Genomic DNA, 229,229 nt, shown 5'->3' with positions numbered 1-229,229 from the left:
ACCCACCCCTTGAAGGAATTCAAGAAAGTCTCGATCCAGCAAGCCGCCGAGCTGCCCTTGCTGATGCTTGGGGAAGAATTCCAGATCCGCCAAATCTGGGAATCGCAACTGGCGGCACTTGGCCGTCGGCCCCAGGTACAGGCAGAGATGAACAACATGGGCGGGATTCTCGACAGTCTGGCGCATACGTCGCTGGCGACCATCTTGCCCGGACGGGCCAAGGAGGCTGCAGAAGACGAGCAGGAACTGCTGTGGAAGCCGTTGAGCGAACCCAGGGTGCCGCTGAAGGTAGGACTGGTGTTTCGCGATGCGCAACGTCAGCAGACCTCGGTCGAGCTGCTTCGTACATTGCTTGAGGAAGAATCCGACCCCCGACCGTTGGGAGTCTCACCGCTGGAGGTGCTCGGCGCTTAAAACACGCACACAAAGAAAACCCCGCCGAAGCGGGGATTTTCCAGACTGTTTCCCTGACATCCTTATCGCCCCGCCACCCTGGCAGGAATCCTACGAATCCGTGTCCTGTCCTTTGCGCTTCCTGCGCTGCGTCCATGTGAGAAAGATTACCTGTGGATCCAATCGTAGGATAGAGGCGAAATGTCACCACGGCGTGTAGGAAAAGGCTTACAAGTTACAAAACTTGTCAGAATTGATCCTCATCCAGCAGGTACAGCGACTCGCTGCCAGCCCTGACCGAAGTTACTAGGGAATGGATGCGCGGCAGCAGGCGGGCGAAGTAGAAGCGGGCCGTGCCGAGCTTGGCGGCGTAGAAGTCCTCCTCACCCTGGCGAGCCAACGCGGTCCTGGCCATGAGAGCCCACATGTACGCATAGGCGGTATAGCCAAAGGCATGCAGGTATTCGACCGAGGCGGCGCCTATCTCGTTCGGGTTGCTTCTGGCGCGATCGAGCACCCAGGCGGTCAGGTCGTCGAGCTGGTCGAGCGCGGCGCCCAGTGGTCTGGCGAACTCCCCGAGCTGGCCGTCGGCGCTGGCGATGAAAGCGCGAATCTCATCGGCGAACACCCGGTACATCGCGCCGCCGCTGCCGACCACCTTGCGGCCCATGAGGTCCAGCGCCTGGATGCCGTTCGTGCCTTCGTAGATCTGGGTGATACGCACATCACGCACCAGCTGCTCCTGGCCCCATTCACGAATATAGCCATGGCCTCCGAACACCTGCTGGCCATGCACCGTGGTTTCCAGGCCCAGGTCAGTCAGAAAAGCCTTGGCCACTGGCGTCAGCAGGGCAACCAGGTCTTCCCCACGCTTGCGCGCGGCCGGATCCTCGCTGTACTTCGCGGTATCGAGTTGCAGCGCGACGTAGCTCGAGAACGCCCGTCCGCCCTCGTTGAGGGCCTTCATGGTCAGCAGCATGCGCCGCACGTCTGGGTGGACGATGATCGGATCGGCCGGTTTGTCCGTGGCCTGCGCGCCGGTCGGGGCCCGGCTCTGCAGACGGTCGCGGGCGTATGCGATGGCGTTCTGGTAGGAGCGCTCGGCTGACGCCAGGCCCTGGATACCCACGCCAAGGCGCTCGTAATTCATCATGGTGAACATGGCTGCCAGGCCCTTGTTGGCCTCGCCGACCAGGTAGCCGACCGCGCCATCGAAGTTCATCACACAGGTGGCTGAAGCCTGGATACCCATCTTGTGCTCGATCGAACCGCAATTGGCCGGGTTGCGCTCGCCCAGGCTGCCATCGGCATTGACCAGGAACTTGGGCACGAGCAACAGCGAAATACCCTTGGGCCCCGCAGGTGCATCCGGCAGCTTGGCCAGCACCAGGTGGATGATGTTTTCGGTCAGGTCGTGCTCACCGCCAGTGATGAAGATCTTGGTGCCGGTGACCTTGTAGCTGCCGTCGGCCTGGGGCTCCGCGCGGGTGCGGATGATGCCCAGGTCGGTACCGGCGTGTGGCTCGGTGAGGCACATGGAACCGGCCCAGGTGCCGGCGTACATGTTCGGCAGATACTTGCGCTTGAGTTCTTCACTGGCGTGGGCGTTGATCGACAGGCAGGCTCCGGCAGTGAGCATGGGGTACAGGCCGAAGGACAGGCTTGAAGCGTTGACCATTTCCTCGACCTGGGCGGAGATTACCTTGGGCATGCCCATCCCTCCGTAGGACGGATCCCCGCCAACCCCTACCCAGCCACCTCCGGCATAGGTCTTGTAGGCCTCGATGAACCCGGCCGGCGTGCGCACCGCACCGTTGTCCCACTGGCAGCCTTCTTCATCCGCGGCGCGGTTCAGCGGTGCGATGCACTTGCCTGTGACCTTGCCCGCTTCCTCGAGCACGGCCATGGCCGTGTCCTCGTCGACCTGCTCTGCCAAGGCAGGCATCCGAGCCCAGAGGCGAGACACTTCGAAGACTTCATTGAGAACGAAGCGCATATCGCGCAGCGGCGCTTTGTATTCAGCCATGGCTACCTCTCGCTAGTAGGGCGGGGACGGCCCCGGGGGACCGTGGCACTGTGATTTCGGACGATACCGATTGCGCAGATGCATAGCGTAGTTGGCAATCAGCTTGTGTACTGTCTTGAGATGCAGAAGACATTTATGGCCTCGCGGAGTGTGCTTGGGGCCTTGTGGGATTCGCGCGAGGCGTGCGCTTGGGGCCTTGTGGCGCCCGCGCGAGGTGTGCGCTTGGGGCCTTGTGGCGCCTTTGAGATCGAGCGCCGCCCGCGCGGCGCATCGCGACACAAGGCCCTAAGCGCACGCCTCGCGCGGGCACTGCAAGGCCCCAAGCGCACGCTTCGCGCGGCCCCCACAAGACCCCAAGCGCACGCTACACCTCACCTCAATAAGACAACCCGAAATGCTCCTCATCCATGTCCATCAAGTTCCCCGCACCCGACAACATCGTCGCCACATGGGTGCGGGTACGCGGCAGGATGCGCTGGAAGTAGAAGCGCGCGGTCTGCAGCTTGGCGGTGTAGAACGCCTCTTCACTGGTGCCGGCAGCCAGCTTTTCGGCAGCCAGGCGGGCGATGTCGGCCCAGAAGTAGGCAAGGCAGGCGTATCCCGAATACATCAGGTAGTCCACCGAAGCGGCACCGACTTCTTCGCGGTCTTTCATCGCGGCCATGCCGACCTTGAGAGTCAGCTCGCCCCATTCCTTGTTCAACTGCGCCAGCGGTTCGACGAACTCCTTGACCGCCTCGTTGCCTTCCTGGGCCTGGCAGAACTTGTGCACGATCCTGGTGAAACCCTTGAGCGCCTCACCCTGGGTCATCAGTACCTTGCGCCCGAGCAGGTCGAGGGCCTGGATGCCGGTGGTGCCCTCGTAGAGCATGGAAATGCGGCTGTCGCGTACGTTCTGCTCCATGCCCCACTCGGCAATGAATCCATGACCGCCGTAGATCTGCACGCCATGGTTGGCGGCCTCGAAGCCGACTTCGGTCATGAACGCCTTGGCGATCGGGGTCATGAAGGCCAGCAGCGCGTCAGCCTTCTTGCGCTCTTCTTCGTCCTGGCTGTACTTGAGAATGTCCACTTGCTTGGCGGTGAAGTAGACCATGGCGCGGTTGCCTTCGGCGAAGGCCTTCATGGTCAGCAGCATGCGGCGGACGTCCGGGTGGACGATGATCGGGTCAGCGGCCTTTTCCGGAGCCTTGGGGCCGGTGAGCGAGCGCATCTGCAGACGGTCGCGGGCATATTTCAGGCCACCCTGGAACGCTACCTCGGCGTGGGCCAGGCCTTGCAGCGCGGTCCCCAGGCGGGCGGTGTTCATGAAGGTGAACATGCAGTTCAGGCCCTTGTTGGCCGGGCCGATCAGGTAACCGGTGGCAGCATCGAAGTTCATCACGCACGTGGCGTTGCCGTGGATGCCCATCTTGTGCTCGAGCGAACCGCAGCTCACGCCATTGCGCTCACCCACGCCGCCTTCGGCGTTGGGCAGGAACTTGGGCACGATGAACAGCGAGATGCCCTTGGTGCCAGCCGGTGCATCGGGCAGGCGAGCAAGGACGATATGAACGATGTTGTCGGCCATGTCGTGTTCACCGGCCGAGATGAAGATCTTCGTACCGCTGACCTTGTATGACCCATCGGCCTGAGGCTCGGCCTTGGTGCGCAGCATGCCCAGGTCGGTACCGCAGTGGGGCTCGGTCAGGCACATGGTGCCGGTCCACTCGCCAGTCACCAGCTTGCTCAGGTAAGTATGCTGTTGCTCTTCGGTGCCATGGGCAGACAGGGTATTCATCGCGCCATGGGAGAGGCCCGGGTACATGCCCCACGACCAGTTCGACTCACCTACCATCTCGCTGATCGCCAGCCCCAGGGACTCTGGCAGGCCCTGGCCGCCATGGTCGACATCGTGGGCCAGGCTCGGCCAGCCGCCTTCGACGAACTGCGCGTAGGCTTCCTTGAAGCCGGTCGGCGTCTTCACGCCCGACTCACTCCAGGTGCAGCCTTCCAGGTCGCCGACGCGGTTCAGCGGGGCCAGCACCTGTTCACAGAATTTCGCACCTTCCTCGAGGATCGCATCGACCATGTCGGGCGTAGCGTCCTGGCAACCCGGCAAGCTTTGATAATGCGCTTCGTAGCCGAGCAGTTCGTCGCGGACGAAGCGGATATCACGCAAGGGGGCTTTGTAATCAGGCATAGCGATGAACCTCAGCTGATAAGTCCGGTTAGGGAGACCGCATTACACCGACCAGCTCTTGGCGGCCTTCGGTCAAACAGTTGTTTGAAACTTACGTTTTAGCGTAGCCGAAGTCAAGGAAGCGGGGAGGGTTTTCACGCCACAGAAAATGGCGTTTGTGCCACACGGATTTGCCCGCATGCGATTGCCATACGCCATGTCGCGCAGAGGCGAACTGCCCTGATTAAAGCAGTGATGGGCCAGGATGACCCGTTGAAAAGACTAATAGCTTTATGCCAGCTGATAGACCGGGCTAGTCCAGCAGGTCCAGTTGCAAGTGCGTCGCGACCACATCAGCCGTGGCTGGCCGGAGCTTGGGCACCCGCCCGAGGCAGGGCGCAGGAAGGCGCTCGGCCAGACTGGCGAGGTTTTCTTCCAGGCGAGAAGTACGCGGCTCGATGATGTTGGCCACCCAGCCCGCCAGTGGCAGGCCATCGTGAGCAATCGCCTCCGCGCTGAGCAAGGCATGGCTGATACAGCCTAACCTGACCCCTACGACAAGAATCACCGGCAGCTGAAGGGCGATGGCGAGGTCCGACAGGCTAGCCTGACCCGACAGTGGCACCCGCCAGCCGCCCGCGCCTTCGATCAAGGTGAAATCGGCGCCCTGGGCCAGCACCTCCCGCATCGGGTCGAGCAGCGCCTGAACACTCAAGGTCACTCCCGCCTCCCGCGCGGCCAGGTGCGGCGCGATGGCAGGCTCGAAGGCAAAGGGATTGACCTGCTCGTAAGGCAACTTCACCGAGCTTTCGGCGATCAACGCCTGGGCATCGGCGTTGCGCAGCCCCTTGCCGGTCAGCGTGCAACCGGAGGCGACCGGCTTTGCGCCGAGCGTGCTCAACCCGCTTAGACGCGCGGCATGCAACAGGCCAGCGGCGATGGTGGTCTTGCCAACATCGGTGTCTGTTCCTGCGATGAAGTATCCCCGGCTCATTTCACTCTCCTCCCGCCAATGGCTTGCGCAAGACACCATAGACCACCTGATAGGTGGCTGGCAGTCCCTGAGGCTGGCGAAAGCCTTCATAGGCCTTCAGCAAGGCCTGCATGCGGGCGCGCCCTGTAAGGCCGGTGGGACGGCCAGGATTGAGGTTGTGGGCGCCGAGCGCCTTGAGCTCATGGGTCAGGTCGCGCACGTCGCTGTAATGCAGGACCTCGGCCCGACGCGTCAGATCGAGCACCTGCAGACCGCTGTCGGCGCACAGGCGCTGGTAATCCTCGAATCGCCGGAAGCGGTTGACGTGCACCAGTCCGTCTACCGCCTGCCAGCTGTCACGCAGCTCCTGCAGGGTGCCGACGCACAGGCTGCTGAACGCCAGCAGGCCACCGGGGCGCAGCACCCGGTGCGCTTCCTCGAGCACCGCGCCAAACTGACTGCACCACTGCACCGCAAGGCTGGTGAACACCACGTCGATGCTGGCATTGCGCAGCGGCAGACGTTCGGCATCGCCGGCCACGTGGTGCTGCGCGCCGCCTGCGCTGCGGGCGTGGCGCAGCATCCCTTCGGCAATGTCCACCGCAACGCCCGACGCTTGCGGGTAACGCTCGCTCAGTTGCCGACTGAAATAGCCGGTGCCGCTGCCCAGATCGAGCCATCTGCCGGGCTGCAGACCGGCAGGCAACTGTCCTAGCAACGCCTCGCCGACCGCGCGCTGCAAAGCCGCGACGCTGTCATAGCTGGCAGCAGCCCGGGAAAACGAGGCGGCCACCTGGCGCTTGTCAGGCAAAGCGCCGGGCGGCGTGGGCCGGGAAAGATCAGTCATCGCCACTCTCATGCAAGAAACTCTTGATGCCCGTCGCCAGCTCCTGGGGATATTCCAGCAGGAAGGCGTGGGCGCTGTCTTCGACCAGGCCGACTTCGACGTCTGGCAAAAGGTCGCTCAACGCCTGCGCAGCCTCGGCCGGCACCAGGGCGTCGTTGCCCGCGAACAGGTGCAACTGCGGCCCTGCATAGCGCTCCAGAGCACCGCGGGTGTCAAGCTGCTCCAGTACGCGCAGGCCGTTGGCCAGGTAGAGCGGGTCGGTGTCGGGTACCCCTACGCCGAGCAGGCGCATCAGGCTGCGCGGCGTCTGCGCGCCCTCGCTGCACAGGCTGCGAAAACGCTTGAGGGTGACCTGAGGATGGCTGCGGCAGCCGTCCAGGAATGTCGCGAAGGTGTCGGGCGCCATGCCGTGGGGCCAGTCTGGCCGGGCCACGAAGCTTGGGTTGCTGGCAAGTGTAAGCAGCCCGCAGCAATGATCGCCGCGACGCTCGGCCAGAAGGCTTGCCAGCATGCCGCCGAGGGACCAGCCGCCCAGCCAGGTATCGGTAGGCAGCTTGCGGTGCAGGTAGTCGACCCACGCACCGAGATCCGCCTCGGCCAGCTCAGGCAAAGACACCAGTTCGATCTGCAGGTGTGGGTCCTGGGCGCGAAGGCTGGCGGCCAGCGGTTCCAGGGAAGCGGTCCCCAGGCCCCAGCCGGGCAGCAGGACAAGACGGTTACGCATCGGCAGTCTCCAACAGTGGGTGACACTCGGCCAATGCATTCAACAATAGCTGCACCTGCGCCTCGCTGTGCGCGGCGCTCAGGGTTACCCGCAGCCGCGCACTGCCGGCGGGCACGGTGGGCGGGCGGATCGCGGTGACCAGCAGGCCACGCTCGCGAAGCAACCGGGACAGGTGCATCGCCCGCGCGCTGTCGCCGATGACGATGGGCTGGATCGGGGTCACGCTTTCCATCAGTTCAAGCCCCAGCGCCAGCGCACCCTCGCGGAACTGACGGATCAGCGCAGCCAGGTGCTCACGGCGCCAGTGCTCGCGGCGCAGCAGTTCCAGGCTCTTCAACGTCGCACACGCCAGCGCCGGTGGCTGGCTCGTAGTGTAGATATAGGGACGCGCGAATTGCACCAGCGACTCGATCAGCTCCTCGCTGCCCGCCACGAAGGCCCCAGCGGTGCCACAGGCCTTGCCCAAGGTGCCGATCAGTACTGGCACCTGCTCGATGCCCAGGCCGAAATGTTCGACGATGCCGCCGCCATTGCGCCCCAAGGTACCCAGGCCATGGGCGTCGTCGACCATCAGCCAGGCATCGCGCGCCTGGGCTGCAGCGGCCAGGGCCGGCAGGTTGGCAAGGTCGCCGTCCATGCTGAACACGCCGTCGGTGACCACCAGGGTATTGCCCACCGCCTTGTCCAGGCGGTTTCGCAGGCTGACGGCGTCGTTGTGCAGGTAACGGCTGAAACGCGCGCCGCTGAGCAACCCGCCGTCGAGCAGCGAGGCGTGGTTGAGGCGGTCTTGCAGCACAGTATCGCCCTGCCCCACCAGCGCCGTCAGCGCCCCAAGGTTGGCCATGTAGCCGGTGGAGAACAGCAATGCCCGCGGCCGCCCGGTCAGCTCGGCGAGGGCCTCCTCGAGTTGGTGATGAGGCGTGCTGTGGCCGATCACCAGGTGCGAGGCGCCGCCGCCGACACCCCAGCGCTCGGCACCCGCGCGCCAGGCCGCGATCACCTCGGGGTGATTGGCCAGGCCCAGGTAATCATTGCTGCAGAACGCCAGCAGCGGCTGGCCGTCGACCACCACCTCAGGCCCTTGCGGGCTCTGCAGCAGTGGCCGTTGCCGGTACAGGTCCGCGGCGCGCCGTTCGGCCAGGCGCGCCCCCAGGTCGAAGGCCATGCTCAGGCCGACGCGGCGTCGTAGAACAGCTCGCTGCTGCGTTGCTCGACCACGGCCTGTTCGATGGCGGCCTGATGAACTTCGTCAGCGTGCCCTTCGCCGGCCTCAGGCTGGATGCCAAGGCGCTTGAACAGCTGCATGTCCTTGTCGGCCTGCGGGTTGGCGGTGGTCAGCAGCTTCTCGCCGTAGAAGATCGAGTTGGCGCCCGCCATGAAGGCCAGGGCCTGCATCTGCTCGTTCATGGCTTCGCGGCCGGCCGATAGGCGCACATGCGACTTGGGCATCAGGATGCGGGCAACGGCCAGCATGCGGATGAAATCGAACGGGTCGACGTCTTCGGCGTTTTCCAGAGGGGTGCCGGCCACCTTGACCAGCATGTTGATCGGCACCGACTCCGGGTGTTCCGGCAGGTTGGCCAGCTGGATCAGCAAGCCGGCACGGTCGTCGAGCGACTCGCCCATGCCCAGGATCCCGCCCGAGCAGATCTTCATCCCGGCATCACGCACATAGGCCAGGGTCTCCAAGCGCTCGCCATAGGTGCGGGTGGTGATGATGCTGCCGTAGAACTCCGGCGAGGTGTCCAGGTTGTGGTTGTAATAGTCCAGGCCGGCGTCGGCCAGGGCCTCGGTCTGCTCGCGGTCCAGCTTGCCCAGGGTCATGCAGGTTTCCAGGCCCAGGGCCTTGACGCCCTGGACCATCTGCAGGACGTAGGGCATGTCCTTGGCTGACGGATGCTTCCAGGCGGCGCCCATGCAGAAGCGCGTGGAACCGATGGCCTTGGCGCGAGCCGCTTCCTCGAGGACCTTCTGCACTTCCATCAGTTTCTGTTTTTCAAGCCCGGTGTTGTAGTGGCCGGACTGTGGACAGTATTTGCAGTCCTCGGGGCAGGCGCCGGTCTTGATCGACAACAAGGTCGACACTTGCACGCGGTTGGGATCGAAATGCGCGCGGTGCACGGATTGCGCCTGGAACAGCAGGTCGTTGAAGGGCTGCTGGAACAGCGCCTTGACCTCGTGCAGGGACCAGTCGTGACGTGTTGTTGCAGTTGTGCTGGCGCTCATCGGCGTTTCCTTGTCTAGGCTCTGTCGGGCGCAGGGACGGACAAGCCCGCCAGCGCATCACGGATAGACCGCATAGTCGAGGAAGCCTCATGCACTGTCAACCATGGTTAAGATCACTGGTTTACAAGTGTACAAATAGTGATCAGGCTTGTTTATTGTGCGATGCCCTGACGGATCAGCCATATCCGCTCTGTACCTGCTGCGAGACAGAGTTGCCCTGGCTCGATGATCAGTGCCTGATCTGCGCTCTGCCGCTGCCGATGCGTGACTTGACCTGCGGCCAGTGCCGCCGCAAGCGGCCTGCCTTCAAGCGGGTCGAGACGCTCTGGCACTACGGATTCCCCATTGATGCGCTGATCACTCGCTTCAAGCACAACAGTCAGTGGCCGCTGGGCCGCCTGCTGGCCGAGCTGCAGGGCAAGGACTTGCAGCACCGTTTCGAGCAGGGGCTGCCGCGCCCCGATCGGCTATTGCCGGTGCCCATGGCACGCGGCCGACTGCGCCAGCGGGGTTTCAATCAGGCCGCGATGCTGGCCCGCTGGCTGAGCGCCCGATTGCACATCCCTTGTGATGAGGCGTTGCTCCAGCGCCCGCGTGACACCCCGGCACAGCAGGTGCTCGGTGCCAAGGCCCGGCAGCGCAACCTGCGCGAGGCGTTCGCACTGGGTCGCGACGAAGCGCTTGATGGCCTGCACCTGGCTCTTGTGGACGACGTCATGACCACCGGCGCCACGGCGCAAGCCTTGGCCGGCCTGCTGCGCCAGGCAGGTGCGCGCCGGGTCGATGTGTACTGCCTGGCGCGCACTGCAAAGCCCGACAAGACTTGACTTGCCCACAGGCGGGCGGCAACGTCGGTCCGGTATCCGATCGAGCCCTTACAGATCATGTCCTTGCCGCTATTGCTCACCCAGCACATCGCCCGCCGCCCGCAACGCATCGCCTTGTTGCAGCACATCGCCGAACAAGGCTCGATCACCCGCGCGGCGAAGGCTGCGGGCATCAGCTACAAGGGGGCGTGGGATGCCATCGACGAGCTCAACAACCTGGCCGCCACCCCGCTGGTGGAGCGCAGTACCGGCGGCAGGGGCGGCGGCGGTGCGCGGTTGTCCGCCGAGGGGCAGCGTGTATTGCGTCTTTACCAGCGGCTGCAGGCGTTGCAGGCGCAGGTCCTGGAGGCGGCCATCGATGACAGCGACCTGGACCTGCTTGGCCGGCTGATGCTGCGCACCAGTGCGCGCAATCAATTGCAGGGTGAGGTGGCCGCGGTCGTGCATGAAGGGCGTCATGACCGGATCCGGCTGGCCCTGCCACAAGGGCTGGAGATCGAGGCGCTGATTACCCGCGACAGCACCGAGCGGCTGGAGCTGGTGCCGGGTGCGCGGGTAGTGGCGTTGCTCAAGGCGGGCTGGGTGCAGGTGCTCGGAGCGCGAGAAGATGCGCAGGCTGGCTGCAATTGTCTGAATGCCAGGGTCGAGGAAGTGCTGGCGGATGGCGATGGGCCAAGCGAGGTGCGGCTGGGATTGGAGAATGGGCAGACGCTGTGTGCGTTTGCCGACAGGGTCGAGGTGGGCAGTGAGGTGCGGGCCCAGTTTCATCCGTCTTATGTATTGATCGGGACACCTGTGTAGGCGCGGCGGTTCGGCGCCCCGACTCGCCCGCGATGGGCCGGTACAGGCAACCGGGACCCCAGGATTGGGATACCATGTCCCAATCCCCTCCGCCCCAGGAACCACCATGTCCCATCCCTTCGATACCCTCACCCCCGACCTGGTCCTGGACGCCGTGGAAAGCCTCGGCCTGCTCAGCGACGCGCGGGTGCTGGCGCTCAACAGCTATGAAAACCGGGTCTACCAGATCGGCATCGAAGGGGAGCAGCCGCTGATCGCCAAGTTCTACCGTCCGGGCCGCTGGACCGATGCCGCCATCCTTGAAGAACACAGCTTCACCGCCGAACTGGCCGAATGCGAAGTGCCTGTCGTCGCGCCTATCGCGCACGAGGGCCGGACGCTGTTCGAGCACCAGGGCTTTCGCTTCACCCTCTTCCCTCGCCGTGGGGGCCGCGCTCCAGAACCGGGCAACCTCGACCAGCTGTATCGCCTGGGCCAGTTACTGGGCCGCCTGCACGCCGTCGGTTCCACCCGTCCTTTCGAGCACCGTGAAGCGCTGACCATCAGCAACTTCGGCCACGCCTCGCTGGACACCCTGCTGGCCGGCAACTTCGTGCCCAACAGCCTGCTGCCCGCCTTCGAGTCGGTTGCCCGCGATGTGCTCAAGCGGGTCGAGGACGCCTATGCCCGTACTCCGCACCAGACCATCCGCCTGCACGGCGATTGCCACCCCGGTAACATGATGTGCCGCGACGAGGCCTATCACCTCGTCGACCTCGACGACTGCCGCATGGGTCCAGCAGTGCAGGACTTGTGGATGATGCTTGCCGGCAGCCGCGAAGAGCGCCTGGGCCAACTGGCCGAGCTGATGGATGGCTATAACGAATTCCACGACTTCGACCCGCGCCAGTTGGCGTTGATCGAGCCCTTGCGCGCCTTGCGCCAGCTGCACTACAGCGCATGGCTGGCACGTCGCTGGGACGACCCGGCGTTTCCCCGCAGCTTCCCCTGGTTTGGCCAGGAACGATACTGGGGTGACCAGATCCTGGCCCTGCGCGAGCAGATGGCTGCGCTGGATGAGGCGCCGCTCAAATTGTTCTAGAAGCTCGAGACACTCTGTCTACAATAGGCGCCGCCATACTTAGCGACCTAAGCAAGGAATCTGCATGCACGCCGCAAACCCGCGCCGCGGGTACATCCTGGGCCTGAGCGCCTACATCATCTGGGGTCTGTTCCCCCTCTACTTCAAAGTCTTGCAAAGCGTTCCGGCGGTCGAGATCATCGTTCACCGGGTACTCTGGTCCGCGCTGTTCGGCTCGATCGTGCTGTTTTTCTGGAAGCACCCGGGCTGGTGGGGCGAGCTGCGCGCCAACCCGCGCCGCCTGGCCGTGCTGGCCCTGAGCGGCTCGCTGATCGCTGGCAACTGGCTGACCTATGTCTGGGCGGTAAATAACGGCCGCATGCTCGAGGCAAGCCTTGGCTACTACATCAATCCGCTGATCAATGTATTGCTGGGCATGCTGCTGCTCGGCGAGCGTCTGCGCCGCCTGCAATGGCTGGCGGTAGGCCTGGCCGCGGTGGGGGTGGCCCAGCAGGTATGGCAGGTCGGAAGCCTGCCCTGGGTGTCCCTGGCATTGGCCCTGAGCTTTGGCTTCTACGGGCTGATCCGCAAGCAGGCACCGGTCGCTGCGCTGCCTGGGCTGGTGGTGGAGACCTGGATGCTGGTGCCGCTGGCAGCTGGCTGGCTGCTTTTGCATCCTGAGGTCGGCAGCGCCCAGGCGGACTTCTACACCAGTAGCCAGGCCTTGTGGCTGATGGCAGCTGGCCCGGTGACGCTGGTGCCGTTGGTGTGCTTCAACGCCGCCGCCCGGCACTTGCCCTACACTACCCTGGGCTTCTTGCAATACCTGGCCCCGACCCTGGTGCTGCTGCAGGCAACGCTGTTGTTTGGTGAACATCTGTCTTCCAGCACGCTGGTGGCCTTCATGTTCATCTGGGCAGGCCTGGCCATCTACAGTGTCGACGCCTGGCTGAGCCTGCGCCGCCGCAACTGATCAAAAAACACACAAAACCCTGCAGGCCACGGCAAACGTGGCCTGCAGCACGATCTCCCAAGGTTATCCACACCCTCGTCCCCGTGTATCCGGGATAAGTCCTACTCTTCTGGACGCAGCTTCAACTCCACCATCAGGTCGTCGGCCAAGGCTTCGAGCCGTTGCTGCAGGTCGTCCAGCGATAACGTCAGCGGCAGGGCCAGCAAGGCGTCCGCGTGGAACAGCGGCTCGCTGCTCATCGGCGCCGGACGCACCTCGGTGGTAAAGCGCTCCAGGTTGACGCCCTGCTCGGCCAGCAGCCGGGTAATGTCACGCACGATGCCTGGACGGTCGTTACCCACGAGTTCCATGGCGATCGGCTTCCAGGTGCATGACGGCTCGATGCCACTCTCGGCGATGAGCACCCGGATGTCATGGCGAAGCAGGCCTTGCAGGCTGGCGACCAGCCCGTCGTAGGACTCGGCCGGCACCGCCACCCGCAGGATCCCGGCAAACTGTCCGGCCATCCGCGACATGCGGCTCTCCAGCCAATTGCCATTGTGGTCGGCGATGCACTCGGCAATACGCTCGACCTGGCCAGCCTTGTCAGGGGCAATCACAGTGAGTACAAGATGATCCACGGGCCAGTCCTCTTCGCTCAGGCTTTGACGAGACAGTTTTCCACGACGCCGGGAAAGTATAGGCAAGGCGCGGCATCCTGCCGCAGGAGCATCACTCAAAGAATCGTGTACTGTTTTGAGATTTATCTGGAACAATCCACAAGATATTTGCGAACATACTCCTCCCAGCGTGACTTCGAGCGACCTACGGGTCGCAGTACGACGCTTTTGGTCTGATATTCACAAGCGTGAGGCATCATGTAGTATGCCTTCGCGTGGACTACAAAACCGTCGTTTCGATTTCTGTACGATGAAGCGAAATAGCTGAGCAGAGTGAGGCAAGCAATGACTGAACACGTTCAAGTCGGTGGCCTTCAGGTCGCCAAGGTTCTGTACGACTTCGTCAACGACGAAGCCATTCCCGGGACCGGCATCGTCGCCGAGCAGTTCTGGGCAGGTGCGGAAAAAATCATCCACGACCTCGCTCCCAAGAACAAAGCTCTGTTGGCCAAGCGCGACGCCCTGCAAGCGCAGATCGATGCCTGGCACCAGGCGCGCAAAGGCCAGGCCTTTGACGCTGCCGGCTACAAGAGCTTCCTTCAGGAAATCGGCTACCTGCTGCCGCCAGCCGACGACTTCCAGGCAACGACGCAAAACGTCGATGAAGAAATCGCCCGCATGGCCGGCCCGCAGCTGGTAGTGCCAGTGATGAATGCCCGCTTTGCCCTCAACGCCTCCAACGCCCGCTGGGGCTCGCTCTATGATGCGCTGTACGGCACCGATGCCATCAGCGATGAAGGCGGCGCCGAAAAAGGCAAAGGCTACAACACGCTGCGTGGCAACAAGGTCATCGCCTTCGCCCGCGCCTTCCTCGACGAAGCCGCACCCCTGGAAAACGGCTCGCACGTCGACGCCAGCGCCTATCGCATCGAAGGCGGCAAGTTGCTGGTCGCCCTCAAGGGTGACAACACGAGCGGCCTGCGCGATGAAGCACAGCTGATCGGTTTCCATGGCGACGCAGCGGCGCCAACCGCCATCCTGCTCAAGCACAACGGCCTGCACTTTGAAATCCAGGTCGATGCCAGCACCCCGGTTGGCAGCACCGATGCCGCAGGGGTCAAGGACATCCTCATGGAATCGGCCCTGACCACCATCATGGACTGCGAAGACTCGGTCGCCGCGGTCGATGCCGACGACAAGGTCGTGGTGTACCGCAACTGGCTGGGGCTGATGAAGGGTGACCTGTCCGAAAGCGTCAGCAAGGGTGGCAAGACTTTCGTCCGCACCATGAACCGGGACCGCGAGTACACTGCCCCCAACGGCGGCCAGGTCACCTTGCACGGCCGTTCGTTGCTGTTCGTGCGTAACGTCGGCCACCTGATGACCATCGACGCCATTCTGGACAAGGACGGCAACGAAGTGCCGGAGGGCATTCTCGACGGCCTGATGACCAACCTGGCCGCTGTGCACAACCTCAACGGCAACACCACCCGCAAGAACACCCGCACCGGCTCTGTCTACATCGTCAAGCCGAAGATGCATGGCCCCGAAGAAGCAGCCTTCACCAACGAGCTGTTCGGCCGCGTCGAAGACGTGCTCAAGCTACCGCGCAACACCCTGAAGGTCGGCATCATGGACGAGGAACGCCGCACCACGGTCAACCTCAAGGCCTGCATCAAGGCCGCTGCCGAACGCGTTGTGTTCATCAACACCGGTTTCCTCGACCGTACCGGCGACGAAATCCACACCTCCATGGAAGCCGGCGCCGTCGTGCGCAAGGGCGTCATGAAGAACGAGAAGTGGATCGCTGCCTACGAGAACAACAACGTCGACGTGGGCCTCGCCACCGGCCTGCAGGGCCGCGCGCAGATCGGCAAGGGCATGTGGGCCATGCCGGACCTGATGGCGGCGATGCTCGAACAGAAGATCGCCCATCCACTGGCGGGCGCCAACACCGCGTGGGTCCCGTCGCCAACCGCCGCGACCTTGCATGCCCTGCACTATCACAAGGTCGATGTGCAAGCGCGACAGGCCGAGCTGGCCCGACGCGCACCCGCGTCGGTCGACGATATCCTGACCATCCCGCTGGCCGCCGATACCAACTGGTCCGACGAAGAAATCCGCAACGAGCTGGATAACAACGCCCAGGGCATTCTCGGCTACGTGGTGCGCTGGATCGACCAGGGCGTGGGTTGCTCCAAGGTGCCGGACATCAACGACGTCGGCCTCATGGAAGACCGCGCGACGCTGCGTATTTCCAGCCAGCTGCTGGCCAACTGGCTGCGCCATGGCGTGGTCAGCGAAGATCAGGTGATGGAGAGCTTGAAGCGCATGGCCGCGGTGGTCGACCGGCAGAACGCCAACGACCCGCTGTACCGCCCGCTGGCGCCGGACTTTGACAGCAATATCGCCTTCCAGGCGGCGGTCGAACTGGTGATCGAAGGTGCCAGGCAGCCGAACGGCTACACCGAGCCAGTTCTGCACCGTCGGCGCCGCGAGTTCAAGGCGCGCCACAAGGGCTGATGCATCCTGCGGCTGCTCCCCCTTGTGGGGGCAGCCCTGCCTTCAACCCTCCAGCCCCAGCTCCTTCCTCACCAGCCCCAGCAGTTTCCCCAGATCCACCGGCTTGAGCAGAAAATCCACCACCCCCAGGTGCATCACGTTCACCGCCTCTTTCACATCGGTTTCTCCCGACACGACGATAATCGACAGTGCAGCCCGCTCGGACTCACGGATGCGCCGGATCAGCTCGATGCCATCGTCGGGTACCATGCGCAGGTCGGTGATCATCACGCCGATGCGCGGCTCACGCCGGAGACAGTCCAGAGCCGCCAGGGCGCCATCGGCACCAATGCAGTCGAGCCCCTTGCTTTTCAGGTAGAGACACAGCGCCTCGCGGTTGACCGCGTTGTCGTCCACTATCAGCACCTGCTGCGCCGATGCAGGGGGTGCGTTCACCATGGCCAACGCCTTGCGTTCAGCGTCAGTCAGTATGTCGTCGTGCTCAGCCATGGCCATCCCAGAGAAAAAACCCTTTGAATCAAGTTCAGACCTCAAACCGATACCTTGCAAACTGCCTTTCGTCGGCTATTTGACACCGAACCCGTCCAACCGCCACCACGGCGACATCTAGACTTACGTCCAATGGGCACCGCGACGCGGTCCGCCGACCATGGGGGCTCTAGAACAACAATGTCCGCGTACATGCGCCGACACAACCGCGGTCAGTTTCATGAGCACAATGGACGCCTACAGCCGGGCTGGTAAAACAGCCGTTCTTCAGAACATCCAGGGCACGATGCAGTTCCTGCAACGCTTTCCGCCGTTCAATCAGATGCAGCATAGCCACCTGGCATTCCTGGTCGAACAGTGCCAGCTGCGTTTCTATGCCGCTGGCGAGAGCATCATCAGGCCCGCCGACGGCCCCGTCGAGCATTTCTACATCGTCAAGCAAGGCCGCGTGGTGGGCGAGCGCCAGCATGTGTCGCGCGCTGGCGTGGAGACTACGTTTGAAATCACCACAGGCGAGTGTTTCCCCCTTGCCGCGCTACTTGGCGAACGGGCAACGCGCACCGAGCATGTGGCGGGTGAAGACAGCTTCTGTCTCCAACTGAACAAGACGGCGTTCATCCGCCTGTTCTCGCTGTGCGAGGTTTTCCGCGACTTTGCCCTGCGCGGGGTGAGCAGCCTGCTCGATCAGGTCAACCAGCAGGTGCGGCGGCGCGCGGTCGAAACCTTGGGCAGTCAGTATTCGCTCAACACCCGCCTGGGCGAGCTGGCGATGCGCCACCCGGTAGTGTGCGACCCCGCCATGCCGGTGCGAGAGGCGGTGCGGCTGATGCACGAGCAACAGGTCGGCAGCATCGTGATCGTCGATGCACAGCGCTTTCCGGTCGGCATCTTCACCCTGCGCGACCTGCGCCAGTTGGTTGCCGGTGTCAGCGCCGAGTTCACCGCCCCGATCAGCCAGCACATGACCGCCGCACCCTTTTATCTCAGCCCCGATGCTTCGGCGTTCGATGCGGCCATGGCCATGACCGAGCGGCATATCGCGCACGTCTGCCTGGTGGACAACCAGCGGCTGTGTGGCGTGGTGTCGGAGCGTGACCTGTTCTCGCTGCAACGGGTCGACCTGGTGCACCTGGCGCGCACCATCCGCCATGCCCCGCGCCTGGAAGTTCTGGTGTCGCTGCGTGGCGAGATCGGCCAGCTGGTCGAGCGCATGCTGGCCCATGGTGCGTCAGCCACACAGATCACGCAAATCATTACCCTGCTCAACGATCACACCGTCTGCCGGGTGATCGAGCTGGCGCTGCAGGAAAAAGGCGACCCAGGTATTCCTTTCAGCTGGCTGTGTTTCGGCAGCGAGGGCCGCCGCGAGCAGACATTACACACCGACCAGGACAACGGCCTGCTTTTCGAGGCCCGTGACGATGCCCACGCCGGTGTGATCCGGGCACAGCTGCTGCCCCTGGCGCAGTTCATCAACCAAAGCCTGGCCCAGTGTGGCTTTACCCTGTGCCAGGGTAACGTGATGGCCGGCAACCCCGAGCTGTGCCTGTCCCGCGCAGAGTGGGCACGGCGCTTTGGCGCGTTTATCCGCGAAGCGACGCCCGAGAATCTGCTGGCGTCGAGCATCTATTTCGACCTGCGGGTGGTGTGGGGCGACGAGCAGGCCTGCGAACAACTGCGCCGCGGCATTCTCGATCAGGTCGCCGACAATCGTCTGTTCCAGCGCATGATGGCCGATAATGCTTTGCGCCAGCGTCCGCCGGTAGGCCGGCTGCGTGAGTTCGTGCTGACCCGTCAGGGTGGTGACAAGGCAGCCACCCTAGACCTCAAGGTCCAGGGCCTGACGCCCTTCGTCGATGGAGCGCGGCTGCTCGCGCTGGCCAATGGCATCAGCGCCAACAATACCCTTGAACGTCTGCGCCAGCTGGTCGCCAAAGGCGTTATCGAGCCACTCGACGGCGGTGCCTATGAGGAGGCCTATCATTTCATCCAGCAGACGCGCATGCAGCAACACCAGCGCCAGACCCGACAGAACCAGCCGTACTCCAACCGCCTGGACCCGGACAGCCTCAACCAGCTGGACCGGCGCATCCTGCGCGAGTCGCTGCGCCAGGCCCTGCGCCTGCAAGCGAGCCTGGCCCTGCGGTACCAGCTATGAACCTGTTCGCCTGGCTGCGCCCTACCGCGCCTGAACTCGACGATGCCCTGCGCCAGCGCCTGGCCCGGCTGCCGCAACCCGCACCGCTCGGCGTGCACTCACTGCGCGAGCAGCGCTGGGTAGTGCTGGACCTGGAAACCAGCGGCCTCAACCTCAATCGTGACCAGGTGCTGTCGATCGGCGCCGTGGCTATAGAGGACGGCGCGATCGACTTTGCTCAGCAGTTCGAGCGCACCCTGCATCGTCCCACCCAGAAGACCAATCCCAGCGTGCTGATCCATGGCCTGGGCCCCAGTGCCCTGGCGGCAGGGTGCGAACCGACCGAGGCCTTGGCCGACCTGCTGGAATTCATCGGCGACAGCCCCGTGCTGGCATTCCATTCGGCCTTTGACGAGCACATGCTGGGTCGTGCCTTGAAGGATAGCCTGGGCTATCGCCTGCAAAATTCGTTTCTCGATGTTGCGCAATTGGCACCGCTGCTCAACCCCGATGTAGTACTGCGTGAAGCGGGGCTGGATGACTGGATCGCCTGCTTCGGCCTGCAGGTACCCGCCCGCCACCATGCCGGCGCCGATGCCCAGGTCACGGCCGAGCTGGCGCTGATCCTGTTCAGCCAGGCCCGCCGCCAGCAGCTCGATAGCCCATTGCAGCTTGGCCAGCGTCTGCAACAGTGGCGCCGGCGCAAGGTACAGAACCACGGCCTGTGATGGCATTCCGATAAGCGTCGATTGCAACCGACGGCTTGCCTCTGCAACAATCGCGAATAATTATCGTTAGTTAACGCATTGTTTCGGGGGACGTCGTGTCGTCTGTGCAGAGTCCACACGCCGAGCTGGTCGGTGCGCTGTACCGCGACCACCGCGCCTGGCTGCTTGCCTGGCTGCGGCGCAATACTGCCTGCCGACAGCGCGCCGAAGACCTGAGCCAGGATACCTTCGTACGCCTGCTCGGCCGCGACCAGCTCAGCGCACCGCGCGAGCCTCGTGCCTTTCTGGTTGCCGTCGCCCGCGGCCTGCTGTTCGACCACTTCCGCCGGGCCGCACTGGAACAGGCCTACCTGGCCGAGCTGGCGCTGATGTCGACGGCCGACCAGCCCTCTCCCGAGATCCAGCACCTTATCCTCGAAGACCTCAAGGCCATCGACCTCCTGCTCGGCAAACTATCGAGCAAGGCCCGTGCCGCGTTCCTGCATTACCGCCTCGACGGCATGGGTCAGGCCGAGATCGCCGAGCGCCTGGGCGTATCGGTGTCGCGCGTACGCCAGTACCTGGCCCAGGGCATGCGCCAGTGCTACATCGCCCTCTACGGGGAACCAACGTGAGCTCCGCGCCGGTATCGGCCCAGGTGCTGGACGCCGCGATCGCCTGGAAGCTGTGCCTGGACGACGGCAGCGGCTCGGCCGAGGAGCGCGGCCGGTTCATACGCTGGCATGCCGCCAGCGAAGAGCACGCGCGGGCCTGGCTGCAGCTGGGCATGCTCGACCAGCGCGTCAGTGCCGCCGCCGGCCCCGCGCGCCAGGCGCTGCTGCAATCACGCACCCTCCTGCGCCGGCGTGCCGGCAAGCTTGGCAGCGGCCTGGCCGGCGTCCTGCTGATCGTCAGCTTGCTCACCTGGGCCGACGCGCCGTCGCTCTCACCGCAGTACTGGCTGGCCGACCAGCGCACCGCCACTGGCGAGCTGCGCACGCTGCGCCTGGAGGACGGTACCTTGATCAGCCTCAACACCCATTCGGCGGTCGACCTGCGGTTCGACGCCAGGCAGCGGCTGATTGTCCTGCATCAAGGCGAGATCTCGATCGAGACAGGCCATGCCGACACGCGCCCGTTCGTGGTGCGCACCGACGATGGCCACCTGCGGCCCTTGGGCACGCGTTTTCTGGTCAAGCGCGAAGCCCACGGCACCCGCCTGGAAGTGCTGCAGTCGGCCGTGGCCGCGCAACCGCTCAACAGTGGCGACGAACAGGTGCTGCGCGAAGGCCAGCAAGCGCTGATGAGCGCCGACAGCCTTGGTCAGGCCACCCCGGTGCCAGCCGGAGCCGATGCCTGGACCCGCGGCATGCTGGTGGTCGACAACGTCCGTCTGGCTGACCTGGTGGCGACCCTTGCGCAGTACCGCAGCGGTCATCTGGGGGTCGCCGATGAGGTCGCCGATCTGCGCGTGACCGGCAGTTTTCCCCTGACCGACACCGACCTGGCGCTGGCATCGCTGCTGCCGGTGCTCCCGGTGAAGGTCGAGCAGCACACACCGTGGTGGGTAACGGTGCTGCCGCGCTAGCAGCACGCAAGCTACAAGCCACCGAGCTTTTTCTTGCAGCTTGCAGCTTGAAACTTGCAGCTGCCCCCTGACACTTTTTCGATCTCGTTCGGCAAGGAAGCAGTTCGCACTTATCCGTCTAGGAGCCGCTGCATGTCCCGTGCTGTTGTCACTTACCTGCGTCCCAGCCTGATGGCCCTGGCCATTGCCCTGGCCAGCCCTGCGCTTTGCGCCGCCGATCTGTCGGCCATGCGCGGCTACGACCTGCCTAGCGCCCCTCTGGCCAGCACCCTGAACCAGATCGCCAGCCAGGCCGGTATCGCCCTCGCGCTGGACCCCGCTCTCGTCAGCGGACGTACCTCCGCGCCGGTCACCGGCCAGCACGACGCCCTCGGCGCCCTGCAGGCCGCCCTGAGCGGTACTGGCCTGCAGCTGCAGCAGAGCAGCGCCGGCAGTTACAGCCTGGCCGCTACGCCGGAGGGCAGCCTGGCCCTTCCGGAAACCAGCATCGATGCCAGCAGCAGCTATGAAAGCGCCTGGGGCGCAGCGAGCGGGTATGTGGCGAGCCGTACGGCGGCTGGGACCAAGACCGATACCGCCATCTCCGAGCTGCCTCGCTCCGTGACGGTTGTCACTCGCCAGCAGATGGAAGACCGCTCTGTTCTCAACCTCAATGACGCCTTGCGTTATACCGCAGGGGTACAAAGCAGCGGCTATGGCTCCGACTCGCGAAGCGACTGGCTGCTGGTTCGTGGCTTCGTGCCCACCCAGTTCCTCGATGGCCTGCCGCTGCCCAAGGGCAACTATGCCACCCCGAAAATCGAGCCCTGGAACCTGGAACGCGTCGCCGTATTGCGGGGCCCAGCCTCATCCGTCTATGGCCAGACCCCGCCCGGCGGGATGCTGGACATGACCTCACGCCGCCCGCAGTACGAAGCTAGCCACGAAGTTGAAGTGCAGGCCGGCAGCAACGAACACAAGCAGATCAGTTTCGACAGCACCGGCAATATCGACGATCAAGGCCAGTTCCTCTATCGCCTGAGCGGTACCGTGCGTGACAGCAACTCGCCGGTCGACCATATTCCCGACAAGCGCTACAACGTCGCGCCCAGCCTGACGTGGAACATCAACGACGACACCAGGCTGACCTTCATCTCGCAGTACACCCGGGACGATACCGGCATCACCGGTCAGTTCCTGCCGCTCCAGGGCACCAAGCTCAGCAGCGCTGCCGGCAAGATCTCACACCACAAGAACCTGGGCGATCCGGACTGGGAGTCCTACGACCGCACCTACTACGCACTGGGGTATGCCTTCGAGACGCGCCTGAACGACACCTGGCAGTTCCGCCAGAACCTGCGGTACACCCGCAACGAGCTGGACTTCAAGGGTATTACCGCCGGTGGCTCGATCTGGCCTGCGGGGCCAGACGAGGCCGTGGGCGAGGATGGCACCGTCCAGCGCACCGCAGGCATCGTGGAAGAGGACATCAGCCAGTTCGCCGTGGACAACAACTTCCAGGCCGATTTCCAGACCGGCGCCATTGCCCACACCCTGTTGCTGGGCCTCGACCACCAGCGGTCGACCAGCGATGCCCGCTGGCAGTGGGGTTCGGCCGGGGTGCCGCCCAGCAACATCCATGACCCGGTCTACGGTCAGGACTTCTCCAAGGTCGACTTCCTCGACATGTACGACTACACGCAGAAGACCCAGCAGACCGGCCTCTACATCCAGGACCAGATGGCCCTGGACAACTGGCGCCTGAGCCTGGGCGGACGCGAGGACTGGGTTCATACCGGGACCACGTTCCATAACATGGGTGACGCGACCAATACCCAGCGCGACAGGAAATTCAGTGGTAACGCCGCGCTGAGCTATGTCTTCGACAATGGCCTCACGCCCTACATTTCCTACGCGGAATCTTTCCAGGCTGCATCCGGCTCGACGGTCAACAGTACCGATGCGTTCAAGCCGACCGAAGGCAAGCAGTACGAGCTGGGCCTCAAGTACCAGCCGCCTGGCAGCGCGACCTTGCTGACTGCAGCGGTGTTCGACCTGACCCAGGAAAACATGTCGGTCACCGAGGGTAACGTCACCCGACAGGTGGGTGAAGTACGGGTCCGCGGCCTGGAGCTTGAAGCCAGCTCCGACGTCAACGAAAGCCTGAAACTGATCGGGTCGTACACCTACAACGACAGCGAGATCATCAAGGGCACGAGTGCCGAGGAAGGCAAGCGCATGAGCCAGGTCCCGCGTAACCAGGCCACGGCCTGGGCTGACTACACTTGGCGCACCGGCCCGCTGGACGGCTTCGGGGTAGGCGTTGGTGTGCGTTACGTGGGCGACACCTACGGCAACACGACCAATACGGATTGGGGACATGTGGGCTCCTACACCGTCTATGACGCATCGGTGCACTATGAGCTCGGCCGCCTGAACAACACACTCAAAGGCGTGACGGTTGCCATGGACGCCAAGAACGTCTTCAACAAGGACTACCTGTCCACCTGCGACGGTTACTATTGCTACTACGGCGACGAACGCAACGTGGTGGCAAGCGTCAACTACAAGTTCTGATGCAGCTCCGGGGCAACCATGAAAAGCCTAACCATCCGCCGCTGGTCGGTGGTCCACACCTGGACCAGCCTGATCTGCACGCTCTTCCTGGTGCTGCTGGCCTTGACCGGCCTGCCGCTGATCTTCCACCACGAACTGGAGCACCTGCTCGGCGATGCGCCTGAACTGCGCGAGATGCCTGCGGACACGCCGCACCTGGACCTCGAGCAACTGGTCCGCAAGGCCGAGGCACACCGCCCCGGCGAGGTGATGCAGTACTTCGGCTACGACGAAGACGACCGCAACGGCGTGGTCGCCATAATGGCGGCTACCGCGGGCACCGAGCCCAATTCCTCGCACACCTTCATGCTTGATGCCCGCACCGGCGAAGCCGTGGCCATGCCGTCGGCCAACGGCGGCATCATGCTGTTCCTGCTACGCCTGCATGTGGACATGTTCGCCGGCCTGCCCGGCAAGTTGCTGCTGGCGTTCATGGGGTTGCTGTTCGTCATCGCGATCATATCGGGCACCGTGCTTTACGCGCCGTTCATGCGCCGCCTCGAGTTCGCTACCGTACGTCACGAAAAATCCCGCCGCCTGCGCTGGCTCGACCTGCACAATCTGATCGGCATCGTTACCCTGACGTGGGCCCTGGTAGTCGGCGTCACCGGGGTGATCAGCGCCTGCGCTGACCTGGTCATCGCCGCCTGGCGCAACGAAAGCCTTGCAGCAATGGTTGCGCCCTACCGCGACGCGCCACCCTTGACCGAACGCGCGCCAGCCAGCCGCCTGCTGCAAATCGCCAACGAGACGGTCCCAGGCATGCAGGCCGACTTCATTGCCTTCCCCGGAACACGCTTTTCCAGCGAGCACCACTATGCGGTGTTCATGAAAGGCAGCACCCACCTTACCTCGCACCTGCTCACACCCGTGCTCATCGACGCTCGGACGCTCGCCGTCACCGCTGTTGGCGAGCGCCCCTGGTACATGGACGCCATGGGCCTGTCCCAGCCGCTGCACTTCGGTGACTACGGCGGCCGGCCAATGCAGATCCTCTGGGCAGTGCTCGATGTGCTGACCATCATCGTGCTGGGGAGCGGGGTCTACCTGTGGTGGGGCAAGCAGCGGCGTCCCCAGGCGAGGGAGGCGCGGGCATGAGCCACAAGTCGCAGGCGACCGGGCGCATCTTCGCCTGGCCGCTGGTCATCGGCCTGCTGGGCGCCATGGGCCTTTTCGCCGCACTGCTGGGCGATGGCGGATGGGATGCGCTGTCGTGGATTGGCCTGGGGGTGCCTGCAGTGCTGGGACTGCGCGGGCTTTGGCCAGGACGCAGGCGCTGAACCAGCAGGCTACCGCACGTGCTGGCCAGAGGCGGCGCAGCATGCCCGGCCTCTACTCGGTAATACGCGGCAGAAGCTGATCCAGGCGTTGATACAGGGCGCTGCTGGCAGGCCAGTTGCGCAGCAGCCGCGCCCGGTCACGGGCAAAGGCCGGAGCGAAGCTGAGGCTGGTGGCGTGCTGGGTCATGGCGTCCAGGTCGATCAGCGACCACTGGCCGTCCTGCCAGAACAGATTATGGCCCTTCATGTCGCCATGGCTGATGCGCTCTCGGATCAGCTGTTGCAGCAGTTGTTGCAGGGCTTGCAACTGCGCTTCTGGAACCTCGCCGCTATCTACATAAGGCGCAAAGCTTGCGACCAGGTCTGGCCCGTCGGCGTACTCCGTCACGAGATAGGCGCGGCTGCGCAGGCCCATCACCCGCTGCTCCAGCACTGCCAGCGGCTTGGGGGTGGCGATGCCGAGAAACTCCAGGCGATGCCCTTCGATCCACGAGTGCCAGGCCCGGCTGGGGCGCCAGAAACGCTTGAACCAGTGGGCGGTGTTCTTGATGTTGTAGCGCTTGAGCACGAGCGGGTGCCCGCCTACCTCGACCCGCGCCACACTGGCCGCGCCGCCGGTCTTGTACAGGTGACCCTGGTCGATCAGCGCATCGGCCTGTTCCAGGACCGGCAGCAGCGCATCCAACTGCTTGCGGCGGACCGCGCGCAGGCCCGACAACGTGCGCTCGACGCTGAACAGCGTGCACTCGCGCCCAGCCTTGTCGAGGTAGTCCTTCAAGCGCCAGCTGCGCACCTTGTCGACCTGTTTCTGCAAGGCCTCCAGCGGCAGGGCGTGCTCGCCGTTGGCCAGCAGATAGTGCACCAGCAGCTCTTCGATGAACGGTTCAAGGCGCTTGGGCAACTGGGCGAAGAACACGCCGAGATTTTCCAGCACTCGCTGGCGGGACAGAGGCTGTCCCGCTTGCTCGGCCTTGATCCCGGCGCCATCGATCAGGTAAAGCCGGCCGTCATGACGCAGCAGGTTGTCCAGGTGCAGGTCGTCCTGCCACAGCCCCTTGGCGTGCATCTGCGCCACGGCCGTCAGCGCTTCGCAAAGCACGACGTGCTGCTCGTCTGCCAGCGGCGGCAGGCCCTCGACCTCGGCCCAGGCGTCGCCCAGGCTCTGGGCGTCTTCGAGAAACTCGAACAGCAGCCAGCCGCCCTCTCCCTGTTCAAGGCCCTCAGCCAGCAGCTGCGGGGTGGTCAGGCCTTGGGCAGCCATCAGGCGCACGCCGTCGCGCTCGCGCTGGAAGTGACGCGGCGCGTTGCCGCCGACCAGCAGCTTGGCCAGCACGGTACGCCCACGCCAGATACCGGCGCCGACATAGCGCTGGCCCGGCAGCACGCGCAACAGGGTGAGCAGTTGCAGTTCGGCAGGGCCGGCCGCATCGGCCAGGGACACCGACAGCGGCAGCGCCGGGGCGCGCCCGGCGTTCTTGAGTTCAGACAAACGCATCAGCGGGCCTCTTTTTCACGTCGGCGGCGCACCAGGCGCTGCAACCAGGTATCGACCAGCGCACTGTCCGCTGGCTGCTCGAGGTAGGCGGCGAGCAAGGTGCGCACATCCCCCTCGCTCCAGGCACCCGCCCGGCGCAGCAGCGGCTCCAGGTCCTTGAGCCGGTCACGCTGGCCAAACAGCAATGGCCGGGTTTTTTCCAGGTCGATCAGTTGCGCTTGCCAGCCAGTGCTGCGCACACGCAGGAAGATATGCTTGGGGTAGAAGCAGCCGTGTACCTGTCCTGCCTTGTGCAGCGTACGCGCAAGCTGTCCGCAGGCCTGCAGGATACCCACTCGCGGGGCGGCATCCAGCTGCGGCCATTGGCCGAGCAGGCCATCCAGATCGCTCCACTCGTCCAGCGCGCGGGTCATGAGGATCGCCCGCCGCTCGCCGGCCACCCTGCGCTCACCATAGAACACTGCCTGCAACGCCGGGATATGCAACTGCTGGTAGCGGCTGATGTTGCGAAACTCGCGGGCAAACGTCGGCTCGCCGAATGGGCTGTGCAGGGTGCGGGTCAGGTAGTCGCTCTGGCGCTTGAGGTAGTAGCCCTTGCCTTCGAGCTCCAGGCGATAGACGCTGCTCCAGCCGCCACGCCCGGTGTTGGGCTCGTCCACGGCGTCGAGCTGCAGCGCCCACAGGGCGTCGAACTCGGTCAGGCCATGACGTTGCAGCAGCGCCACGTCGGCGCTGGCCAGGTAATCGCTCATTCGCGTCCCTCGAAAAAATCCACCACGAGCCGGATGCGTTTCTTGTCCGCCGCGTTCAAGCGTTGGTGCCCGCGGTATTGCAGATAGAAACGCAGGCGCTGTGTCGCCGACAGGTGATATTTGGCGACCTTGTCCAGGCAGGCCAGGTCCTTGATGACCCGGTGGCGCAGCATGAAGCCGCGCCAGAAATCGCCGGTCGGGCAGTCGATGAAAAATAGCGTGCCCCGGTCATCGACCAGCAGGTTGCGCCATTTCAGGTCGTTGTGGGTGAAATGATGATCGTGCATCACCCGCGTGTGACGGGCCAACTGGCGGCTCAGGTGATCGACCCAGCCCCGGTCGGCCAGGCGCGCATCGTTGCGCTCGGCGAGCACCGACAGGTCCTCGGTACGTGGCAGCTCGCGGGTGATCATGGCGCCGCGGCCAAACGCCAGGCCGTTGCGCTCAAGCCCATGGGCGACCACTTCGGCGGTGGGAATGCCCCACTTCGCGAATTGCTTGAGGTTCTGCCATTCGGCCTTGATCCGCGGCCGGCCCAGGTAGCGGCGCAGACCCTTGCCGGCTCCGGTATAGCGCTTGACGTAGTAGTTGACGCCGTCGCGCTGCACGCGGATCACCTCGCTGAGCGGGTCGCGGGTCAGGCGTTCGCCCTGGAGGGCAAACACGGCATCGATGCTGCCGAAGTCCGCCGCCAGTGCCTCATACCCTGGCGCCAGTGTCCAACCCGCCATCAGAGCGCATCCCCATACCGCTGCTTGCGCGCGTAGAGCTTTTGCGCCTTGCCTTCGAGCCAACTGATCAAGGCGGCTTCCTCGGCAAGCACCTGGCGCAGCGGCTGCTGGAAATAGCCACGCAGGAAGCGCAGCTTGTCGCGCTGGGTCAGGCCGATGTCGAGCGCCGAAAAGTACAGCGCCGCCAGGTCCTTGTCGCGCCAGCGCCGCGAGATGCTCGGGCGGGTCTGGGCGCGGTGCAGGTCGATCAGCGACAGCTTGAAATCGTCGGCCGTTACCGGCCGGTCGGTATGCAGCAAGAAGTGGCAGATATAGCAGTCGCGGTGGTTGACCCCGGCACGGTGCATGGTGCCGGTCATCTTCGCCACTTCAGCGATCAGCGCACGCTTGAGGCGTGGCGCAGGCGGCTGACGGCGCCAGTCCAGGCTGAAGTCCTCGAGGCTGACGGTAGGCGCCAGCTCTTCGGTGACGATGAACGAATGCTGCGCCGCCGGATTGCTCCCGCGCTCTCCATAGGCCACGGCGGTCATGGTCGGCACACCCGCCTGGTGCAGGCGCTCGATGGCCCGCCATTCCTGGCCGGCACCGAGTACGGGCAGCTTGGCGGTGAACAGGTTCTTGAAGATCTCGCCCCAGCCGATGCCGCGGTGGATCTTGACGAAGTAACCCCTGCCTTCGACCTCGGTACGCAGGGTGCGGCGGCCTTCCAGCTCGCGGTATACCTCGCCCTGCAGAGCCTCGACGGCCTCGAAGGCATCGCGCTGGGTCCACAGGCGCTTGAAGGGTTCGGCCAGTATCAGTTTCATGCGCGCTCCGGAGCCAGGATAACGTCGGCGGCATGCTGGGGCATGCTGTACAGGTCGGCGGTGTCCGCGAACGCCAGGCCGTTGCGGCCCCAATCGGCGCGGGCCTGGCCATCTTCGAGCATGCGTTGCAGATAGCGGTTGAGCTGCTCCTGCTCGAACGGGTCGTCGAGCACCAGGCCGCTGTCGGCCTCGGCGATGTAGTGGGCGTAGCCACAGACCGCCGAGACCAGCACCGGCAGGCCGGCGACCAGGGCTTCGAGCAGCACGGTGCCGGTGTTTTCGTTGTAGGCCGGGTGAATCAGCAGGTCGGCGCCGAGCAGGAAGCGCGGGATGTCGCTGCGCCCCTTGAGGAACTCCACCTGATCGCCCAGGCCCAGGGCCGCGCTCTGCAGCTGGAACACCTTGGGGTCGTCCTGGCCGATGACCATCAGCCGGGTACGCTTGCGCAGCGCCGCAGGCAGGGCTGCCAGGGCCTTGAGGCTACGGTCGACGCCTTTGGTCTTGAACCCCGAGCCGATCTGCACCAGCAGCAAATCGTCATCCCCCAGACCGAATTCCTTGCGGAACTCCGCACGAATCTGCCCGGCATTGGCCGGCGCACGTCGGTCCTGGGAGATACCCGGCGGCAGCAGGTGGAAGCGCTCGACCGGCGTGTCGTAATGCTTGATGAACAGCGGCTGCTGCACCTCGGAGATCATCAGGATCTCGGTGCGGGCATCCTTGGCGAACACCGCGCGCTCGTATTCGGCGAAGTGCCGGTAGCGGCCCCAGCGGCGGTAGAGGCTGTGGCGCAGGTTCTGTGCCTTGTCCTCGAAGCAGCCGTCGGCGGCGTAGTAGACGTCCAGGCCCGGCATCTTGTTGAAGCCGATCAGCCGGTCGACCGGGCGCTTGGCCAGGTCCGCCTCCATCCAGGCGGTGAGCTTCTCGTTGCGCCGATGGTTGAACAGCGCCTTGACCGGAGCCACCAGTACTTCGAAGCCAGGCGGAATATCGCCTTCCCAGATCAGCGTGTAGACGCGGATCTGGTGGCCACGCTTCTGGCACTCCAGGGCAATGCGCATGAAATCGCGTTGCAGGCCGCCGAAGGGAAAATATTTGTACAGCACGAAAGCCAGTTGCATCAACGAACATCCTCAGCCAGCAGCAACGCGCTCAAGCGGCTCGCCACATGCTCGGGATTCAGGCGAGTGAAGCACAGCGGCCACTCGCGTTTGAGATCGTACCGGCGCAGGTCCTCGGCGCTCGGCTTGTAAGTGCATTTCTTCTGCATGCAGGGCGCGCACGGGAAGGTGCTGGCCTGGTGTACCTGGGACTTGCCATAGGCACCCGTGAGGCCCGGGTTGGTCGGGCCGAACAGCGACAGCGTCGGTACATCCAGCGCCGCGGCCAGGTGGCCAAGGCCAGTGTCCACGGCGACGCAGGCCTTGGCGGCAGCCAGCACGCGGGCAACGCCTGCCAGGTTCAGCCTGGGCAGTACCTGACAATTGTCCAGGCCCTTGGCGATGCGTTCGGCGCGCGCCTGCTCTGCAGGGTTGCCCCACGGCAGGCGCACTTGCAGACCCTTGTGCCCCATGCGCTCGGCCAGCTCGCGCCAGTAGGCCTCGGGCCAGTGCTTGGTGGCCCAGGTGGTGCCATGCAGAAACACCACGTAGGGCGCGGCGGGTGGCAGTTGCAGGCGGTTCAGGTCGAGGCCGTAGTCGCCCAGTCCTTCGGGCAGGTCATAGGCCAGGGCCAGGGCGAACAGCTTGCGTACCCGCTCGACGGCGTGCTGGCCGAGGGCTACCGACAGGGGCCGGTCGTAGAAACGGCTCGACCAGCCCTCGCGGGCCGAGTAGCGGTCGAGCCCGGCCACTGGCGCCTTGACGTAGCGAGTCAGCCAGGCTGACTTGACCAGGCCCTGGGCGTCGATCACCAGGTCATACTGACGCTCGCGCAGCCGCTGCTTGAACTGACGCCACTCGCCGCTCTTGAAGGTCTGCCAGAGGTTCTTGCGCCAGCGGCGGATGGCCACCGGAATCACCTGGTCGACGGCGGGGTGCCAGCTGGGAATCTCCGCGAAGCCTTCCTCCACCACCCAGTCGAAGCGGATGCCAGGGATGGCGTGGGCGGCATCGGTGAGCGCCGGGAGGGTGTGAATCACATCGCCCAGGGACGAGGTCTTGATGATCAGTACCCGCACTTAGTCGACCTCGGTCAGGACATCGATCAGTCCCGGCCCCTCGAGGCGCTGCAACGCCGTGATCACGGCATCGGGCTCAAGCAGGCGCAGACAATTGTAGTGGCCGAAGCGACAGGTGCGGTCGAAGCACGGGCTGCATTCCAGGCCCAGGCGCACGACCTCGACCTGATCGGCGAGCGGCGGGGTGAAACCTGGCGAGGTCGAGCCATAGACCGCCACCAGTGGGCGGTCGAGAGCGGCGGCCACGTGCATCAGGCCCGAATCGTTGGACACAACGGCAGCGGCGCAGGACATCAGGTCGATGGCCTCGGCGAGCGAGGTCTCGCCGCTGAGGTTGACGGACTCTTCGCGCAGGCCTGGTATCAGTCGGTCGCGGATCGACTCGCCGACCGGGTGGTCCTTTTTCGAGCCGAACAGCCAGACCTGCCAGCCTTCGCGGATCTTTGCCTCGGCGACCTGTGCGTAGTGCTCGGAGGGCCAGCGCTTGGCTTCGCCGAACTCGGCGCCTGGGCACAGCGCGAGCACCGGGCGGTCCAGCGCCAGGCCGAACTTGGCCAAGGCCGCGTCACGGCTCTCGCCTTCGATGCGCAGCCGCGGACGTGGATAAGGCGTGGGCAGGTCAGCGCCGTCCGGGAAAGCCAGCGCCATGAAGCGCTCGATCATCAGCGGGTACCGTGCCTTGTCCAGCTTGCGCACGTCATTGAGCAGGCCCCAGCGCATCTCGCCGCGCCAACCGGTCCGCCGGGCAATACCGGCGAAAAACGGCACGAGCGCCGATTTCAGCGAGTTGGGCAGCAGGATCGCCTGGTCGTACTGGCCCGTCAGCGACTTGCCGATGCGCCGACGCGTGCCCAGCTCCAGCGCGCCATGGCCGAGCGGAAAGCTCAAGGCCTTGCGAACTTCGGGCATGCGCTCGAGGATCGGCCGGCTCCAGTCGGGCGCCAGCACATCGATCACGCATTCGGGGTGACGGTGTTTCAGGCACTGGAACAGGGTTTGCGCCATCACCATGTCGCCTACCCAGCTAGGCCCAATGATCAGAATTCTCATGCTTTATCCAGAAACGGTCGGGGAGGCGCAGGCGACAGGACAACCTGGCCTCCCCTCTTTATATTCAGGCTATGTGGCCGGCAGTGTATCACGGGGCCTTGCGGGGGGCAGTTGGGGGTATCGCCCAGCGTAGGAGCGGCCTCGTGTCGCGAAAGGGCCGCGAAGCGGCCCCTGGGGCTCAGCGGTGCTGCGCAGATCCGGGGCCTCGTGTCGGGAAGGAGGTCAGCTCAGACCCAGCTCCGCCCAGATCCGCCGCACTTCGCGGCGTTCGTCGGCGAACTGCGCCGCATCGATCACCCCTGCCTGCTTCTGCAACGCCTGGCGGTGCGAGGCCGAGCGGAACGCCTTGTAGACCTCGCGCAGCAGCACGGCGTCGTGCGCGGGCATCAACCCGGCCTGCTCGAGCTCTTCAAGAATGCGAATGTTGTCAGTCCAGCGCAGCAGCGCCGGATGGTCATGAGACCAGGCCAGCGCCGCGTATTGCACCATGAATTCGATATCGACGATGCCGCCGGCATCCTGCTTGATATCGAAGGGCACGCCCGCGTCGAACGCATTGGCCGCCGTGCCCGCTGCGGTAATCCGGGTGCCCAGGCTGCCGCGCATCTTGGCGCGCATCTCGCTGACTTCGGCCCGCAGCTTGTCCAGGTCGCGGGGCCTGCCCAGCACCCGGGCGCGCACGCCCTCGAAGGCAGACGCCACCTGCGGGCAACCCACCAGCACCCGCGCCCGAACCAGGGCCTGGTGCTCCCAGGTCCAGGCTTCATTCTGCTGGTAGCGCTCGAACGCGCCCAGGGAGCTCACCAGCAACCCGGCTGCACCGGAGGGCCGCAAGCGCATGTCCACGTCGTACAGCTGGCCGGAGTTGGTCTGGGTAGTCACCAGGTGGATGATGCGCTGGCCCAGGCGAGTGTAGAACTGCGCGCTGTCGATGGGCTTGGCGCCGTCGGTCTCGGCCTGTGGGTCGCCGTCGTGGATGAACACCAGGTCCAGGTCCGAGCCATGGCCCAGCTCGATGCCGCCGACCTTGCCGTAGCCGACAATCACGAAGCCCGGGTCGCACAGGCTGCCATCGCTGCGCCTTGGCTGGCCATGGCGCGCCACGGTCTGGCGCCAGGCCAGGGCCAGCACCTGGTCCAGGATCGCCTCGGCAAGCCAGGTGAGGTAGTCACTGACTTTCATCAACGGCAGGTTGCCGGTGATCTCCGAAGCCGCCACGCGCAGGCTGTGAGCCAGCTTGAAGTGGCGCAGGGCTTCCATCTGCTGCTCAAGGTCGTCCTCGGGAATGCGCGTCAGGCGCTCGCGCAGCTCGCTGGCAAGCTCCGGCGCCAGCGGCGGGCTGAACAGCCGGCCTTCATTGAGCAGTTCATCAAGCAGCAACGGGAAGCGGGTGATCTGTTCGGCAATCCAGGGGCTGGCCGCGCACAGGGTCAGCAAGCGCCGCAGGGCCCCGGGGTTTTCCGTCAAAAGCACCAGGTACGCCGAACGCCGCGCCACCGCCTCGACCAGCGGCAGCACGCGCTCAAGCACCAGGTCCGGATCATCATGCTCGACCGCCTGCGCCAGCAGCCGCGGGATAAAGGCATCCAGCCGCTCGCGGCCGATGCGCTGCATCGAGCGCAACGCCGGGCTTACGCGCAGCCCCGCCAGGTGCCGCAGCGCCTTGGCGGCATCGGCGAACCCCGCCTCCTGCAACTGGCGGGCGGCAGCATCCTCGTCCTGGGCCTGTTCCCACAGCGGCGACCATTCGCCGCCGACGACCAGCTCGCTGTCTTCGCCCTCCTCTTCATCCGGATCAGCGATGACCTGGCGGAAATGCCAGTCGATGCGCCCGCGCCAGTGCATGAGCTGGGCGTGGAAGCTCGCCCAGTCGACGAAGCCCAGCATGTAGGCGATGCGCGCGCGGTCGGTATCGCCATCGGGCAGCATCTGCGTCTGGCGGTCGGCGATGGCCTGGATGGCGTGCTCGGTATAGCGCAGGAATTCATAGCCTTCGCGCAGCTCGGCAATGACCGCCCCAGGCAGGTAGCCCTGGCCTTCAAGGGTCGACAGCACCTTGAGCAGCGGCCGCTGCTGCAGGCTCAGGTCGCGGCCGCCATGGATCAGCTGGAAGGCCTGCGCGATGAACTCCACCTCGCGAATGCCACCGGCGCCGAGCTTGATATTGTCGGCCATGCCCTTGCGCCGCACCTCCTGCTGGATCAGCTGCTTCATGGTGCGCAGCGCCTCGATGGCCGAGAAGTCCAGGTAACGCCGGTAGACGAAGGGCCTGAGCATGTCCTGCAACTGCGCTCCAGCCGCCTGGTCGCCGGCCACCACGCGGGCCTTGATCATGGCATAGCGTTCCCAGTCGCGGCCCTGGTCCTGGTAGTAGTGCTCGAGGGCGTTGAAGCTCAGCACCAGCGCACCCGCCGAGCCATAAGGACGCAAGCGCATGTCGACACGAAACACGAAGCCGTCGACGGTCACCGGGTCCAGCGCCTTGATGAGCCGCTGGCCAAGCCGGGTGAAAAACTCCTGGTTGTCGAGCGAGCGCTTGATCCCTTCGGTCTCGCCGCCCTCCGGAAAGGCGAAGATCAGGTCGATATCCGATGACAGGTTCAGCTCCACCGCGCCCAGCTTGCCCATGCCCAGCACCACCAGGTGCTGCGGCAGACCGCTGCGGTGGCCGATCGGCGTGCCGAACTGCTGGCAATGGCGCGGGTACAGCCACTGATAGGCCTGGTCGATGGCGGCATCGGCAAGGTCCGACAGGTCGCGGCAGGTTTCACGCAAGTCGGCCTGGCGGGTCAGGTCGCGCCAGATGATGCGTACCTGCTGGCGGTTGCGCTCGCGGCGCAGGTTGCGCGCCAGTTCGTCCTCGCTCTGCGCCGCCTGGACCGCCGCAGCCACCTGAGCGCACAGCTCTCCAGGGGCGAAACCACGGTCCAGCTCGCCGCTGGCCACCAACTGGAACAGCACGTCCGGCTCGCGCACCGCCTGGCCAAGGACGAAGTCGCTGGCGGCGGCGACCTGGTTGAACTGCGCGCGGTGCAGCGCGCTCCAGTTGTCCAGGATCAGCCCGGAGTCTGCGGTCAGCGCTTCACGCAGAGACTGCTCGTTACGGGCGACGAGAGGTTGGAGGGCGGGAGGCAGATCGGAGGGCAAAGGCAGGCGCATGGGCTATCCTTGATCGGCGAACAAGAGGGGGGTTGATGCGGTCAAGGGGGAACCAGACCACGGTTGGACTGTCGTACAAAAGTTATTAATAGCTGTAAATCTCGAGTTATCGGCAGCAAACATCAAGAATCACCCAAGTAGAAGCCATTCCCCACCACCCGTATCGTTTTTCCTCACAACCCAGGTAGCGGCCATAAGCCGCTTTCCTGTAGTTTTACTACTACCCCAAAACTGCAAAAGCATGAAATGCGAGAGCATTTGTAGTAAAACTACACGGCGCCGGATCACACTCCGGTAATCCAAGAATTCATGACGTCTGCCCAAAAGGCCAGTCGCAAACTCAGGCAACCGATTCTGGAAGCCTTTCCGCCCTGGAGCAAGCCATGCAAGACCTCGATCCCGTCGAAACCCAGGAATGGCTGGACGCCCTGGAGTCGGTTCTCGACAAAGAAGGCGAAGACCGCGCTCACTACCTGATGACCCGTATGGGCGAGCTGGCCACCCGCAGTGGCTCCCAGCTGCCGTATGCGATCACCACGCCGTACCGCAACACCATCCCTGTCACCCACGAAGCACGCATGCCTGGCGACCTGTTCATGGAACGCCGCATTCGCTCGATGGTGCGTTGGAACGCCCTGGCCATGGTCATGCGCACCAACCTGAAAGACTCGGACCTGGGCGGACACATTTCGAGCTTCGCCTCCAGTGCCACCCTGTATGACATCGGCTTCAACTACTTCTTCCAGGCACCGACCGAAGAACACGGCGGCGACCTGATCTTCTTCCAGGGGCATGCATCCCCTGGCGTCTACGCCCGCGCCTTCATGGAAGGCCGCATCAGCGAAGACCAGATGAACAACTTCCGCCAGGAAGTGGACGGCAAGGGCCTGTCCTCGTACCCGCACCCATGGCTGATGCCTGACTTCTGGCAGTTCCCGACCGTTTCGATGGGTCTGGGACCGATCCAGGCGATCTACCAGGCGCGCTTCATGAAGTACCTCGAAGCCCGCGGCTACATCCCGGCCGGCAAGCAGAAGGTCTGGTGCTTCATGGGCGACGGCGAGTGCGACGAGCCTGAATCCCTGGGCGCGATCTCCCTGGCTGGCCGCGAGAAGCTGGACAACCTGATCTTTGTCATCAACTGCAACCTGCAGCGCCTCGACGGCCCGGTTCGCGGCAACGGCAAGATCATCCAGGAACTCGAAGGCGTGTTCCGTGGCGGTGGCTGGAACGTCAACAAGGTGGTCTGGGGCCGTTTCTGGGACCCACTGCTGGCCAAGGACGTCGACGGCATCCTGCAGCGCCGCATGGACGAAGTCATCGACGGCGAGTACCAGAACTACAAGGCCAAGGACGGCGCGTTCGTCCGTGAGCACTTCTTCAACACCCCGGAACTCAAGGCCATGGTCGCCGACCTGTCCGACGACGAGATCTGGAAGCTCAACCGTGGCGGCCACGACCCGTACAAGGTCTATGCGGCCTACCACCAGGCGGTCAACCACAAAGAGCAGCCGACCGTCATCCTGGCCAAGACCATCAAGGGCTACGGCACCGGTGCTGGCGAAGCCAAGAACACCGCGCACAACACCAAGAAGGTCGATGTCGACAGCCTGCGTCACTTCCGTGACCGCTTCGACATCCCGGTCAAGGACGCCGATCTCGAGAACCTGCCGTTCTTCAAGCCAGAAGAAGGCAGCGCCGAGGCCCGTTACCTGGCCGAGCGCCGCGCCGCGCTGGGTGGCTTCGTGCCGCAACGCCGCGCCAAGAGCTTCAGCATCCCGACCCCGCCACTGGAAACCCTGAAGGCGATCCTGGACGGCTCGGGCGACCGTGAAATCTCCACCACCATGGCCTTCGTGCGCATCCTGGCGCAACTGGTCAAGGACAAGGAAATCGGCCAGCGCATCGTGCCGATCATCCCGGACGAAGCCCGTACCTTCGGTATGGAAGGCATGTTCCGCCAGTTGGGCATCTACTCGTCCGTCGGCCAGCTCTACGAGCCAGTCGACAAGGACCAGGTGATGTTCTACCGCGAGGACAAGAAGGGCCAGATCCTCGAGGAAGGCATCAACGAAGCCGGCGCCATGTCGTCGTTCATCGCTGCCGGTACCTCGTACAGCAACCACAACCAGCCGATGCTGCCGTTCTACATCTTCTACTCGATGTTCGGCTTCCAGCGTATCGGCGACCTGGCCTGGGCCGCTGGCGACAGCCGTACCCGTGGCTTCCTGATCGGCGGCACCGCTGGCCGTACCACCCTGAACGGTGAAGGCCTGCAGCACGAAGACGGTCACAGCCACCTGCTGGCTGCCACCATCCCGAACTGCCGCACCTATGATCCGACCTACGGCTACGAGCTGGCGGTGATCATCCAGGACGGCATGAAGAAGATGACCGAAGAGCAACAGGACGTCTTCTACTACATCACCGTGATGAACGAATCCTACCAGCAGCCTGCCATTCCGGCCGGTGCCGAGGAAGGCATCATCAAGGGCATGTACCTGCTCGAGGAAGACACCCGCGAAGCCGCGCACCACGTGCAGCTCATGGGTTCGGGCACTATCCTGCGCGAAGTCCGTGAAGCGGCGAAGATCCTGCGTGACGAGTTCAACGTCGGCGCCGACGTCTGGAGCGTCACCAGCTTCAACGAACTGCGCCGCGACGGCCTGGCCGTTGAGCGCAGCAACCGCCTCAAGCCTGGCCAGAAGCCAGAGAAGACGTACGTCGAACAGTGCCTGGCTGGCCGTAAAGGCCCGGTCATCGCCTCTACCGACTACATGAAGATCTTTGCCGAGCAGATCCGTCAGTGGGTGCCGAGCAAGGAGTTCAAGGTCCTGGGTACCGATGGTTTCGGCCGCAGCGACAGCCGCAAGAAGCTGCGTCACTTCTTCGAAGTCGACCGTCACTTCGTGGTGCTGGCTGCCCTGGAAGCCTTGGCTGACCGTGGCGAGATCGAACCCAAGGTCGTGGCCGATGCCATCACCAAGTTCGGCATCGACCCGGACAAGCGCAACCCACTGGACTGCTGAGGAGTATTTTTAAGTGAGCGAACTCATTCGCGTACCTGACATCGGCAGCGGTGAAGGTGAAGTCATCGAGCTGTTCGTCAAGGTCGGCGACCGTATCGAAGCCGACCAGAGCCTGCTGACCCTGGAGTCCGACAAGGCCTCCATGGAGATCCCCGCGCCGAAGGCTGGTGTGATCAAGTCGTTGAAGGTCAAGCTGGGCGACACCCTCAAAGAGGGCGACGAACTGCTGGAACTGGAAGTCGAGGGCGCAGCCGCTGCGCCTGAGGCTCCGGCCGCAGCGCCAGCTGCTCCGGCCGCCGAAGAGAAGCCTGCCGCCGCACCTGCGCCGGCCGAGGCTGCTCCGGCGCCTGCCGCTGCCGCCAGCGTGCAGGACATCCACGTGCCGGACATCGGCTCGTCGGGCAAGGCCAAGATCATCGAAGTGCTGGTCAAGGCCGGTGACACGGTCGAAGCCGACCAGTCGCTGATCACCCTGGAGTCCGACAAGGCTTCCATGGAAATCCCGTCCCCCGCCGCTGGCGTGGTCGAGGAAGTGATCTGCAAGCTGGACGACGAAGTCGGCACCGGCGACCTGATCCTCAAGCTCAAGGTCCAGGGCGCAGCCCCGGCCGCGGCTGCAGCACCTGTCGCTGCGCCTGCACCGGCCAAGGCCGAGGCGGCTCCGGCCGCCGCGCCAACTGCTGCCCCTGCGCCAGCCGCCGCACCTGCCGCCACCGCGCCTGCGGCTGGCAGCAACGCCAAGGTTCACGCCGGGCCAGCCGTGCGTCAGCTGGCCCGTGAGTTCGGCGTCGAGCTCGGCGCCGTCTCGGCCACCGGCCCGCACGGCCGCATCCTGAAAGAAGACGTGCAGGTCTACGTCAAGGCGATGATGCAGAAGGCCAAGGAAGCTCCTGCCGCCGCCGGTGCTACCGGTGGTGCTGGTATTCCGCCGATCCCGGTCGTCGACTTCAGCCGCTTCGGTGAAGTCGAGGAAGTGGCCATGACCCGCCTGATGCAGGTCGGCGCCGCCAACCTGCACCGCAGCTGGCTCAACGTGCCTCATGTCACCCAGTTCGACTCGGCCGACATCACCGAGCTCGAAGCCTTCCGCGTCGCGCAGAAGGCCGTGGCTGAAAAGGCCGGCGTCAAGCTGACTGTCCTGCCGCTGCTGCTCAAGGCATGTGCGCACCTGCTCAAGGAGCTGCCGGACTTCAACAGTTCGCTGGCCCCAAGCGGCAAGGCGATCATCCGCAAGAAGTACGTGAACATCGGCTTTGCCGTGGACACCCCGGATGGCCTGCTGGTACCCGTGATCAAGAACGTCGACCAGAAAAGCCTGCTGCAGTTGGCTGGCGAAGCTGCGGCCTTGGCCGAAAAGGCGCGCACCAAGAAGTTGTCCGCCGACGACATGCAGGGCGCCTGCTTCACCATCTCCAGCCTCGGTCACATTGGCGGCACCGGCTTCACGCCGATCGTCAACGCGCCTGAAGTGGCGATCCTGGGTGTGTCCAAGGCCACTATCCAGCCCGTCTGGGACGGCAGGGCCTTCCAGCCCAAGCTGATGCTGCCGCTGTCGCTGTCGTACGATCACCGCGTGATCAACGGCGCCGCCGCCGCGCGCTTCACCAAGCGCCTGGGCGACCTGCTGACCGACATCCGCACCATGCTGCTGTAATCGCTGCACCCTGCCTTCCCCCGGGAAGGCAGGCATCTTTTTCGAGCTGCCACGCTCGTACCTCGACCCCGCAGATGAGCGGGTTTTTTTTTGCGCTTGGGACCTTGCGGCGCCGCGCAAATCGAGCGCCGCGCCCACTGCGCTCGATCTGAAGTGCGCTGCAAAACCCAAGCGCATACACCCCTACAGTAATCCCACTCTTTGCCGATACAGCGATATCACTGCCGCACACGGATGCTTGTCAGGCCCAGGGCAGTTGATGCAACCTTGCCCGAACGCGCTGCTGGCCTTTACATGGCCAGTGCCAACCGCCCTCTTCAAGCGAGCCTTCGATGAAAAGCCATCCCGATGCTGCCAGCCGACTGGTAGCCGAGGTCGTGACGCAATTGCCCGTGCCTTCGCGGCTCGGCATGCTGCGCTTCGAACGGCTGAACGAAGCCAGTTGGGCAATGCTTTACCTCGATCCCAACTGCGACCGTCACTTCGGCCTGCCGGCTTCCGAGCTCTGCGCCCTGCTCGGCTCGCCTTACGCCAGCCTGATGGAACCCGAGGCCCGCTATAAACTGCACGACGAGATCCAGGAGCAGCTGGCTCAGCGCCCATACTACCTGGTGCGCTACACCTTGCATGTGGCCCACGGTGCGCTGCGCCTGCTCGAAATCGGCGAACCCTACAAGCAACACAACCGGCAACTGCTGCGCGGCTATCTGACCGCGCTCGACGACGTGCACGAACAGCGCCCGGACCTCGCTTCCAGCGAGCTGGAAAACCGCAACAACCGTCTGCAGATCGCTCTGCAGCTCAACCAGCGCGCCCAGCAGGAACAGCTCGAGCACCTGGAGCGTGTCCGCGCCCAGCAGGATCTGATCCTGCGCCTGGCTCGCCAGCGCTACAGCGCCAGCAACTCGCTGCTCGAGGCCGCCGAGCTGATCACCCGCAGCGCCTGCGAGATCTACCGCATCGACTGCGCGAGCCTCTGGTACCTGCACGACCAGCGCCTGGAGCCGATCTCGGCCTACTACCGCAGCACGCAGGAGTACCGCCTGCCGCAGCCGATCGACGCCGGCCTGTTTCCTGACTACCTTGACGCCCTGCACACCAGCCGGGCCATCGACGCTCACGACGCCAGCGAAGACCCGCGCACACGCGACATGGCAGACTGCCTGTTCAGCACCGAAAACAACGCCATGCTCGACGCCAGCATCCGCGTCGACGGCCAGGTAGTCGGCGTGCTGTGCCTTGAGCACACCGGTTCGTCACGCGCCTGGCAGTCTGACGAGATCGCCTTTGCCGGCGAGCTGGCCGACCAGTTCGCGCAAGTCATCAACAATCACAACCGGCGCACTGCCACCAGCGCCCTGCACCTGTTCCAGCGGGCGGTCGAGCAAAGCGCCAACGCCTTTTTGCTGGTCAACCGCGACGGCGTGGTGGAGTACGTCAACCCGAGCTTCACCGCGATTACCCAGTACAGCACCGACGAGGTCCAGGGTCGTCACCTGGCCGAGCTCCCAGCACTCGAAAATCTCAGCGAGCTGCTGTTCGACTCGCCATCGAGCCTGGCCATGGGCAACAGCTGGCAGGGTGAGTTTCGCAGCCGGCGCAAAAACCTGGAGCCCTACTGGGGGCAGCTGTCGATTTCAAAGGTGTATGGGGACAACCGCGAACTGACCCACTACATCGGCATCTACGAAGACGTCACCCAGAGCAAGCTGGCACAGCAGCGCATCGAGCGCCTGGCCTACACCGACAACCTGACCAGCCTGGGCAATCGCCCGGCGTTCATCCGCAACCTCGACGAGCGCTTCGCCACCGGCGACGAGAGCCCGATCAGCCTGTTGCTGGTGGACATCGACAACTTCAAGCGGATCAACGACAGCCTCGGCCATCATACTGGCGACAAGCTGCTGATCAGCCTGGCCCGGCGCCTGCGCAACAGCCTCAGCACCGGCGGCAGCCTGGCACGCTTTGCCAGTAACGAATTCGCCGTGCTGCTGGAACATACCTCGCTTGAAGACGGCCAGCAGATTGCCCAGCAACTGCTGCACACCCTCGACAAGCCGATGTTCGTCGACAATCAGCTGATCAATGTCACCGCCTCGGTGGGCCTGGCCTGTGCACCGGTGCATGGCCGCGACCCGCAGACCCTGATGAAAAACGCAGGCCTTGCCCTGCACAAGGCCAAGGCTAACGGCAAGCACCAGGTGCAGGTGTTCACCGAAGTGCTCAATGCCGAAGCCAGCTACAAGCTGTTCGTCGAGAACAACCTGCGCCGCGCGCTCAGCCAGAACGAACTGGAAGTGTTCTACCAGCCCAAGCTGTGTTTGCGCAGCGGGCGGCTGCTGGGCATGGAGGCGCTGCTGCGCTGGAACCACCCCGAGCGCGGGATGATCCGTCCCGACCAGTTCATCAGCGTGGCCGAGGAAACCGGCCTGATCATCCCGATTGGCAAATGGGTGGTGCGCCAGTCGTGCCGCATGAGCCTTGAGCTGCGCGCAGCGGGCCTGGGCGACCTGCAGGTGGCGATCAACCTGTCGCCCAAGCAGTTTTCCGATCCGGAGCTGGTCGCCTCGATCGCCAGCATCATCAAGGAAGAAGGACTGCCCCCTCATCTGCTGGAGCTCGAACTCACCGAGGGCCTGCTGCTCGAGGCCACCGAAGACACTCACCGCCAGCTCGAAGAGCTCAAGCAACTGGGCCTGACCCTGGCAATGGACGACTTCGGCACCGGTTATTCGTCGCTGAGCTACCTGAAGAAGTTTCCGATCGACATCATCAAGATCGATCGCAGCTTCATCAACGAGATTCCCGACAACCAGGACGACATGGAAATCACCTCCGCAGTGGTGGCCATGGCCCACAACCTCAAGCTCAAGGTGGTCGCCGAGGGCATCGAGACCGCTGCGCAGCTGGAATTCCTGCGCCGCCACCGCTGCGACGTCGGCCAGGGCTACCTGTTCGACCGGCCGATTCCCGGCCGCGAGCTGATCGAGCGGCTGCGGCGCTATCCGCGCGGCCCGATGGCCTGACAGCGACGAGACACTCGGGCACACTACCGGTCTATCCCTTATCCACCTGACAACAGAGGAACGGCCATGGTCCTGCGTTCGGAAATCCTGGTGAACAAGAATGTACTGCCTAGCGCGGAACAGGCCCTGCCTGGCCGCGAGTCGCCAATGACCCTGCCCGAGACGCACTTTGTCTTCGAAGGCACCCCGCTGCTCGGCCCCTTCTTCGAGGGCAGCATCGATTTTGCCATTTTTGGCCTGGGCTGCTTCTGGGGCGCCGAGCGTCGCTTCTGGCAGCGCGAAGGCGTGGTCAGTACCGTGGTCGGCTATGCCGGCGGCTTTACCCCCAACCCCACCTACGAAGAAGTCTGTTCAGGCCTGACAGGCCACACCGAAGTGGTGCTGGTGGTCTTCGACAAGGACAAGGTCAGCTATCAGGAGCTGCTGGCGATGTTCTGGGAGCTTCACAACCCAACGCAGGGCATGCGCCAGGGCAACGACATCGGCACCCAGTACCGCTCGGCTATCTACTGCACCTCGCCTGAACAACTGCAGGCCGCTCAAGCCAGCAAAGCCGCTTATCAGGCCGAGCTGACCAAGGCCGGGTTCGGCGATATCAGCACCGAGATCGACCAGGCCCCGACTGTCTACTTCGCCGAGGCCTACCATCAGCAGTACCTGGCCAAGAACCCTGAAGGCTATTGCGGGATCGGCGGCACTGGCGTTTGCATGCCACCAAGCCTGCAAGGTAACTGAGCCGCGTGCTCAACAATCCGGCTTGCCAGCGGTGAAGCGGCGGGCCGGGTTCACTGCGGCCTTGAACTCACGCAGCGCCTTGGCGCCGATCAGCAGCGGGTAGTTGAAACTGCTGCGGTCGGTGAGGTTGACCTCCACGGTGCGCTTCTCGTCGCCCAGGCAGAGCTCCAGGTCGACGACCGGCCGCTTGGCCACCTCTGCGCCTTCACCGTCCTCGTCTTCATCGGCCCGGCTCTTGATCTTGCTGATACGCGATACCTTGTGCTCGTAGACCTTGCCGTCGCCGTCCTTGGTCGCCAGGCGAAAACGCACCCACTCATCACCATCACGGGTAAAGCGCTCGATGTCCTTGGCCGACAGCGAAGCCGTCAGCGCGCCGGTGTCCATCTTGGCCTTGAGGGTCTCGCCGATTTCCGGCAGCTTGATGTATTCGTAACGCCCGTAAAGGGTCGGGTCGGCTGCCATTACCGGCATGGCCAGCAACGACAATAATGCGAGAAGAGGTTTCACAGGATGGCTTCCTTGAACTGAGACAGTGGTTAGACTGCCCGAAAGGGATAGGTTCGCAGCCAGGGCCGGTCCAACACAACATGAAACATTTGTGCGGCCTACACCAGACAGGGAAGTTTGGCGTAGGACCTAGCCCTGCTTATCATTGCCGCATGTTTATATCCGACAACAAGAGTTCATCTATGCGTCGCCTGCTGACCGGCATCTTCGTGGCCCTCCTGCTGCTGCTCAACACTTTGGTGATGATAGGCCCGCTGCTGGTCTTCGCCCTTCTCAAACTCGTGCTGCCAGGCCGCTACGGGGACTATGCGTCTGCCGGAGTGATGTGGATGGCCGAGAGCTGGGCCGAAGTCGACAAACTGATCTTCGCCCTGTGCATCCCCACCCAATGGGATGTCCGTGGCGCCGACAACCTGCGCAAGGACACCTCGTACCTGGCGGTGAGCAACCACCAGACCTGGGTCGACATCCCCGCGCTCATCGAAAGTCTCAACCGCCGCACTCCCTTCTTCAAGTTCTTCCTCAAGAAAGAGCTGATCTGGGTGCCGCTGCTGGGGCTTGCCTGGTGGGGCCTGGACTACCCCTTCATGAAGCGCTACAGCAAGGCCTTCCTGGAAAAGAACCCGCATCTCAAGGGTCAGGACCTGGAAATCACCAAGGCCGCCTGCGAGCTGTTCAGGCGCCAGCCGGTGACCGTGGTCAACTATCTCGAAGGCACCCGCTTCACCGAAGCCAAGCATCGTGAGCAGCAGTCACCGTTTCGTCACTTGCTCAAGCCCAAGGCCGGCGGCGTGGCGTTTGTGCTGGCGGCTCTGGGTGAGCAGCTCGACGCGCTGCTCGATGTGACCATCGTCTACCCGGGCAACCAGGCACCCGGCTTCTGGGACCTGCTCAACGGCAGCATCCCGCGGGTGATCATCGATATCCAGGTGCGCGAGCTGGACCCGGCGTTGTGGGCCGGGGAGTATGAGGCCGACCCGGTTTTCCGGCAGACCGTGCAGGCTTGGGTGAACCAGCTGTGGCAGGAGAAGGATGAGCGGATCGAGAGGTTGCGGGGAGAGTTGCGGTGAGGTTCAGGGCCTCTTCGCTGGCCAGTCGGAGCGTCGAACCGCAGCTCCCACAGGTACAGCGCAGGCCTGAGAGCACTGCTCCCTTTGTGGGGCTGACTTGCCAGGTCAACAAAAACAGTTGCCCACAGGTACGGCGCTGATCTCTGAGATGGCGCCGTACCTGTGGGAGCTGCGGTTCGGCGCTCCGACTTGCCAGCGAAAAGGCCCTGAGCGACACAGCAGGTTCATGCCTGTGCTGCCTTGTCCCGGCCCCAGAATGCAACGAATGGACTTACACCGAAGGTGGTGTCGCTACCGTAGCCGGCGTCCCCCAAAGGCTGCCCAGGCTCTGCAGCAACGATCCACCAATCCCCTGCTGCCCCAGATACTGGAGAATCAGCGGCGCGAACTGTCCGATCATCCCCGTATCCATGCCCAGCGCGCTGAAAGCGCTGTTCAGGTCATTGCGATCCTCGACATTGCCCAGCGCATTGCTCAGCGCCGACTTGCTCTCGCTGTTCTTGCCCAGCAGCTCGCCCAGCCCACTAAGCCCACCCAGCGCGTTGGCGCCGGAGATCAGATCCAGGCCCGGGACGGCCTTGGTCAGCTGTGAGTAATCGGCATCGCTCAGGTTGTTGCGGGCAAGGCCCAGCATCGCGCCCGCGCCGCCGACGGCCTGCTCAGGCGTGACCTTGAGCTCACTGCCGAGGGTATTGAGCAGATTGGCCGAAGCCTCGGGTGCCTGCACGGCCGCGCCCTGCTGGTTCTGGTTCTGCATGGCCGACACGGCATTGGCCGCATCGTTGAGGTTGAATGCGAACACCGGGCTCGCGGCCAGGGTCATCAAGGTTGCCAGGGTGAATGCTTTCATCGGAAGGACCTCGTCGGCCGTTGTGGCCAGGGGAAAACGAGGTGTTGGACTGGGGCTCGCGAGGATTGTTCCAGGCCGACCGTCTTTCAGGGGTGCTTGCACGACGACCAGGAAGTAACGAGACCTTTGACATCCTCCCCCACCTCACCTTGATAGGCGCCAGCTTTCGCTGGAAAGGAGGGGGATTCCCTACTGCGTCAGTCGGCGTGAGCCGGCTGCTCGCTTCGATGGGTTCCTGCTGCTGGCGGCACTGAAACACCCCTCACTTCACAGGCGATCCGGCCAATTGTCCTGGCCTTTGGGCTATTCAATCCACGTCCTCGGATATTCTTCGAAGCCACCAGATCCGCATTCTCGGTGTGGCCGCAGGCCATGCATAGAAACACGCTTTGGCGCTTTCTGTTTTCAGCGCAAGTGTGGCCACAGACCGGGCACTCACGACTGGTATTCGCCGGTGGCACAGCTACCAACCAACCACCTTGCCATGCGGACTTGTAGTCCAACTGGCGGCGTAATTCGCCCCAGCCCTGATCCAGGATCGACTTCAGGCCTGATTTGGCTTGGACGTTCCGACCTGGTGCTGCCAGGGTACCGCTGGCCGAACGACTCATGTTTTTGACCTGCAGATCCTCGACGACAATCATCGTGTGGTTTTTGCTGATGACGTGTGAGGTCTTGTGCAGGAAGTCGTTTCGGGCGTTGGCAATCCGGCTGGGGATGCGCTGGACGGGGGCTTTGGCGCGCTTCCAGTTGCTGCTGAATTTGACCTTGCGGCTCATCTGACGCTGAGCCTTGGCCAGCCGAACCTCATGTCGCTTGAAGCTCGACAGCGGCTGGATCACGGTCTCTTTCTGGCCGTCCCAAAGCGTGGCGAAGCGGACAATGCCCATGTCGATGCCCACCGCTGTGGCGGCTGGATGGCAAGGCTCTGCCACTTTTCGCGCCGTCTGGATGGACACGTACCAGCGGCCATCTTTCAGGCTGACTGTGACGTTTCTGACCAGACCAAGAACCTTGCGGCTGCTTCGGTATTTCAGCCAACCGAGCTTCGGCAGAAGGATTCTTTCGCCAGCCTGGTCAAGCTTGATCCCACCTCCACAGGTACTGCATGCATCCTCGCAATGTACAGGTGCTAGCTCATCTCAATGAAACGAGGATTCAGGTGCTTTCCTGAGCGCGCCGACCACTGCATCCGCTTGCCCAAGCGCTATCTCGATGTTGTGCATCCCGACTACCAGCAATTGTTTCACCTCATCTTCGGCCGCAGCCTGATTCGCATGAAAGCAATCGATGTAGGAAAAGGTCAGGTAATGGCAGAGATTCATCAGCACTTCTTCGATCGACAGAGCGCGTAGGATATTTCTCTCCTCTCAAATTTCCCAGTAATTAAATGTTTCGAGGCGCTGCGGGAGGGATGAATCGGAGCCTTTCTGGCTCGGCATGAGTCAATACAGTGAATGTCACCTGATATTTCTATCAGTTGCGAGGACTTTACTCAGCCGAAGACACTGAATAACCGAGCCCGATGCTCCGGCGCAGGGCCTGTACCAGAGTGAGGATAAGCGTTTTGACAATCAACCTTCGTAAGGCTACATATTTTTATCAACGTGGCACGCTAAGCACAATCAGTACGGAAACATATAGTCGGACTTTATTTCGCCATGAACATCTTCCCTTAGCCGAAAACCACAAAGAAACAAAAACCAGTGAACAAAAGCTGCTCGCAACCGACATCCAGAGTTCAATTATAAACTCTCAGAGCCCAAGCTATTCCCTACCGCACAATTATAGCGCTTTCGGACATACCACAAGCCTACATGACGGTGGATCAAGCTTAGGATTCAATGGTGAGCTACATGAAAAATCAGGTTTTTATATCTTGGGTAACGGCTATCGTGCTTTCAGCCCTGTATCAATGCGATTTTTATCGCCCGATAGTTTGAGCCCATTTCATGATGGCGGGTTAAACGCCTACGCATATTGCAGCAACGACCCGATAAACCATATCGATCCATCCGGGCAAGTCAGAGTACCTCAGTTACTTAAATCGCTGCTCGGCTTGAAAAACCCGAAGCGGCCAACCGTCAGCCGGGAGGGTACGTCACCAAAATCGCCTATAACAGACCGAAAGGCACACGCAACAACTGTAAAAGATAAAATTGCGGTGAGAAAAAAAGCTACAAGAACGAGCGAAATTATTACCGCCTCCCATGCTAGCTCTGTAACTAAGAGCGACCTGAAGCGGTCTCCCTCCGCACCTTCACTTCGTGACCTGGATCCGTATTACGACGCTTCCGCACCCAGTCTAGGCGGAAACTATACACCGGATGAAGTTAGATATTTCAACAAGCTCAACGAGATGAATATTCGGAATGTCAAACTACTGAGTGGCATTAAAGAACGGGAATCCAGAATAATCCTAATGGGCTTCATAGACTCTTACAGCAGCGAAACCAACAGAATGCTAGGTGAGACCAGATACAGGCCCGACCCCGCCAACATCAGTAGTATTTTGCGAAAGTCATAGATAACAAGCACCTCGACCCACATTAAAAACAGTGATGCCCCGCAGGGGCTTCACTCGGTCATTCACGCGGATTAAAAACCCATCGTCTCGCATCGATTTGCAAGTCCAGGAACCCAATAGCGATGACCAATCACCAGACCGCCTCACTGTTTTTCTATCAAGGCGAGAAACTGCTAACCGTGAAGGAACGCGCGAAAAACCGCACTGTACTGCGGGGCGCGAACCTCCATCTCGCCGAACTGCACAGTGCCCTCGAACCAGCGCCTGCCCTGCTGCTTGCCACCGACGACAGAGGTTCTCCACTCCATGTGAAGCACAAGCAACAGGACGCTTCCTACTGTTACACGGCATACGGTTACGATCCGAATCCCCGCCCGTCTGCACCAATCCTGCTTGGGTTCAACGGAGAGCGGCGAGAAACTCTTATCGGCTCCTACTTCCTCGGTAACGGCTACCGCACCTATGTCCCTTCCATGAGGCGATTCGGCTCACCTGACAGCTGGAGTCCTTTCGGCGAGGGTGGTCTGAATGCATACAGCTACTGCACCGGAGATCCCATCAACATCGCCGATCCAAGCGGCCACATTCCGATAAGACGCTACAAATCCACCCCAAATCTTGTCGCTGCCAAATCCAGTGCGCGAACACTTGTCCGCAGCTTTTCAGAACCAGAGCTGCATATACCGTCCCCAGGTCGAAATCTTGAGGACATCGTGAATTTGCCGTTTATGGACGCCCTTATCACGCGATTGGACAACAAGGACGTGTACGCTCTTTCAACTGTCTCCAAGACTTTGCATGGGGCGATCAGCAAGCGCTCTCTTCCCAAGGCGAGCCAGCTAGCGGGTTCCACTGAGTTTCTGGATGCATGGGAAGGGACACCTCACGGCATTCTGCCCGTTCATATCCTGCAAAAAGCCAAGGAAGCCTATCCAGCGTTCAAGGGTACGGGGAGAGACCTGATGGAGATATTTCGAATGTCCAGGAATGCGGATGACTATTCACACTCCAGCCCCCAGATTTTTATCGGGCACAGAGGGGCGCTTGGTATCCGCCGAGGTGACCAACGAGACTACGTCAGTCCCCGGTGAGCTGCCTGAGCTGAGCCAAGCGGCTTACGATACCCCCCGAGGGGGGCATCGTTGCGTAGGTCACGCCGCACTAAACGTCTTGTGCGGATCAATCACAAACTTCTTCGGCACGCCCGCATCGAACTCGCCATACCCCTGCGGCGCCTGGTCCAGGCTGATCACCTGTACGCCCACCACTTCGGCGATATTGATGCGGTCCCACATGATGGCCTGCATCAGTTGGCGGTTGTACTTCATGGTCGGCGTCTGGCCGGTATGGAAGCTGTGCGACTTCGCCCAGCCAAGACCAAAGCGAATGCTCAGTGCGCCGAGTTTCGCGGCGGCATCGACAGCGCCTGGGTCTTCGGTCACGTACAGGCCGGGGATGCCGATCTTGCCGGCCACGCGGGTCACCTGCATCAAGGAGTTGAGCACGGTGGCCGGGGCTTCGTGCTTGACGCCCTCGTGACCATGGCCGCGCGCCTCGAACCCAACGGCGTCGATGGCGCAGTCCACTTCCGGTTCGCCAAGGATGTCGACGATCTGCTCGTGCAACGGGGTGTCCTTGGACAGGTCGACCACTTCGAAGCCCTGGGACTTGGCGTGAGCCAGGCGGGCCGCGTTGAGGTCGCCGACGATGACCACGGCAGCGCCCAGCAGACGGGCAGATGCAGCGGCAGCCAGGCCGACCGGGCCGGCGCCTGCGACATACACCGTGCTGCCTGGCCCGACGCCTGCGGTGACAGCGCCATGGTAGCCGGTCGGCAGGATGTCGGAGAGGCAGGTCAGGTCACGGATCTTCTCCATGGCCTTGTCGCGGTCGGGCAGTTTCAGCAGGTTGAAATCGGCATAGGGCACGAGCACGTATTCGGCCTGCCCGCCGGTCCAGTCACCCATGTCGACGTAGCCATAGGCGCCACCGGGACGGCCTGGGTTCACGGTCAGGCAGACACCGGTGTGCTGCTCCTGGCAGGAGCGGCAACGACCGCAGGCGACGTTGAACGGCACCGAGACCAGGTCGCCGATCTGCAGGCGCTCCACATCGCGCCCCTTCTCGATGATTTCACCGGTGATCTCGTGGCCCAGCACCAGGCCGACCTGTGCAGTGGTGCGGCCGCGGACCATGTGCTGGTCGGAGCCGCAGATGTTGGTGGACACCACCTTGAGGATTACCCCGTGCTCGATCTTCTTGCCGCGGGGATCTTGCATTTTGGGGTAGTCGATTTTCTGTACTTCGACTTTTCCGGAGCCGAGATACACCACTCCACGATTGCCAGACATGCTCTTACCTCGCTTGATTTGTAGTTATGCAGCGGTGGTGGAAGCGCCGCCCGTCCTGGGCTGCATTGGATACTGGAATGGGAGAATTGTCGGCTTGTTGCCGGGGGTGGGCGTGGCTGGATGCGACAGTGACTTGTCTATTAGCGTTTGGCGGGGGAGTTGGCGCGATTGGGCTGCAATGCAGCCCACCGGTCTCAGAGCACCACGGTCCGATTGGCGTTCAAGAACACCCGCCGCTCGATGTGATACCCAACGGCCCGGGCCAGTGTCAGCCCTTCGATATCGCGCCCCTTGGCAATCAGGTCCTCGGGGTAATGACTGTGATCCACCACCTCGACGCCCTGCGCGATGATCGGCCCTTCGTCCAGGTCGTTGTTGATGTAGTGCGCGGTAGCGCCAACCATCTTCACGCCCTTGTTGTACGCCTGGTGATAGGGCTTGGCACCCTTGAAGCCCGGCAGCAGGGAGTGATGGATATTGATGGCCCAGCCATCGAGCCTGCGGCAAAGCTCTGGCGACAACACCTGCATGTAGCGCGCGAGGATCACCAGTTCGGCGCCGGTTTCCTCGATTACCTGCAACACCTTGCGCTCTTGCGCCGGTTTGTCCTTGGGATCGAGGGCAAAGTGGTAATAGGGAATACGATGCCAGTGCGCCAGGGGTTCGAGGTCGGGGTGGTTGGACACCACGGCGACCACGTCCATGGCCAGCTGGCCGATGCGTTGGCGGTACAGCAGGTCGTTGAGGCAGTGATCGGCCTTGGACACCATGATCACCACCTTGGGGCGGTGATTGGGTGCGGTCAGCTCGAAGGCCATGCCAAAGGCGTCGCTGCGCTCGGCGAGGCCGGCGCGGAAGCCGACCTCGTCGAAGTCGTCCGGCTGGCGAAACTCCACGCGAATGAAGAAGCGTCCAGAGAGCCGGTCGTCAAACGAGTGATGCTCCGTGACGTAGCAACGCTGCTCGTAGAGAAACCGCGTGACCACGTCGACGGTGCCGAGCAGGCTCGGGCAATCGGCGGTCAGGATCCAGGTGTCCGGTGCTCGGCTCATGCGGTGCGCTCCTAGGCTTCGATGCTCAGGCCGTATTCGGCCGAAGCGTCCTGCAGCCACATCCACCAGTAATCGGAGAAACTGCGGCGGATCACCAGCTCCCAGGTGTCTTCGGCGGTGCGGCGAATCACCAGTTGCGACTTGGCGAACACGGTGCCCACGGCCTTGCCGACCGGGAAGTTGTTGGGGTGCACGTCGTAGCTGGTGGATTTCATCAGTACTTCGCGCACGTTGGGGCCGCGCAGTTCAAGCAGGCTTTGCCCGCCGCTGACGTTGACCACCTGGATATGCTGGCCCTCGAGGGCCGCTCGCAGCTTTTGCTCGACCTCGAACTCCTGGCCGCCCGGGACGATCAGCAGCCACTCATCGGGCCCTACCCACTGCAGCGAGGTGCCGCCATTGGCGACCACGGTCAGGGCGACAGGCAGCTCAAGGCCCAGGGCCTTGTGCACGCCGCTGGCGAAGGCGGCGTCATGGCCGTTGCCGCGAATGGTGAGGTGACCGAGGAATTTTTTCTCGCGCAGGATCACGCCTGCGTTCTTGCGGCCCTTGCCGATCAGGCTCGACAGGTCGCCATGGTGCAGCGGCGACTCGGCCTTGACGGAGCCGCTGGGGTTTTGCTGGTAGACGTTGGTAGCGCTCATTTGTTACCTGCCTTGAATTCTTGTGCCAGGAGCGGCGCAGATCCTGTGGGGGCGGCGGCTCGCCGCTCCCACAAGGTTCCATGCCCGCCGTTCAGGGGCCTTATACGTTCTGCTGCTCACCCTTCGGATCGAAGAACACCGCCGAACAGATCTCTGCCTCGATCACGCTTCCATCGGCCTGCGGCGAGTACACCCGCTCGCCCATGCGCTTGAGGCCGCCCTTGACCACGCCCATCGCGAACGAATAGCCCACGGAGTTGGCGGCGTAGCTGGAGGTGACGTGACCGACCATGTCCATCGGGATCGGCTGCTTGGGATCGAACACCAGCTGAGCGCCTTCCGGCAGCCATTTGGCAGGATCCACAGGCTTGAGGCCGACCAGCTGCTTGCGGTTTTCGCGCACGCAGTCTTCGCGGTTCATGCCACGCAGGCCGATCCACGAGAACGGCTTGTTGCGGCCCACGCACCAGCTCATGTTCAGGTCGTCCGGGGTCATCGAGCCGTCGGTATCCTGGCCGACGATGATGAAGCCCTTCTCGGCACGCAGTACGTGCATGGTCTCGGTGCCATACGGGGTCAGGTTGTACTTCTTGCCCGCCTCGACGATCTTCTCCAGCACACCCATGGCGTAGTTGGCCTGGATGTTCACTTCATACGAAAGCTCGCCGGTGAACGAGATCCGGAACACCCGGGCCGGCACGCCAGCCACCAGGCCTTCCTTCCAGGTCATGAACGGGAAGGCTTCCTTGTCCAGGTCGATGTCGGTGACTTCGCTCAGCAGCTTGCGGCTGTTGGGACCGGACAGGGTCAGGGTTGCCCAGTGGTCGGTGACCGAGGTGAAGTACACCTTGAGCTCCGGCCATTCGGTTTGCAGGTAGAGCTCCAGCCACTGCAGCACGCGGGCAGCGCCGCCGGTGGTGGTGGTCATGATGAAATGGTTTTCGGCGATACAGGCAGTCACGCCGTCGTCGAAGACCATGCCGTCTTCCTTGCACATCAGGCCGTAGCGGGCCTTGCCCACGTCGAGCTTGGTCCAGGCGTTGGTGTACACGCGGTTGAGGAACTCGCGGGCGTCCGGCCCCTGGATGTCGATCTTGCCCAGGGTCGAGGCGTCGAGCAGGCCGACGCTGTCACGCACGGCCTTGCACTCGCGGGCCACGGCGGTGTGGATATCTTCACCGGCTTTAGGGAAGTACCAAGGTCGCTTCCACTGGCCGACGTCCTCGAACTCGGCGCCGTTCTTCACGTGCCAGGCATGCAGCGCGGTGAAGCGCACAGGCTCGAACAGGTGGCCACAATGGCGCCCGGCAATCGCACCGAAGGTGATCGGCGTGTAGTTGGGGCGGAACATGGTGGTGCCCATCTCGGGGATGGTGATGCCCATCGAACGGGCGGCGATGGCCAGGCCGTTGATGTTGCCCAGCTTGCCCTGGTCGGTGCCAAAGCCCAGCGCGGTGTAGCGCTTGACGTGCTCGACCGACTCGAAGCCCTCGCGGGTAGCCAGCTCGATGCCGGCGGCGGTGACGTCGTTCTGCTGGTCGACGAACTGCTTGGGCGCACGGTTGGTGCTCTTGTCGTGCGGCACCTGGAACAGCGCGACGGTGGCCTCTTCCTTGCGTGCGATCACTTTCGGCAGGCTGCCGGTGGTGGCCTTGAAGCCGGCTTCGGTGGCTGCGCGCACGCCGCCCTCGAAGCCATCGGCCAAGCTGTCACCCAGGGCGTAGACGCCGTTGATACCGCCGACGCAGACGCGCTTCTGCGGTGCATCGCCCGGCACGAAGCCGAGAATGTCTTCACGCCAGACAGGACGCCCGCCCAGGTGAGATGCCAGGTGGACGACCGGACTGTAGCCGCCGGAGGTCGCGACCAGGTCGCAGTCCAGCCATTCGCCAGGACTGGTGACCTTGTGTGCCTTCACATCGATCGCCGCCACGCGGGCTGCGGTGACGTGCTTGGTGCCACGGGCTTCGATCACGGCGCTGGAGGTGAGGATACGGATACCCTTGGCACGTGCTTCCTCGACCAGCGAGCCACGCGGGTTGTGGCGCGCGTCAGCGATGGCGACCACTTGCAGGCCGGCGTCATGCCAGTCCAGGGCGGTGCGGTAGGCGTGGTCGTTGTTGGTCGCCAGCACCAGCTTGCGGCCCGGGGCCACGCCGTAACGGCGCACGTAGGTGGAGATAGCGCCGGCCACCATGTTGCCCGGCACGTCGTTGTTGCCGTAGACCAGCGGACGCTCGTGGGCGCCGGTGGCCAGCACCACGCGCTTGGCGCGGACGCGGTGGATGCGCTGGCGTACCTGGCCGATCGGGGCGCGGTCACCGAGGTGATCGGTCAGGCGCTCGTGGATCGTCAGGAAGTTGTGGTCGTGATAGCCGTTGACCGTGGCGCGTGGCAGCAGGGTCACTTCGGGCAGGCTTTCGAGCTCGGAGAGCACGGCCAGGACCCAGTCGGCGGCAGGCTTGCCGTCGAGGGTCTCGCGGCTGTCGAGCAGGCTGCCGCCGAACTCTTCCTGCTCATCGGCGAGGATCACGCGGGCGCCGCTGCGACCAGCCGCCAGGGCGGCGGCCAGGCCTGCCGGGCCTGCGCCCACCACCAGCACGTCGCAGTGCTGGTTCATGTAGTCGTAGGTGTCCGGGTCGTTCTGCAAGGGCGAACGGCCAAGGCCTGCGGCCTTGCGGATGTACTTCTCGTAGGTCATCCAGAACGACTTGGGATACATGAAGGTCTTGTAGTAGAACCCGGGCGGCATCATGCTGCCGCCGACCTTGCCGATGATGCCCATCATGTCGTTGTTGACGTTCGGCCAGCCGTTGGTGCTGGTGGCAACCAGGCCCGAATACAGGGCTTGCTGGGTGGCACGCACGTTGGGGATCTGGGTCGCTTCGCTGGAGCCGATCTGCAGGATCGCGTTCGGCTCTTCGGCACCGGCGGCGATGATGCCGCGCGGACGCGAGTACTTGAAGCTGCGCCCGACGATGTCGACGCCGTTGGCCAGCAGCGCCGCGGCCAGGCTGTCACCGGCATAGCCCTGGTAGGTCTTGCCGTTGAAGGTGAACGACAGAACCTTGCTGCGATCGATCCGGCCGCCGCTGGACAGGCGATAGGTCTGGCTCATGCTTTTTCTCCCTGACCTTTGACGGTCGACTGCGCAGGGCTCTGCTTGCCGGCGGTCACTTGTGGTTTCTCGCCGATCTTGTAGGTTTCCATGATCTCGTAGGTCACCGTGTCACGGGTCGCGTTGAAATACTGGCGGCACCCGGCAACGTGGTCCCACAGCTCGTGGTGCAGGCCGCGCGGGTTGTCACGGAAGAACATGTACTCGCCCCACTCGGCATCGGTGCAGGCATTGGCGTCCAGCGGGCGGGCGATGTGAGCCTGGCCCGAGCAGTGAAACTCTTCTTCGGAGCGCAGCTCGCCGCAGTGTGGACAGAAGATATGCAACATGAGGAATTCTCCTGTTAGTGGGCGACGGCGGCAGCGCCGTGTTCGTCAATAAGCGCGCCGTGGTGGAACCGCTCGATGGAAAACGGAGCGGCCAGTGGGTGCATTTCGCCCTTGGCCAGGCTCGCCGCGAAGACGTGGCCCGATCCCGGGGTGGCCTTGAAGCCGCCGGTGCCCCAGCCGCAGTTGAAGAACATGTTCTTGACCGGTGTCTTGGAGATGATCGGGCATGCGTCCGGCGAGGTGTCGACGATGCCGCCCCATTGGCGGTTCATGCGCACCCGCGAGAGGATCGGGAACATCTCGACGATCGCCTGCAGGGTGTGCTCGATGATCGGGTAGCCGCCGCGCTGGCCGTAGCCGACGAAGCCGTCGATGCCTGCGCCGATGACCAGGTCGCCCTTGTCGGACTGGCTGATGTAGCCGTGCACGGCGTTGGACATGATCACGCTGTCGATGATCGGCTTGATCGGCTCCGATACCAGGGCCTGCAGCGGGTGCGACTCGAGCGGCAGGCGGAAGCCCGCCAGGCGCGCCATGTGCCCCGAGTTACCAGCAGTGACCACGCCGACGCGCTTGGCGCCGATGAAGCCCTTGTTGGTTTCTACACCGATGACCGTGCCGTTTTCCTTGCGGAAACCGATGACTTCGGTCTGCTGGATCAGGTCGACGCCCAGGGCGTCGGCGGCACGGGCATAGCCCCAGGCCACGGCATCGTGACGGGCCACGCCGCCGCGACGCTGCACGGTGGCGCCCAGGATCGGATAACGGGTGTTCTTGGAGCAGTCCAGGTACGGGACTTCCTCGGCCACTTGCGCGGTGTTGAGCAGCTCGCCGTCGATACCATTGAGGCGGTTCGCGTTCACGCGCCGCTCCGAGTCACGGATGTCTTGCAGGGTGTGGCACAGGTTGTAGACGCCGCGCTGGGAGAACATCACGTTGTAGTTGATGTCCTGGCTCAGCCCCTCCCACAGTTTCATGGCGTGCTCGTACAACTGCGCCGACTCGTCCCACAGGTAGTTGGAACGCACGATGGTGGTGTTTCGGGCGGTGTTGCCGCCGCCCAGCCAGCCTTTCTCGACCACGGCCACGTTAGTGATGCCATGCACCTTGGCCAGGTAGTAGGCCGTGGCCAGGCCATGGCCGCCACCGCCGACGATGACCACGTCGTAGACCTTCTTCGGCGTAGGCGTGCGCCACATACGCTGCCAGTTTTCGTGATGGCTGAGGGAGTGCTTGAAGAGGCCGAAGCCAGAATAGCGTTTCATGACGGGTTGCTCCACTCAGCGGTAAACCGGGAAATCTGCGCACAGCGCCGAGACATTTTTTGCCACGTCAGCCTCGACATCGGCATCGCCGAGGTTGTCGAGGATGTCGCAGATCCAGCCGGCCAGCGCGGTGCACTGGGCAACCTTGAAGCCGCGGGTGGTAACAGCGGGGGTGCCGATACGCAGGCCCGAGGTGACGAACGGCGACTGCGGGTCGTTCGGCACGGCGTTCTTGTTGACGGTGATATGAGCGCGGCCAAGGGCGGCGTCGGCGTCCTTGCCGGTGAGGCCCTGACGGATCAGGCTGACCAGGAACAGGTGGTTGTCGGTACCACCGGAGACCACATCGAAGCCGCGGTCGATGAACACCTGGGCCATGGCCTGGGCGTTGTCGATGACCTGCTGCTGGTAGACCTTGAAGCCAGGCTCGAGGGCTTCCTTGAAGCACACGGCCTTGGCAGCGATGACATGCATCAGCGGGCCACCCTGGGCACCGGGGAACACGGCAGCGTTGAGCTTTTTCTCGATCGCCTCGTTGGACTTGGCCAGGATCAGGCCGCCACGTGGACCGCGCAGGGTCTTGTGGGTGGTGGTGGTGACCACGTCGGCGTAGGGCAGCGGGTTCGGGTACAGACCCGCCGCGACCAGACCGGCCACGTGGGCCATGTCGACGAACAGCAGTGCACCGACCTTGTCGGCGATCTCGCGGAAACGGGGGAAGTCCAGCGTCTTGGAGTAGGCCGAGAAGCCAGCGACGATCATCTTCGGCTTGTGCTCGACAGCCAGACGCTCGACTTCGTCGTAGTCGATCAGGCCGGTGTCAGTGTTGATACCGTACTGCACGGCGTTGTACAGCTTGCCCGAGGACGACACCTTGGCGCCGTGGGTGAGGTGGCCGCCGTGGGCCAGGCTCATGCCGAGGATGGTGTCGCCGGCTTGCAGCAGCGCCAGGTACACGGCGCTGTTGGCCGAAGAGCCCGAGTGCGGCTGGACGTTGGCGAAATCGGCGCCGAACAGCTGCTTGGCGCGGTCGATGGCCAGTTGCTCGACCTTGTCGACGTGTTCGCAGCCACCGTAGTAGCGCTTGCCTGGATAGCCTTCGGCATACTTGTTGGTGAGGCCGCTGCCCTGGGCCTGCATGACGCGCTTGCTGGCGTAGTTTTCCGAGGCGATCAGCTCGATGTGGTCTTCCTGACGCTGATCCTCGGCATTCATCGCCGCCAGCAGTGCATCGTCGTAACCCTGGATCTGGTCTTGCTTGCTGAACATTGTCTATCTCCCGGCAGCGATCATTTCTTGTCTGTAGGGTTCAATGACCCTTTGCAGCGATGGTATGACTGGCACGGGGTATCCAGATGCCTGCGCACGCCTTGCAATGGCGCGTTTACGACATTGGTGTGAAACGTTGCGCCCGGATGGTTCGCGTGAACGCCGCAGACACCGCGGGAGCAGTGTCTCAGGTTGTATAGGCAACCCCTCGAACGATGGTTTAGAGTGCTTTCCTGCGTCGTTCACAGGACAGTGTCATGACAGATAAAAGCCAGCAATTCGCCAGCGACAACTATTCCGGTATCTGCCCCGAAGCCTGGGCGGCCATGGAGAAGGCCAACCACGGCCACGACCGCGCCTACGGCGACGACCAATGGACGGCGCGGGCCTCGGAATACTTCCGCGAGCTGTTCGAAACCGACTGCGAGGTGTTTTTTGCCTTCAATGGCACGGCGGCCAACTCCCTGGCCCTCGCTTCCCTCTGCCAGAGCTATCACAGCGTGATCTGCTCGGAAACCGCCCACGTCGAGACCGACGAATGCGGTGCGCCGGAGTTCTTCTCCAACGGTTCCAAGCTGCTCACCGCGCGCAGCGTCGACGGCAAGTTGACCCCAGAATCCATCCGTGAGGTCGCCCTCAAGCGCCAGGACATCCACTTCCCCAAGCCGCGCGTGGTCACGCTCACCCAGGCCACAGAGGTCGGCAGCGCCTATCGGCCGGACGAACTCAAGGCCATCAGCGCCACGTGCAAGGAGCTGGGCCTGAACCTGCACATGGACGGTGCCCGCTTCAGCAACGCCTGCGCGTTCCTGGGCTGCACGCCGGCCGAGCTGACATGGAAGTCCGGCGTCGATGTGCTGTGCTTTGGCGGGACCAAGAACGGCATGGCGGTGGGCGAGGCGATCCTGTTCTTCAATCGCGCCCTGGCCGAAGACTTCGACTATCGCTGCAAGCAGGCCGGGCAGCTGGCCTCGAAGATGCGCTTTCTGTCGGCACCGTGGGTGGGGCTGCTTGAAGACGGCGCCTGGCTGCGCCACGCGGCGCATGCCAATCACTGCGCGCAATTGCTGGCGGGGCTGGTCGAGGATGTACCGGGCGTTGAACTGATGTTCCCGGTGGAGGCCAACGGGGTGTTCCTGCAGATGCCAGAGGCGGCGATCGAAGCACTGCGAGGCAAGGGCTGGAGGTTCTATACCTTCATCGGCAGCGGTGGGGCGCGGTTCATGTGTTCGTGGGATACCGAGGAAGAGCGCGTGCGGGCGCTGGCGGGGGATATCCGCGCGGTGCTGTCAGCCTGAGACCGCGGTGTGGGCTTTTTTGTAGGAGCGGCCTTGTGCCGGGACGCCGGACCGCGCGAAATGAGGGCAAAGCCCTCACCGAAGCGCATCAGTACCAGGTTTTGCAATGCTGGCAGGGAACACCGCATTCAGCCGGCCCTTGTAGCGCCTATGCGATCTTAGGGCCGCTTCGCGACACAAGGCCGCTCCTACGCAGACCTTAGGCGCCGAACAGTCAGGCGTCGCCGATCTTGCGGGCAATCACATCGACCGTGGCGCTGACCTGCTCTTGATACCGGTCAAGCGTCTCCTGATGCTCGCGCTGCAGATCGATCTGCTTCGAACACAGGTTGAGCGCCGCCAGCACCAGCAGCTTGTCGCCGATCAAGGTCGGGTACAGGCGCTTGGTGTCAGCCAGCGAGGCGTTGAGCATCTGCACGGCCTTGGACAGTGTCTGCTCCTGGCCTTCGGGCGCCTTGATCGAATAGTCGCTGCCCAGGATCGACACGACATTGATCGGCTGCGCTTGCAGTTTCATGCGCTGACGGCGCCAGCGCTGGCGCGCTCGACCAGGGCCTGGATGCGCGCGGCGGTAGCGCCGTTCTTCTCTTCCAGCTCCATCAGGTTCAGCTGCAGGCTGTCGTTCTCTTCCTTGGACTGGGCCAGCTCCTGGGCCAGGCGCTCGTTCTGCTCGCCCAGCTGAGTGTTCTTCTGTACCAGGTCGGTAACCAGTTGCTCGAGTTGATTCAGGGATGATTCCAGCATGAGACGTTCTCGGTTGGTGCAAAGGCGGACACGATAAAGAAAACCTTGCGCCCTCGCCAGGGATATCGGGAGTAGAGGCCTTGGCCTGGTGCAGATTGACCGGCGGATAACGATCTTGTTCCTGCTTCGCCCCACCATTGGTCAGGAATCCCAACCGGCGGCTCATATTTGCAACGCCGGATACTCAAGACTCGCCGGTCACGACCGATAGGCATGGCATGTCCCATTCTGTCGCATGGATCGCGCGCCCCCTTGTCCTTGCCTGGTTACCTCAAATGTCCCTTCGCAACATGAATATCGCCCCCCGTGCGCTCCTGGGGTTTGCCTTGATCGGCGCGCTGATGCTCGGCCTGGGCGTGTTCGCCCTCAACCAGATGAGCAAGATCCGCCAGGCGGGCGTTGCCATCGAGACCATCAGTGTCCCGAGCATCAAGAACCTGGGCGAGCTGACTGCCCTGAACCTGCGCATGCGCACCCTCTCCTACCGCCTGCTGCTCAACCGCGAGCCAGAGACCCAGCGGGACACTCTGCGCCTGCTTGAACAGCGCAACGCAGAGATCGACAAGACTCTCGCGGCCTACCAGCTCCTGGTCGAAGGGGCGGACGAGCGCGCAGGCTATGAGCTGTACCGCCAGTTGCTCGGCCAGTACCGGCAGATCGAATCGCGCATGCTCGTGCTGAGCCAGGCCGACCAGCTCGACGCATTGCGCACCCTGCTCAACACAGACCTGCTGGCCAACTCCGAGCAGATCAACAAGGTGATGGACGACCTGGTGCGGATCAACACCGAGCAGACCCGCCGTACCAACGCTACCGCAGCTGGCCAGTACTCCGGCGCCGTGACACTGGTCATCGCCCTGCTGGTGGCCGCCAGCCTGCTGACTTTCCTCTGCGCCTGGCTGCTGACCCGCAGCATCGTCAACCCGATCAATGAAGCACTGGACGCTGCCGAGCGCATCGCCGATGGCGACCTGACCAAGGCCGTGCATGCCGAAGGAACCGACGAGGCCGCGCGCCTGCTGCGTGCCATGGCAAAGATGCAGGACAAGCTGCGTGACACCCTGCAGCTGATTGCAGGTTCCGCCACCCAGCTGGCCTCGGCAGCCGAGGAGCTCAACTGCGTTACCGAGGAAAGCGCCCGCGGCCTGCAGCAGCAGAACAACGAAATCGTGCAGGCGGCCACGGCCGTCACCGAAATGACCAGCGCTGTCGAAGAAGTGGCGCGCAATGCCGTGAGCACCTCGCAAGCGTCGAGCGAAGCCACCCGTTCGGCTGGCGATGGCCGCGACCTGGTGCTCGAGACCGTTGGCGCCATCGAACGCATGAGCGGCGACGTACAGGCCACGGCGCAGTTGATCGGCAACCTGGCGACCGAATCGCGGGATATCGGCAAGGTCCTGGACGTGATCCGCGGCCTGGCCGACCAGACCAACCTGTTGGCGCTCAACGCCGCCATCGAGGCGGCACGGGCCGGTGAAGCGGGCCGCGGCTTTGCCGTGGTGGCCGACGAGGTTCGCGCCCTGGCCCACCGCACCCAGCAGTCGACCAGCGAAATCGAACGAATGATCGGCAGTATCCAGGGCGGTACCGGGCAGGCGGTCGACTCGATGCGCAACAGCACCGAGCGCGCGGAGTCGACCCTGAACATCGCCCGCGGCGCCGGCCTTGCGCTGGACAGCATTGCCAGCGCGGTGGCGCAGATCAACGAGCGCAACCTGGTGATCGCCAGCGCCGCCGAAGAGCAGGCTCAGGTGGCGCGGGAAGTGGACCGCAACCTCGTGAATATCAACGACCTGTCGGTACAGTCGGCAACCGGTGCGCACCAGACCAGCGCGGCGAGTGCCGAGCTGTCGCGGTTGGCGGTGGATCTGAATGGGCTGGTGGCGCGCTTCCGCGTCTGACCCGAAGATCCGCGGTGCCCCATTCGCTGGCAAGCCGGCTCCCACAGGTACTGCGCTGATGGTGAGATCTGCGCTGTACCTGTGGGGAGCTGGCTTGCCAGCGAATGGGGCACTTGCGAATCTGGATCAGTAATCGATCCGCACATCACCCTTCGGCACGCTGCAGCACGACAGGATGTACCCCTCGGCCTCATCTTCCTCGGTGATGCCGCCGTTGTGATCCATCTCCACCTCTCCGCCCAGCTTGAGCACCTTGCAGGTGCCGCAGATACCCATGCCGCAGGCCTTGGGGATCATCAGGCCGACCTTGGCCGCCGCGGCATGCACGGTCTCGCCCGGAGCCACGCGGATGCTCTTGTCGCTGCCGATGAACTCCACCAGGTTGAGCTCGGCGGCGTCGACTTCCGGCGCATCGGCCGCCTGCTCGGCGTGCTCGACGGCATCGGCCTTGGCTTCGGGCGGCGTGGCGCCAAATGACTCCTCGTGGTACCGGCTCATGTCGAAACCCGCGCCTTCGAGCAGCCGCTTGACCGCGGTCATGTACGGCGTCGGGCCGCAGCAGAACACCTCACGTTCCATGAAGTCCGGCGCGATCAGCTCCAGCAGCTTGTGGTTCAGGTAACCGCGGTACCCCGCCCACGGCTCGCCCAGGCCATGCTTCTCGCAGATGATATGCAGGCTGAAATTGGGGATCCGCGAGGCCATCTGCTCCAGCTCGCGATGGTAGATGATGTCCTTGGGCGAGCGTGCGCTGTGCACGAAGGTCATGTCGACATTGGCGTTGGTGTCGTAGAACCAGCGCGCCATGGACATCACCGGCGTGATGCCGACACCACCGCTGAGGTAGAGCATCTTTGCCGCGGGAAAATCGATGGCATTGAACAGCCCCACCGGCCCGTGCACCGCCAGCTCCTGGCCTTCGTGCAGCGTGTCGTGCAGCCAGTTCGAAACGCGCCCGCCCGGCACGCGCTTGATGGTTACCGAAAAGCTGTAGGGCACCGACGGCGCGCTCGAAATGGTGTACGAGCGCATCACTTGCTGGCCTTCGATCTCAAGCTCAAGGGTCACGAACTGGCCGGGCTTGAAGAAGAACAGAATCGGCTGGTCGGCCATGAAACAGAAGGTGCGGACGTCCCAGGTCTCCTGGATGACCTTGACGCACCGCACGATGTGGCGGCCGTTGGCCCAGGTCTGGGTCGTGACCGGATTGAGGAAGGGGTTGGACATGCTCGTCTCCACGGCCGACTGCGGCTTGATGGGAGAGATAATGCTCAAGGTGCGGGCGGCGTACATTCCCATCCGCGACATCGGCGTGCTTATCGCGACCAGCCTTGAGCTACAGGGGCTGGCGCGTCGGGAACGGATTCGGCCATGTCGTCCATGGATAAGGTTCGCGGCCCCGGCGAACGCACACTCCACGCCATAACAACACGCTGATTTTCAGCCCTGCGTCGCACAAGAACGATTAGCCACTTTCGCCGGCCTTTACTGGCCATGAGGACCACACGATGGACGTCACCGCAACCCTGAGCCTGGGCGATCCACTGGAAGCAGCACGCGGCGCCACCGCCGAAATGCTGCAGACGCGCGAGCGCACTTTCTCGCTGCCGCAACCTTTCTACAACGACGAGCGTCTGTTCCAGATCGACATGCAGGAGATCTTCCAGAAGGAATGGCTGATCGCCGGCATGACCTGCGAAATCCCGGCCAAGGGCAACTTCCTGACTCTGCAGGTCGGCACCAACCCGATCATCGTGATTCGTGGCGCCGAAGGCCAGGTACATGCCTTCCACAACGTCTGCCGTCACCGTGGCTCGCGCTTGTGCACCAGCGAAAAGGGCAAGGTGGCCAAGCTGGTCTGCCACTACCATCAATGGACCTACGAGCTCGACGGCCGCCTGCTGTTCGCCGGCACCGAGATGGGGGCCGACTTCGACATGAAGCAGTACGGCCTCAAGCCTGTGAACGTGAAGACCGCCGGCGGCTACATCTTCATCAGCCTGGCCGAGAACCCACCGGCGATCGACGAGTTCCTGGCGACCCTGTCGCACTACATGGAACCGTACGACATGGAGAACACCAAGGTGGCGGTGCAGACCACCTTGATGGAGAAGGCCAACTGGAAGCTGGTGCTGGAAAACAACCGCGAGTGCTACCACTGCAACGCTTCGCACCCCGAGTTGCTCAAGACGCTGCTGGAATGGGACGACGTCACCGACCCCCGCGCCGACCAGGCTTTCAAGGACCACGTCGCCGCCTCGGCAGCTGCCTGGGATGCCGAGAAGATCCCCTACGCCCACGCAAGCTTCGGCCTGCGCAACCGCATCGTGCGCATGCCGCTGCTCAAGGGCACCGTGTCGATGACCATGGATGGCAAGCAGGCCGTGCAGAAGCTCATGGGCCGCATCAAGAACCCGGACCTGGGCTCGATGCGCATCCTGCACCTGCCGCACTCCTGGAACCACTGCATGGGCGACCACATCATCGTCTTCACCGTATGGCCTATCAGCGCCCAGGAGACCTTGGTCAGCACCAAGTGGATCGTGCACAAGGACGCCGTCGAAGGCGTCGACTACGACCCCGAGCGCATGCGCAAGGTGTGGGACGCGACCAACGACCAGGACCGCCGCCTGGCCGAAGAGAACCAGCGCGGCATCAACTCCACCGCCTACCAGCCGGGGCCGTATTCGACGACCTACGAGTTTGGCGTGGTGAACTTCATTGACTGGTACAGCCAGCGAATGCTCAACAATCTGGGGGCCGAGCCTGCGGCGTATCTGAAGGAAGTGAAGGCGCAGTAATTCCATGAATGGCCATGCCACAGCGATTGCGCTGTGGCATGTGGGAATGCTCATACCGGCGTTTGTCTCCAGGATGACACTGGGGCCGGGGACTGACGGTCTCCCGGGAAAACACCGCTCGTCAACTCGACCGGGTAGCGCCTGATCACGGGCGCTGTCGCAATCGTGTACAGCTCGTACCCAGACAACGCCGTGGCTACTACTGAAAAAGCGGTATCAACCCACATCAATGCGTTCGAATCCGCTGCTGACAGCCGCCCTATGCCAGTACCGATACTCACGGTGGCGCTGAAACCGCCAAAGGCTGTCAACGCCGTATCCCGCGTGGTCCATCTGGATACCGGGTTCTCGGCCGTCGCAAACGTCAGATGACCACCGCGGCTTCCCGCGAGCCCCACATCCAGATCGAAATCGATCCTGGTCACGTACCCTCGGTAAGCTTTCACGGCGCTGATGGCCAGGTTGACGAACCCCCCGATAATGCTTCTTATCGGTCCAAGCCAGCTTGGAAATCGACCGGACGGGTCATGGAAATTGACGGGGTCGTTCTGGCAATACGCATAGGCATTCAACCCACCCTTCCCGAACGGGCTCAGCCGGTCCGCTGTGTGAAACCTCATCAGCACAGGGTTGAACACCCTATGGCCATTGCCCAAGTGGTAGCAACCGGTAGCGGGATCACGCATCTGGCCAGCAAAGGCGGTCATGGGCCCCGCAGTGCTGGCGTGTGCTCCATAGGCGCCATAGGCACGGGAAGGGAAATCCACACCACTCAGCGTGGAGCGCTGCGCGTCGGTCTGAATGAGAAAAGTACGGGTCATGGCAAGGCGACTCTGATTTCATGAGGCGCCAGACGCTATCAATCGAAGAGCGAGCAAATAACTCGCAAAAATATCAGTGCCAGACCCAGGTCATGCTGATCATTTTTTGATCAAAAACGGCTGAGCCCAGCACAGACGTGGGCTAGAGCAGAGCACGAACATCTTATCCACAGGCCAGACCACAGTAATTGTGGAAAGCTTTCTACTGTGCACAGATCTCAGCGCAACACACCCTCCTCCATCAGCAACTTCAGGATTGCCTGCGCCCCTTCCTGCGGCGTGAGGTCCTTGAGCACCTTGCCGCCACCGCCACTGGCCTTGGCTGTCGCGGCTTTCATGCGGTCGGCACCACTCTTGGCCTTGATTACCTTCAGACGCTTGGGGCGCGGCTTGGCGGGCTGCAGCTCGGCTTCGTTCAGCAGCGGGTCTTCGACCAGCGCCACGTTGCGCGCCGCGAGCACGCCACGGCGCGCAGGACCGAAAGCGCTCTGGCGCGGCTTGGGCGCGGCGTTATCCACAGTCGCCAGCAGCGGCAGACGCACCTTGAGCCGACGGCGCTGGCCGCGAGGCAATGCCTGGAGGATCTGCGCGGTGCCGTTCTCGATCGATTCGACTTCCGCTAGCCCCACTACCAGCGGCCAACCCAGGCGCTCGGCGAGCAGAAACGGCAGCATGCCGGAGCCTTCGCCGGTTTCGGCCTGGGTGCCGGTCAACACCAGCTGGGCGCCGGCATCGCGCAGGTAATCCCCCAGCACGCCCACTACGTCGGCGCCAGCGGGCTGTTCGAGGATGTCCAGGTGATCCAGGCCCATGCCCAGGTAGGCACGCAGCGCCTCTTCACGAGGATCGCCAGCATGCACTACCTGCAGGTTATCCCCAGCCAGCTGCAAACCCAGCTCCACCGCGCGCGCATCCTGCTCGGCGCGCCGGGCCCGGCCGGAGCCGGGATGTGCGCCAATTGAAACCAGGCTGATGACTTTGGTACTCATGCGCATGTCCTCATGCCGCGTCGCGCTGGGCGTCGCTGCGGAAGTTTTCCACAGCCTCGATCAGTGCCTTCAGAATCGCCGCGCTGTCGCCAATCACCGACAGGTCGGCCCGTTTGATCATGTCGCAGCCCGGGTCCATGTTGACCGCCACAACCTTGTCGCAGGCGCCGATGCCCTGCAGATGCTGGATCGCCCCAGAGATGCCCACGGCCATGTAGACCCTTGCCGTCACCCAGGTGCCCGTGGCGCCCACCTGACGGTTGCGCGGCATGAAGCCGTCGTCCACCGCCACCCGCGAGGCGCCTTCGGTAGCGCCCAGAACGGCTGTGGCCTTGTGGAACAGCTCCCAGTCCTTGACCCCGTTGCCACCCGACATGATGAACTCGGCCTCGGCCATGGCGATGGTCGCCGGGTCCACCGCCACCGGGCCCAGGTCGCCGATTCGCGACAGGGCACGCACCGCTTCTGTGGACAACTCCACCGGCAAGGCTTCATGCCGGGTCTCGCTGACCGGCTCGGCGCACTCCGCCGCTGCCAGGATCAGGCGTGGCACGCTGCGCTGGATGTCCTGCTGGCCGGCACCGGCGCGACCGATGCACTGGCCGTCCTTGACCTGCCAGACGCGCGTGGCCGGGCGCTCGCCCAGCGTCGCGGCCAGGCGCCGCCCCAGTTCACCGCCACCGGTGCGGCTGTCGGGCAGCAGCCAGTGACGCGGGTTGAACTGGTTATCCACAGCCCGCAGGCCCTGGACCATTTGCTCCGGTGCATAACCCTGGTACTGCTCGCCGTCGATGACCAGCAGGCGGTCGACGCCGGCTGTGGAGAAGTGATTTTCCTTGTGCTCGCCGAACACCACGGCCAGCACCGCGCCGTCGTTGCCGGCCAGGCTGTGAGCGAGGCCGAGCAGGTCGCGGTCGTGGCTGCCAAGGCGGCCACCGACCATGTCCGGGACCACGACAATGTAGAAAGCAGGAGCGGCCACCTGATGCAGCGGCAACTGCACCTCGACCGCAGCGCTGCGCTTGCTCCCGCCACCTTGCTGGGCGCCGGAGCGGTCGATGCGCTTGACTCCGTTGGGGCCGATGAAACCGACCGCATGGGGGTTCTTGCGCATGACGCCGCTGGGGCCCATCCAGCTGGTCTGCTGGGTCTGCATGGCCGCATGCAATGGGTGCAGGCGGTTACGGGCGATCCATTCGGCGCGAGGATCGCGGCGGATAATATCGCTCATCAGTGCACCTCCGCGGGTTCACGTACGGCTGTTGTCTGGGGCTTGCTCGATGGGGAAGCGGCTTCGTCTTCAAGCAGGGCATCGGCGACCAGTTCGGCAAGGTCCTTGATCTGGGGGCGCGGCTCGACCACGCCTTCGAGCATGGCGGTGCACTGTGGGCAGCCCACGGCAACCAGCTCGGCCTCGGTCTCGCGGATATCGTCCATGCGCATGTCCGGGATCCGCTGCTTGCCAGGGATATCGGTGATCGGCGCTCCGCCGCCGCCACCGCAGCAGCGCGAGCGGAAGCCCGAACGTTGCATCTCGCGCACCTCGATGCCCAACGCCTTGAGCACCTCGCGCGGGGCTTCGTACTCGCCGTTGTAGCGGCCCAGGTAGCAGGGATCGTGATAGGTCACGCTGCCGCCCTTGTGCTGGCCGAGGTTCAGGCTGCCGGCCGCGATCAGTTCGGCGATGTAGGTGCTGTGGTGCTGCACCAGGTAGCTGCCGCCGAGCGCGCCGTACTCGTTCTTGAGCACATGGAAGCTGTGCGGGTCGCAGGTGACGATACGCTTGAAGCTGTATTGGCCCAGGGTCTGGATATTGCGCTTGGCCAGTTGCTGGAACGTCGCCTCGTCACCCAGCCGCCGCGCCACGTCGCCGCTGTCGCGTTCTTCGAGGCCGAGCACGGCGAAGTCGACACCAGAAGCCTTGAGCACCTTGACGAAGGCGCGCAGGGTGCGCTGGTTGCGCATGTCGAATGCGCCATCCCCGACCCAGAACAGCACCTCGGTCTTGCGGACCTGCGACAGCAGGTTCAGGTTGAGGTCGGCCGCCCAGTTCATCCGTCCGCCGGGAGCAAAGCCGCCCGGGTTGTCGGTAGCGATGAGGTTGTCGAGCACCTCGGCGCCCTTGTTGGGCGTCGCGCCCTTTTCAAGGGTCAGGTGACGGCGCATGTCGACAATGGCATCGACGTGCTCGATCATCATCGGGCATTCCTCGACGCAAGCGCGGCACGTGGTGCACGACCACAGCGTCTCGGGATCGACCAGGCCGTTGACGATCGGCTGATGCGGATTGCCGCCATGCTCGCCGATCGGCTTGCCTGGGTACGGGCTGCCGGCGAACCTGGCGTCGGTGCCACCGGCCAGGCCGACCACCATGTCCTGGATCAGCTTCTTCGGATTCAACGGCTGGCCCGCGGCAAACGCCGGGCACGCGGCCTCGCACTTGCCGCACTGCACGCAGGCATCGAAGCCAAGCAGTTGGTTCCAGGTGAAATCCTTGGGTTTCTCGACGCCCAGCGGGGCGTTCGGGTCCTCGAGGTCGAGCGGCTTGAGGCCGGTGGAACGGCCACCGCCAAAGCGCTCGGCGCGGCGGTGCCAGGCCAGGTGCAGCGCACCGGCAAAGGCGTGTTTCATCGGCCCGCCCCAGGTCATGCCCAGGAACAGTTCCGACACACCCCAGGCCACACCCAGGCCCAGCAGCGCGACCAACAGCCAGCCGCCGGTGCCTTCGGGCAGAATCCCGGCCACCGGCAAGGTAGCGATGAAAAAGGTGACGGCGAACACCAGCAGGCTTTTCGGCAGGCGCATCCAAGGGCCCTTGGACAAGCGCGAGGGTGGGTTGAGGCGGCGCTTGAAGACGAAAATCGCACCGGTGAACATCAGGACCGTGGCGACCAGCAGGGCATAGCCGAGAATCTTGTTCTGCAGGCCGAAGCCATGCACCAGGATAGCCAGCACCGCCGACAGCACGAAGCCCCCGGCCGTGGCGACGTGGGTATTGGACATGTACTTGTCGCGCTCGACCACGTGGTGCAGGTCGACCAGGTAGCGACGCGGCATGGCCAGCAGCCCGCCGATCAGGTTGACCTTCGATGGCCGGCCACGGCGCCACATGCGCACTCGGCGAAGCGCGCCGAGCACCGCCAGTGCCAGCGCGGTGAACAGCAGAATGGGTAGCAGGGTGTTCAACATGGGAAACTCCCACAACAGCTGGATTCTTGCACCGCTCTCAAAGGCGGCGCGGACCCCTGTAGGAGCGGCCTTGTGTCGCGAAAGGGTCGCGTAGCGGCCCCCGGAGGTCAGCGGTGCTGCACAGATCCAGGGGCCGCTTCGCGACCCTTTCGCGACACAAGGCCGCTCCTACAGGGGGGCCAGTCCCGCCCTCAAGGGCGGTGTTCATGCCTGTGCGATCAGAAATCCTTGCACAGACGCAAGGCGTCGTAGATCGCCGCATGGGTATTGCGCTGGGCCACGCAGTCGCCGATGCGGTACAGCAGGTAGCCTTCGCCCGGCTGGCTGAGGATCGGCTGCGGCTTGATGGCGAACAGCGCCTCCACATCGATCTGGCCCTTGTTGCGCGAACCTTCCTTGAGCGCGTAGTAGATCGCCTCGTCGGGACGCACACCGTTCTCGATCACCACCTGGTCGACCACGCGTTCTTCCTTGGCACCGGTGTATTCGTTTTCCAGCACCGCGACCAGCTTGTCGCCTTCGCGATAGACCTTTTCCAGCATCAGGTCGCCGGTCATGATCACTTCCTTGGGGTACATGCTGCGGTAGTAAGTAGGGAACGAGGTCCCGCCTATCGCAACGCCCGGCTTGATATCGTCGGTGACGATCTCGACCTGGCTGCCCTTGTCGGCGATGTAGTCGGCCACCGACATGCCGGTGAACTCGCAGATGGTGTCGTAGACGAGCACGTTCTTGCCCGGTGCGACCTTGCCGTCGAGCACGTCCCAGCTGCTGACCACCAGCCCTTCGGCGGCGCCCCAGTGCTCGTTCTGCTCGATGAAGGGATGCCCGCCCACCGCCAGCACGACCACATCGGGACGCAGGTCCATGATGGTGTCGGCATCTGCCGAGGTGCCCAGGCGCAGGTCGACCTTCAGGCGCGCCAGCTCCAGCTGGTACCAGCGGGTGATGCCGGCGATCTGGTCGCGCTGCGGAGCCTTGGAGGCCGTGGTGATCTGCCCGCCGATCTGTTCCTTTTTCTCGAACAGAGTCACGTCATGCCCACGCTCGGCGGCCACGCGCGCGGCCTCCATGCCGGCCGGACCTGCGCCGACCACCACCACCTTGCGCTTCACGCCGGTGGTCTTCTCGATGATGTGCGGCACGCCCATGTATTCACGGGAGGTCGCGGCGTTCTGGATGCACAGTACATCCAGGCCCTGGTATTGACGGTCGATGCAGTAGTTGGCGCCGACGCACTGCTTGATCTGGTCGACCTGGCCCATCTTGATCTTGGCGATCAGGTGCGGGTCGGCGATGTGCGCACGGGTCATGCCGACCATGTCCACATAGCCGCCTTCCAGAATGCGCTGGGCCTGGTTCGGGTCCTTGATGTTCTGCGCATGCAGCACCGGGACCTTGACCACTTCCTTGATACCGGCCGCCAGGTGCAGGAACGGCTCCGGCGGGTAGCTCATGTTCGGGATGACGTTGGCCAGGGTGTTGTGGGTGTCGCACCCGGAGCCGATCACGCCGAAGAAATCGAGCATGCCGGTGGCGTCGTAGTACTTGGCGATCTCCTTCATGTCCTCGTGGCTCAGGCCATCGGGGTGGAACTCGTCACCACAGATACGCATGCCCACGCAGAAATCGTCGCCGACCTCGGCGCGCACCGCCTTGAGCACTTCCATGCCGAACTTCATGCGGCCTTCGAAGCTGCCGCCCCATTCGTCGGTACGCTTGTTGACGCGCGGGCTCCAGAACTGGTCGATCATGTGCTGGTGCACGGCCGACAGCTCGATGCCGTCCAGGCCGCCTTCCTTGGCCCGGCGTGCAGCCTGGGCGTAGTTGCCGATGACTCGCCAGATCTCCTCGACCTCGATGGTCTTGCAGGTGGCACGGTGCACGGGTTCGCGGATGCCAGAAGGCGACATCAGGGTCGGCCAGTTGAAGCCGTCCCAGCGCGAGCGCCGGCCCATGTGGGTAATCTGGATCATGATCTTGGCGCCATGCTTGTGCATCGCGTCAGCCAGGTTCTGGAAGTGCGGGATGATACGGTCGGTCGACAGGTTGACCGATGCCCACCACTCTTGCGGGCTGTCGATGGCCACCACCGAGGAGCCGCCGCAGATCGCCAGGCCGATACCGCCCTTGGCCTTTTCCTCGTAGTACTTCACGTAGCGGTCGGTGGTCATGCCGCCGTCGGTGGCGTAGACCTCGGCGTGCGCGGTACTGAGCACGCGGTTACGGATGGTGAGTTTGCCGATCTGGATCGGCTGGAACATCGCTTCGAATGCCATGACGCGTACTCCGGCTTACTGCGGCTTGACGATGAACAGGCCGTCGTCGTGGCCTTCTTCCGAACCACCGTAGACCTGCTCGGCCACGGTACGGATCGAACTGCCACGGGCTGCCAGGATCTGGTCCATGGCACCGGCGAACCAGCCGGTGAACATGTAGTCGACCTTGCGCCCGACCTTGCCGTACACATACACGAACGCCGAGTGCTCGAGCTTGACGCTGGCGGTGCCCTTGTCGAGGTCGATGTCCTGGATCTTGAACAGGCCCCAGCCGCGCTGCGACAGGCGCTTCATGTAGTGCTCGAACACCGCGACGCCTTCCAGGCCGTGGCACTCGGCTTCTTTCTCGCACCAGTGCCAGGCCGATTTGTAGCCGGCCTTGTAGAGGATCTCGGCGTAGGCGTCGGCACCCAGCACTTCCTCGATGCCGATGTGGTTGTTGACGAAGAAGTGCCGCGGCACGTACAGCATCGGCAGGGCATCGGAGGTCCAGATACCGGTCTCGCTGTCGACTTCGATGGGCAATTGCGGGGCGATCTTAGCCATGGAAACTCAACTCCAGAATTATTTTGATTGATGGCCCCGGCACGATGGCGCGGGGCTGACAGGCTTGGAGAGCGGCTTATTCGCCCCACACATCCTTGAGAATGTTCACCCAGTTCTCGCCCATGATCTTGCGCACCACGCGTTCGCTGTGGCCGCGCTTGAGCAGCGTCTCGGTGAGGTTCGGGAACTCGCCCACGGTGCGGATGCCCAGTGGGTTGATGATCTTGCCGAAGCTGGTCAGGCGGCGGGCGTAGCCCTTGTCATGGGTCAGGTATTCGAAGAATTCCTGGCCATGGCCCTGGGTGAAGTCGGTGCCGATGCCGATGGAGTCCTCGCCGACCAGGTTCATGGTGTACTCGATGGCCTCGGCGTAGTCGTCGATGGTCGAGTCGATGCCCTTGGCCAGGAACGGCGCGAACATGGTCACGCCAACGAAGCCGCCGTGGTCGGCGATGAATTTCAGCTCTTCGTCGGACTTGTTGCGTGGGTGCTCCTTCAGGCCCAGCGGCAGGCAGTGGGAGTAGCACACCGGTTTTTTCGATTCGAGGATGACTTCCTCTGAGGTCTTGGAGCCGACGTGGGACAGGTCGCACATGACGCCGACGCGGTTCATTTCGGCGACGATCTCGCGACCGAAGCCCGACAACCCACCGTCACGCTCGTAGCAGCCGGTGCCCACCAGGTTCTGGGTGTTGTAGCACATCTGCACGATGCCCACGCCCAGCTGCTTGAACACATCGACGTAGGCGATCTGGTCCTCGAAGGCATGGGCGTTCTGGAAGCCGAAGAGGATGCCGGTCTTGCCCAGTTCCTTGGCCTTGCGGATGTCCGCGGTGGTGCGCACCGGCATCACCAGGTCGCTGTTCTCGCGGATCAGCTTCTGGCTGGCGGCGATCTGGTCGACAGTAGCCTTGAAGCCCTCCCATACCGACACCGTGCAATTGGCCGCAGTGAGGCCGCCCTTGCGCATGTCTTCGAACAGCTCGCGGTTCCACTTGGCGATGATCAGACCATCGATGACGATGCTGTCGGCGTGTAATTCGGCTGGGCTCATCAGGCTGTCCCCTTTTGTTGATCTGGACGCGCCGAACGTTGTGCCAGCGCTTTGGGGCCAGCATATGCCCCCGCGCCGGGGGGCCCAGATGCAAAAACGACAAGGGGCTTGCCGAAAGCGTCAAGGAGCGACACGGCACGCTCTGGCGCGGGTCCTGGCAATGAGAGCGAGTCTCGACAACGGCTTTTTCGGCGCCTTGATGACATTTTCGTCACATGGCTACCGCCCAGGGCGAGGCTGAGGGAGAATCGCCCGATTCGTCATCCGGACAAGGAGATTACCGATGAAATCAATGGCATGGCTGGCGCTGATGGCTGTGGCGCTTGGGGTTCACGCCGGCGAGGAAGAAAGCACGCCTTGCGACAACGTCGACACCGACCAGCAGAGCCAGGCTTGCGCTGCCTTCAGCCGCCAGACCGCCGAACGCGAGCTGGCTGCCGCGTTCGATGAGCTGGTGCAGCGGATTCGCGACCAGTACCCGGATGAAGGTGAGAAGGTGAATGACCTGACGGGGCGTCTGCAGGCTGCCGAGAAAATGTGGACCCAGTTGCGCGATGCCGACTGCAAGGTCGAGACCTATGCCGAGAAGACGGGGACCAAGGCGTTTGAAGCAGCCTGGAACCTGTGCGTGGCGCAGCGCAGCGATGACCGTTCCGAGTACCTGCAGTCCATAGGGCAGCAGTAGAGTCGGCGGCGTCCTTTTCGCGGGCAAAAAATAACCCCGGGAAGCCGTGAGCTACCGGGGCCAAGAGCGAGCAACATCCACTGGCGAGAGAAGGGTGACCAAACCCTGGAAGCTGTGAATGACTCCAGTTTGCAGGCTTCCCGGCCCGGGGATTTAGCCGAAAACGACGTGTTCTTAGCCAAAGCAGCCATGGCGGCATTCTGTTGTTGCGGGGGTTAGTGGTTGGTCACAGAATCGGCTGACGATCACGGCAGCAAACAAGGACTACAACCATGATGCATGCGGATTTGATTGATCAGGAAGACCTGGTGGGCCACCTGCGCGCCCTGGGCTTCGAGATGCCGGCCGGCGCCACCGCCGAGCAGGCTTGCGAGTGCGCCGTGCGCGGCCTGAGCGAGCCCCGGGCCAAGGCGTTGCGGGGGATGGTGGAGCAGATGTACGGCGGCAGCGCGACCATCTTGCCAGCCGTGCGCCAGGCGATCGACCAGCAGCTGCTGCCGGCGCTGGTGCAGTATATCAAGCGCGGCTGAAGCTGCCCTGGCGGGAGCGGCACGAGGCCGCTTCCGCACGGTTTCTCAAAGCCGTACGCTGGCGAATGTCGACTCGTTGCGCGCCTGGCTCAGCGACGCCAGCGGCCCGCTGTGCGGCGACAGCACCATGGCCTGCGGAATCGGCATCATTGCGACTTGCTGGGCAGTGTTGGAACCCACGCGCTCATCGCGCGGCGGAATGCCGAAGTACTCGCGGTAGCACTTGGAGAAGTGCGGGGTCGAGACAAAGCCGCACACCGATGCCACTTCGATGATCGACATCGGGGTCTGCTTGAGCAACTGCCGGGCGCGGATCAGGCGCAGCTTCAGGTAGTAGCGCGACGGCGAGCAATGCAGGTATTTCTGGAACAACCGCTCGAGCTGGCGCCGGGACACGGAGACGTACACCGCCAGCTCGTCCAGGTCGATCGGCTCTTCAAGGTTGGCTTCCATCAACGCAACGATTTCCTGCAGCTTCGGCTGGTTGGTGCCAAGCATGTGCTTGAGCGGCACGCGCTGGTGATCCTGCTCGTTGCGGATGCGCTCGTAGACAAACATTTCGGAGATTGCCGCCGACAGTTCGCGGCCATGATCACGGCTGATCAGGTGCAGCATCATGTCCAGTGGCGCGGTACCGCCGGAGCTGGTGAAGCGGTTGCGGTCCAGGGTGAACAGGCGCGTGCTCATGCTCACCCGCGGGAAGGCCTCTTGCATCGACGCCAGGCATTCCCAGTGCACGCTGCAATCGAACCCGTCGAGCAAGCCGGCGCATGCCAGCGCCCAGCTGCCGGTGCACACCGCGCCCAGGCGGCGCGACTGGCGCGCCTGGCTCTGCAGCCAGGTGACATGCTCACGGGTGACGGTGCGCTGGATACCCACGCCGCCACAGACAATGACCGTGTCTATCGGCGGTGAGCTGTGCATGGCCGCGTCGGGGGTGATCTGCAGGCCATCACTGGCCCAGACCTGGCCGCCATCGACGGTCAGGGTATGCCAGCGATACAGCTCGCGGCCCGACAACTGGTTGGCCATGCGCAGTGGCTCGACGGCCGACGCGAGGGAGATCAGGGTGAAGTTATCCAGCAGGAGAAACCCGATGGACTGGGGTGCTGTGCGGTTCTGGGACTGGGGCCCGGAGGTGTACGACGTCATCGCGGTTTCTCCTCACACAATGCAGGGTGTGCCTCAGGCGGGCACTGTTGTTGTCATGGCCCCGATTCGTATGCAGGGGCTTTGCCAATTTCGGAGCAATCGCCATGCCTGAAATTGAATGTCCGTCCAACTAAATCCAGAAACGACGCCGCAGGGCTGTTTTGTAGGACAATTGGTCTTAGCTTAGAAGCAATGTGAAACAAGCGTGCCAGGGCATCTGCACATCCGTGCTGAGCAAATCGGTATCACTTCTGGGAGGATGTCCAGAAACGACATCCATGAGTGTCACCGACAGCCGCAGTGTCGCACCGAGGACACTTTTGAAACCGACGCGCCATAAGTAGGCACGCCGGCCAGGAAGGGACTAAAACAGCGCAGCGATCAGCACTCGATCACGCTGACCGCGAGGCCGCCGCGCGAGGTTTCCTTGTACTTGTCGTGCATGTCGGCACCGGTATCACGCATGGTGCGGATCACCTGGTCGAGGGAGATGAAATGTTCGCCATCGCCGCGCAGGGCCATCTGCACGGCATTGATCGCCTTGACCGCGGCGATCGCGTTGCGCTCGATGCAGGGCACCTGCACCAGGCCGCCGACCGGATCGCAGGTCAGGCCCAGGTTGTGCTCAAGGCCGATTTCGGCGGCGTTTTCCAGTTGCTCGGGGGTAGCACCGAGAATTTCGGCCAGCCCAGCCGCCGCCATTGCGCAGGCCGAACCGACCTCGCCCTGGCAACCCACCTCGGCACCCGAGATGGACGCGTTCTTCTTGCACAGGATGCCGACCGCCGCCGCGCTGAGGAAAAAGTCCACCACGTGGTCCTCGGACACCTCGTCGCTGAAGCGCATGTAGTAGTGCAGCACTGCAGGGATGATTCCGGCGGCGCCATTGGTCGGCGCGGTAACCATGCGCCCGCCTGCGGCGTTTTCCTCGTTGACCGCCAGGGCGAACAGGTTGACCCACTCCATGGCGCTCAGGGTCGAGCCGATCACGTTGGGCTTGCCCAGCTCCTGCAGGCTGCGGTGCAACTTGGCCGCGCGGCGGCGCACGTTCAACCCCCCGGGCAGAATGCCCTCGTACTTGAGGCCGTTTTCGACGCACTCCTGCATCGCCTTCCAGAGCTTGAGCAGGCCGGCGCGGATTTCCTGCTCGCTGCGCCAGACCTTCTCGTTTTCCATCATCAATTGCGCCACGCGCAGGTCGTTTTTCTTGCACAGGCGCAGCAGCTCGGCGGCGCTGCTGAAATCGTAGGGCAGCACGGTGCTGTCGGCATCCAGCACGCCGCTCGCGGCCTGGGCGGCATCGACCACGAAGCCGCCGCCGACCGAGTAGTAGGTGTCGCTGTGCAGCGCGTCCTGCTCGCCAAAGGCGACCAAGGTCATGGCGTTGGGATGGTAGGGCAGGTTCTCTTCCAGCAGGAGCATGTCGCGGGTCCAGACGAAGTTCACCGGCAGGCGCCCATCGAGCAGCAACGTGTCGGTTTCCCACAGGTCCGCGATACGTGGCGTGATCAGTGAAGGGTCGATGGAGTCTGGCCATTCGCCCATCAGCCCCATGATCACGGCATTGTCGCTGCCATGGCCGACGCCGGTCGCGGAGAGCGAGCCGTACAGGCGCACCTCGATGCGCCGGACCTGCTCCAGCTCGCCCCGCTCGCGCAGTCCCTGGACAAAAAGGGCGGCGGCGCGCATGGGGCCGACGGTATGGGAACTGGAAGGCCCGACACCGATCTTGAACAGGTCGAACACGCTGATGGCCATTGTCAAATCACCTCTTGTTGGGCTTGTCGCCCCGCCTGCGGCGGGGGATGGCGCAACTGCTAGGCTAAAAAAGCAGTCCGCCGCGAATGCACGCATCATCGGGCTTTTGCCAGCGCACCCGACGTCTGCAACCGACGTACTTTTGTCCGCCTACGCCGCAGTCAAATGGCCCTCCCAGCGCCGTTTTCATGCAGCAGTGGGCCGCAAAAGCTGCTCCAGGCGGGTGGAAAAACCTGTATGCGACATCGCCTACGCTGGATGCGACCCGTCCTGTACTGGATACGACCCACCCCGTATGCGTTTGCCCAGCGCTGGTGGATGATCGAAAGCGACTCGATTGCACGGCCCCGATCCTGCTGCCCGGCAGGATCCGCCGACCGATGCATCTCATAAAGCACGGCGGCCCCGGGACATCCGAAAAAAAATCCAAGGAGTCCATCCATGAAAGGTTCACCCTCGCTGTTGCTGGCCGCACTCCTGAGTGCGCCGCTACTGGCTCAGGCTGCAGAACCCGAGCAGTGCCACACGGTCAATTTTTCAGACGTCGGTTGGACCGATATCACTGTGACCACCGCCGTGACCAGCGTTGTCCTCGAAGCACTCGGCTACAAGACCCGCACCACCATGATCTCGGTACCGGTGACGTACAAGTCGCTGGCCGACGGCAAGAACATGGACGTGTTCCTCGGCAACTGGATGCCGACCATGGAAAACGACATCAAGCAGTACCGCGATGCGGGAACCGTCGAGACCGTGCGCGCCAACCTGGAAAACGCCAAGTACACCCTCGCCGTGCCCCAGGCCTTGTACGACAAGGGCCTGAAAAGCTTCGCCGACATTCCCAGGTTCAAGAAGGAGCTCGACGGCAAGATCTACGGCATCGAGCCTGGCAACGACGGCAACCGCACCATCCAGAACATGATCGACAAGAACGCCTTTGGCCTCAAGGACGCGGGTTTCAAGATCGTCGAGTCCAGCGAGGCGGGGATGCTTTCGCAGGTCGACCGGGCGGCCCGTCGTGGGACCGATGTGGTGTTCCTCGGCTGGGAACCCCACCCGATGAACAAGCGCTTCAAGATACAGTACCTGTCCGGCGGCGATGACTTCTTCGGCCCGGACTTCGGCAAGGCGACTGTCCTGACCAACACCCGCAAGGGCTATGCCCAGGAGTGCAGCAACGTTGGCCAGTTGCTGAAAAACCTGTCGTTCACGCTGGACATGGAAAGCACCCTGATGGGCAACGTGCTGGACGACAAGATGAAACCCGATGCCGCCGCCGAGGCATGGCTCAAGAAGAACCCGCAGGTACTGGACACCTGGCTTGCCGGGGTAACGACCGTGGATGGCAAACCGGGGCTGGAGGCGGCCAAGGCCAAGTTGACGCAGTAGCCGCAAGCACGCGCCGGGGCAGGACCGTGCCCGCCCCGGGCTGACTTCAATCTTTGCAGGTGGAAGCTCGCTATCATGCTTATCGATCAAAAAATACCACTAGGCCAATACATTGCGGCCTTTGTCGACTGGTTGACGCAGAACGGCGCCGAGTACTTCGACGCTATCGCCCAAGGGCTGGAGTTCATGATTCATGCGGTGACCGGGGCGCTGACCTGGTTCAACCCGTTCGTGCTGACCGCCTTGATTGCCGCGCTCGCTCACTTCATCCAGCGCAAGTGGGCGCTGACAGCGTTCTGCGCCCTCTCCTTTCTACTGATCTACAACCTGGGCTACTGGCAGGAGACGATGGAAACCCTCGCCCAGGTGATGTTCGCAACCTTTGTCTGCGTGGCGATCGGCGTGCCGCTGGGCATCGTCGCCGCTCACAAGCCGATGTTCTATACCGCCATGCGCCCGGTGCTCGACCTGATGCAGACCGTGCCCACCTTCGTCTACCTGATCCCTACCCTGACCCTGTTCGGCCTGGGGGTGGTGCCGGGGCTGATCTCGACGGTGGTGTTCGCCATCGCCGCGCCGATCCGCCTGACGTACCTGGGTATCTGCGACGTGCCGCAAGAGCTGCTGGATGCCGGCAAGGCCTTCGGCTGCTCGCGCCGCCAGCTGCTGTCGCGTATCGAACTGCCGCACGCCATGCCGAGCATCGCCGCCGGCGTGACCCAATGCATCATGCTGTCACTGTCGATGGTGGTGATCGCCGCCCTGGTAGGCGCCGACGGCCTGGGCAAACCCGTGGTCAACGCACTGAACACCGCTGATATCGCCCTGGGCTTCGAAGCTGGCCTGGCGATCGTGCTGCTGGCGATCATGCTCGACCGTATCTGCAAGCAACCCGAAGTTCAGGTAAGGGGTGAAGCATGAGCATCATTCGCTTCGAAGACGTAGACGTCATCTTCTCCAACCGCCCACGCGAGGCCTTGAGCCTGCTCGACCAGGGCATGACCCGCGAGCAGATCCTGAAGAAGACCGGGCTGGTGGTGGGCGTTGAAAAAGCCAACCTGGACATCAACAAGGGCGAGATCTGCGTGCTGATGGGCCTGTCGGGCTCGGGCAAGTCGAGCCTGCTGCGCTGCATCAATGGCCTCAACACCGTCAGCCGCGGCAAGCTGCACGTGGAGCACGAAGGCGCGTACATCGACGTGGCCCATTGCACCCCGGCCGAGCTGAAGATGATGCGCACCAAGCGCATCGCCATGGTGTTCCAGAAGTTTGCCCTGATGCCGTGGCTGACCGTGCGCGAGAACATCAGCTTCGGCCTGGAAATGCAGGGGCGGCCTGAAAAGGAACGTCGCAAGCTAGTCGACGAGAAGCTTGAACTGGTAGGCCTGACCCAGTGGCGCAATAAAAAGCCCGACGAGCTTTCGGGCGGCATGCAGCAGCGCGTGGGCCTGGCCCGTGCGCTGGCGATGGACGCCGATATCCTGCTGATGGACGAACCCTTCTCGGCCCTCGACCCACTGATCCGCCAGGGCCTTCAGGACGAGCTGCTGGAGCTGCAGCGCAAGCTGAACAAGACCATCGTATTCGTCAGTCACGACCTGGACGAGGCTCTGAAGCTGGGAAGCCGCATCGCGATCATGAAGGACGGGCGGATCATCCAGTACAGCAAGCCCGAGGAGATCGTGCTCAATCCCGCCGACGAGTACGTACGTACGTTCGTCGCGCATACCAACCCGCTCAATGTCTTGTGCGGGCGAAGCCTGATGCGCACCCTGGACCAGTGCAAGCGTATCAACGGTTCCGTGTGCCTGGATCCGGGCGGTGATTCGTGGATCGATCTGGCTGAAGGCAACACCATCAAAGGTGCTCGCCAGGGCATCAACGGCCTGGACCTGCAGAACTGGGCGCCGGGGCAGGCCGTGGAAACCCTGGGCCGCAAGCCAACCCTGGTGAATGCCGACATCGGCATGCGCGATGCGCTGCAGATCAGGTATCAGACAGGGCACAAGCTGGTGTTGCAGGAAGGGAATTCAGTGGTGGGAATTCTGGGCGACAGCGAGCTGTATCACGCGTTGCTGGGCAAGAACCACGGGTGAGCCAGTGGGGGGCATTGCGCCCCCCGCTCTATTTTCAGCGGACCACGATACCGCGCTGCGCCATGTAGGCCTTGGCCTCTGGCACGGTGTATTCGCCGAAGTGGAAGATACTGGCCGCCAGCACAGCGCTGGCATGCCCTTCCAGGATACCGTCCGCCAGGTGCTGCAGGTTACCCACGCCGCCCGACGCGATCACCGGGATCCCCAGGGCATCACTGATCGCCCGGGTGACACCCAGGTCGAACCCATTCTTCATGCCATCCTGGTCCATGCTGGTGAGCAGGATCTCACCCGCGCCCAGGCCTTCCATTTTCCGCGCCCATTCCACGGCATCGAGGCCGGTCGGCTTGCGGCCACCGTGAGTGAAGATTTCCCAGCGCGGCTCTTCACCTGGCGCCGAGACTTTCTTCGCATCGATGGCGACCACGATGCACTGCGACCCGAAACGGTCGGCGGCTTCACCCACGAACTCCGGATTGAACACCGCGGCCGTGTTGATCGAGACCTTGTCGGCACCCGCGTTGAGCAGGTTGCGGATGTCTTGCACGGTACGCACGCCACCGCCCACGGTCAGCGGGATGAACACCTGGCTGGCCATGCGCTCGACGGTGTGCAGGGTGGTGTCACGGCCATCGACGCTGGCCGTGATGTCGAGGAAGGTGATCTCGTCGGCACCCTGCTCGTCATAGCGCCGGGCGATTTCCACCGGGTCGCCAGCGTCGCGGATGTTCTCGAACTTGACGCCCTTGACCACCCGGCCGTTGTCCACGTCCAGGCAAGGGATGATGCGTTTTGCCAGCGCCATGCGAGTGTCCTCAGCCTTTGTAGGTATCGCAGAAGGCCTGGGCCTCGGCGACGTCCAGGGTGCCTTCGTAGATCGCCCGGCCGGTGATTGCACCGACGATGCCAGGCGCCTTGGCATCCAGCAGGGCCTTGATGTCACCCAGGTTGTGGATGCCGCCGGAGGCGATCACCGGGATGCGCGTAGCTTCGGCCAGGGCCTTGGTGAAGGGCACGTTGCAGCCTTGCATCATGCCGTCCTTGGCGATGTCGGTGTAGACGATCGCCGAGACGCCATCGGCCTCGAAGCGCTTGGCCAGGTCAATGACCTGCACCGAGCTGACTTCAGCCCAGCCATCGGTGGCGACGAAGCCGTCCTTGGCATCCAGGCCAACGATGACCTTGCCGGGGAACGCACGGCAGGCTTCGGCAACGAACTCCGGCTCCTTCACCGCCTTGGTGCCGATGATCACGTAGCTGACGCCAGCCTTGACGTAGTGCTCGATGGTCTCGAGCGAGCGGATACCGCCACCGATCTGGATCGGCAGGGTGGGATAGCGCTTGGCGATGGCGGTGACCACTTCGCCGTTGACCGGCTGGCCTTCGAAGGCGCCGTTGAGGTCGACCAGGTGCAGGCGGCGGCAGCCTCCCTCGACCCACTTGGCGGCCATGCTCACCGGGTCATCGGAAAATACCGTGGAATCTTCCATGCGGCCTTGGCGCAGGCGCACGCAGGCACCGTCCTTGAGATCGATAGCGGGGATAATCAGCATCTTCTGAACCTGTCTAATCGGTAAGCTGCGATGCTCGGGAAGTCAGGGCTTCTCGAGCGCCCACAGGTCGCTTTCGATGCTCTCGAACCGCTCCTTGAGGTGCAGCTGAACATCGGAAATCGCCCTGTTGTAGTAATGCGGTGCAATGTCCTTGCTGAACACATCGAGCACCTCGGCCACCTCGAACGAGCCCAGTTGCAGCTCGAAGCGGTCTTCGAGAAACCGCTTCAAGGTATCGAGCGCCTCGCGCTCCTGCTCGGGGGCCAGCGTGATGACGGGGGCCTTGGTCCTCGACCGGCTCATCACCAGCGCCCGTCCCAGGCGATGAAGTTCTGCAGCAATTGCAGGCCATGGGCATGGCTCTTCTCAGGGTGGAACTGCACCGCGAAACGCGAGCCCTCGGCCAATGCCGCCGCGAAGTCGACGCCATAGTGACCGCGCCCGACTACCTGGCCCGGCTTGCCGGCATTGATGTAGTAGCTGTGCACGAAGTAGAAACGCGCGCGGTCGGGGATGTCGTGCCACAGCGGGTGGTCGACGGCGCGGGCGACTTCGTTCCAGCCCATGTGCGGCACCTTGAGGTGCTCACCGTCTTCCCTGAGATCCTTGCCGAAGAACTTCACCTGGCCAGGAAACAGGCCGATGCAATCGACACCGTCGTTTTCCTCGCTGTGGTCCAGCAGCGCCTGCATGCCTACGCAGATGCCGAGGAACGGACGGTCCTGGCTGACCTCGCGCACCAGGCTATCGAAGCCCAGGCGGCGGATTTCGGCCATGCAGTCGCGGATCGCGCCCACCCCGGGAAACACCACGCGGTCAGCCTCGCGGATGACGGACGCGTCGCTGGTCACCAGCACATTGCCGGCGCCCACGTGCTCCAGGGCCTTGGCGACCGAGTGCAGGTTGCCCATGCCGTAATCGATGACGGCTACCGTCTGCATTACAGGCAACCCTTGGTCGAAGGCATCTGCCCGGCCATGCGCTCGTCGCGCTCGACGGCCATGCGCAGGGCGCGGCCGAAGGCCTTGAACACCGTCTCGATCTGGTGGTGGGTGTTGTGCCCGCGCAGGTTGTCGATGTGCAGGGACACCAGGGCATGGTTGACGAAGCCCTGGAAGAATTCCTGGAACAGGTCGACATCGAAGCCGCCGACCGAGGCGCGGGTATAGGGCACGTGCATCTGCAGGCCGGGACGGCCGGAGAAGTCGATGACCACGCGCGACAGCGCTTCGTCCAGCGGGACGTAGGCGTGGCCGTAGCGGAAGATGCCCTTCTTGTCGCCGATGGCCTGGGCGAATGCCTGGCCAAGGGTGATACCGACGTCTTCGACGGTATGGTGATCGTCGATGTGCAGGTCGCCCTTGCACTCGATGTCCAGATCGATGAGCCCGTGCCGGGCGATCTGGTCGAGCATGTGTTCGAGGAAAGGAACACCGATATCAAATCGGGCCTTGCCAGTGCCATCCAGGTTGATCGAGGCCTTGACCTGGGTTTCCAGGGTATTGCGCTCGACGGAAGCCTTACGTTCGACCATCACGAGCTCCGCAAAATCATTGGGCGAAAGGGCATCATTATAGGCCCAGAACCGCCCGGCTTGAAACGCGGATGACACATGGCAGCGAAATTGTGTGTGTGACCCCCCATCCCCCGTGGGATGCGGGGCCCTTCAGATCAATGGAACAACACCGCCGTCTTCTGCAGCGTCACCCAGATCCCCCATGCCAGCGGGATGCCCACCGCCAGCCAGGCCGCGACCGCCAGTGGCACGCTGCCCGGCGCCGCTTTCCATTCCAGCGACTGGCTGCCATCGGCACCCTTGTCATGGCTCAGGGCGCGCTCGGCCGCCAGCTCCGCATCGGTCATGAAGTGCTTGTCCGCCACCGGACGCACCAGGGCGTTGCAGATGAAGCCCAGCACCAGCAGGCCGGCCAGGATATACAGCGTGATGTCGTAGGCCGCTGCCCGTTCGACGCCCAGCGCCAGTTGGTACTCGCGCAGATAGGTGATCAGCACCGGGCCGAGCACGCCAGCCGCGGCCCATGCGGTCAACAGGCGGCCATGGATCGCACCGACCATCTGCGTACCGAACAGGTCGGCCAGGTAGGCCGGCACCGTGGCGAAACCACCACCGTACATCGACAGGATGATGCAGAACGCCGCGACGAACAGCGCCACATTGCCCAGATGGCCCATGTTCGGCACCAGCGAATACAGCGCCACGCCCAGGGCGAAGAAGGCGAAGTAGGTGTTCTTGCGTCCGATATAGTCCGAGAACGACGCCCAGAAGAACCGCCCGCCGATATTGAACAGGCTGAGCAACCCGGTGAAGCCGGCGGCAATCGCGGCGATCTGCCCCAACTGCGTGGCGTTCAGTTCGCTGAAGCTGAGCTCGTTGCCCAGCAGCTTGCCGGCGAACACTTCCTGCAGCAGCGGCGAAGCCATGCCGAGGATGCCGATACCCGCCGAGACATTGAGGCACAGCACCAGCCAGATCAGCGCGAACTGCGGGGTTTTCCACGCAACGCTGACATGCACGTGACGGCTGGTGATCATGGTGTTGGCCTTCTTCACCGCAGGCGTCCAGCCCTCGGGCTTCCAGCCGGTAGGCGGCACGCGATAGGCCAGGGCGCCACCGGTCATGAACACGAAGTAGATCAGCGCCATTACCACGAAGCTCTGCCACACGCCGACTTCACCAGCGCTCGAGAAGTGCCCCATCAGCGCAGTGGCCAGCGGTGCGCCCACCATGGCTCCGCCGCCGAAGCCCATAATTGCCATGCCGGTCGCCATGCCGCGCTTGTCCGGGAACCACTTGATCAGCGTCGACACCGGCGAGATGTAGCCCAGCCCCAGGCCGATCCCCCCGATCACCCCCGAGCCCAGCCACATCAGCCACAGCTGATGGGTATACACCCCAAGCGCCGAGATCAGCAGGCCGCCGCACCAGCACAGCGCCGATACCAGGCCCGCCTTGCGGGGACCGGCATGTTCCAGCCATCCGCCAAGTACCGCGGCCGAGCAGCCAAGGAAGACGAAGAACAGCGTGTAGATCCAGCTCAGCATGGAGATCTGCCAGTCGCAGTCCGCGCTGAACAGGCGAGCGATGAAGCCCATGTCAGGCGCGCAGGCCACTGGTGACGTAATGCCGATTGCCTGGGAAAGCGGCAACCAGAACACCGAGAATCCGTAGGCCATGCCGATGCACAGGTGAATGGCCAGGGCTGCCGGCGGTACCAGCCAACGATTGAAGCCCGGCCGGGCGATGATGCGCTCCTTCGACAGGAAGCCAGGCGCTGTCGCGACGGCCCCCGCCGTGATACTGCTGTTCATTCGAATTTATCCTTTGTAGGTGTAGGCGGAGCCCTGGATCTGATACCCGGCTCTTGTGGGCGCACGCAGGCTTGAACCCGGCCGTTCTCGGCAAAATCCGCGACAATAGGCCGCAGTCGCTCCAAAAGCGGCGCAAGATTAGCACTTGCCGAGGCCGATGGAAGCATTTTGATACTGTCGATTTTTTACCCAAGGCTCTGAGCATATTTCCCGCCGCATGTAACCAAAGCGCTCTGCGGGTACTCAGCGGACAACCTCGCGGCGCTATACTCTGCCGCTGAATTTTTGAATCGGACTACAAGGACTCGCCCATGAAAGCGTTCGGCAAAATCCTGGGGCTAGGGCTTCTCGGGTTGTTGCTGATCATCGTGGCTCTGGGCTTCGCCCTGACCCACCTATTCGATCCCAACGACTACAAAGACGAAATCCGCCAGCTGGCGCGCGACAAGGCACACGTCGAGCTGACCCTCAATGGCGATATCGGCTGGAGCCTCTTCCCCTGGCTGGGCCTGGAGCTGCACGAGGCCAGCGTCGCTACCCTGAACAATCCACAGGCTCCCTTCGCCGACCTGCAGATGCTTGGCCTGTCGGTGCGCGTGCTGCCGCTGCTGCGCCGTGAAGTGCAGATGAGCGATGTGCGCGTCGAAGGGCTGAACCTGGTGCTGAACCGCGACGAAAACGGTCATGGCAACTGGGAAGACATCGGCAAGCCGCTGCCGGCCCAGAACCCCGATGGCACGCCGGCCACCCCCGAGGCCGATGTCTCCCAGGGCCAGGCCACGGAAAGCACTGCCAGCGAGCGCTCGGTCAAGCTGGACATCGACAGCCTCACCGTAAACAACGCCCGTGTGCAGTACACCGACGCCAAGACCGGACAGAGCCTGAGCGCCGAGAGCATCCAGCTCAGCACCGGCGCCGTGCACGAAGGCAGCAACATCCCGCTGAAGATGACGGCCTTCTTCACTGTCGGCCAGCCGAGCGTGCGCGCACGCACCGAGCTCAACGGCCAGCTGCGCTTTGACCGCAAGCTCAAGCGCTACAACTTCGAGGACATGCGCCTGACCGGCGAGGCCTCTGGCGAGCCATTGGCAGACAAGACCATGACCTTCGCCGCCCAAGGCCAGCTGCTGGTCGACATGGCGGCGAATGTCGCCGAATGGAACGGACTGAAGGTCTCTGCAAATCAGTTGCGCGCCCTTGGCGAGCTGAGCCTGCGTGACCTGGACAAGGCGCCGCAGCTCAGCGGTGGCCTGTCGATCGCCCAGTTCGACCTGCGCAATTTCCTCGACAGCATTGGCCACCCGCTGCCCGCCACTGCCGACCCTGCCGCGCTAGGCAAGGTCGAGCTGGTCAGCCGCCTGCAAGGCACCCGCAACAGCCTGGCGCTGGAGGACCTGGCAGCGAAGATCGACGACAGCACATTCAGTGGTCGTATCGCCATCGAGGACTTCGCCAAGCAAGCCCTGCGCATTCAGCTCAAGGGCGACACGTTCGACGCCGATCGCTACCTGCTCGCCAAGAGCGAAGAAGCCAAGGGCGCCGCCGCTGCGCGTCAGGCCGAAGTCAAGCAGCAGGAAGCCAGTGCCAGCGCCGCCCCGAGCAACCCTCCGCTGCCGACCGCGCCGACCCAGGTAGCGTGGAGCAGCGACAAGCTGCTGCCGGTCGACCGTCTGCGCCAGCTCGACCTGCAGGCCGATGTGAGCTTTGGCGCGCTGACTCTCACCAAGCTGCCGATCATCGACGCGACTCTGAAGGCCCAGGGCAAGGACGGCCTGATCACCCTTGAAACCCTGCGCGGCGGTCTCTACAACGGCACTTTCGAAGCCCACGGCAACCTCGATGTCCGCCCCGCGGTGCCGCAGCTTGGCGTGACCACGGCGATCAACCGGGTGCCGGTCGAGCACTTCATCAAGAGCGATGACGCCACCCAGGCCCCGCCGGTCAAAGGCCTGCTGACCCTGTCCAGCGCACTGACCGCCACCGGCAACAGCCAGAAAGCCCTGATCGACACGCTCAACGGCACGGCGAGCTTCACCATCAACAATGGCGTGCTGGTCAATGCCAACCTCGAACAGCAGCTGTGCCAGGCCATCGCTACGCTCAACCGCAAGCAACTGAGCGGCGAGCCACGCGGCAAGGACACCCCCTTCGAAGAGCTCAAGGGCAGCCTGGTGATCCGTAATGGCGTAGCCAGCAACCCCGACCTCAAGGCTCGTATTCCGGGCCTGGCGGTCAACGGCAACGGCGATGTCGACCTGCGTGTGCTAGGCATGGACTACCGCGTCGGCGCGGAGGTCGAAGGCGACAAGCGCGATATGCCCGACCCGGCCTGCCAGGTCAACGAGCGCTATGTCGGCGTCGAGCTGCCGCTACGCTGCCGCGGGCCTCTGGAGCTGGGCGCCAAGGCATGCCGTCTTGACCAGGAAGGCCTGGGCAAGGTCGCGGCCAAGCTTGCCGGCAACCGCATCAGTGAGAAACTTGACGAGAAGATCGACGAAAAGCTGGGTGACAAGGTCAGTCCCGAGCTCAAGGACGCGCTCAAGGGGCTGTTCAAGCGATGAGTCCCGAGCAGTTCTCCAGCGCAGTGCTGGACTGGTATGACCGGCACGGCCGCCACGACCTGCCCTGGCAACAGGGCATCACCCCGTATCGGGTGTGGGTCTCTGAAATCATGTTGCAGCAGACCCAGGTCAGTACCGTGCTCAACTACTTCGACCGCTTCATGCAAGCCCTGCCGACCGTGCAGGCGCTGGCCGCAGCGCCCGAGGACGAAGTGCTCCACCTGTGGACGGGCCTGGGTTACTACACCCGTGCCCGCAACCTGCACAAGGCCGCGAAGATCGTCGTCGAGCAGCATGGCGGCGAATTCCCCCGCAGCGTCGAGCAGTTGACCGAGCTTCCCGGCATCGGCCGCTCCACCGCAGGCGCAGTGGCCAGCATCAGCATGGGCATCCGCGCGCCGATCCTCGATGGCAACGTCAAGCGCGTGCTCGCACGCTATACGGCCCAGGAGGGCTACCCTGGCGAGCCCAAGGTGGCCAATGTCCTGTGGGCCAACGCCGAGCGCTACACACCGCACTCGCGCGCCAACCACTATACCCAGGCGATGATGGACCTGGGCGCGACCCTCTGCACCCGCAGCAAGCCGAGCTGCCTGCTCTGCCCGCTGCAAAGCGGTTGTGAAGCGCACATGCTCGGTCTTGAGACCCGCTACCCGGTGCCCAAGCCGCGCAAGGTGTTGCCGCAGAAACGCACGCTGATGCCTTTGCTGGCCAACCACGAAGGCGCCATCCTGCTTTACCGGCGTCCTTCGAGCGGCCTCTGGGGCGGTTTGTGGAGCCTGCCCGAGCTCGACAGCCTGGACCAGCTCGACGACCTCGCCTGCCAGCACGGCGTGCGCCTTGCGGGCAGTCACGCCCTGGATGGCCTTACCCATACCTTCAGCCATTTCCAGCTCGCCATCGAGCCCTGGCTCGTGCGCGTCGACCCCCTCGGCGATCACGTGGCCGAGCCCGACTGGCTCTGGTATAACCTCGCCACCCCGCCGCGCCTGGGCCTCGCCGCCCCGGTCAAGAAGCTCCTCAAACGCGCGGCCGACGAATTGATTGCAGGAGAGTCCCGATGACCCGCACCGTACTGTGCCGCAAATACAACGAACAGCTCCCAGGCCTTGAGCGCCCGCCCTACCCGGGCGCCAAGGGCCAGGACATCTACGAACACATCTCGCAGAAGGCCTGGGCCGACTGGCAGAAGGAGCAGACCATGCTCATCAACGAGAAGCGGCTGAACATGATGAACGCCGAAGACCGTAAATTCCTCCAGGGCGAGATGGACAAGTTCTTCTCGGGCGAAGCGTTCGAGAAGGCCGAAGGCTACGTGCCGCCGAGCGAATGACCCCGTAAAACCGTAAGCGACGGAATTAATTTAAGAAATTTTCAAAAAGTCGTTGACGCAAACCTGAAAAAGCCTTTTAATGCGCCCCGTTGCCCAGATAGCTCAGTCGGTAGAGCAGAGGATTGAAAATCCTCGTGTCGGCGGTTCGACTCCGTCTCTGGGCACCAAAACAAACAAAACCCCTGAATCGAAAGATTCAGGGGTTTTTTGTTTGTGCGCGGGAAATCCCCTAACCGCACATCTCCCTTGGGTTTCCCAGTCAACTGCGTTTCAATACGCAGCTCTTTTCCGCCACCCCCAGGATCACGCCCCATGGCCTCCAACACCAAGCAACAGAAACGCGCCAAGCGCGCCGCCTCCAAGGCCAAGCAGAACCGTATGGTGCGCAGTGGCCAGGCGGTGAAGGCGAGCAGCGGCGAGAGCAGCAGCGTCGAGCAGGTGTTCAACAAGGCGATGGAGTCGGACAGCTACAAGGAGCTGTTCGAGAAGATGAAGCAGGCCCAGGAAGGCGGGCTGGTGCCGATGATCTCGGTGTTCCTGGTCGACCCGCTGCTGACGCTGGTGCTCAAGGGGCACAAGGAAGAACACGCCACCGACTACATCGTGCTGGTATTCAACGCCTACCGCACCTGGCTGGACGGCGCCGACGAAGACACCACCATGGCGTGGCTGGAAAGCGACGAGTTCCAGCAGGCCTATGTCACGGCTTCGGAGAATGTCGCCAAGCTGCAGCAGGCGCAGAAGCAGTTCGGCTGATCGCCACTCAGGCAATGAAAAAGGCCGCGTCCTTTCGGGACGCGGCCTTTTTTCATTTCAGCAGCAGTCAGCTGTCCAGCGCCACCCGCCCGGCAGCCAGCTTCTCGCCCTTTCGCTTGCGCTGCACCAGCAGCCCGGCTGCGACCACACCGATGCTCAGCAGGGCCGTAGCGACGATCTCCGCGCGGTGGTCAGGACGAATCGCCATTACCACCAGCACCGCCACGATAAACGCGATGGTGGCCCAGGTAAGCCCCGGGAACAGCCACATCTTGAAGGCGATCTGCTCTCCACGGTCCATGCGCTGGCGGCGCATGCGCAGTTGCGAAATGGCGATCACCAGATACACCAGCAGCGCGATCGCGCCGGAGCTCGCCAGCAGGAACTCGAACACCTGCGCAGGGGCCATGTAGTTGGCGATCACGGTCAGGAAGGCCGCGGCGGTCGACAGCAGCACCGCGACATGCGGGGTGCCAGCCTTGGTGGTGCGTTGCGCCACGGCAGGCGCGTCACCACGCTTGCTCAGCGAGAACAGCATGCGCGAGGAGGTATACAGCGCCGAGTTGAGGCAGCTGGTCACCGCGATCAGCACGACGATGTCGACGATCAGCTTGGCATTCGGCACGCCGATACGGCTGAGCACGGTCTGGTAGGAACCGCCGGCTGCGAGAGCCGGATCGTTCCACGGCACCAGGGCCACGACCAGGAAGATCGACACCAGGTAGAACAGGCAGATACGCCAGATCACCGAATTGGTGGCCTTGGTGATCTGCTTGGCAGGATCTTTCGACTCGGCTGCGGCAATGGTGACGATCTCTGTACCCATGAACGAGAACATCGTCGTCAGCATGGCCGCCAGCACGGCGCCCAGCCCATTGGGCATGAAGCCCTGGGTGTCGAACAGATGACTCGCCCCGCTGACCTGGCTGTTTGGCACGAAACCGAACATGGCAGCGCAAGCGGCGATGATGAAGGCCACGATGGCCAATACCTTGAGGAGCGCGAACCAGAACTCGAACTCACCGTAGTTCTTGACGCTGCACAGGTTGGTGGCGGTCAGCGCCAGGGTGATGACCAGGGTAAACACCCAGAAGTCCACGGCCGGGAACCAGGCATGCAGGATGGATGCAGCGGCATTCGCCTCGAGCGGGATCACCAGCACCCAGAACCACCAGTACAGCCAGCCGATGGTAAAGCCGGCCCAGTGCCCGATGGCGCGGTCGGCGTAGGTGGAGAAAGAGCCGGTGTCCGGCGAGGCGATGGCCATTTCGGCCAGCATGCGCATCACCAGCACCACCAGGGTCCCGGCAGCGGCGTAGGCAAGGATGACAGCAGGGCCGGCTTCGGCAATGGCATGGCCGGAGCCAACGAAAAGGCCGGCGCCAATCACGCCAGCAATGGACAGCATGGTCACATGCCGTTGCTTGAGCCCCTGAGCGAGGTCATTTGTAGTGTGCGTACCGCTCATATAACTACCTTTACAAGGGGTGGTCAGGTATCAGCTTGGACGAAGCGACAATCTGATTTTTCAGGCTTTGCCAGGTCCGGTCCATACAACTGGCAATAAGCGCGCCATTTGTAAAAACGATTCGTCAGAAAGCGCTGGTTGCCGCGAACGTCAAGGCTTGCCGGGCTTTCGGCCATCGGATGACCAAAAGGCCGCCAAATACGTGGATTACGGAAATACCCACTTACAACTGCACCAATGGTGCCCCTTGGTAACACCTACGCACAAAATAAGCGCAGAAAAAGCGCAACCCTAGGGCGCAACTCTGCAGGTCTGAGCTATACACCCGAGTGGTACTGGCCAAAAACGGCTGGCCAGTCACAGTCAAAGCTGGCACCATCGCGCCTTTTTTCATCAGGGCCACACGGCTCGGCAGCATGCGCTGCGGACATCCGCGCGACAGTCCACTGCAGCGATGCGACAACTGCCCTGCCATCACCCCATTGCCCTTAGTGACCCGGTTGGTTGTCATTGCGCCGCTATGCTAGCTTGGCGCTCGCCAGGAAGGCCGCCAACAGCTGGATCGCACCTGAACACATGAGGACCGCACATGGCCCAGGCCACGCCCGCGCTGGAAATCCGCAACCTGCACAAACGCTACGGCGAGCAGGAGATACTCAAGGGCATTTCGCTGACCGCGCGCGACGGTGACGTGATCTCCATTCTGGGATCATCCGGATCCGGCAAGTCCACCCTGCTGCGTTGCATCAACCTGCTGGAAAACCCCCACCAGGGCCAGATTCTCGTCGCCGGTGAAGAGCTCAAGCTCAAGGCCGCGAAAAACGGCGAGCTGTTCGCCGCCGACAACCGCCAGATCAATCGCCTGCGCAGCGAGATCGGCTTTGTCTTCCAGAACTTCAACCTCTGGCCGCACATGTCGATCCTCGACAACATCATCGAGGCCCCGCGCCGCGTGCTTGGCCAGAGCAAGGCCGAAGCCATCGAGCATGCCGAGGCGCTGCTGGCCAAGGTCGGCATCCACGACAAGCGCCACGTCTATCCTTCGCAGCTCTCCGGCGGCCAGCAACAGCGTGCGGCCATTGCCCGTACCCTGGCCATGAAACCCAAGGTCATCCTGTTCGACGAGCCGACCTCGGCCCTCGACCCGGAGATGGTCCAGGAAGTGCTTAACGTTATTCGCGCGCTCGCCGAAGAAGGGCGCACCATGCTACTGGTAACCCACGAAATGGGCTTCGCCCGTCAGGTGTCCAGCGAAGTCGTCTTCCTGCACCAGGGCCTGGTCGAAGAGCAAGGAACGCCGCAGCAGGTTTTCGAAAACCCGACCTCGGCGCGTTGTAAGCAATTCATGTCCAGCAACCGCTAACGGAGCAACACGCATGCAGAACTACAAGAAATTCCTCCTGGCCGCTGCCGCCACGCTGGTGTTCTCGGCCAACGCCATGGCTGCCGAGAAACTGCGCATGGGTATCGAGGCGGCCTACCCGCCGTTCAACAACAAGGACGCCAGTGGCCAGGTGGTCGGCTTCGACAAGGACATCGGCGACGCCCTGTGTGCCAAGATGAAAGTCGAATGCAGCGTCGTTACCTCCGACTGGGACGGCATCATCCCCGCCCTGAACGCCAAGAAGTTCGACTTCCTGGTGTCGTCGCTGTCGATCACCGACGAGCGCAAGCAGGCAGTGGACTTCACCGACCGCTACTACTCCAACAAGCTGCAGTTCATCGCGCCGAAAAACGTCGACTTCAAGACCGACAAGGATTCGCTCAAGGGCAAGTCCATCGGCACCCAGCGCGCCACCCTGGCCGGCACCTGGCTTGAAGACAACTACGGCAGCGATATCGACATCAAGCTGTACGACACTCAGGAAAACGCCTACCTCGACCTGACCTCGGGCCGCGTCGACGCCATTCTTGCCGACAAGTACGTGAACTACGACTGGCTCAAGACCAAGGAAGGCCAGAACTACGAGTTCAAGGGCGAGCCTGTGGTCGAGAGCGACGAGATCGGCATCGCGGTACGCAAGGGTGACGACGCGCTGCGCAACAAGCTCAACGCTGCCCTGAAAGAAATCATTGCCGACGGTACGTACAAGAAGATCAACGACAAGTACTTCCCGTTCAGCATCTATTGATTCGCCCCGACCTGCACCGCCACGCGCGGTGCAGGTCCCTTGAAACAGCTGCCCATGAATATCGACCTACACGGATTCGGTCCGGCCCTGCTGGCCGGGACCCTGATGACCGTCAAACTGGCGCTCAGCGCCCTGCTGCTGGGGCTTGTCCTCGGGCTGCTCGGTGCGCTGGCCAAGACCTCGCAGGTCAAGCCACTGCAATGGCTTGGCGGCACCTACTCGACCCTGGTGCGCGGCGTGCCCGAGCTGCTCTGGGTCTTGCTCATCTACTTCGGCACCGTCAGCCTGATGAACCGGCTTGGCGAGGCCCTGAACATTCCTGGCCTTGAGCTCAATGCCTTTGCCGCAGGCGTCATCGCCCTGGGCCTGTGCTTTGGCGCCTACGCCACCGAAGTGTTCCGCGGCGCGATCCTGGCCATCCCCAAGGGCCACCGTGAAGCTGGCCTGGCCCTGGGCCTGTCGCGCGGGCGCATCCTCTCGCGGATCATCCTGCCGCAGATGTGGCGCATCGCCCTGCCTGGCCTTGGCAACCTGTTCATGATCCTGATGAAGGACACCGCTCTGGTCTCGGTGATCGGCCTTGAGGAAATCATGCGTCACTCGCAGATCGCCGTGACCGTGAGCAAGGAGCCCTTCACCTTCTATATGGTCGCCGCCTTCATCTACCTGAGCCTGACCGTGGTCGCCATGACCGGCATGCACTTCATGGAAAAACGCGCCGCTCGCGGCTTCGCGAGGGCCAACCAATGAACTGGGAAGTGATCATCAAATGGCTGCCGCGCCTGGCCCAGGGCGCGACCCTGACCCTGGAGCTGGTCGCCATCGCGGTCATCGCCGGATTGATCCTGGCCATCCCGCTGGGCATCGCACGCGCCTCGCGCCACTGGTACGTGCGCGCCCTGCCCTACGGCTACATCTTCTTCTTCCGCGGCACCCCGCTGCTGGTGCAACTGTTCCTGGTGTACTACGGCCTGGCGCAATTCGATGCGGTGCGCAGCAGCTCGCTGTGGCCCTACCTTCGCGACCCGTTCTGGTGCACGGTGCTGACCATGACCCTGCACACCGCCGCCTATATCGCCGAGATCCTGCGTGGCGCGCTGCAGGCGATTCCACGGGGTGAAATCGAAGCGGCGCGGGCACTGGGCATGTCGCAGGCCAAGACGCTGTTCTACATCATGCTGCCGCGCGCCTCGCGCATTGGCCTGCCGGCCTACAGCAACGAAGTGATCCTGATGCTCAAGGCCAGCGCCCTGGCCAGCACCGTGACCCTGCTGGAACTCACCGGCATGGCCCGCACGATCATCGCCCGCACCTACCTGCCGGTGGAGATCTTCTTTGCCGCCGGTGTGTTCTACCTGCTGATCTCCTTCCTTCTCGTCCAAGGCTTCAAGCTGCTCGAGCGCTGGTTGCGCGTCGACGCCTGCCAAGGCCGCTGACCACTGCTACGGGGCTGATCACAGCCCCGTTTTTCATGGACCACCATGACCACGCCTACCTTTCTGCAGGGTGACCAGCTGCTTGCCCGCTTCCAGGCCCTGGATGCCTTCCTGTGCCAGCACCAGGCGCTGTGGCGGCCGCGGCCGTTCACCCACCTGCGGTTGCCGTGGGAGCATGATCATCCCGAACTCGCCGCCTGGCTGCGCGCTCGTACGCTCGAGCAGGCAGAGGCGTATCAGCAGCATCCTGAACGGCTCGCCGCGCCGGCGCCTTTTCCCTCATTGGCAGAACACGCCTCTGGATTGAGCGAGGCAGGCGACCTGCCCGATAACGGCCTGCACCCGGCCGGGCATCGCCTGGACGCCAACGTGCCGGGGCGCAAATGGCAGCAGATAGAAGCCTTCTCCCGTCGCTTGGCCTTTCGCGAGCCTGCACGGCATTGGCTGGACTGGTGTTCGGGCAAAGGCCACCTCGGCCGTCGCCTGCTTCAGCCGGGGCAGCAGCTGACCTGCCTTGAGTACGATGCCGACCTGGTCCAAGCCGGACATGCCCTGAGCGTGCATCACCATTTGCCAGCACAGCATGTGATGCAGGATGTCATGGCCCCGGACAGCGGCCGTCATCTTGATCCCGGCAAGAGCGTGGTCGCCCTGCATGCCTGCGGCGACCTGCACGTGCGCCTGCTGCAACTGGCCAGCGAGCAAGGGTGCAGGCAACTGGCGGTTGCGCCCTGCTGCTACAACCGCATCCAGGCGGCGCATTACCAGCCGTTATCCAAGACCGCGAAGTCATCTGCGCTGGAGCTGTCCGTGACGGACCTCGGCCTGCCCCTGAGCGAAGCCGTTACCGCTGGCGCCCGCGTACGTCGGCAACGTGACCTTTCGATGGCCCGCCGCCTCGGTTTCGATCTGCTGCAGCGTGAACAGCGTGGCGGGGATGACTACCTGCCGACACCCTCGTTGCCGGTAGGCTGGCTTGAAAAGCCCTTTGCGGAGTATTGCCGCGACCTTGCCGAGCTCAAGCAACTGGTGGTGCATGGCGAGCCAGATTGGCCTGCACTGGAAGCGGCGGGCTGGGAACGGTTGGCGGTAGTGCGCAATCTCGAACTGGTGCGCAACCTGTTCAGGCGGCCCCTGGAGATGTGGCTGGTGCTGGATCGGGCGCTGTTTCTGCAAGAACAGGGATACGAAGTCCGGCTGGGAGTGTTCTGCGAGCAACCGCTGACACCGCGGAATCTGATGCTGCTGGCGGAGCGCGCTGGCGGTTGACAGCCTGTGGATAAGTCTGTGCACAAGCTTTTGATGAATATCGTCAAAACGTGCCGAATCGCGCGTTTTGCCAAGGGTTTTCGATTTGCCATCACACTGCAAATCCAACAGAAACAGGGCTTTGCGCAAAGACCAGTGGCCACCCCGGTCCGAGCGGCTTTTTGCAAAAGTTGGCACGCGGCTTGTGCATAAGCATATTGGCTGATCGATCTAAACGATCCAAACAGAGACCGATCGCTACGCTTGCCGGGCGCTCCGCGTCACATTTGGCTATCAGACCAAATCCCGGCCTGAGCGGGTGTTCGCTTACAGTTGCCGGCGAATCGTTACTCGCATACAGATGAGCCCTACTATGGCCAAAGCCGCCACCCTTACCTTGCTCACCGCCGCCCTGGTGCTGGCCGGTTGCAGCTCGCCACCTGCAGATCGCACCGCGTCCGACTGGGACGTGCACGGCCTGCAGCTCGAAGGCGAACGCGGCCTGCCACTGCCGTATGAAACCCGCAACCGGACCCGCAGCAGCGACAACCCCAAGCTGTTCTTCAACCCCGGCAGACCCGAGCCAGGCGTGAACAACATCCACCACGGCAGGTAGGAAAAATCTCCTTCCAGGGCGGTCACTTACGTTTTCGCAAGAGAATTGCGCGGAAGTAGTTTACAGCCGCAAAACGATCGCTATAATGACGCCCCTGTGCCGGTATAGCTCAGATGGTAGAGCAACTGACTTGTAATCAGTAGGTCCCGGGTTCGATTCCTGGTGCCGGCACCATACGCAGTACCGAAGAAGGCTCACCGAAAGGTGGGCCTTTTTTGTTTCTGGGGTTTCGGTCTCTGCGCTTTACCGCCAGCCGCCAGCGACCTATCCACAAGTACAACGCCTCTTTCGATTGATAGTCGCTACGGAAGACTCTGCCAGGTACCGCAATCCCCTCTACCCGGCGCAGCCGGGCACCGTAGGAGCGTGCCTCGTGCCGGGACGCCGGACCACGCGAAAGGGCCGCAAAGCGGCCCCAAAATGGCCGTGGCGTTGCAGAATCCTCAGCCCCGCGCAATATACCTAACACCAGGCACTGCCCGATTCGCTCTGCAGCCTTTTCCCCACGCAATCGGCAATACCGGCTGACATCGAGTCGGTGGACTGCGTGGATGCAATGTGGTGAGCCTGAATGATGATCGTGGCGCATTGCTAGGGCCTGGGGTGTGTCAGGTATCGTTGCAGCGGTCTTGCGATTCTGGGGCCGCTCCGCTGCCCTTTCGCGACACAAGGCCGCTCCTACAGCGCCTCGCTTCGCGGGCATGGGGGGCATATCGAAAATGCGCAACAACGGCAAATCGGTATGATCAGAAAGCAAAAAGCCCCAACACTTGCGCGCCAGGGCTCTCAGTAAATTTTTCGATATCGGCCTGTTCTTTCAGCTTTCGCCTTATCCTGCACACTGGCTAGGAGAGCTTTCGCTCCGAAATCGATACCCCCTTAACTGAGGGTTCCGGTCTGAATCGTCTCGCACATTGTCCAGATGCCTGAATCAGTGTCAACTCGGCGCCCGATGCGGGCCTTACACATTCTCCAATATCCGCCTAGCCCGCAAGATCACCGGCAAATCGATCAACTTCCCATTCAAACTGATCGCCCCTACCCCTTCATGCGCGGCCACCGTATCCAGCACGGCATGTGCCCAGAGCACTTCGTGCTCTCCAGGGCGGAAGCCTTCGTTGATCACCGAGACCTGCTTGGGATGCACGCACAGCTTCCCGGCAAACCCTTGCTGACGCGCGCGATGCACGTCGCTGGCCAGCAGTTCGAGGTTGGACAGGTCGATGGTCACGCCATCCACGGGGGCGCCGATACGGGCGAGCGCGGAGACAATGACAAGGCGTGAGCGGGCGTATAGCAGCTCTTCGCCGTCACCGAGGATACCGGTATCTACCTGGAAATCCACGGAGCCGAAGGCGAGGCACTGGACCTGGGGCGCGCTGGCGATGGCTTCTGCGTTCCACAGCCCGCGCGCGCTTTCGACGATGGGCAGGATGCGCAGGTGGGCGGGCAGGCGGTCCGCGAGCGCTGCAATCTGCTCGGCGCTTTCGGCCTTGGGCAGCGATACGCCGAGCAATCCGGGGGCATCGAGCAGGCGGCAGTCTTGGGCATGCCATTCGGTGTCGCTGCCGTTGATGCGCACCCAGCCCTTGCCTCCCGCGGCGAGCCAGGCATGGATGGCGTCGCGGGCTTGATGCTTGCGGTCTGGGGTCACGGCGTCTTCGAGGTCGAGGATGACAACGTCGGCGCCAGCGGCGCAGGCTTTGTCGAAGCGTTCCGGACGGTCTCCGGGGACGAACAGGTACGAACGGGCAGCCATGGCAGGTCTCCAGTCAATCGGAAGAAAAGAGGTTGAAGCGGGCAGTTTCAGCCCGGGTCGACACGCATGGTGGCGAAGCGGCCCAAGGCCAGAGCGACGACGAGCATCAGGGCGCCGAACAGCGCATAGCCGCTGGCGAGGGAATCACCGGAATGACTTATCGCAGCAAACAAGGGCGGGCCGGCGACGACGCCGAAGTAGGTGAAAAACAACGAGCCTCCGGTGTATTGCCCGGCACTGCCGGGTGGTGCCAGGCGGGCGACTTCCGCCAGGTAGACACCGTTCCAGCCAATGGCCGTGGCACCGAACAGCATGCTCACCGCTGCCACCAGCGGCAGCGGCCAGCCTTGGCTGAACGCGGCGGTCATCAGCGAGGCGGCGGCCATGATGAGTGCCAGTAGTGGCAGCAACCGGCGGGGCTCGAGCCAGCGGTCGGCTATCCAGCCCCACAGCAGGCGCCCCGCCACGCCAGCGCCTTGGGTCAATGCCAGGATCACCCCAGCGCTCACCAGCGCCAGGCCATAGTCGTGGGTCAGGTAGCTGACCAGGTACGTGGTCAAACAGAGCTGCATGGCGCCGAAGAACAGCGAGCACAACGCCAGGTTACGCATGCGCGGCTTGGCGAAGATCATGAACAGCGGCTTGAGCATGTCGTGCCGCGAACCGCTGAGCTCCGGATTGCGGTCGTCGTCGAGCGATGGACGCACCCGCTGGGCAACAACGGCCATCACTACGCACACGGCGGCCACCATCAACAGCGCACTACGCCAGCCGGTCGCGCCGACCAGGCTGGGCACCAGCATGCCGGCAAGCACACCGCCAATCGGCACGCCGGTCTGCTTGAGGGAAAACATGAAGCCCATCAGGTGCGCGGGCGTGGTGCGCGCCAGGATGTGCGAACTGGCGGGGGTCACGGGCCCATACCCGGCGCCAAGTGCCAAGGCACTCAACACCAGGCACCACAAGTACCCGCCAGCCGCGAGCGCAAGGCCCGCCGCGCACAGCAGCAGGCACACCTGGCTGACGCGGATCGCACCGAAGCGCAGTATCCACTTGCCGCTGAGCAAGCTGGAGGTCATGGCCCCCAGGTAGATCAGCGCCACGAAAAGCCCAATCTGGGCGACGCTGCCGCCAAGCTCGCGCAGGGCGACCGGTGCCAGCACCGGTACGGTGAACGTGGCCATCGACACCAACGCCTGGATAGACAGGGTAACCGTCAGGGGCCCGTAGCCGTTATTCGCCATTGGTGCCCTGCCAGGTGAGGCGCTGGGTGATCGAATAGCTGAAACGCTCGCCGGGATGGACGTTCACCGCCACCTCCAGCAGTTCATCATTGCTGCCCACGTACTTGCGCACGATGTGCAGCCCCGGCGACCCGACCTCCACCTGCAAGGCGCTGGCCTGGTCGGCATCGAGGTTGACCGCGCTGATGTTCTGGCGTACCTCGGCCACCTGAACGCCGAAGCGCTTCTGCAGGAGTTCGTAGATGGGCGTGTGGCCATCGCCAAAGGCCTCCAGCGCAGCGCCGTAGGCGCGAGGCACATAGACCAAAGTACGAGCCAGCGGCGCGCTGTCGCCTTCGCGATGACGCAATCCCCGCGCCATGACCCAGGCCTGGCCGGGCTTGCACTCAAGCAGCTCGGCCAGCTCCTCGTCGGCGCTCACCTCCTCCGGCGCCTCAAGCTCCATGCGCACATCGCGCACGTATTGATGCAGGTCGGAGATGCCTTCACTGGCCTGCACATACCGCGAGGCCGCCTGAGTCGCCTTGACCCGGGTGCCAACCCCTTGCTGCTTGCTGATCAGCCCGAGCTCGTTCAGCCGGCGGATCGCCTCGCGCACGGTATGCCGGCTGACATTGAACTGCTTGCACAGCTCGTGCTCGGTCGGCAGGAGGCTGTTGAGCGGATAACGTCCCGTCGTGATCGCGTCCACCAGCGCTTGCGCCAGTATCAGGTAGCGGGGCTGTCCAGCGGACAACAGTGAAGGCAGTTCGTGGATCATGTCATCTGACTCCTGCAGATTTCTTGTTTTCGGCTTCCATGCCTTGCAGCGCGCCCAGTATCGACTGGTTGTGCGCGCCGAGCCGTGGTGCTGGCTGGTTGGGCAATGTCTCGCCCGGGCACCGTATCGGACAGGCGAGTGTCTTGATCGTACCGCGCACAGGGTGCTCCACGTCGAAAATCACGCCTTGCTCGTGGGCAAAGGGATTCTCCAGGGCCTGGCCGACATCATTGACCGGGGCCGCTGGCACCTGCCCGCCAAAGTGCTTGAGCCAATGGGCCGTGGGTTGCTGCATCAGCACCGCATCGAGGTCGTCGGTGAGCTCGTCACGGTGGGCGAGGCGCGCCTTGAAATCACAATAGCGCGGGTCGCTGATCCACTCCGGCTTGTCGATCAGGTTGGCCAGCACCGCCCAGAACTTTTCCTTGTTGCACATGATGAACATCCAGCCGTCCTGGGTCCGGTACAGCTGGCTCGGGGTGAGCGAAGGATGCGCGGAGCGTGGCGTGCGCTCGGTCTTCACGCCGTCGTTAAGGTACCAGGTACCCAGGTAGTTGATGTTGTGCATGGCCACATCGAACAAGCTCACGTCCACGTCCCGGCCAACGCCGGTGGCACGCGCGCCCACCAGCGCCGAGACCAGCGCCAGCGCGGCGGTGGTGCCGGTCATCATGTCGATGATCGACAGGCCGAACCGGGCCGGTGGCCCGCCCGGCTCGCCGGTCAGCGAGCAATAGCCGGCCTCGGCCTGCATCAGGTAGTCATAACCGGGCCAGGCCTTGCGCGCGCCTTCGCGCCCATAGGCCGAGAGGTGGCAGCAGACCAGCGCGGGGTTGTGCTCCTTGAGCTGGGCGTAGGTCAGGCCGAGCTTTTCGGGCAGGTCGCCGCGCAGGTTGTCATAGAGGGCATCCGCACCCTTGATCAGTTCGATCAGCAGTGCCTTATCCTTCGGGTCCTTCAGGTTGAGCGTGACGCTTTTCTTGTTGCGATTGAAGGACTGGTAGAAGTGGCTGTCGCCTTCCTCGAAATAATAGGGACCGACATGCCGGCCGATTTCACCGCCGTCGGCGGGGTTCTCGATCTTGATCACCTCGGCACCCAGGTCGGCAAGGTGCTGGGTACCGAACGGGCCGGCACCGTACTGCTCGACGGCGATGATGCGCACACCTGCTAGGGGCAAGGTCATACCGGATTCCTCTGCACAAGTTGCTTGGCGATGATGATGCGCTGCATTTCGTTGGTGCCCTCGCCGATGGTCAGCAGCGGCGCGTCGCGGTACAGGCGCTCGACGTTGTATTCCTTCGAGTAGCCGTAGCCGCCGTGGATACGCATGCAGTCGGTGGCATTCTCCAGAGCCGCCTCGGTCGCGAAATACTTGGCCATGCCGGCCTCCATGTCGCAGCGGTCGCCCTTGTCGTACGCCTTGGCAGCGGACTCGGTGAGCAGCCGCGCCGCCTCGACGCGCGTGGCCATTTCGCCAAGCTTGAGCTGGATCGCCTGGTGCTCGCAGATCGGCTTGCCAAAGGTCTTGCGGATCTGCGAGTACGCGGTGGCTTCGTCCAGCGCTGCGCGCGCCACGCCGACGCCACGGGCAGCGACGTTGATGCGGCCCAGTTCCAGCCCGGACAGCACCTGCTTGAGGCCAACGCCCTCGACGCCACCAATCAGGCAATCCACCGGCACCTTGTAGTCCTCGAACACCAGCTCACAGGTGTCGATGCCGCGGTAGCCCAGCTTCTCCAGCTTGCGTGCCACCTTGAAGCCGGGCCCCTTCTCGGCGATCAGCCAGCTCATGCCCTTGTGCCGGGGTTCGGCGGTCGGGTCGGTCTTGACCAGTAACGCGACGACGCCCCCGTGCAAGCTGTTGGTGATCCAGGTCTTGGCGCCGTTGACTACGTAGTGATCGCCCTCGCGGCGCGCCACCGTGCGAATGGCCTGCAGGTCGGTGCCAGCATCCGGCTCGGTGAAGCCGACCGCGCCGCGCAGCTCGCCGCTGGCCATGCGCGGCAGGAAGCGTTCCTTTTGCGCAGCTGTGCCATGGCGCTGGATGGCCGACGCCATGATCAGGTGCGAGTTGATGATCCCGGACAGCGACATCCAGGTGCTGGAGATGCGTTCGACGATCTTCGCGTAGGTGGCCGTGGACAGTCCAAGCCCACCGTATTCGGGATCGATGATGCAGCCGAACAGGCCCATGACTTTCATCTTCTCGACCATCTCTTCGGGGTAGATGTCGTTTTTCTCGAGCTCGTGCACGAAGGGCTTGGCTTCGGTTTCGAGGAAGCGATCCAGCGCATCGAGGATCATGCTTTCCTGCTCGTCGTATTCACTCATCGCGGTGTCTCCGAAATTATTCTTGTAGGGGATGTCAGGCGGCTGCGGCCAGTACGCGGGAAAGCTGCCGGGCAGAGCCGGCGTCGAGGTCGAGCACGGCATCGAGAATGGCCTGGGCTCGTTGCGGCGCCACGGCGGTATGGGCGTTATCGCGGTACTTGGCGATGATGTCGTCGCTGGACAGCGGGCGGTCGGCGGCGCCGCGGTTGACCGCTTCGCGGTGGCGCAGCTCGCGGCCATCGCGCAGGGTGACGATCACTTCGCCTGAGTAGTGACGAGGGAAGCCCGAGTGCGGATCGACCTCGTAGTGGATCTTTTCCATCAGCGCCAAGGCAGCGGGATCGCCGAAGGCCTGGGGCTCGAGGTCCGCCAGGCCAAAGCGTCCGCGCAGCAGGCCGCTCGCGATGGCATAGGGAACACTGAACTGCGCCTCGTAGCTGCTGCCAGGCTTGCGCTTGCTGGCCACGGGCTCGCACACGATGCCGACGGTTTCCTGGGGCACCAGCGCGGTCACCCGGACAATGTCCTCCACACGCAGGCCCTGCCCGTGAAGGATCACTGCCGAGTCAGCCACCGCGTGGGTGAAGTGGCATGCCGGCACGGGCTTGACCGCTACCTCGCCGACTTCCCAGGCGGCGCCCAGGTCTTCGGTCGCCAAGGCGTAGTCGCATTCTTCTTCGCGCCCGCCCAGGTGGCTTTTGAATAGACCAAAGCGCCCTTCATATACCGCCTTGGGACCAGTGAAGCCATGGCGTGCCAGGGTCGCCGCCGTGAGCCCGGCGACGCCCGCCCAGCCTGGGTGCATGCGCTTGGTCCAGGCGCCATCCTCGAGAAACTCCAGGCTGCCCGAAGCGGTGCTCAGGGCAATGCCCTGGGTCATGGCCAGCTGCTCGGCGGTCTGGCCCTGCAGCTTGCCTGCGATCATCGCGCAGCCGAAGGCACCGACCAATCCCGTGGGGTGGAAGCCGACCTGGTGGAAGCCGCCCTTGGCCACGGCGGCGAGGCGGGTCGACACCTCCATGCCGAGGATGTAGGCAGTGAGCAGGTCGCGGCCACTGGCGTCGTATTGCGCGGCAATGCCCAGTGCGGCGGGCAGGCAGCTGGCGGTGGCGTGGATCACCCCGCGTCCGTGGGTGTCGTCGTAGTCCAGCCCGTGCACCAGCACGGCGTTGAGCAGCATGGCGTCGCGCAACGAGAGCTTGGCACCCAGGCCGATCACGTCGCTGTCACCACTGCCCAGCTCCCGTGCAGCGCTGAGCGTGCGTTGGGCGAACTCGTAGCGGGTCGAGGCCAGGGCAATGCCCACGGCATCCAGGATCAGGTACTTGGCACGCTCGCGAGCCGCCTCGGGCACGGCGTCGTAGTGCAGGCCTTCGGCAAAGCTGGCCAGGGTCGCGGCGATGGGGGTAGCAGTAGAGGTATTCATTGTTGTTGTCCTCGTCAGTTGACCAGCACCAGGGAAATGGCCGGGATGAACGTGATCAGTGCCAGGCCGAGCAGGCGCACGCCGTAGAAGGGAGCTACGCCGCGCGCCACCTCATGTACCGGCTGCTTGGATATCCCGGCCATGACGAACAGGTTGAGACCGATGGGCGGGGTCAGGGTGGCGATCTCGACGTTGGCCACCATGATCACGGCGAAGTGGATCGGGTTGATGCCCAGGTGCGTGGCGATGGGGAACAGCAGTGGCGCGGTCAGCACGATCAGCGCAATGCCGTCGAGAAACATGCCCAGGCTCAGCAGGATCAGGTTGGCCATGATCAGGAACTGCCAGGGGCTAAGGTCCATCGCGCTGACCATCGATACCAGGCTCGCCGAAACACCCATGCGTGCCAGGGCGAAACCGATCAGGCTGCCACCCATCACCACCGCGAAGATCATGGTGGTCTGCAGCAGCGAGTCCCGGGCGGTGTCCCAGATGCCGCCAAGGGTCACGCTGCGGTACACCACCAGGCAGAGGAAGGCGGCGTAGGCGGCGGCGAAGGCCGATACCTCGGTCGGCGTCAGGTAGCCGGTATAGATGCTGCCAAGGATCAGCACTGGCATCAGCAGCGCCGCGCCGGCACTGGGCAGCTTGCGGCTGAAGGCACCCCAGTCGGCACGCTGCGCCTGGGCGCCATAGCCGTTCTTGCGGGCGAAGTAGGTGACCGCGATCATCAGCAGGCACGCTTCCATCAACCCTGGTACCACGCCTGCGAGAAACAGCTTGTCCACCGGCAGCCCGACGATCGAACCGATCAGGATGAAGCCAAGCGACGGCGGGATCATCAGGCCCAGTGTGCCGCCCACCGCGACGATGGCGGCGGAGAAGCGCGGCGGGTAGTTTTCCTTGGTGAGGCCGCCGACGGTGGACGAGCCGATCGCCGCCGCCGAACCCACGCTCGAGCCCGATACCGCGGCGAAGAACACGCTGGCGATCATCGCGGTGAGGGCGAGCCCACCGCGCACCGCACGCACCACGCTGCCGACCAGCTGGATCAGCAGTTCGGCAATGTTGCCGCGCATCATCAGGTTTCCGGCCAGGACAAACATGGGGATCGCCATCAACGGATAGCTGTTGATGGACTTGAACGCGGTCTGGGCGATGACGGTGGTCGGCACGCCCGCCACGAACAGGATCAGCCCGGTGGTGACAAGGCCCAGCGCCACGGCGACATGGGTGCCGATGGCCAGGAACATGAGCATCGTCAGCAAAGCGAGAACTAGCAGCATGGCGATGCTCTCCTAGAGTTGCGAGCCGGTGATTTCACCGTTGCCGAAAGGGTCACGGCCACGCAGGGCGATCACCAGGCAGCGGATGTAGTAGATGAGGAACAGCACTGCCCCCAGCGGCATGATGGTGAACAGCAGCCAGAGCGGCAGGTCGAGGTTCGATTCGGTCACCATGCCCATGGTGTAGTAACGCTGGACCTGGGGCAGCGAGGCATAGAACAGCAGGCCGCAGAAGCCGATGCCGACCAGGCTCGACAGCACCAGGCAAAGCTTCTTCAGTGCAGGCGGCAGGCGCTCGACGAGCATTTCGGTACGGATGTGGTAACCGGCGTTACCAGCCGCGCCAAGGGTCAGGAAGAAGGCCCACACCATCAGGTAGCGCACGGCCTCTTCGGCCCAGAAGGCGCTGGTGCCGACGGTCGCACGCAGTACACCCTCGTACAGCATCACAGCGATGGCCAGCATGAACATGCAGGTAGCGACGTTGAGCAGTACCTTGCGCTCGAACACCAGCCACCAGCTGCGCCGCCTGGGCGTGATGGCCAGCGAGGGGTCGCCGAGCACCTTTTGCGCAGGCTTTGCGGTCGAGGGCTGGATGTTCATAGGGTGCACCGCTTGGCCACAGCCTGCATTGCCGGGAGTACCTCAGGATGGGCGGCGGAGAAAGACTGCTTGTTCGATTCAGAGATCTTTTCCCAGCGAGCGATTTCCTCGGGCGTCGCGGTATGGAACTGCAGGCCCTGGGCGGTCATCTTGTCGATCAGCTTCTGGTCCTCGACCACCACCTCTTTCCACTGCTTGTCGACGATCTCGTCCATGCTCGTGGTGATCGCCTCCTGCTGGGCCTGCGGCAGGGCATCGAACCACACCTTGTCGACGACCACGGCGTAGGTAGTCAGCGAGAAGTTCGGGACGTACCAGCCAAACTTGCCGGTCTTGCCGATCATCTCGGACCACCCGGCAGCGGAGGTGAACACGCCGTCGATCGCGCCCTGGCCCAAGGCACTGCTCATCTCGGAAGCCGGCATGGACACAGGACTGGCACCCAGGCTGCGGATGGTATCGAGGAACACACGGCCACCGATTACCCGCACCTTGGCGCCCTTCACATCTTCCAGTTTCTGCACATCGCGGTCGGCGAAGACGAAGAACAGGTCGGCGGCGCGCAGCAGGCCAAGGATTTTGAGGTTGCGCGGCTCGATGTAGGACGACATCAGCTGGGTCAGGCCCTTGGCATAGCACTGATCGGTCATCAACTGGTCGGTCAGGGTGAACGGCAGGTTGATCGCCCCAAGGCGCGGGTCGATGGTCTCGATGCGCACCGACACTGGCCATACCATCTGCACCGCGCCCGTGCCGAGCGCGGCCAGGGCGTCCTGGTCGTTGTACAACTGGGAGGACGGGAAGACCTTGACGTCGATGGCGCCCTGGGTGCGCTGGTCGACCCGCTTGGCGAACTCGTTCATGTAGCCGGTCTTCCAGTGAGTGGCTGCTACCTCGTTGGGCAGCACCAGCTCTTCTGCCAGGGTCACCGGCGTGAAACCCGCCAGGGCACAGGCTGCGGCGGACGCCGCGATGACGCGCTTGAGCATGGACATGTTTGTTTCCTCGGTTTTCTTGTTGTTGAGGAACTGCAGTACAGCGTTGGCGATGTATGAAACGCCGGTCAGTAGCCGGCGGCTTCGTCGAGGGTGTTGCCCTCGCGCTTCTGGATCAGCACGTTGCGCTCGAAGGTCATGAACACCGTGCCGTCGGCCTTGGTGCCAGTGGTCTTGACCGTGATGATTCCCTGGTTGGGCCGCGAGCGGGACTCACGCTTGTCGAGCACCTCGGAGGCGGCGTAGATGGTGTCACCCGGAAACACCGGCGCGGTGAGCTTGATGTCGGTCCAGCCCAGGTTGGCGATGGCCTTTCCACTGACATCCGGCACCGTCATGCCCAGCACGATGGCAACGGTCAGTCCGCTGTTGACCAGCGGCTTGCCGAACTCGCTCTTGGCCGCATAGGCAGCGTCGCAATGCATCGGGTGCAGGTTCATGGTCAGGAGGGAAAACTGGATGTTGTCGGCTTCGGTAATGGTCCGGCCTGGGCGGTGCTCGTAGATGTCACCTACTTCGAAGTCCTCGAAGTAACGGCCGATCTGCCCGCGATAACGCTGCTCGCCAATTTGCTTGACGCTCATGGAGGAACTCCTTCTTGTTGTTCGACGACCATGGGGTCGCTCTAGTTATCAGGTTATCCGGACAACAGGATAGGAGATGAGAAATGCACTTGCCATGTAGAAGGCTGGGCTGAACCCGTCTGCGAGAAGTAATGGCGAATTGCGCGGGTCTCGGAGGTGCTCTAAAACGGGCCTGCCATGACGTCGAAACCGTTCGTCGGCTGTTGATCAGACCCTGCCAGATGCAGTCCCCTTGTGTAGGCGCGGCCTTGTGTCGCGATACGGGCCCGACGGGGCCGCAGGACCTGCAATAGCGGTGTGTCTGACGTAATGCGATGGGGTACAGGCGGCCCCTTCGGGCTCATATCGCGACACAAGGCTGCTCCTGCACAAGGCAAACCGTGGTGTCTGGGGAAGCTGAAAACAAACAGCCCCGGCAGGGCCGGGGCTGTTTAGACACGCAATCAATATCAGAAGATGCTGATCGGGTACTCGACGAACACGCGGACTTCGTTGCCGTCGTCGTTGTAGCCGTTCTGGCGAACGCTCTCGGAAGTGCGCAGGAACGAGCTGCGAACCTTGACCGACAGGTCTTTGGCCGCGCCTTCCTGAACCACGTACTGGACCTGGTTGAAGATCTCGCGCTCCTTGCCTTCGCCGAAGCCGTGGGTGTTGATGTTGTCGCCACGCACGTACGCGACCTTGTAGCTCAGGCCCGGCACGCCGAATGCGCTGAAGTCCAGGCCGTAGCCGATCTGCCACGAACGCTCGTCTTCGGCGTTGAAGTCGGACCAGTACGAGTTGGCCAGGTAGATGGTCGAACCACCGTCACCCACGCCGCCACGGTTCTGGTACCAGCCGTAGTTGTAACCGGTGTCGCCAGTGCTGCGCTGGTGGGCGATGGTGACCGAGTGCGGGCCGAAGGCGTATGTCGCCGCCAGGCTCCAGATGGTGTTGGAGTCGCCGGTCAGGCCTGCTTCGCGCTCGTACTGGCTGTCGATGCTGGTCTTGTAGCCGTTGAAGTCCAGGGTCAGCGACTGCTCGTCGGAGATCGGGTGGACATAGTTCACACCCAGGTAGTGCTTCTTCAGCACGTCTTCGACGTCGGAGGTGTACAGGGCGGCCGACAGGTTCTCGGTGAACTTGTAGCTGCCGCCAAACACGTTGATCGACTTCAGGCCACCGCTGTCACGACCCTCGGCGCTCTTGCGCGCTTCCTGGGTGAAACGGCCGGCGTTCAGCTCAAGGCCCTTGATCTCCTTGGAGGTGATCAGGGTGCCGGTGAAGCTTTCTGGCAGCAGGCGCGCGTCGTCGTGCTGCAGCACAGGCAGCGATGGCATCTGGTCACCGTACTTGAGCACGGTGTTGGAGACGCGGAACTTGATCGCGGCGCCGCCACGGGCCAGGTTGTGCGGCGAGTTGGCCGGCTCGGTGTCGCTCGGCTGGAAGAAGTCGACACCAGCGCCGCCGTTGTGGCCCTTGCCGCCGTCCAGGCGAATGGCGTACAGGCCGAAGGCGTCGACGCCCACGCCCACGGTGCCCTGGGTGAAGCCGGACGAGAAGTTGGCGATGAAGCCTTGGCCCCATTCGATCTGGTCGTCGGTGCCGTGCTTCTTGTCACGGTTGATGTAAGCGTTGCGCAGCAGCAGGTTCATGCTGCTGTCCTCGACGAAGCCCTTGCTGGCGGCCTGATCGTTGGCCTGGGCCTGGGTGGCGGCGACGAGCGCCAGCGCGATCAGGCTGATCCCTGTTTTCAACATGTTGTTTTCCTTATCTCGAATTCAAAAACGCGCTGCATACAAAAACGCCCGTCACCAACGCCCCTTCGTAGGTTCGGCGCCATCCGGATAGAACGGCCAGCAAGCGCAGGGGTCGAATCCTATCCGCCTGCGCTCGCATATGTCAAAAAATCGTGAAATGCCGACGATTTTTCCTACATTCAAAGACACATGTGGTGCATTTCCCTGGAGGATTGCCCGTTTATGGGCATTTTCTCCAATCTCAACGACCACACAAACAAAAACGCCACCGCAATGCGGTGGCGTTTTTGGTAGGGCGTCGAGCTGGGCTGTGGGCCTAGTGCTTGATGGGCGCCGGCTGCTGCTGAGTCAGGCAGTGAATGTTGCCTCCGCCCAGAAGCAGCTCGCGGCCGGGGATCATCACGATCTCGTGGTCTGGGAAAATCTCGCCCAGGATAGCTCTGGCCTGGGCATCTGCGGGGTCGTCGAAGCTCGGCGCAATGATGCCGCCGTTGACGATCAGGAAGTTGACGTACGAGCCCGCCAGGCGTACCGAAGGATTACGCTCCTGGCTGCCGTCGACCTGATCGACACCCGCGCATTCTTCCTCGGTGGCGTACATCGGGCCAGGAATCGGCATCTTGTGCACCACGAACTCCCGCCCCTTGGCGTCGCGGCTGCCTTGCAGCACCTCCAGCGCAGCGTGGCAGCGTGCGTAGTTGGGGTCTTGCGGATCATCTGTCCAGGCCAATAGAACTTCGCCCGGGCGTACGTAACAGCAGAAATTGTCGACGTGGCCGTCGGTCTCGTCGTTGAACAGCCCATCGGGCAGCCAGATGATCCGGTCCACGGCCAGATGGTCGCGCAATACCTGCTCGATCTGTCCGCGGTCCATGTGCGGGTTGCGGTTGGCGTTGAGCAGGCACTCTTCGGTGGTGATCAGGGTGCCTTCGCCGTCCACATGGATCGAGCCGCCCTCGAGCACGAAGCCTTGGGTCTGGTAGCGCTGGAGACGCTCCATTTCCAGCACCTTCCCGCCCAGCTGTTCGTCACGGTTCCATGGGGCATAGAGGCCGCCATTGAAACCGCCCCAGGCATTGAAGCCCCAGTTGACGCCACGCACTTCGCCGCTGTCGTTGATCACGAAGGTCGGACCTGTGTCACGCACCCAGGCATCGTCGTTGCTGATCTCGACGACACGGATATTGGGCAGGTCGAGGCGGCTGCGGGCGTTCTCGTACTGGGCGGCGGACACACCCACGGTGACCGGCTCGAAGCGGGCGATGGCCTTGGCCAGGGTGATATGCGCGGCCTGCGCAGGCTTGCCGCCCAGGCGCCAGTTGTCCGGGCGCTCGGGCCAGATCATCCATACCTGGGTCTGCGGTGCCCACTCGGCAGGCATGTGAAAGCCGTCGGCGCGCGGGGTCGTTTTGAGGGTCTTCATGATTCAACCTTTGCGAATGCCTGGCGCGGGTCATGCCTGCGCCTGGCCGGTGAGCGATCAGGGTTTCAGCGTGTCCAGGTCGAAAGTGTGCACCAGCACGCCGTCGGCTGTCTCGCCAAGCCGATTTATATCCGATAAATATCGGCATTAAAAGCAAACAAACACATATTAATTAGTGAGCGCGCCATATATGCCGATAAGAATCGGCAAGGCCGCTTCAAGTAAGCCGGTTACAGCTCCTCGGACAATATCCGATCGATGCTATCGACGAAGTAATCCACACTGGCTCTCGTGGTACACATCGGAGGCTTGATCTTGAGGATGTTCAGATGATCGCCCGTGGGTTGCATGAAGATGCCCAGGTCGCGCAGGCGGTTGCACAGCTGGGTAGTTTCCTCGCTCGCCGGCTCCAGGGTCTGGCGGTCCCGCACCAGCTCAAGGCCCAGGTAGAAACCTGAACCATGGGCAGCGCCCGCAAGCGGATGTTTATCGACGAGAGCCTGCAACCGCGCCTTGAAGTAGCCACCCACCTCTCGGGCGTTCCGTAACAGGTCTTCTTCATCCATCACATCCAGCACCGCCATGCCGATACGGCAACTGACCGGGCTGCCGCCTGCCGACGAGAAGAAGTACCCCTGCGCTTCCAGCGACTCGGCGATCTCGCGCCGGGTGATCACCGCGCCCAGGGGCTGGCCGTTGCCCATGCCCTTGGCCATGGAGATGATGTCGGGCACCACACCCTGCTCCTCGAAGCCCCAGAAGTACTCGCCCAGCCGGCCATAACCGACTTGCACTTCGTCGGCGATGCACACCCCGCCCCGACTGCGGACTTTGGCGTAGGTCTCGCGCAGGTACCCCGGCGGCAGCGCAATGCCGCCCGCGTTGCCATATACCGGTTCGCAGATGAAGCCAGCCAGCTGGCGGCCCTGAGCATCAAGGGCGGCGAGCTTGTCATCGACATCGCGCAGGTAGTCGGCCGTGCTACCTGGCCCCCGGTAGTGACCTCGGTAGGTGTTGGGCGCCATCACCGGGTGCACCCAGTCGGGCCGGGTTTCCAGGGCCTGGGGGTTGTCGGCAATGGAGGTGGAGATAGCGTCGGTGGCCACCGACCAGCCGTGATAGGCCTCCAGCACGCTGAGCAGGTCACGCCCACCGCTGTGGGCCCAGGCGAGGCGGATAGCCAGGTCGTTGGCCTCGGTGCCGCTGTTGACCAGGAACACCCGGTCCATGCCCTCGGGCGCCAGCGCCAGCAGGCGCTCGGAAAACTCGGCGATGGCCGCGTAGTGAAAGCGTGAATTGGTATTGACCCGCGACCACTGCCGCGCCGACTCGGCTGCCATGCGCGGGTGACCATGGCCAAGCACCGCGACGTTGTTGAGCATGTCCAGGTATGAGCGGCCCTGCATGTCGATCAGGTAGTTGCGCCAGCCACGCTCGATATGCGGCGGCTGCTCGAAGTAATGCTTCTGCGACCGTGCAAAGCTGGCGTCTCGGCGCGAGAGCAGATCCTGCGGATCCTCCAGGGGTGAAGCTTCGCAGGCAAAGCCCAGCACCGCCTGGGGCGAGGGACACAGCGCCAGCCACGCCCTGGCCTGGGATGGCCTGGCGAAAAACGGTGGCTGCACACCGGGCTCCCGGCAGACCTGCACGCTCAGCCAACTGCCGGCCTGTCCGAATACCTGCCCCTTGGCCAACGCCTGGCCAGTCTCGGGTGCCTGCTCGATGCCATCGAGCCACAGCGACCAATGCTCTGTGCGCAGGCAGCCTTCACCATCGCCAGTCCTGTACCAGGTGCCTGCCTCGGGAGCCTGCAACACACTGCCGCCGGCAAGCTGCACCTCCACGGCCAGCGCACAGGTGGCGGGCTCCTCAGGGCTGTCGATGCGGGTACGCGAGAGCCGGAACTGCCCGTGCAGGCTGCAGGCGGCTCCCGTCTCCTTCGCATGCAGCGCCAGCAGCGACTGATCGAAACCAGGCTGTTCCCAGTTGCCTGCCTCGAAATGGTCGCTGAGCACACCGAGATCGACCTGGTGCACCGCATGCCCGGCGAACCCGGGCAGCAAGGGCGCGCAGTGGGACAGGTCCAACACCGGCAAGTCGCATCCGCCCGCCTGCAGGATCGCCGCCTGCATCAGCTCGAATGGCACGCTGCTGGCCATCTCGAAGATGGCCCACTCGTGAGCCAGGTTGTCGCGGATGTACTGGTTGCCAGGCTCGACGCTCAACTGCTGCTCACTGCTCAACACCAGTACAGCGGCGCGCATGAGCACCAGCGGCCAGAGCGCGCGCAATTCGGCTTCATGCAGCGGGTTGGCCGCGTGATAGGCACTCACTGCCGTGATGATCCGCAGCGGGTCATCCTCGGCATGCTGCAGCAATGCCGCGCACGTCACCGACAGGTCGGCGATCCGCCAGGTGCGCAGCAGGTCGCCAAAATCGATGACGCCCTGCAGCCTCCACTGGCGCTGGGCATCTCGCGCCCAGACCGTATTGTCGTCGGTGATGTCCAGGTGCACGGCCTGCACCGGCAGGTGGTCGGTCCAGGGCTGCAGGTGCATGCTGGCCACGCGCGCCACCTCTGCGACCCGCGCCCGCCGGGATGAGTCGCCCAGCACCGGGAGCAGGTGCCCAATCAATGCACTCGCATGGCGGGGGTCCCACTGCAGGGTGCGCTCGAGTCCTGGGTGATCGAATTCGGCCAGCGCCGCGTCCACCTGAGCGCACAGCCTGCCCAGCTCGGCCATCAGGCATGCAGGCATATGCTTGAGCCGGGTCAGCGGCTGGCCGTCGATGTAGTCCAGCAACCGGGCGCGCAGCGGCTGGCCGTCGATTTCCAGCGCCAGCAGCGAAGTTCCGTCACCGGCCGGGCGCACCGCTGGTACCGGAACGCCGCGCTCGCGCAGATACGCCAGCGCGGCGTGCTGTGCCTCCAACTCCACTTGTGCATAGCTGCCATGGCAAACCTTGAGCACGAAGCGGCCCTGCGCGCTGTCTACCCGATAGTTCACGTCCTGCTGGCTGCCCAGCGAACGCAAGTCACCCTGCAGGGTGTACCGAGACCGCAACAGCTCATGCGCCTGGGTCTCGCTGAGCGTTGGGCAGGGCTGGCTGGATCGATCTATCAGGGTGCGCAGGGGCATGGAAAAGGCCTCGGTCTTTTTGCGCTTATATCGCCACCGCTGCTGCCGATACACAAGAGGCAACCGAAAAAAGCGACGAGCAAAGGCGCGGCGCAGGCCATGACCTGTGATAATCCCCGGCCACTGGCACGCTAGACTTGACCCGATTCACTGTCCGACTGGAGGCCACCTCGACATGCGCATTCTTATCACTGGCGGCGCCGGTTTCATCGGTTCGGCGCTGATTCGCCACCTGATCGGCAATACCGCTCATGAGGTGTTGAACCTCGACAAGCTGACCTATGCGGGCAATCTGGAGTCGTTGCGCAGCATCGCCCTGGATACCCGTTACGAATTCGTCCAGGGTGATATCGCCGACCAGTCCCTGGTCAGCGCCTTGCTGGAACGCTTTCAGCCCGAGGCGATCATGCACCTGGCCGCCGAGTCGCATGTCGACCGCTCGATCGATGGGCCGGCTGCATTCATCCAGACCAATATCGTGGGTACCTACAGCCTGCTTGAAACCACCCGCGCCTGGTGGAGCGCGCTGCCCACCGCGCAGCGCGGGGCGTTTCGCTTCCATCACATCTCGACCGATGAAGTCTACGGCGATCTGCATGGGGTCGACGATCTGTTCAGCGAGAACACGCCCTATGCCCCCAGCTCACCCTACTCGGCGAGCAAGGCAGCGTCCGACCACCTCGTCCGCGCCTGGCAGCGCACCTACGGATTGCCGGTACTCATTACCAACTGCTCGAACAACTACGGGCCGTTCCACTTCCCCGAAAAGCTCATCCCGCTGGTGATCCTCAACGCCCTGGCGGGCAAGCCGCTGCCGGTCTACGGCAACGGCCAGCAGGTACGCGACTGGCTGTTCGTCGACGACCACGCCCGCGCGCTGCTCAAGGTCGTGAGCGAAGGCAAGGTGGGCGAGACCTACAACATCGGTGGCCACAACGAGCAGAAGAACATCGACGTGGTGCGTGGCATCTGCGCCCTGCTCGAGGAGCTGGCGCCCCTGCGCCCGGCGGGCGTGGCGCGCTACAGCGACCTGATCACCTTCGTCCAGGACCGCCCCGGCCACGACCTGCGCTATGCCATCGACGCGGGCAAGATCGAGCGGGAACTCGGCTGGGTACCACGGGAAACCTTCGAAAGCGGCCTGCGCAAGACCGTGCAGTGGTATCTGGACAACCTGGAGTGGTGCCGCCACGTGCAAGACGGCAGCTACCAGGGAGAACGCCTGGGCAACAGCGACTTCAAGGACCTCATCGCATGACAAAAGGCATCGTCCTCGCGGGCGGCTCCGGCACCCGCCTGCACCCCATCACCCTGGGCGTGTCCAAGCAGCTGCTGCCAATCTACGACAAGCCGATGATCTACTACCCGATCTCGGTGCTGATGCTGGCAGGCATCCGCGAGATCCTGCTGATTTCCACGCCCCAGGACCTGCCCCAGTACCGCCAGCTGTTCGGTGACGGCAGCCAGTTCGGCATCGAGCTCAGTTATGCCGAGCAGCCTTCGCCCGATGGCCTCGCCCAGGCGTTTCTGATTGGTGAATCGTTCATCGGCCAGGACTCGGTGTGCCTGATCCTTGGGGACAATATCTTCCATGGCCAGGGTTTCAGCGAGCAGCTGTCGAGAGCCATCAATCAACCCTCCGGTGCCACGGTGTTCGGCTACTGGGTCAAGGATCCGGAGCGCTTTGGCGTGGTCGAGTTCGACAAGCAGGGCCGCGCCCTGACGATCGAGGAAAAACCCGCCGTTCCCAAGTCCAGCTATGCGGTCACCGGCCTGTATTTCTATGACAACGACGTGGTCGAGATCGCCAAGGGTATCAAGCCCTCGCTCCGCGGCGAGCTGGAAATCACCGATGTCACCAACGCCTACCTGCGCCGCGGCGACCTGCGCGTCGAACGCTTTGGCCGCGGCTTCGCCTGGCTAGACACTGGCACCCACGACAGCCTGCTCGAAGCCTCGCAGTACGTGCAGACCATCGAGCACCGCCAAGGGCTGAAGGTGGCCTGCCTCGAAGAAATCGCCTACCAGAAGCGCTGGATCAGCCGCGAACAGCTGCTGGCCAAGGCGCATGTCCTGAACAAGACCGGCTACGGCCAGTACCTGCAAAAACTGGCAGAAGAATACCCATGAACATCGTCGCCACTGCCCTCCCGGATGTCCTGATCATCGAGCCCAAGGTGTTCGGTGACAGCCGAGGATTCTTCCTTGAAAGCTACAATGCCCGCGAGCTCCAGGCACAGGCAGGTATTACCGCGCCCTTCGTCCAGGATAACCACTCCCGCTCGCAACGCGGCGTTCTGCGTGGGCTGCATTACCAGCTGACCAATCCGCAGGGAAAACTGGTGCGTGTGGTGCAAGGCGAGGTACTCGACGTGTCGGTGGATATCCGCCGCAGCTCGCCTACGTTTGGTCGCTGGGTCGCGGTCGTGCTCAGCGCCGACAATTACCGCCAGCTGTGGATACCGCCCGGTTTTGCCCACGGCTTCGTGGTGCTGAGCGACACGGCCGATTTTCTCTACAAGACCACCGAGTACTACAACCCCGCCGCCGAGCGCTGCATTCGCTGGGACGATCCGGAGCTCGCCATCGACTGGCAGCTGCAGGCGCCGCCACTGCTCTCGGCCAAGGACCGCGAGGGCAAGTTGCTGCGCGATGCGCAGGTGTTCGAATGAGTCGCGATATCCTGCTGATTGGCCGCCATGGACAGGTCGCCGAAGCGCTGCAACGCCATCTGGCGGGCGTTGGCCATTTGCACGTGGTCGGCCGGGACCAGCTCGACCTGGCGCAACCCGGGCAGATCCGTGAACAGGTCCGTCGCCTGAGCCCCGGCCTGATCATCAACGCCGCAGCGCACACGGCGGTCGACCTGGCCGAGAGCGAGCCAGACGCGGCATTCGCCGTCAATGCCATCGCGCCGGGCATCCTCGCCGAGGAAGCCGCGCGGCTTGGCGCGCCGCTGATCCATTACTCCACCGATTATGTCTTCGACGGCAACAAGGCCGGAGCCTACTGCGAGGCGGACACACCCAACCCGCTGGGCGTTTATGGGCGGAGCAAGCTGGCAGGCGAACAGGCGATCGCGGCGGTCGGTGGCGAGCACCTGATCCTGCGCACCAGCTGGGTCTACTCACGGCACGGGCGCAACTTCCTGCTGACCATGCAGCGCCTGCTGCAAGAAAAACCCGAGCTGCGCGTGGTCGATGACCAGATCGGCGCCCCCACCTGGGCCGACACCCTCGCATCGAGCACCCGCGTCCTGGTCGAGCGTTGGCAGGCGGGAAAGCAAGGCGCCTGGGGGCTCTACCACCTCACCGCCGAGGGCCATACCTCATGGTTCGGCTTCGCCCAGGCCATCGGCGAACACCTCAAGGCGCGCGGCCTGGCCTGCGCCGAGCTGGTGCCGATCCCGTCGAGCGACTACCCGACCCCGGCGCGCCGGCCGCTCAACTCGCGCCTGGACTGCAGCCGCCTGGCGCGCGAATGGCAGGTCAGCCAGCCGAACTGGCGCGAGGCGCTGATCGACTGCCTCAAGTAGCGCATAATTGCGCCAGACTCCTCTGGCGCACCTGGCAATGATCTCCACTTCAACACCCCCGCGACGTCCCCGCTGGCGCAGCCTGGCCCTTGTGGCGCTGTGCCTCGCACCGCTGCTCTGGCCGCTGCATCACCTGGCCGAGAAGTACTACCAGGGCGAGCTTGCCTCGCAGAACCGCCAGACCCTCGACCTGTATGTCGCCAACCTGCTGGGCACGCTGCACCGCTACGAAACATTGCCACGGATCCTCGGCGAGCTGCCGGCCCTGCGCGCCGTGCTGGCAGACCCGCTGCGCCTGGAAACCCTGACCAACGCCAACCGCCTGCTCAAGGAAATCGTCGACCAGACCGGTGCCGAGGTGATGTACCTGATGGATGTCAGCGGCAATACCCTGGCCGCGTCGAACTGGGACAAGCGCGACAGTTTCATCGGCCGCAATTTCGCCTTCCGCCCGTATTTCAATGAAGCCATGGACGGACGCCTGGGGCGTTTCTTCGGCCAAGGCACCACCTCCGCCAAGCGCGGCTATTTCTTTGCCGCGGCGGTGCGTGACAACGAAAAAGTGATTGGCGTGCTGGTGGTCAAGGTCGATCTGGATCACACCGAAACGCTATGGGGCCGCACGCCCGAACAGCTGTTGCTGACTGACCAGAACGGCGTGGTGGTGCTGACTTCGCGGCCCGACTGGCGCTTCCGTGCGACACGCCCGCTGAGCGACGCCGAGCGCGAGGCGATCACCGCCATCCAGCCCTATCCCACCACGGAGCCCAAGCCGCTCAACCTCAACCCGGACGCCTGGTTGACCCAGACCCGCGCCATCCAGGAAACCGGCTGGCAGGTGAGCATCCTGGCGCCGCGCATGCTGGTCGACCGGTCGGTGAGCACGGTGATGGCGATCGGCGCGGGTACCTTGCTGGTGCTCATGCTGCTGCTGGGCCTGATGATGCAGCGCCGTCGTCACTATATCGATCGCATCGACCTGGAAGCCCATGGCCGCCGGGACCTCGAAAAGCGCGTGAACGAGCGTACCGCTGCCCTTGAGGGCCTGAACAAGCGGCTGCGCGACGAAGTCCTTGAGCGCGAGCAGGCCCAGCAGGAGTTGGTACAGGCCCAGGACGAACTGGTCCAGGCCGGCAAACTGTCGGTGCTGGGAACCATGTCGGCGAGCATCAGCCACGAGCTCAATCAGCCACTGGCCGCGATCCGCAGCTACGCCGAGAACGCCGAGATCCTGCTCGATCACCAGCGCACCGAGGATGCGCGCGGCAACCTCAAGCTGATCGCCGAGCTGACCGGGCGCATGGCTTCGATCATTGCCCACTTGCGCGCCTTCGCTCGCCGCGACCGCCACGCCCCTGAAAGCGTGGCCCTGCAACCGGCGCTCGACGATGCCCTGGCGCTGCTGGCCAAGCGTCGCCGGGCCATGGCGGTGGAGCTGGTGCGTGACCTGCCAGACGCCACGTTGTGGGTCCAGGCGGGCGAAACGCGCTTGCGCCAGGTGCTCGGCAACCTGCTCGCCAATGCCCTCGACGCGCTGACCGAGAAAGCCAACCCGCGCAAGCTGTGGCTGAGTGCCGAGCGCCGCGACGACGTTGTCTACCTGTACATTCGTGACAACGGACCTGGCTTTACCCGTCAGGCCATGGAACGCGCCAAGGAGCCATTTTTCACCACCAAGACGCGCACCCAAGGCCTGGGCCTGGGCCTGGCCATCTGCGAAAGCCTGATGCGCGCCCTGGGAGGCGAGCTGCTGCTGGGCAACCACCCGGAAGGCGGCGCGCTGCTGACCCTGCAACTGCGCGTGGCCAAGCCCGGCGCCAACCTGCAATTTTCAGAGGACCCTTCGGCATGACGACCGCACCCTACATCGACAGCGGCATTCAGGTCATCCTGGTCGACGACGACCCACATCTGCGCCAGGCCCTGAGTCAGACCCTCGATCTGGCCGGGCTCAAGGTCATGTCCCTGAGCGACGCCCAGGGCCTGGCCGAACGCATCGATCCCGACTGGCCGGGGGTAGTCGTCAGCGATATCCGCATGCCGGGCATCGACGGCCTGCAGTTGCTCGAACAGCTGCACGGCCGCGATCCCGAGCTGCCAGTGCTGCTGATCACCGGCCACGGCGACGTGCCGCTCGCGGTGCAGGCGATGCGCGCCGGTGCCTATGATTTCCTTGAAAAGCCCTTCCCGAGCGACTCCCTCCTCGACAGTGTGCGCCGTGGCCTGGCCCTGCGCCGCCTGGTGCTGGACAACCGCAGCCTGCGCCTGGCCCTGAGCGATCGCCATGAATTGAGCGGCCGCCTGGTCGGCCAGTCGCCGTCGATGCTGCGCCTGCGCGAACAGATCGGCGCGCTGGCAGGGACTCGTGCCGATGTGCTGATCCTTGGCGAAACGGGCGCCGGCAAGGAGGTGGTGGCGCGAGCGCTGCACGACCTGTCGAGCCGCCGTGACGGCCCGTTCGTCGCCATCAACGCAGGCGCCCTGGCCGAATCGGTGGTCGAGAGCGAGCTGTTTGGCCATGAGCCCGGTGCATTTACCGGTGCGCAGAAGCGTCGCATCGGCAAGTTCGAGTTTGCCAATGGCGGCACGTTGTTTCTCGACGAGATCGAGAGCATGAGCCTGGACGTTCAGGTCAAGCTGCTGCGCATGCTGCAGGAACGGGTGGTCGAGCGCCTGGGTGGCAACCAGCTCATCCCGCTGGATATCCGCGTGATCGCCGCGACCAAGGAAGACCTTCGCCAGGCAGCCGACCAGGGGCGTTTTCGCGCCGACCTGTATTACCGGCTGAATGTAGCGCCGTTGCGCATCCCGGCGCTGCGCGAACGAGGTGATGACATCCTGGTACTGTTCCAGCACTTCGCCGATGCCGCCAGTCAGCGTCACGGCCTGCCACCACACAGCTTGCAGCCGGCCCAGCGGGCGATGTTGCTGCGCCATGGCTGGCCGGGCAATGTGCGCGAATTGCAGAACGCCGCCGAACGCTTCGCCCTGGGCCTCGAACTGGCGCTGGATGGCCAGGAAACCACGCCGCCGGATCCCCAGGTGGCACCTGGCACCGGCAATCTGAGCGAGCAGGTCGAGCACTTCGAGCGCGCGCTGATCGCCGCCGAGCTGACGCAACCGCACGGCTCGATGCGAAGCCTGGCCGAAGCCCTCGGCATACCCCGCAAGACTTTGCACGACAAGCTGCGCAAGCACGGCCTGAGCTTTGCCGACAGCGGCCATCACGATGACTCGGAGGAACGCCTATGAGCGCTGACAGCCGTCACCTGGAATCGGTGCTGCACAGCGATATCCCGCTGACCCGCGAGATGGGCGTCGAGGTGCTCGAGTGGCATGGCCAGTGCCTGCGACTACGATTACCGCTGGAGGCCAACGTGAACCACAAGAGCACCATGTTCGGCGGCAGCCTGTACTGCGCCGCCGTGCTGGCCGGCTGGGGCTGGCTGCACCTGAGACTGCGCGAGCTGGGCGTCGATGATGGCCACATCGTGATTCAGGAGGGCCAGATCAGCTATCCAGTGCCGGTGACGGGGGCGGCCATCGCCCAGTGCGCACCGCCCGAGGACAAGGTCTGGGAGCGCTTTATCGCGACCTACCAGCGCCGGGGCCGGGCTCGCCTGACCTTGCACACGCAGGTGTTCAATGCGGGCAGTGAAGCGCCCGCAGTGAATTTCAACGGCCAGTACGTGCTACATCGCTAAGGCGAGGTCCAGCAGGCCCTGGCGCCAGAGCGCGGCGCGCGGCAAGGCAAGAAAGAAGGGATTGAGCAAGGATTCGCGGGCAGGATAGCGCAGTGGCTGGCCATCAAGCGTGACGACTTCGCCGCCCGCGCCCTCGAGCACCCCCTGGGCGGCGGCAGTGTCCCATTGCGACGTCGGCGCCAGGCGCGGATAGCAATCGGCCGCGCCTTCGGCCAGCAGGCAGAACTTCAGCGAGCTGCCGATGTTGGCCAGCTCCAGATCTCCCACCGCCTTGCCCAGGCCGCCCAGCAAGGCTTCCTGTTGCGGGCTTGTATGGCGACGGCTGGCCACCACGGTGAAACGGCTGCCGGCTGCCGGAGTGGTCCGCACCCGGATCGGCTCGGCGTGCTGGCCTGGCTCTTCGCGCCAGGCGCCGAGGTCGCGGCCACCGAAATAGCAGCGTCCGTTGGTGGGCATGGCGACCACGCCAAACACCACTTCGCCCGCTTCGATCAACGCGATGTTGACGGTGAATTCCTCGCTCCCGGCGATGAACTCCTTGGTGCCGTCCAGCGGGTCCACCAGCCACCAGCGTTGCCAGCCCTGGCGTTCGGCGAGAGCGATGTCGGCGTCTTCTTCGGACAGCACCGGGATGTGCGGGGCAAGGTCACGCAGGCCCTTGACGATCACGTGGTGGGCCGCGAGGTCGGCGGCCGTTACAGGCGAGTCGTCGGCCTTGGCGGTGACCGCCACATCGGCGCGCCAGAACGGCAGGATAGCCTCACCTGCCTGGCGGGCGAGCAGTACCGACTGGTGCATCAACTGCTCATCGTTCATGCGAACAGCCCCCGCTGCGTCAGCAGGTCACGCACCAGGTACAGCGCTGCCAGCGCCCGTCCTTCGGTGAACTGCGGATGCTGGGCGAGGGCCGACAGTTCGCGCAGGTTGACCTTGTCGACCCGCATCGGCTCGGGCTCATCGCCTTCGAGACGCTCTTCGTACAGATCAGTGGCCAGCACTACCTGGATCTTCTGGCTCATGTACCCAGGCGACAAGGACAATTCGGTGAGGTGTTCGAGCTCGCGTGCGCCAAAGCCGGCTTCTTCCTTGAGCTCGCGGTTGGCTGCTGCCAGCACGTCTTCGCCTGGCTCGACCAGGCCTTTGGGCAGCGACAGCTCGTACTCGTCGGTGCCACCGCAGTATTCCTCGATCAGCACCGCGTGCTCGGCGTCGAGCATTGCCACGATCATCACCGCACCGTAACCGTTGCCGCGGCCAACCAGACGCTCGTAGGTCCGCTCGGTGCCGTTGGTGAAGCGCAGCTGCACAGCTTCGACACGGAACAGGCGGCTGCTGGCGACGATCTCGCGGGCAAGTACAGTGGGTTTCTGGCGCATGGGGCGGCTCCTTGGCGTGAACGGGTTACTATACCGTGGCTTGCCATGCCTTCGAGAATTTCATATGCCCCTGCTAGCCTGGTCCGACATCGACACCGTCCTCCTCGACATGGACGGTACCCTCCTGGATCTGCACTATGACAACCAGTTCTGGCTGGAGCATCTGCCCCAGCGCTACGCCGAGCTGCATGGCGTGAGCCGTGCCATGGCCGAGCTCGAACTGCAGCCCCTGTTCGAGCGCAATGCCGGAACGTTGAACTGGTACTGCCTCGACTTCTGGACCCGCGAGCTGAGGCTGCCGGTGCGCGAGCTCAAGCAGGAGCTCGCCGAGCTGATCGCCCTGCGGCCAGATGCGCAGCCCTTTCTCGAGGCCGTACGCCAGGCGGGCAAACGCGTGGTGATGATCACCAATGCACATCGCGACTCGTTGTCGCTGAAGCTGGAGCGCGTCGAGCTGGCGCCGTATTTCGAGCGGCTGATCAGCTCGCACGACTATGGATTTCCCAAGGAGAGCCCGCACTTCTGGGATGCATTGCAGGCCGATATCGGCTTCGACCCCGCGCGCAGCCTGTTCATCGACGATACCCTGCCAATCCTGCGCAGCGCGCGGCGCTATGGCGTCGGGCATCTGCTGGCCGTGCGCGAGCCGGACAGCAAACGCGGCCCGCGCGATACCGAAGAGTTCGATGCGGTGGAGGATTACCGTGAGTTGCTGACAGGCCTCTGACGCACCTCCGTCGGCGCTGATCGACGGTGTCTATCGACGCATAGACCCTAGCGATTAGACGTGTTCTCGGCACAAGCCTAGGCTTAGGGGATAAACAGCCGCCGGTAATCCGCCTGATGAACAGCAAACCTCCGGTCTGCGCGGCGCCCGCACTTTTTGCCTTGCCTGCCGCCAGCAATACCTACGCCTACGTCCAGCTGACCGACGGCGAACAGGCACCGACACCGCTCGCCGAGGAAGTCGCCCTGGCCATCGCCTATAACGGCCTGAACCAGGCAGTCATGCTGGTGAGCCCCACGGACCTTGAAGACTTCGTGGTCGGCTTCAGCGTTGGCAGCGGCCTGGTCAGCGCACCGTCAGAGATCTATGACATGAAGTTCTCTGGCAAGGGCGCTGCGTTGTACGCGGACCTGGAGATATCCAGCCGGGCGTTCTGGAACCTGAAGAACCAGCGCCGACAGCTGGCGGGCACCAGCGGCTGCGGCCTCTGCGGAGTCGAGGCCCTGGAACAGGCACTGCCCGAGCTCGACGTACTGCCCGGCTCTGCGCTGCCACCGGCGCACTGGCTTGACGGCCTGCGTCAGCGCCTCGATGAATTCCAGCCACTGGGCCAGCACTGCGGTGCGGTTCACGCGGCCGTGTTCATGGACAGCCAGGGCGAGCTCCTGCTGGGCCGCGAGGACATCGGCCGGCACAACGCCCTGGACAAGCTGATCGGCGCGCTGTTGCGCCAGCGCATCAGCCTCGCGGGCGGCCTGGCGATCGTGACTAGCCGCTGCAGCCTTGAGTTGATCCAGAAAGTCCTGCGCGCCGGCATCCAGACGCTGGTCAGCCTGTCCGCGCCCACCGGCCTGGCCCTGCAGTGGGCCAGGCAGCACAACCTCAACCTGATTCATTTGCCCAAGCACAGCGCACCGCGGGTGTTCAGCCCCGCGCCGGAGATCTAGACCGTGAGCCTGCATCATAAAGCCGACCAGAAACCTGTCCCTCGCTACAAGCCGTACGACGGCCCCGCCGGTGGCTGGGGCGCGCTGCGCAGCGTGGCCAAGGCGTGGGTCGGCAGCGACAACGCGCTGAAGAATATCCGCGCCCTGCTCAAGACCAACCAGAACGGCGGTTTCGACTGCCCGGGCTGTGCGTGGGGCGACTCGCCCGAAAGCGGCATGGTCAAGTTCTGCGAAAACGGCGCCAAGGCGGTGAACTGGGAGGCGACCAAGCGCCGCGTCGATGCCGCGTTTTTCGCCCGCCACAGCGTTACCTCGCTGCTGGAGCAGAGCGATTACTGGCTTGAATACCAGGGCCGCCTGACCGAGCCGATGGTCTACGACGCGGCCAGCGACCGCTACCGTCCGATCGATTGGGACGGTGCCTTCGCGTTGATCGCCCAGCACCTCAAGGCGCTGGAGTCGCCGGACCAGGCCGAGTTCTACACCTCGGGCCGAGCCAGCAACGAAGCGGCGTTTCTCTACCAGCTGTTCGTGCGCGCCTACGGCACCAACAACTTCCCGGACTGCTCGAACATGTGCCACGAGGCCAGCGGCGTGGCACTCGGCCAGAGCATCGGGGTCGGCAAGGGTACTGTCACCTTCGATGACTTCGAGCACGCCGATGCGATCTTCGTATGGGGGCAGAATCCGGGTACCAACCACCCGAGGATGCTCGATCCCTTGCGCGACGCGGTCAAGCGCGGCGCCCAGGTGGTCTGCGTCAACCCGTTGAAAGAGCGCGGCCTTGAGCGCTTCCAGCATCCACAGCATGCCCTGGAAATGCTCACCAACGGTGACCGCCCGACCAACACCGCCTACTTCCGTCCGGCATTGGGCGGCGACATGGCGATGCTGCGCGGCATGGCCAAGTACCTGTTGCAATGGGAACGCGATGCCCAGGCCCAGGGCGAGCCGGCGGTATTCGATCACGCCTTCATCGAGCAGCATGGGCATGGCGTCGACGATTACCTGGACGTGGTGGATGCGACGTCCTGGGAGCAGATCGAGGCGCAATCCGGACTGCCGCTGGCCGACATCGAGCAGGCCGCTCGCATGTACTGCAAGGCCAAGAAAGTGATCATGTGCTGGGCCATGGGCATTACCCAGCACCGTCACTCGGTAGTGACCATTCAGGAAATCGCCAATCTCATGTTGCTGCGTGGCAACCTAGGCGTTCCGGGCGCCGGCCTGTGCCCGGTGCGTGGCCATAGCAACGTGCAGGGCGACCGTACCATGGGTATCAACGAGCGCCCGCCGGTAGCCTTGCTCGACGCCATCGAAAAACGCTTCGGCTTCAACGTGCCCCGGCACAACGGCCACAATACGGTGGAAGCCATCCACGCCATGCTCGATGGCCGCGCCCGCGTGTTCATCGGCCTTGGCGGCAACTTCGCCCAGGCCACTCCTGACACCGAGCGCACCGCCGAGGCCTTGCGCAACTGTGAGCTGACCGTGCAGATCAGCACCAAGCTCAACCGCAGCCATCTGGTCCACGGCAAGCAGGCGCTGATCCTGCCATGCCTGGGTCGTACCGACATCGACCAGCAAGGCGAAGGCCCGCAGGCGGTGACTGTCGAAGACTCCTTCAGCATGGTCCATGCGTCCAATGGCCAGTTGCAGCCATTGTCTCGCCAGATGCGCTCGGAGCCCGCAGTGGTCGCCGGCATAGCTGCCGCTACCCTGGGCAGCCAGCCAGTGGACTGGAATTGGCTGGTCGCCGACTACGGGCGTATCCGCGACCTGATCGCCGATACCATCCCAGGCTTCACCGACTTCAACCAGCGCCTGGAGCACCCGGGTGGCTTCTACCTGGGCAGCAGCGCTGGCTCCAGGCAGTGGAGGACCCCGACAGGCCGGGCCAACTTCAAGGCCAACCTGCTGCCCGACAGCCTGCTCGACGAGCGCGTGCGCGCCAGCGGCCAGCTACCGGACCTGATCATGCAGTCGATGCGTTCGCACGATCAGTACAACACCACCATCTATGGCCTGGACGACCGCTATCGTGGGGTGAAGGGCCAGCGCGATGTGCTGTTCGTCAACGAGGCCGACATCATTCGCCTGGGCTTCAAGCCAGGGCAGAAGGCCGATATCGTTTCGCTGTGGGGCGATGGCCGCGAGCGCCGGGTCCAGGGTTTCACCCTGCTGGCCTTCGACATCCCGGCCGGACAGGCGGCGGCCTATTACCCGGAGGTCAACCCGCTGGTGCCATTGGATAGCGTAGGAGAAGGCAGCCATACGCCGACGTCCAAGTTCGTGGCGATCAAGCTGGAAGCGGCGCGGGAGACAGGGCGGATTCTCTGAGCCCGAACCAGGCCTTGAGGCATGAAAAAAGCCCTGTCTGCGAGGATCAGGGCTTTGTCGCAAGTAATCTATGACACCTGAAAAGCGATTAAGTTTCATAGTGAAAACAGTAACTTACAAGATTGTGTACAACTTGTGCCGGTCGTCGGAATTTCGTTGCGAGCCTAACGATCCAGCCTCAGGATCGCCTCGTCATCCCTATGAGGCTCTCTCGATGAAGAAGTACTCCTCGATTCTGTTGTTGTCTCTCGGCCTGCTCAGTGGCGTTGCCTCGGCAGGTGGCACCACCGAAGCCGGTATTGGCGGCGCACTGGGTGGGGTACTAGGCTCGGTGGTCGGTCAGCAGATCGGCGGCAGCACCGGCGGCGCCATCGGCGCGGGCCTGGGTGGCGCGGCGGGCAGCGCGGTCGGCGCCGACAAGCGCCAGCGTGGCGAAGCGGCCATCGGCGGCGCACTGGGTGCCGCGGGCGGCAACGTCCTGGGCCGCAGCGTAGGCGGTACCAACGGTAGCTACATCGGTGCAGCCGCAGGTGGCGGCGCTGGTGGTGCGCTTGGCAACTACATGGGCAACAAGGCCGACGCCGACGATCGCCGCGATCGTCGTGGCTACGATGACCGTCGCCATTACCGTGACCGTGGTCATCACTACGGGCATCGCAAGCACAAGCGTAACTGGCGTCACCGCTAAGGCGTGATCGCTGGCGCTTGATAAAAAGGCCCTGCCCGTCCGGACAGGGCCTTTTTCATGCCTGCTGCAAAAGGGCCAGTGCCGACTGCAAGGTATCGGGCAGCGTCATGGGCATGCCGGTCTGCCGGTTGACGAATACCTGCACTATCTTGCCTGCCGCGCAGGCCTCCTCCTCTCCCGCGCGAAACAGCGCAGCCTGGTATTCCACCGTACTGCCAGCCAGGCGCGCCACGCGCAGACCCACCTCCAGCACCTCGGGGAAACCCGGCAAGGCGAAGAAATCCGCACCCGAACTGACCACGAACCCCGCTACGACGCCCTCTTGAAGGTCCAGGCCCGCTTGCTGATGCAGATAGGCGTGAATGGCGGTATCGAAGAAGCCGTGCACGGCAGGGCCCGCGATGAGGCCGTTCAGGTCGCTGTCATGGTAACGGGTGAGGATGGGATGGAAATGGGGAAAGTGGTGGCGCGCTGGGTGGTCTGTCAAAGCAGATCTCCATCAAGGCATCGCGGTCCCCGTAGGAGCGGCGGTGAGTAAAGTAGGGCGGCGAATAGGGTCCGGCGGTGGATAGAGTAGGACGGTGAATATGAAAAAGCCGCCCCGGAGGGCGGCTTTTCGATGCAGTCCAGCTTACAACTGCGGACCTGCCGACTTGATGGCGTCCGATACGTCGAACTTCTTGAAGTTCTCGGTGAACAGCTTGGCCAGGCCTTTGGCGGCCTCGTCGTAGGCAGCCTGGTCTTCCCAGGTGTTGCGCGGGTTGAGCAGCTGGGTATCGACGCCCTGAACGGCCTTCGGCACGTCCAGGTTGATGATGTCCAGGTGCTCGGTCTCGGTACCGATCAGGGCGCCGCTCTGGATCGCTGCGATCACCGCACGGGTGGTCGGGATGTTGAAGCGCTTGCCAACGCCGTAGCCACCGCCGGTCCAGCCGGTGTTGACCAGGTAGACCTTGGAACCGAAGCCGTTGATGCGCTTGATCAGCAGCTCAGCGTATTCGCCAGCCGGACGCGGGAAGAACGGCGCGCCGAAGCAGGTGGAGAAGGTCGACTTGATGCCGCCGCCCGAGCCCATTTCGGTCGAACCGACCAGCGCGGTGTAACCGGACAGGAAGTGATAGGCCGCCTGCTCGTTGTTCAGGATCGACACAGGCGGCAGCACGCCGGTCAGGTCGCAGGTCAGGAAGATGACGGCGTTAGGCTCGCCACCGAGGTTCTTCTCGGAACGCTTGGCAACGTGCTCCAGCGGGTACGCGGCGCGGCTGTTCTGAGTCAGGCTGACATCGGCGTAGTCGGCCTTCTTGGCGTCGTCGATAACGACGTTTTCCAGGACCGCGCCGTGCTTGATGGCTTTCCAGATGACCGGCTCGTTTTTCTCGGACAGGTCGATGCACTTGGCATAGCAACCACCTTCGATGTTGAACACCACGCCCTCGCCCCAGCCGTGCTCGTCGTCACCGATCAGGTAACGGCTTTCATCGGCCGACAGAGTGGTCTTGCCGGTACCCGACAGACCGAAGAACAGGGTCACGTCGCCTTCCTCGCCGATGTTGGCAGCGCAGTGCATCGGCAGCACGTCAGCGGCCGGCAGCAGGAAGTTCTGCACCGAGAACATGGCTTTCTTCATTTCACCGGCGTAGCGCATGCCAGCGATCAGCACTTTCTTCTGGGCGAAGTTGATGATCACGCAACCGTCGGAGTTGGTGCCGTCACGCTCTGGCTCACACTCGAAGTTGGCAACGTTCAATACCTGCCACTCATCACGGCCGGCTGGGTTGTACTGTTCCGGGTTGATGAACAGGCAACGGCCGAACAGGTTCTGCCAGGCAGTCTGGGTGGTCATCTTCACCGGCAGGTAGTGCTCGGCCGCTGCCCCTACGTGAACATGGGAAACGAAATGCTGTTGGGCGTTGTTGAACGCCTCGACGCGGTTCCACAGGGCATCGAACTTGTCGGCCGGGAACTTGCGGTTGATCGGGCCCCAGGCGATGGCGTCCTGAGTGGACGGCTCTTCGACGATGAATCGGTCAGCCGGCGAACGACCGGTGCGGTGACCTGTTTTCACGACCAGCGCGCCAGTTTCGGCCAGTTCGCCTTCACCGCGGTTCAGCGCTTCTTTTACCAGCTCATCGACGCTCAGGTCGGTGTACACGGTGCTATTGGCTTGCGTCATGAGATTCCCCATCCGGCCTGCGGCCGAGTGCTCCAAACGTTTTGTAGTTGTCTGTTTAAAACTACTACAGCGAAAAAAGTGGCCGGATTATGCCAGAAACGCCCAAAAAAAGTAGGGCCCTCCTGTCAGAACGGCGGTTTTCAGCCGTTCGACAGGAGCTTCTCCTGAGGTGAAACGATTCAGTGTCGAGTTTCTGACGGCTCGTCCGTTCCACCGCTGGCAAACAGTTGCGCGATATCGGTTGAGTCGAAGAAGTAACGCTCATTACAGAACTGGCAATCGATCTCGACCTGCCCCCCGCACTCTTCGACAAGGTTCAGCGCATCGGTGTGTCCGAGGCTGACCAGTGCGTTGCCAGAGCGCTCGCGCGAGCAGCTGCAGCGGAAGCGCAGCGGCTGGATATCGAACAGGCGCACGGCCTCCTCGTGGTAGAGGCGGTGCAGCAGTGTCTCGTTGTCGAGCGCCCACTCTTCTCCCTTGAGCGTCCTGCCAAGGGCGATGACATGCTGCCAGCTGTCTTCGCGCTCTTCTTCGTCGCGCTGGCGATCGACCGGCAGCTGTTGCAGCAGCAGGCCACGGGCACGCCCTTCGCTGGCGGTAAGCCAGAAGCGCGTGTTGATCTGCTGCGATTGCAGGAAGTAGTTGGTGAAACACTCCGACAGGTTTGCCCCGACCAAGTCGACGATACCCTGGTAACGCTGGCCCTTGACCGGGTCGATGGTGAGGATCAGCTCGCCTGCGGGCATCATTTGCTCGAGCGTCGAATCGGTGCCGATCTGTTCACCCTCGTAACGGGCCATGCCACGGATGTCCCGCTCGCTGGAGCATTCAACCATGAGCATCGGAATCGGGCCCTGGGACCGCGCCTGCAGCACCAGCAGGCCGTCGAACTTGAGCGTACCGACCAGCAGCGCGGCGGCCGCCATCAGCTCGCCCAGCAGCTCGGCCACCGGTTGTGGATAGGGATGACGGGCCAGCACTTCGCCGTAGCTGCGATCAAGCGCGACCCATTCGCCGCGGACATCGCGGTCGTCAAAGATGAAACGTTGGGTGAAATCGGTGTCTGGCAAGTCGTGCATGAGTTCTGACTGTCTGAGAGGAGTGACAAAAAGTGCAGGTTTCAGGAAAAGCCCGAAATAACGCTGATGCTATGAAATGGAGGCTGGTGCACCATTTTCCAAGTGTTGCCGGTCAGGTCGCTTGAGTGTAGTCCGCGCCGCGGCTAGTCGTAGCTACCGCGCAATTGATGAATCTGCCGGCGCTGCTTCTTGGTCGGCCGGCCATCGGTGGTCACCCCGACAGCGCCTGCCTTGCGCAACGCGGCCGCCTGCTCGCGGCGCTTGAGACTCTCGGCGGTTTCTTCATACAAGGTCTGGGCCTCGGGCGCCCCGCGCCGTACTACCGACAGCGCCTTCACCACCACGGTGCGCTCCTCGAAGCCGGTACGCAGGACAAACTCATCCCCCACCCGCGGCTCCTTGCCAGGCTTGCAGCGCTCGCCGCGGCAATGCACCTTGCCGCTCTCGATGGCGGCCTTGGCCAAGGCACGGGTCTTGTAGAAGCGCGCCGCCCAGAGCCACTTGTCCAGGCGGACCTTGTCTTCGTCGTCGGTCTTTTGTGCCATGGCATTTCCTCGAACGCTGTCTTTACGGAACTGTACTACCTTAACTTGCAGATGCAAAAAATCCGCGGCGTGCTTACAGTTCACAGAATTTTCCGCAGGTTGTGCATCGTGAAGACATTTGACCATCTGACTGTGATCGGCCTGCGCGAGTGGGTCGCGTTGCCCGGTCTCGGAGTCGCGGGCCTGCGCGCCAAGATCGACACGGGTGCCAGTACCTCAAGCCTGCACGCTACCGAGGTGGAAACCTTCGAACGTGATGGCGAGCCGTGGGTGCGCTTCAATGCGCACCTGGGCACGGTCGTGCAGCTGCGTCATCGCCGCTGCGAGGCGCCGCTGGTCACCATGAAGATCATCAAGAGCTCCAACGGCCATGCCCAGACCCGCTACGTGATCCGCACGCCCCTGGCGCTCGGTGACCGGGTCTGGCAGGTCGAGTTTACCCTGGCCTGTCGCAAGGCCATGCGCTACCGCCTGCTACTGGGCTCCAAGGCGCTGATCCATGGCCAGTTGGTAGTCAACCCCGGCCTCAAGTACGTTCAGGACAAACCGGCCTTCGTGGCCACTCTCCCCCCTTTCACAGGTGCTGCATGAAGATCGCTGTCCTGTCGCGCAATCCGCGTCTGTATTCCACTCGTCGCCTGGTCGAAGCCGGCACTCAGCGCGGCCATGAAATGGTCGTCATCGATACGCTGCGCGCCTACATGAACATCGCAAGTCACAAACCGCAGATTCATTACCGGGGCAAGCCGATGGAAGGCTTCGACGCGGTGATCCCGCGGATCGGCGCGTCGGTGACCTTCTATGGCTGCGCGGTATTGCGCCAGTTCGAGATGATGGGCGTGTTCCCGTTGAATGAATCGGTGGCCATCGCCCGCTCGCGTGACAAGCTGCGTTCGCTGCAGCTGCTGTCGCGCCGGGGCATCGGCCTGCCGATCACAGGGTTCGCCCACTCCCCGGACGACATCCCCGACCTGATCCAGATGGTCAACGGCGCACCGCTGGTGATCAAGGTGCTCGAAGGGACCCAGGGTATCGGCGTTGTGCTCTGCGAAACCACCAAGGCGGCGGAGTCGGTGATCGAGGCCTTCATGGGCCTCAAGCAGAACATCATGGTGCAGGAGTACATCAAGGAAGCCGGGGGCGCGGATATCCGCTGCTTCGTGGTGGGTGACAAGGTCATCGCCTCGATGAAGCGCCAGGCAAAGCCGGGGGAGTTCCGCTCCAACCTGCACCGCGGCGGCAGCGCCAGCCTGATCAAGATCACACCCGAAGAGCGCATGACGGCCATACGCGCGGCCAAGGTGATGGGCCTGAGCGTCGCTGGCGTGGATATCCTGCGGTCGAATCACGGGCCCTTGGTGATGGAGGTCAACTCCTCGCCAGGCCTGGAAGGCATCGAAGTCACCACCAGCAAGGACGTCGCCGGGATGATCATCGAACACCTCGAGAAAAACGGCGGGCCAAACCTGACCCGCACCAAAGGCAAAGGCTGATCAGACCGCGTCGCGCGGCAGCAGCAGGCCCAGGGGAAGTTTCACCCGGGCCTCGAGGCCGCCGCCGGAGCGGTTGCGCAGTTCGACATTGCCGCCATGCTGCGCGGCGATGCGCTTGACGATCGCCAGCCCCAACCCCGTGCCCTTGCCGCTGCGTGCCCGGTCGCCACGTATGAACGGGTTGAAGATGCCTTCGAGCTCCGCAGGGTCGATGCCCGCGCCGCGGTCCAGCACGCTGAGCACCACGTAAGGCGCACTGAAATCGCCCGACACATACGCCGCCACCTCCACGCCTTGGCCTGCGTGATACAGCGCGTTGCCGATCAGGTTGTTGAGCAGTCGCTTGAACGATACCCGGCGCAGTGGAAACGGTGGAATCGACTCCAGGCACAGGCGCACGCGCTCCTCGGGCTGGTTGAACGGCGCCACCACCTCCCGCACCAGGTCAGCCAGGTACACCTGCTCCACCGGCTCGTCGCGCCCATCACGGATAAACGCCAGGAACTGGTCGAGAATCGCGTCCATGTCCTCGATATCGCGGACCATGTCGTCGGTCAGGTCGTTGTCGCTGGGCAGCATCGACAGCGACAGGCGCAGCCGCGTCAGCGGCGTGCGCAGGTCGTGGGACACGCCGGCCAGCATCAGTTCGCGCTCGCGCCCCGCCTGCTCGACATCCTCGGCCATCTGGTTGAATGACCGGTAGACCTCTGTCATCTCGCTTGGCGTATCGCTGATCGGCAGCCTTACGCTGCGCCCCTGGCCCAGTTGCCGCGCGGCGAACACCAGGCGCTTGAGCGGCTGGTTGAGCTGGCGCACGAAGATCCACGCCGAGGCCGTCGACAGCAGGCCGATGGCCAGGAACCAGCCCAGCACATTCCAGATTTTCTGCCCGCGCAGCGGGTGCGGGTACAACGGCACCTTCAGCCAGCCATCGCCCAGGCTCGGCGCATTCACCCACAAGGCCGGCGGCGCGTGCACGCGCAAACGGACCTCGGTGTCCTCGCCAAGCTCGGCCTGCATCTGGCGCTGGTAGATCTCGCTGTAGGGCCAATGCTGCTCGCCTTCCGGCACGCCGGAGCCGACCACGCGGATCAGCCCGGCGGCTTCGGCAATGCGGTCGCGGTTTTCTTCATCGGCGGCCCAGTAGGCGCGCAGGGTCAGGGCCACGCCGTGGCTGTACTGGCGGTCGACCAGCACATCCTCGTTCATCAGCAGATAGACCAGGGTCAGCGCCTTGGAGAACAGGACGACGATCAACACCAGCCAGAGGGTGCGGGCGAAGAAGCTCTGGGGGAACCACAGGGGCGTTTTCATCAAGAACAGCTACACAGTACAAGCGCGAGCGCGGCTCGCTGGCTTTGTAGGCCCGTTCCAGACGAAAACAGGGCGATCCATGGGATCACCCTGCCGCCGTGACGCGAGCCTGCAGACGAAATATCACTTGCCGGCATTGCCATCCGGCACGAAGACATACCCCACGCCCCAGACTGTCTGGATATAGCGAGGCTTGGACGGGTCAGGCTCGATCATGCGCCGCAGGCGTGAAATCTGCACATCGATGGAGCGCTCCAGGGCGTCCCATTCGCGGCCACGGGCCAGGTTCATGAGCTTGTCGCGGGTCAACGGCTCGCGGGCATGCATGACCAGCGCCTTGAGCACGGCGAACTCGCCGGTGGTGAGCATGTGCACTTCGTCACCGCGCTTGAGTTCGCGGGTGGCCAGGGACAACTGGTAGTCGCCGAAGCTGACCGTTTCGTCCTCGCTGCCTGGCGCGCCCGGCACGCTTGGCGCCTGGCGGCGAAGTACCGCCTTGACCCGTGCGACCAGCTCATCGGGGTTGAACGGCTTGGCCAGGTAATCGTCGGCGCCCAGTTCGAGGCCTTTGATGCGGCTGAGCTCGTCACCCTTGGCGGTGAGCATGATGATAGGGATGTTGTTGTTCGCCGCGCGCAGGCGGCGGCAGGCAGACAGGCCATCTTCGCCGGGCAGCATCAGGTCGAGCACTACCAGATTGAACACCTCGCGCGACAGCAGCCGGTCCATCTGCTCGACGTTGGGCACGGCGCGGGCGCGATAGCCCTTGCTGGTGAAGAACCGCTCCAGCAGGCTGCTCAGCCCGGGATCGTCGTCGACGATCAGTATCTTCTCGCCTTCGGCGTTGTTTGCAGTGCTGGTCATTGAAAACTCCTCTGATCTCGGCGCGCATTATGGCGTAGCCACGTTGGATCGTGCCGTGTGCATTGTTAGCAGATTTTTCCCGTGGTGCCACTGTTGCCCACCCGGGATGGCCTGCCGCCATCACCGCAAGCAGGACATGGCGCGTATAATGCGCCGCTTTCATCCAGCGTCGCCGGCACCCGGTGCCCACCCGCGGCCTCAAGCATTCACAATTTTTCAGGTGGTTTTATGGACAGCATCAACAGCCGTATCGCCGAGGAACTGGGCGTTCGCCCGCAGCAGGTCGAGGCGGCCGTGTCGTTACTGGATGAGGGTTCGACCGTGCCTTTCATTGCCCGTTACCGCAAGGAAGTCACCGGCAGCCTGGACGACACCCAGCTGCGCCACCTGGAAGAACGCCTGCGCTATCTGCGAGAGCTCGACGACCGTCGCACGAGCATCCTGTCGAGCATCGAGGAACAGGGCAAGCTGACCCCTGAACTGGCCCGCGAGATCAAGCTGGCGGACACCAAGACCCGCCTCGAAGACCTTTACCTGCCGTACAAGCAGAAGCGCCGCACCAAGGGCCAGATCGCCCTGGAAGCCGGTCTTGGCGAACTCGCCGACGGCTTGTTCAACGATCCGCAGCTATCCCCCGAGACCGAAGCCGCCCGCTTTGTCGACGTGGACAAGGGCGTGGCCGATGTCAAGGCCGCGCTGGACGGCGCCAAGTACATCCTCATGGAACGCTTCGCCGAACACGCCGGCCTGCTCGAGAAGCTGCGCGGATTCCTCAAGCACGAGGCCGTGCTGACTGCCCGCGTGGTGGCCGGCAAGGAAGAGGAAGGCGCCAAGTTCCGCGACTACTTCGCCCACGACGAGCTGCTGCGCGGCGTGCCTTCGCACCGCGCGCTGGCGATCTTCCGTGGGCGCAACGAGGGTGTGCTGAGCGCGTCGCTCAAGGTCGGCGAAGAGCTGCCCGGCGCTCTGCACCCGTGCGAGCTGATGATCGGCGAGCACTTCGGTGTGGCGAACCGCGACCGCCCGGCCGACAAGTGGCTGGCCGAGGTCGTGCGCTGGACCTGGAAGGTCAAGCTGTACACCCACCTTGAAACCGACCTCTTCGGCGAGCTGCGCGACAGCGCCGAAGCCGAGGCGATCAACGTCTTCGCCCACAACCTGCACGACCTGCTGCTGGCCGCTCCGGCAGGCCCGCGTGCCACCCTGGGCCTGGACCCTGGCCTGCGCACCGGCTGCAAGGTGGCGGTGGTCGACCGCACCGGCAAGGTGCTCGACACCGCCACGGTCTACCCGCATGTGCCCCGCAACGACTGGGACCGCACTCTCACCGTGCTCGCCGCCCTTTGCGCCAAGCACTCGGTCGAGCTGATCGCCATCGGCAACGGCACCGCCAGCCGCGAGACCGACAAGCTGGCCGCCGAGCTGATCAAGAAGTATCCAGCCTTGCAGATGACCAAGGTCATGGTTTCCGAGGCCGGCGCTTCGGTGTATTCGGCTTCCGAGCTGGCGGCCCGTGAATTCCCGGACCTGGACGTCTCGTTGCGCGGCGCTGTATCGATCGCTCGCCGCCTGCAGGATCCGTTGGCGGAGCTGGTGAAGATCGACCCTAAATCCATCGGCGTCGGCCAGTACCAGCACGATGTCTCGCAGGTGAAGCTGGCCCGCGGCCTGGACGCGGTTGTCGAGGACTGCGTGAACGCCGTCGGCGTCGACGTCAATACCGCCTCGGTGGCGTTGCTGACGCGCATCTCCGGCCTCAACGCCACTCTGGCGCAGAACATCGTCACGCACCGGGACACCCACGGCGCCTTCGCTACCCGCGCCGCCCTCAAGAAAGTCAGCCGCCTGGGCGAAAAGACGTTCGAGCAGGCAGCGGGCTTCCTGCGCGTGATGAACGGCGACAATCCGCTGGACGCCTCGGCGGTTCACCCGGAAGCCTACCCGCTGGTGCAACGCATCGCCGCCCAGACTGACCGCGACATCCGCTCGCTGGTTGGCGACAGCGCCTTCCTCAAGCGCCTGGACCCCAGGAAATACACCGACGAGACCTTCGGCCTGCCGACCGTCACCGACATCCTCCAGGAGCTCGACAAGCCGGGCCGCGACCCGCGCCCCGAGTTCAAGACCGCGTCCTTCCAGGACGGCGTCGAAGACCTCAAGGACCTGGAGCCGGGGATGATCCTCGAAGGCGTGGTGACCAACGTCACCAACTTCGGCGCTTTCGTCGACATCGGCGTGCATCAGGACGGTCTGGTGCATATCTCGGCGCTCTCGGAAAAGTTCGTCAAGGACCCGCGCGAAGCGGTCAAGGCCGGTGACGTGGTCAAGGTCAAGGTCATGGAAGTCGACATCCCGCGCAAGCGAGTCGGCCTGTCGATGCGCATGAGCGACACCCCGGGCGAGAAGGTCGAGGGCAACCGCGGTGGCCGCCCGCAGGGTGGTGGCGGGCGTCAGCAGCAACAGGCACCGGCCCGCCAGCGTGAAAGCGCTCCGGCGGCCAACAATGCCATGGCCTCGCTGTTCGCCAACGCCAAGCAGTTGAAGAAGAAGTGATGCCGGTGCCTGATGACCTCGTCCAGAGCGCCTTCAGCCAACTGCTGGGCTGCCGCCTGCTACGCCTCGAAGAGGGCGTTGCCGAGGTGGCCTTGGCGCTGGAGCCGCAATTGCGCAACCGTGGCGGCAAGCTGCACGGCGGGGCGATCTTCAGCCTGGTGGACATCGCCATGGGTCTGGCCTGCTCCAGCAGCCACGGCTTCGACCGCCAGAGCGTGACCCTGGAATGCAAGATCAACTACCTGCGCGCGGTCAGCGAGGGCGAAGTGTTGTGCACCGCCCGGGTGCTGCATGCCGGGCGCCGCACCCTGGTCGTCGACGCCGACGTGCTCCAGGGCGACAAATTGATCGCAAAGGCTCAGGGAACCTTCGCCCAGCTCTAGCTCACAAACGGGTATCTGCGGTATTTTCGGCAGTGTGATGGCACTGCCGGAACCGCGTAAACCAGGCGACAACGCCAGTTCCTCTCCTACTACCCTTGTAGACCGTTATTTCTACCCCCATATTGGGGCGACTGACGCGTGAAGGAATACATCTTGAGCAAACTCCTCAACCGCCGCCTGAGCCTGCTCGGCGCCAATCTTCCCCTGCTCAAGCAGTGCCTGCACGGCATTGAGCGCGAATGCCTGCGCGTGACCGAGGACGGTCGCCTGGCCCAGACCCCGCATCCCGATGCGCTGGGTTCGGCCCTGACCAACGAACAGATCACCACGGACTACTCCGAGTCGCTGCTGGAGTTCATCACCCCGGCCCTGAGCGACCCGGCGCTCACCCTCGAAAGCCTCGAACAGATCCATCGCTTCGTCTACAGCAAGCTTGGCAACGAGTACCTGTGGAGCCCGTCGATGCCCTGCCCGTTGCCGGCCGAGGAAAACATCCCGATCGCCGAGTACGGCACCTCCAACATCGGCCGGCTCAAGCACGTCTACCGCAAGGGCCTGGCCCTGCGCTACGGCCGCACCATGCAGTGCATTGCCGGCATCCACTACAACTTCTCGCTGCCTGAACAACTCTGGCCGCTGCTGCGCGAGGCAGAAGCCAGCGAGGGCAGCGACCGCGACTACCAGTCGGCGGCATACATTGCCCTGATCCGTAATTTCCGCCGCTACAGCTGGTTGCTGATGTACCTGTTCGGCGCCTCGCCGGCGCTGGACAAGGGCTTTCTTCGCGGCCGTCCGCACCAGCTCGAGGTGTTCGACGCGCAGACCCTTTTCCTGCCCTACGCCACCAGCCTGCGCATGAGCGACCTGGGGTACCAGAGCAATGCCCAGGCCGGCCTGACGCCCTGCTACAACGACCTGGCCAGCTATACCGACAGCCTGCGCCAGGCGGTTGCGACGCCGTATCCGCCGTATGTCGAAGTGGGCACGCACAAGGATGGCGACTGGGTGCAGCTGAACACCAACATCCTGCAGATCGAAAACGAGTACTACTCCAATATTCGTCCCAAGCGCGTTGCCTACACCGGCGAGCGGCCGATCCAGGCGCTGATGGCCCGTGGCGTGCAGTACGTCGAAGTGCGATGCCTGGACATCAACCCGTTCCTGCCGGTGGGCATCGACCTGCCGCAGTCGCGCTTTCTCGATGCCTTCCTGTTGTTCTGCGCGCTCGAAGACAGCCCGCAGCTGGGCGATGGCGAATGCGCTGCCTGCAGCAGCAACTTCCTCAGCGTGGTGAAGGAAGGTCGCCGTCCAGGCCTCGAGCTGCAGCGCGATGGTCAGGCGGTTACGCTCAAGGCCTGGGCCAGCGAGCTGTTGGCCCGGATCGAACCGCTGGCCACGCTGCTCGACCAGGCGCATGGCAGCGACGAGCACGCCAAGGCCCTTGGCCTGCAGCAGGCCAAGGTCGGCGACCCCTCGTTGACCCCGTCAGCGCAGGTACTGGAGAAGATGACCGAGCACAAGGAGGGCTTCGCACGCTTCTCGATGCGTCAGAGCCAGGTGCACGCGGAGCATTTCCGGGCCGCGCCCCTGCAGCCTGCCCAGCAGCATGCTTTCGAGACCGTCGCGCGCGAATCGCTGGCCGAGCAATCCAGGCTCGAGCAGCAGGAAGTGGGTGATTTCGACCTGTTCGTCGGCGCCTACCAGGCCAGCATCCTGGCCATCAGCAACTGATGACCCGCCCTGCCAGCAATCGCAAGCCCCGCGCCAGCAGCCAGGCCAGGATCGACTCGATCCTGGCGGCGGCGCGAACGCTGCTGGCGGACGAGGGTGTTGCCAGCCTGTCGATCTACAGCGTTGCCGAGCGGGCGCAGATCCCGCCGTCCTCGGTGTATCACTTCTTCGCCAGCGTCCCGGCGCTGCTCGAGGCACTGACCAGCGACGTGCACCGTGCCTTTCGCGCCTGCCTGCAAGCGCCCATCGACAGCCAGGCGCTGAACACCTGGCACGACCTGTCGCGCCTGGTCGAACAGCGCATGCTGGCAATCTACAACGAGGATGCCGCCGCCCGGCAACTGATCCTTGCCCAGCACGGACTCAGCGAAGTCCTCCAGGCCGACCGCCAGCATGACATCGAGCTTGGGGACCTGATGCGCAAGGTATTCGAGCAGCATTTCCAGCTGCCGGTGATGCCTGGGGATGTGGAGGTATTTGCCTTGGCGATGGAGCTGGGCGACCGGGTGTATGCGCGGTCGGTGCAGCTGCATGGCGTGATCACCCCGCGCATGGCCGAGGAAGGGCTGCGGGTGTTCGATGCGTATCTAGGCTTGTACCTGCCGCTGTACCTGCCCAAACGCTGAGGCCCTCGGGTTGCCATGCAACCCGAGGGTTCATCCATCACAACTTGGCGATGGACACCTCAGTGGATTTCACGAAGGCGATCACTTCACTGCCCACCTGCAGCTCAAGCTCGCGTACCGAGCGGGTGGTGATGACGGAGGTGACGACACCCGAGGCAGTCTGTACGTCGATTTCGGACAGGACCGGGCCTTCCAGGATCTCCTTGACGGTGCCTTTGAACTGGTTGCGGACGTTGATCGCTTTGATAGTCATGGTTGTATTCCTTTTCGCTCGATGGGATTCAGTGCGCCCAGCGCAGTTGCGTGGGCAAAGGGGCTACAGGCTCCGGCTCGGGCGCATTGCCTGGGTCGGACAGAACACGGTTGAGAACTTCGCTTTCAAGGGCAGCCAGGCGATGAGAGCCCCGCGCCCGCGGCCTTGCCAGGTCGACCAGCAAGTCCAGGCCTACCTCACCGTCTTCGATGAGAATGACCCGGTCGGCCACGGCGACCGCTTCGCTCACGTCATGGGTGACCAGCAGGACGGTGAAGCCATGCTGGCGCCACAGGCGTTCGATCAACTGCTGCATTTCGATGCGGGTCAGGGCATCGAGTGCGCCCAGCGGCTCGTCGAGCAGCAATAGGCGCGGTTGGTGAATCAGGGCACGGGCCAGGGCCACACGCTGTTTCTGGCCACCCGACAGTGCCGCCGGCCATTCATTGGCGCGGTCGGCCAGGCCTACCGCCTCCAAGGCCTCCAGGGCGCGTGGGCGCCAGTTGCCAGCAAGGCCGAGGCCGACGTTGTCGATCACCTTCTTCCACGGCAGCAGGCGCGCGTCCTGGAACATCAGGCGGGTTTCCTCTCCGGCCTGCGACAGTGGCGCGGCACCTGCCAGCAACTGGCCGCCGGTCGGCTTGTCGAGGCCGGCCAGCAGGCGTAGCAAGGTGCTCTTGCCGCAACCGCTGCGCCCGACGATGGCAACGAACTGGCCAGCAGGAATGTGCAGGTCGATGCCCTTGAGCACCTCGCGCTGGCCGAATGCCTTGCGCACACCCTGCACCGCCAGGGGAATGCCACGCAGCAGGCGTGGCGGCTGTTGCTTGAGCACGGTCATGCTCCCTCCCTCCTGGCAGGTTGATAAGCCGGGTGCCAGCGCAGCCACACACGCTCCAGGCCACGGGCAGCGAGGTCGGCGAGCTTGCCGAGCACGGCATAGAGGACGATGGCCAGCACCACCACATCGGTCTGAAGGAATTCGCGGGCGTTCATCGCCAGGTAACCGATGCCGGCATTGGCCGAGATGGTTTCAGCGACGATCAGCGTCAGCCACATGAAGCCCAGGGCGAAGCGCACGCCCACCAGGATCGAGGGCAAGGCACCCGGCAGGATCACCTGAGTGAACAGCGAGAAGCCCGACAGTCCATAGCTGCGCGCCATTTCCACCAACGCCGGATCGACGTTGCGGATGCCGTGGTAGGTATTCAGGTAGATCGGGAACAACGTGCCCAGCGCGACCAGAAAGATCTTCGCCGACTCGTCGATGCCGAACCACAGGATCACCAAGGGAATCAGCGCCAGGTGCGGCACGTTGCGGATCATCTGCACCGAACTGTCGAGCAAGCGTTCGCCCCAGTTCGACAAGCCGGTGATAAAGCCCAGCACCAGGCCGATACTGCCGCCGATGACAAAGCCCAGTGCGGCTCGCCAGCCGCTGATCGCCAGGTGCGACCAGATTTCGCCACTGCGCACCAGCTCGACCCCGGCAGAGACCACCGCGCTTGGCGCGGGCAGGATGCGTGTCGACAGCCAGCCTGCGCTGACCGCCAGTTGCCAGACCGCCAGCAGCAGCACCGGCAGGGCCCAGGGCGCCAGGCGGTGTGACCAGGATGATGAAACAGAACGACTCATGTGCGCTTCCTCAGCTCTGTGCCGCAGCTCTGGGCAAGATGTCGTTGGCCACCATCTCGCCAAACGGGCTGACGTAATTCGCGCCGTGTGGCTGCTCCGGACGGTTGATCTCCAGGTGCGGGAACAACAGCTCGGCCACGCGGTACGACTCTTCGAGGTGTGGATAACCCGAGAAAATGAACGTATCGATGCCCAGGTCCGCGTATTCCTTGACCCGCGCCGCTACCGTCGGGCCATCGCCGACCAGCGCCGTGCCAGCCCCGCCGCGCACCAGGCCAACGCCTGCCCACAGGTTTGGACTGACCTCGAGGTTGTCGCGGTTGCCGCCATGCAAGGCGGCCATGCGTTGCTGGCCGACCGAATCGAATCGCGCGAGCGAAGCCTGGGCGCGCTGGATGGTGTCATCGTCGAGGTGCGAAATCAGGCGGTCGGCCGCCTGCCAGGCTTCGGCATTGGTTTCACGCACGATCACGTGCAGGCGGATGCCGAAGCGTACGGTACGGCCCTGCGCGGCGGCCTTGGCACGTACCTGCTCGATCTTTTCGGCCACTGCCGCGGGTGGCTCGCCCCAGGTCAGGTACAGCTCGACCTGCTCGGCGGCCAGGTCCTGCGCCGCTTCCGACGAGCCACCGAAGTACAGCGGCGGCCGTGGCTGCTGGACGGGCGGGTAAAGCAGCTTGGCGCCCTTGACCTGAATGTGCTGGCCGTCATAGTCGACAGTTTCCCCTTCCAGCACGCGGCGCCAGATACGGGTGAATTCCACCGAAGCCTGGTAGCGCTCTTCGTGGCTCAGGAAAAGACCATCGCCGGACAGCTCCTCAGGGTCGCCACCGGTAACCAGATTGAACAGCGCGCGACCGTTGGAAAGGCGGTCAAGCGTCGCCGCCTGGCGAGCCGCGACAGTGGGTGAAATGATCCCCGGGCGCAGGGCCACCAGGAATTTCAGGCGTTGGGTCACTGGTATCAGCGACGCTGCCACCAGCCAGGAGTCCTCGCATGACCGTCCGGTAGGGATCAGTACGCCACCGAAGCCGAGACGGTCGGCAGCCTGGGCGATCTGCTGCAGGTAGCCGTGATCCACCGCGCGGGCACCTTCGGAGGTGCCCAGGTACTTGCCGTCGCCGTGTGTGGGAAGAAACCAGAAAATATTCAGGCTCATTGGAGTTGTCTCCTCAAGGATGGCTCAGACCGAGGCGGCGCCCCGGCGCAGGCGAAACAGTCAGGGCGCGATGGCGACCTTGGCCGGGGGTGTCCAGATCACATCCTTGATGCTCAAGGGCTTGGGGATGAGCTTCAGGGTGTGGAAGGTATCGGCGATCTTCTGCTGCGAGGCGATCACTGCCGGGGTCAGTGGCGCAGCGCCGTAGCCCTGGCGCTTGACGGAGGTCAGGGTGATGTCGGCGGGCAGCCCCAACAGCGGCCCGACTTGATCGGTCACCTCCTGCGGGTTGGCCTGGGACCATTCGCCTATGGCACGCACTTCGTCGATCACGGTGTTGACGACCGCCGGATGCTGGGTGGCGTAGTCGCGGGTGGCCAGGTAGAACTGGTGATTGTCGACCAGGTCCTTGCCGTCTCTCAGGGTGCGGGCCTGCAGCTGCTTCTCGGCAGCGGCCTGGTAAGGGTCCCAGATAACCCAGGCATCGACGCTGCCACGCTCGAAAGCGGCGCGGGCATCGGCCGGCGGCAGGTACACGGGCTGGATATCGGTGTATTTCAGGCCGGCGTCTTCAAGGGCGCGGACCAGCAAGTAGTGGACGTTGGAGCCTTTGTTCAGCACGACCTTCTTGCCCTTGAGCTCCTTGACCGACTGGATCGTCGAGCCCTTGGGCACCAGGATGGCTTCGCTGTGCGGCGCAGGTGGCTCGTAGGCCACATACAGCAGGTCGGCGCCGGCGGCCTGGGCGAACACAGGCGGGGTTTCGCCGGTCACGCCGAAGTCGATCGAGCCTACGTTGAGCCCTTCGAGCAGCTGGGGGCCGCCGGGAAATTCGGTCCATTGGACCTGGATGCCCTGGTCGGCAAGACGCTTTTCCAGCGTGCCCTTGGCCTTGAGCAGCACCAGGGTGCCGTATTTCTGATAACCGATGCGCAGGCTCTCGGCCTGAGCTTGGGTAATGGCGCCGAAGGACACAGCCGCCGCAAACAGGGCGACCAGACCGCGACGCAAGAAGACTGTGCGCATGGCGCTCTCCTGCGAATGGGGTTCGGGTTGCACCTGCTTGCCCGTTGGCGGGCGAGTAAGGTGGAAAAACGGTGGAGCGTGGGTGCCGGCTCAGATGCTCCAGCGGGCGCTGAGCAGGCGTTCGTTGAGTACCCCTGGGGCCACGGGCTTGGGCCGTCGAGCCAGGGCAATGTGAAACAGTTCGAGCGATTCCTGCAGGCGTTGCTCCAATCCCGCGGCAAGCTGTGCGGGTCTGGATCCCTCGCCGTAGGCGATCTGGCTGTCGTCAGCAAAGATCCCCTGCAGCGTTTCCTGTGCCTTGAGTGCCGACAGCACCGGCTTGAGCGCGTAGTCCACCGCGAGCATGTGGGCGATGCTGCCGCCGGTTGCGATCGGCAGTACCACCTTGTGTTCCAAGGCCCGCTCAGGCAACAGGTCGAGCAGGGTCTTCAAGGCACCGGCGAATGAAGCCTTGTACACCGGTGTGGCGACGACCAGGCCATCGGCCTGTTCGACCAACTGCAGGAAGTGCTGCACTCTGGGGCTGTCGAAGCGGGCATGGAGCAAGTCCTCGGCCGGGAAGTCCCGTACCTGGAAGCTCACCACCTCCACACCTTGGCTCTGCAACCACTGCTTCGAACGGTCCAGCAACACGCCGGAGCGCGAACGAGTACTTGGGCTACCGCCGAGGGAAACAACCAGCATGACGCTCTTCCTTGGGTTCGATGGAGTGACATTAACAGTCCAGACATATATCTAGAAATCATATTTTTTCATTTGTTTATAACCAAAATGCTAAGGCGCATCGTTTTTTCCATCCATAAAAAAGGGCCGTCGAAACGGCCCGAAGATCCCTGCTATGGCTAAGAGCAATACAACAAGAATTCAGCGATTGGGTTGAGGTGTGAGGCGCAGGTATGGCCTGACTGCGCGGTAGCCGCGCGGGAAGCGTTGCTTGATCTCTTCCTCGTCCTTGAGCGACGGCACGATCACCACTTCGTCTCCGTCCTGCCAGTTGGCCGGCGTGGCCACCTTGTGGTTGTCGGTCAGCTGCAGTGAATCGATCACCCGCAGAATCTCGTTGAAATTCCGGCCGGTACTGGCCGGATAGGTGATGGTCAGACGCACCTTCTTGTTCGGGTCGATCACGAACAGGGAGCGTACGGTCAGGGTATCGTTGGCATTGGGATGGATCAGATCGTACAGGTCCGAGACCTTGCGGTCGGCATCGGCGATGATCGGGAAGTTGACCACGGTGTTCTGGGTTTCGTTGATGTCATCGATCCAGCGATGGTGCGAATCGACCGGGTCGACCGACAGTGCGATTGCCTTTACCCCACGCTCGGCGAACTGGTCCTTGAGCTTGGCGGTAAAGCCCAGTTCGGTGGTACACACCGGCGTGAAATCGGCTGGATGGGAGAACAGCACACCCCAGCTGTCGCCGAGCCATTCGTGGAAGCGGATGTTACCGACGCTGGATTCCTGTTCGAAATCGGGGGCGATGTCGCCGAGTCTGATGCTCATGGGGTGCTGGCTCCTTGGCTGTGTGCTTCATGGACTTCAATGTGCCTGCATCGGCAAAAAAATAAAAAGAATAAATACCAATTTATCTATAACCACATCGCATATTGAAACGCAGGTAAAAAAAAGCCTCGCATCAAGCGAGGCTCTCTTTCTCAATACGCTTACAGGAAGTTGTAAGTGTAGTTGAAGATCAGACGGGTCTGGTCCTGGTCCGCCAGGGAGTTGCCGCCGCTGCCACGGTACACACCGTGGCGCAGGGAAGTACCCAGGCCTTTGAACGTACCTTGCTGGATGACGTAGTCGATACGTGCATCACGTTCCCACTCGTTGTACGTGCCGTTGCCGTTGGTGTTGCGCACGTCGTCGCCACGCAGATAGGAAACCGATGCTTTCAGACCAGGTACACCCAGGCGCGCGAAGTCATACGAGTACTGACCGAAGGTGGTGTTGGCACCGGCCTTGGCGAACTGGTTGATCATGCTGTCGGTGAACAGGTAGAAGCTCGCGCCGGCGTTACCTTCAGGACGGCCGTTGCCGTCGACCACGTTGCCCTGGTTCAACCAGACGAAACCACCGTCGTCGCTGACCCGCTGGTGACCGAGCATCAGCGCATGGCCACCCAGGGTGTAGGTGAACATGGCGCTCCAGGTCTTGTTGTCGACCTCGCCTGCGTTCTTGGCATAACCGCTGTTGTTGTTGAAGCGGTAGCCGGCGTCGCCGTTCTTGCCGTCGCTGCTGCTGTCGAAGTAGCGCAGGTCAGTCTTGAACGACTGGTCTTCGGAGATCGGGTAGACATGTACCAGACCCAGGAAGTGCTGTTTGTAGAAGTCTTCGAGGTTCGAGTAGTAGTACTGCAGGGTCAGGTCTTTGGTGACCTTCCAGTCTGCACCGCCGTAGCGGAACTTGTTGCTGTCCTCTGTGGCACCTGCCACGGACAGACCAGTACCGTTGCTCGACGCACGGCCCATCGCGTGGGTCAGCTGGCCGGCGTTGATGGTCAGGCCGTCGATTTCCTTGGAGGTGATGGTGCCGCCTTCGAAGGTCTGTGGCAGCAGACGACCGTCGTTGGAGACCAGGATCGGCAGGGCCGGAGCCAGAGCGCTACCGAAGTGCGCCTCGGTCTTGGAGAAGCGTGCCTTGGCATTACCGCCGATACGCGACCAGTCGTGGACAGCGGAGCCGTCCGAGTCACTCGGGAAGAACGAGCTGTTGTCCGGGTGATGGCCACGTCCGCCATCCAGGTGAATACCCCACAGGGCCTGGACATCGACACCAAATCCGACGGTACCCTGGGTGAAGCCAGACAGGTAGTCGAGCTTGAAGCCTTGACCCGACTCACGGTTGTCGCTTCCGCCATCACGGTTATCGTTGTCGAAGTACATGGTGCGCGAGCTTACCGACAGCTTGCTGTCTTCGATAAAACCTGCGGCGGCTGCCTGTTGGGACAGAACCCCCAGTGCCACGGCCAGAGCCAGGCTGGACTTGTACATGTTTTGCTCCTCTACGTTCTAATTCTTGTGTGTCGCGGAAGGCGGGGTCTTGTGCCCTGCTCATTCGTCGATGGCGATTTAGCACCAAGATGCGACCAGTCAGTCAATCGTTACTTTTAATTTCACGACCTTGGTCTAATACGCGGCCGGGATGACAGGATAATGACAATCCTATAAATCCAGAATGATTGTTTAACACAATTTTCAGATTATTCAGGAATAACCATGGAACGATTGATACCGGAGGTTGTATCGGCACCCCCTCTCATTCCTTTAGGTTATTTGCAAACGTTTGCCGTCGGAACGCTTTCCAGCATAACGCGACCAACTGAGCTCGCCGCGCCAGAGCCTAGCACCGGGATTCCCTCCCTGCCGCACACCGAGCCTCGAAGGCGGCTGCCATTCGTCGCTACCGACAAAGCAAACAGCTCCTAAGCTAATGCTAAAAAGTTATTTATTTGAGGATTCTTAGATCATTTAGCCTGCACGTCATACAGTCATCCCGATTGCCTGACGAGGGTTCTCTCATGATTCCGCATGCTCCACTGCGCCTGTTCACTGCCCTTGCCCTGGCGAGTGCCAGCTGGTTCGCCCAGGCAGCCGACCTTACCGTGGCCTACCAGACAACCGTTGACCCCGCGAAAGTGGCCCAGGCCGATGGCACCTATGAAAAGGCCAGCAACGCCAGCATCGATTGGCGCAAGTTCGACAACGGCGCCGACGTGATCACTGCGGTAGCCTCGGGCGATGTCCAGATCGGCTATCTCGGCTCCAGCCCGTTGGCCGCCGCCGCTACCCGCAAGCTGCCGGTGGAAACCTTTCTTATCGCCACCCAGATCGGCGCTGGCGAGGCGCTGGTAGCACGCGACAGCATCAAGACGCCGCAGGATCTGATCGGCAAGAAGATCGCCGTACCCTTCGTTTCCACCGGGCACTACAGCCTCCTGGCCGCACTCAAGCAGTGGAATATCGATCCCTCCAAGGTGCAGATCCTCAACCTGGCACCACCGGCGATCATCGCCGCCTGGAAGCGTGGTGACATCGACGCCACCTATGTATGGGACCCAGCCCTGGGCGTGGCCAAGGAAAACGGCAAGGTGCTGATCACCTCGGGCGAGCTGGCGAGCAAGGGCGCGCCGACCTTCGACGCGTGGATCGTGCGCAAGGACTTCGCAGCCAAGAACCCCGAGATCGTCAAGTCGTTCGCCAAGGTGACCCTGGACGCTTACGCCGAGTACCGCAAGGATCCGCAAGCCTGGCTGGCAAACCCGGACAACGTCAGCAAGCTGGCCAAGCTCTCTGGCGCCAAGCCGAGCGATATCCCCGTGCTGCTTGAAGGCAACGTGTTCCCACTGGCCGCCGACCAGGTCAGCGCGCTGGGCGCTCCAACCACCAAGGCCCTGACAGATACCGCCGCCTTCCTGAAGCAGCAAGGCAAGGTCGAAGCCGTGCTGCCGGACTACTCGCCGTACGTCAGCGCCCACTACATCGCCAACTGATCGGAGCCTGTCATGGCCTTGCTTGAACTGGAGCGCATCAGCGCACAGTACCCCGGCGCCGCTGAACCAGTGCTGGCCGATATCAACCTCACCCTCGGGCCACGCCAGTTGCTGGTGGCCTTGGGACCCTCGGGCAGCGGCAAGACGTCGCTGCTCAACTTGATCGCAGGTTTCGTCACGCCCAGCAGCGGTCGCATCACCCTTGATGGCGTTCCGGTGCAAGGCCCTGGCGCCGACCGCGGGGTCGTGTTCCAGGACGACGCCCTGCTGCCCTGGCAGGATGTGCTGGGCAATGTCGGCTTCGGCCTGGAACTGGCGGGCGTGCCGCGTGCCAGGCGTGAGCAGACGGCCCGTGAAATGCTCTCAATGGTGGACCTGGCCGGTTTCGGCGAGCGGCGTATCTGGCAGCTCTCGGGCGGGCAGAAGCAACGCGTGGGCCTGGCCCGCGCGCTGGCAGCCGACCCGCGTGTGCTGTTGATGGATGAGCCTTTCGGGGCCCTCGACGCGTTTACCCGCGAGCAGATGCAGGAGCTGCTGCTGCAGGTCTGGCAGCGTACCGCCAAGCCTGTGTTCCTGATCACCCACGACATCGAGGAAGCGGTCTTCCTGGCCAGCGAGCTGATATTGCTGGCGCCCAATCCCGGGCAGATCGTCGAGCGCCTGCAGCTGGACTTCGGCCAGCGCTATGCCGCAGGCGAGTCGGCGCGGGAAATCAAGTCCGATCCCCGCTTCATCGAAACCCGCGAACACGTGCTGGCGCGGGTCTTCAGCCAACGAAGCGCCGCCCAGCGGCAGGAGTCAGCATGAGCAGCCTGGACCTTCCGGTGGTCGACAAACCCGTGGCTGCCAAGCCGCCCGCCCGTGCGCCACGACGCCCGCTGAGCACGCGCTGGATCAGCACCCTTACCCTGGCAAGCCTGCTGTTGGTGTGGTGGCTGGTGACTGCCGCCGGCTGGATCGAGCCACTGTTCCTGCCCTCGCCCGGCGACATCCTGAGCAGGGCCTCGTCGCTGCTGAGCCAGGGTTACATGGACGCCAGCGTCTGGCAGCACCTGGGCGCGAGCCTGGGCCGCATCGGCCTGGCGCTGGGCGCTGCGGTGCTGACGGCGATCCCGGTGGGCATTGCGATCGGGTACAACCGTATCGCCCGCGGCATTCTCGATCCGCTGATCGAGTTCTACCGGCCGATTCCGCCGCTGGCCTATCTGCCGCTGATCGTGATCTGGTGCGGCATCGGTGAGCTGTCCAAGGTGCTGCTGATCTTTCTGGCGATCTTCGCCCCGATCGCCATTGCCACCGCGACCGGCGTGCGCACCGTCGACCCGACGAAGCTGCGCGCGGCTCGATCGCTCGGTGCGACACGCTTGCAGTTGATTCGTCATGTGATCCTGCCCAGCGCCCTTCCCGATATCCTGACCGGCATCCGTATCGGCCTCGGGGTTGGCTGGTCGACCCTGGTGGCGGCCGAGCTGATCGCAGCCACCAGTGGCCTGGGCTTCATGGTGCAGTCCGCTGCGCAGTTCCTGGTCACAGACGTCGTGGTACTGGGGATTCTGCTGATCGCACTGATCGCCTTTTCGCTGGAGATGGGCCTGCGCGCCCTGCAACGCAAGCTGGTGCCCTGGCATGGGCAAAGCCACTGATTCCGAATGGCCACGCCGACACTTCGGCGCCTGACAAGAGAGCGACATGAGCCTGACCGTTACCCCCCTCAGCCCGGCGCTCGGCGCCCAGATCAGCGGCGTCGACCTGAGCCGCGAGCTCGATGCAACAGTACGCGACGCCATCGAGCAGGCGTTGCTCAAGCATCAGGTGCTGTTCTTCCGCGACCAGCCGATCACCCCGGCGCAACAGGCGAATTTCGCCGCGCGTTTCGGCGACCTGCATATCCATCCGATCTACCCCAACGTGCCGGAGACGCCGCAGGTACTGATCCTCGACACCGCCGTCACCGACGTGCGCGACAACGCCGTGTGGCACACCGACGTCACCTTCTTGCCAACCCCGGCGCTGGGCGCGGTGCTCAGTGCCAAGCAGTTGCCGGCCTATGGCGGTGACACGTTGTGGGCCAGCGGCATTGCCGCGTTCGAAGCGCTGTCCGTGCCCCTGCAGCGGTTGCTGGACGGCCTGAACGCGACGCACGATTTCACCAAGTCGTTTCCGCTTGAGCGATTCGGCAGCACCCCCGAGGACCTGGCGCGCTGGGAGGCCACCCGCCGCAATAACCCGCCGCTCTCGCACCCCGTGGTGCGCACGCATCCGGTCAGCGGACGCAAGGCGTTGTTCGTCAATGAAGGGTTCACCACGCGGATCAATGAACTGAGCGAGCTTGAAAGCGATGCGCTGCTCAGGCTGCTGTTCGCCCATGCCACCCGGCCGGAGTTCAGCATCCGCTGGCGCTGGCAGGAGAATGACGTGGCGTTCTGGGATAACCGCGTGACCCAGCATTACGCGGTTGATGACTACCGACCGCAGCGCCGGGTGATGCACCGTGCCACGGTGCTGGGGGATGCGCCGTTCTGACAGACAAGGCCGCCCCTGCCCGGGGCGGCCTTGTGCGAACTACCTCACCATGTGCAGGAACTGCATATGCCGCTCGTACTGGTCGAGGATGTCGTTGATGATCTGCTCCTTGCTGTAGCCGACCAGGTCATAGTCCTGGCTGCCTTCGCTCAGGTGCACCTCTGCGCGGTAGTAGCGGCGGTTCCTGAGATGATCCTGGCTGCCCAGCCCACCCAGCGCGAACGACGGGGTGAAGTATCCACGCATCTGCACCTGGTAGATGAACGGCTGCTCCTCGCCATGGCCAACCTTGAGGCTGACGTTGTCATGGCTCGGGTCCTCCTGGGTGATGATCGTCAGGCCCTTCTGCTCGAACACCTCCGTCACCTCGGTGATCGCCGGACGCACCACGGTGTCCATGAACCGGTACACCTCGTCGCGGGAGGGGAAATGCACCGCCTGGCTCAAGCGCTGGCGCCAGCCGCCGCGGCCACGCCGCGGGTTGGCGAATGGCGCCAGGGAATGCATCTGTGCAATCTGGCGTTGCGATTCGAGATAGAACGCCTTGTGCAGCCCCCACATCATGGCCAGCAGGATCACCGAGAACGGCAACGACGTCAGTACCACCGCTGACTTGAGCGAATCGATACTGCCAGCGAACAGCAGGCTGCTGGTGATCAGCGCGGTCATGGCCCCCCAGAAGATCCGCAGCCAGTTGGGACCATCCTCATCGGCATTGCCGCCACGGGCCGACAAGGTCGCGAGCACGACGGTACCGGAGTCGGCCGAGGTGACGAAGAACACGAAGCTGATGAACACCGTGATGGCAATCACCGCTTTGCTCCAGGGGTAGGTCTCGAGCAGCAGGTAGAGCGTCATCGACGGGTTTTCCAGTGCCGACTGACCGAGGGCGGTCATGCCATGGTCGAGCACCTGGGTAAGGGCGCTGTTGCCGAAGATCGACATCCACGCCAGGGTGAAGCCCAGCGGGATAAGCAGGACGCCGAAGACGAATTCGCGAATGGTCCGCCCGCGGGAGATCCGCGCGATGAACAGCCCCACGAACGGCGCCCAGGCAATCCACCAGGCCCAGTAGAATACCGTCCAGCCGCCCAGCCAGCCCTTGGCGTCGTTGTAGGCGTAGACGTCGAAGCTCTTGCTCGGCAAAGCGCCGAGGTAGTCGCCGATGTTCTGGATAAGCGTGTTGAGCAGGTGCTGGGTAGGGCCTGCGAACAGTACGAACAGCAGCAGCGCACAGGCCAGGAACAGGTTGATGTCGGACATCACCCGCACGCCCTTCTCGACCCCCGCGACCGCCACGGCCACTGCCGCGCCCATCATCAGGACGATCAGCGCCAGCTGCACCCATTGGGAGTGCGAGATGCCGAACAGGTAGTCCAGGCCCGCGTTCAGGTGCAGCACGCCAAAGCCCATGTCGGCGCCCAGGCCGAACACCGTGGCAATGATCCCGAAGCCGTCCACCGCGTAGCCGATCGGGCCATTGATGCGCTTGCCGATCAGCGGGTAGAGCGCGGATCGCAGGGCCAGGGGAAGATTGTGGCGATAGGCGAAGTAGGCCAGCGCCATGCCGACAAAGGCGAACACGCCCCAGCCATGCAGGCCCCAGTGCAGGAACAGCAACTGCATGGCCTGGCGCCCGGCCTCCTCCGTGCCCGCCTCGCCGATAGGCGGCTGCAGCATGTGGGTCAGCGGTTCGGAGACGCAGAAGAAGAACAGCGTGATGCTGATGCCGGCGGCAAACAGCATGCCGGCCCAGGACAGGTAGCTGAACTCGGGTTCGTCGTGGTCGGCACCGAGCTTGATCTTGCCGTAGCCAGACAAGGCGGTGACCACCACGAAGACCAGATACAGCGTCATGGCCAGCATGTAGTACCAGCCGACCGTGTTTGCCGCCCAGTTCTGCGCGGCGAGCAGCCAGTCACCTGCCGCCTGGGGGTTGCTGATGACGATGATGCCGAATATGAGGATGAAGCTTGCCGCGAAATAGAACACGGGCGGGTTCATGCGAATCTTGCCGTCGACGACAGCGTCCGGTGCACTCATTTCGGGTACACCTCGCACGGGGACGAAGGGTTGGGATTGAACGGGTTCAGCAAAGGGTTTCCTCCTGTTGAACGCCGGCAGCGAACCACCGTTTAACTTGAACAAGCGTTCAAGTTAAACATGAATGGAGGGTGCAATGCGAACCGAGCGGCCCGGCGGCCCAACAATTACGGCCACCTGGAGGGCCCGGATTACTTCTGCGTGCCGTCGTCGTGCTGCAGGTTCGCCTGGGTAAGATTGCTTCCAGGGAGGACACTGCGGGTCAGCCAGACGTTGCCACCGATAGTCGAGCCCTTGCCGATGGTGATGCGCCCCAGGATGGTCGCGCCGGCGTAAATGACGACGTCATCTTCGACAATCGGATGGCGCGGATGTCCCTTCTGCAGTTGCCCTGACTCATCGGCCGGGAAGCGCTTGGCCCCGAGGGTCACGGCCTGATAGATGCGCACCCGCTCGCCAATGATCGCCGTCTCGCCGATCACCACGCCGGTGCCATGGTCGATGAAGAAGCTCGGGCCGATCTGTGCACCAGGGTGGATATCGATACCCGTGGCCGAGTGGGCCAGTTCCGAGCTGATCCGCGCCAGCAACGGCAGGCCGGCTTTGTACAGGTGGTGGGCAAGGCGGTGATGGATCACGGCCAGGATGCCCGGATAGCACAACAGCACCTCATCGACGCTGCGGGCTGCCGGATCGCCGTGATAGGCCGCCAGGACATCGGTGTCCAGCAGGCTGCGCAGGCCTGGCAAGGCGGCGGCAAAACCCTGGATCACGCGAAGGGCGCGGGTATCGGCATCCACCTCGTCGTTCCTGCCCTGGCGGGCGGCGTAGCGCAGTTCCAGGCGCGCCTGCGCCAGCAAGGCGGTCAGGGCGGCGTCCAAGGTATGGCCGACGTAGTAGTCCTCGCTTTCTTCGCGCAGGTCGACGGGGCCGAGCCGCATGGGAAACAACGCCCCGCACAGCTGCTCGAGTATCTGGCGCATGGCCTCGCGTGATGGCAGCTCGCGGCCACCTTGCTCGCCGCTGCTGCGGCCATTGCGGGTACGCCATTGCTCACGGGCGCCGCGCAGGCCATTGACGATGCTCTGCAACTGCCAATGCCCGGATGCTGGATGTTCGCTCACGTTGGTTATCTCCTGCCTGGGCGAGTTGTTGGAAGATTCCTGGGCCAACTCTACGGCAATACGACACCGCAAAATAACAACGGTTTATTCCATCGCGCACTAAGCAAGGCATAAGCAATGAAGAAGTCAGGCAGCGATTTCTCGCCTACCCTAAGGAATTGAACGCCAACCTCCAATTCAAGCGTGGGGCCTGCCATGACGATTTTCGCCAAACCTCTTCTCAATGCCAGCCTGGCCTTGCTGCTGGGCTGCGGGCTGCTCGGCCAGTCGTTCGCCGGCGAACAGCTGAAGACCATCCAGGAAAAAGGCGTCATCAACGTCGGCCTCGAAGGCACCTATCCGCCGTTCAGCTTCGTGGATGAAGGTGGCAAGCTGGCGGGCTTCGAGGTGGAGCTTTCCGAGGCGCTGGCCAAGCAGCTGGGTGTGAAGGTCAAGCTGCAGCCGACACCGTGGGACGGCATCCTCGCCGCACTGCAGTCCAAGCGCCTGGACGTGGTCGTCAACCAGGTGACCATCTCCGAGGAGCGCAAGGCCAAGTACGATTTTTCACAGCCCTACACCGTGTCGGGCATCCAGGCCCTGGTGCTGAAAAAGAAGCTTGAGTCGTTGAAGATCAACGGGGCCGCTGACCTTGCCGGCAAGAAAGTCGGCGTCGGCCTGGGTACCAACTACGAGCAATGGGTCAGGCAGGAGGTCCCCGAGGCCGATGTACGCACCTACAACGACGACCCGGCCAAGTTCCAGGACCTGCGTGTAGGCCGCATCGACGCGATCCTGATCGACCGCCTGGCGGCGCTGGAATACGCGAAGAAGGCCCAGGACACCGCGCTGACGGGCGAGGCGTTTTCTCGACTGGAGTCAGGCATCGCGTTGCGCAAGGGCGAGCCTGAACTGCTTGAAGCCCTCAACAAGGCACTGGACGCGCTGCGGGCCGACGGCACTCTGGCCAAGCTGTCCCAGAAGTACTTCGGCGCCGACGTGACTAAATGATCGCAGAAAGCCTGCAACTGGCCATCGACTCCGCGCCCTTTCTGCTCAAGGGCGCGTACTTCACGGTGGTTCTGAGCGTCGGCGGGATGTTCTTTGGCCTGCTCATGGGCTTTGGCCTCGCGCTGATGCGCCTGTCGCGCTTCTGGCCGGTCAACTGGCTGGCGAGGGTCTACGTGTCGTTCTTCCGCGGCACGCCATTGCTGGTACAGCTGTTCGTCATCTACTACGGCCTGCCGCAGGTAGGCCTTGAGCTCGACCCATTGCCCGCAGCGCTGATCGGCTTTTCGCTGAACATGGCCGCCTACACCTGCGAGATCCTGCGGGCCGCCATCGGCTCGATCGACCGTGGCCAATGGGAAGCCGCCGCCAGCATCGGGATGACCCGCGGCCAGGCGATGCGCCGCGCGATTCTGCCCCAAGCCGCGCGCACCGCCTTGCCACCATTGGGCAACAGCTTCATATCACTGGTGAAGGACACTGCCCTGGCTGCCACCATCCAGGTGCCCGAGCTGTTCCGCCAGGCCCAGCTGATCACCGCACGCACCTTCGAAGTATTCACCATGTACCTGGCCGCCGCGCTGATCTACTGGATTCTGGCGAGCATCCTCGCGCACCTGCAGAACCGCCTGGAAGCGCGGGTCAACCGGCATGACCAGGAGCAATAGCCCATGATCGTCGTAGAGCGCCTGAGCAAGCAGTTCAACGGCCAGACCGTGCTGGACGGCATCGACCTGCGGGTCGAGGCCGGCGAGGTGATTGCCATCATCGGGCCCAGCGGCTCGGGCAAGACCACCTTCCTGCGTTGCCTGAACCTGCTGGAAACCCCCAGCGGCGGCAAGATTCGCGTGGGCGATATCAACATCGACGGCGACCGGCCCCTGACCAGCCAGCAAACTGCGATCCGCCGCCTGCGCCAGCAAGTGGGCTTCGTGTTCCAGAACTTCAATCTCTTTCCCCACCGCACCGCCCTCGAGAATGTCATCGAAGGGCCGGTGATCGTGAAGAAGACCCCGCGTGACCAGGCACTTGCCCTGGGCCGCAAGCTGCTGGCCAAGGTTGGCCTGGCGGGCAAGGAAGACGCCTATCCGCGTCGGCTCTCGGGTGGGCAACAGCAACGTGTGGCCATCGCCCGAGCGCTGGCCATGGAGCCACAGGTGATCCTGTTCGACGAGCCCACCTCCGCGCTCGACCCTGAGCTGGTGGGCGAGGTGCTGGCAACCATCCGGGGCCTGGCCCAGGAGAATCGCACCATGATCATCGTCACCCACGAGATGAGCTTTGCCCGCGATGTGGCCAACCGGGTGATCTTCTTCGACAAGGGGGTCATTGTCGAACAAGGTGATGCCAAGGCCCTCTTCGCCAATCCCAAGGAAGAACGTACCCGGCAGTTCCTGAGCAAGTTCCTCGATACCTCCGCCCCGTGAACCGGTCCTGGTATCGACTCCCTGGAGCCCTTACTCTCGCTGCGGCTCCTTGATCTTGTACCAGGCCACATACAGCGCCGGCAAGAACAGCAGGGTCAGCAGCGTGGCGCTGACGATGCCGCCGATCATGGCGTAGGCCATCGGGCCCCAGAAGACTTCGCGGGCGATGGGGATCATGCCAAGGCTGGCCGCGGCGGCGGTCAGGAGGATCGGGCGGCGACGGTGGTTGGTGGCTTCGAGCACGGCGTCCCAGGGCGTGTACCCCTGGGCCTCGAATGCGTCGATCTGGGTCACCAGGATCACCGAGTTGCGGATGATGATGCCGATCAGCGCGAGAATCCCGAGAATCGCCACAAAGCCCATGGGCGTGCCGGTCGGCACCAGCGCTACCACGACACCGATCAACCCAAGCGGCGCCACGCTGGCCACCAGGAACAGCTTCTGCACGCTGTGCAGCTGGATCATCAGGAACGTCGCCATCAGGAACAACATCAACGGCAGTACCTTGGCGATCGGGCCCTGGGCCTTGCCGCTCTCCTCGACCGTACCGCCCGTGGCGACCTCGTAGCCGGGCGGCAGCTTGCCCGCGAACTCTTCGATCCTGGGCTTGAGTTGCGCCACCAGGTCAGTCGGCTGGATCTCTCCGTTGACGGCAGCCTTGATGGTAATGGTCGGCTTGCGGTCGCGGCGCCATACCAGTGGCTGCTCGAGCTCGTAGCGCACGGTAGCGAAGGCCAGTAGCGGGATGGAGGTTCCGCTCGGGCTCACGATCTGCAGGTTCTGCAAGGTCTCCGGCGAGCCGCGCTCACTGTCGTCGGCGCGGGCGATCACGTCGACCAGGTAGATGCTGTCGTTGACCTGGGTCACCGGCGCGCCGCTGACGATGCTGTTCATCACGTCGGCAACATCCTCGGACGACAAGCCGAGCTGGCGCGCCTTGTCCTGGGCGATTTCGACGCGCAGCACCTTGCCCGGCTCGTTCCAGTCGTAAATCATCTCGCCGATGTGCTCGTCGCCGTCAAGCAGGGTGGCCAGGTCAATGGCGTGCTTGCGCACCTGGTCGATGTCCTTGCCGCTGACCCGGTACTGGATCGGCCGGCCCACCGGTGGCCCCATTTCCAGCGACTGGACGAATGAGCCGATGCCGACGAAGTTCTCGCGCAGGCGCTTCTGCAGCCGTCCCATCAGCTCGCCGCGCGACTCCAGCCCTTTGCTGACGATCACCAGCTGCGCGTAGTAGGGGTTCTGCAACTGCTGGTCCAGCGGCAGGTAGAAACGAATCGCACCCTGGCCGATGTAGGTGCTCCAGTGCGCAATGTCCGGGTCGTCCTTGAACGTCGCTTCAAGGCGATCGACCACGCGGCGGGTTTCTTCGATCGAGGCATTCTGCGGCAGGTTGATGTCGACCAGGATTTCTGGCCGGTCCGATGACGGGAAAAACTGGTTCTGCACGAAGCGCATGCTGAACAGCGCCAGGGCGAACAGCAGCACGGTGCCGATGATCGTCAGCCAGCGGTGGCGCATCGACCACTCGAGACTGTGCTCGAAGGCCCGTCCGATACGCCCTGGCTCGGCATCATGGGCTTTGACCTTGGCGCTGAGGATATGCACCCCCAGTACCGGCGCGAAGAATACCGCCACCACCCAGGACACCAGCAGCGCCACGGCAATGACCGCGAACAGTGTGAAAGTGTACTCACCCGCCGAACTGGCGTTCAGGCCGATCGGCACGAAGCCTGCGACGGTCACCAGGGTGCCCGTGAGCATGGGGAAGGCCGTGGAGGTGTAGGCAAAGGTTGCCGCGTCCTCCTTGCTGTCGCCCATCTCGAGGCGCGTGACCATCATCTCGACCGTGATCATCGCGTCGTCCACCAGCAGCCCCAGTGCGATGATCAGTGCCCCGAGGGAGATCCGCTGCATGGTGATGCCGCTGTACTCCATGAACACGAACACCATGGCGAGCACCAGCGGGATCGAACAGGCCACCACCAGCCCGGCGCGGACCCCAAGGCTGATGAAACTGACCACCAGCACGATGATCACCGCCTCGAACAGCGCACTGGTAAAGCCACCGACCGCTTCCTCCACCACCACCGACTGGTCTGACACGGTGTGCACGCCGACGCCAACCGGCAGCTCGGCGGTGATGTCTTGCATCTTCTGCTTGAGCTGCTCGCCGAAGACCTGGATGTTTCCGCCATCCTTCATGCCAATGGCAAGGCCGATGGCGGTCTGGCCGTTGTAGCGGAACATCGGCGCGGGCGGGTCTTCGTAGCCTCGCTCGATGGTGGCGATGTCGGCGAGGCGGAAGAAGCGGTCGTTGATGCGCAGGTTGACCGCCTCAAGGTCTTTCTCGGACGCGAACTGCCCGGTGGTCCGTACCGAAATCCGCTCGGGCCCGGCCTCGATCACCCCGGCTGGAGTAACCGCGTTCTGCGATTGCAGGGCTTGCAGGGCCTGCCGCTGGTCGATACCCAGCGCAGCGAGTTTGCGGGTCGAGAACTTGAGGTAGAGCACCTCGTCCTGGGTGCCGACCATCTCGACCTTGCCGAGGTTGGGCACCTCGCGTACCTCTGCCCTGACCTGTTCCACGTAGTCCCGAAGCTGGCGCATGGACAAGCCGTCTGCGGTAAAGGCGTAGATGGAGCCGAACACGTCGCCAAACTCGTCGTTGAAGCCCGGCCCCTGGATGCCCTGGGGGAACTCGCCGCGGATGTCCTGGATCTTCTTGCGCACCTGGTACCAGATCTGCGGGATGTCGCCCGCGCTGGTGGTATCGCGCAGATAGACATAGACCGTGGATTCGCCAGGACGGGTGTAGCTTTTCACATAGTCGAGCGAGTCCAGCTCTTCGAGCTTCTTCTCGATGCGGTCGGTGACCTGATAGAGCGTCTCGTCCTGGGTCGCGCCGGGCCAGCGGGTCTGGATGACCATGGTCTTGATGGTGAACGACGGATCTTCCTCGCGGCCCAGGTTCATGTAGGAGAACACGCCCATCAGCAAGCCGACGAACATCAGGTACCAGACAAAGGATTGGTGCTTGAGCGCCCATTCCGAGAGGTTGAAGCTTCCTTTCATCGCGGGTCTTCCTCGCTGACGATGACCTTCTGCCCAGGCGTCAGGCTGTTGACCCCGGCCGTGACCACGCGCTCGCCCGGCTGCACGCCGGAGGCCAGGATGATGGCGTCGGCCGTGCGGTCGAGCAGGGTGACATCACGGCTCGATACGGTGCTCTGCTGCGGGTCCACTACCCATACCTGGGTCTTGCCATCGCGCTCCAGCAACGCAGTGCGTGGCAGTTCGATGCGTGGCGAGACCGCCGACGTCAGCGTCACGCTGATGGCCGTGCCGAGGTAAAAGGCGTTGGGCGTGTTGTCCAGCGTCAGGCGCGCGCGCCGGGTGCGGGTCGCGGCATCGGCCTGGGGTTCGAGCTCGCGCAAGCTGGCAGTGGTGTTGATGCCGGGTTCCAGCTGCGAGGCCACGGTGAATTTCAGGTCGGTGGTGAGCTGCTCGGCCAGATAAGTCGGCAGGTCGATGACCGCTTCCTTGATGTCCGGCCTCGCTAGGGTCACGACTTCCTGGCCGACACTGACGGTCTGCCCCGCCTCGGCATGCCAGGCCGTCACCACAGCCTGGTGATCGGTGCGCAGCTCACTGTAGCCGAGCTGATCGCGCGCCTGGCTCACGGCCGAGCGCGCCTGCTCCAGTGAGGCACTGGTGGTTTTCAGGTCGGTCTGGGCGATGTCCAGCTGGGCCTGGGCGCCGACACCGCGGTCATACAATTGCTGCTGGCGGCGGGCATCGGCCTGGGCGTTGATCCACTGCGCCTGGACCCGCGCCAGGTCGCCTTCGGCGGCCCGCAGCTGGTTTTGCTGATCCGTGGGGTCGAGGCTGGCGAGGGTATCGCCCGGCTTGACCTGGGCGCCGACGTCCACCCAACGGCGGGCAATGCGGCCCGACACGCGAAAACCCAGGGTGCTCTCGTAGCGAGCCTGGATACTTCCGGCAAAGCGCCCGAGTTGCGCCTGGCCCCGGGGCTCCACCAGGGTCGAGAGTACCGGCCGCACCGGGTCGGGCTTTTCCTCATCCTTGCCGCACCCGGACAACAGCGCCAGGGCGGACAGCATCAACGCCAGGCGCTTCATGGCGGACCTCCACCGGCTTGCGGCGCGACACGTTCCACCTGCATGCCAGGGTGCAGCAACTGGCCGCCGCTGAGCACTACCTGTTCGCCGCCCTTGAGGCCATCGCTGATCATCACCTTGCCGGTGAGGTAGCGTGACACCTGCACCGGGCGCAGTTCGACCTTGTCGCCCTCGCCCACCACCCAGACAGCAGGATCGTGCAGCGCCTTGGTCAGGGCCGACCAGGGCAGCTCGATACTTGGCTTGCCCTGGCCGCTGGCCGTGGCCGTTACCGGTGAGCCCAGTTCCATGCCAGCTGGCACGTTGCGCAGGGCGACCTTGACCTGCACCGTGCCGCTTTCGGCTGATACGGTTGGGGTGATCTCGCGGATATGGCCTTCGGCCTGGACCTTGGGGTTGTCGAGCAGGCTGACCATCACGACGTTGTCGCTCGGCGGGGCGACCAGAAGGGATTCGTAGACGTTGAACACCGCGTCGCGGTCGCCATCACGGGCGAAGCTGAATATCGGCATGGTCGCTTGCACCACCTGCCCGACTTCGGCCTGGCGCGCGGTGATCACGCCGTCGGCGACGGAAACCAGCGCCGTATAGCCCAACTGCTCCCTGGCATTGGCCAGTTGCGCCTGGGCGGCCTTGAGCGCGCTCTGGCTACCGCGCAGGGCGGCCTGGGCGGAATCGTATTCGCTCTGGCTGGTGTAGCCCTTGGGCAAGAGTTTCTGCTGGCGAACGAAGGCGGCGCTGGTCTGGGTAACCCGCGCCTGTGCGGCGAAGACTTCGGCCTTGGCCGAGTCGACATTGTTCTGCAGGTCCTTGGGATCCAGTCGCGCCAGCACCTGGTTGGCCTTGACGTGATCGCCCACGTCCACCGAGCGGGAGATGATCTTGCCGCCCACGCGGAATGACAGGTCGGCTTGCACCCGCGCCTGTACGTCGCCGGTCAGGGTGACGGGCGCGGCGAACTCGCTGGATTGCACCTGCATGACGCCGACCCTTGGCAGGTCGGCGGGTGCCGGCTTGTCTTCCCCACAGCCCGAGAGCACGAACAGCAGCCCCAGGCAGACCACCTTCAACGGACGCCACATGGTCATGGCTGCTCCTTGCTTGTGCCTGAACTATCAGGGAATGCGACTGTTAGCGTAGATCAGGGTTCCGTGGAGGGTAGTAGAGCGAGTCTGAAGAACAACGCTGGACTGTGTGGGAGCTGGCTTGCCAGCGAATCGGTAGGCCAACACCTAGCCAATTGGTGTACTGGCTGGACTGGCCTCTTCGCTGGCAAGCCAGCTCCCACAGGAGTGTTTTACACCGAGACCGGCGCCACGGCCGGGCGCCGCACCTCAGGCTGTTTCCAGTTCCCCGCGGCACTCTCCTCGATCGCCTGCTGGATCGCACGGCGGCGGCGCTCTTCGGCCTGGCGACTGAAGTACCAGACCAGGAAAGTCACCAGCGACACCGACAGCAGGATCAAGCTGGCCACGGCGTTGATCTCGGGTTTCACACCCAGGCGCACGGCCGAGAACACTTCCATCGGCAAGGTGGTGGAGCCTGGCCCGGAAACAAAGCTCGCCAGCACCAGGTCGTCCAGCGAAAGGGCAAATGACATCATGCCGCCCGCCGCCAGCGATGGCGCGATCATCGGGATGGTGATCAGGAAGAATACCTTCCACGGCCGTGCACCCAGGTCCATGGCCGCTTCTTCGATCGACAGGTCAAGCTCACGCAGGCGCGCCGACACCACCACGGCCACATAGGCCGCACAGAACGTGGTGTGTGCGATCCAGATGGTCACGATACCCCGCTCCTGAGGCCAGCCGATCAGCTGGGCCATGGCCACGAACAGCAACAGCAGCGACAGGCCGGTGATCACCTCGGGCATCACCAGCGGCGCGGTGACCAGGCCACCGAACAGCGTGCGCCCCTTGAAGCGGGTGACCCGGGTCAGCACGAATGCCGCCAGGGTCCCCAGCGCCACGGCCGCGACTGCGGTGTAGCAGGCGATCTCCAGCGAGCGCATCACCGAGCCCATCAGCTGGGTATTGTCGAGCAGGCCGACGTACCACTTGACCGACCAGCCGCCCCACACCGTCACTAGCTTGGAGGCGTTGAACGAATAGATCACCAGGATCAGCATCGGCAGGTAGATGAACACCAGGCCCAGCACCAGCATCAGCTTGGAAAAACCGAAGCGCTTCATGCCCTGCCCTCCATCTCTTTGGCCTGGCTGCGGTTGAACAGCAGGATAGGCACGATCAGGATCACCAGCATCACCACCGCCAGGGCGGACGCCACCGGCCAGTCACGGTTGTTGAAGAATTCCTGCCACAGCACCTTGCCGATCATCAGGGTCTCAGGACCGCCAAGCAGCTCGGGAATCACGAACTCGCCCACCACCGGGATGAACACCAGCATGCAGCCGGCGATGATGCCGTTTTTCGACAGCGGCACGGTGATCTTCCAGAAGCTGTTGAACGTGCTCGACCCGAGGTCCGACGCGGCTTCAAGCAGGCTCTGGTCATGTTTGACCAGGTTGGCGAACAGCGGCAGGATCATGAACGGCAAGTACGAATAGACGACGCCGATGTACACCGCGAGGTTGGTGTTGAGGATCTGCAGCGGCTGGTCGATCAGGCCCAGCCACATCAGGAAGCTGTTGAGCAGCCCGTTGTTGCTGAGGATACCCATCCAGGCATAGACGCGGATCAGGATCGCCGTCCAGGTCGGCATCATGATCAGCAGCAACAGCACCGTCTGGGATTCCTTGCGCGCATTGGCGATGGCGTAGGCCATCGGGAAGCCGATCAGCAGGCACAGCACGGTACTGATGAAAGCCATCTTCAACGAGCCGAGGTAGGCCGCGATGTACAGCTCGTCCTCGGTGAGCAGGCCATAGTTGGCCAGGTTGAGGACCAGCTGGATCTTGTCTTCGACGTAGCTGTAGATCTCGGTGTACGGCGGGATCGCGACATCGGCTTCGGCAAAGCTGATCTTCAGGACGATGAAGAACGGCAGCATGAAGAACAGGAACAGCCAGATGAACGGCACGCCGATCACCAGGTGCCGCCCCTCCGGGGTCAGGCGCTGGAAGGCTCGCTTGAGCTTGCGGACTTTCATGACCGCAGGACCACGCCGCTGTCGTCTTCCCACCAGACGTAGACCTGGTCACCCCAGGTCGGCCGGGCGCCCTGGCGCTCGGCATTGGCGACGAACGACTGGACTACCTTGCCGCTGGGCAGCTCGACATAGAACACCGAGTGGCCGCCCAGGTAGGCAATGTCGTGGACCTTGCCGCGCGACCAGTTGTATTCGTGGCTCGGCTGCTGGGTGGTGACCAGCAGTTTTTCGGGGCGCAGCGCGTAGGTGATGCTCTTGTCCTCGACCGAGGTGCTGACACCGTGGCCGACGTAGATGCTGCGCTCAAGCTCCGGGCTGGCGATCAGCGCGTGGCCTTCGGCATCGTCGACCACTTCGCCGTCGAACAGGTTGACGTTGCCGATGAATTCGCACACCAGACGGCTGGTCGGCGTCTCGTAGACGTCCACCGGCGAACCGATCTGGGCAATCCAGCCCAGGTGCATGATGGCGATGCGCTGGGCCATGGTCATGGCCTCTTCCTGGTCGTGGGTCACCATCACGCAGGTCACGCCGACACGCTCGATGATCTCGACCAGTTCCAGCTGCATCTGCGAGCGCAGCTTCTTGTCCAGCGCGCCCATTGGCTCGTCGAGCAACAGCAACTTGGGACTTTTGGCCAGGGAGCGGGCCAGGGCGACCCGCTGACGCTGGCCCCCGGAGAGCTGGTGGGGCTTGCGCTTGGCGTACTGGGTCATGTGCACCAGCTTGAGCATCTCGCCGACACGGGCCTCGATGTCAGCCTTGGACATCTTGTCCTGCTGCAGCCCGAAAGCGATGTTCTGCGCCACGGTCATGTGCGGGAACAGCGCGTAGGACTGGAACATCATGTTGATCGGACGCTCGTACGGCGGCATATCGGTGATGTCCACGCCGTCGAGAAAGATCCGTCCTTCGGTCGGGCGCTCGAAACCCGCCAGCATGCGCAGCAGGGTGGACTTGCCCGAACCCGAGCCGCCCAGCAGGGCAAAGATCTCGCCCTTGCGGATTTCCAGGGACACATCGTCCACGGCGACCGTTTCGTCGAACTTTTTCGTCACCCTGTCGATCTTGACCAGCACCTGCTTGAGCTGCTGGTCGCCTTCGAGGGCTTTCTTATAGGCACCGGTGGCAACTGCCATGAGTGAAACTCCCAACAAGATTTTAGCGCCCGCCCCTTGCACGGCGGGCCTGGATTTTTACTTGCCCGACTTGACCTTGGTCCAGCTGCGGGTCATCAGGCGCTGCACCTTCGGCGGCAACTCACTGTTGACGAACATCTTGTCCAATACGTCCTGCGGCGGGTAAACCGCGGCGTCCGTCCTCACGGCCTGGTCCATCAACTCGCCAGCCTTGGGGTTCGGGTTGGCATAACCGACATAGTCACTGACCTGGGCGATCACCTCAGGTTTCAGCAGATAGTTGATGAGGGCATGGGCCTCCTTGACGTTCCGGGCGTCCTTGGGAATCGCCAGCACGTCGAACCAGAGGTTGCCGCCTTCCCTGGGAATGGCATAGGCCAGGGTCACGCCCTTGCCAGCTTCCTCGGCGCGGGCCTTGGCCTGGAATACATCGCCGGAGAAGCCGGCAGCCACGCAGATGTCGCCGTTGGCAAGGTCGGTGATGTACTTGGACGAGTGGAAGTAGGTCACGTACGGGCGCACGGCCAGCAGCTTCTTCTCGGCGTCGGCGTAGTCCTTGGCATTGGTGCTGTTGGGATCCCGGCCCATGTAGTTGAGGACCGCCGGCAGCATTTCGTCAGCCGAATCGAGGAAGGCAACGCCGCACTTGGACAGCTTCTTCATGTTCTCGGGCTCGAACAGCACCGCCCAGGAGTCGATGGTATCGACGCCCAGCGCAGCCTTGACCTTCTCGACGTTGTAACCGATGCCGTTGGTGCCCCACAGGTAGGGCACGGCGTAGGCGTTGCCTGGGTCGTTCATTTCCAGGCGCTTCATCAGCGCAGGGTCGAGATTGACGTAATTGGGCAGCAGGTTGCGGTCGAGCTTCTGGAATGCGCCCGCCTTTATCTGCTTGCCAAGAAAATGGTTCGACGGCACGACCAGGTCATAGCCGGTACGACCGGCCAGCAGCTTGCCTTCGAGGGTTTCGTTGGAGTCGAAAACGTCCTGCACCGGCTTGATGCCAGTCTCTTTTTCGAAATCCGCGAGCGTGTTCGGGCCGATGTAGTCCGACCAGTTGTAGAAGTGCACCGTGGGCGCCGCTTGGACGCTGAAAGCCAGCGTCAGACCCGCTCCGGCCAGCATGGCCTTGCGAAAGATGGAAATAGACAAGTGGGAGGTCCTCACAATAGTGCCCGTGGTCACGGCAGCACACCTGCCGCACAAGCAAAACCGGCGCGCAACTTACATGCGCTGCCTCGATGCAGCAAAACAAATTTGTCTTGGCACGCTCGCACGAGCCGCCCTGGGGCGGCACATGCGAGTACAGCCGGGGCTTACTTGCCCGACTTGATCTTGGTCCAGCTGCGGGTAATCAGGCGCAGGGTGCCTGGCTCCAGGTCGCTGATCGCGTACAGCTGCTTTTTCACTTCATCCGAAGGATAGATGGCCGGATCGCCGGTGATGTCCTTGTCCACCAGCGGCGTGGCCGCCTTGTTGCCGTTCGGGAAGCGCACGGCGTTGGTGATCTCGGCCATGACTTCAGGCTGCAGCAGGTAGTTCATGAAGGTGTAGGCGGCATCGAGGTTGGCAGCATCCTTGGGGATGGCGACCATGTCGTAGAAGGTGCCTGCGCCTTCTTTTGGAATGGTATAGGCCAGCTTGACCTTGTCGCCCGCTTCGTGGGCGCGTGCCTTGGACTGCTCGAGGTCGCCCGAGTAACCCACGGCGACGCAGATGTTGCCGTTGGCCAGGTCCGAGATGTACTTGGATGAGTGGAAGTAGGCGACCGAAGGACGGATCTTCATGAACAGGTCTTCGGCGGCCTTGAGATCAGCCTTGTCCTTGCTGTTGGTCGGCTTGCCAAGGTAATGCAGCGCCGCCGGGATCATCTCGGTCGGCGCGTCGAGGAAGCTCACGCCGCAGCTCTTGAGCTTCTCCATGTTCTCGGGCTTGAACACCACGTCCCAGGAATCGATCTTGTCGACGCCCAGCGCGGCCTTGACCTTCGCGGGGTTGTAGCCGATGCCGATGGAGCCCCACATGTAAGGGAAGGCGTGCTTGTTGCCCTGGTCGCTGGCGTCGCCAACGGCCTTGAGCAGGTCCTCGTCGAGGTTCTTCCAGTTAGGCAGCTTGGACCTGTCCAGTTCCTGGTAGACGCCGGCCTTGATCTGCTTGGCCAGGAAGTTGTTCGACGGCACGACGATGTCGTAGCCGGACTTGCCCGCCAGCAGCTTGGCTTCGAGGGTTTCGTTGCTGTCGAAGACGTCGTAGACCACCTTGATGCCGGTCTGCTTCTCGAACTTGGCCACGGTGTCGGCTGCAATATAGTCAGACCAGTTGTAGACGTGCAGCACCTTGTCATCCGCCTGAGCGGCAGTGGTCATGGCCCCCATCAGGGCTGCGGCCAGCAACGTCTTGCCCATTTTCATCATGCGTCATGCTCCGGAATTTTTTGATTAGCCATCGATTCAGCAGCCAGGGTCCGCGGTAGACGCCTCGATCGACTGAAACAGCCCCATAGTCTGGCAAGTTACAAGGCGCTGTTTCAAGGAAAGCAGGACCTTGTAACCGCTTAATGTCACAACGCTAGCCTAGCAGGCGGTCAACGGACCGCTTCGAGGGTCAGGTCCAGGCATTTGCGGGCTTTTTCAATCAGCTCGTCGATCTCCTCGAAGCTGATCACCAGCGGCGGCGCGATGATCATCGTGTCGCCGACCGCGCGCATCACCAGCCCGTTCTCGAAGCAGAAGTTACGGCAGATCATGCCTGCGCCCTTGCCCTCGAAGCGGCTGCGGCTTGCCTTGTCCTTGACCAGCTCGATCGCGCCGAGCAGGCCCAGGCCGCGAACCTCACCCACCAGCGGGTGATCGCCAAGCTCGCGCAGACGCTTTTGCAAGTATGGTGCCGTTTCTGTCCTGGCCTTTTCGACGATCTTCTCGTCCCGCAGGATGCGCAGGTTTTCAAGGCCCACGGCCGCCGCGACCGGGTGACCGGAATAGGTGAAGCCGTGATTGAAGTCACCGCCCTCGCTCAACACGTTGGCCACGGTGTCACGAACGATCACGCCGCCCATGGGGATGTAACCGGAGGTCAGCCCCTTGGCGATGGTCATCAGGTCCGGTTTCAGGCCGTAGTAGTCGGAGCCGAACCACTCGCCTGTACGGCCGAACCCGCAGATAACTTCGTCCGCGACGAAGAGGATGTCGTACTTGGCGAGGATCTCCTTGATCTTCGGCCAATAGGTATCTGGTGGAATGATCACTCCGCCGGCGCCCTGGATCGGCTCGGCAATGAAAGCCGCGACCTGGTCTTCGCCGACCTCGAGTATCTTTTTCTCCAGCTGCTCTGCCGCCCAGATGCCGAATTCATCCGGGGTCATGTCGCCGCCTTCACCAAACCAGTAGGGCTGCGGGATATGCACGATGCCCGGGATCGGCAGGCCGCCCTGCTCGTGCATGCCGCTCATGCCGCCAAGGCTTGCACCCGCCACCGTGGAACCATGGTAGCCATTGACCCGGCCGATCAGCGTCTGCTTGTTCGGCTTGCCCTTCAGGGCCCAGTAATGGCGCACCATGCGCAGCACGGTGTCGTTGCCTTCGGAGCCGGAGCCGGTGAAGAACACATGGCTCATGCCTTCGGGCGCGACCTGGGTGATCGCCTTGGCCAGTTCCAGCGCGGGAGGGTGTGCGGTCTGGAAGAACAGGTTGTAGTACGGCAGCTCGCGCATCTGTTTTTCCGCCGCCTGCACCAGCTCTTCGCGGCCATAGCCAACTGCCACGCACCACAAGCCTGCCATGCCGTCGAGGATCTTGTGACCTTCGCTGTCCCACAAATGCACGCCCTGGGCGCGGGTAATGATGCGCGGCCCCTTTTCCTTCAGCTGCTTGTAGTCGCTGAAAGGTGCCAGGTGATGTTCGCCGCTCAGGGCTTGCCATTCACGGGTTTGCGGGTTGTTGGCGCTCATGTGCTTCTCCGTTTTCCGACGGCCGCGCTCCTGCGGCTTCAGGGTTGATCAGACGGCAAACAGCAGGAACTCGCGTTCCCAGGAGCTGATTACCCGTTTGAAGTTTTCGTGTTCGGCTCGCTTGGTCGCCACGTACCCTGCGATGAATTTCTTGCCAAGGTATTTTTCCAGGGACCGGCAGTTCTCCATCCGCTCCAGCGCATCCTCGAGGGTCAGCGGCAGGCGCAGGTTACGGCGCTCGTAGCCACGGCCCTGGACCGGTGCGCTCGGGGTGAGGCCCTCGACCATGCCGATGTAGCCGCACAGCAGACTCGCGGCGATCGCCAGGTATGGATTGGCATCGGCGCCCGGCAGGCGGTTCTCGACCCGGCGGTTCTGCGGGCCGGCATCGGGCACGCGCAGGCCTACGGTGCGGTTCTCTTCGCCCCACTCGACGTTCACCGGCGCCGAGGTGTCGGGCAGGAAGCGGCGGAACGAGTTGACGTTGGGCGCGAACAGCGGCAGCACTTCGGGGATGAACTTCTGCAGGCCACCAACGTGGTGAAGGAACAGCTGGCTCATGCTGCCGTCTTCGTTGGAGAAGATGTTCTTGCCGGTGTTCACGTCGATGATGCTCTGGTGCAGGTGCATGGCGCTGCCTGGCTCGCCGGTCATGGGCTTGGCCATGAAGGTGGCGGCGACGTTGTGCTTGAGCGCGGCCTCGCGCATGGTGCGCTTGAACACCAGGATCTGGTCGGCCAGGTGCAGGGCATTGCCATGACGGAAGTTGATCTCCATCTGCGCCGTGCCGTCTTCGTGGATCAGCGTGTCGAGATCGAGGTTCTGCAGTTCGCACCAGTCGTAGACGTCTTCGAACAGGGGGTCGAATTCGTTTGCAGCTTCGATGGAGAACGACTGGCGGCCCGTTTCAGGACGGCCCGAGCGGCCAATCGGCGGCTGCAGCGGGAAGTCCGGATCTTCGCAGCGCTTGGTCAGGTAGAACTCCATCTCGGGCGCCACGATGGGCTGCCAGCCTTTCTCGGCATAGAGCTTGAGCACCTTCTTGAGCACGTTGCGCGGCGACAGCTCGACCGGATTGCCCATCTTGTCGTAGGTGTCGTGGATCACCTGCGCGGTCGGCTCTATGGCCCAGGGCACGAGAAACACCGCGTTCTCGTCAGGGCGGCAGATCATGTCGATGTCGGCCGGGTCGAGCAGTTCGTAATAGATGTCGTCGTCGACGTAGTCGCCGGTCACGGTCTGCAGCAGCACGCTCTCGGGCAGCCGCATGCCTTTTTCGGCGATGAACTTGTTGGTCGGCGAGATCTTGCCGCGGGTGATCCCGGTCAAGTCGCTGATCAGGCACTCGACTTCGGTGATCTTGTGTTCTTTCAACCAATCGGTGAGCTGGTCGAGGTTGCTACTCATAAAGACCTCAGGAGGTAATGCCCTTGCCGTCAGGTTCGGGCGCTGTGCGCCGCCGTTGCGCCGCGTTGTACCGCCCACAGGACGGTATCTGCCATTCTGGCTGGCATTGCGGTCTCGTGGCAAAGGCTCGGGGACAACAAAATGCGGTCGTCGGCAGTCGCGCTATATTGGGAAGGCAGGCTTTGCAGAAGGGTGACGGGATGAGATGTGTCCGAGCCGTCAATTATTGCGGCCAGGCGGGGCATTTTTGCCGGCCAGGTGCTGGCGGCAGCGCCGATCGATGACGGGCGAGACATGTAACCCCCGATGTTTTTATGCTGTTATGGGTTGAGGTCGAGCTTAGCCTTGTTCATTTTTTTTCACAACAACCCTGTAAAAAATAAAACACGGCCTGCCTGGATAGCTCTTTTCAGAAGAAATAGCGGATAATGGCTTGCCCTGATTTGCAGCAAAATGGCCGTCGCAGTGCCATTTCGGGGCATCAATGGGTTGACTTGACTTCACAAAGCCTTTCCGATTGACTGGCACTGCAAGCCCCCCTTGATTGATATTTTTAACAAAAAAGGTGTTGCATCATGTCGGTACCCCCGCGTGCCGTTCAGCTTAACGAAGCGAACGCGTTCCTTAAGGAACATCCTGAGGTTCTCTACGTTGACCTTCTGATTGCAGATATGAATGGTGTGGTGCGTGGCAAACGCATCGAACGGACCAGCCTCCACAAGGTTTACGAGAAAGGCATCAACCTGCCGGCCTCCCTATTCGCCCTCGACATCAACGGTTCGACCGTCGAAAGCACAGGCCTTGGCCTGGACATCGGCGATGCCGACCGCATCTGTTATCCGATCCCGGACACCCTCTCCAACGAGCCATGGCAGAAGCGCCCTACCGCGCAGCTGTTGATGACCATGCACGAGATCGAAGGCGAGCCGTTTTTCGCCGATCCTCGTGAAGTGCTGCGTCAGGTCGTCAGCAAGTTCGACGACATGGGCCTGACCATCTGCGCCGCGTTCGAGCTGGAGTTCTACCTGATCGACCAGGAGAACGTGAACGGCCGTCCGCAGCCGCCGCGCTCGCCGATCTCGGGCAAGCGTCCGCAATCGACCCAGGTCTACCTGATCGATGATCTCGACGAGTACGTCGACTGCCTCCAGGACATCCTCGAAGGTGCCAAGGAGCAGGGCATTCCTGCCGACGCCATCGTCAAGGAAAGCGCCCCGGCGCAGTTCGAGGTCAACCTGCACCACGTCGCCGACCCGCTCAAGGCCTGTGACTACGCGGTGCTGCTCAAGCGCCTGATCAAGAACATCGCCTACGACCATGAGATGGACACCACCTTCATGGCCAAGCCCTACCCGGGCCAGGCAGGTAATGGTCTGCACGTCCACATTTCCATCCTGGACAAAGATGGCCGGAACATCTTTACCAGCGAGGATCCCGAGCAGAACGCCGCGTTACGTCACGCTGTCGGCGGTGTGCTCGAGACCCTGCCCGCGTCGATGGCGTTCCTGTGCCCGAACGTCAACTCGTACCGCCGCTTTGGTGCGCAGTTCTACGTGCCCAATGCGCAGACCTGGGGCCTGGACAACCGTACCGTTGCCGTGCGCGTGCCGACCGGCTCGCCGGACGCCGTGCGTCTTGAGCACCGCGTGGCGGGCGCCGACGCCAACCCGTACCTGCTGATGGCGGCGGTGCTGGCCGGTGTACACCATGGCCTGACCAACAAGGTCGAGCCTGGCGCGCCGATCGAAGGCAACGCCTACGAGCAGCTGGACCAGAGCCTGCCGAACAACCTGCGCGATGCCCTGCGCGAGCTGGACGACAGCGAGATCCTCAACAAGTACATCGATCCGAAGTACATCGACATCTTTGTCGCGTGCAAGGAAAGCGAGCTGGAAGAGTTCGAGCATTCGATCTCCGACCTCGAGTACAACTGGTACCTGCATACGGTGTAAGCAGAAACGCCGTCGAAACGACGGCGTTTCTTGGCCTGCCGCGCAGCGGTGCCGGGCCTAGATGCTCTTCTCGAAGATCTTCGAGTTGCGCTGATAGTTGTACAGCGACGCCCGCGCCGCGGGCAGCCGCTCTACCCCGCTTGGCGCAAAGCCGCGCTCGCGGAACCAGTGCGCCGTGCGGGTCGTGAGCACGAACAAGGTATTCAATCCCATCTGCCGTGCACGCACCTCGATGCGTTCGAGCAGGTCATCACCGCGCCCGCCATGGCGGTATTCGGGATTGACCGCCAGGCACGCAAGCTCTCCCGCCTCTGAACCGGTGATCGGATACAGCGCCGCGCAGGCGATGATCATACCGTCGCGCTCGACCACGCTGAATTGCTCGATTTCGCGCTCCAGCACCTCGCGCGAGCGCCGTACCAGGATGCCTTGCTCTTCCAGCGGGCTGATCAGTTGCAGCAGGCCACCGACGTCTTCGATGGTCGCCTCGCGCACGATCTCGAACTGCTCCTGGGCCACCAAGGTGCCCCCACCATCACGGGTGAACAGCTCGGTGAGCAGCGCGCCGTCCTCGGCATAGCTGACGATATGGCTGCGCGCCACGCCGCCCTTGCAGGCCTCTGCAGCGGCATCGAGCAGTTCACCCTGATAGTCGCTGCCCAGGCGCTGCAAGTGCGCCGGGACCTGCTGCGGACGCAATTCGCGCACCAGCCGGCCCTGCTCGTCGAGCAGGCCCGACTCGGCACCGAACAACAGCAGTTTGTCCGCACCCAGCTCGATTGCCGCGCGGGTGGCGACGTCCTCGCAGGCCAGGTTGAAGATCTCGCCGGTCGGCGAATAACCCAGAGGCGACAGCAGCACGATGGTGCGCTCGTCGAGCAGGCGGCTGATGCCCTTGCGGTCGATCCGGCGGACTTCGCCCGTGTGGTGGTAGTCCACCCCTTCGAGCACGCCGATCGGCCGTGCGGTCACCAGGTTGCCCGAGGCCACCCGCAGGCGCGCGCCCTGCATGGGCGAAGCGGCCATGTCCATCGACAGGCGGGCTTCAATGGCCACGCGCAGGCTGCCGACTGCATCGATCACGCAGTCCAGGGTCGGCGCATCGGTGATACGCATCCCGTGATGGTAATGCGGGGTCAGGCCACGGGCGGCCAGGCGCGTTTCGATCTGCGGACGCGAGCCATGCACCAGCACCAGGCGTACGCCCAGGCTGTGCAACAGCACCAGGTCGTGCACGATGTTGCCGAAGTTGGGGTGCTCGACGCCATCGCCAGGGAGCATGACCACGAAGGTGCAGTCGCGATGGGCATTGATGTAGGGAGAAGCATGACGCAGCCAATTGACGTATTCGGGCATAACCGGAGCCTGTATGAAAAGTGAACAAGAAGCGAGATGGCACAGCGCTCGAAGGGTTATCGTCGGTTCAGGCTAGGCGTCACGCGCAGTCTCCTTTTGAAACGTTTCGACTCAGTGGCCAATTACCGGACTGAGGCAATAGTGTTGGATCAGTTCACGCAGTAGACGCACGGTAGGCTCGATGCGTGACATCTCGAGGTATTCGCCAGGCTGGTGGGCGCAGGCGATATCACCTGGGCCTAGCACCAGTGTCTCGCAGCCGAGGCTCTGAAAATACGGTGCTTCGGTGGCAAAGGCCACCGCTTCGGCACGATGACCGGTAAGACGTTCGGCAAGCCGCACCAGTTCCGCATCCGCGTTCTGCTCGAACGCCGGCGCTTCGGGAAACAGCGGCGCATAGTCGATCTTTACCTGATGCTGCTCGGCCAGCGGCGCGAGCTTCTGGCGGATGGCCGCGCGCAGCTGCTCGGCGTCCATCCCGGGCAAGGGCCGCAGGTCGAACTCCAGGGCGCATTGGCCGCAGATGCGATTGGGGTTGTCTCCTCCGTGAATGCAGCCGAAGTTCAAGGTCGGTTGCGGCACCGTGAACTGCGGATTGCGATAGGCCTGCTGCCATTGCTGGCGCAGGCCCATCAGCTCACCCATTACCGCATGCATGGCTTCCATGGCGCTGTGGCCCAGGCTGGGGTCCGACGAGTGGCCGCTGCGCCCGAGAATATCGATGCGTTCCATGAGGATGCCCTTGTGCATGCGGATCGGCTTCAGGCCGGTCGGCTCGCCGATCACCGCTGCCCGCCCCAGGGGCCGGCCCGCTTCGGCCAGCGCACGGGCCCCCGCCATGGAGCTTTCTTCATCACAGGTGGCGAGGATCAGCAGCGGCTGCTTGAAGTCATGCGCCAGCAATGGCTGCACGGCCTCGACGATCAGTGCGAAAAAGCCCTTCATGTCGCAGCTGCCCAGCCCTACCCAGCGGCCATCGGCTTCCGTCAGCTTCAGCGGATCGCTTTTCCACAGCTGCGGGTCGTAGGGCACCGTGTCGCTGTGCCCGGCCAGTACCAACCCGCCGGGACCGCTGCCGTAGCTGGCGAGCAGGTTGAACTTGCCCGGGCTCACCTGCTGGATCTCGCAGGCAAAGCCCAGGTCGCCCAGCCAGCCGGCGAGCAGGTCGATCACCGCGCGGTTGGACTGGTCCAGCGCAGGCTGGGTGCAACTGACCGATGGTGTGGCGATCAGGGCGGCGAACTGGTCTTTCAGCGACGGCAGGGGCATGCGCGTTCTCCTCGGATTCATCCCCCATAGTAGAGCCATCGGGCACCGGGAATAAACCGTCGGCGGCCGACTGCTGTACACTGCCCGGCCAAGACGCCCTGTCCTCAAAGCCTGGATCACCCAGCAATGCACAAAGAAACCGAACTCAAGCTGCGGGCCAGCCGCGAGACCCTCGCAGCCCTGCGCGAGCACCCGCTGCTCAAGAAGCGCAACAAATCCGGCTGGCAGACCCGCGAACTGCTCAATCAGTATTTCGACACGCCCGAGCGCGACCTGTCGGCCGCCAAAGTGGCCCTGCGCCTGCGCCGTGACGGCGATGCGGTCATCCAGACCCTCAAGTGCCGTGGCCAGAGCGTGGCCGGCCTGTCGGAGCGCAACGAATACGAATGGCCGCTGGACAAGGCCAAGCTCGACCTGAAAAAGCTCGACGACAGCTGCTGGCCGGCCCAACTGGCCGAGCTGGACAAGAAGTCCATCAAACCGCTGTTCACCACTGACTTTACCCGCGAATTCGCCGAGATCGCCTGGGGCCGTGGCAAGGCCAAGGTTGTGATCGAGGCTGCCCTGGACCTGGGCACGGTCACCGCTGGCAAGCGCAAGGAAGAGATCTGCGAGCTCGAGCTCGAGCTGCGCGAAGGCTCGCCCGAAGCGCTGCTCGAACTGGCCGCAGAGCTGTCCGCTACCCTCGCGCTGATGCCATGTGACATCAGCAAGGCAGAGTGCGGCTACCGCCTGCTCGACGAAGGCAGCTACAACCTGGGCCTGCCAAGCGCGGCCCTCGACCCTGAGATGCCAGTCGACGATGCCTTCGCCGCCCTCGCCTGGCAACTGCTGGGCAGCAGCCAGCGCCTGGCCGAGCAATACCGCCACACGGGCCATTGGCGCCTGCTGCAGGACTGGGTCCAGTGCCTGGCCGAATTGCGCGCCTTGGCCAGCAGCCTTGGCCAGGCCGCGCCACGCGCCACCACCCGCGCCTTGCGCACCAGCCTCGACGCCCTGCTCGAAGACTGGCGCCCGCTGGTGCTGGCCGGCAATGACGACGAAGACGTCCGCCGCGCCGCGCCCGAGCAGTTCGCCGAAGAGCTGCTGGACCCTCGCTGGGGCCAGTTCTCGCTGGAAACCTCACGCTGGCTGCTGGCACGTGGCTGGACTGTAGAGCGCACCAAGCGTGGCGATCGCCAGGGCAGCGCACAGCTGGGCAACTGGCTGATCCACCTGCTGTTCGAAGAGGCCCGCACCCTGCAGCTGCCGCTGTACCAGCAGCAGCCGGAGGATCTTGCCGAGCAGTTGCCGCGCATCGAACGCCTGCTGGCCTGGCTGCATCATGCCCGCCAGGTGCTGGAATCGCCTGAGCTCGATCGCCTGTACGGCGAGCTGAACAAGCTGCACGACCTGGCCAACCAGCCGATCAGCGACGAGGTGCTCGAAGCACGCGTACAGCAAGCCATGGCAGTGTTCCAGGGCCGCGCCTGGAAACACCTGCTCAAGTCGCCGTCAGCGCGATAAGGGCAGACTGGTCGTGGACTTGATTTCGGACAAGGCCACGATCGAGTTGACCTCCTGGATCCCCGGCACCATCGACAGCTTTTCGAAGAAGAAACGCTCGTAGGCTTCGATGTCCGGGGTGACAATGCGCAGCAGGAAGTCCACCGACCCCATCAGCACATAGCACTCCAGTACCTCAGGGAAGCCGCGGATTGCCTCGGTGAACTCGGTGAAATTGGAGCGGCCGTGGGCGTTGAGTTTTACCTCGGCGAAAATCTGCGTGTTCAGCCCGACCTTCTTGCGGTCGAGCAAGGTGACCTGGCCACGGATCACCCCCTCCTCCTTCAGGCGTTGTATGCGCCGCCAACACGGTGATTGTGACAATCCCACGCGTTCGGCGATCTGCGCGCTCGACAGCGACGCGTCTTCTTGCAGCAGCGCCAATATGCGCCTGTCTTGGGCGTCCAGCTCTGTTTGCATGACTATTCCTTGTTTGTTGCCGGTCGCGAATTGATCTATTCGGTCGATACCGGTTTTAGTGAAATCATAGAGAAAAAATACCGGTCTCGACGTGTAAAACTTTCGCCATCGATCCCGGAGACCGCCATGAACGCACTCGAACGCTCCAGCGCCCCCCTGCGCACCGACGCCTGGGCAGCCAGCGCCGCCCATAGCAGCGTGTGCTACCAGCTCAACGCCGAAGCCGAGCCCGATAGCCTGTGCCGGGTACTCAACCTGTTCGCACTGCAGTTTCTGACCCCGCATCGGGTACAGGTGAACCAGCAAGAAGACATGTTGTGCATGGAGATCGATGTGGCCGGCCTGAGCTGGCACCGCGCCGAGGTGATCGGGCAGAAGCTGCGCAACCTTGTCTGTGTCGGCGAGGTAAGCCTTCAGTCCGTGGCGCAGCTGCATGAAGTGCTCCCGGTCCAGGCCAGCTGAGTACCCGCAAGATTCGGTAACTCTTGCCTGAGGCGCGCCAGTCGTTCGCCGGCTAGCCTTTGCGGTCTTCCAAAGCCCGGCACGGATGCCCGCATGTACGCTCGCCCTGATAACACTCTCGATCCCTACCGCCTGATCGCCGCCTTGCACGCCGAGCAGCGCCTCGACGCCGAGCAGGCCAGCGCGCTGCGTCAGCGCGCGGCTGCCCACCCCGAGGTTCACCCGCTTGAACTGCTGGCGTGTTCACGCCGTCACCTGGACCTGGACAGCCTTTGCCAGTGGCTGGCGGGAAAAGTCGGGCAGCCCTATCAGCGCATCGATCCCTTGCAAGTCGATGTGGCGGAGGTCACCGGGCTCATGTCCGCAGCGTTCGCTCAGCGCCACGGCATCCTGGCGCTGGGAGTAGACACCCTGGGAGTAACGGTGGCCAGCGCGCAACCCTACGTTCGCGACTGGGAAGCCGACCTTGCCCAGAGCCTGGGCAAGCCAGTGCGGCGGGTACTCGCCAGTCCGGTCCAGATCCGCCAGCTTGGCCAGACGTTCTTTCGCCTTGCGCATTCGGTGCATGGCGCACGCCATGAACAGCCGCCTGGGCTGGGGGAGCTCGAGCAACTGCTTGAATCGGGCCGCAGCCAGGCCAGCGTCAGCGCCGACGACGCTCACATCGTCCACATCGCTGACTGGGTGCTGCAGTACGCCTTCGAGCAGCGCGCCAGCGATATTCACCTGGAGCCCAGGCGCGACCAAGGCCGCTTGCGCTTTCGCATCGACGGCCTGCTGCATCAGGTCTACGCGTTTCCGGCCAGCGTCACCCTGGCGCTGGTCAGCCGCTTCAAGCACCTGGGCCGCATGAACGTTGCCGAAAGACGCCGTCCGCAGGATGGACGCCTTAAGAGCCGGTTGCCCAGCGGTGGAGAGGTCGAGGTGCGTCTGTCGACCCTGCCTACTCCGTTTGGCGAAAAGCTGGTGCTGCGCCTGTTCGACCCCCAGCAACTGCAACAGGGCTTCGTCCAGCTGGGCCTGGAGGGCGACTCGCTGGAGCACTGGCAACGCCTGCTGCAATGTCGCCAGGGCCTGCTGCTGGTCACGGGGCCCACTGGCTCAGGCAAGACCAGCACGCTGTACGCCAGCCTCCAGCTACTGGCTACACCGCAAGTCAACCTGTGCACCATCGAAGACCCGATCGAAAGGCTCGACCCGGCCTTCAACCAGCTGCAGGTGCAACCTGGTATCGACCTGGGTTTTGCAAGCGGGGTTCGCGCCCTGCTGCGCCAGGACCCGGACATCATCATGATCGGCGAGATCCGCGACCAGGAGACTGCCCAGGTAGCGATCCAGGCAGCGCTGACGGGTCACAGGGTGTTATCGACGCTGCACACCGACGACTCGTGCAGCGCGATTACCCGCCTGCAGGAGCTGGGTGTCGCCGATTACCTGATCAAGGCCACGCTGCTCGGGGTGCTGGCCCAGCGCCTGGTGCGCACCTTGTGCCCATCGTGCAAGGCATCTCCCGATACCGGCACCAGCTGCCGCCTGTGCCGTGACACGGGATACCACGGCAGGACGGGTCTGTTCGAGCTCCTGTCCATGAGCGACGGGCTGCGAGCCTGCATCAGACCGGCCACCGATCTGGGCAAGCTGCGCCGGCAGGCCCTGAGCGAAGGCCTTTGCGATTTGCGTCGCAGCGGCGTGCAGAAGATCGAGTCAGGCCTGACCAGCGAGGCCGAGGTACTGCGCGTGTGCGCCTGAGCCTCGGGAACTTGATCCTGCTGACCAGATCAAAGCGGGCATCGTCCCCAAACAAGAGTGAACCCACCATGCGTCTCAAATCAGCCGTCGCCGCTGTTGCCCTGATGTCCCTGCCCATGGGTTATGCCATGGCGGATGGTTTCTGGCGTGATGTGATTTCGTCCGGTGCCACTACCGCATCGACCTACCTGACCTTCAAGGACCACAAGCTGATCGTCGCGGCGCAGGATAATGCCGGCAGCTATGTCGCCAGCGAAGGCTCGATCCGCGGGCCGTACCTGGAGGCTGCGATGCAGAAGGTTCGCGCTGACAATCCAGGCCTTCAGGCCAGCGACATGGACCTGGCGAACGCTATCCTGGCGAAGAACGCCGTAGCCCAGTAATCAGTACGGGGGCGGCTACCGATAGTCGCCCACCGGCACGCACGCACAAAACAGATTCCTGTCCCCATACACATTGTCCACCCGGTTCACCGCCGGCCAATACTTGTACTGGCGCACATGCGCGGTGGGCGCCACACCCTGTTCGATTCCATACGGCCGCTCCCAGGGCCCCAGCACATCGGCGAGGGTATGCGGCGCATGCCTGAGCGGGTTGTCCTCCGCCGGCCAATTGCCTTCCTGCACCTGGGCGATCTCCGCGCGAATGGCCAGCATGGCCTCGACGAAGCGGTCCAGCTCGGCTTTCGATTCGCTCTCGGTCGGCTCAACCATCAAAGTGCCGGGCACGGGAAATGACATGGTCGGGGCATGGAAGCCATAGTCCATCAGGCGCTTGGCTACATCCTCCTCGGTGATCCCGGTCTGCGCCTTGAGCGGGCGCAGGTCGAGGATGCACTCGTGGGCCACTCGCTGGTTGCGCCCGCGATATAGCACAGGGAAGGCGCCGGATAGTTGGCTGGCCAGGTAGTTGGCGCTGAGGATCGCCACCTCGCTGGCGTCGGCCAGCTGCGGCCCCATCATGGCAATGTACATCCAGCTGATCGGCAGGATGCTGGCGCTGCCCCACGGGGCGGCACTGATCGCAGTGTTCTGTGGGTCGGGACCGGGCACAGGGACCACGGGATGGCTGGCGACGAACGGCGCCAAGTGCGCGCGCACGCCAATCGGTCCCATGCCTGGTCCACCTCCGCCGTGGGGAATGCAAAAGGTCTTGTGCAGGTTCATATGCGAGACATCTGCGCCGATGTCGGCCGGCCGCGCCAGCCCGACCTGGGCGTTCAGGTTGGCGCCGTCCATGTAGACCTGGCCGCCATGTTGATGCACTACCTCGCAGATTTCGCGGATGCCTTCCTCGTAGACGCCATGGGTCGAGGGGTAGGTGACCATCAGGCATGACAGTCGCGCGCCCGCTGCGTGAGCCTTGGCCTTGAGGTCCTCCAGGTCGACGTTGCCGTCCTCGTCGCACTCGACGATCACCACCTCCATGCCGGCCATCTGCGCCGAGGCGGGGTTGGTGCCGTGGGCCGATGACGGGATCAGGCACAGCGTACGTTCAGCCTGCTGGCGGCTGCGATGGTAGGCGGTGATCGCCATCAGACCGGCGTATTCACCCTGCGCGCCAGAGTTGGGCTGCATGCAGATGGCATCGAACCCGGTGATCGCGCACAACCAGGCCTCAAGCTCTTCGATCATTGCCTTGTAGCCCTGCACCTGGGCAGCCGGGGCGAAGGGATGGAGCAAGGCAAAGCCAGGCCAGGTGATGGGGATCATCTCGCTGGTGGCATTGAGCTTCATGGTGCAGGAGCCCAGCGGGATCATCGACTGGTTCAGCGCGAGGTCCTTGTTCTCCAGCTGCTTGAGGTAGCGCAGCATCTCGGTCTCGCTGTGGTGCAGGTTGAACACGGGATGCGTCAGGAAGGACGTGCTTCTTGCCAGCTCGTCCGGAACGCCTGCGGGCAGGTCCTGACCGTCAAGCGTGTCGACGTCCAGGCCGTGGTCGACGCCTGTGAAGATATCCAGCAGACGCAGCACTGTGGCCTCGCTGCAGGTTTCGTCCAGGCTCACGCCCAAGTGGCCGCGGCCAAGAATACGCAGGTTGATCCGCGCGGCTTCGGCGCTTTCGATGATGGCCGTCTGGCTGCCGCCAACGTCAAGGGTCAGGGTGTCGAAGAAGTGCGTATTGATACGTTTGATGCCCTTGGCTTCCAGCCCAGCCGCAAGAATCACGGTCAGCCGGTGTATGCGCTGGGCAATCCGCAAAAGCCCTTCCGGCCCATGATAGACAGCGTAGAAGCCGGCGATGTTGGCCAGCAGCACCTGCGCAGTGCAGATGTTGGAGTTGGCCTTTTCCCGACGGATATGCTGCTCGCGGGTCTGCAGGGCCATGCGCAGCGCGGTGTTGCCTCGGGCATCGCGCGACACGCCAATGATACGCCCGGGCATGGCGCGCTTGAATTCGTCGCGGCAAGCAAAGTAGGCCGCGTGAGGCCCGCCGTAGCCCATGGGCACGCCGAAACGCTGGGTCGAGCCCAGCACCACGTCCGCGCCCTGTTCGCCCGGCGGTGTGAGCACCACCAGGCTGAGGATGTCGGCGGCAACGCACGCCAGCGCCTGCTGGTCATGCAGTTGCCGGATCAACGGGCGCAAGTCACGGACTTCACCCTGGGTGTCCGGGTATTGCAGCAAGGCGCCAAACACCGCGTGGTCGCCCAGGTTATCCACGGCATCGATGACCAGCTCGAACCCAAATCCTTCGGCACGCGTCTTGAGCACCGACAGTGTCTGCGGATGACAGTGTTCGTCGGCAAAAAACGCATTGCTCTTGCTCTTGGCCATGCGCTTGGCCAATGCCATGGCTTCGGCAGCGGCTGTCGCTTCATCGAGCAGCGAGGCATTGGCCAGTGGCAGGCCCGTAAGGTCGATGACCATCTGCTGGAAATTCAGCAAGGCTTCCAGGCGGCCCTGGGCTATCTCCGGCTGATAAGGGGTATAGGCCGTGTACCAGCCGGGATTCTCGAGCACATTGCGAAGGATGACCGTGGGCGGCAAGGTGCCGTGATAGCCCATGCCGATCAGGCTGGTCCACACCTGGTTCTGCTGTGCATAACCTGCAAGCTTGGTCAGCGCGGCCTGTTCATCCAGGGCGGGCGGCAAGTCCAGCGGGCGGTTGAAGCGGATGCCAGGCGGCACCGTCTGCTCGATCAGTTCGCTGCGGCTCGCAATGCCCAGCACATCGAGCATGGCCTGCTGCTCCGAGGCATCGGGCCCCAGGTGACGGCGCAGAAAAGGGTTGGGCTCTTGCAGTTGACGCAGGGGTGGCGACTGGGACATGACGACGCTCTCTTCCTGGACCAGGTCTCATGGAGACTTACAAGTCTAGGAAGGGATCGCCGTTCATGCCGGGGAAACTTACTCGCCGATCGCGGCCTTGTAGCCTGCGGCGTCCTTGAGGCTTTCAAGCTCGGCCGGGTTGCTTGGCTTGAGCTTGAAGATCCACGCGCCATACGGGTCTTCGTTCAGTTGCTCCGGGCTGTCGGCCAGGCCGTCGTTGACCGCGATCACTTCACCGCTTACCGGCGAGTAGATGTCGGAGGCAGCCTTCACCGACTCGACCACGCCGGCCGCGTCGCCAGCGGCAAACACCTTGCCGACCTCTGCCAGCTCGACGAACACCACGTCACCCAGGGCTTCCTGGGCGTGGTCGCTGATACCGACAGTCACGCTGCCATCGGCTTCCAGGCGTGCCCACTCGTGGCTTTCGGCGTAACGCAGTTCGGCGGGGATATTGCTCATCGTATTGCCCTCGATTGGGTCAGCGGTTGGCCCGCCAGAAAAATGTTCAGATCAGAATCTTGCCATGGCGCACGAAGGTCGGCTTGACCACCCGTACCGGATACCATTTGCCGCGGATTTCCACCTCGGCGCGGTCGCCGGTCGCCATTGGCACACGGGCCAGGGCAATGGACTTGCTCAGCGTAGGAGAGAAACTACCACTGGTGATCTCTCCTTCGCCAATCCCGGCAACCCGTACCACCTGATGAGCACGCAGAACACCCCGCTCTTCAAGCACCAGGCCCACCAGTTTTTCCTGTACGCCGTGCTCGATTTCCGCCAGCAGGCCGCTGCGTCCGATGAAGTCGCGGTCGGCAGGCTCCCAGGCCACGCTCCAGCCCAGATTGGAGGTCAGGGGGGTGTGGGCTTCGTCTATGTCCTGGCCGTACAGGTTCATGCCGGCTTCAAGGCGCAAGGTATCGCGGGCGCCCAGGCCACTAGGGGCGATGCCGGCTCCGACCAGGTCGTTGAAGAACGCAGGCGCCTGCTCGGCGGGCATGATGATCTCCAGGCCATCCTCACCGGTGTAGCCGGTCCGGGCGATGAACCAGTCACCGTCGGCCACGCCCTCGAAGCTGCGCAGCTCGCGCACAAGCGCAGCACGTGCCGAGCTCAGCAGTTCGGCGACCTTGTCGCGGGCATGCGGGCCCTGGACGGCAAGGATGGCCAGCTCTGGCCGTTCCCTGATGCCGACGTCGAAGCCGTCGCTATAGCCCCGTAGCCAACCGAGCACCTTGTTGCGGGTGGCGGCGTTGACCACCAGGCGGAAGCCTTCGGCACAGCGGTAGACGATCATGTCGTCCACCACGCCGCCCAGCTCGTTCAGCATGGGGCTGTAGAGCGCCTTGCCAGCGCCGTCGAGGCGCATGACATCGTTGGCCAGCAAGCGCTGCAGCCAGGACGCGGCGGCGCTGCCACCAATGTCGATGACGGTCATGTGGGAAACATCGAAGACACCGCAGTCACTGCGCACCTGATGGTGCTCCTCGACCTGCGAGCCGTAGTGCAGGGGCATGTCCCAACCGCCAAAATCGACCATCTTGGCGCCCAGCGCCAAGTGCAGGTCATACAGAGGCGTACGCTGTCCCATGGGTTTCTCCTTCCGGGCGTGGCGAAGCGGCGGCGGTCGGCAGCATGTACCGGCTACCAGGTCTTGTAGGACCCGCCGCAGCGAATGCCGCGCATTGTAGCCGCAAGGGCGCGGACTGGCATCCTCACTGAATGTGACCGGGACGCCGCGCTGAACGGCGAATCAGCCCGATGACTGGCAGCAGGCCGACGAGCACCAGTGTCAGGGCTGGCAGCGAGGCCCGTGACCACTCCCCTTCACTGGTCATCTCGAACACCCGCACGGCCAGGGTTTCCCAGCCAAACGGGCGCATGAGCAGGGTGGCGGGCATTTCCTTGAGCACATCGACGAACACCAGCAGTCCGGCACTCAGCGCGCCCGGCACCAGCAACGGCAGATATACCTTGAAAAACAACCGTAGGCCGCTGACGCCAAGGCTGCGGGACGCCTCGGGCAATGACGGCCGGATACGCTCGAGGCTGCTCTCCAGGGGACCGTAGGCCACGGCGATGAAGCGCACCAGGTACGCCAGCAGCAAGGCCGCCAGGCTTCCCAGCAGCAGCGGCCTGCCCGCGCCGCCGAGCCAGGCCGACAGCGGCACCACCAGCTGATTATCAAGGTAACTGAACGCCAGCATGATAGACACGGCCAGCACCGAGCCTGGCAGCGCATACCCGAGGTTGGCGAGGCCCACGCCAGCGCGGATACCCTGGGTTGGCGCCTGGCGCCGGGCGAAGGCCAGCAGCAATGCGACGCTCACGGTGATCAGTGCGGCCATGGCGCCCAGGTAGAGCGTGTGCAGGATCAGGCCGGCATAGCGCTCGTCCAGGTCAAAGCGCCCGCGTTTCCAGAACCACACCAGCAACTGCAGCATGGGGATCACGAACGCGCAGGCGAACACCAGCAGGCACCAGGCACTGGCCGCGAAGGCCTTGATCCCGCGCAGGTGGTACAACGCCTTGCCCCGCGGACGCTCATGGCCGGTACGGGTCGCGCCGCGGGCCCGCCGCTCTCCGTAGAGCACCAGCATCACCACCAGCAGCAGCAGGCTGGCCAGCTGGGCCGCGCTGGACAGGCTGAAAAAGCCGTACCAGGTCTTGTAGATGGCGGTGGTGAAGGTGTCGAAGTTGAACACCGCCACCGCGCCGAAGTCGGCCAGGGTTTCCATCAGCGCCAGAGCGATGCCTGCCCCAATGGCCGGGCGCGCCATGGGCAGCGCTACCCGCCAGAACGCCTGCAGCGGCGACAGGCCGAGCACCCGCGCCGCCTCCATCAGGCCCTTGCCCTGGGCCAGGAATGCGGTGCGTGCGAGCAGGTAGACGTAGGGATAGAAGACCAGCACCAGTACCGTGATCACTCCGCCGGTGGAGCGCACGCGCGGCAGGCGCATGGGACCGAACACCTCGCGCAGCGCGCTCTGGACGGGGCCGGCGAAGTCCAGCAGGCCGACGAAGACAAACGCCAGCACATAGGCCGGGATGGCGAATGGCAGCATCAATGCCCAGTCGAGCCACCGCCGGCCCGGAAACTCGCACAGGCTGGTGAGCCAGGCCAGACTCACACCCAGTACCGTCACCCCGACACCGACACCCAGCACCAGGGTCAGGGTATTGCCGAGCAGCCTGCTCATCTGGGTTTCGAGCAGGTGCGACCAGATCTGCATGTCGATTGACTGCCACGAGAGCAGCAGGACGCTCAGGGGCAGTAGCACCAGGGCGGCAATGAACAGTACCGGGGGGTACCAATGGCGGGGGTGTGACAAGAGATCATCTCGATGTGGTGCGGTGGTTGGTGCAAACGCGATGCGATCCTGTGGGAGCGGGCTGCTCCCACAGTGGGTAGATCCAGCCTCAATTCCAGCCGGCGCGATCCATCAGGCGGATCGCTTCGGCCTGGCGCTTGCCGGCCACTTCCACCGGGATGCTGTCAGCCTTGAACTCACCCCATGCCGCAACCTCAGCCGAGGGCTTCACCTTCGGGTTGGCCGGGAATTCCTGGTTGATGTCGGCAAACAGTTTCTGCGCTTCTTCGCTGGTCATCCACTCGACCAGCCTGGTTGCAGCCTCGGCGTGCGGCGCGTGCTTGGTCAGGCCGATGCCCGACAAATTGACATGCACGCCACGATCACCCTGGTTCGGCCAGAACAGCTTGATCGGCAGCTTGGGCTGCTCCTTGTGCAGGCGGCCGTAGTAGTAGCTGTTGACGATGCCCACGTCGCACTGCCCGGCCTCGATGGCCTGCAGCACTGCAATGTCGTCGGAGAACACGTCGGTGGACAGGTTGTTGACCCAGCCCTTGATGATCTCTTCGGTCTTCTGCTCGCCATGGGTCTCGATCAGGGTAGCGGTCAGCGACTGGTTGTAGACCTTCTTGGCAGTGCGCAGGCACAGGCGGCCTTCCCACTGTTCGTCGGCCAGCGCCTCGTAGGTACTCAACTCTTCGGGCTTCACCCGGTCGCTTGCGTAGGCAATGGTCCGCGCCCGCAGGCTCAGCCCGGTCCACTCGTGGCTCGAGGAACGGTACTGCGGCGGGATGTTCTGGTCGATGATGGCCGACTTGATCGGCTGCAGGATACCCATGTGCTCGGCCTGCCAGAGGTTGCCGGCATCGACGGTCAGCAACAGGTCGGCCGTCGCGTTCTGGCCTTCGGCCTTGATGCGCTGCATCAGCGGCGCTTCCTTGTCGGTGATGAACTGGATTTTCACGCCGGTCTTGGCGGTGTAGGCGTCGAACACCGGCTTGATCAGCTCGTCGATGCGCGAGGAATACACCACGACTTCGTCCGCCGCCTGGGCGGCCGTGCCGACCAGGGTCAGGGCCAGGGCGGCCAGTAGGTGCTTGCGTGACGACATGCTGCAGTCCTCGAAAGATTCGGAAGGGGCCAAATGGTAGTGAATCACATTTGCCATCTCAAACCGATCATGGCCTGCAGAGGTTACCGGATGTTGCAGCTAGCCTCAGGCACGCGCCAGTTCAGGCAGATCGCCGGACAGGCCCAGCGCCTGGCGCACGAACAGCGCCTTGGCCTCAGGCATCCGCTCGACCAGCTTGAGGCCGCTGTTGCGCAGCCAGCGCAGCGGCAGCGGATCGGCCTGGAACAACCGCTCGAAGCTTTCCATGGCGGCCATCAGGGCTAGGTTGTGCGGCATCCGCCTGCGCTCGTAGCGGCTCAGCACACGCTCGTCGGCCAGGCGCTCGCCACGGTCGCAGGCATGCTGCAGCTCTTCGGCGAGCACTGCGGCGTCGAGAAAGCCCAGGTTGACGCCTTGGCCTGCCAGCGGATGGATGGTGTGCGCCGCGTCACCGATCAGCGCCAGGCCTTCGGCCACATAGCGCTTGGCATGGCGCTGGCGCAGCGGCACGCAGACGCGCGGGTCGGCCTGCAGCACGGTTCCCAGGCGCCCTTCGAACGCGCGTTCCAGCGCAAGACAGAAGGCCTGGTCGTCCATCCCCATGGCTTTTTCGGCCTGCTCCGGAGTCGTCGACCAGACGATCGAGCACCAGTCTTGCCGACCGTCGCGCAGCAGCGGGAGGAAGGCCAGCGGGCCGTGGTCGGTGAAGCGCTGCCAGGCCGTGGCCTGGTGCGGCTGGCTGCAGCGCACGCTGGTGACGATAGCGTTGTGCAGGTAGTCCCATTCACGCGTCTCGCAACCGGTCAGGCGGCGGACGGCGGATTGAGCTCCGTCGGCGGCAATTACCAATGGCGCACGCAGGCGGCGGCCATCGGCGAGGGTGAGCAACCATTCATCACCCGAGCGTCGCATCTGTTCAAGCCGGGCATTGGCCAGAAGGCCAACATCGCTGTCGTGCAAGCGCTCCAGCAAACTGTCCTGGATTACCCGGTTCTCGACGATATGGCCAAGCACCCGGGCGTGCACACTGGCTGCCGAGAAGTGGATCTGGCCGGTACCGCTGCCGTCCCAGACGCGCATGTCCGAATAGGGGCTCAGGCGCCGCTGGCTGATGCCCTGCCACGCGCCAAGCCGATCGAGGATCCGCTGGCTGGCGGACGACAGCGCGCTGACCCGCGGTTCGAACGGCGCTTCGGGATCGTGTGGCCTGACAGTCATCGGTCCACCGTCGAGCAACAGGATCTCCAGGCCACTGTGATGCAGGGCCAGGGCCAGGGCGCTGCCGACCATTCCGGCACCGACAATCAGTACATCTGCGCGCATTTCCATGCCTTAGGAGTGCCTCGTTCGCGGATCGACCCGCGCGTTGGGAGATTCATCGACTTGTGGATCGGGGCGAGTACCGAGCCCCATGGCCTGACGAGCGAACCAGCGCTTGGCCGGCGGCAGCAGATCCAGCCCCAGCAAGCCGAGGTTGCGCCCCGCGGCCAGCAGGGGATGGCCTGTGCCGAACAGACGGGTGACCTGGTCGGAAAAGCCGATGGTCATGGCCTGGTCGAGACGCTGACGCTGCTGATAGGCCTGCAAGGTTGTCAGGTCTCCGGGCTTCTGGGGGCCGGCAAGCAAGGCTTCGGCCAGCGACTGCACATCACGCAGCGACAGGTTGAAGCCCTGCCCGGCGATCGGGTGCAGGCTGTGCGCGGCATTGCCCAGCACCACCAGATTCGCACGCACCTGCTCCTGGGATTCGATCAAGGACAACGGATACAGGTGCCGCACACCCACCTGGCGCAGGGCGCCCAGGCGGTAGCCGAACACACCTTGCAGCTCTTTCAGGAAACTGCGTTCATCCAGCTCGACCAGGCGCTTGGCGTCCATCCCCTGACGGGTCCAGACCAACGCGCAACGGTTGTCGGGCAGCGGCAGCAAGGCCATGGGGCCGTCTTCGGTGAAGCGTTCGAAGGCCTGGCCGCCGTGGGCTTCGCCCGGAGTTATGTTGGCGATCACCGCGCTCTGGTCGTACGGGCGTTGGCGCACGTGGATACCCAACTGCTCGCGCAGGCCCGAACGGCCCCCATCGGCCAGCACCGCCAGGTCGCATTCGACGAGCGTGTCGTCGTCGAGCTGCAAGCGATAGCCTCCGGCCACGGCCTGCATGGCCCTGACCTCGGCCGGGCAGCGCCAGCTCACGACGTCGGCGTCCAGGTGCTGCCACAGGCACTGGCCAAGCCAAGCATTCTCGACGACATAGCCCAGTGCCGGCACGCCTTCTTCAAGGGCCTCCAGGCGAGTCGCGCCGAAGCGGCCGCGGTCGGACACCTGGATCTGACTGATCGGCGCGGCGCGGTGGCTGATCGCCTGCCAGACATCCAGTTGTTCGTAGATCTGGCGGGTACCGAACGACAGTGCCGAAGAGCGCGCGTCATAGCTTGGCTGAAAACTGTCACCCGGAGCGAAGGGCTCGATCAGCAGGATCTTCCAGCCACGCGCCTTGGCGCCAGCCTGCAGCGCCAGCGCAAGGCTGGCACCGACCAGGCCGCCGCCGATGATCGCCAGGTTGACCCGGCTCATGCAGCCTCACTGCGCGCAGCGGCCATCAGTGCCTCGATCTCGGGGATGGTCCGGGGGACGCCCGTGGTGAGGATTTCACACCCTTGCCGGGTCACCACCACGTCGTCCTCGATGCGTATGCCGATGCCGCGCCACTTCTTCGCAACGCTCTGGTTATCCGCGCCTATGTAGATGCCCGGCTCGACGGTCAGTGCCATGCCCGGTTCGAGCTCGCGCCACTGGCCATCTACCTTGTAATCGCCCACGTCATGCACATCCATGCCCAGCCAGTGCCCGGCGCGGTGCATGTAGAAGGCACGATGCGCCTCGCTGTCGATCAGCGCCTGTACATCGCCCTTGAGCAGGCCGAGCTCCACCAGCCCTTCGGTGATCACCTGCACCGTCGCCTCATGGGCGTGGTTCCAGTGCTTGCCCGGCGCAATGGCCGCGAACGCTGCCTCCTGGGCCTTGAGCACCAGCTCGTAGATGGCCTTCTGCTCGGGCGAGAAACGGCCGCTGACCGGGAAGGTGCGGGTGATGTCGCTGGCGTAGCAGTCGATCTCGCACCCAGCGTCGATCAGTACCAGGTCGCCGTCCTTGAGCAGGGCGTCGTTCTGCTGGTAATGCAGGATGCAGCCGTTGCGCCCGGCGGCGACGATAGAGCCGTAGGCCGGCATGCGCGCCCCGCCCTTGCGGAACTCGTAGTCGAGCTCGGCTTCCAGGCTGTACTCGCGCAAGCCCGGACGGCACGCCTGCATGGCCCGTACATGGGCTCGCGACGAAATCGCCGCAGCCTCGCGCATCACTTTGACTTCCGCTGCCGACTTGTACAGACGCATGTCGTGCAGCAGGTGATCCAGGGCAACGAATTCTTTCGGCGGCTGGGCACCGAGGCGGGCCTTGGAGCGGATCACGTTGATCCAGTCCATGAGGTGGCGATCGAACTCGGGGTTGCTGCCCATGGCCGAGTAGACCCGCTCGCGGCCTTCGATCAGGCCCGGCAGGATCTCGTCGATGTCGGTGATGGGAAAGGCATCGTCGGCACCAAATTCACGGATCGCGCCTTCCTGTCCTGCCCGCAGGCCATCCCACTGCTCGCGCTCGGGATTGCGCTCGCGGCAGAACAGCACGTATTCGCCATGCTCGCGCCCTGGTATCAGGGCGATCACCGCTTCGGGCTCCGGGAAGCCGCTCAGGTACTGGAAATCGCTGTCCTGGCGGTACACGTGCTCGACATCGCGGTTGCGGATGGCGATGGCAGCGGCTGGCAGGATGGCGATGCTGTTGGGGACCATCTGCTCCATCAGCGCCTTGCGCCGACGGGTGTATTCCGCCTTGGGTATGTGGCTCATGGGCAAAGGGACCCCTGTCTGTCAGTGCAGCGATGGCTTGGCCGCAGGCTCGACCGGTTTGGCAAGCTCGGTGAACAGCAGCAGGGGCGCCACGCGCAGGTATTCCATGACTTCCATGTAGTCGCTTTCGCCGTCCTCGGACTCTTCGAGAGCGTCCTGGACCTGCGAGATGGCTACCAGGTCCTGCAGTACTTCCTTGGCCTCGGTGCTCAGCTCCAGGCCACCGGCGTTCTGGCCAAAACCTGCCAGGAAGCCCTGGCACCACTGGCCAAGCGCGACGGCGCGTTCGGTCAGCGCGGTTTCATCGCCCGGCAGCAGCAGGACGATCGTCACGTCCTCGCCAGTAAGCTCGCCCTTGACCATTTCCTGCAGGCCAATCAGCGCATTGCGAACGTTATCCACAGGCTCGACTTCGAGCAGCTGGGCGGCATCGGCCAGCCAGGCGTCGGCGTCGAACCCGGCGCCGGTGCAGCAACGGCCAAGCAGCAGGCCGTGGAGCTCGGCTGGGGAGACAGGATGGCCATTGCTCGAGAGCAGGGTGGCAAAGGCGGTGTACGGGGAATTGGTATTAGGCATGGTTAACTAGGCGCCAGGCGGCGCAATGACTAGAATGAAGGCCTTGTATCCTAGCACCGGCAGGCGCGCCAAGACCATCGGCACTGGCCGTTGCAGGCTCAGACGGGGCATGATCGCCCGGCAATCACGTCAGTCCGTATCGAGTGCCACTGAATCGAGTGCAACCCATGCAAGAAAATGACCTGCAAGCGCTGATGAGCCGGTTCGAATTGCTGATCGAGCGAGTCGAGCAACTTAAGCGGCAAAATGCACTCCTAGTACGTCAGGACAGATCCTGGCGTGAGGAACGCGCCCACCTCATCGAAAAGAACGAGATCGCCCGACGCAAGGTCGAGTCGATGATTTTGCGCCTCAAGGCCCTGGAGCAAGACTCATGAGTTCAAGCAATAGCGTCACCGTCCAGATCCTCGACAAGGAATACTCGATCATCTGTCCGCCCGAAGAGCGCAGCAACCTGGTCAGCGCCGCCCGCTACCTGGACGGCAAGATGCGCGAGATCCGCAGCAGCGGCAAGGTGATCGGCGCCGACCGCATTGCGGTGATGGCAGCGCTGAACATCACTCACGACCTCTTGCATAACCAGGATCGCCCGGATGTACAGGCCAGCGGGACCACGCGCGAACAGGTGCGCGACCTGCTAGATCGGGTCGATCAGGCATTGGTCGACGAGACGGATTCAAAAATCGGTTGAGCATGGGTATACTGGCGCCACTCCCTGGAGTGCGCGCCAGTCGGTCATGTCCCTGAGCCGATACGCACAACCACGGGGGTTGCACGCTGGGGCCGGTGTGCATGTCCGCCCGACGGAAAGCCTTAACGCCCCCTGCAATCTCCACCTTGAACTTTCGGGTTCAAGGGCTACACCGACAGCGGTACGTCGGGGAGCCTGAATTCTTTTCCTGCCCGCCCTCCCCGGCGGGCATTTGCTTTGCCGTGGACCGCGGCGAGGCACACCTGGGACCGCCTGTGCCATGACCGACACCGCGCCGCTCACCCGCCCCCAGCTTCGCCGCCTGCTGCGCAATGCCCGCCGAGCCCTCACGCCGGCCGAGCAGCGCCAGGCCGCCTGCGGACTCTATCGCCAGCTGGCCCAGCATCCACTGTTTCGCAGGGCCCGCCATATTGCCCTGTACCTGCCCAACGACAGCGAAATCGACCCTCGCCTCTTGCTGCGCGAAGCGCAACGCCGGGGCAAGCGTACGTATCTGCCGGTGCTGCACGCCTGGCCACGTACGCGCATGGCGTTTCAGCGTTTCGAGCAGGGCGAGACGCTGCGCCGCAATCGCTTTCGCATTCCCGAGCCTGTGATCAACCGCAAGCGGCAACGCCCGGTATGGTCGCTGGACCTGATCCTGCTGCCGCTGGTGGGATTCGATGAAGCGGGGGGACGGCTTGGCATGGGCGGCGGCTTCTATGATCGCAGCCTGGCCTATCAATCGCGCCGCAAGGCCTGGAAGAAACCACTCCTGTTGGGGCTGGCCCATGAATGCCAGAAGGTCGAGCGGCTGGCCCAGGCCAGCTGGGATGTACCGTTGCGCGGGACGGTCTCGGACCGTGGCTGGTACCTGGCGCCGGACTGAAAGGCGCCAGTATGGCGGTCAGCGTTTCTGCTGCACAGGCTGGATTTGAGTCTGATAGGACTCGTCGACCTTGCGCTCGAGCAAGCTCTGCGCGTAGCCCGTGGTGACGACACCCAATCCAAAAATGAAGACCAGGATCCAGAGCACGTCCGGTTTGCGATTCATCTATTGCCCTCCTCGGGCACACTGATTACGCCGACAGCCATCCCTCGCTGGGATCGCGGCAACGTCTAGCCTTGAAAATCGGCGCATTCTCCGACAACACGAGTCGACACGCAAACGATGACGTCAACCGACCGTCGGTTTCGTGCAACCATTTATTACAGCATCTGTCAGGAGCAGCACCTATGGCCTATTGGCTGATGAAATCCGAGCCGGACGAGCTCTCCATCAAAGCCTTGGCGCGTCTGGGCCAGACGCGTTGGGATGGGGTACGTAACTACCAGGCGCGTAACTTCCTGAGGGCTATGAGCTTAGGTGACGAATTCTTTTTTTACCACTCCAGCTGTCCGCAACCGGGCATAGCCGGGGTTGCGCGCGTCACCGCAGCGGCCTATCCCGACCCGACCGCGCTCGATCCTGAGAGCCCTTACTTCGATGCCAAGGCCACCCCGGAGAAGAATCCGTGGAGTGCAGTGGATGTGAGCCATGTGTGCACGTTCGGGCGGGTGCTGGAGCTGGGTTATCTGAAGCAGCAACATACGCTCGCCGAGTTGCCGCTGGTGCAGAAAGGCAGCCGGTTGTCGGTCATGCCGGTGACGGCGGAGCAATGGGAAGCGATCAGGGCCTTGGCTGGATAGCCCTCGGGCCACCTGACCCCAACCCGCCCCCGTGGATCACTGCACTATCAAATTGTTGAACAACAGATCCTCGACGATCGGCTTGCCTTCCTCGGCTTCGAGCACCTGCTGGACCTGCTTCAACGCTTCCTGGCGCAGCTTTTCCTTGGCCTCGACGTTGCCCATGCTTTCCAGGGTCTGCTGGGTGAACAGCGCGACCAGCTGGTTGCGGATCAGCGGCTCGTGATGCTTGACCGCAGCAGCGGCGGCATCGCCGGTCACGCGCAGGGCAACGTCGGCCTTGTAGACGCGCAGCTTGGGGCCGCCGTCGAGGGCATAGTTGCCGACAAGGGGTGGGCTCAGGGATATGTAGGCTACCTTGGGCTCCCCTTCCTTGGCTTCCTCGGCGGCCAGGGCCGTCACTGGCAACATCAGCGCCAGTACCATCAAGATCCACGCTTTCACGAATTCGCTCCTCTTACAGTTGGCGCCAGCATCCCCAGCGCAGGGGGGCAAACCCAAGCGCGGGCCATGACGGCCTATCAGGGCGGACGATGCTCGTTGACCGGCACCTGCCCCACCTACACTTATCGGCCACCACACGCAAAGGAGTAGCCCCGATGAAAGCTGTGTTGTGGCGTAGGAGCGGCCTTGTGCCGGGGCGCTCCTACACAGATCAGCCGCGCGGCGCGTAGGCGAACACGTCGGCGCGCATCTGGTGCGCATCCATGCCCGACTCGACCAGGGCGTCGAGTGTGGCGTAGACCATGTTCGGCGAGCCGCTGGCATACACATGCACGCTGTTGAGATCAGCGATGTCTTCACATACCGCCTCATGAAGCATCCCGCACCGCCCTTCCCAGCCGCAGAGATCACTGACCACCTGGTGCAGGAAGAGATTCGGCAGGCGCTGCCACTCGGCCCAATGCTCGATCTGGTAGAAATCCTCTGGCCGGCGCACGCCCCAGTACAGATGCACCGGGTATTTGAAGCCCTGGTCGCGGCAATGCTCGACCAGGCTGTGCATCTGGCCCATGCCCGTACCGGCCGCAATCAGCACCAGCGGTCCTTCCGGCAACTCGGCCAGGTGCGCGTCGCCGAACGGCAGCTCGATCCGGGCCATCTGGTTACGCTGCAGTTGGGCGATCAGCTCGCGTGCGCTGTTTTCGCGGGCCAGCACATGCAGCTCGATATCACGCCCGGCATGGGGCGCAGAAGCGATTGAAAAGGCGGCCTTGTCGGCGCCTTCGCGCTCGATCATCAGGTACTGTCCCGCGTGGTAGCGCGGCAATTTGCCCGCCGGCGCACGCAGGCGCACGCGCCAGACATCGCCACCTACCTCGACGCACTCGTCCAGGACGCATGCGAGCTTGCGCACCGGCAGCTCGCCCAGGGCCAGCACGCCATCCCACAGGAGCACGCAGTCTTCCAGCGGTTCGGCGATACAGGTGAACAGCTCACCGTGATCGCGGACCTCGCCGTTCTGGCACACGCGGCCTTCGACCAGCAACGCCGCGCACACATGACAATTACCGTTGCGGCAGCTTTGCGGACATTCATAGCCCAGTCGCCGCGCCGCATCCAGAATCCGTTCTCCGGGTTCGACGGCGAGTACCGCCCCGGACGGCTGCAAGGTTACCTGCATCAATCTATTCCCAACTGATCCCACAACTCATCGATACGCCGGGTCACGGCATCGTCCTTGACGATGGCTCGCCCCCATTCGCGTGAGGTTTCGCCCGGCCACTTGTTGGTCGCATCCAGGCCCATCTTCGACCCCAGCCCCGACACCGGCGACGCGAAGTCGAGATAGTCGATCGGGGTGTTGTCGATCATCACCGTATCACGCTTGGGGTCCATGCGCGTGGTGATGGCCCAGATCACGTCATTCCAGTCACGGGCATTGATGTCATCGTCGGTGACGATAACAAACTTGGTGTACATGAACTGTCGCAGGAACGACCACACGCCCAGCATGACCCGCTTGGCGTGGCCGGGATACTGCTTCTTGATGGTCACCACCGCCATGCGGTACGAGCAGCCCTCGGGCGGCAGGTAGAAATCGATGATCTCGGGAAACTGCTTCTGCAGGATCGGCACGAACACCTCGTTCAGCGCCACGCCCAGGATCGCCGGCTCATCCGGTGGCCGGCCGGTGTAGGTGCTGTGATAGATCGGGTTGCGCCGGTGGGTGATGCGCTCGACGGTGAACACCGGGAAGCTGTCCACTTCGTTGTAGTAACCTGTGTGATCGCCGTAAGGGCCTTCGGGGGCCATCTCGCCAGGATGGATCACGCCTTCGAGAATGATTTCCGCGGTGGCCGGCACCTGCAAATCGCTGCCCCGGCACTTGACCAGCTCAGTGCGGTTACCGCGGAGCAGGCCCGCGAAGGCATATTCGGACAGCGAGTCTGGCACTGGAGTGACCGCGCCCAGGATGGTCGCCGGGTCCGCGCCCAGGGCAACCGCCACCGGGAACGGCTGCTCTGGGTGCTTCTCACACCACTCACGGTAATCCAGCGCCCCGCCGCGATGGCTGAGCCAGCGCATGATGACCTTGTTGCGGCCGATCACCTGCTGGCGGTAGATGCCGAGGTTCTGGCGCTCCTTGTTGGGGCCCCGCGTGACGGTCAGACCCCAGGTGATCAGCGGCGCGACGTCGCCCGGCCAGCAATGCTGGACCGGCAGCAGGCCAAGGTCGACATCTTCACCTTCGATGACCACCTCATGACAGGCGGCGTCCTTCACCACCTTGGGCGCCATCGATATGACTTTCTTGAAGATCGGCAGCTTCGACCAGGCGTCCTTCAGCCCCTTGGGCGGCTCGGGCTCCTTGAGGAAAGCCAACAGCTTGCCGATCTCACGCAGTTCGCTGACCGATTCGGCGCCCATGCCCATGGCCACGCGCTCGGGAGTACCGAACAGGTTGCCCAGCACCGGGATATCGAACCCGGTGGGCTTTTCGAACAAGAGCGCCGGGCCCTTGGCCCGCAGGGTGCGGTCGCAGACTTCGGTCATTTCCAGGACAGGGGAAATCGGAACCTGGATGCGCTTGAGTTCGCCGCGCTGTTCCAGGCCGCGGATAAAATCGCGCAAATCGCGATACTGCATGCGTGAGCCTCGTATTGGCCGTATCGATCGGGCTGCAGAGTTTAGCGCCGAACTGTAGGAAATTGGCAAAGTCCAGACAGCAAAAAGCCGGGTCGCCCCGGCCTTTGCGTACAACGTGACCTTACTTGCGCTTCATCGACAAGAAGAACTCGTCGTTGGTCTTGGTCTGCTTCAACTTGTCGACCAGGAACTCGATGGCGGCGATCTCGTCCATCGGGTGCAGCAGCTTGCGTAGAATCCACATGCGCTGCAGTTCGTCGTCGGCCGTCAGCAACTCTTCGCGGCGGGTACCGGAGCGGTTGATGTTGATGGCAGGGAACACACGCTTTTCCGCAATGCGGCGGTCCAGCGGCAGTTCCATGTTGCCCGTGCCCTTGAACTCTTCGTAGATCACTTCGTCCATCTTCGAGCCGGTTTCGACCAGCGCGGTGGCGATGATGGTCAGCGAACCGCCTTCCTCGATGTTACGCGCGGCACCGAAGAAGCGCTTCGGTTTCTCGAGAGCATGGGCGTCGACACCGCCGGTGAGTACCTTGCCGGAGCTCGGGATCACGGTGTTGTAGGCGCGGGCCAGACGGGTGATCGAGTCGAGCAGGATGACCACGTCCTTCTTGTGCTCGACCAGGCGCTTGGCCTTCTCGATGACCATTTCGGCCACTTGCACGTGACGGGTCGGCGGCTCGTCGAAAGTCGAGGCGACCACTTCGCCGCGCACGGTGCGCTGCATCTCGGTCACTTCTTCCGGGCGCTCGTCGATCAGCAGGACGATCAGGTGGCACTCGGGATTGTTACGGGTGATGTTGGCCGCGATGTTCTGCAGCATGATGGTCTTGCCCGCTTTCGGCGGGGCGACGATCAGGCCGCGCTGGCCCTTGCCGATCGGGGCACACAGGTCGATCACACGACCGGTGAGGTCTTCGGTGGAACCGTTGCCGGCTTCCATCTTCAGGCGCTTGTTCGGGAACAGCGGCGTGAGGTTTTCGAAGAGGATCTTGTTCTTCGCGTTTTCCGGACGGTCGAAGTTGATGGTGTCGACCTTGAGCAGCGCGAAGTAACGCTCGCCTTCCTTCGGAGGGCGGATCTTGCCGACGATGGTGTCGCCGGTGCGCAGGTTGAAGCGACGGATCTGGCTTGGAGAGACGTAGATATCGTCAGGGCCGGCCAGGTACGAGGCATCGGCGGAGCGCAGGAAACCGAAACCGTCCTGGAGAATCTCCAGCACGCCGTCACCGGAGATCTCCTCGCCGCTTTTGGCATGCTTTTTCAACAGGGAGAAAATCACATCTTGCTTGCGCGAACGGGCCATATTTTCTATGCCCATCTGTTCGGCCATTTCGAGCAGATCGGTAATCGGCTTTTGCTTGAGTTCAGTTAGGTTCATATGGGAAGTGACGTAATCATGTAAGAAGGGAGAATTAAGCTTCTGGCTTAATGAAGCCGCGCCGCAGAGAAGGCGAAAGGATCGCGTGCTGATTCTAATTGGGGGTGCGTCGGCGACGGCGTGCAGGGGGCACTGGAGAAGCAGTGCGAGGCCGAATGTAACACCTGCTTTTTCCGGCGTCTAGTCACCGGATAAAGAAAAGCCCCGGCGAATGCGGGGCTTTTTTTGCTCAGATATTGGCGTCCAGGAAGGCCGCCAACTGAGACTTGGACAGTGCGCCGACCTTGGTGGCCTCGACGTTGCCGTTCTTGAACAGCATCAGCGTCGGGATGCCACGCACGCCGTGCTTGGCCGGGGTTTCCTGGTTCTCGTCGATGTTCAGCTTGGCGACGGTCAGTTTACCCTGGTAGGTAGCGGCGATATCGTCCAGTACTGGCGCGATCATCTTGCAAGGGCCGCACCATTCAGCCCAGTAGTCGACCAGTACCGGGCCTTCGGCCTTCAGTACGTCGGCTTCGAAGCTGGCGTCGGTGACGTGTTTGATAAGATCGCTGCTCATGGAAGTCTCCAGGTCGTAAGCAAAAAAACGTTGCCCATCATAGCTGCACCCGCGTCCTACAGGAAGTCAGGACCGATTGAGTGTAACTATAGTTGTGCGTGAGGTTCCAAATCGATGCTGTCACAGGAAAGTGACAGGCTTGTCCGCCACTTGCCCTTGATCAAGCCATGTGATGCTGTGCGTTGGCGCGCGCAGTGGAACATGGCAGGATTGCCGGGTAATCGACCGAGAACACCGAGATCATGCCGCATACCTCCGCGAAGAACCTGTCCCTGATCGCAGCCATCGACCTTGGCTCCAACAGCTTCCACATGGTGGTGGCCAAGGCCCATCACACCGAGATACGCATCCTCGAGCGGCTGGGGGAAAAGGTTCAGCTGGCCGCCGGCATCAACGAAGACCGCCTGCTCAGCGAAGATTCCATGCAGCGGGGCCTGGACTGCCTCAAGCGCTTCGCCCAGCTGATCAACGGCATGCCCCCTGGGTCGGTGCGCATCGTCGGCACCAATGCCCTGCGTGAGGCGCGCAACCGTGGCGAGTTCATCCGTCGTGCCGAGGCCATCCTCGGCCATCCAGTGGAGGTCATTTCCGGTCGCGAGGAAGCCCGCCTGATCTACCTGGGGGTGTCCCATACCCTGGCGGACACCCCTGGCAAACGCCTGGTGGCTGACATCGGAGGCGGGAGTACCGAATTCATCATTGGCCAGCGCTTCGAGCCCTTGTTGCGCGAGAGCCTGCAGATGGGCTGCGTGAGCTACACCCAGCGTTATTTCCGCGACGGCAAGATCACGCCGGCGCGCTATGCCCAGGCCTACACCGCTGCACGTCTTGAGCTGATGAGCATCGAGAACGCGCTGCACCGCCTGGGCTGGGACGAGGCCATCGGTTCGTCCGGCACTATCCGGGCCATTGGCCAGGCGCTGAAATCCGGCGGCATGGGCAATGGCGAAGTCAACGCCGAGGGCCTGGCCTGGCTCAAGCGCAAGTTGTTCAAGCTTGGCGAGACCGACAAGATCGACTTCGACGGCGTCAAGCCAGACCGCCGCGCCATCTTCCCTGCGGGTCTGGCGATTCTGGAGGCGATTTTCGACGCGCTGGAGCCGGCTCGCATGGACCACTGCGACGGCGCGCTTCGCGAAGGCGTGTTGTACGACCTGCTGGGCCGCCATCACCACGAAGACGTGCGCGAGCGCACACTCTCCTCGCTGATGGAACGCTACCATGTCGACCAGGGCCAGGCGGCCCGTGTCGAACGCAAGGCGCTGCACGCCTTCGACCAGGTAGCCAAGGACTGGGGGCTCGAGGAAGGTATCTGGCGCGAGTTGCTGGGCTGGGCCGCCAAGGTGCATGAAGTGGGCCTGGACATCGCCCACTATCACTACCACAAGCATGGCGCCTACCTGATCGAGCACTCCGACCTGTCGGGCTTCTCCCGTGAAGACCAGCTGATGCTGGCGCTTCTGGTGCGCGGCCACCGGCGCAACATTCCCAAGGACAAGTTCGCCGACTTCGGCAAGGACGGGGTCAAGCTGATCCGCCTGTGCGTGCTGCTGCGCTTCGCGATCCTGTTCCACCACATCCGTGGCACCCAGGAGATGCCCGCGGTCGTGCTGCATGCCGCGGATGGCAGCCTGGACGTGGAATTCCCCTCGGGCTGGCTGGAACAGAACCAGCTGACCCAGGCCGACTTCGCCATCGAGGCAGAGTGGCTGGCCCGGGTCGGCTTCGTCCTCAGCGTACGCTGAGCACCGGATTGCTCAGGCGCTCGAGCAGAGTGGCCTGGGCACTGCGCGGGTTCTGGTTGCCGGTCGGCGTGCTGCGCACGTAGCGGCCGTCCGCCTGCAGGATCCAGGCATGGGTATTGTCGGTCAGGTAGCTTTCCAGCTCCTTCTTGACCCGCAGCAGCAGCTTCTTGCCATCGACCGGGAAGCAGGTCTCGACACGCTTGTCGAGATTGCGCTCCATCCAGTCGGCACTCGACAGGTAGATCTGTTCTTCCCCGCCATTGAGGAAGTAGAACGCCCGGGTGTGTTCCAGGAAGCGGCCGATGATCGAACGCACGTGGATGTTGTGCGATACCCCCGCAATACCCGGCCGCAGGCAGCACATGCCGCGCACGATCAGGTCGATGCGCACGCCTGACTGGCTGGCCTTGTACAACGCGCGGATGATCTTGGCATCGGTCAGCGAGTTGAACTTGGCAATGATGTGGGCTGGCTTGCCGTCCAGCGCGAACTGGGTCTCCCGGGCGATCATGTCGAGCATGCCCTTCTTCAGGGTGAACGGCGCATGCAGCAGCTTCTTCATGCGCAGCGTCTTGCCCATGCCGATCAGCTGGCTGAACAGCTTGCCAACGTCTTCACAAAGCGCGTCGTCGGACGTCAGCAGGCTGTAGTCGGTGTACAGGCGCGCGTTGCCGGCATGGTAGTTACCGGTGCCAACGTGCGCGTAGCGAACGATCTCCCCGGCCTCGCGACGCAGGATCAGCATCATCTTGGCGTGTGTCTTGAAGCCCACCACCCCGTAGATCACCACCGCGCCTGCCGCTTGCAGGCGGCTGGCCATCTGCAGGTTGGACTCTTCATCGAAGCGCGCGCGCAGCTCGATCACCGCGGTGACCTCCTTGCCGTTACGCGCGGCGTCGACCAGGGCGTCGACGATCTCCGAGTTGGCACCGCTGCGGTACAGGGTCTGGCGTACCGCAAGCACGTGCGGGTCCTTGGCGGCCTGGCGCAGCAGGTCGACCACCGGGGTGAACGACTCGAAGGGGTGCATGAGCAGGATGTCCTGCTTGCTCACCACGCTGAAGATGTTGTCGGCGTTCTGCAGCAGCTTGGGAATGTGCGGGGTGAACGGGGTGTATTGCAGCTCCGGGTGGCTGTCCAGGCTTGTAATGCTGAACAGCCGGGTCAGGTTGACCGGACCTTTCACCTGGTAGAGTTCGCTTTCGCTCAGGTTGAACTGCTTGAGCAGGTAGTCAGAGAGCTGTTTCGGGCAGGTGTCGGCCACTTCCAGACGTACCGCATCGCCATAGCGCCGCGAGAACAGCTCCCCGCGCAGTGCGCGGGCGAGGTCTTCCACGTCTTCGGAGTCCAGCGCCAGGTCGGCGTTACGGGTCAGGCGGAACTGGTAGCAGCCCTTTACCTTCATGCCCTGGAACAGGTCATCGGCGTGGGCGTGGATCATCGACGACAGGAACACGTAGTTGTCGCCAGGTCCACCTACCTCTTCCGGCACGCGGATGACCCGCGGCAGCAGGCGCGGCGCCGGGATGATCGCCAGGCCCGAGTCGCGGCCGAAGGCGTCGACGCCTTCGAGCTCGACAATGAAGTTCAGGCTCTTGTTGACCAGCAACGGGAATGGGTGGGTCGGATCGAGGCCGATCGGGGTGATGATCGGCGCGATCTCGTCGCGGAAATAGCGGCGCACCCAGGTCTTGAGCTTCTGTGTCCAGTGGCGGCGACGAATGAAGCGGATCTGGTGCTTCTCAAGCTCCGGCAACAGCACATCATTGAGAATCGCGTACTGGCGATCGACCTCGATGTGCACCAGGTCGCTGATACGCGCCAGCGCCTGGTGCGGCTGCAGGCCGTCGGCGCCGGCCTGTTCACGGGCAAAGGTAATCTGCTTCTTCAGGCCCGCCACGCGAATCTCGAAGAACTCATCCAGGTTGCTGGAGAAGATCAGCAGGAATTTCAGGCGTTCGAGCAGCGGGTAGTTCTCGTCCAGCGCCTGTTCAAGCACGCGGATGTTGAACTGCAACTGCGACAGCTCGCGATGAATGTACAGGCTGCTGTCGTCCAGGCTTGGAATGGCAATCGCCGGCGCCGGCAATGGCGCAGGCGCAGGCGTCTCCACCAGCGGCTCAGGCACCACCGGCAGGTCGGGCGGCGTTTGCACCAGTTGCTCGGGCACAGGTTGAGCGTCCTTGATCTCGACAGGGGTTAGCACTTCGTTATTCATCTGGCAGTCCTGAAGGGCGTTACTGCCCTCTCATCAATTGGGCGGCACGAACGGCGAAATAGGTGAGGATGCCATCGGCCCCTGCCCGCTTGAAAGCGGTCAACGACTCGAGGATGACAGCCTCGCTGAGCCAGCCATTCTGGATGGCGGCCATGTGCATGGCATATTCGCCGCTCACCTGATAGACAAAGGTCGGGACCTTGAACTCGGTCTTCACCCGATGGACGATGTCCAGGTAAGGCATGCCCGGCTTGACCATGACCATGTCCGCGCCTTCGGCGAGGTCGGTGGCCACTTCATGCAGGGCTTCGTCGCTGTTGGCCGGGTCCATCTGGTAGGAAGCCTTGTTGGCCTTGCCCAGGTTCAGGGCCGAGCCTACAGCATCGCGGAAGGGACCGTAGTAGGCGCTGGCGTACTTGGCCGAATAGGCCATGATCCGCACGTTGACGTGCCCGGCCAGCTCCAGCGCTTCACGGATGGCCTGCAGGCGGCCGTCCATCATGTCCGAAGGGGCAACCACCTGGGCGCCAGCGTCGGCATGGGAAAGGGCCTGGCGCACCAGCGCGTCGACGGTAACGTCATTCTGCACGTAACCCTCTTCGTCGAGGATACCGTCCTGCCCGTGGGTGGTGAACGGGTCCAGGGCGACGTCGGTGATCACCCCCAGCGCCGGGAAACGGTCGCGCAGGGCACGGGTAGCACGCTGGGCAATACCCTCTGGGTTCCACGCCTCGGCGCCGTCCAGGGTCTTTTTCTCGACCGGGGTGACCGGGAACAGTGCAAGCGCCGGGATGCCCAGCTCGACCCAACCCTGCGCAGCTTCGAGCAGCAGGTCGATGGACAGGCGCTCGACACCAGGCATCGAAGGCACTTCCTCACGGCGGTTCTCGCCGTCCAGCACGAACACCGGAAGGATCAGGTCGTCGACGGTCAGTACGTTTTCGCGAACCAGGCGACGGGAAAAATCATCACGGCGGTTGCGACGCAGACGGGTTGCAGGAAACAAACGGTTAGCGGGGGTAAAGCTCACGGCGGACTCCTGAGCTCGCGCAGGCAGGCGAGCGCGACAGTTATAAGCGGCCATTATGACGCCTGTGTGACAGGCAAGGGCAACCCTGCGACTTGTGGACGCAGCATTGTCGTTGTAGGAAATGTTCACGTCGAGACACATTTGGACACTTTCCCCGACGCGCGTGAAGCGGTAGGCTGCGCGTTCATTTCGCCAGCACCCTCAACATGCTTCAACAATTCCTGCAAGATTTCGGCTACTTTGCCCTTTTTCTCGGCACGTTTTTTGAAGGCGAGACCATCCTTGTTCTCGCAGGCTTTCTAGCGTTCCGTGGATACATGGACATCAACTTTGTCGTGCTGGTGGCATTCTTCGGCAGCTACGCCGGTGATCAGCTCTGGTACTTCATGGGGCGTCGTCACGGCCGTGCCTTGCTGGCACGCAAGCCGCGCTGGCAGTTGATGGGTGACCGCGCCCTGGAGCACATCCGCCGCCATCCCGACATCTGGGTGCTGAGCTTCCGCTTTGTCTATGGCCTGCGCACGGTCATGCCCGTGGCGATCGGCTTGTCTGGCTACCCGCCTCGGCGCTACCTGCTGCTCAACGGCATCGGTGCGGCGGTCTGGGCCCTGGCGCTGGGCGCTGCGGCCTATCACTTCGGCGCGATCCTCGAAGGCCTGTTGGGCAATGTGAAAAAGTACGAGCTTTGGGTGCTTGGCGGGCTGTTGCTGCTAGGCGGCCTGCTGTGGCTGCGTCGACGCTTCAAGGCAGCCCGCGTGGCGCGCAAGGAAGCGGCGGATGCCCAAGCCGAGCAGGCCCGCCTGAATGCCGAGCCGCGTGACCCGCACCTTTGAATGAACACCCCGCCCTGATAGCGCTCCAACGACAAAGAGCGCATCAGATGCCTTCCACACGGGAGTTGTGAACATGATCAAAAAAGTTGCGGTGATTCTTTCAGGCTGTGGCGTCTATGACGGCGCCGAGATCCACGAGAGCGTGATCACCTTGCTGCGCCTTGACCAGCGTGGCGCCCAGGTTCAGTGCTTCGCGCCCAACATTGCGCAGATGCACGTGGTCGATCACTTCAGCGGTGAAGAAATGCCCGAATCGCGCAACGTGCTGGTCGAGTCGGCGCGCATTGCCCGCGGCAACATCAAGGATCTGCGCGAAGCCGATGCCGGGGATTTCGATGCACTGATCGTCCCTGGCGGATTTGGCTCGGCCAAGAATCTTTCCAACTTTGCGGTAGAAGGTGCCAACTGCACTGTGCACCCTGACGTGCTGAAGCTTGCCGAGGCTTTCGCCGAAGCGGGCAAGCCGGTCGGCCTTATCTGCATTTCGCCGGCCCTGGCGGCCAAGATCTATGGCCCGGGCGTTGTCTGCACTATCGGCAACGATGCAGATACCAGCGCTGCCGTGGTCAAGATGGGCGGCACCCATGAAGAGTGCGATGTGCACGATATCGTTGAAGATACGCAGCGCAAGCTGGTGACCACCCCGGCGTACATGCTGGCCACCTCCATCAGCGAAGCGGCCGGCGGGATCTACAAGCTGGTGGACCGGGTGCTGGAACTGACCCACGAGAACGACTGATTCCTGAAGCTTGCGCTGTACCATCACGGTACAGCGCCGATTTCAGGGATGCGCCTGCCGCGCCAGCCGTGTCAATATCCGGTCCAGGCTATTGGCAAACGCCTGCTTCTCCTTGTCACCATAAGACGCCTGCCCTCCTCCAACCTGCCCCTGCTCGCGAAGCTCGGTAAACAGGTTGCGCACCGCCAGCCGGTCCCCCATGTTGCGCTCATCGAATTCCCTCCCGCGCGGGTCCAGTGCGGCCACGCCTTTCTTGACCAGCCGGTCGGCCAGCGGCACGTCGCTGCAGATCACCAGCTCACCGGGCAATGCATGCTCGACCAGATAATCATCCGCGGCATCGGGCCCCGCCGGAACCACGATCAGCTTCACGCAGGCGAACGCCGGCTTGGCCTGCGGTTGCCCGGCAACCATCAGCACGTCCAGCTGGCGCTTGAGGGCGAACTTCACCACCTGATCCCTGGCCTGCCGGGGGCAGGCGTCGGCATCGATCCATACGCGCATGGGCATTCTTCTTCGGGAAAAAATCGGGTTGCCATTATCCCCTTCCATCCGGCTGGCTTCAAATTAGCGGCGATTTGGATGATGGCAAAAACGAGATTCCCTACGCACTTTGCCAGCGCTTACGTGCCCACTCGAGCGCTTCATCAACCGCTTCGGAGACCTCTGCCTCACCCAGACCAAAAGGTTTCTCCATCTCCGCTTCCTCGGTCGGGTGCCTGATGCAGCCCGGGAGCACGGACAGCTCCTGGAAGGCGTGATCGAAGGGAATGTCCGGCCGGATCTGGAACAACTCCGAGAAGGGTTCGCCACCGGAGAAATTTGGTGATGAGCTTGAAGGGTGGATCGGGGACGATTTTCTTCATTGTGGAGCTCCCGTATACAAATTGAGAACTGCCTTCCTCCTCGTCTCACGGAATTGGGTGGCAGTCGTACGCGGGGTGAGACCCGGGTCATACGGGTAACCCGGCCAGGCCGAAACCTGCCCGCGCACGACCGCCATAAAGCGGGGCTACCGTATAGAACCAGGTGTCTCACGCCCGATCGCCCAAACAGGCGACTCGACGACCTTAGCCCTGAGGCATTTCCCAGACAACATGGAAGCTTCCGAAGACTGCGTAGGATACTTCCCAAGCTACGCCCGATAGAAGACCCGGGGCGCCAGCTTCGGAAAACCCCTACATAGTTTACAGACTGCTGTCCGAGCCTTTCCGGCACTTGCCTGCAACGCCCAGCCCTCCGCAAATCCGCAGCTGCTGGCATTTCTACCCGTTGCGCCTCCGCCTTGGTGAGCAGCACGCTCCTGACAAGCGCTGCCCACGTCAGCCTTGTCCCGAGGAGGAACTTACGCATGAGCAAAGAATTGAACACTACCCTGCACTTCTACCAGGGCGACCATGTGCACACGGTAATCAACTGCGATACAAGCCACACCCTGCTTAAACAGCAGCAACAGCCATTGGCTGAACTTGTGCTCGATAATGAAAAAGCAGGGGCCGCGCTGCTGAAAGCAGATCTCTTGGGCTCGGTGACAGACGCCCAACAAAAAGACGACCTGCGATCGTTCAGGTATACCGCGTTCGGCCATGATCCTGCCGATAATACCTCCCAGGTTGTGACAGGTTTCACCGGAGAGTCACGGGACTCACGTACGGGCTGTTACTTGCTGGGCAACGGATACCGCACCTACCACCCGGTACTCATGCGCTTCGGCTCTGTCGATAGCCTGAGCCCGTTTGGCGAAGGGGGGATAAATGCTTATGCCTACTGTTCGGGGGATCCCATCAATTATCGAGATCCGAGTGGGCATGCGCCTGTCAGGCCTCCCCGGAAACCCATGAAAGCAACTCTAGAAAAAGTAAAGGGCGGCATATCCAAAGAACAAGCAAAAACCTCACATGGCCAGCGCTCAGAGCCGAAGCCGCAAATCTCAAAGCCTGTAGCTACTCAATGGCAGTTCACCGGCATGAAGAAGCCTGGCTATACGCTTAGTGAGGAGCACAATAGAGGGGCAAAAAAGTTAGCGGAGAAAGCCAGCGGCTTCACACCAAAAGAAAGAACGCCCTCGTGGAGTGATATCGCCAGTGCAGAACGTTGGAATACCAAGGATTTACCAAACCTCTCCAGAAGTATCAGCACCTATTTGGAATTGTCTCGATCCGGGGCAGCAAATCTTTCAACCTCGAGTAAGCGGCAAGAGTACATTGGGTATGTAATAATACGGAACTTCACCAAACCGCCAGGCCATTCCGATCAAAGCCTTACGAAAGTAGATTGCCAATTCCGAAGGGACTGGGTTCGGAGAATGACCCCCTTGTGAGCCACGCATATCGATGTGCACTGAGCACTATGCTGGCATCGTTGATGCCAGCGGGTGATATTGCTGTCGTGAGTGATAACGTCACTTGGATTGATGTGAGGATGTGAGGCCTTGCGCCGACTGTCTGTCTATCGCCTGCTCCCATCCCCCACCCAACGCCAGGAACAACCCAACCTGCCCCATCGCCACCTGCGTGTTCGCCGTCGCCAGTTGCCCACGCATATCGGTGTACACCCGGGTAGCCTGCAAGTCGGCCAGGAACGACTCGCGCCCAGCCTGGTAGAACCGGTGTGTCTGGTCCGCCGCTTCCTTGGCTGAGCGCTCGGCTTCGGCCAGGGCGTCGCGGCGGTCGAGCAAGGCCGCGTATTGCGCCAGGCGCGTCTGGGTTTCGCGGATGGCGTTGAGCACCACACCGTCGAAATGCGCCAGGGCGGCCTGGGTCGAGGCTTCGGCTTCGCGGATGCGGGCGCGGCTGCCGTTGGTGGGCACGGTCCAGCTCAGCATGGGCCCGAAACCCCAGCGGTTGGTCGAGGGCTCGCCGAGGTTGTCGAGCAGGCCAATTGTGCCGACCTGGGCGCCGATGCTGATGTCGGGATACAGCTGACCGGTGGCCACGCCAATGCTCGCGGTGGCGGCCGCAAGGCTACGTTCGGCCTGACGGATGTCGGGGCGGCGCTTGAGCAAGGCCGCACCGTCGCCCACAGGTATCACCTGGGCGATATGTGGCAGCTCGGCGCAATCCGCGGTGCCGGCGGGAAGCTGGTCGAGCGGCTTGGCCAACAGCATCGAGAGGGTGTACAGGCCAGCTTCACGCTCGGCCTGGAAGCGTGGCAGTTCGGCGCGCAGGGACTTGAACTGGGTCTGTGAGCGTGTCACCTGGGTCTCGTCGCCGCGCCCGGCATCGCGCAGGCGCTGGGTCAACCGCACGCCCTGCTCCTGCAGGTCGAGCGACTCGCGGGCGATGTGATATTCCTCGTTGGCCGAGCATACCTGGGTGTAGGCCTTGACCACATCGGCCACCAACGTGATGCGCGCGGTATCGGCAGCCGCCTGCACGGCATCGGCGTTGGACTGCGCCGCTTCGACCCCGCGCTTGAGCGTGCCCCACAGGTCGAACTGGTAGGACGCGCTGATCAGGGCTTCGCCGATGTTGCCCACCGGGACTTTCTCCGGCTGCAGGAACGCTTCGCCGGATTCCTGCAGGCGCTGCCCTGCGAGCTTCACGCCACCGTTGAAGCCTCCCTGGGCCTCGGCCTGCTCGACCTGGGCGCGGGCCCTGGCGATATTGGCGGCGGCCACGCGCAGTTCGGTATTGGCGCTCAGGGCCTGGCGCACCAGCGCATCAAGGCGCGGGTCCTGATACAGCCTCCACCAGTTGCCGGGCACGGGGGCAGAGACAACGCTGTCCGCGTCCTGGCGCAATGGGCCGCTCAGGTCGCCGCGCTGTACGGCAGCCTCTGCAGGCACCTCGTAGTTCGGGCCGACCATCTGGCAGGCACCCAGCGACAGGCTCAGCCCCAACAGCATCAGGCGCTTCATGGCCGTTGCCCCTCGACAATCGACACGGTCGCGGTACGCCCGGCGATCATCTGGAAGTCGGCCGGTACCTCGTCAAAGGCGATGCGCACTGGAATACGCTGGGCCAGGCGCACCCAGCTGAACGCCGGATTGACGTTGGGCAACAGGTTGGCGCCGCTGCTGCGGTCGCGGTCTTCGATGCCGGCGGCCATGCTCTGCACGTGACCGCGCAGGCGGGTGTTGTCGCCCATCACGCGGATGTCCACCGCATCGCCAACGCGGATGCCGCCCAGCTTGGTTTCTTCGAAATAGCCATCGACGTGATAGGACGCGCTGTCCACTACCGACAGTACCGCGCGCCCGGCGGTGACAAACTCATGGGCGCGGGGCGCGCGGTCGTTGAGGTAGCCGTCGACCGGGCTGCGGATCACCGAGCGGTCGAGGTTGAGCTGGGCGGCATCCACCGCCACCTGGGCCTCGTTCATCGCCGAGCGGGCGCGGGCTTCGCGGGACTGGCTTTCCTCGAGTTGCTCGGCGGCCACCAGGTTGCCCAGCTTGCGGTTGCGACGGGTCTCACGCTGCGCCTGGGCGAGGGTTTCCTGGCGCTCGGCCAAGGTCGCCTGGGCGTGGCGCAGGGCGAGGCTGAAGCGGTCCTGGTCGATGGTGAAGAGCACTTCGCCGCGCTTGATCACCTGGTTGTCGTGCACCTCGACCTTCTGGATCAGGCCCGACACGTCCGGGGCGATCTGGATCACGTCGGCGCGGATGTGACCATCTCGGGTCCAGGGTGCGAAGAGGTAGTAGACGACCATTTGCCAGACGAGCGCGGTCGCCAGGCTTACCACCAACAACGTCAGGACCACACGGCCCAGGGTCAACAAAGGTTTTTTCATGGCAGCATCAGGCTTCGGCAAAAGTGATCGACCACACCGAGCATCACGGCGTAGAGAGCAACGTTGAACAACGCCCGGTGCCAGACCAGGCGGTAGAAATGCAGGCGGGTGAGCACGGCATGCACCCCCAGGAACAGCAGGTAGGTGAAGACCATCATCACCAGCAGCGTGGGCAGGAATACCCCGCTGATATCCAGATCACCGATCACAGGGGCGCTCCGTCGATGCCGTGGGGCAAGTGCGGTTGTTGGTCGGATGGCTCCAGCACCACTTCAACGCCAGGCAGCAGCGCCAGGCGCAGGCCGCTGAGCGCGTGCAGCAGATGCACCCGTGCTTCTCCGCGATCGGTCATGTCGCTCATTGCCAGGGCCTGGCGTGCGCGCTCCATGTTGCGCAGCAGCGCGGGCGGGGCGTGCAGACGTTCGCGAGCGCGCAGGCAGGCGGCATAGTGATCGCCCACCTCGGCAACCACTGTCTCCAGCCGCTCACGCGCCTGCTGGCCAACGCGCGGGGTGTAGGCCAGCAGGTCGAGCAGGTTCAGGCCCACGCGCAAATCGCGCAGGGCCGCGCCGCTGTCCTGGCCAGTCATGGCCAGGCGTGGCACGTGCTGCATCAGGCGGTCGAGCATCTGCACGCCGACCTGGCGGTGCTCGGCCAGGGTCGCTGGCTGGGTCATCTCGACGATATCGCGCCAGCTGAAGCGGGTCAGGCGCTTGGCCGCCAGCTCCACGCCAAAGGGACGCAGCAGCAACGTCCAGATGAAGGCGAACAGCAGCCCCACGGGGCCGGCCAGGTTGGCGTTGATGAAGGTCAGGAAATCCGCATCGTAGGCGCCCTGGATACTGACGAAGGTCGCGGTGTTGACGATGGTCAGCAAGGTCCCAAGATAGAAACGCGGCTGCACGGTAAGGGTACCGACGCAGATGAAGGGCACGGCGAACGCCAATACCAGCATGGGGAAGTCATGCAGGTTGGGCAGCACGAAGAACAGGTAGAGGCTGGCGAAGATCACCGACAGCAGGGTCCAGAAGAAGAACCGGTAGATCTGCGGGGCCGGGTCGTCCATGGCCGCGAAAAAGCTGCAGGCAACTGCTGCCAGGATCACCGCGCTGCCACCATCGTTCCAGCCCAGGGCAATCCACAGGCCGCTGGCGACGATGATGGCGGTCACGGTGGAGAACACCGAGTAGAGCATCAGGCCCCGGTCGAAGAACGGCGTCAGCCGGCCCAGGCGCCAGTGGCGATAGACGGCGCGCCAAGGGGCCGGATCGTCCGTGCGCAAGGCGTGCTGAAGCGCACAGCAATCCTGCCAGAGATCGACCCACTCGGTCAGGCGATACAGGGCGTTCGAGAACAGCAGCTCGGCCCGGTCGTCCAGCGCGGCGGCACTGGGGTGCTGGTGTTCGAGCTGCTCGCGCAGCGCCGTCCAGCGGGCTATCGGGGCGTCTTCGACAGTCGCCTGCAGCCAGCCGCGGGCCTGGGCAAGCAGCGGCTGCAGCCGGGCGTACTGCGCCGGAGCGCGGCCTTCGAGGGCGAGCAAGGCATCGTCCAGGGCATCGACCACCGGCAGCAGGTGGATCATCCGGCCGCGCAGCTCGCGGGCGTTCTTGACCGTCTGCGGGCCGGCACCTTCGTGGGCGAGCTGGCCGATCATTGCTTCGAGGGAGTTGAAGGTAGCGACCATCGAGGCGCGCAGGCCACTGACCTGCTCGGGCGTCGCTTCGCGGGCAAGGTAGGTATCGCTGTAGCGGATGGCCTCGGCGAACCAGTTGCCGGTCGCGCCGACGACTACCGGCGCCAGGCGCCGTGGCCAGAAGATAGCGCCGACCACGGCGGCGCAGACGATGCCCAGGCAGATCTCTTGTGCCCGCGACGAGGCCACGTCGAATACCGCCAGGGGGTTGTCGACCACCGCCAGGGCGATCATCGGCAAGGTGTAGCCAGCGAGCATCAGTACATAGTTGTTGGCGGTACGCAGGTTGAGCGACAGGAACAGCAGCGTCCCGGTCCACAAGGCGATGGCGATGCTCAGCAACAGCGGCGCCTCCACCAGGGGCGGCACCAGGAAGATCGCCCCGCCCGCGCCAAGCAGCGTACCCAGCGCGCGATAGAGCGCCTTGGAGCTGGTCGGGCCGACGAAGGGGCTGGAGACGATGTACACCGTGGCCATGGCCCAGTAGGGACGCGGCAGCTGCATGAGCAGGGCGATGTACAGGGCGATCATGGACGCGGCGAACGTGCGAACGCCGTAGAACCAGTCGCGCGCAGGCGGCATCGAGCTGAAGAAGCCGTTCATGCTGGCCCGCCTGGTGTGCGCTGGACGGCCTCTTCGAAGGCGCGGATGACCCGCAGGGTCGCTTCAAGGTCGGCAGGGGCGATGCCCTGCAGCACCTCTCGGCGCAGGCGTACCAGTTCGCCTTCGATAGACTCGGCCAGCGCGCGGCCTTCGGCGGTGAGGCTCAGGGCTTTGGCACGGCGATCGCGCGGGTCTTCGCTGCGGCAGACAAAGCCTGCCCTGCACAACTGGTCGAGCAGACGGACCAGCGAAGGGCTTTCAAGACCAGCGGCCTGAGCCACTGCCACCTGGTGCACGCCATCGCCCAGGCGCACGATCATCAACAAAGGCACTGCACAAGCCTCGGAGATGCCGTAACGGGTAAGGGTCGCCTGGCAGATCCGCCGCCAGTGACGGGCAGCCGTGACCATGCCGCTGCTGATGTTCAGTTGCAATGCATCGAGGGTCATCTGGGGAACCGGGCATATTCATAGTTTGCTAACTATCTATAATACTGCCTCCCCTCCCCCCCGGCGTCAACTGCGCGCGACAGAAGCGTTGCAACGCTATTGTTCCTTGCCGGTATCGTGCTGGCTGACCACTCACGTATCGGCACAAGGCCCCTCTACAGGGACAGCGCCAGGGTGCTGCCCATGTGGATGGCCTGGTCGCGCCAGTAGAGGTAGCGCAGCGGATCGACGGCGCTGAAGTGCACCGCGAGTTCTTCTGCGGCTTGCATGACCCCGGCAGTGGACGCCAGCTCCAGCCAGTAGAGCGCGGCCTTGGCATCAGCGTCGACGTGGAGCCCGTGCAGCAGCCGGTAGCCGACTTCGAACCGGCACCGGGCGTCGCCACGGTGCGCGCCTTGCATGAACCATTGATAGGCTTCGGCCAGGTCGACCTGCCAGCCATCGCCGGGATCGACCACTTCTTCCTCGAACAGGTCTCCCAGCGCGGCGGCCGCGTGGTCCATGCCGCCCTCGAAAGCCTGGCGGTAGTACCGCGCCGCATTGCTGTAGGAAATGGCCACCCCCTTGCCGAAGTAGTGCTGCTGCCCAAGGTTGAACCAGGCCGCCGCGCTACCCTGCAACGCGGCCATGCGCAGCAGTCGGCTGGCCAACACCGGGTCGGCTGGCCAGTACTTGCCGTTGAGCCAGATCCAGCCAAGGTCATTGAGGGCCGGGACGCTGCCACTCAGGGCCTGACTGCGCAGATCCAGATACACCTGTTGCAGGTCCCCGGCTTCATCGAGCCGGTCAACAAGGCTGACACGCTCACCGAGCACCGCATGCTGGCTGGGTATCCCGACCCCTGCAAACAGCCGTTGCCGCTGCCGAGGACGCTTGGTCAGCGGAGCAATCCGGTCGGGCAGCAGGCGCTCGAGCAGCGAAACTACATTGCTGGCAGCAGACATGTTCATCCTCATTGAACGACCCGCAGCCTCACGAACGGATGCGATGAGGCGTGATTCTGCGCGACGTGACGACAAAACCCGTCGCGAACGATTCCATTAAAGGCAACCAAACGCTAGTTCCTTGATCTGAGCTGACAAGTGGCGATTTGCCATATATCCCCACTGCCGCCATGCTATTGCCGCAAGCCTAGACAAGGACGCCGCCTTTTGCCTTCTGCCACCACCCGCGCCACCCTTAGCCGTCAATGGGCGCTATTGCGCCAACTGCCCAGCCGTTCGCCTGGAATCACCAGCGCAGAGCTGGTCTGGCGCTTGAGGGATGTGGGTTTCATCATCAGCAAACGCACCATCGAACGCGATCTCAATGAGTTATCGCTGATTTTTCCGCTCGAGCGCAACGACAAGAGCATTCCGTTTGGCTGGCACTGGTCCGCCAATGCGCTGGGCGACCTGCGCGGCAATTTCGATCTGCAAGGGTACCTGCGCAATGGTGCGGTGTTGCCAGAACGCAGTGGCGGAGTCGAGCTGCAGGCATGGGTCAGCGACGAGCTGGCTCGCCAACTGAGGGAGACGCCGCTGGCTCCGGACATGCAGCTCACCGCGCTGGACCAGGGTCATCGGGTCAGGGCCAGCGTCAGCGACAGCGTGGCGCTGCGCTGGTGGCTGCTGGGCCAGGGCGGCAATCTGGTGGTCGAGCACCCGATCACGCTGCGCGAAGAAATCGCCCGCACCCTCAACCTTGCCGCCGCCCAATACCAGATCTAGCGCTGCATGCCCCAGCGGCGCACGGTGACGCGCTCGAGAGTATTGAACACCAGACTCTCTACCAGCAGCCCGATCAGGATCACCACCGCAAGCCCGGCAAACACCTTGTCGGTGTAGAGCTCGTTGCGGTTCTGGAAGATGTACCAGCCCAAGCCTCCCTTGCCGCTGCTCGCGCCAAACACCAGTTCGGCGGCGATCAACGTGCGCCAGGCGAATGCCCAGCCAATCTTCAAGCCGGAGAGGATCGACGGCAGCGCCGCGGGCACCAGCACGTGCAGCACCAGGCGCAGCCCGCGCAGACCGTAGTTGCGGCCGGCCATGCGCAGGGTCTCGGACACGCCCAGGAAGCCCGCATAGGTGTTCAGCGCCAACGCCCAGAGCACCGAATGAACCAGCACGAAGATCAGGCTGTTGTCGCCCAGCCCGAACCACAGCAAGGCCAGCGGCAGCAAGGCGATCGCCGGCAGCGGATTGAACATGGAGGTCAGGGTGCCGAGCAGGTCCCGCCCGAATTGGGTCGAGACCGCCAGGCTGGTGAGTCCAAAGGCCAGGACGATGCCCAGCACATAGCCCTTGAGCAGGATCACCAGCGACACCCCTACCTTTTCGAGGATCTCGCCGGTGATCAGGCCGTCCCACAGTGCCGCGGCAGTCTGCAGGAAACCTGGCAGCAGCAGGTCATTGTCCGTGTAGCGGGCGATCCCTTCCCATACCATGGCGAGCAACAGCAGGATCACCCCCTTGCGCAGCCAGCTTTGCTGCCACAGGCGCTGGGCCAGGGGCAACTGACGCTCGAGCGGTACGCTGAGCAAGGGTTCCAGCTGAACCTCGTATTCCTGTCGTGCAGGCGTGGTCGTCATGGCACAAACTCCGGTTCAGTAGGCGATACGGATGTCGCTGAAACCCAGCGCCGGGGCCTGCGCAGGCTCCGATGCCTCGTCAAACAGCAGGCGGTGGATACGCTGGGCGCTGGCCTGGAAATCGCTGGCGCCCAGGCTCCCCAGGTCGTACTTGTGGCTGTGGACTTCGGCGCGCACCCGTCCCGGATGGGGCGAGAGCAGCAGGATTCGGTTGCCCACCACCAGCGCTTCCTCGATGGAGTGGGTGACGAACAGCAGCGTGAAGCGCACCTCCTCCCAGAGCAGCAGCAGTTCTTCCTGCATCTTGCGCCGGGTCAGCGCGTCCAGCGCGGCGAAAGGTTCGTCCATCAGCAGGATCTTGGGCTGGGTCGCCAGGGCTCGGGCGATCGCCACGCGCGCCTTCATGCCACCCGACAACGTGTGCGGGTAGGCATCGGCAAAGGCGGACAGGCCGACCTTGTCGAGGTAGTGCAAGGCGCGCTCCTGGGCCTCGGCGCGTTTGAGCGTGCCAGACACCAGCAGCGGGAACATGACGTTCTGCTTGACGGTTTTCCAGGGCGGCAGCTGGTCGAACTCCTGGAATACCACGATGCGGTCAGGGCCTGGGCCCTTGACCGCCTGGCCGTCGAGCAGGATCTGTCCGTCACTGGGCTCGATGAAGCCGCCTACGGCCTTGAGCAAGGTCGACTTGCCGCAGCCCGAGGGGCCCAGCAGCACGAAGCGGTCGGCGCGGTCCACTTCGAAACTGACCTGGTGGGTGGCCCGCACCACATGCTGACCGGTGCGGTATTCGAGGCTGAGGTTGTTGACCTGCAAAAGCGGTGAGGTATCGACACGGCTCAGGTTGCTGGCCGCGTGGCCTGGCAAAGGGGCGGTCATGGGCATCAGCTCCCCTGCAGCGGGCGTTCATCCTGGAAGAAGTAATCCTTCCACGATTCAGGCTTGTGTTTGATGGCGCCAACCCGGTAGAGGAACTCGGCCAGCGGGTAGGTGTTCTTCGGTGTGATGCTGAACTCGTACTGCGGGTTGTCGATGATCTTCAGCAACGCCGCGCGGTCGATCTTGGCCTTGGTCACACGGATGTAGGTGTCGGCGGCTGCGCCTTTGTCCTTCTGCGCGAAGTCCGCGGCTTCTGCCAGGGCATCGATGAAGGCCTTGTAGGTCCGGGGGTTGTCCTTGCGGAACTTCTCGGTGGCGAACAGCAGGGTCGGTGAGTTCGGGCCCAACAGGTCATAGCTGTCCAGCACCACATGCACGTCCTTGTTGGCCAGCACCTGGTCCTGGAAAGGCGGATTGGAGAAGTGAGCGTTCAGCTCCGTGCCACCGGCCAGCAAAGCTGCGGTAGCGTCCGGATGCGGAACAGCCAGGGTGTACTTGTCTAGACGGTTGTACTCCTTGTTGCCCCACTGCTTGGCGGCGGCGTACTGCAGGAAGCGCGACTGCACCGAGACGCCTACCGCAGGCAACGCGATGCGGTCTTTCTCCGACAGGTCGGCAATGGTCTTCACGTTGGGGTTGCTGCTGACCAGGTAGTACGGGAAGTTGCCCAGCGATGCCACGGCCTTGACGTTCTGACGGCCCCTGGTCCGGTCCCAGACGGTCAGCAGCGGGCCGACACCGGCACCGGCGATGTCCACCGAGCCTGACAGCAGCGCGTCGTTGATCGCCGAGCCGCCGGAGAGTTGGGCCCAGTCGACCTTGATGTCCAGGCCCTGCTCCTTGCCGTGCTTCTCGATCAGGTGCTGGTCACGGACCACATTGAGCAAGAGGTAGACGATGCCGAACTGCTCGGCGATACGGATCTCGCCTTCGGCCTGGGCGGCACTCGGTGCGAGGAGGCTGCCGGCGACAAGGCTGGCGCCCAGGGCGATGCTGGCCGCCAGGCGGCTGATGGAGTTGCGCATGTGTTATTCCTCAGTCGTCAGAACGGGGCATCGCCCTGGATGGTTGTGCGGTAGAGCTTGCGGCGCAGGTGCGCCGGGCAGCCGGCGGCCAGGTGGATCAGCGAACGGTTGTCCCAAAACACCATGTCGCGAGGCTGCCATTGGTGGCGGTAGATGTTCTGCTCGAGCACGCTATGGGCATGCAGCTGCTGCAGGATCTCGCGGCTTTCGTCCTCGGGCAGGCCGAGGATGCGGGTAGTGAAGCCCTCGCTGACAAACAGCGCCTTGCGCCCGTTTTCCGGGTGCGTGCGCACCACCGGGTGGATGACCTCGGCAACCTGCGCGAGCTGCTCGGGAGTCAGCGTCGGGCGCCAGTTGCCCTCGAACTTGGTCTCGCTGTAGCGCGCGGTGTAGGAGTGCGCCGCCTGGCGGCCTTCCACGGCCTTGCGCAGCGCTTCAGGCAGCGCGTCATAGGCCTTGTGCATGTCGGCGAACAAGGTGTCGCCGCCTTCGCTCGGCAGCTCCTGGGCGTGCAGCATCGAGCCCAGGCTCGGGAGCTCCTTATAGGAGAGATCCGAGTGCCAGAACTTGCCGGCATCGCCCAGGCCGATGTTCTGACCGTTTTCGATGATGTTGGAGACGATAAGGATTTCCGGGTGCCCAGTCAGCAAGAACTGTTTGAGCACGTGGATCTGCAACTCACCGAAGCGGCGGCTGAAGGCGATCTGGTGTTCGGGGGTAATACGCTGGTCGCGAAATACCAGGACAGGGTGGTCGAGGTGAGCCCGATGGATCCGGTTGAAATCTTCGGCGTTGACGCCTCTGGCCAAGTCCAGACCGATGATCTCGGCACCCACGGAACCAGAGAACGGACGGATTTCGAAAATTTGCGGCTGCGCGCTGTCGTTTGACGACAAGGCGTTCAAGGCGGCTGACATGATTGACTCCCACGCAGTGCGCGCCAATCCGAGGGCACGCAACGATCAAAAACTCACGGGTGTACCGTGTTCGTTCAAATCGTGCGGCGCGCCGATTGGTCGGCAGGTACGCAGTGGGATTGACTATAAAGTCATAAGCGGCATATTTTAAATATCTTTAAAGCATAACTATATGGAGAGAAACCTTCTTTCCACACCGCCGCTCCCACCGGGGGGGCGGCGGTGCCCTGAGGATCAGCGCTCGCGCAGGGCTTCGGAGCGGGCCTTCATGATCGGCTTGAGCAGGTAGCTCATGATGGTCTTCTTGCCGGTCAGGATATCCACCGTCGCGACCATGCCGGGAATGATCAGCAGCGGTTTTTCATCGGTACCCAGGTGGCTCCGGTCGGTGCGCAGCTTGATCAGGTAATACGTGGTCTTTTTGTCTTCGTCGGTGATGGTGTCGGCGCCGATCTGTTCCAGCTTAGCCTTGAGCCCGCCATAGACGGTGTAGTCATACGCCGTGAACTTGACCGTGGCTTCCTGCCCCGGATGCAGGAAGGCGATGTCCTTGGGCAGGATCTTGGCTTCGATCACCAAGGTATCGTCTAGTGGGACGATCTCGACGATATCGCTCCCCGGCTGGATCACGCCTCCTACGGTGTTCACCAGCAGCTGCTTGACGATCCCGCGGACCGGGGAGGTAACCAGGGTGCGATTGACGCGGTCGTCCAGCGCTTTCCCGGTTGCAGTCGCCTTGTTCAGGTCGGTGCGGGCTTCGTTGAGCTGAGTCAGGGCTTCGCTGCGAAACTTGCCGCGGGTTTCTTCGATCTTGCTCTGCACTTCCTTGATGGCGGCTTCGGCACGGGGGATCGCCAGCGCAGTAGCGTCCAGCTGACCCCGGCTCTCGACTTCGGAGCGACGCAGACGCAGTATCTCGACCTGGGAGATCGCGCCCTGGGCCACCAGTGGCTCGGACATGGCGATTTCCTGGCGCAGCAGCTGCAAGCCGTTGGCATACTGGGCGCGCTTGGAGCTGAACTCGCGCAATTCCTGCTGACGCTGCACCAATTGCTGCTCCAGCCCGCCGATCTCGTCATGCAGTTGCTGGCGACGGCTCAGGTACAGCGACTCTTCGTTGGCCGACTGGCTCGGGGCGACCTTGCGTATTTCGTCGTCGATCTTCAAGGGACGGTCCTCGATCTCGGCGCTCAAACGCTCGACGCGCAGTGCCATGGCCAGGCGGTCGGCCTCGGTTTCGCCAACGTTGGAAGCGAAACGGGTTTCATCCAGGCGCAGCAGCGGTTCGCCGACTTCGACGATCGCCCCTTCCTTGGCGAAGATCTCGGCGACGATGCCGCCTTCAAGGTTCTGGATCTTCTGCACCTTGGAGGATGGAATCGCCTTGCCCTCCCCGCGCGTGACTTCATCGATAGGGGCAAAGCAGGCCCAGATGATCAAGAATGCGAAGAAGGCGATCACACCCCAGATGGTCAGGCGCACGATGCGCGGGGCATCTTCGATCAGCGCCTTGTTGACCTCGGGCAGCGGCTGGCCGCCTAGTGATTCGGAGCCTTTGAAATAGCGGCGCACGCCATCCTTGAAGCGTCCCATATCGAGCTTATGCAACACTGATCTGCCCCTTCTTCAGCGCTTCCATGACGGCGGCTTTCGGGCCGTCCGCGACGATCTGCCCGCGGTCGATGACGATCAAGCGGTCCACCAGCGACAACAACGAGGCCCGGTGGGTAACGAGGAGCATCGTCTTGCTCTCGACCACCGCCTGCAGCCGCTGTTTGAGGCGTTCTTCGCCGGTGTTGTCCATGGCGCTGGTTGGTTCGTCGAGCAACAGGATCTGCGGGTTGAGCAGCAAGGCCCGGCCGAGGGCGACGTTCTGGCGCTGGCCGCCGGAGAGGTTCTGTCCGCGCTCGCCGACTTGCAGCTCGTAGCCATCCGGGTGCAAGCGGGCGAACTCGTGCACGCCGGACAGCTCGGCCGCTTGCAGCACCAGTTCGTCCTCGATGTAGCGCGCACCGCTGACCAGGTTGTCGCGCAGCGTGCCGGCCAGTAGCTGGATGTCCTGGGGCACGTAGCCGATGTTGTGGCGCAGCTCGCTGACGTCGATCTGGCGGATGTCCACGCCGTCGACCAGCAGCGAGCCGTTGGCGGACTCGTACAGCCCGACGATCAGCTTGGCCAGTGAGCTCTTGCCCGAGCCACTGCGGCCGATGATGCCGACCTTCTCACCCGGGCGAATCCCGCAGGGCACTAACCCGGTCGTGCTGACGGTGAAGGTCGGTAACGACACCCATACCGTCACCCTGGATGAAACCGGCCACGGCACCCTGTCGGTGGATAACCCGAATACCGAAGACGCCTTTGTCGATGCCAGCACCCTGGTCGCCGAAGTCATCACCGCCACCGGTGGCAATTTCGAGAAGCTGGAGACCGGCGCCAAGGCCACGGCCACCATTACTGACACGGAGTCGCCGGTCGGTATTACGGTCACCGCCAATGCCGCCACCGAAGCCGATGCCAAGGTCACCTTCAACTTCCAGACCAGCCAGGCCCCACAGGGCACTACCCCGGTGGTGCTGACGGTGAAGGTTGGCGATACCACGCACACCGTGACGCTGGATGAAACCGGCCATGGCTCGCTGCCGATCGATAACCCGAATACCGAAGACTTCTATGTCGACGCCAGCACCCTGGTCGCCGAAGTCATCACTGCCACTGGCGGCAACTTCGAGAAGCTGGAGACCGGCGCCAAGGCCACGGCCACCATTACCGATACCGAGAGTCCTGTTTCGATAACTGTGACCGCCAATCCGGCGACCGAAGCGGATAGCAAAGTCATCTTTAACTTCCAGACCAGCCAGACCCCGCAGGGCAGCACCCCGGTGGTGCTGACTGTCAAAGTAGGCGATACCACCCACACCGTGACCTTGGATGAAACCGGTCACGGTTCGCTGCCAGTTGATAACCCGAACACCGAAGACGCCTTTGTCGATGCCAGCACCTTGGTCGCTGAAGTCATCACCGCCACTGGCGGCAACTTCGAGAAGCTGGAGACCGGCGCCAAAGGCACCGCGACCATCGCCGATACCACTAACACGGTTAACGTGGCAGTCACTCCCGCTCCTGCGACCGAGGCAGACGCTCAGATCTTCTTCACGTTCCAGCTCAGCCACGCCCCCCAACAGGGCTACCCGGCAACCTTGACCGTCAAGGTCGGTAACGAGTATCACACTGTAGTCCTGAATGAGTCGGGGGCCGGCGTATTACCGCTGACCAACCCCAACTCTGAGGATAAGTACATAGATGTCAGCACCGTCACAGCCGAAGTTACCGCCATCAACGGTGGCAACTTCGAAGCCACTAGCGTGATAGGTGCAAGCGCCACTGTTGTCATTATCGATACCTTGGACCCAACGACTGTGACAGTGACCGCTGACGCAGCCTTCGAAGGTGACAGGAATGTCGTGTTCAACTTCAAGCTGAGCAATCCGCCGCAGACCGGCAGCTCTACGATCATCACCGTAGAGGTGAATGGCAAAGAGCACATCGTGTCGATCAACAGCGCTGGTGAAGGCGTGTTGCAGATCTTGAACAGCAATACCGATGACTTTTTCAAGGACGCCAGTACACTCACTGCGACAGTCACTAAAGTGAGTGGCGGCAGGTACGAGCTCATTGATCTGAAGGATGCCACCGCGACTGCCCAGATCAAGGACACGATTGATACTGTCTATGCCAAGATCAGTGTGGTCGGCAATGCCTCTGTTACTGAAGGAACTTCGCTGACTTATAAAGTCGAACTGGTCGACAAGTCGGGGAACGCTGTCACTGTTCCAACAGGAAAATCAGTATCTGTAAGCCTGGACTGGGCTGTCGATGCCACTACAAGTCATGTATCGGGTAGCCTGCCAACTGTCGTCACCATCAATGGCGGCGCCAGTGCCACCCTGATTACCGTGCAAACTGGCGATGACGCCAAGGCCAACGGTAATGAGACAGTGGTAGCCACTATAAAGACCGTGACAGACACCAATGACGTGTTCGAAAAGCTGGTGGTAGGCGATCAGAAAACCGCCACTGGCACCATCATCGACAACGACCACGCACCAGTCTCGACCGGCGCAGCTGTCACCGGTACTGAAGACAATGACTACGTATTCAAGTGGACCGACTTCAATGTCACTGATGCCGATAGCAACACCGGTCTGAGCGTGATCATCAGCAAACTGCCTGATCCTGCTGGAAGCTTGCAGTACAAGCAGGGCAATACATGGGTCAGCGTTACGCTGAACCAGCAGATCAGCGAGGCGGATATCACCGGCGGCAAGCTGAAATTTGTGCCGACTGCCAACGCATCGGGTGTAGATGGGTACGGCGGTACCGGTGTAGGCAACATGCAGGCTGACTACGCGCAGCTCAAGTACAAGCCAAACGACGGCACCAATACTGGCACTGAGACCACCATGAAGGTGGATATCACTCCGATGGCGGACAAGCCGAGCCTGACCATCGCCGATAACTCCGTCGCTTCCCAGGGCCTGACCAAGCAGACCTGGACTACCCTGGGCGGCCTGGGCAACAGTGGCAATGGCATCACCGGCAACGACCTGCTGAACGTCTTCAATAGCACGGCCAACGCTGGCAAGTTCAACAAGACCGAGTCGGTGACCGACGTGGCATCGACTTCGTCGGTTGCTGCTGGCAGTGGCTCCAAGACCTCTGGTCTGGTGTACCTGGAAGCTGGCAAGACCTATACCTTCAGCGGTATTGCCGACGACAGCCTGGTAGTCAACATCGGCGGTGACAACGTGGTCAAGACTACTTGGGGCGCGGGTGGCGGCATTTCTGGCAGCTACACCCCACCCAAGAGCGGTTATTACACGCTCGAGGTCTACCATGCCAACCAGTCGGGACCAGGCAGCTATGACATCGACATCCAGGTCGACAAGGGCACGAAGCAGAACCTGAGCAGCACTACCATCCCGATGTACCCGACCGTGGCCGCTCTGGCCGCCGCCGGGGTCAGCGTTTCCGAGCTGCACGGCAGCAACGGCCAAGGTTATTACGACGGCTACAAGCTCAATGAAGGCGCTGAAAACGGCGTGGTCAAGCTGGTGGGCATCAGCACCGCCCTGACCGACACCGATGGTTCCGAGACCCTCAGCGTCAAGCTCAGCGGTATTCCGTCTGGTGCAGTGATCAGCGACAACGCTGGCCACTCCGTCACCGTCGACACCGCTGAGGTGAACGTGACCGGCTGGAATCTGGCCAGCCTGACGATCAAGCCAGCGGCCTACACCTACGGTGAGTTCACCGTGAAGGTCGTTTCGACGTCCACCGAAAGTGTGGGCAATAGCTCGAAAACCAGCGAGGGCACCATCAAGGTCACGGTGTACCCGGACAGCTACACCACCGCGAACCTGACTGCTGACACCGATACCTTCACCGGCACGGTCAAGAGCGAGATCATCGTCGCGGACGTCGCGGGCCTGCATGTGACGCCGGGCAAGGACTACAACCTGGCCTTTATCGTCGATACGTCGGGGAGCATGGATACCAAGTACACAAGCGGGGTAGCGGCTGCCAGGAAAGCATTGACAACGGTCTTCCAGACACTGGCCGACAGCGTCCATGGTGAGACTTCAGGCAAGGTGAACATCTTGCTGGTCGACTTCTCCAGCCAGGTCAACCGCACAGTCTCGGTGGAGCTCAATGCGGGTGGGCTGCAAAAGTTGCTCGATACCCTGGGCAAAATGGAGGCCGGTGGCGGCACCAACTACGAGGATGCGTTCAAGACGGCGGCCAATTGGTTCAAGAACCTGGATGACGCAGGGAGCAAGGGCATCGACCAGACGTATTTCATCACGGATGGTAAACCGACGTACTACCAGGCAAATGAAGCAACCAATCCGCTGCTGGGCACTTCCGGCGTGAGTCTGGACACCTTCCTGAGCAACATGAATTACAGTCTGGGTGACACGATCTCGAACCAATGGCTGGCGAACAACAACGTCGTCAACGTCAGCTCCAATGGTTACCTGACTATCAAAAATGGCTCCAACACTTGGTATGGCTATGTCCGAGCAGAGGGCAACGGCGGGTTCGAGATTTCCTACCGCGATGGCGAGGGTAATGAAACCGACAATGCCACCTGGAATGACTCTCGTTCGAGCTTCGAGATTCTGAAAGCTCTCTCGCCGACCGTGGAAGCCATCGGGCTTAAAAGTGGCGTTACGTCTGATGACCTGAAGTGGTTCGACAGCGATGGGAAGCCCCAGACCAATATCGATCCATCCGATCTGGCGGACGCCATCCTCGGTCATACGGAAATCAAGAACCCTGGAAACGACACCGTCTATGGCGGTGATGGCAACGACATCATCTTCGGCGACATCGTCACCTTCCCGTCGATCACCGGGACCGGTACCGATGCCATCAAGGGCTATGTAGCGTCCAAGCTCGACATGAGCGCTGGCGACGTCGATGCGCGAATCATGCACAAGTACATTTCCGAGCATGTGTCGGAGTTTGACGTCTCGCGCACCAACGATGGAGGCGACTTCCTCTACGGGGGTGATGGCAACGACATCCTCTTCGGCCAGGGCGGTAATGACTACCTGGACGGCGGCAAGGGCAACGATATCCTCGTCGGCGGAACCGGCAATGACACTCTGCTTGGCGGTGAGGGCAACGACATCCTCATCGGCGGCAAGGGCGATGACGTCATGACCGGCGGGGCGGGCGCGGATCTGTTTGTCTGGAAAGCGGGCGACTTCGGCACCGACCGGATCACCGACTTCAAGGGCACTGCCGAGGGCGACCGTCTCGATTTGCGTGATCTGCTCCAGGGGGAGAAGGTCAGCACCATCGACAACTTCCTGAAGGTGACCACCGAGGGCACGACGTCGACGCTGCACGTCAATGTCCAGGGCAAGTTCAACAGCGGCGGCGGCGATGACGTGGCCATCAAGCTGGATGGAGTGAACTGGTCGAATACCTCGATCAACTCGCTGGTATCCGGTGCAGATCCGATGATCAAGATCGACAACAGCTGATAACGTGTTTCCCGGCGGCCCGAGTGGCCGCCGGGGCCTGGTTCAGCGCTCCCGCAGCGCCTCCGAGCGCGCCTTCATGATCGGCTTGAGCAGGTAGCTCATGATGGTCTTCTTGCCGGTCAGGATATCCACCGTCGCGACCATGCCAGGAATGATCAGCAGCGGTTTCTCATCGGTCCCCAGATGGCTGCGATCAGTCCGCAATCTGATCAGGTAGTAGGTGGTCTTCTTGTCTTCATCGGTAATGGTGTCGGCGCCGATCTGCTCCAGCTTGGCCTTGAGCCCGCCATAGACGGTGTAGTCATACGCCGTGAACTTCACCGTGGCTTCCTGTCCCGGATGCAGGAAGGCGATGTCCTTGGGCAGGATCTTGGCCTCGATCACCAGAGTGTCATCCATGGGTACGATCTCGACGATGTCGCTCCCCGGCTGGATCACGCCACCCACGGTGTTCACCAGCAGCTGCTTGACGATCCCGCGGACCGGGGAGGTAACCAGGGTGCGGTTGACCCGGTCATCCAGCGCCTTGCCGGTGGCGGTGGCCTTGCTCAGTTCAGTGCGGGCTTCATTGAGTTGGGTCAGGGCGTCGCTGCGGAATTTACCGCGAGTCTCTTCCACCTTGCTCTGGATCTCCTTTATCGCCGCCTCCGCCCTGGGAATGGCCAAGGCTGTGGCGTCCATCTGGCCGCGACTCTCGACCTCCGCTCGGCGTAACCTCAGGATTTCGACCTGCGAAATCGCACCCCTGGCCACCAACGGCTCGGACATGGCGATTTCCTGGCGCAGCAACTGCAGGCCATTGGCGTACTGGGCGCGCTTGGAAGAGTATTCGCGCAGCTCTTGCTGGCGTTGCACCAGCTGCTGTTCCAGGCCGCCGATCTCGTCATTCAACTGCTGACGGCGACTTAGGTACAGCGACTCTTCGTTGGCCGACTGGCTCGGCGCGACCTTGCGTATTTCGTCGTCGATCTTCAAGGGACGATCCTCGATCTCGGCGCTCAAACGCTCGACGCGCAGGGCCATGGCCAAGCGGTCGGCCTCGGTTTCGCCAACGTTGGAAGCGAAACGGGTTTCATCCAGGCGCAGCAGCGGTTCGCCAACTTCGACGATCGCCCCTTCCTTGGCGAAGATCTCGGCGACGATGCCGCCTTCAAGGTTCTGGATCTTCTGCACCTTGGACGAGGGAACAGCCTTGCCCTCCCCTCGGGTCACCTCGTCTATCGGCGCAAAGCTGGCCCACACGATCAGGAACAGGAAAAAGGCGATAACGCCCCAGATCGTCAGGCGCACAATGCGCGGCACATCCTCGATGAGCGCTTTGTTAACCTCGGGCAAGGGCTGCCCGCTCAGCGATTCCGAGCCCCTGAAATAGCGTTTCAGGTTGTTCTTGAAATGTCCCATATCGAGCTTATGCAACACTGATCTGCCCCTTCTTCAGCGCTTCCATGACGGCAGCTTTCGGGCCATCCGCGACGATCTGCCCGCGGTCGATGACGATCAGCCGGTCTACCAGCGACAACAACGAGGCTCGGTGAGTGACCAACAATACAGTCTTGCTCTCGATGACTGCTTGCAGGCGCTGCTTGAGACGTTCCTCGCCGGTGTTGTCCATGGCGCTGGTTGGTTCGTCGAGCAACAGGATCTGCGGGTTGAGCAGCAAGGCCCGGCCGAGGGCGACGTTCTGGCGCTGGCCGCCGGAGAGGTTCTGTCCGCGCTCGCCGACTTGCAGCTCGTAGCCATCCGGGTGCAAGCGGGCGAACTCGTGCACGCCGGACAGCTCGGCCGCTTGCAGCACGAGTTGATCCTCGATATAGCGCGCACCGCTGACCAGGTTGTCGCGCAGGGTGCCGGCCAGCAGCTGGATGTCCTGGGGCACGTAGCCGATGTTGTGGCGCAGCTCGCTGACGTCGATCTGGCGGATGTCCACGCCGTCGACCAGCAGCGAGCCATTGGCGGACTCGTACAGCCCGACGATCAGCTTGGCCAGTGAGCTCTTGCCCGAGCCACTGCGGCCGATGATGCCGACCTTCTCACCCGGGCGAATCGTCAGGTTGATACCTTTGAGCGCCGGGTTCTGCTGATTCGGGTAGGTGAAGTCCACCCCCCTGAATTCGATAGCCCCTTGCAGCACACGACGGCTCAGCGGGCGCTCCTCGAAATTGCGCTCCTGCGGCAGCTCCATCATCTGGTCGGTGGCGACCATGGTCACCTTGGCCTGCTGGTAGCGGGCCAGCAGCCCGTTGAGCTGGCCCAGCGGGCCCAGGGCACGGCCACTGAGCATGTAGCAGGCCACCAGGCCGCCCATGCTGAGGTTGCCGTCGATGATCAGGTACACGCCGACGCAGATCATCGCCACGCCGGCGAGTTGCTGGATCAGCATGGTGATGTTCATCGCCAGGCTCGACAGCACCTTGACCCGCAGTTCCAGACG

The 229,229-nt window shown here is 63.3% G+C and carries 200 protein-coding genes, 2 tRNA genes, 1 other RNA gene and 1 pseudogene (1 of these 204 running past the window's edge); 80 read left to right on the top strand and 124 right to left on the bottom strand.

Features of this window, described 5'->3' with window-relative positions; genetic code table 11:
* Positions 1–414 carry the final stretch of a LysR family transcriptional regulator gene (locus AC0ZZU_RS08045; RefSeq protein WP_476339974.1) on the top strand. It extends 513 nt beyond the left edge of the window, so the window shows 414 of its 927 coding nt (coding positions 514–927); the start codon falls outside the window, past its left edge; the stop codon is at positions 412–414.
* Positions 415–640: 226 nt separating this feature from the next.
* On the opposite strand, the gene AC0ZZU_RS08040 is transcribed toward AC0ZZU_RS08045, so the two are convergent.
* The 7 genes from AC0ZZU_RS08040 to bioB all read right to left on the bottom strand — a co-directional run bounded on the left by AC0ZZU_RS08040 (position 641) and on the right by bioB (position 9,350).
* On the bottom strand, positions 641–2,419 hold the full coding sequence (locus AC0ZZU_RS08040) for an acyl-CoA dehydrogenase C-terminal domain-containing protein (RefSeq protein WP_476339973.1): 1,779 nt from the start codon (positions 2,417–2,419) through the stop codon (positions 641–643).
* 376 nt (positions 2,420–2,795) lie between these two features.
* Positions 2,796–4,601: a phenylacyl-CoA dehydrogenase gene (locus tag AC0ZZU_RS08035; protein ID WP_476339972.1), complete on the bottom strand. Its 1,806-nt coding sequence runs from the start codon at positions 4,599–4,601 to the stop codon at positions 2,796–2,798.
* A gap of 292 nt (positions 4,602–4,893) precedes the next feature.
* A complete protein-coding gene (gene bioD / locus AC0ZZU_RS08030; protein ID WP_476339971.1) occupies positions 4,894–5,574 on the bottom strand; it encodes a dethiobiotin synthase in 681 nt (226 codons plus the stop codon).
* Between the two features lies 1 nt (position 5,575).
* Entirely contained in the window at positions 5,576–6,400 is an 825-nt protein-coding gene (gene bioC / locus AC0ZZU_RS08025) for a malonyl-ACP O-methyltransferase BioC (protein WP_476339970.1), read from the bottom strand.
* Positions 6,393–7,124: an alpha/beta fold hydrolase gene (locus AC0ZZU_RS08020; protein WP_476339969.1), complete on the bottom strand. Its 732-nt coding sequence runs from the start codon at positions 7,122–7,124 to the stop codon at positions 6,393–6,395. The genes bioC and AC0ZZU_RS08020 overlap by 8 nt, the downstream gene beginning before the upstream one ends.
* The gene (gene bioF, locus AC0ZZU_RS08015; RefSeq protein ID WP_476339968.1) at positions 7,117–8,289 is read right to left on the bottom strand and encodes an 8-amino-7-oxononanoate synthase; all 1,173 of its coding nucleotides are present in this window, start codon (positions 8,287–8,289) and stop codon (positions 7,117–7,119) included. Before bioF ends, AC0ZZU_RS08020 begins: the two co-directional genes overlap by 8 nt.
* Positions 8,290–8,291: 2 nt before the next feature.
* Positions 8,292–9,350 carry a biotin synthase BioB gene (gene bioB, locus AC0ZZU_RS08010; RefSeq protein WP_476339967.1) on the bottom strand — a complete coding sequence of 353 codons (1,059 nt, stop codon included), beginning with the start codon at positions 9,348–9,350 and terminating at the stop codon, positions 8,292–8,294.
* Positions 9,351–9,439: 89 nt separating this feature from the next.
* On the opposite strand from bioB, the gene AC0ZZU_RS08005 reads away from it, so the two are divergent.
* The 4 genes from AC0ZZU_RS08005 to rarD all read left to right on the top strand — a co-directional run bounded on the left by AC0ZZU_RS08005 (position 9,440) and on the right by rarD (position 13,011).
* Positions 9,440–10,177 (top strand): ComF family protein, encoded by a 738-nt coding sequence (locus AC0ZZU_RS08005; RefSeq protein ID WP_476339966.1) that lies wholly within the window; start codon positions 9,440–9,442, stop codon positions 10,175–10,177.
* A gap of 57 nt (positions 10,178–10,234) precedes the next feature.
* Positions 10,235–10,978, top strand: a complete 744-nt coding sequence (locus AC0ZZU_RS08000) for a TOBE domain-containing protein (protein ID WP_476339965.1) — start codon at positions 10,235–10,237, stop codon at positions 10,976–10,978.
* 106 nt (positions 10,979–11,084) lie between these two features.
* Positions 11,085–12,059 (top strand): serine/threonine protein kinase, encoded by a 975-nt coding sequence (locus tag AC0ZZU_RS07995; protein WP_476339964.1) that lies wholly within the window; start codon positions 11,085–11,087, stop codon positions 12,057–12,059.
* 64 nt (positions 12,060–12,123) lie between these two features.
* Complete coding sequence (rarD, locus tag AC0ZZU_RS07990; RefSeq protein WP_476339963.1) at positions 12,124–13,011, top strand: EamA family transporter RarD; 888 nt, start codon at positions 12,124–12,126, stop codon at positions 13,009–13,011.
* A gap of 101 nt (positions 13,012–13,112) precedes the next feature.
* On the opposite strand, the gene AC0ZZU_RS07985 is transcribed toward rarD, so the two are convergent.
* The gene (locus AC0ZZU_RS07985) at positions 13,113–13,631 is read right to left on the bottom strand and encodes a glycine cleavage system transcriptional repressor (protein ID WP_158461446.1); all 519 of its coding nucleotides are present in this window, start codon (positions 13,629–13,631) and stop codon (positions 13,113–13,115) included.
* Positions 13,632–13,955: 324 nt separating this feature from the next.
* On the opposite strand from AC0ZZU_RS07985, the gene AC0ZZU_RS07980 reads away from it, so the two are divergent.
* A complete protein-coding gene (locus AC0ZZU_RS07980; protein ID WP_476339962.1) occupies positions 13,956–16,133 on the top strand; it encodes a malate synthase G in 2,178 nt (725 codons plus the stop codon).
* A 42-nt stretch (positions 16,134–16,175) separates the two neighbouring features.
* Here AC0ZZU_RS07980 and AC0ZZU_RS07975 read toward each other — a convergent pair whose 3' ends face one another.
* Complete coding sequence (locus AC0ZZU_RS07975) at positions 16,176–16,622, bottom strand: response regulator (RefSeq protein WP_476339961.1); 447 nt, start codon at positions 16,620–16,622, stop codon at positions 16,176–16,178.
* Between the two features lie 220 nt (positions 16,623–16,842).
* On the opposite strand from AC0ZZU_RS07975, the gene AC0ZZU_RS07970 reads away from it, so the two are divergent.
* The 7 genes from AC0ZZU_RS07970 (at position 16,843) to AC0ZZU_RS07940 (ending at position 24,929) form a co-directional block, all read left to right on the top strand.
* The gene (locus tag AC0ZZU_RS07970; protein WP_476339960.1) at positions 16,843–18,780 is read left to right on the top strand and encodes a putative nucleotidyltransferase substrate binding domain-containing protein; all 1,938 of its coding nucleotides are present in this window, start codon (positions 16,843–16,845) and stop codon (positions 18,778–18,780) included.
* Positions 18,777–19,487, top strand: a complete 711-nt coding sequence (locus tag AC0ZZU_RS07965; protein WP_476339959.1) for a 3'-5' exonuclease — start codon at positions 18,777–18,779, stop codon at positions 19,485–19,487. The genes AC0ZZU_RS07970 and AC0ZZU_RS07965 overlap by 4 nt, the downstream gene beginning before the upstream one ends.
* Positions 19,488–19,582: 95 nt before the next feature.
* Positions 19,583–20,101: an RNA polymerase sigma factor gene (locus AC0ZZU_RS07960; protein WP_476339958.1), complete on the top strand. Its 519-nt coding sequence runs from the start codon at positions 19,583–19,585 to the stop codon at positions 20,099–20,101.
* A complete protein-coding gene (locus tag AC0ZZU_RS07955; RefSeq protein WP_476339957.1) occupies positions 20,098–21,054 on the top strand; it encodes a FecR domain-containing protein in 957 nt (318 codons plus the stop codon). The genes AC0ZZU_RS07960 and AC0ZZU_RS07955 overlap by 4 nt, the downstream gene beginning before the upstream one ends.
* A 132-nt stretch (positions 21,055–21,186) precedes the next feature.
* On the top strand, positions 21,187–23,610 hold the full coding sequence (locus AC0ZZU_RS07950; RefSeq protein ID WP_476339956.1) for a TonB-dependent siderophore receptor: 2,424 nt from the start codon (positions 21,187–21,189) through the stop codon (positions 23,608–23,610).
* An 18-nt stretch (positions 23,611–23,628) separates the two neighbouring features.
* Entirely contained in the window at positions 23,629–24,747 is a 1,119-nt protein-coding gene (locus AC0ZZU_RS07945; RefSeq protein WP_476339955.1) for a PepSY-associated TM helix domain-containing protein, read from the top strand.
* Positions 24,744–24,929: a hypothetical protein gene (locus AC0ZZU_RS07940; RefSeq protein WP_476339954.1), complete on the top strand. Its 186-nt coding sequence runs from the start codon at positions 24,744–24,746 to the stop codon at positions 24,927–24,929. Before AC0ZZU_RS07945 ends, AC0ZZU_RS07940 begins: the two co-directional genes overlap by 4 nt.
* 52 nt (positions 24,930–24,981) lie before the next feature.
* Here AC0ZZU_RS07940 and AC0ZZU_RS07935 read toward each other — a convergent pair whose 3' ends face one another.
* From AC0ZZU_RS07935 to glnE, 8 genes are all read right to left on the bottom strand, one after another.
* Positions 24,982–26,424, bottom strand: a complete 1,443-nt coding sequence (locus tag AC0ZZU_RS07935; protein WP_476339953.1) for a lipopolysaccharide kinase InaA family protein — start codon at positions 26,422–26,424, stop codon at positions 24,982–24,984.
* Complete coding sequence (locus tag AC0ZZU_RS07930; RefSeq protein WP_476339952.1) at positions 26,424–27,176, bottom strand: lipopolysaccharide kinase InaA family protein; 753 nt, start codon at positions 27,174–27,176, stop codon at positions 26,424–26,426. The genes AC0ZZU_RS07935 and AC0ZZU_RS07930 overlap by 1 nt, the downstream gene beginning before the upstream one ends.
* Complete coding sequence (locus AC0ZZU_RS07925; RefSeq protein WP_476339951.1) at positions 27,173–27,907, bottom strand: lipopolysaccharide kinase InaA family protein; 735 nt, start codon at positions 27,905–27,907, stop codon at positions 27,173–27,175. The genes AC0ZZU_RS07930 and AC0ZZU_RS07925 overlap by 4 nt, the downstream gene beginning before the upstream one ends.
* Positions 27,907–28,713: a lipopolysaccharide core heptose(I) kinase RfaP gene (gene rfaP, locus AC0ZZU_RS07920; protein WP_476339950.1), complete on the bottom strand. Its 807-nt coding sequence runs from the start codon at positions 28,711–28,713 to the stop codon at positions 27,907–27,909. The genes AC0ZZU_RS07925 and rfaP overlap by 1 nt, the downstream gene beginning before the upstream one ends.
* Complete coding sequence (locus tag AC0ZZU_RS07915; RefSeq protein WP_476339949.1) at positions 28,710–29,834, bottom strand: glycosyltransferase family 4 protein; 1,125 nt, start codon at positions 29,832–29,834, stop codon at positions 28,710–28,712. Before AC0ZZU_RS07915 ends, rfaP begins: the two co-directional genes overlap by 4 nt.
* Entirely contained in the window at positions 29,834–30,892 is a 1,059-nt protein-coding gene (gene waaC, locus AC0ZZU_RS07910; RefSeq protein WP_476339948.1) for a lipopolysaccharide heptosyltransferase I, read from the bottom strand. The genes AC0ZZU_RS07915 and waaC overlap by 1 nt, the downstream gene beginning before the upstream one ends.
* Positions 30,893–31,942, bottom strand: coding sequence for a lipopolysaccharide heptosyltransferase II (gene waaF, locus AC0ZZU_RS07905; protein ID WP_476339947.1), 1,050 nt, complete (start codon positions 31,940–31,942; stop codon positions 30,893–30,895).
* Positions 31,943–32,164: 222 nt separating this feature from the next.
* Positions 32,165–35,101, bottom strand: a complete 2,937-nt coding sequence (gene glnE, locus AC0ZZU_RS07900; RefSeq protein WP_476339946.1) for a bifunctional [glutamate--ammonia ligase]-adenylyl-L-tyrosine phosphorylase/[glutamate--ammonia-ligase] adenylyltransferase — start codon at positions 35,099–35,101, stop codon at positions 32,165–32,167.
* A gap of 383 nt (positions 35,102–35,484) precedes the next feature.
* On the opposite strand from glnE, the gene aceE reads away from it, so the two are divergent.
* The 4 genes from aceE (at position 35,485) to msrA (ending at position 43,545) form a co-directional block, all read left to right on the top strand.
* Complete coding sequence (gene aceE / locus AC0ZZU_RS07895; protein ID WP_476339945.1) at positions 35,485–38,130, top strand: pyruvate dehydrogenase (acetyl-transferring), homodimeric type; 2,646 nt, start codon at positions 35,485–35,487, stop codon at positions 38,128–38,130.
* Between the two features lie 13 nt (positions 38,131–38,143).
* Positions 38,144–39,784, top strand: a complete 1,641-nt coding sequence (gene aceF, locus AC0ZZU_RS07890) for a dihydrolipoyllysine-residue acetyltransferase (RefSeq protein WP_476339944.1) — start codon at positions 38,144–38,146, stop codon at positions 39,782–39,784.
* A 332-nt stretch (positions 39,785–40,116) separates the two neighbouring features.
* Positions 40,117–42,810, top strand: coding sequence for a putative bifunctional diguanylate cyclase/phosphodiesterase (locus AC0ZZU_RS07885; RefSeq protein ID WP_476339943.1), 2,694 nt, complete (start codon positions 40,117–40,119; stop codon positions 42,808–42,810).
* A gap of 66 nt (positions 42,811–42,876) precedes the next feature.
* The gene (gene msrA / locus AC0ZZU_RS07880) at positions 42,877–43,545 is read left to right on the top strand and encodes a peptide-methionine (S)-S-oxide reductase MsrA (RefSeq protein ID WP_476339942.1); all 669 of its coding nucleotides are present in this window, start codon (positions 42,877–42,879) and stop codon (positions 43,543–43,545) included.
* Positions 43,546–43,554: 9 nt separating this feature from the next.
* On the opposite strand, the gene rloA2 is transcribed toward msrA, so the two are convergent.
* Entirely contained in the window at positions 43,555–44,055 is a 501-nt protein-coding gene (gene rloA2 / locus AC0ZZU_RS07875; protein WP_476339941.1) for a retropepsin-like aspartic peptidase RloA2, read from the bottom strand.
* 182 nt (positions 44,056–44,237) lie between these two features.
* Here rloA2 and AC0ZZU_RS07870 point away from each other — a divergent pair, with 182 nt between their 5' ends.
* Positions 44,238–45,125 carry an acyltransferase gene (locus tag AC0ZZU_RS07870; RefSeq protein ID WP_476339940.1) on the top strand — a complete coding sequence of 296 codons (888 nt, stop codon included), beginning with the start codon at positions 44,238–44,240 and terminating at the stop codon, positions 45,123–45,125.
* A 271-nt stretch (positions 45,126–45,396) separates the two neighbouring features.
* Here AC0ZZU_RS07870 and AC0ZZU_RS07865 read toward each other — a convergent pair whose 3' ends face one another.
* From AC0ZZU_RS07865 to AC0ZZU_RS07855, 3 genes are all read right to left on the bottom strand, one after another.
* A complete protein-coding gene (locus tag AC0ZZU_RS07865) occupies positions 45,397–45,975 on the bottom strand; it encodes a DUF2780 domain-containing protein (RefSeq protein WP_476339939.1) in 579 nt (192 codons plus the stop codon).
* Between the two features lie 197 nt (positions 45,976–46,172).
* Positions 46,173–47,036, bottom strand: coding sequence for an RNA-guided endonuclease InsQ/TnpB family protein (locus tag AC0ZZU_RS07860; RefSeq protein WP_476340041.1), 864 nt, complete (start codon positions 47,034–47,036; stop codon positions 46,173–46,175).
* An 81-nt stretch (positions 47,037–47,117) separates the two neighbouring features.
* A complete protein-coding gene (locus AC0ZZU_RS07855) occupies positions 47,118–47,300 on the bottom strand; it encodes a hypothetical protein (RefSeq protein WP_476339938.1) in 183 nt (60 codons plus the stop codon).
* A 242-nt stretch (positions 47,301–47,542) separates the two neighbouring features.
* On the opposite strand from AC0ZZU_RS07855, the gene AC0ZZU_RS07850 reads away from it, so the two are divergent.
* A complete protein-coding gene (locus AC0ZZU_RS07850; protein WP_476339937.1) occupies positions 47,543–48,502 on the top strand; it encodes an RHS repeat-associated core domain-containing protein in 960 nt (319 codons plus the stop codon).
* Between the two features lie 122 nt (positions 48,503–48,624).
* Positions 48,625–49,593: an RHS repeat-associated core domain-containing protein gene (locus tag AC0ZZU_RS07845; RefSeq protein WP_476339936.1), complete on the top strand. Its 969-nt coding sequence runs from the start codon at positions 48,625–48,627 to the stop codon at positions 49,591–49,593.
* A 60-nt stretch (positions 49,594–49,653) separates the two neighbouring features.
* Here AC0ZZU_RS07845 and fdhA read toward each other — a convergent pair whose 3' ends face one another.
* The 7 genes from fdhA to glyA form a co-directional block, all read right to left on the bottom strand.
* Positions 49,654–50,853 (bottom strand): formaldehyde dehydrogenase, glutathione-independent, encoded by a 1,200-nt coding sequence (gene fdhA / locus AC0ZZU_RS07840; RefSeq protein ID WP_476339935.1) that lies wholly within the window; start codon positions 50,851–50,853, stop codon positions 49,654–49,656.
* 194 nt (positions 50,854–51,047) lie between these two features.
* A complete protein-coding gene (purU, locus tag AC0ZZU_RS07835) occupies positions 51,048–51,905 on the bottom strand; it encodes a formyltetrahydrofolate deformylase (protein ID WP_476339934.1) in 858 nt (285 codons plus the stop codon).
* Positions 51,906–51,916: 11 nt separating this feature from the next.
* A complete protein-coding gene (locus AC0ZZU_RS07830) occupies positions 51,917–52,549 on the bottom strand; it encodes a sarcosine oxidase subunit gamma (RefSeq protein WP_476339933.1) in 633 nt (210 codons plus the stop codon).
* A 100-nt stretch (positions 52,550–52,649) separates the two neighbouring features.
* On the bottom strand, positions 52,650–55,667 hold the full coding sequence (locus AC0ZZU_RS07825; protein WP_476339932.1) for a sarcosine oxidase subunit alpha: 3,018 nt from the start codon (positions 55,665–55,667) through the stop codon (positions 52,650–52,652).
* The gene (locus tag AC0ZZU_RS07820; RefSeq protein WP_476339931.1) at positions 55,664–55,996 is read right to left on the bottom strand and encodes a sarcosine oxidase subunit delta; all 333 of its coding nucleotides are present in this window, start codon (positions 55,994–55,996) and stop codon (positions 55,664–55,666) included. Before AC0ZZU_RS07820 ends, AC0ZZU_RS07825 begins: the two co-directional genes overlap by 4 nt.
* 14 nt (positions 55,997–56,010) lie before the next feature.
* Positions 56,011–57,261, bottom strand: coding sequence for a sarcosine oxidase subunit beta family protein (locus AC0ZZU_RS07815; protein WP_158461160.1), 1,251 nt, complete (start codon positions 57,259–57,261; stop codon positions 56,011–56,013).
* A 15-nt stretch (positions 57,262–57,276) separates the two neighbouring features.
* Positions 57,277–58,530 (bottom strand): serine hydroxymethyltransferase, encoded by a 1,254-nt coding sequence (glyA, locus tag AC0ZZU_RS07810; protein WP_476339930.1) that lies wholly within the window; start codon positions 58,528–58,530, stop codon positions 57,277–57,279.
* A gap of 257 nt (positions 58,531–58,787) precedes the next feature.
* Between glyA and AC0ZZU_RS07805 the strand changes: the two genes are divergently transcribed.
* Positions 58,788–59,828 carry a threonine aldolase family protein gene (locus AC0ZZU_RS07805; protein WP_476339929.1) on the top strand — a complete coding sequence of 347 codons (1,041 nt, stop codon included), beginning with the start codon at positions 58,788–58,790 and terminating at the stop codon, positions 59,826–59,828.
* A gap of 214 nt (positions 59,829–60,042) precedes the next feature.
* On the opposite strand, the gene AC0ZZU_RS07800 is transcribed toward AC0ZZU_RS07805, so the two are convergent.
* Together AC0ZZU_RS07800 and AC0ZZU_RS07795 are read right to left on the bottom strand one after the other, a co-directional pair.
* Positions 60,043–60,345 (bottom strand): cell division protein ZapA, encoded by a 303-nt coding sequence (locus AC0ZZU_RS07800; protein WP_476339928.1) that lies wholly within the window; start codon positions 60,343–60,345, stop codon positions 60,043–60,045.
* Complete coding sequence (locus tag AC0ZZU_RS07795; protein WP_476339927.1) at positions 60,342–60,572, bottom strand: hypothetical protein; 231 nt, start codon at positions 60,570–60,572, stop codon at positions 60,342–60,344. The genes AC0ZZU_RS07800 and AC0ZZU_RS07795 overlap by 4 nt, the downstream gene beginning before the upstream one ends.
* A gap of 218 nt (positions 60,573–60,790) precedes the next feature.
* Here AC0ZZU_RS07795 and AC0ZZU_RS07790 point away from each other — a divergent pair, with 218 nt between their 5' ends.
* Positions 60,791–62,473, top strand: coding sequence for a methyl-accepting chemotaxis protein (locus AC0ZZU_RS07790; protein ID WP_476339926.1), 1,683 nt, complete (start codon positions 60,791–60,793; stop codon positions 62,471–62,473).
* A gap of 126 nt (positions 62,474–62,599) precedes the next feature.
* Here the strand turns inward: AC0ZZU_RS07790 and gbcB are convergent, their stop codons facing one another.
* Positions 62,600–63,700: a glycine-betaine demethylase subunit GbcB gene (gene gbcB, locus AC0ZZU_RS07785; RefSeq protein ID WP_476339925.1), complete on the bottom strand. Its 1,101-nt coding sequence runs from the start codon at positions 63,698–63,700 to the stop codon at positions 62,600–62,602.
* Between the two features lie 281 nt (positions 63,701–63,981).
* Between gbcB and gbcA the strand changes: the two genes are divergently transcribed.
* Positions 63,982–65,274: a glycine-betaine demethylase subunit GbcA gene (gene gbcA, locus AC0ZZU_RS07780; RefSeq protein WP_476339924.1), complete on the top strand. Its 1,293-nt coding sequence runs from the start codon at positions 63,982–63,984 to the stop codon at positions 65,272–65,274.
* A 50-nt stretch (positions 65,275–65,324) separates the two neighbouring features.
* Here gbcA and AC0ZZU_RS07775 read toward each other — a convergent pair whose 3' ends face one another.
* The 7 genes from AC0ZZU_RS07775 to AC0ZZU_RS07745 form a co-directional block, all read right to left on the bottom strand.
* Positions 65,325–66,095, bottom strand: coding sequence for an RHS repeat-associated core domain-containing protein (locus AC0ZZU_RS07775; protein ID WP_476339923.1), 771 nt, complete (start codon positions 66,093–66,095; stop codon positions 65,325–65,327).
* Between the two features lie 218 nt (positions 66,096–66,313).
* Positions 66,314–67,084 carry an electron transfer flavoprotein subunit beta gene (gene etfB, locus AC0ZZU_RS07770; RefSeq protein WP_476339922.1) on the bottom strand — a complete coding sequence of 257 codons (771 nt, stop codon included), beginning with the start codon at positions 67,082–67,084 and terminating at the stop codon, positions 66,314–66,316.
* A 10-nt stretch (positions 67,085–67,094) separates the two neighbouring features.
* The gene (gene etfA, locus AC0ZZU_RS07765) at positions 67,095–68,315 is read right to left on the bottom strand and encodes an electron transfer flavoprotein subunit alpha (RefSeq protein WP_476339921.1); all 1,221 of its coding nucleotides are present in this window, start codon (positions 68,313–68,315) and stop codon (positions 67,095–67,097) included.
* Positions 68,315–70,273 (bottom strand): dimethylglycine demethylation protein DgcB, encoded by a 1,959-nt coding sequence (gene dgcB / locus AC0ZZU_RS07760; protein WP_476339920.1) that lies wholly within the window; start codon positions 70,271–70,273, stop codon positions 68,315–68,317. The genes etfA and dgcB overlap by 1 nt, the downstream gene beginning before the upstream one ends.
* 218 nt (positions 70,274–70,491) lie before the next feature.
* Positions 70,492–72,552, bottom strand: a complete 2,061-nt coding sequence (gene dgcA / locus AC0ZZU_RS07755; protein WP_476339919.1) for a dimethylglycine demethylation protein DgcA — start codon at positions 72,550–72,552, stop codon at positions 70,492–70,494.
* Positions 72,553–72,567: 15 nt separating this feature from the next.
* Positions 72,568–73,098, bottom strand: coding sequence for a DUF5943 domain-containing protein (locus AC0ZZU_RS07750; protein ID WP_158461173.1), 531 nt, complete (start codon positions 73,096–73,098; stop codon positions 72,568–72,570).
* 76 nt (positions 73,099–73,174) lie between these two features.
* Positions 73,175–74,152: a dipeptidase gene (locus AC0ZZU_RS07745; protein ID WP_476339918.1), complete on the bottom strand. Its 978-nt coding sequence runs from the start codon at positions 74,150–74,152 to the stop codon at positions 73,175–73,177.
* 283 nt (positions 74,153–74,435) lie between these two features.
* Between AC0ZZU_RS07745 and AC0ZZU_RS07740 the strand changes: the two genes are divergently transcribed.
* Both AC0ZZU_RS07740 and AC0ZZU_RS07735 read left to right on the top strand, forming a co-directional pair.
* Positions 74,436–74,837 (top strand): lysozyme inhibitor LprI family protein, encoded by a 402-nt coding sequence (locus AC0ZZU_RS07740; protein WP_476339917.1) that lies wholly within the window; start codon positions 74,436–74,438, stop codon positions 74,835–74,837.
* Positions 74,838–75,109: 272 nt separating this feature from the next.
* On the top strand, positions 75,110–75,367 hold the full coding sequence (locus AC0ZZU_RS07735) for a hypothetical protein (protein WP_324120957.1): 258 nt from the start codon (positions 75,110–75,112) through the stop codon (positions 75,365–75,367).
* Positions 75,368–75,412: 45 nt separating this feature from the next.
* On the opposite strand, the gene gbdR is transcribed toward AC0ZZU_RS07735, so the two are convergent.
* Both gbdR and AC0ZZU_RS07725 read right to left on the bottom strand, forming a co-directional pair.
* On the bottom strand, positions 75,413–76,519 hold the full coding sequence (gbdR, locus tag AC0ZZU_RS07730; protein WP_476339916.1) for a choline metabolism transcriptional regulator GbdR: 1,107 nt from the start codon (positions 76,517–76,519) through the stop codon (positions 75,413–75,415).
* Positions 76,520–76,900: 381 nt separating this feature from the next.
* Positions 76,901–78,277, bottom strand: coding sequence for an L-serine ammonia-lyase (locus AC0ZZU_RS07725; RefSeq protein ID WP_476339915.1), 1,377 nt, complete (start codon positions 78,275–78,277; stop codon positions 76,901–76,903).
* A gap of 441 nt (positions 78,278–78,718) precedes the next feature.
* Between AC0ZZU_RS07725 and AC0ZZU_RS07720 the strand changes: the two genes are divergently transcribed.
* The 3 genes from AC0ZZU_RS07720 (at position 78,719) to choV (ending at position 81,762) form a co-directional block, all read left to right on the top strand.
* On the top strand, positions 78,719–79,666 hold the full coding sequence (locus AC0ZZU_RS07720; RefSeq protein WP_476339914.1) for a choline ABC transporter substrate-binding protein: 948 nt from the start codon (positions 78,719–78,721) through the stop codon (positions 79,664–79,666).
* A 72-nt stretch (positions 79,667–79,738) separates the two neighbouring features.
* Positions 79,739–80,587, top strand: coding sequence for a choline ABC transporter permease subunit (choW, locus tag AC0ZZU_RS07715; RefSeq protein ID WP_476340039.1), 849 nt, complete (start codon positions 79,739–79,741; stop codon positions 80,585–80,587).
* On the top strand, positions 80,584–81,762 hold the full coding sequence (gene choV / locus AC0ZZU_RS07710) for a choline ABC transporter ATP-binding protein (protein WP_476339913.1): 1,179 nt from the start codon (positions 80,584–80,586) through the stop codon (positions 81,760–81,762). The genes choW and choV overlap by 4 nt, the downstream gene beginning before the upstream one ends.
* A gap of 34 nt (positions 81,763–81,796) precedes the next feature.
* Here choV and hisF read toward each other — a convergent pair whose 3' ends face one another.
* The 6 genes from hisF to AC0ZZU_RS07680 all read right to left on the bottom strand — a co-directional run bounded on the left by hisF (position 81,797) and on the right by AC0ZZU_RS07680 (position 86,645).
* Positions 81,797–82,567 carry an imidazole glycerol phosphate synthase subunit HisF gene (gene hisF, locus AC0ZZU_RS07705; protein WP_158461186.1) on the bottom strand — a complete coding sequence of 257 codons (771 nt, stop codon included), beginning with the start codon at positions 82,565–82,567 and terminating at the stop codon, positions 81,797–81,799.
* Between the two features lie 10 nt (positions 82,568–82,577).
* On the bottom strand, positions 82,578–83,315 hold the full coding sequence (hisA, locus tag AC0ZZU_RS07700; RefSeq protein ID WP_158461188.1) for a 1-(5-phosphoribosyl)-5-[(5-phosphoribosylamino)methylideneamino]imidazole-4-carboxamide isomerase: 738 nt from the start codon (positions 83,313–83,315) through the stop codon (positions 82,578–82,580).
* Between the two features lie 42 nt (positions 83,316–83,357).
* Positions 83,358–83,618, bottom strand: coding sequence for a DUF2164 domain-containing protein (locus AC0ZZU_RS07695; protein ID WP_476339912.1), 261 nt, complete (start codon positions 83,616–83,618; stop codon positions 83,358–83,360).
* Positions 83,618–84,256 carry an imidazole glycerol phosphate synthase subunit HisH gene (hisH, locus tag AC0ZZU_RS07690; protein ID WP_476339911.1) on the bottom strand — a complete coding sequence of 213 codons (639 nt, stop codon included), beginning with the start codon at positions 84,254–84,256 and terminating at the stop codon, positions 83,618–83,620. Before hisH ends, AC0ZZU_RS07695 begins: the two co-directional genes overlap by 1 nt.
* Positions 84,256–84,849 (bottom strand): imidazoleglycerol-phosphate dehydratase HisB, encoded by a 594-nt coding sequence (gene hisB / locus AC0ZZU_RS07685; RefSeq protein ID WP_476339910.1) that lies wholly within the window; start codon positions 84,847–84,849, stop codon positions 84,256–84,258. The genes hisH and hisB overlap by 1 nt, the downstream gene beginning before the upstream one ends.
* Positions 84,850–84,986: 137 nt before the next feature.
* Positions 84,987–86,645 carry an OFA family MFS transporter gene (locus tag AC0ZZU_RS07680; RefSeq protein ID WP_476339909.1) on the bottom strand — a complete coding sequence of 553 codons (1,659 nt, stop codon included), beginning with the start codon at positions 86,643–86,645 and terminating at the stop codon, positions 84,987–84,989.
* A gap of 311 nt (positions 86,646–86,956) precedes the next feature.
* Between AC0ZZU_RS07680 and AC0ZZU_RS07675 the strand changes: the two genes are divergently transcribed.
* From AC0ZZU_RS07675 to AC0ZZU_RS07655, 5 genes are all read left to right on the top strand, one after another.
* Positions 86,957–89,206 (top strand): AsmA family protein, encoded by a 2,250-nt coding sequence (locus AC0ZZU_RS07675; RefSeq protein ID WP_476339908.1) that lies wholly within the window; start codon positions 86,957–86,959, stop codon positions 89,204–89,206.
* A complete protein-coding gene (gene mutY / locus AC0ZZU_RS07670; protein WP_476339907.1) occupies positions 89,203–90,270 on the top strand; it encodes an A/G-specific adenine glycosylase in 1,068 nt (355 codons plus the stop codon). The genes AC0ZZU_RS07675 and mutY overlap by 4 nt, the downstream gene beginning before the upstream one ends.
* Complete coding sequence (locus tag AC0ZZU_RS07665) at positions 90,267–90,539, top strand: oxidative damage protection protein (protein WP_158461202.1); 273 nt, start codon at positions 90,267–90,269, stop codon at positions 90,537–90,539. The genes mutY and AC0ZZU_RS07665 overlap by 4 nt, the downstream gene beginning before the upstream one ends.
* 91 nt (positions 90,540–90,630) lie before the next feature.
* A tRNA-Phe gene (locus AC0ZZU_RS07660) sits at positions 90,631–90,706 on the top strand.
* Between the two features lie 145 nt (positions 90,707–90,851).
* Positions 90,852–91,295 carry a hypothetical protein gene (locus tag AC0ZZU_RS07655; RefSeq protein ID WP_476339906.1) on the top strand — a complete coding sequence of 148 codons (444 nt, stop codon included), beginning with the start codon at positions 90,852–90,854 and terminating at the stop codon, positions 91,293–91,295.
* A 67-nt stretch (positions 91,296–91,362) separates the two neighbouring features.
* On the opposite strand, the gene gabP is transcribed toward AC0ZZU_RS07655, so the two are convergent.
* Complete coding sequence (gabP, locus tag AC0ZZU_RS07650; protein WP_476339905.1) at positions 91,363–92,763, bottom strand: GABA permease; 1,401 nt, start codon at positions 92,761–92,763, stop codon at positions 91,363–91,365.
* Positions 92,764–93,352: 589 nt separating this feature from the next.
* On the opposite strand from gabP, the gene AC0ZZU_RS07645 reads away from it, so the two are divergent.
* From AC0ZZU_RS07645 to AC0ZZU_RS07615, 7 genes are all read left to right on the top strand, one after another.
* Complete coding sequence (locus tag AC0ZZU_RS07645) at positions 93,353–94,126, top strand: ABC transporter ATP-binding protein (protein WP_158461209.1); 774 nt, start codon at positions 93,353–93,355, stop codon at positions 94,124–94,126.
* A 13-nt stretch (positions 94,127–94,139) separates the two neighbouring features.
* Positions 94,140–94,895: an ABC transporter substrate-binding protein gene (locus AC0ZZU_RS07640; RefSeq protein WP_476339904.1), complete on the top strand. Its 756-nt coding sequence runs from the start codon at positions 94,140–94,142 to the stop codon at positions 94,893–94,895.
* Between the two features lie 54 nt (positions 94,896–94,949).
* A complete protein-coding gene (locus AC0ZZU_RS07635; RefSeq protein ID WP_476339903.1) occupies positions 94,950–95,645 on the top strand; it encodes an ABC transporter permease in 696 nt (231 codons plus the stop codon).
* On the top strand, positions 95,642–96,331 hold the full coding sequence (locus tag AC0ZZU_RS07630) for an ABC transporter permease (protein WP_158461215.1): 690 nt from the start codon (positions 95,642–95,644) through the stop codon (positions 96,329–96,331). The genes AC0ZZU_RS07635 and AC0ZZU_RS07630 overlap by 4 nt, the downstream gene beginning before the upstream one ends.
* A 45-nt stretch (positions 96,332–96,376) precedes the next feature.
* A complete protein-coding gene (locus tag AC0ZZU_RS07625) occupies positions 96,377–97,600 on the top strand; it encodes a methyltransferase (protein ID WP_476339902.1) in 1,224 nt (407 codons plus the stop codon).
* Between the two features lie 352 nt (positions 97,601–97,952).
* Positions 97,953–98,195, top strand: a complete 243-nt coding sequence (locus AC0ZZU_RS07620) for a hypothetical protein (protein WP_476339901.1) — start codon at positions 97,953–97,955, stop codon at positions 98,193–98,195.
* A 98-nt stretch (positions 98,196–98,293) separates the two neighbouring features.
* A tRNA-Thr gene (locus tag AC0ZZU_RS07615) sits at positions 98,294–98,369 on the top strand.
* A 787-nt stretch (positions 98,370–99,156) separates the two neighbouring features.
* Here the strand turns inward: AC0ZZU_RS07615 and AC0ZZU_RS07610 are convergent.
* The 13 genes from AC0ZZU_RS07610 to AC0ZZU_RS07550 all read right to left on the bottom strand — a co-directional run bounded on the left by AC0ZZU_RS07610 (position 99,157) and on the right by AC0ZZU_RS07550 (position 115,488).
* Positions 99,157–99,954 carry an HpcH/HpaI aldolase/citrate lyase family protein gene (locus AC0ZZU_RS07610; protein ID WP_476339900.1) on the bottom strand — a complete coding sequence of 266 codons (798 nt, stop codon included), beginning with the start codon at positions 99,952–99,954 and terminating at the stop codon, positions 99,157–99,159.
* 47 nt (positions 99,955–100,001) lie between these two features.
* Positions 100,002–101,198 (bottom strand): MFS transporter, encoded by a 1,197-nt coding sequence (locus AC0ZZU_RS07605; RefSeq protein WP_476339899.1) that lies wholly within the window; start codon positions 101,196–101,198, stop codon positions 100,002–100,004.
* Positions 101,188–101,958: a GntR family transcriptional regulator gene (locus AC0ZZU_RS07600; RefSeq protein WP_476339898.1), complete on the bottom strand. Its 771-nt coding sequence runs from the start codon at positions 101,956–101,958 to the stop codon at positions 101,188–101,190. Before AC0ZZU_RS07600 ends, AC0ZZU_RS07605 begins: the two co-directional genes overlap by 11 nt.
* Position 101,959: 1 nt before the next feature.
* The gene (locus tag AC0ZZU_RS07595) at positions 101,960–103,144 is read right to left on the bottom strand and encodes a CaiB/BaiF CoA transferase family protein (protein WP_476339897.1); all 1,185 of its coding nucleotides are present in this window, start codon (positions 103,142–103,144) and stop codon (positions 101,960–101,962) included.
* Complete coding sequence (locus tag AC0ZZU_RS07590; RefSeq protein WP_476339896.1) at positions 103,141–104,292, bottom strand: acyl-CoA dehydrogenase family protein; 1,152 nt, start codon at positions 104,290–104,292, stop codon at positions 103,141–103,143. The genes AC0ZZU_RS07595 and AC0ZZU_RS07590 overlap by 4 nt, the downstream gene beginning before the upstream one ends.
* Before the next feature lie 34 nt (positions 104,293–104,326).
* Positions 104,327–105,718, bottom strand: a complete 1,392-nt coding sequence (locus AC0ZZU_RS07585) for an MmgE/PrpD family protein (protein ID WP_476339895.1) — start codon at positions 105,716–105,718, stop codon at positions 104,327–104,329.
* Between the two features lie 14 nt (positions 105,719–105,732).
* Positions 105,733–107,004 (bottom strand): TRAP transporter large permease, encoded by a 1,272-nt coding sequence (locus AC0ZZU_RS07580; RefSeq protein ID WP_476339894.1) that lies wholly within the window; start codon positions 107,002–107,004, stop codon positions 105,733–105,735.
* 12 nt (positions 107,005–107,016) lie between these two features.
* On the bottom strand, positions 107,017–107,607 hold the full coding sequence (locus AC0ZZU_RS07575) for a TRAP transporter small permease (RefSeq protein ID WP_476339893.1): 591 nt from the start codon (positions 107,605–107,607) through the stop codon (positions 107,017–107,019).
* A complete protein-coding gene (gene dctP / locus AC0ZZU_RS07570; RefSeq protein ID WP_476339892.1) occupies positions 107,604–108,602 on the bottom strand; it encodes a TRAP transporter substrate-binding protein DctP in 999 nt (332 codons plus the stop codon). Before dctP ends, AC0ZZU_RS07575 begins: the two co-directional genes overlap by 4 nt.
* Positions 108,603–108,670: 68 nt before the next feature.
* Positions 108,671–109,186, bottom strand: coding sequence for a MaoC family dehydratase (locus AC0ZZU_RS07565; protein ID WP_476339891.1), 516 nt, complete (start codon positions 109,184–109,186; stop codon positions 108,671–108,673).
* A gap of 449 nt (positions 109,187–109,635) precedes the next feature.
* Positions 109,636–110,925 (bottom strand): OprD family porin, encoded by a 1,290-nt coding sequence (locus tag AC0ZZU_RS07560; RefSeq protein ID WP_476339890.1) that lies wholly within the window; start codon positions 110,923–110,925, stop codon positions 109,636–109,638.
* 316 nt (positions 110,926–111,241) lie between these two features.
* Complete coding sequence (aguA, locus tag AC0ZZU_RS07555; protein WP_476339889.1) at positions 111,242–112,348, bottom strand: agmatine deiminase; 1,107 nt, start codon at positions 112,346–112,348, stop codon at positions 111,242–111,244.
* Between the two features lie 230 nt (positions 112,349–112,578).
* Entirely contained in the window at positions 112,579–115,488 is a 2,910-nt protein-coding gene (locus tag AC0ZZU_RS07550; RefSeq protein ID WP_476339888.1) for an aminotransferase, read from the bottom strand.
* A 175-nt stretch (positions 115,489–115,663) separates the two neighbouring features.
* Between AC0ZZU_RS07550 and rfbB the strand changes: the two genes are divergently transcribed.
* Genes rfbB through AC0ZZU_RS07515 form a run of 7 tightly spaced genes read left to right on the top strand, consistent with a single transcriptional unit; the run spans position 115,664 to position 122,727 of the window.
* Entirely contained in the window at positions 115,664–116,746 is a 1,083-nt protein-coding gene (rfbB, locus tag AC0ZZU_RS07545; protein WP_476339887.1) for a dTDP-glucose 4,6-dehydratase, read from the top strand.
* The gene (gene rfbA, locus AC0ZZU_RS07540; protein ID WP_476339886.1) at positions 116,743–117,618 is read left to right on the top strand and encodes a glucose-1-phosphate thymidylyltransferase RfbA; all 876 of its coding nucleotides are present in this window, start codon (positions 116,743–116,745) and stop codon (positions 117,616–117,618) included. Before rfbB ends, rfbA begins: the two co-directional genes overlap by 4 nt.
* Positions 117,615–118,160: a dTDP-4-dehydrorhamnose 3,5-epimerase gene (gene rfbC / locus AC0ZZU_RS07535; RefSeq protein WP_476339885.1), complete on the top strand. Its 546-nt coding sequence runs from the start codon at positions 117,615–117,617 to the stop codon at positions 118,158–118,160. Before rfbA ends, rfbC begins: the two co-directional genes overlap by 4 nt.
* Complete coding sequence (rfbD, locus tag AC0ZZU_RS07530) at positions 118,157–119,023, top strand: dTDP-4-dehydrorhamnose reductase (RefSeq protein ID WP_476339884.1); 867 nt, start codon at positions 118,157–118,159, stop codon at positions 119,021–119,023. Before rfbC ends, rfbD begins: the two co-directional genes overlap by 4 nt.
* A gap of 37 nt (positions 119,024–119,060) precedes the next feature.
* On the top strand, positions 119,061–120,875 hold the full coding sequence (locus AC0ZZU_RS07525) for a sensor histidine kinase (protein ID WP_476340037.1): 1,815 nt from the start codon (positions 119,061–119,063) through the stop codon (positions 120,873–120,875).
* Entirely contained in the window at positions 120,872–122,275 is a 1,404-nt protein-coding gene (locus tag AC0ZZU_RS07520; RefSeq protein WP_476339883.1) for a sigma-54-dependent transcriptional regulator, read from the top strand. Before AC0ZZU_RS07525 ends, AC0ZZU_RS07520 begins: the two co-directional genes overlap by 4 nt.
* On the top strand, positions 122,272–122,727 hold the full coding sequence (locus AC0ZZU_RS07515; RefSeq protein ID WP_476339882.1) for a YiiD C-terminal domain-containing protein: 456 nt from the start codon (positions 122,272–122,274) through the stop codon (positions 122,725–122,727). Before AC0ZZU_RS07520 ends, AC0ZZU_RS07515 begins: the two co-directional genes overlap by 4 nt.
* Here the strand turns inward: AC0ZZU_RS07515 and cysQ are convergent.
* Together cysQ and nudE are read right to left on the bottom strand one after the other, a co-directional pair.
* Positions 122,716–123,543 (bottom strand): 3'(2'),5'-bisphosphate nucleotidase CysQ, encoded by an 828-nt coding sequence (cysQ, locus tag AC0ZZU_RS07510; RefSeq protein ID WP_476339881.1) that lies wholly within the window; start codon positions 123,541–123,543, stop codon positions 122,716–122,718. The two genes, AC0ZZU_RS07515 and cysQ, sit on opposite strands and share 12 nt — an antisense overlap.
* The gene (gene nudE, locus AC0ZZU_RS07505) at positions 123,540–124,103 is read right to left on the bottom strand and encodes an ADP compounds hydrolase NudE (RefSeq protein WP_476339880.1); all 564 of its coding nucleotides are present in this window, start codon (positions 124,101–124,103) and stop codon (positions 123,540–123,542) included. Before nudE ends, cysQ begins: the two co-directional genes overlap by 4 nt.
* A 64-nt stretch (positions 124,104–124,167) precedes the next feature.
* On the opposite strand from nudE, the gene yrfG reads away from it, so the two are divergent.
* The 4 genes from yrfG (at position 124,168) to AC0ZZU_RS07485 (ending at position 128,805) form a co-directional block, all read left to right on the top strand.
* Positions 124,168–124,830, top strand: a complete 663-nt coding sequence (yrfG, locus tag AC0ZZU_RS07500; RefSeq protein WP_476339879.1) for a GMP/IMP nucleotidase — start codon at positions 124,168–124,170, stop codon at positions 124,828–124,830.
* Positions 124,831–124,946: 116 nt separating this feature from the next.
* Positions 124,947–125,777: a formate dehydrogenase accessory sulfurtransferase FdhD gene (gene fdhD, locus AC0ZZU_RS07495; protein ID WP_476339878.1), complete on the top strand. Its 831-nt coding sequence runs from the start codon at positions 124,947–124,949 to the stop codon at positions 125,775–125,777.
* Between the two features lie 3 nt (positions 125,778–125,780).
* A complete protein-coding gene (locus AC0ZZU_RS07490) occupies positions 125,781–128,117 on the top strand; it encodes an FdhF/YdeP family oxidoreductase (protein ID WP_476339877.1) in 2,337 nt (778 codons plus the stop codon).
* A 214-nt stretch (positions 128,118–128,331) separates the two neighbouring features.
* Positions 128,332–128,805, top strand: coding sequence for a glycine zipper domain-containing protein (locus tag AC0ZZU_RS07485; protein ID WP_158465362.1), 474 nt, complete (start codon positions 128,332–128,334; stop codon positions 128,803–128,805).
* A gap of 55 nt (positions 128,806–128,860) precedes the next feature.
* Here the strand turns inward: AC0ZZU_RS07485 and AC0ZZU_RS07480 are convergent, their stop codons facing one another.
* From AC0ZZU_RS07480 to AC0ZZU_RS07465, 4 genes are all read right to left on the bottom strand, one after another.
* A complete protein-coding gene (locus tag AC0ZZU_RS07480; RefSeq protein WP_476339876.1) occupies positions 128,861–129,292 on the bottom strand; it encodes an acyl-CoA thioesterase in 432 nt (143 codons plus the stop codon).
* Positions 129,293–129,436: 144 nt separating this feature from the next.
* Complete coding sequence (locus tag AC0ZZU_RS07475; protein WP_476339875.1) at positions 129,437–130,978, bottom strand: phosphoenolpyruvate carboxykinase; 1,542 nt, start codon at positions 130,976–130,978, stop codon at positions 129,437–129,439.
* A 179-nt stretch (positions 130,979–131,157) separates the two neighbouring features.
* Positions 131,158–132,057 carry an Hsp33 family molecular chaperone HslO gene (gene hslO, locus AC0ZZU_RS07470; protein ID WP_476339874.1) on the bottom strand — a complete coding sequence of 300 codons (900 nt, stop codon included), beginning with the start codon at positions 132,055–132,057 and terminating at the stop codon, positions 131,158–131,160.
* Between the two features lie 143 nt (positions 132,058–132,200).
* Positions 132,201–132,602, bottom strand: a complete 402-nt coding sequence (locus tag AC0ZZU_RS07465; protein WP_476339873.1) for an RNA-binding S4 domain-containing protein — start codon at positions 132,600–132,602, stop codon at positions 132,201–132,203.
* A 108-nt stretch (positions 132,603–132,710) separates the two neighbouring features.
* On the opposite strand from AC0ZZU_RS07465, the gene rimB reads away from it, so the two are divergent.
* Both rimB and rimK read left to right on the top strand, forming a co-directional pair.
* Complete coding sequence (gene rimB / locus AC0ZZU_RS07460; protein WP_476339872.1) at positions 132,711–133,193, top strand: retropepsin-like aspartic endopeptidase RimB; 483 nt, start codon at positions 132,711–132,713, stop codon at positions 133,191–133,193.
* Complete coding sequence (rimK, locus tag AC0ZZU_RS07455; protein ID WP_158461498.1) at positions 133,190–134,095, top strand: 30S ribosomal protein S6--L-glutamate ligase; 906 nt, start codon at positions 133,190–133,192, stop codon at positions 134,093–134,095. Before rimB ends, rimK begins: the two co-directional genes overlap by 4 nt.
* Here the strand turns inward: rimK and AC0ZZU_RS07450 are convergent, their stop codons facing one another.
* Both AC0ZZU_RS07450 and ompR read right to left on the bottom strand, forming a co-directional pair.
* Positions 134,096–135,409, bottom strand: coding sequence for an ATP-binding protein (locus AC0ZZU_RS07450; RefSeq protein ID WP_158461499.1), 1,314 nt, complete (start codon positions 135,407–135,409; stop codon positions 134,096–134,098). It abuts the gene before it with no gap.
* A gap of 123 nt (positions 135,410–135,532) precedes the next feature.
* A complete protein-coding gene (gene ompR / locus AC0ZZU_RS07445) occupies positions 135,533–136,273 on the bottom strand; it encodes an osmolarity response regulator transcription factor OmpR (protein WP_158461500.1) in 741 nt (246 codons plus the stop codon).
* Between the two features lie 228 nt (positions 136,274–136,501).
* Here ompR and AC0ZZU_RS07440 point away from each other — a divergent pair, with 228 nt between their 5' ends.
* From AC0ZZU_RS07440 to AC0ZZU_RS07425, 4 genes are all read left to right on the top strand, one after another.
* The gene (locus tag AC0ZZU_RS07440; protein WP_476339871.1) at positions 136,502–138,826 is read left to right on the top strand and encodes a Tex family protein; all 2,325 of its coding nucleotides are present in this window, start codon (positions 136,502–136,504) and stop codon (positions 138,824–138,826) included.
* Positions 138,826–139,209 (top strand): PaaI family thioesterase, encoded by a 384-nt coding sequence (locus AC0ZZU_RS07435; RefSeq protein WP_476339870.1) that lies wholly within the window; start codon positions 138,826–138,828, stop codon positions 139,207–139,209. The genes AC0ZZU_RS07440 and AC0ZZU_RS07435 overlap by 1 nt, the downstream gene beginning before the upstream one ends.
* A 153-nt stretch (positions 139,210–139,362) precedes the next feature.
* Positions 139,363–140,940: a glutamate--cysteine ligase gene (gshA, locus tag AC0ZZU_RS07430; RefSeq protein WP_476339869.1), complete on the top strand. Its 1,578-nt coding sequence runs from the start codon at positions 139,363–139,365 to the stop codon at positions 140,938–140,940.
* Entirely contained in the window at positions 140,940–141,566 is a 627-nt protein-coding gene (locus AC0ZZU_RS07425; RefSeq protein ID WP_476339868.1) for a TetR/AcrR family transcriptional regulator, read from the top strand. The genes gshA and AC0ZZU_RS07425 overlap by 1 nt, the downstream gene beginning before the upstream one ends.
* Positions 141,567–141,603: 37 nt before the next feature.
* Here the strand turns inward: AC0ZZU_RS07425 and AC0ZZU_RS07420 are convergent, their stop codons facing one another.
* The 8 genes from AC0ZZU_RS07420 to AC0ZZU_RS07385 all read right to left on the bottom strand — a co-directional run bounded on the left by AC0ZZU_RS07420 (position 141,604) and on the right by AC0ZZU_RS07385 (position 148,632).
* Positions 141,604–141,819 carry a TOBE domain-containing protein gene (locus AC0ZZU_RS07420; RefSeq protein ID WP_027595183.1) on the bottom strand — a complete coding sequence of 72 codons (216 nt, stop codon included), beginning with the start codon at positions 141,817–141,819 and terminating at the stop codon, positions 141,604–141,606.
* A gap of 28 nt (positions 141,820–141,847) precedes the next feature.
* Positions 141,848–142,660, bottom strand: a complete 813-nt coding sequence (gene ssuB, locus AC0ZZU_RS07415; RefSeq protein ID WP_476339867.1) for an aliphatic sulfonates ABC transporter ATP-binding protein — start codon at positions 142,658–142,660, stop codon at positions 141,848–141,850.
* A complete protein-coding gene (ssuC, locus tag AC0ZZU_RS07410) occupies positions 142,657–143,454 on the bottom strand; it encodes an aliphatic sulfonate ABC transporter permease SsuC (protein ID WP_476339866.1) in 798 nt (265 codons plus the stop codon). The genes ssuB and ssuC overlap by 4 nt, the downstream gene beginning before the upstream one ends.
* A gap of 10 nt (positions 143,455–143,464) precedes the next feature.
* Positions 143,465–144,613: an FMNH2-dependent alkanesulfonate monooxygenase gene (gene ssuD / locus AC0ZZU_RS07405; protein WP_476339865.1), complete on the bottom strand. Its 1,149-nt coding sequence runs from the start codon at positions 144,611–144,613 to the stop codon at positions 143,465–143,467.
* Between the two features lie 60 nt (positions 144,614–144,673).
* The gene (locus AC0ZZU_RS07400; RefSeq protein ID WP_476339864.1) at positions 144,674–145,639 is read right to left on the bottom strand and encodes a sulfonate ABC transporter substrate-binding protein; all 966 of its coding nucleotides are present in this window, start codon (positions 145,637–145,639) and stop codon (positions 144,674–144,676) included.
* Positions 145,640–145,729: 90 nt separating this feature from the next.
* Positions 145,730–146,323: an NADPH-dependent FMN reductase gene (gene ssuE / locus AC0ZZU_RS07395; protein WP_476339863.1), complete on the bottom strand. Its 594-nt coding sequence runs from the start codon at positions 146,321–146,323 to the stop codon at positions 145,730–145,732.
* Positions 146,324–146,503: 180 nt separating this feature from the next.
* Positions 146,504–147,142: a peroxiredoxin gene (locus AC0ZZU_RS07390; protein ID WP_476339862.1), complete on the bottom strand. Its 639-nt coding sequence runs from the start codon at positions 147,140–147,142 to the stop codon at positions 146,504–146,506.
* A 161-nt stretch (positions 147,143–147,303) separates the two neighbouring features.
* Entirely contained in the window at positions 147,304–148,632 is a 1,329-nt protein-coding gene (locus AC0ZZU_RS07385) for an OprD family porin (protein ID WP_476339861.1), read from the bottom strand.
* Between the two features lie 527 nt (positions 148,633–149,159).
* On the opposite strand from AC0ZZU_RS07385, the gene tauA reads away from it, so the two are divergent.
* From tauA to tauD, 4 genes are read left to right on the top strand one after another with little or no spacing between them, the layout of a single operon-like run.
* The gene (gene tauA / locus AC0ZZU_RS07380; RefSeq protein WP_476339860.1) at positions 149,160–150,131 is read left to right on the top strand and encodes a taurine ABC transporter substrate-binding protein; all 972 of its coding nucleotides are present in this window, start codon (positions 149,160–149,162) and stop codon (positions 150,129–150,131) included.
* 12 nt (positions 150,132–150,143) lie between these two features.
* Complete coding sequence (gene tauB, locus AC0ZZU_RS07375; protein WP_476339859.1) at positions 150,144–150,938, top strand: taurine ABC transporter ATP-binding subunit; 795 nt, start codon at positions 150,144–150,146, stop codon at positions 150,936–150,938.
* The gene (tauC, locus tag AC0ZZU_RS07370) at positions 150,935–151,774 is read left to right on the top strand and encodes a taurine ABC transporter permease TauC (protein WP_476339858.1); all 840 of its coding nucleotides are present in this window, start codon (positions 150,935–150,937) and stop codon (positions 151,772–151,774) included. Before tauB ends, tauC begins: the two co-directional genes overlap by 4 nt.
* A gap of 46 nt (positions 151,775–151,820) precedes the next feature.
* Entirely contained in the window at positions 151,821–152,654 is an 834-nt protein-coding gene (tauD, locus tag AC0ZZU_RS07365) for a taurine dioxygenase (RefSeq protein WP_476339857.1), read from the top strand.
* 39 nt (positions 152,655–152,693) lie between these two features.
* On the opposite strand, the gene betT is transcribed toward tauD, so the two are convergent.
* Both betT and epsC read right to left on the bottom strand, forming a co-directional pair.
* The gene (gene betT / locus AC0ZZU_RS07360) at positions 152,694–154,658 is read right to left on the bottom strand and encodes a choline transporter BetT (RefSeq protein WP_191622556.1); all 1,965 of its coding nucleotides are present in this window, start codon (positions 154,656–154,658) and stop codon (positions 152,694–152,696) included.
* 230 nt (positions 154,659–154,888) lie between these two features.
* Positions 154,889–155,821, bottom strand: a complete 933-nt coding sequence (epsC, locus tag AC0ZZU_RS07355; protein ID WP_476339856.1) for a serine O-acetyltransferase EpsC — start codon at positions 155,819–155,821, stop codon at positions 154,889–154,891.
* A 195-nt stretch (positions 155,822–156,016) separates the two neighbouring features.
* Here epsC and tcyJ point away from each other — a divergent pair, with 195 nt between their 5' ends.
* The 3 genes from tcyJ to tcyN are packed head-to-tail and all read left to right on the top strand — an operon-like array spanning position 156,017 to position 158,235.
* A complete protein-coding gene (gene tcyJ, locus AC0ZZU_RS07350) occupies positions 156,017–156,811 on the top strand; it encodes a cystine ABC transporter substrate-binding protein (RefSeq protein ID WP_476339855.1) in 795 nt (264 codons plus the stop codon).
* A complete protein-coding gene (gene tcyL / locus AC0ZZU_RS07345) occupies positions 156,808–157,476 on the top strand; it encodes a cystine ABC transporter permease (protein WP_476339854.1) in 669 nt (222 codons plus the stop codon). The genes tcyJ and tcyL overlap by 4 nt, the downstream gene beginning before the upstream one ends.
* Before the next feature lie 3 nt (positions 157,477–157,479).
* A complete protein-coding gene (gene tcyN, locus AC0ZZU_RS07340; protein WP_476339853.1) occupies positions 157,480–158,235 on the top strand; it encodes an L-cystine ABC transporter ATP-binding protein TcyN in 756 nt (251 codons plus the stop codon).
* A 30-nt stretch (positions 158,236–158,265) separates the two neighbouring features.
* Here tcyN and AC0ZZU_RS07335 read toward each other — a convergent pair whose 3' ends face one another.
* The 10 genes from AC0ZZU_RS07335 to AC0ZZU_RS07290 all read right to left on the bottom strand — a co-directional run bounded on the left by AC0ZZU_RS07335 (position 158,266) and on the right by AC0ZZU_RS07290 (position 171,980).
* Positions 158,266–161,313, bottom strand: coding sequence for an efflux RND transporter permease subunit (locus tag AC0ZZU_RS07335; RefSeq protein ID WP_476339852.1), 3,048 nt, complete (start codon positions 161,311–161,313; stop codon positions 158,266–158,268).
* Complete coding sequence (locus AC0ZZU_RS07330; RefSeq protein ID WP_476339851.1) at positions 161,310–162,380, bottom strand: efflux RND transporter periplasmic adaptor subunit; 1,071 nt, start codon at positions 162,378–162,380, stop codon at positions 161,310–161,312. The genes AC0ZZU_RS07335 and AC0ZZU_RS07330 overlap by 4 nt, the downstream gene beginning before the upstream one ends.
* Positions 162,377–163,468 (bottom strand): efflux RND transporter periplasmic adaptor subunit, encoded by a 1,092-nt coding sequence (locus AC0ZZU_RS07325; RefSeq protein ID WP_476339850.1) that lies wholly within the window; start codon positions 163,466–163,468, stop codon positions 162,377–162,379. Before AC0ZZU_RS07325 ends, AC0ZZU_RS07330 begins: the two co-directional genes overlap by 4 nt.
* A gap of 209 nt (positions 163,469–163,677) precedes the next feature.
* Positions 163,678–164,571: an ABC transporter permease subunit gene (locus AC0ZZU_RS07320; RefSeq protein ID WP_476339849.1), complete on the bottom strand. Its 894-nt coding sequence runs from the start codon at positions 164,569–164,571 to the stop codon at positions 163,678–163,680.
* Positions 164,568–165,488, bottom strand: a complete 921-nt coding sequence (locus AC0ZZU_RS07315; protein ID WP_158461525.1) for an ABC transporter permease subunit — start codon at positions 165,486–165,488, stop codon at positions 164,568–164,570. The genes AC0ZZU_RS07320 and AC0ZZU_RS07315 overlap by 4 nt, the downstream gene beginning before the upstream one ends.
* Complete coding sequence (potA, locus tag AC0ZZU_RS07310) at positions 165,485–166,627, bottom strand: polyamine ABC transporter ATP-binding protein (RefSeq protein ID WP_476339848.1); 1,143 nt, start codon at positions 166,625–166,627, stop codon at positions 165,485–165,487. The genes AC0ZZU_RS07315 and potA overlap by 4 nt, the downstream gene beginning before the upstream one ends.
* A 57-nt stretch (positions 166,628–166,684) precedes the next feature.
* Complete coding sequence (locus tag AC0ZZU_RS07305; RefSeq protein WP_476339847.1) at positions 166,685–167,779, bottom strand: polyamine ABC transporter substrate-binding protein; 1,095 nt, start codon at positions 167,777–167,779, stop codon at positions 166,685–166,687.
* Positions 167,780–167,943: 164 nt separating this feature from the next.
* Entirely contained in the window at positions 167,944–169,041 is a 1,098-nt protein-coding gene (locus AC0ZZU_RS07300) for a polyamine ABC transporter substrate-binding protein (protein ID WP_476339846.1), read from the bottom strand.
* Positions 169,042–169,211: 170 nt separating this feature from the next.
* Positions 169,212–170,573, bottom strand: coding sequence for an aspartate aminotransferase family protein (locus AC0ZZU_RS07295; protein WP_476339845.1), 1,362 nt, complete (start codon positions 170,571–170,573; stop codon positions 169,212–169,214).
* Between the two features lie 48 nt (positions 170,574–170,621).
* Positions 170,622–171,980 (bottom strand): glutamine synthetase family protein, encoded by a 1,359-nt coding sequence (locus AC0ZZU_RS07290; protein ID WP_476339844.1) that lies wholly within the window; start codon positions 171,978–171,980, stop codon positions 170,622–170,624.
* 575 nt (positions 171,981–172,555) lie between these two features.
* Here AC0ZZU_RS07290 and AC0ZZU_RS07285 point away from each other — a divergent pair.
* Entirely contained in the window at positions 172,556–173,932 is a 1,377-nt protein-coding gene (locus tag AC0ZZU_RS07285) for a glutamine synthetase family protein (RefSeq protein WP_476339843.1), read from the top strand.
* 57 nt (positions 173,933–173,989) lie between these two features.
* Here AC0ZZU_RS07285 and argA read toward each other — a convergent pair whose 3' ends face one another.
* Both argA and argE read right to left on the bottom strand, forming a co-directional pair.
* Positions 173,990–175,288, bottom strand: a complete 1,299-nt coding sequence (gene argA, locus AC0ZZU_RS07280) for an amino-acid N-acetyltransferase (RefSeq protein ID WP_158461532.1) — start codon at positions 175,286–175,288, stop codon at positions 173,990–173,992.
* Between the two features lie 111 nt (positions 175,289–175,399).
* Positions 175,400–176,557, bottom strand: a complete 1,158-nt coding sequence (gene argE / locus AC0ZZU_RS07275) for an acetylornithine deacetylase (protein ID WP_476339842.1) — start codon at positions 176,555–176,557, stop codon at positions 175,400–175,402.
* Positions 176,558–176,683: 126 nt separating this feature from the next.
* Between argE and AC0ZZU_RS07270 the strand changes: the two genes are divergently transcribed.
* Complete coding sequence (locus AC0ZZU_RS07270; RefSeq protein ID WP_476339841.1) at positions 176,684–178,063, top strand: CYTH domain-containing protein; 1,380 nt, start codon at positions 176,684–176,686, stop codon at positions 178,061–178,063.
* Here the strand turns inward: AC0ZZU_RS07270 and AC0ZZU_RS07265 are convergent.
* Positions 178,052–178,522 (bottom strand): Lrp/AsnC family transcriptional regulator, encoded by a 471-nt coding sequence (locus AC0ZZU_RS07265; RefSeq protein ID WP_476339840.1) that lies wholly within the window; start codon positions 178,520–178,522, stop codon positions 178,052–178,054. The genes AC0ZZU_RS07270 and AC0ZZU_RS07265 overlap by 12 nt on opposite strands.
* Before the next feature lie 126 nt (positions 178,523–178,648).
* Between AC0ZZU_RS07265 and AC0ZZU_RS07260 the strand changes: the two genes are divergently transcribed.
* From AC0ZZU_RS07260 to AC0ZZU_RS07250, 3 genes are all read left to right on the top strand, one after another.
* Positions 178,649–178,984: a hypothetical protein gene (locus AC0ZZU_RS07260; protein WP_476339839.1), complete on the top strand. Its 336-nt coding sequence runs from the start codon at positions 178,649–178,651 to the stop codon at positions 178,982–178,984.
* A gap of 93 nt (positions 178,985–179,077) precedes the next feature.
* Entirely contained in the window at positions 179,078–180,733 is a 1,656-nt protein-coding gene (locus AC0ZZU_RS07255; protein WP_476339838.1) for a GspE/PulE family protein, read from the top strand.
* A gap of 68 nt (positions 180,734–180,801) precedes the next feature.
* A complete protein-coding gene (locus AC0ZZU_RS07250; RefSeq protein ID WP_476339837.1) occupies positions 180,802–181,116 on the top strand; it encodes a DUF2388 domain-containing protein in 315 nt (104 codons plus the stop codon).
* Positions 181,117–181,131: 15 nt separating this feature from the next.
* On the opposite strand, the gene gcvP is transcribed toward AC0ZZU_RS07250, so the two are convergent.
* The 9 genes from gcvP to AC0ZZU_RS07205 all read right to left on the bottom strand — a co-directional run bounded on the left by gcvP (position 181,132) and on the right by AC0ZZU_RS07205 (position 192,905).
* Positions 181,132–184,005, bottom strand: a complete 2,874-nt coding sequence (gcvP, locus tag AC0ZZU_RS07245; RefSeq protein WP_476339836.1) for an aminomethyl-transferring glycine dehydrogenase — start codon at positions 184,003–184,005, stop codon at positions 181,132–181,134.
* Between the two features lie 78 nt (positions 184,006–184,083).
* Positions 184,084–184,467: a glycine cleavage system protein GcvH gene (gcvH, locus tag AC0ZZU_RS07240; RefSeq protein ID WP_476339835.1), complete on the bottom strand. Its 384-nt coding sequence runs from the start codon at positions 184,465–184,467 to the stop codon at positions 184,084–184,086.
* A 46-nt stretch (positions 184,468–184,513) separates the two neighbouring features.
* Positions 184,514–185,596: a glycine cleavage system aminomethyltransferase GcvT gene (gcvT, locus tag AC0ZZU_RS07235; protein ID WP_476339834.1), complete on the bottom strand. Its 1,083-nt coding sequence runs from the start codon at positions 185,594–185,596 to the stop codon at positions 184,514–184,516.
* Between the two features lie 124 nt (positions 185,597–185,720).
* Positions 185,721–187,337 (bottom strand): ABC transporter permease, encoded by a 1,617-nt coding sequence (locus tag AC0ZZU_RS07230; RefSeq protein ID WP_476339833.1) that lies wholly within the window; start codon positions 187,335–187,337, stop codon positions 185,721–185,723.
* Between the two features lie 88 nt (positions 187,338–187,425).
* On the bottom strand, positions 187,426–188,427 hold the full coding sequence (locus tag AC0ZZU_RS07225; protein ID WP_476339832.1) for an extracellular solute-binding protein: 1,002 nt from the start codon (positions 188,425–188,427) through the stop codon (positions 187,426–187,428).
* Between the two features lie 105 nt (positions 188,428–188,532).
* Positions 188,533–189,750: a 2-octaprenyl-3-methyl-6-methoxy-1,4-benzoquinol hydroxylase gene (locus AC0ZZU_RS07220; RefSeq protein ID WP_476339831.1), complete on the bottom strand. Its 1,218-nt coding sequence runs from the start codon at positions 189,748–189,750 to the stop codon at positions 188,533–188,535.
* 9 nt (positions 189,751–189,759) lie between these two features.
* Positions 189,760–190,998 carry a 2-octaprenyl-6-methoxyphenyl hydroxylase gene (gene ubiH / locus AC0ZZU_RS07215; RefSeq protein WP_476339830.1) on the bottom strand — a complete coding sequence of 413 codons (1,239 nt, stop codon included), beginning with the start codon at positions 190,996–190,998 and terminating at the stop codon, positions 189,760–189,762.
* Entirely contained in the window at positions 190,995–192,329 is a 1,335-nt protein-coding gene (gene pepP / locus AC0ZZU_RS07210) for a Xaa-Pro aminopeptidase (RefSeq protein ID WP_476339829.1), read from the bottom strand. The genes ubiH and pepP overlap by 4 nt, the downstream gene beginning before the upstream one ends.
* A gap of 21 nt (positions 192,330–192,350) precedes the next feature.
* Positions 192,351–192,905: a YecA/YgfB family protein gene (locus tag AC0ZZU_RS07205; RefSeq protein ID WP_476339828.1), complete on the bottom strand. Its 555-nt coding sequence runs from the start codon at positions 192,903–192,905 to the stop codon at positions 192,351–192,353.
* 167 nt (positions 192,906–193,072) lie between these two features.
* Here AC0ZZU_RS07205 and AC0ZZU_RS07200 point away from each other — a divergent pair, with 167 nt between their 5' ends.
* The 4 genes from AC0ZZU_RS07200 to AC0ZZU_RS07185 all read left to right on the top strand — a co-directional run bounded on the left by AC0ZZU_RS07200 (position 193,073) and on the right by AC0ZZU_RS07185 (position 194,485).
* Positions 193,073–193,282 carry a TIGR02449 family protein gene (locus AC0ZZU_RS07200; RefSeq protein WP_158461548.1) on the top strand — a complete coding sequence of 70 codons (210 nt, stop codon included), beginning with the start codon at positions 193,073–193,075 and terminating at the stop codon, positions 193,280–193,282.
* Positions 193,279–193,596, top strand: coding sequence for a cell division protein ZapA (locus AC0ZZU_RS07195; protein WP_158461549.1), 318 nt, complete (start codon positions 193,279–193,281; stop codon positions 193,594–193,596). Before AC0ZZU_RS07200 ends, AC0ZZU_RS07195 begins: the two co-directional genes overlap by 4 nt.
* Positions 193,597–193,614: 18 nt before the next feature.
* A non-coding RNA gene (gene ssrS / locus AC0ZZU_RS07190) (6S RNA) lies at positions 193,615–193,793 on the top strand.
* Between the two features lie 83 nt (positions 193,794–193,876).
* Positions 193,877–194,485 carry a 5-formyltetrahydrofolate cyclo-ligase gene (locus AC0ZZU_RS07185; protein WP_476339827.1) on the top strand — a complete coding sequence of 203 codons (609 nt, stop codon included), beginning with the start codon at positions 193,877–193,879 and terminating at the stop codon, positions 194,483–194,485.
* Between the two features lie 18 nt (positions 194,486–194,503).
* On the opposite strand, the gene AC0ZZU_RS07180 is transcribed toward AC0ZZU_RS07185, so the two are convergent.
* The gene (locus tag AC0ZZU_RS07180; protein ID WP_191622552.1) at positions 194,504–194,650 is read right to left on the bottom strand and encodes a hypothetical protein; all 147 of its coding nucleotides are present in this window, start codon (positions 194,648–194,650) and stop codon (positions 194,504–194,506) included.
* 182 nt (positions 194,651–194,832) lie between these two features.
* Between AC0ZZU_RS07180 and AC0ZZU_RS07175 the strand changes: the two genes are divergently transcribed.
* A complete protein-coding gene (locus tag AC0ZZU_RS07175; protein ID WP_476339826.1) occupies positions 194,833–195,285 on the top strand; it encodes an EVE domain-containing protein in 453 nt (150 codons plus the stop codon).
* Positions 195,286–195,321: 36 nt separating this feature from the next.
* On the opposite strand, the gene AC0ZZU_RS07170 is transcribed toward AC0ZZU_RS07175, so the two are convergent.
* The 5 genes from AC0ZZU_RS07170 to trxA all read right to left on the bottom strand — a co-directional run bounded on the left by AC0ZZU_RS07170 (position 195,322) and on the right by trxA (position 200,315).
* Positions 195,322–195,729: a flagellar basal body-associated protein FliL gene (locus AC0ZZU_RS07170; RefSeq protein WP_476339825.1), complete on the bottom strand. Its 408-nt coding sequence runs from the start codon at positions 195,727–195,729 to the stop codon at positions 195,322–195,324.
* Positions 195,730–195,940: 211 nt separating this feature from the next.
* Positions 195,941–196,909, bottom strand: a complete 969-nt coding sequence (locus AC0ZZU_RS07165; protein ID WP_476339824.1) for a CDP-6-deoxy-delta-3,4-glucoseen reductase — start codon at positions 196,907–196,909, stop codon at positions 195,941–195,943.
* A complete protein-coding gene (gene ubiD, locus AC0ZZU_RS07160) occupies positions 196,909–198,375 on the bottom strand; it encodes a 4-hydroxy-3-polyprenylbenzoate decarboxylase (protein WP_476339823.1) in 1,467 nt (488 codons plus the stop codon). The genes AC0ZZU_RS07165 and ubiD overlap by 1 nt, the downstream gene beginning before the upstream one ends.
* 121 nt (positions 198,376–198,496) lie before the next feature.
* A complete protein-coding gene (rho, locus tag AC0ZZU_RS07155) occupies positions 198,497–199,756 on the bottom strand; it encodes a transcription termination factor Rho (RefSeq protein ID WP_023532437.1) in 1,260 nt (419 codons plus the stop codon).
* A gap of 229 nt (positions 199,757–199,985) precedes the next feature.
* Positions 199,986–200,315 (bottom strand): thioredoxin TrxA, encoded by a 330-nt coding sequence (trxA, locus tag AC0ZZU_RS07150; RefSeq protein WP_136478672.1) that lies wholly within the window; start codon positions 200,313–200,315, stop codon positions 199,986–199,988.
* Between the two features lie 242 nt (positions 200,316–200,557).
* Here trxA and ppx point away from each other — a divergent pair, with 242 nt between their 5' ends.
* Positions 200,558–202,060 (top strand): exopolyphosphatase, encoded by a 1,503-nt coding sequence (gene ppx, locus AC0ZZU_RS07145; protein ID WP_476339822.1) that lies wholly within the window; start codon positions 200,558–200,560, stop codon positions 202,058–202,060.
* Here the strand turns inward: ppx and ppk1 are convergent.
* Together ppk1 and hemB are read right to left on the bottom strand one after the other, a co-directional pair.
* Positions 202,047–204,278, bottom strand: coding sequence for a polyphosphate kinase 1 (ppk1, locus tag AC0ZZU_RS07140; protein WP_476339821.1), 2,232 nt, complete (start codon positions 204,276–204,278; stop codon positions 202,047–202,049). The genes ppx and ppk1 overlap by 14 nt on opposite strands.
* A gap of 19 nt (positions 204,279–204,297) precedes the next feature.
* Positions 204,298–205,308, bottom strand: coding sequence for a porphobilinogen synthase (gene hemB / locus AC0ZZU_RS07135; protein WP_476339820.1), 1,011 nt, complete (start codon positions 205,306–205,308; stop codon positions 204,298–204,300).
* Between the two features lie 206 nt (positions 205,309–205,514).
* On the opposite strand from hemB, the gene AC0ZZU_RS07130 reads away from it, so the two are divergent.
* Both AC0ZZU_RS07130 and elbB read left to right on the top strand, forming a co-directional pair.
* Entirely contained in the window at positions 205,515–206,141 is a 627-nt protein-coding gene (locus AC0ZZU_RS07130; RefSeq protein ID WP_476339819.1) for a DedA family protein, read from the top strand.
* Positions 206,142–206,214: 73 nt separating this feature from the next.
* The gene (elbB, locus tag AC0ZZU_RS07125) at positions 206,215–206,880 is read left to right on the top strand and encodes an isoprenoid biosynthesis glyoxalase ElbB (RefSeq protein WP_476339818.1); all 666 of its coding nucleotides are present in this window, start codon (positions 206,215–206,217) and stop codon (positions 206,878–206,880) included.
* 42 nt (positions 206,881–206,922) lie between these two features.
* On the opposite strand, the gene AC0ZZU_RS07120 is transcribed toward elbB, so the two are convergent.
* A complete protein-coding gene (locus AC0ZZU_RS07120) occupies positions 206,923–207,384 on the bottom strand; it encodes a YaiI/YqxD family protein (RefSeq protein WP_476339817.1) in 462 nt (153 codons plus the stop codon).
* 100 nt (positions 207,385–207,484) lie between these two features.
* Complete coding sequence (locus AC0ZZU_RS07115) at positions 207,485–207,673, bottom strand: DUF3077 domain-containing protein (protein ID WP_476339816.1); 189 nt, start codon at positions 207,671–207,673, stop codon at positions 207,485–207,487.
* A gap of 558 nt (positions 207,674–208,231) precedes the next feature.
* Here AC0ZZU_RS07115 and AC0ZZU_RS07110 point away from each other — a divergent pair.
* Complete coding sequence (locus AC0ZZU_RS07110; RefSeq protein ID WP_476339815.1) at positions 208,232–209,200, top strand: RHS repeat-associated core domain-containing protein; 969 nt, start codon at positions 208,232–208,234, stop codon at positions 209,198–209,200.
* An 81-nt stretch (positions 209,201–209,281) separates the two neighbouring features.
* Here the strand turns inward: AC0ZZU_RS07110 and AC0ZZU_RS07105 are convergent, their stop codons facing one another.
* The 6 genes from AC0ZZU_RS07105 to AC0ZZU_RS07080 form a co-directional block, all read right to left on the bottom strand.
* Positions 209,282–210,739 carry an efflux transporter outer membrane subunit gene (locus AC0ZZU_RS07105; RefSeq protein ID WP_476339814.1) on the bottom strand — a complete coding sequence of 486 codons (1,458 nt, stop codon included), beginning with the start codon at positions 210,737–210,739 and terminating at the stop codon, positions 209,282–209,284.
* Entirely contained in the window at positions 210,736–211,611 is an 876-nt protein-coding gene (locus AC0ZZU_RS07100) for an efflux RND transporter periplasmic adaptor subunit (RefSeq protein WP_476339813.1), read from the bottom strand. Before AC0ZZU_RS07100 ends, AC0ZZU_RS07105 begins: the two co-directional genes overlap by 4 nt.
* Positions 211,608–211,820: a DUF1656 domain-containing protein gene (locus AC0ZZU_RS07095; RefSeq protein ID WP_476339812.1), complete on the bottom strand. Its 213-nt coding sequence runs from the start codon at positions 211,818–211,820 to the stop codon at positions 211,608–211,610. The genes AC0ZZU_RS07100 and AC0ZZU_RS07095 overlap by 4 nt, the downstream gene beginning before the upstream one ends.
* Positions 211,817–213,907 (bottom strand): FUSC family protein, encoded by a 2,091-nt coding sequence (locus AC0ZZU_RS07090; RefSeq protein WP_476339811.1) that lies wholly within the window; start codon positions 213,905–213,907, stop codon positions 211,817–211,819. The genes AC0ZZU_RS07095 and AC0ZZU_RS07090 overlap by 4 nt, the downstream gene beginning before the upstream one ends.
* On the bottom strand, positions 213,904–214,356 hold the full coding sequence (locus AC0ZZU_RS07085) for a MarR family winged helix-turn-helix transcriptional regulator (RefSeq protein ID WP_476339810.1): 453 nt from the start codon (positions 214,354–214,356) through the stop codon (positions 213,904–213,906). Before AC0ZZU_RS07085 ends, AC0ZZU_RS07090 begins: the two co-directional genes overlap by 4 nt.
* Before the next feature lie 155 nt (positions 214,357–214,511).
* Positions 214,512–215,300, bottom strand: coding sequence for a tetratricopeptide repeat protein (locus tag AC0ZZU_RS07080; RefSeq protein WP_476339809.1), 789 nt, complete (start codon positions 215,298–215,300; stop codon positions 214,512–214,514).
* Positions 215,301–215,507: 207 nt separating this feature from the next.
* On the opposite strand from AC0ZZU_RS07080, the gene AC0ZZU_RS07075 reads away from it, so the two are divergent.
* Entirely contained in the window at positions 215,508–216,065 is a 558-nt protein-coding gene (locus AC0ZZU_RS07075; protein ID WP_476339808.1) for a WYL domain-containing protein, read from the top strand.
* Here AC0ZZU_RS07075 and AC0ZZU_RS07070 read toward each other — a convergent pair.
* From AC0ZZU_RS07070 to AC0ZZU_RS07045, 6 genes and pseudogenes are all read right to left on the bottom strand, one after another.
* Positions 216,062–216,925, bottom strand: a complete 864-nt coding sequence (locus tag AC0ZZU_RS07070; RefSeq protein WP_476339807.1) for an ABC transporter permease — start codon at positions 216,923–216,925, stop codon at positions 216,062–216,064. The two genes, AC0ZZU_RS07075 and AC0ZZU_RS07070, sit on opposite strands and share 4 nt — an antisense overlap.
* Before the next feature lie 15 nt (positions 216,926–216,940).
* Positions 216,941–217,804, bottom strand: coding sequence for an ABC transporter ATP-binding protein (locus tag AC0ZZU_RS07065; RefSeq protein ID WP_476339806.1), 864 nt, complete (start codon positions 217,802–217,804; stop codon positions 216,941–216,943).
* A gap of 5 nt (positions 217,805–217,809) precedes the next feature.
* Positions 217,810–218,829, bottom strand: a complete 1,020-nt coding sequence (locus tag AC0ZZU_RS07060; protein ID WP_476339805.1) for an ABC transporter substrate-binding protein — start codon at positions 218,827–218,829, stop codon at positions 217,810–217,812.
* A gap of 17 nt (positions 218,830–218,846) precedes the next feature.
* The gene (locus AC0ZZU_RS07055; RefSeq protein WP_476339804.1) at positions 218,847–219,746 is read right to left on the bottom strand and encodes a TauD/TfdA dioxygenase family protein; all 900 of its coding nucleotides are present in this window, start codon (positions 219,744–219,746) and stop codon (positions 218,847–218,849) included.
* A 234-nt stretch (positions 219,747–219,980) separates the two neighbouring features.
* Positions 219,981–221,339 (bottom strand): HlyD family type I secretion periplasmic adaptor subunit, encoded by a 1,359-nt coding sequence (locus tag AC0ZZU_RS07050; protein WP_476340036.1) that lies wholly within the window; start codon positions 221,337–221,339, stop codon positions 219,981–219,983.
* A gap of 7 nt (positions 221,340–221,346) precedes the next feature.
* Positions 221,347–221,982 (bottom strand): annotated as a pseudogene (locus AC0ZZU_RS07045) (ATP-binding cassette domain-containing protein); the annotation flags it as partial.
* Between the two features lie 31 nt (positions 221,983–222,013).
* Between AC0ZZU_RS07045 and AC0ZZU_RS07040 the strand changes: the two are divergent.
* A complete protein-coding gene (locus AC0ZZU_RS07040) occupies positions 222,014–226,798 on the top strand; it encodes an immunoglobulin-like domain-containing protein (RefSeq protein WP_476339803.1) in 4,785 nt (1,594 codons plus the stop codon).
* Between the two features lie 42 nt (positions 226,799–226,840).
* Here AC0ZZU_RS07040 and AC0ZZU_RS07035 read toward each other — a convergent pair whose 3' ends face one another.
* Together AC0ZZU_RS07035 and AC0ZZU_RS07030 are read right to left on the bottom strand one after the other, a co-directional pair.
* Positions 226,841–228,199 carry an HlyD family type I secretion periplasmic adaptor subunit gene (locus AC0ZZU_RS07035; RefSeq protein ID WP_476340035.1) on the bottom strand — a complete coding sequence of 453 codons (1,359 nt, stop codon included), beginning with the start codon at positions 228,197–228,199 and terminating at the stop codon, positions 226,841–226,843.
* 7 nt (positions 228,200–228,206) lie between these two features.
* Positions 228,207–229,229: ATP-binding cassette domain-containing protein (locus tag AC0ZZU_RS07030; RefSeq protein WP_476339802.1), on the bottom strand; the 1,023-nt coding region annotated here is incomplete at its 5' end.

Source organism: Pseudomonas sp. JE3303, assembly GCF_056312565.1.
This window is presented reverse-complemented; position numbering and strand designations above follow the sequence as displayed.

Bases quoted from the DNA above. Each gene is read 5' to 3' on its own strand.
- AC0ZZU_RS08040 (WP_476339973.1), bottom strand. From the start codon at position 2,419: ATGGCTGAATACAAAGCGCCGCTGCGCGATATGCGCTTCGTTCTCAAT.
- AC0ZZU_RS08035 (WP_476339972.1), bottom strand. From the start codon at position 4,601: ATGCCTGATTACAAAGCCCCCTTGCGTGATATCCGCTTCGTCCGCGAC.
- bioD (WP_476339971.1), bottom strand. From the start codon at position 5,574: ATGAGCCGGGGATACTTCATCGCAGGAACAGACACCGATGTTGGCAAG.
- bioC (WP_476339970.1), bottom strand. From the start codon at position 6,400: ATGACTGATCTTTCCCGGCCCACGCCGCCCGGCGCTTTGCCTGACAAG.
- AC0ZZU_RS08020 (WP_476339969.1), bottom strand. From the start codon at position 7,124: ATGCGTAACCGTCTTGTCCTGCTGCCCGGCTGGGGCCTGGGGACCGCT.
- bioF (WP_476339968.1), bottom strand. From the start codon at position 8,289: ATGGCCTTCGACCTGGGGGCGCGCCTGGCCGAACGGCGCGCCGCGGAC.
- bioB (WP_476339967.1), bottom strand. From the start codon at position 9,350: ATGAGCGCCAGCACAACTGCAACAACACGTCACGACTGGTCCCTGCAC.
- AC0ZZU_RS08005 (WP_476339966.1), top strand. From the start codon at position 9,440: ATGCACTGTCAACCATGGTTAAGATCACTGGTTTACAAGTGTACAAAT.
- AC0ZZU_RS08000 (WP_476339965.1), top strand. From the start codon at position 10,235: ATGTCCTTGCCGCTATTGCTCACCCAGCACATCGCCCGCCGCCCGCAA.
- AC0ZZU_RS07995 (WP_476339964.1), top strand. From the start codon at position 11,085: ATGTCCCATCCCTTCGATACCCTCACCCCCGACCTGGTCCTGGACGCC.
- rarD (WP_476339963.1), top strand. From the start codon at position 12,124: ATGCACGCCGCAAACCCGCGCCGCGGGTACATCCTGGGCCTGAGCGCC.
- AC0ZZU_RS07980 (WP_476339962.1), top strand. From the start codon at position 13,956: ATGACTGAACACGTTCAAGTCGGTGGCCTTCAGGTCGCCAAGGTTCTG.
- AC0ZZU_RS07975 (WP_476339961.1), bottom strand. From the start codon at position 16,622: ATGGCTGAGCACGACGACATACTGACTGACGCTGAACGCAAGGCGTTG.
- AC0ZZU_RS07970 (WP_476339960.1), top strand. From the start codon at position 16,843: ATGAGCACAATGGACGCCTACAGCCGGGCTGGTAAAACAGCCGTTCTT.
- AC0ZZU_RS07965 (WP_476339959.1), top strand. From the start codon at position 18,777: ATGAACCTGTTCGCCTGGCTGCGCCCTACCGCGCCTGAACTCGACGAT.
- AC0ZZU_RS07950 (WP_476339956.1), top strand. From the start codon at position 21,187: ATGTCCCGTGCTGTTGTCACTTACCTGCGTCCCAGCCTGATGGCCCTG.
- AC0ZZU_RS07945 (WP_476339955.1), top strand. From the start codon at position 23,629: ATGAAAAGCCTAACCATCCGCCGCTGGTCGGTGGTCCACACCTGGACC.
- AC0ZZU_RS07940 (WP_476339954.1), top strand. From the start codon at position 24,744: ATGAGCCACAAGTCGCAGGCGACCGGGCGCATCTTCGCCTGGCCGCTG.
- AC0ZZU_RS07935 (WP_476339953.1), bottom strand. From the start codon at position 26,424: ATGCGTTTGTCTGAACTCAAGAACGCCGGGCGCGCCCCGGCGCTGCCG.
- AC0ZZU_RS07930 (WP_476339952.1), bottom strand. From the start codon at position 27,176: ATGAGCGATTACCTGGCCAGCGCCGACGTGGCGCTGCTGCAACGTCAT.
- AC0ZZU_RS07925 (WP_476339951.1), bottom strand. From the start codon at position 27,907: ATGGCGGGTTGGACACTGGCGCCAGGGTATGAGGCACTGGCGGCGGAC.
- rfaP (WP_476339950.1), bottom strand. From the start codon at position 28,713: ATGAAACTGATACTGGCCGAACCCTTCAAGCGCCTGTGGACCCAGCGC.
- AC0ZZU_RS07915 (WP_476339949.1), bottom strand. From the start codon at position 29,834: ATGCAACTGGCTTTCGTGCTGTACAAATATTTTCCCTTCGGCGGCCTG.
- waaF (WP_476339947.1), bottom strand. From the start codon at position 31,942: ATGAGAATTCTGATCATTGGGCCTAGCTGGGTAGGCGACATGGTGATG.
- glnE (WP_476339946.1), bottom strand. From the start codon at position 35,101: ATGCGCCTGCCTTTGCCCTCCGATCTGCCTCCCGCCCTCCAACCTCTC.
- aceE (WP_476339945.1), top strand. From the start codon at position 35,485: ATGCAAGACCTCGATCCCGTCGAAACCCAGGAATGGCTGGACGCCCTG.
- AC0ZZU_RS07885 (WP_476339943.1), top strand. From the start codon at position 40,117: ATGAAAAGCCATCCCGATGCTGCCAGCCGACTGGTAGCCGAGGTCGTG.
- msrA (WP_476339942.1), top strand. From the start codon at position 42,877: ATGGTCCTGCGTTCGGAAATCCTGGTGAACAAGAATGTACTGCCTAGC.
- AC0ZZU_RS07870 (WP_476339940.1), top strand. From the start codon at position 44,238: ATGCGTCGCCTGCTGACCGGCATCTTCGTGGCCCTCCTGCTGCTGCTC.
- AC0ZZU_RS07865 (WP_476339939.1), bottom strand. From the start codon at position 45,975: ATGAAAGCATTCACCCTGGCAACCTTGATGACCCTGGCCGCGAGCCCG.
- AC0ZZU_RS07855 (WP_476339938.1), bottom strand. From the start codon at position 47,300: ATGAATCTCTGCCATTACCTGACCTTTTCCTACATCGATTGCTTTCAT.
- AC0ZZU_RS07845 (WP_476339936.1), top strand. From the start codon at position 48,625: ATGACCAATCACCAGACCGCCTCACTGTTTTTCTATCAAGGCGAGAAA.
- fdhA (WP_476339935.1), bottom strand. From the start codon at position 50,853: ATGTCTGGCAATCGTGGAGTGGTGTATCTCGGCTCCGGAAAAGTCGAA.
- purU (WP_476339934.1), bottom strand. From the start codon at position 51,905: ATGAGCCGAGCACCGGACACCTGGATCCTGACCGCCGATTGCCCGAGC.
- AC0ZZU_RS07830 (WP_476339933.1), bottom strand. From the start codon at position 52,549: ATGAGCGCTACCAACGTCTACCAGCAAAACCCCAGCGGCTCCGTCAAG.
- AC0ZZU_RS07825 (WP_476339932.1), bottom strand. From the start codon at position 55,667: ATGAGCCAGACCTATCGCCTGTCCAGCGGCGGCCGGATCGATCGCAGC.
- AC0ZZU_RS07820 (WP_476339931.1), bottom strand. From the start codon at position 55,996: ATGTTGCATATCTTCTGTCCACACTGCGGCGAGCTGCGCTCCGAAGAA.
- AC0ZZU_RS07815 (WP_158461160.1), bottom strand. From the start codon at position 57,261: ATGAAACGCTATTCTGGCTTCGGCCTCTTCAAGCACTCCCTCAGCCAT.
- glyA (WP_476339930.1), bottom strand. From the start codon at position 58,530: ATGTTCAGCAAGCAAGACCAGATCCAGGGTTACGACGATGCACTGCTG.
- AC0ZZU_RS07805 (WP_476339929.1), top strand. From the start codon at position 58,788: ATGACAGATAAAAGCCAGCAATTCGCCAGCGACAACTATTCCGGTATC.
- AC0ZZU_RS07800 (WP_476339928.1), bottom strand. From the start codon at position 60,345: ATGAAACTGCAAGCGCAGCCGATCAATGTCGTGTCGATCCTGGGCAGC.
- AC0ZZU_RS07795 (WP_476339927.1), bottom strand. From the start codon at position 60,572: ATGCTGGAATCATCCCTGAATCAACTCGAGCAACTGGTTACCGACCTG.
- AC0ZZU_RS07790 (WP_476339926.1), top strand. From the start codon at position 60,791: ATGTCCCATTCTGTCGCATGGATCGCGCGCCCCCTTGTCCTTGCCTGG.
- gbcB (WP_476339925.1), bottom strand. From the start codon at position 63,700: ATGTCCAACCCCTTCCTCAATCCGGTCACGACCCAGACCTGGGCCAAC.
- gbcA (WP_476339924.1), top strand. From the start codon at position 63,982: ATGGACGTCACCGCAACCCTGAGCCTGGGCGATCCACTGGAAGCAGCA.
- AC0ZZU_RS07775 (WP_476339923.1), bottom strand. From the start codon at position 66,095: ATGACCCGTACTTTTCTCATTCAGACCGACGCGCAGCGCTCCACGCTG.
- etfB (WP_476339922.1), bottom strand. From the start codon at position 67,084: ATGAGTACCAAAGTCATCAGCCTGGTTTCAATTGGCGCACATCCCGGC.
- etfA (WP_476339921.1), bottom strand. From the start codon at position 68,315: ATGAGCGATATTATCCGCCGCGATCCTCGCGCCGAATGGATCGCCCGT.
- dgcB (WP_476339920.1), bottom strand. From the start codon at position 70,273: ATGTTGAACACCCTGCTACCCATTCTGCTGTTCACCGCGCTGGCACTG.
- dgcA (WP_476339919.1), bottom strand. From the start codon at position 72,552: ATGGCATTCGAAGCGATGTTCCAGCCGATCCAGATCGGCAAACTCACC.
- AC0ZZU_RS07750 (WP_158461173.1), bottom strand. From the start codon at position 73,098: ATGGCTAAGATCGCCCCGCAATTGCCCATCGAAGTCGACAGCGAGACC.
- AC0ZZU_RS07745 (WP_476339918.1), bottom strand. From the start codon at position 74,152: ATGAGCCCAGCCGAATTACACGCCGACAGCATCGTCATCGATGGTCTG.
- AC0ZZU_RS07740 (WP_476339917.1), top strand. From the start codon at position 74,436: ATGAAATCAATGGCATGGCTGGCGCTGATGGCTGTGGCGCTTGGGGTT.
- AC0ZZU_RS07735 (WP_324120957.1), top strand. From the start codon at position 75,110: ATGATGCATGCGGATTTGATTGATCAGGAAGACCTGGTGGGCCACCTG.
- gbdR (WP_476339916.1), bottom strand. From the start codon at position 76,519: ATGACGTCGTACACCTCCGGGCCCCAGTCCCAGAACCGCACAGCACCC.
- AC0ZZU_RS07725 (WP_476339915.1), bottom strand. From the start codon at position 78,277: ATGGCCATCAGCGTGTTCGACCTGTTCAAGATCGGTGTCGGGCCTTCC.
- AC0ZZU_RS07720 (WP_476339914.1), top strand. From the start codon at position 78,719: ATGAAAGGTTCACCCTCGCTGTTGCTGGCCGCACTCCTGAGTGCGCCG.
- choV (WP_476339913.1), top strand. From the start codon at position 80,584: ATGAGCATCATTCGCTTCGAAGACGTAGACGTCATCTTCTCCAACCGC.
- hisF (WP_158461186.1), bottom strand. From the start codon at position 82,567: ATGGCGCTGGCAAAACGCATCATCCCTTGCCTGGACGTGGACAACGGC.
- hisA (WP_158461188.1), bottom strand. From the start codon at position 83,315: ATGCTGATTATCCCCGCTATCGATCTCAAGGACGGTGCCTGCGTGCGC.
- AC0ZZU_RS07695 (WP_476339912.1), bottom strand. From the start codon at position 83,618: ATGAGCCGGTCGAGGACCAAGGCCCCCGTCATCACGCTGGCCCCCGAG.
- hisH (WP_476339911.1), bottom strand. From the start codon at position 84,256: ATGCAGACGGTAGCCGTCATCGATTACGGCATGGGCAACCTGCACTCG.
- hisB (WP_476339910.1), bottom strand. From the start codon at position 84,849: ATGGTCGAACGTAAGGCTTCCGTCGAGCGCAATACCCTGGAAACCCAG.
- AC0ZZU_RS07680 (WP_476339909.1), bottom strand. From the start codon at position 86,645: ATGAACAGCAGTATCACGGCGGGGGCCGTCGCGACAGCGCCTGGCTTC.
- AC0ZZU_RS07675 (WP_476339908.1), top strand. From the start codon at position 86,957: ATGAAAGCGTTCGGCAAAATCCTGGGGCTAGGGCTTCTCGGGTTGTTG.
- mutY (WP_476339907.1), top strand. From the start codon at position 89,203: ATGAGTCCCGAGCAGTTCTCCAGCGCAGTGCTGGACTGGTATGACCGG.
- AC0ZZU_RS07665 (WP_158461202.1), top strand. From the start codon at position 90,267: ATGACCCGCACCGTACTGTGCCGCAAATACAACGAACAGCTCCCAGGC.
- AC0ZZU_RS07655 (WP_476339906.1), top strand. From the start codon at position 90,852: ATGGCCTCCAACACCAAGCAACAGAAACGCGCCAAGCGCGCCGCCTCC.
- gabP (WP_476339905.1), bottom strand. From the start codon at position 92,763: ATGAGCGGTACGCACACTACAAATGACCTCGCTCAGGGGCTCAAGCAA.
- AC0ZZU_RS07645 (WP_158461209.1), top strand. From the start codon at position 93,353: ATGGCCCAGGCCACGCCCGCGCTGGAAATCCGCAACCTGCACAAACGC.
- AC0ZZU_RS07640 (WP_476339904.1), top strand. From the start codon at position 94,140: ATGCAGAACTACAAGAAATTCCTCCTGGCCGCTGCCGCCACGCTGGTG.
- AC0ZZU_RS07635 (WP_476339903.1), top strand. From the start codon at position 94,950: ATGAATATCGACCTACACGGATTCGGTCCGGCCCTGCTGGCCGGGACC.
- AC0ZZU_RS07630 (WP_158461215.1), top strand. From the start codon at position 95,642: ATGAACTGGGAAGTGATCATCAAATGGCTGCCGCGCCTGGCCCAGGGC.
- AC0ZZU_RS07625 (WP_476339902.1), top strand. From the start codon at position 96,377: ATGACCACGCCTACCTTTCTGCAGGGTGACCAGCTGCTTGCCCGCTTC.
- AC0ZZU_RS07620 (WP_476339901.1), top strand. From the start codon at position 97,953: ATGGCCAAAGCCGCCACCCTTACCTTGCTCACCGCCGCCCTGGTGCTG.
- AC0ZZU_RS07610 (WP_476339900.1), bottom strand. From the start codon at position 99,954: ATGGCTGCCCGTTCGTACCTGTTCGTCCCCGGAGACCGTCCGGAACGC.
- AC0ZZU_RS07605 (WP_476339899.1), bottom strand. From the start codon at position 101,198: ATGGCGAATAACGGCTACGGGCCCCTGACGGTTACCCTGTCTATCCAG.
- AC0ZZU_RS07600 (WP_476339898.1), bottom strand. From the start codon at position 101,958: ATGATCCACGAACTGCCTTCACTGTTGTCCGCTGGACAGCCCCGCTAC.
- AC0ZZU_RS07595 (WP_476339897.1), bottom strand. From the start codon at position 103,144: ATGACCTTGCCCCTAGCAGGTGTGCGCATCATCGCCGTCGAGCAGTAC.
- AC0ZZU_RS07590 (WP_476339896.1), bottom strand. From the start codon at position 104,292: ATGAGTGAATACGACGAGCAGGAAAGCATGATCCTCGATGCGCTGGAT.
- AC0ZZU_RS07585 (WP_476339895.1), bottom strand. From the start codon at position 105,718: ATGAATACCTCTACTGCTACCCCCATCGCCGCGACCCTGGCCAGCTTT.
- AC0ZZU_RS07580 (WP_476339894.1), bottom strand. From the start codon at position 107,004: ATGCTGCTAGTTCTCGCTTTGCTGACGATGCTCATGTTCCTGGCCATC.
- AC0ZZU_RS07575 (WP_476339893.1), bottom strand. From the start codon at position 107,607: ATGAACATCCAGCCCTCGACCGCAAAGCCTGCGCAAAAGGTGCTCGGC.
- dctP (WP_476339892.1), bottom strand. From the start codon at position 108,602: ATGTCCATGCTCAAGCGCGTCATCGCGGCGTCCGCCGCAGCCTGTGCC.
- AC0ZZU_RS07565 (WP_476339891.1), bottom strand. From the start codon at position 109,186: ATGAGCGTCAAGCAAATTGGCGAGCAGCGTTATCGCGGGCAGATCGGC.
- AC0ZZU_RS07560 (WP_476339890.1), bottom strand. From the start codon at position 110,925: ATGTTGAAAACAGGGATCAGCCTGATCGCGCTGGCGCTCGTCGCCGCC.
- aguA (WP_476339889.1), bottom strand. From the start codon at position 112,348: ATGAAGACCCTCAAAACGACCCCGCGCGCCGACGGCTTTCACATGCCT.
- AC0ZZU_RS07550 (WP_476339888.1), bottom strand. From the start codon at position 115,488: ATGCCCCTGCGCACCCTGATAGATCGATCCAGCCAGCCCTGCCCAACG.
- rfbB (WP_476339887.1), top strand. From the start codon at position 115,664: ATGCGCATTCTTATCACTGGCGGCGCCGGTTTCATCGGTTCGGCGCTG.
- rfbA (WP_476339886.1), top strand. From the start codon at position 116,743: ATGACAAAAGGCATCGTCCTCGCGGGCGGCTCCGGCACCCGCCTGCAC.
- rfbC (WP_476339885.1), top strand. From the start codon at position 117,615: ATGAACATCGTCGCCACTGCCCTCCCGGATGTCCTGATCATCGAGCCC.
- rfbD (WP_476339884.1), top strand. From the start codon at position 118,157: ATGAGTCGCGATATCCTGCTGATTGGCCGCCATGGACAGGTCGCCGAA.
- AC0ZZU_RS07525 (WP_476340037.1), top strand. From the start codon at position 119,061: ATGATCTCCACTTCAACACCCCCGCGACGTCCCCGCTGGCGCAGCCTG.
- AC0ZZU_RS07520 (WP_476339883.1), top strand. From the start codon at position 120,872: ATGACGACCGCACCCTACATCGACAGCGGCATTCAGGTCATCCTGGTC.
- AC0ZZU_RS07515 (WP_476339882.1), top strand. From the start codon at position 122,272: ATGAGCGCTGACAGCCGTCACCTGGAATCGGTGCTGCACAGCGATATC.
- cysQ (WP_476339881.1), bottom strand. From the start codon at position 123,543: ATGAACGATGAGCAGTTGATGCACCAGTCGGTACTGCTCGCCCGCCAG.
- nudE (WP_476339880.1), bottom strand. From the start codon at position 124,103: ATGCGCCAGAAACCCACTGTACTTGCCCGCGAGATCGTCGCCAGCAGC.
- yrfG (WP_476339879.1), top strand. From the start codon at position 124,168: ATGCCCCTGCTAGCCTGGTCCGACATCGACACCGTCCTCCTCGACATG.
- fdhD (WP_476339878.1), top strand. From the start codon at position 124,947: ATGAACAGCAAACCTCCGGTCTGCGCGGCGCCCGCACTTTTTGCCTTG.
- AC0ZZU_RS07485 (WP_158465362.1), top strand. From the start codon at position 128,332: ATGAAGAAGTACTCCTCGATTCTGTTGTTGTCTCTCGGCCTGCTCAGT.
- AC0ZZU_RS07475 (WP_476339875.1), bottom strand. From the start codon at position 130,978: ATGACGCAAGCCAATAGCACCGTGTACACCGACCTGAGCGTCGATGAG.
- hslO (WP_476339874.1), bottom strand. From the start codon at position 132,057: ATGCACGACTTGCCAGACACCGATTTCACCCAACGTTTCATCTTTGAC.
- AC0ZZU_RS07465 (WP_476339873.1), bottom strand. From the start codon at position 132,602: ATGGCACAAAAGACCGACGACGAAGACAAGGTCCGCCTGGACAAGTGG.
- rimK (WP_158461498.1), top strand. From the start codon at position 133,190: ATGAAGATCGCTGTCCTGTCGCGCAATCCGCGTCTGTATTCCACTCGT.
- AC0ZZU_RS07450 (WP_158461499.1), bottom strand. From the start codon at position 135,409: ATGAAAACGCCCCTGTGGTTCCCCCAGAGCTTCTTCGCCCGCACCCTC.
- ompR (WP_158461500.1), bottom strand. From the start codon at position 136,273: ATGACCAGCACTGCAAACAACGCCGAAGGCGAGAAGATACTGATCGTC.
- AC0ZZU_RS07440 (WP_476339871.1), top strand. From the start codon at position 136,502: ATGGACAGCATCAACAGCCGTATCGCCGAGGAACTGGGCGTTCGCCCG.
- AC0ZZU_RS07435 (WP_476339870.1), top strand. From the start codon at position 138,826: ATGCCGGTGCCTGATGACCTCGTCCAGAGCGCCTTCAGCCAACTGCTG.
- AC0ZZU_RS07425 (WP_476339868.1), top strand. From the start codon at position 140,940: ATGACCCGCCCTGCCAGCAATCGCAAGCCCCGCGCCAGCAGCCAGGCC.
- AC0ZZU_RS07420 (WP_027595183.1), bottom strand. From the start codon at position 141,819: ATGACTATCAAAGCGATCAACGTCCGCAACCAGTTCAAAGGCACCGTC.
- ssuB (WP_476339867.1), bottom strand. From the start codon at position 142,660: ATGACCGTGCTCAAGCAACAGCCGCCACGCCTGCTGCGTGGCATTCCC.
- ssuC (WP_476339866.1), bottom strand. From the start codon at position 143,454: ATGAGTCGTTCTGTTTCATCATCCTGGTCACACCGCCTGGCGCCCTGG.
- ssuD (WP_476339865.1), bottom strand. From the start codon at position 144,613: ATGAGCCTGAATATTTTCTGGTTTCTTCCCACACACGGCGACGGCAAG.
- AC0ZZU_RS07400 (WP_476339864.1), bottom strand. From the start codon at position 145,639: ATGCGCACAGTCTTCTTGCGTCGCGGTCTGGTCGCCCTGTTTGCGGCG.
- ssuE (WP_476339863.1), bottom strand. From the start codon at position 146,323: ATGCTGGTTGTTTCCCTCGGCGGTAGCCCAAGTACTCGTTCGCGCTCC.
- AC0ZZU_RS07390 (WP_476339862.1), bottom strand. From the start codon at position 147,142: ATGAGCATCAGACTCGGCGACATCGCCCCCGATTTCGAACAGGAATCC.
- AC0ZZU_RS07385 (WP_476339861.1), bottom strand. From the start codon at position 148,632: ATGTACAAGTCCAGCCTGGCTCTGGCCGTGGCACTGGGGGTTCTGTCC.
- tauA (WP_476339860.1), top strand. From the start codon at position 149,160: ATGATTCCGCATGCTCCACTGCGCCTGTTCACTGCCCTTGCCCTGGCG.
- tauB (WP_476339859.1), top strand. From the start codon at position 150,144: ATGGCCTTGCTTGAACTGGAGCGCATCAGCGCACAGTACCCCGGCGCC.
- tauC (WP_476339858.1), top strand. From the start codon at position 150,935: ATGAGCAGCCTGGACCTTCCGGTGGTCGACAAACCCGTGGCTGCCAAG.
- tauD (WP_476339857.1), top strand. From the start codon at position 151,821: ATGAGCCTGACCGTTACCCCCCTCAGCCCGGCGCTCGGCGCCCAGATC.
- betT (WP_191622556.1), bottom strand. From the start codon at position 154,658: ATGAACCCGCCCGTGTTCTATTTCGCGGCAAGCTTCATCCTCATATTC.
- tcyJ (WP_476339855.1), top strand. From the start codon at position 156,017: ATGACGATTTTCGCCAAACCTCTTCTCAATGCCAGCCTGGCCTTGCTG.
- tcyL (WP_476339854.1), top strand. From the start codon at position 156,808: ATGATCGCAGAAAGCCTGCAACTGGCCATCGACTCCGCGCCCTTTCTG.
- tcyN (WP_476339853.1), top strand. From the start codon at position 157,480: ATGATCGTCGTAGAGCGCCTGAGCAAGCAGTTCAACGGCCAGACCGTG.
- AC0ZZU_RS07335 (WP_476339852.1), bottom strand. From the start codon at position 161,313: ATGAAAGGAAGCTTCAACCTCTCGGAATGGGCGCTCAAGCACCAATCC.
- AC0ZZU_RS07330 (WP_476339851.1), bottom strand. From the start codon at position 162,380: ATGAAGCGCCTGGCGTTGATGCTGTCCGCCCTGGCGCTGTTGTCCGGG.
- AC0ZZU_RS07325 (WP_476339850.1), bottom strand. From the start codon at position 163,468: ATGACCATGTGGCGTCCGTTGAAGGTGGTCTGCCTGGGGCTGCTGTTC.
- AC0ZZU_RS07320 (WP_476339849.1), bottom strand. From the start codon at position 164,571: ATGAAGCGCTTCGGTTTTTCCAAGCTGATGCTGGTGCTGGGCCTGGTG.
- AC0ZZU_RS07315 (WP_158461525.1), bottom strand. From the start codon at position 165,488: ATGAAAGTCCGCAAGCTCAAGCGAGCCTTCCAGCGCCTGACCCCGGAG.
- potA (WP_476339848.1), bottom strand. From the start codon at position 166,627: ATGGCAGTTGCCACCGGTGCCTATAAGAAAGCCCTCGAAGGCGACCAG.
- AC0ZZU_RS07300 (WP_476339846.1), bottom strand. From the start codon at position 169,041: ATGATGAAAATGGGCAAGACGTTGCTGGCCGCAGCCCTGATGGGGGCC.
- AC0ZZU_RS07295 (WP_476339845.1), bottom strand. From the start codon at position 170,573: ATGAGCGCCAACAACCCGCAAACCCGTGAATGGCAAGCCCTGAGCGGC.
- AC0ZZU_RS07290 (WP_476339844.1), bottom strand. From the start codon at position 171,980: ATGAGTAGCAACCTCGACCAGCTCACCGATTGGTTGAAAGAACACAAG.
- AC0ZZU_RS07285 (WP_476339843.1), top strand. From the start codon at position 172,556: ATGTCGGTACCCCCGCGTGCCGTTCAGCTTAACGAAGCGAACGCGTTC.
- argA (WP_158461532.1), bottom strand. From the start codon at position 175,288: ATGCCCGAATACGTCAATTGGCTGCGTCATGCTTCTCCCTACATCAAT.
- argE (WP_476339842.1), bottom strand. From the start codon at position 176,557: ATGCCCCTGCCGTCGCTGAAAGACCAGTTCGCCGCCCTGATCGCCACA.
- AC0ZZU_RS07270 (WP_476339841.1), top strand. From the start codon at position 176,684: ATGCACAAAGAAACCGAACTCAAGCTGCGGGCCAGCCGCGAGACCCTC.
- AC0ZZU_RS07265 (WP_476339840.1), bottom strand. From the start codon at position 178,522: ATGCAAACAGAGCTGGACGCCCAAGACAGGCGCATATTGGCGCTGCTG.
- AC0ZZU_RS07260 (WP_476339839.1), top strand. From the start codon at position 178,649: ATGAACGCACTCGAACGCTCCAGCGCCCCCCTGCGCACCGACGCCTGG.
- AC0ZZU_RS07255 (WP_476339838.1), top strand. From the start codon at position 179,078: ATGTACGCTCGCCCTGATAACACTCTCGATCCCTACCGCCTGATCGCC.
- AC0ZZU_RS07250 (WP_476339837.1), top strand. From the start codon at position 180,802: ATGCGTCTCAAATCAGCCGTCGCCGCTGTTGCCCTGATGTCCCTGCCC.
- gcvP (WP_476339836.1), bottom strand. From the start codon at position 184,005: ATGTCCCAGTCGCCACCCCTGCGTCAACTGCAAGAGCCCAACCCTTTT.
- gcvH (WP_476339835.1), bottom strand. From the start codon at position 184,467: ATGAGCAATATCCCCGCCGAACTGCGTTACGCCGAAAGCCACGAGTGG.
- gcvT (WP_476339834.1), bottom strand. From the start codon at position 185,596: ATGGGACAGCGTACGCCTCTGTATGACCTGCACTTGGCGCTGGGCGCC.
- AC0ZZU_RS07225 (WP_476339832.1), bottom strand. From the start codon at position 188,427: ATGTCGTCACGCAAGCACCTACTGGCCGCCCTGGCCCTGACCCTGGTC.
- AC0ZZU_RS07220 (WP_476339831.1), bottom strand. From the start codon at position 189,750: ATGCGCGCAGATGTACTGATTGTCGGTGCCGGAATGGTCGGCAGCGCC.
- ubiH (WP_476339830.1), bottom strand. From the start codon at position 190,998: ATGAGCCGGGTCAACCTGGCGATCATCGGCGGCGGCCTGGTCGGTGCC.
- pepP (WP_476339829.1), bottom strand. From the start codon at position 192,329: ATGAGCCACATACCCAAGGCGGAATACACCCGTCGGCGCAAGGCGCTG.
- AC0ZZU_RS07205 (WP_476339828.1), bottom strand. From the start codon at position 192,905: ATGCCTAATACCAATTCCCCGTACACCGCCTTTGCCACCCTGCTCTCG.
- AC0ZZU_RS07200 (WP_158461548.1), top strand. From the start codon at position 193,073: ATGCAAGAAAATGACCTGCAAGCGCTGATGAGCCGGTTCGAATTGCTG.
- AC0ZZU_RS07195 (WP_158461549.1), top strand. From the start codon at position 193,279: ATGAGTTCAAGCAATAGCGTCACCGTCCAGATCCTCGACAAGGAATAC.
- AC0ZZU_RS07185 (WP_476339827.1), top strand. From the start codon at position 193,877: ATGACCGACACCGCGCCGCTCACCCGCCCCCAGCTTCGCCGCCTGCTG.
- AC0ZZU_RS07180 (WP_191622552.1), bottom strand. From the start codon at position 194,650: ATGAATCGCAAACCGGACGTGCTCTGGATCCTGGTCTTCATTTTTGGA.
- AC0ZZU_RS07175 (WP_476339826.1), top strand. From the start codon at position 194,833: ATGGCCTATTGGCTGATGAAATCCGAGCCGGACGAGCTCTCCATCAAA.
- AC0ZZU_RS07165 (WP_476339824.1), bottom strand. From the start codon at position 196,909: ATGCAGGTAACCTTGCAGCCGTCCGGGGCGGTACTCGCCGTCGAACCC.
- ubiD (WP_476339823.1), bottom strand. From the start codon at position 198,375: ATGCAGTATCGCGATTTGCGCGATTTTATCCGCGGCCTGGAACAGCGC.
- rho (WP_023532437.1), bottom strand. From the start codon at position 199,756: ATGAACCTAACTGAACTCAAGCAAAAGCCGATTACCGATCTGCTCGAA.
- trxA (WP_136478672.1), bottom strand. From the start codon at position 200,315: ATGAGCAGCGATCTTATCAAACACGTCACCGACGCCAGCTTCGAAGCC.
- ppx (WP_476339822.1), top strand. From the start codon at position 200,558: ATGCCGCATACCTCCGCGAAGAACCTGTCCCTGATCGCAGCCATCGAC.
- ppk1 (WP_476339821.1), bottom strand. From the start codon at position 204,278: ATGAATAACGAAGTGCTAACCCCTGTCGAGATCAAGGACGCTCAACCT.
- AC0ZZU_RS07130 (WP_476339819.1), top strand. From the start codon at position 205,515: ATGCTTCAACAATTCCTGCAAGATTTCGGCTACTTTGCCCTTTTTCTC.
- elbB (WP_476339818.1), top strand. From the start codon at position 206,215: ATGATCAAAAAAGTTGCGGTGATTCTTTCAGGCTGTGGCGTCTATGAC.
- AC0ZZU_RS07120 (WP_476339817.1), bottom strand. From the start codon at position 207,384: ATGCGCGTATGGATCGATGCCGACGCCTGCCCCCGGCAGGCCAGGGAT.
- AC0ZZU_RS07110 (WP_476339815.1), top strand. From the start codon at position 208,232: ATGAGCAAAGAATTGAACACTACCCTGCACTTCTACCAGGGCGACCAT.
- AC0ZZU_RS07105 (WP_476339814.1), bottom strand. From the start codon at position 210,739: ATGAAGCGCCTGATGCTGTTGGGGCTGAGCCTGTCGCTGGGTGCCTGC.
- AC0ZZU_RS07100 (WP_476339813.1), bottom strand. From the start codon at position 211,611: ATGAAAAAACCTTTGTTGACCCTGGGCCGTGTGGTCCTGACGTTGTTG.
- AC0ZZU_RS07090 (WP_476339811.1), bottom strand. From the start codon at position 213,907: ATGAACGGCTTCTTCAGCTCGATGCCGCCTGCGCGCGACTGGTTCTAC.
- AC0ZZU_RS07085 (WP_476339810.1), bottom strand. From the start codon at position 214,356: ATGACCCTCGATGCATTGCAACTGAACATCAGCAGCGGCATGGTCACG.
- AC0ZZU_RS07080 (WP_476339809.1), bottom strand. From the start codon at position 215,300: ATGTCTGCTGCCAGCAATGTAGTTTCGCTGCTCGAGCGCCTGCTGCCC.
- AC0ZZU_RS07070 (WP_476339807.1), bottom strand. From the start codon at position 216,925: ATGACGACCACGCCTGCACGACAGGAATACGAGGTTCAGCTGGAACCC.
- AC0ZZU_RS07065 (WP_476339806.1), bottom strand. From the start codon at position 217,804: ATGACCGCCCCTTTGCCAGGCCACGCGGCCAGCAACCTGAGCCGTGTC.
- AC0ZZU_RS07060 (WP_476339805.1), bottom strand. From the start codon at position 218,829: ATGCGCAACTCCATCAGCCGCCTGGCGGCCAGCATCGCCCTGGGCGCC.
- AC0ZZU_RS07055 (WP_476339804.1), bottom strand. From the start codon at position 219,746: ATGTCAGCCGCCTTGAACGCCTTGTCGTCAAACGACAGCGCGCAGCCG.
- AC0ZZU_RS07050 (WP_476340036.1), bottom strand. From the start codon at position 221,339: ATGGGACGCTTCAAGGATGGCGTGCGCCGCTATTTCAAAGGCTCCGAA.
- AC0ZZU_RS07035 (WP_476340035.1), bottom strand. From the start codon at position 228,199: ATGGGACATTTCAAGAACAACCTGAAACGCTATTTCAGGGGCTCGGAA.